This window comes from Nocardia sp. NPDC046473 (genome assembly GCF_040645995.1).
Taxonomy (GTDB): Bacteria; Actinomycetota; Actinomycetes; order Mycobacteriales; family Mycobacteriaceae; genus Nocardia.
Window position 1 is genome coordinate 743,184 of record NZ_JBEYZJ010000003.1, and the last position, 182,396, is coordinate 925,579.

Below are 182,396 nucleotides of genomic sequence, written 5' to 3' on the forward strand. Positions count from 1 at the left end.
GGTGATGGCGTGTTCGCGCACGGCGGCCAGCGCCTGCACCCCGTCGGCCAGCAACGTGTTGTAACAGAGCTCGGCGAGGGCGGTGGCGCTGCGCGTGGACGCGCCGCCCCGCAGGTTGCGGACCTGCGCGGCCGAACAGGTCCGCGCCTCGAACCAGGTGGCGAGCGCATCACCCATGCCGGAGGCGAGCAGCCGTGCCGGGGCCTGGACGATCACGGAAGTGTCGACGAGAACGAGTGCCGGGTTGCGGCGGAGTAGTTGCGAAGTCTCGACTTCGCCTGCGTCCGTGTAGATCACGGACAGCGCGCTGCACGGAGCGTCGCTCGACGCCGTGGTCGGACAACTGATCATCGGCAAGCCGAGATCGTCGGCGACCACCCGCGCCGAGTCGAGTACCTTTCCACCGCCCGCCCCCAAAACGACTGTGCTGCCGTTTTCCTGCACGCCCGCGGTGATCCTGGCGATCTCCGCCCTGGTGCACTCGCCGTTCGAAAGATGCACGGAATAGGCGATTTTCGCGTCCGTCAACGACCGATCCCAGGTCTCGGTCAGCAACCGCTGCGCACTACGCCCCGCCACGATCGTGACCGGCCCGCCGATCCCCAGGCGAGCCATCTCCGCCCCGAGCTGTTCGGTCGCCGCTCGCCCCTGCACGTAATGCCCCGGCGAAGAAAACACACTCAACATCCAAGACCTCCCGATCCCAGGTCGAGCCGTGCCGAATCCGGTGCACCACTGCCCAACCGCCGCCATTCGTCCCGCCCAACGCTACGCGCTAAGTCGTCAGAAAGATCAGCTCACCAGACGGTCCGGAAGTCAGCAGGTCACCCATCAGCACCCGCAAGTCCCTCGGCACCAGCCGATCATCGGTCGCGCTCATCTCATCCAGCGTCCACCAGTGGTGGCCCTTGACCGTCTCGCGCTCATTCTCGGTGAAACCCGAGGTATCGACGTCGAAGCTGGCGACCCGGACAAGGAAGTAGTGCTCCCGGCAGTCGTACGTGACGCCGCCCCACGAGGCAGTCGCACGCCGTCGCCAAACCTCTGGCCCCAACTGGAATTCGCTGAGCCCGGTCTCCTCCCATGCCTCCCGGGCCGCCGTCTCGGCCAGTGACTCCCCCGGCTCGATCCCGCCGCCGATCGGATACCAGTACCGGTGGCCGTCGGAGTCGTCATGGCTGACGAACAGCAGTAACCGGTCTTTGTCGTCGACTAGCAGCAGTCGCACGCTGGTGCGCGCTACCGGTTCGACTTGGTCGACTGTGGGTTCCAAAGTCAGTTACGAACGGCCGAACTCGCCAGCGGCGATGCTGGCTGTGAAGGTGGCCCACTCGGTGGGAGTGAAGATCAGGGCCGGGCCTGCGGGGTTCTTGGAGTCGCGGACGCCGATCATGTCGCTGTCGAGGAAGGCGACCTCTACGCACTCACCGCCACCTGCGCTCTGACTGCTCTTGAACCACTTGGCGGTAGATAGATCGGCACTCATGTCGCAAACTCCTTCGCCATCTGTCGCAACACATTCCGTGACGCAACAACGTCGAGCGCAGCTCGTCGCGTGACCGCAGACGCAGTGCGATAGACACTCTCGTCCTGCCTTCGGTCAGAATACATGTCACCGGTGAATCCCTCGACGTACACGACAGACGGGGCGATCTCGTTGCCCTTGGCATCCAGGCCGAAGTCCAAGATCACATACGGCCCAACGGATAATCCGACCGGAAACCCGGCCTCGAAAGGGAGAATCCGAAGAAGCACATTGTCACGCGTGCTGATGTCGGCGAGATGCCGAAGCTGAGCGGCCATGACTTTGTGCGTCCCTACCACCGTCCGGAGCACAGATTCGTGAAGCACCATATCGACGGCGACCGGCTGAGCGCGACGCTGGACAATGCTTTGGCGTCTGATCCTCAGCTGGCCCCACCGATCCAACTCCTCGGGCGAGTCGTCGGGGAAGTAGATGCTGTCGAGCGCACGGGCGTACTCGGGCGTCTGAAATAAGCCGGGGACCAAGTCGGGCCGGAAAATAGTCAGCGAAGTTGCGACAGTTTCGAGACCGACGTACATGTTCAGGCTCTTGCGAATCACGTCGTCATACGTCTGCCACCAACACTTCTCATCAGATTGTTCGGCCAGCGCAACCATCGCTGCCATCATCTCGTCGTCGAATTCATAGATACGGCACAACTCTCGGACATCGAGCTCGCGGAGCCTACCGCCCTTCTCCCCCTTCTCGATGCGAGAGAGCTTGCTCTTGCTCCACTGCATCATTGTTCCGACCTGCTCGAGGGTCAGGCCGATCTCATTGCGGCCGTCGCGAAGATACCGCCCGAGCTGGCGTCGCGGGAGGGTTGAGCGACCTTCATCAATCATGTGCGCCCCCTACTGTCGTCTTGCCATGGGAAACAAGCGGTTTCAGGGTGGCACCTTGCCTGGCGATTCGGAGCACTTTTCAGAGAATTATCGCTGCGGGATCGTTGGCCGGCCGTTCGATGGTGTTCTTGATACGCGCCGGTCCGGAATAGACCAGAAATCAAAGGTTCCGGACCGGCGAATTCCAAAACAACCAATTCCAATGCGAGGTTCCCATGAACACTGCGGCGTTCGCGGATACACCTACCACCCGATGCGCCTATTACCGACGAACATGCGGCCTACCCGCCGGAATCCACCCCGACATCGGCCGCATCGTCATCAAGGCGGGACTCGTAGGCGGCATCACCATGCCCGCCGCCCTCGGCCAACGAGTACGAGATGACCTGCTGCACAAGCGATTCACCCTCGGACCGATCATCGCGCACGTCCGCGCGCATCGCTGGACCTACCTTGTCCGGCCCGACCTACCGAACGACATCCGCCTCGCCCCCGCCCTACTGCACCTCAACGTCTCGATCGTGCCCTTCGGCAGCGAAATCGCCCTGCCATCCCCCGCCGATGGCCCCGCACACCGGCAATGGGTGATCCCACCCCGCGACACCTTCCGCCCGTCCGGACTGACGATCATCGCGGCGGTGCAAGCCTGCGCACCCCGGGAGCCCCTCCGTTGAACAACCCGTTCCCAACGAAAAACCAACTGCTACAAGCATGTCGAGGAGACCTGCCGACCGACCACCTGTTACTCCACACCGCCCGCAGTCTCACAGTCCTGCACGAACGCAGACTCTCCGAGAATTGCTGCGCACACGAAGAAACAGACCGGCAACGCGCCGCCCTGGTCCACACCATCGACAACTGGATCGACAAACAGCTACTCCCCTCCCACGGCGCCGCCTCAGTACACACAGAAACAGTCGGCGAGGTAATCGACCGCCTCGCCCAACTCACCGCCGCCGCCTACGCCGCCCTCACCAGCGCCTGCGAATGGGACCTCTGGGACGCCTGGGAACGCCTCGCCGAACTGGCGATCGGCTACGAGGACCTCGCCACAGATGTCCGCTCAGGCCGCCGCCGACTGCCAGGCTGCCACTAACCGCGAGCGACGCTCGCTTGCTTGCAGCCGCTTCGAGCCGAGCGGTAGGGTCTGCCACATAGTTATTGGGGGATGACGAGCTCCCCAAATATGTGTCGTCAGGTGGCTACGAAGGGGATGTCGATGTCGAGCAGGGGAACCAAGCTACGCGCGATATGCCTCGCTATGGGTGTCATGTTTGTTCTGGCTGGATGTCAGGACGGCAATGGCAACACGCCGACGACCTCGGGACCTGGCAAGTCGAGCAGCTCGTCGGCCCCATCCTTGGCCGGGGATGTCCCGCACGGCTTTGATCCATGCAAGGACATTCCGGCAGACGTTGTGGCATCTGAGAACTTAGAGGCGACCAATCGGAAAGACACCGATGCACCAGGCGGAGTGATGTGGCGGGGGTGTGGATGGGTGAAACGCCGCGGCTATGCGGTTGCCATCACCACGACCAACCTCACCCTCGATACTGTGCGGGCCCGCAACTTCCGAGACGCGCAGGAGTTCAATGCCGGCGGTCGGCATGCGATCTCAACACGGCAATTCGATGACGCTGGGGCGTGTGTCGTAAACGTCGAGATGAAGGGCGGAAGTCTTGACATCTCCCTGGACAACCCGAAGTCCAACCCGGCAACCGGCAGCATCGATGCTTGCCAACTGGCGCGGTCACTAGCCGAGAAGATCGCCCCCAGCATCCCGGCGGGTGCGTAACCCCGCCGACTCGAGCGTTCAAAGGGAGGGAATCGACATGGCCGATGAACCAGTGCCAGGTCCGCTCACTAGCCTGATCACCGAAGCCAACGAGGGTCGATTGTCGCTGCGGATGAGCCCAGAAGGCTTCGCCAAGATCGAGCGTGAGTGCGTCTACTTTCAGGATCACGTGATCCGCGAGATCCAACAAGATGTTAGGGACATTTCCCGGATCGGCACATGGGGCTTCGGTGATCACGCCGGATCGACGCTGACGTCTGCACCAACTATGGCCAACCGTTTCCGAGCGAAGTCCATGGGCCATCCAAGCGGAGATGACTTCTATACGGTCTTGGAAGAGCACTGGCGCGCCGTCGAAGACATTCGCCAACTCCACGCCACCATCCGAGACCGCTTCATCGCACAAGACGCCGAATTCGCCGCCCGCTTCAACGCCGAGGTCGCGCGACTCGACCAACTCGCCAATCCCAGCGGGCAACCCGGCGTCACGGGCCCGGTCCCAGGAGACAACAAATGACCGGGACTGAGCCGCCCCAGATTCCACCGCGGACCGAAAATCCAGAGGGCTTCAAACACTGGGAAATCCGTGACGCCTTCGCACCGGTTGCCACCACTCCGGCCAATGATGCCGCCACGAAATACCAACAGGCACAGCAAAAGTGGACCCAGGGATTGGACACATTCCGCCAAGGCATGATGTCGTCCATCGCTGAGTCCTGGGAAGGTCAAGCTGCGGAGGCTTCGAAACAGGCGATCATCAACTACACGACGAAAGCCGACCAGCTCACCAGTACCTTCGACTCCGTCAGCAGGGTCATCACTTCTACCGCTCAGGCTGCCGTCGACGTCAAAACTGGGATACCCGAGCGTAAAGAAAACCCCCGTTGGTACAACCCCAACGCTTGGCCATTCATGCGCTCCCGCTTTGAAAACCAGCGCAACGATGCCGAAGAACAAGCTCGAACCATCATGCGCACCCACTACGTCGACGGCCTGGCCCAGGCTGACAAGTCGCTGCCAGTCTTGCCACGCCCGGTCGACCTCGTCCAACAGTCCGATGTCCCGCCCGTCGTCCCCGGAACGCACCCGCCGGGCACCAGCGACCAGTCGACCGACCCCAATAACCGTACGGGCCAACCCAACCAGCCCGGCCAAACCCCTGACGACCAGAAAAAGGACGAGTCCGGCAAGCCCACGGAGGACAAGTCCACCTCCGACCAGCCGACCCAGAGCCAGAGCACGACCGATCCCACCAAACAGCAGACGACGGCCGCGAGCACCACCCCCGCCAACACGACACCGACTACACCGACGTCCCCCAGCACCACCACGCCGACAACACCCTCCACGACACACCCGACCCCGGGCGTTCCAACAGGTCTCACCCCGCGAAGTCCCGGCAGTCCGGGAAGTCCTGCGAAGCAGCCAGGAGGCCCCGGCCGAAGCATTCCCGGCACTCCCGGCGCTCCGGGAACGACCACCAGATCAACGGTTCCCGCTGGTGCTGCCGCTGCCCGCGGCGCAGCAGGCTCCCCCGGCATGATGTCCCCCGGTGGCGGCCGCGGCAAAGGCGAAGACGAGTCGGAGCACCAGACTCCCGACTACCTCAAGAACGAGGAAAACACCAACGAACTCCTCGGTGAAATCCCTCGAACAATTCCAGGGGGCGTCCTCGGTGCAGGGTACGCATCGGCCCAGGTAAAGCCAGCGGAAGATCCGCCCGGCACCGATCGGTAACTACCCGCTCCGCCGGACGAGAACAAAGCTACTGCGCTGCCCGCATTACTGAATGGATCACACATGGCTGAATGGACTTGGGAACCAGACGATTTCGCCGCCCTCTGGTACAGCGACGCCAACGACCGCTTCCCACGCCCATTGCACTACCTCAGCCGCTTCCGCTACCTCGAAGAATTCGAGGCGCATCGCGAAAAGGTCTGCAACAGCTACCCATTCGACGAATGGGAACAGATCCGCCTCGCCATCCACACTCTGACAACCTCAGACGTGCGCATCGAAATCCTCGGTGGCACAACCCGTACGAAGAACGCCGCGGTCCGCCAATACCGCCTCCTCGGCGCCCGCAACCCCCACCACGCAGTCGTCCTCTCTCAATCCGTAGTCGATGACACCGACGGCCCCATCCGCCTACGCATGTGCCGCCCCGAACATCTCCCCACCCGAATCATCAACTGGCTCTTACCCGCCGATCCCGGAACCCAACCCGCCGCAACCTTCCACGAGCAGGACACCAAGCCCGACCGCAACGGCTACTCCGACGAAGCCGCCAGAAACTCCCCCCGCGACCGCTATCGCCGCCTCCTGGGCCGCCCCGCCAACGGCGGCGGCAGCGCAGCCCTCTACACCGGCTCCATCCTCGACCGCCCCGACCCCTGGAACACCCTGCAGTGGCACGACATCGCCGACGACGGCCGCTACACCGAACTCCGCAAAATCGACCAAATCAACGTCCGCCCCACCACTCCCCAAGATCTCGCAACCCAATTCACCACCTGGATCGACAACGCCGTGCAAAGACTCAGGGAGGACGAAGACTGGTGAGCCGCACCTGAACGTATCTGGATCAGTCCGGGTTTGTGCCGGTGACCCAGTACTTGTGCCAGTCGTCGCCGGAGAGCGGGAGGCGTTCGCCGCGGTCGGATTCGGCGGCGTCTTCGGCGGCACGGATGGCGGCGGCGAAGGTGAGGGTGGCTTTCCGGAGGCGTTCTTCGGCGCTGTCGGGGCCGCCGAGGTGGACCACGCGGAGGGCGGCGGGGATCAGGTCGTCGGGCAGGCCCGCTTTGGCACTGCGGTCGCGGATCTTTTCGGCGAGGGCCAGCGCGGGTTGGGCCATGGCGATGCCGTCCAGGCAGGAGCGGCGGGACTTTTCGGCGGATTTGCGTTCTTCCCAGGCGGATTCCTGGGCGGCGATCTTTTCTTCGAGGGTGGTGTCGGCGGCGAATTGGGTGTCGCGGAGGTAGGGGCTGCGGTTGACCAGTTTGGCCACCAGGGCGGCGGCTACGTCGTTGACGGTGAATTCGCCTGCCGCTTGGGCGATTCGGGAGTGGAACAGGACTTGCAGGAGCAGGTCGCCGAGTTCCTCTTTGATGGTTTCGGCGTCGTTGTGCTGGATGGCGTCGAGGAGTTCGTAGGTTTCCTCGAGGAGGTACGGGCGCAGGGAGTCGTGGGTTTGGGTTACTTCCCAGCCGCCGAAGTTCCAGAGGCGGTCCATGACTTCGACGGCGTTGGTCAAACCCGCTGCCACCACGGCGGTATCGGAGGGGGTCTCGTGCGATTGGCTGGCGGCAGCGTGGCGGGCGGCGCGCAGCACGGCCTCGTCGCGATCGGCACTCATGCCTGCGCCTCGCTGACGCTCAGCTCCGGCACGAGAGCCAGGGCAGCTGCGCTCGTTGTTCGCTCGCTACGCTCACTCATCGCGCGGCCGAGACCTCGGTCGCGGTGGTGAGATCGACTGCGCCCTGGGCTTTTCCATCCAGGGCGAGCAGCAGGTCGGCGACGAATTGCAGGAGCACTACGTCGCGGACCCGTTCGGCGCCGACGCTGTCTTCGACGCGCGGCAGCGGCAGCGAGATCACGCCGCTGGCGGCGCGGTAGCTGGCACTGGGGTAGATGCGTTTCAGGCGTAGCTGTTTGGAGTCGGGTAGGTGCAGCGGGGAGACCTTGAGCGTGGTTCCGGTGACCGCGATTTCGGTGACCTCGTATTCGCGGGCCAGCAGGCGGAGTTTCGCGACGGAGACCAGGCGGCCGACCTCGACCGGCAGCGGACCGTAGCGGTCGACGAGTTCCTCGACGACGGAGGCGAGGGCCGAATCGTCCTGGGCGGAGGCGAGTTTGCGGTATCCCTCGAGGCGCAGGCGGTCGCTGCCGATGTAGTCGGGCGGGATGTGCGCGTCGACGGGGAGGTCGATGCGCATTTCCTTGGGTTCCTCGGTGGTGATGGGCCTGCCGTCGGCGGCGGCGCGGTAGGCCTCGACGGCCTCACCGACCAGCCGGACGTAGAGATCGAAGCCGACGCCGGCGACGTGACCGGACTGTTCGGCGCCGAGCACGTTGCCCGCGCCACGGATTTCGAGGTCCTTCATCGCGACGGCCATGCCCGCGCCGAGGTCGGAGTTCTGCGCGATGGTGGCGAGGCGGTCGTAGGCGGTTTCGGTGAGCGGCTTCTCCGGCGGGTACAGGAAGTAGGCGTAGCCGCGTTCCCGGCTGCGGCCGACTCGGCCGCGCAGCTGGTGCAGCTGCGAAAGGCCGAGGGCGTCGGCGCGTTCCACGAGCAGGGTGTTGGCGTTGGAGATGTCGAGGCCGGTCTCGATGATCGTGGTGCAGACGAGCACGTCGAATTCGCGCTCCCAGAAACCCTCGACGGTGGACTCGAGCGCATCCTCGTTCATCTGACCGTGCGCGACGGCGACCCTGGCCTCGGGCACCAGATCGCGAATCCGCTTGGCGGCCTTGTCGATCGAGGACACCCGGTTGTGCACATAGAAGACCTGGCCGTCGCGCAGCAGTTCGCGCCGGATGGCGGCGGTGACCTGCTTGTCGTTGTAGGCGCCGACGTAGGTGAGCACCGGGTGCCGCTCCTCCGGCGGGGTGAGGATGGTCGACATCTCGCGGATGCCGGCCAGGCTCATCTCCAGGGTGCGCGGAATCGGCGTCGCGGACATGGTCAGCACGTCGACGTGGGTGCGCAGCGCCTTGATGTGCTCCTTGTGTTCGACACCGAAGCGCTGCTCCTCGTCGACCACGACGAGCCCGAGGTCCTTCCAGCGCACGCCGGTCTGCAGCAGCCGGTGCGTGCCGACCACGATGTCGACGGTGCCGTCGGCCATGCCTTCCATGACGGCGCGGGCGTCGGCCGGATCGGTGAACCGGGACAGGCCCTTCACGTTGATCGGGAAACCCGCGACGCGTTCGGTGAAGGTCTGCAGATGTTGTTGCGCGAGCAGGGTTGTCGGCACCAGCACGACGACCTGCTTGCCGTCCTGCACCGCCTTGAACGCGGCGCGCACGGCGATCTCGGTCTTGCCGTAGCCGACGTCGCCACACACCACCCGGTCCATCGGGACGGGTTTCTCCATGTCCGACTTGACCTCGGCGATGGCGGTCATCTGGTCGACGGTCTCGGTGAACGCGAACGCGTCCTCCATCTCCTGCTGCCACGGGGTGTCCGGGCCGAACGCGTGCCCGGGCGCGGCCTGGCGCGCGGCGTACAGCTGCACCAGCTCGCCGGCGATCTCCCGAACGGCCTTGCGCGCCTTGCGTTTCGTGTTGGCCCAGTCGGACCCGCCGAGCTTGGACAGGCTCGGTAGCTCGCCGCCGACGTAGCGCGACAGCTGATCCAGCGACTCCATCGGCACGAACAGCCGGTCGCCGGGCTGACCACGCTTGCCGGGCGCGTATTCGATGACGAGGTATTCGCGGCGCGCGCCGCCGATGGTGCGCTCGATCATCTCGACGAATCGCCCGATGCCGTGCTGGTCGTGCACCACCATGTCGCCCGCGTTCAACGCGAGCGGGTCGACCTGGTTGCGGCGCTTGGCAGGCAGTCGTTTGCCGTCGCCGGGCGCGGTCATCCGGTTGCCGGTGAGATCGGATTCGGCGACGACGACCAGCCCGGCGTCGTCGAAGATCAGCCCGTCGTGCAGCGAACCGCACAGCACGCCGACGACCCCGTTGCTGGGTTCGGCACCGGGTTCCAGCGTCGCGGCGGGCACGTCGGCGTCGGCGAGTCGTTCCAGAATGCGTTGCGCCGTACCGTGTCCGGCCACGACGACCACCGCGCGGCCGCCGGTGGCCACGTGCGCGCGCAGCGAGGCGAAGATGGTCGCGACGAGCTCATCGGAGCCGCGGGCGGTCGGCCCGGCCAGCACCGGCAGCACCACCTCGGCGGGGATGCCCGAGGTGAGCGGGCTCAGCGTCCACCAGGGCAGGCCGCGTTCGTCCGCGCTGGCGTGCACATCGGGTAGCGCCTGATAACCGGAAGCAGCCAGGTCCAGACCATGCGCGCCGAGCGGAGCATCGGCCCCGAACGAGGCCGCGGTCCAGGACGCCTCCAGGAATTCCTCACCGGTGCGCACGAGATCGGCAGCGCGAGTGCGGATCTTCTCCGGATCGCACAGCAGCAGATGGGTGCCCTCGGGCAGCACCTCGGTCAGCAGCCGCAGTTCGCCCGGCTTCAGCACCGGCAGCAGCGCCTCCATGCCGTCCACCGGGACGCCGTTGGCCAGCTTCTCCAACATCTCGACCAGCGCGGCATCGGCCGCGTTGTCGACGGCGACCTCGGCGGCGCGCTCCCGCACATCCGCGGTGAGCAGCAGTTCACGACAGGGCGGCGCGACAACGACATCGACCGACACCTCGGTCAGCGAGCGCTGGTCCGCCACGGCGAACGGGCGAAGTTCGGTGACCTCGTCGCCCCAGAACTCCACTCGCACCGGATGATCGGCGGTAGGCGGAAACAGGTCGAGGATGCCGCCGCGCACCGCGAACTCGCCACGCTTGCCGACCATGTCGACCCGGCTGTAGGCGAATTCGACCAGGCGCGTGAGCAATTCGTCGAAGTCGAGCTCGGCGCCGACGCGCAGCACGATCGGCTCGATATGACCGAGACTGCCCGCCATCGGCTGCATGAGCGATCGCACGGTGGTGACCACCACGCGCAGCGGTTCGGGGAAGGCCGGGTCTTCGGGATGGGCCAGCCTGCGCAGCACTTCGAGCCTGCGCCCGACAGTATCGGCGCCCGGGGACAACCGCTCGTGCGGCAGCGTCTCCCAGGACGGGAACTGTGCGACCGCCGGACCGAGCATCTCCTCGAGTTCGACCGTCAGATCGTCCGCCTCGCGCCCGGTCGCGGTCACCACGACCAGCGGCCGTTTCGCCACGATCGTCGCGGCCACGAACGCCCGCACACCGGACGGCCCGACCAGCTCGACCGAGGACTTACCGACCAGGTCGGTGACGGTCCGCATCGCGGCGTCGGCACCGGCGACCGCCGCGAGTCCCGCAAGCGGTGGACGATGGGTCGGCATCACAACTCCTGAGCTCAAGCCGGGTATTTCGAGCAACAGGCAGGAGTCTAGTCAGTGCCGCCGACACATCGAGCTGAGGCTGCTAGGGCACGTAGCGACGCAGGCGCCTTGCTGCGAACTCGCGGAAGTAGGCGAGCTTCTCACCGGGCACGATCGACGGGAGCAGGAAGTACCAGACGCGTTCCATCCGGGTCGCCATCTGATCTATCGACTCGGTGCCGACGGCGATGATGTGCACGCCCGCGGTCATCTCCTGCAGCAGCATGCCGATCACGTCGGCATCGAGCTCGGGCTGCAAATCGCCTTGGGCGATAGCCCTTTCGGAGAGCACGCGGTAGGTGTCGCCCCACGTCTTGGCGATGTTGTCGCCCTGCGCGCCGCGGTAGTCACCGATCTGATGGGTCAGCTTGAGCATCGCGCCGACCATCGGATCGTTCATGGATAGGTCGGCCACGACATAGGTGATGCCGATGCACGCCTCGAGCGCGGGCACCCGGGGATCGAAGAAGCCCTGACACGAGCTGATCAACCGCTCGTTGCCCTGGTCGACGACCGCGCGCGCCAGCTCTTCCTTCGAGCCGAAGTGAAAGTACAAGGCGCCCTTGGTCACATTGGACTGCGCGATGATCTCGCTCAGACTCGCGTTCGCGTAACCCAAGCGCAGAAAGACATCGGCAGCGCCCGCAAGAACGGAGTCGCGGGTGATCTCCGCGCGCGCTTGCCTAGCCATCAGATCCGCCTGTCATCCTAAAAACCAGCCATCCTGAAGTAGACCGACATCACGAAGTAGACCGACTTACCGCCCGAACAGCACCCAAAGGATGGGTGAACCGTACCACCAGGCGGGCCCTCGGCAGTCAATTCGAGCATTCGACTGGACCCACTTCGCAATTCGCTGGTTAACAACCTTGGTCACTCCTCGATACCGGCGCGCCACTCCGAGCTGAGATGCGGGTCGGCCTCCAGATGGCTCAACCCGTTCCAGCACAGATTCACCAAATGCACGGCGACAACCTCTTTCGACGGTTTGCGTTCGTCCAGCCACCAGGTGGCGGCGGTGGCGACCTGCCCGACCAACGCCTGGGCATAGAGGGTGGCGAGGCTGGTGTCGAAACCGCGGCGCTCGAAGTCACCGGCGAGAATGTGCGCGACCTGGTTCACGGCCTCGTTGAGCAGGCTGGAGTAGCGGCCCTCGGCATTGCCCGCAGGCTGATCGCGCACCAGGATGCGGAAGCCGTCGGTGCGCTCCTCGATGTAGGTCAGCAGCGCGAGCGCGACCTGTTCGAGCCGCACCCGCGATCGGTTCTGGGTGAGTGAGGACACGATCATGTCGAGCAGCATCGACATCTCGCGATCGACGACGACCGCGTACAGCCCCTCTTTGCCGCCGAAGTGTTCGTACACCACAGGTTTGGAGACTTGGGCCCGCTGCGCGATCTCCTCGATGGAGGTGGCGTCGTATCCGCGCTCGGCGAACAGTGCGCGACCGATCTCGATGAGCTGCTGTCGCCGCTGGGTACCGGTCATCCGTGGACGCGACACTTTGGGCGGTTCGCTAGTCGACATCAGTTCCGCCTCCCTTCGCCACACGACCGTCCAGTGCCTTAACTGTTCCAGACAGCCCGCCGGATTGCCCCGTCAACCCCGGGCGCGCCTTCGATCAACTCCGGCCCCGACGGTCTCAACGCTCCAACTACCGGCAAGAATCGCGGAGAGGCATGGGTGTATGCGAGGATCTTTCCCGTGCCGTGGCACAGCGGCGGGTGTTCCCGATCCGCCGATGTGACAATCCGCCGTGGTGTAATGGCAGCACCTCTGATTTTGGTTCAGATAGTTCAGGTTCGAGTCCTGGCGGCGGAGCTCGGCAGCACGATGACCTGTCGTTGGCCCGCACATCTGCGCCCAGCACAGCAGACCCCAGCACGATGAGCAGAGCCCAGCAGCATGATGACAGGCAGCCGAGGGAGATCCATGCCACAGCAGACCGCCGTCGTCGTTCTCGCAGCCGGTGCCGGGACGCGAATGCGGTCGAAGACCCCCAAAGTGCTGCATTCGCTGGCCGGTCGAAGCATGCTCGCACACGCGCTGCATGCGGCGAACGAGATCGACCCCGCATACCTGATCACCGTGGTCGGCCACGACCGCGAACAGGTCGGCGCCGCAGTCAACGCGGTGGCCACCGACCTCGGCCGTGACATCACTCCGGCCATCCAAGAAGAACAGCTCGGTACCGGTCACGCCGTGCAGTGCGCATTGGCCGCGTTGCCCGTCGGATTCACCGGCGACCTGCTCGTCACCTCCGCCGACGTGCCGCTGCTCGACGGGCACACGCTGTCCGCGCTGCTCGACGAGCACCGCTCGTACGCCGAACGGTCCGCGGTGACGGTGTTGACGTTCGTGCCCGACGACCCGAACGGCTACGGCCGCATCGTCCGCGATGCCGACCGCCAGGTGGTCGAGATCGTCGAGCACGCCGACGCCACCCCGGCACAGTCGGCGATCACCGAGGTCAACTCGGGTGTGTACGCGTTCGACGTGAACGTGCTGCGCACCATGATCAGCCGGTTGTCCACCGCGAACGCCCAGCACGAGCTGTATCTGACCGACGTGCTGCGGCTGGCCCGCGAGGCCGGGCATCCCGTGCACGGCGCCCGCCTGGTCGACGCGGCCAAGGTCACCGGCGTGAACGACCGGGTCCAGCTGGCCAACGCGACGAGCAGGCTCAACCGCTACATCCTGGAACGGCACATGCGCGCCGGTGTGACGATCATCGACCCGGCCTCCACCTGGGTGGACGTGAGCGTGCGGATCAGCAGGGACGCGGTGCTGCGCCCCGGCGTCCAGCTGCTCGGCGACACCGTGATCGGCGAGGACGCCGAGATCGGGCCGGACAGCACGTTGACCGATGTGGTCGTCGGCGACGGCGCCCGGGTCATCCGCACGCACGGCGAGGGCGCGATGATCGGCCCCGGCGCGACCATCGGCCCGTTCAGCTACCTACGCCCCGGCACCGTGGTCGGCAATTCCGGCAAGCTCGGCGCCTTCGTGGAAACGAAGAACGCCTCGATCGGCGCGCACTCCAAGGTGCCGCACCTGACCTACGTGGGCGACGCCACCATCGGCGAGTACAGCAACATCGGCGCTTCAAGCGTTTTCGTGAACTACGACGGAGTGACCAAGCATCACACCACTGTCGGCTCGCATGTGCGAACAGGAAGCGACACGATGTTTGTCGCACCGGTAACGGTGGGTGACGGCGCGTATACGGCGGCGGGTACTGTACTGCGCAGAAGCGTTCCGCCCGGGGCACTCGCAGTTTCCGGCGGGCCGCAGAAGAACATCGAGGGCTGGGTGCAACGTCACCGTCCTGGAACGGCCGCGGCGCGCGCGGCGGCAGAAGCCAACGCCGCCAAAGAGAACTCCGGTCAGGCAATCGAGCAAAAGGATGGCAAACAGCAGTGACCGCGTCATGGATCGACAACCAGAAGAACCTGATGCTCTTCTCGGGACGCGCTCATCCTGAGCTGGCCGAACAGGTCGCCAAGGAACTCGACGTCCACGTCACGCCGCAGACCGCACGCGACTTCGCCAACGGCGAGATCTTCGTCCGGTTCGAGGAGTCGGTCCGCGGCTCCGACGCGTTCGTGCTGCAGAGCTTCCCCGCGCCGCTGAACCAGTGGCTGATGGAACAGCTCATCATGATCGACGCGCTCAAGCGCGGTTCGGCCAAGCGGATCACCGCCGTGCTGCCGTTCTACCCCTACGCCCGCCAGGACAAGAAGCACCGCGGCCGTGAGCCGATCTCGGCTCGCCTGGTCGCCGACCTGCTGAAGACCGCGGGCGCGGACCGCATCATCACCGTCGACCTGCACACCGATCAGATCCAGGGCTTCTTCGACGGCCCGGTCGATCACATGCACGCGCAGCTGCAGCTCGCCGAGTACATCCGCACCAACTACACCCTCGACCACATCACCGTGGTCTCCCCCGACTCGGGCCGCGTGCGCGTCGCCGAGAAGTGGGCCGACTCGCTCGGCGGCTCGCCGCTGGCGTTCATCCACAAGACCCGCGATCCCCTGGTGCCCAACCAGATCAAGGCGAACCGCGTGGTCGGCGATGTCGAGGGCCGCACCTGCATCCTGATCGACGACATGATCGACACCGGTGGCACCATCGCCGGCGCGGTCAAGGTGCTCAAGGACGCCGGCGCGGGCGACGTGGTCATCGCCGCGACGCACGGCGTGCTCAGCGACCCGGCCGCGGAGCGGCTCGCCGCCTGCGGTGCCAAGGAAGTTGTGGTCACGAACACGCTGCCGATCACCGAAGAGAAGAAGTTCGCGCAGCTGACGGTGCTGTCCATCGCCCCGCTGCTGGCTCGCACGATCCGCGAGGTCTTCGAGAACGGCTCGGTCACCGGCCTTTTCAACGGCAACGCATAGGTTTTTACCGCGAGATGGCGGCTCGGACTTCGGTCCGGGCCGCCATTTCTTTGCGTCTGCTCCGTTAGTTGTGGCGATACGCGGGGATACTGAGGGGTATGGACCGTGAATCGCTGGACACAGACATGGGAGACGACGACCAAGCCGACGAGATCCGCGCCTACGAGCGCAATATCGAGGATCCGCCGGACGACCTGCGCATTCGCTATCACGAGAACGACGATGACGGCAGGCTCGGCATCGCGGACGAGCTGGCGCAGGAGTCGACGCCGCGTGAACAGCGCGCCGAGAAGGCCCAGGACGACGCGCGGCCCGCCGAGGTGGTGGCCATGGACATCGTGGACGACACCGACCTCTGAACGCCCGGTCGATGCCTGACGGCGCCACCTAGCGCAATCGGCTATGACACGACGACCGTCGTGGTACGCATAACGGACAAGCCGGACGCAGTCCGTCCGCTGCGCGCGGACGACCGCACCGGCGGCGGTACGCAGAGGTGGCGACCGGACGACACGAGGAGGCGCGATGAGCACGCCGCAGGATCCGAAACCCACCGGCGGTACACCGGAGCCGGTGGAATCCGCGTCGTCGAGCGCGTCCAGGGCGGCAGAGCCCGCGAAAGCGGCGGATGCTGCCCCCTCGTTGTCGAAAAACGTTGGTGCGGCAGAACCTTCGAGTGAGCCGTATGCCGCGCCACCGCCCTCGGCGGGTGAGTGGTGGCAGCCGACCGACGCGCCCGCCGGGCCGCTGGGTGGACAAGCACAGCCATCGGGCGGCGGTCCTGCCGGGCCATCGAGTAACCAGCCCTCGTCAGGCGACGGACCGGCTGGGCCACAGAGCAATCAGCCATCGTGGGGCTCCGGACCCGCTGGACCGTCCAGCGGGCAACCGGCTTGGGATTCGGGACCTGCTGGGCCACCCAGCAGTCAGCCTTCGTCGGGTGGCGGCCCCGCCGGGCCCGCCGGTAGCCAGTCGACTTGGGGTGCGAATCCATCACAGCAAGGTTGGGATGCGCCGACCGGTCAGCAGCAATGGGGTGCGCAACAGCATCCACAGGGGCAGCCGCAATACCCGCAATATCCGGGGAGCGGCCAGCCGCAGAATTCCGGCGGCACACCGCAGTACCCGCAGGGCGGGGTCTACAACTATCCGCCCGCCGGTGGCTACAGCCAGCAGCAGAATCCACAGCCCGGCGGCTACGGCACGTACCCGCCACAGTCGTACGAGCCCTACAGCACACCACCGCAGAACTCCGGCACCCAGGTGTTCTCGATCATCGGTTTCGTCTGCGCGGTGATCGCGGTGTTGTTCTGCCCCATCCTGTTCGGTCCCGCGGGCATCGTGCTCGGCATCGTCGGCCACAACAAGGGCGAGTCGCTCGGCAAGTGGGCCGCGATCGCCTCCGGCGTCACCATGATCATCGGCTTCCTGGTGGGGTTCCTTGTCTTCAACGGAGACCTGAGAACGTAGATTGCTCTGTATGAGCGAGGCACAATCATGACCAAGTTCAGCGGCTTTCCGCTGGCGGGGCTGGATTTCTACGAGGATCTCGAGGCCGACAACTCGAAGATGTTCTGGACCGCGCACAAGGATGTGTACGAGTCGGCGGTGAAGGCGCCGATGCTCGCGCTGACCGCCGAGCTGGAGCCGGATTTCGGTGCGGCCAAGATCTTCCGGCCGTATCGCGACGTGCGGTTTTCCAAGGACAAGACGCCGTACAAGAATCACCAGGGCGCGTACGTGTCCGTTGCGCCGAGCACCGGCTGGTATGTGCAGGTCGGCGCTGCGGGACTGTATGTCGCGGGCGGTTTCTACGGCGGTTCGTCCGAGCAGATCGCCCAGCTGCGCGCCACCATCGACCACGACGTGCGCGGCCCGGAGCTGGTGGCAATTCTGGCGAAGCTGCGCAAAGCGGGTTACACGATCGGCGGGGAGCAGCTCAAGACCAAGCCGAAGGGTTACGACGCCGACCATCCGCGCATCGACCTGCTCCGGCACAAGGCCCTGGTCTGCAACAAGGAAATCGGCGCACCGCCGTGGCTGGACAAACCACGGGCCGCCAAGGAGATCCGCACCGCCTGGGAGACGATGCGGCCCCTGGTCGACTGGCTCGGCGCGGTGGTGACCGGCGCGACTACCCGATCACCGCTGCTCGCCTAGTCCCGCGCGGCAAGGACGAGTGCGAAGCGGTTGTCCGGATCGGTCCACACCTCCTCGGTGCTGAACCCGGCGGCGGACAGTTCCGCGTTCAGTCCTTCGACGCGAAACTTGGCGGAGATCTCGGTGCGCATCTGCTCGCCCGCGGCGAACTCCACGGTGAGATCGAGGTCACGAACCTGGACGGTCATGGCTTCGGTTGCCGCCAAACGCATTTCGATCCACTCGTGCTCGGCGTCCCAGCGCGCGATGTGCTCGAACTTCTCCGGCGCGAAGTCGGCGTCGAGGCGAGAGTTCAACACGTGCAGCACATTCCGATTGAACTCGGCGGTGACACCGGCCGCGTCGTCGTAGGCGGGCACCAGCACGGCCGGATCGATGACCAGCCCCGCACCGAGCAACAGTTGCTCGCCCGGTTCCAACACCTCGTAGATGCCGGCGAGGAATTCGGCGCGTTCGGCGGGAACCAGGTTGCCGATGGTGCCGCCGAGGAAGGCGATCATCCGGCGGCCGCCGCCGGGCAGGTTGTGCAGGGTGTCGGTGAAATCGCTGACCACACCGTGCACGGCCAGGCCGGGGAACTCGGCCGCGATCTCGTCCGCGGCGGCACGCAGCGCCGAGGACGAGACATCCTGCGGCACATAGGTCTTCAGCGGTCCCTCGGCGGTCAGCGCGGACAGCAGCAGCCTGGTCTTGGCGGCCGAGCCCGCGCCGAGCTCGACCAGCACCTCGGCCTGCGCGACCCGGGCGATCTCGCCGACCACGCGCTCCAGCAGCGCGCGTTCGGTGCGCGTCGGGTAGTACTCGGGCAGCTCGGTGATCTGCTCGAACAGTTCGCTGCCGCGGGCGTCGTAGAACCACTTGGGCGGCAGCCACTTCGGGTCGGCGGTGAGGCCGAGCCTGGCATCAGCGCGCAATGCCGAGGTGAGATCGTCGTCGGATAGGTGGATCTCCAGCGTCGGTGCGGTCATCGTGAGGCGCCTTTCGTGCTGTCGGGCAGCGGATCGATGGTGAGCTTGCCTGGACGGGCGACGACCAGGCTGCGGTCGGGGATCGACTGCCAGTTCGGGTCGTCGTCATAGGGTTCGGAGGCGAGCACGGCGAAGGTGTCGGTGACCAACGCCGACAAGGCGTGGTGCACCGTTGTGGCCCAGAGGGTTTCGCCGTCGCCGAGCAGGAAATTGAGGCGTGCGGCCGGTGCGTGTTTCAGCACACCGGACGCCAGCAGGCCGAGGGCGGTGCCTGGGGAATCGACGAAACCGTCCGGCGACACCGCAGAGAGCAACTGCCGCAACAGCACCCAGAGCGTCGCGGCGTCGGTGGGCGATTCGGCTTCGAGTAGCTGGATCGTCTCGAAGAGTCTGGTCGCGCCGAATCGGGTGGCGGCGTTGTCCAAGTCCGACGACGTCGCGGTGATGACGTTGCGCCAGTTCGGCACCGAGCCGTTGTGGCTGAAGGCCCACTGGGCGCTGGTGAACGGCGCGCACGCGGCCCGCTCGACCGGCATGCCGACGGTGGCGGACCGGATCGAGCCGAGCACGGCGGTCGAATGCAGTTGCGTCAGTACCTCTTCCACCGCGGGGTCGGTCCAGATGGGGGCGGAGTTGCGGTACCGGCTGGCGATCACGGTGCTGGCTGTCGCGGCATCACCGAGCGGTTCGCCGGCGGCCGACGGGGGCTGACTGTCGGCCTGCTCGACAGCCCGCCACCAAGCGACACCGAATCCGTCGGCGTTGATCGTGCCGCCGCCGCGCATGTCTCGCGGTGCCCAGGACTGGGTCCGCAGCGAATGCGTACCGGCGGTGAGCATCTCACCGACGCGCACCGCCGGACCCACATAACCGAGATGTCTGCACATCAGCGCCTGCCTCCTGCCGCGATGCCGAACCGGTTGGGTCCCGCCGTGTGGATCGACGCGAAAGGAGCCGTCGCGCTCACTCGCCCTCCCCCGGCCGCAGGTCCCTGGCGAGCCGGAAGCCCGAGAAGATCTGCCGCCGGATCGGATGGTCCCAGTTGCGGAAGGTGCTGCGGCAGGCGACCGGGTCGGTGCCGAAGGAGCCGCCGCGCAGGACGCGATAGTCGCCGCCGAAGAAGACCTCGGAGTACTCCTTGTACGGGAAGGCGCGGAAGCCCGGGTACGGCTCGAAACCCGAGGCGGTCCACTCCCAGACGTCACCGATGAGCTGGTGCACACCGGCCGGGGACGCGCCCGCCGGATAGGCGCCGACGTCGGCCGGTTCCAGGTGGCGCTGGCCGAGATTCGCGGTGGCGGCGTCGGGTTCGGCGTCGCCCCACGGGTATCGGCGGGCGGCGCCGGTGGCCGGGTCGTGCCGCGCGGCCTTCTCCCACTCGGCCTCGGTGGGCAGTCGCTTGCCCGCCCAGTTCGCGAACGCCTCGGCCTCGAACCAGCACAGGTGCACCACCGGCTGGTGCGGGCGCAGCGGGGTGAGCACGCCGAAGACGCGCCGCCACCAGTGCCCGGCGGGGTCGCGCTCCCAGAATTGCGGCGCGACCAGGCCCGCCTCCTGCCGGTGCGCCCAACCGCGGTCGGACCACAGCTCGGGGCGGTCGTAGCCGCCGTCGTCGATGAAGGCGAGGTACTGCTCGTTGGTCACCGGCGCGGCGTCGATCGCGAAGCCGGACAACCGAACTCGGTGCGCGGGGCGCTCGTTGTCCAGCGCCCACGGCTCGGTGGACGTGCCCATCGTGAATTCGCCTGCGGGAATGACGACTTCGCCGGTGACGGGCGCGGCCACGGTCGCAACGGCGAGCGCCGTCAGTACCGCGGCGCCGGTGCGCAGCTGGTGGGTGGCCAGCATGGTCTCGTCGTGCTGCTGCTCGTGCTGGGCGATCATGCCGAACGCGAACCCGCCGTCGACCAGCGGCGAGCCGCGTAAGTCGCTGCGGTCCAGCACATCCCACACCTTGTCGCGGACGGTGCCGACGTAGCCCCTGGCCTGGGTCGGGTCGAGCAACGGCAGCGCGGGACGGTTCGAGCGGGCGTGCTTGAACGCGTCGTACAGCTCGTCGATGTCGGCGCGCACCGCCTCGCGGCCGCCGACATCGCGGACCAGCCACAGCTCTTCCTGATTGCCGATGTGCGCGAGATCCCACACCAGCGGGCTCATCAGCCGCGAATGCTGCGCGACCAGCTCGGCTTCGTCGATGCAGTCGGTCAGGGTGAGCGTGCGCTGCCTGGCGCGCGTGAGCACTTCGGCGATCTGCTCACGTAATTGCTCGGTGTCGGAATTATCCGTGGCGGGCGGATGGTGAATGGTCACGATAGGTCTCCGGTGTTGGTTTCTGTCGGCTTCGGCGCAGCTCGGAACGCCGGGTCGGATCGGCAATGCGGGCAGGCTCGTGGCACGACTGGACGCTCGTGCACGACCCCGTCTCGCGGCAGGTCGGTCACGAGGCGACTCCGGAACCGCCCGCCCCGGCACCGCCCGCGGCGGATTCCGCCACGGGTCCCTGGCCGCCGCGACATCGCTCGACGGCGGATTCGATCTCCCTGGCGGCCTCCGCCGATGCCGCGTTGGCCGCGGCCAGGCTGAGCAGTTCGACCGCGACGGCCCGGATCTCCAGATCGGCCAGGCCGTGGCGCGCGGCGTCGAGCCAATGCCCGGCCAGTGGCGCGGCGATGGCGATCGCCTCGGCCACCACGGTGCGGCTGGACATGAGCGCGTCCAGGACGTGGATCGGGACGGTCCAGCTGTCGCCGGGCTGGGCGTCGATGTAGCGGACCTCCAGATACCCGGACGCGCGGACCGGTGGGAACAGTGTGGTCAGGTGATAGTCGAGGTCGTTGCGATCGGGCCTGCGGCCGACCTCGTCGTCCAAGGCGCCGGAGAGCCAGTCCGCGAAGGTCGCGCCCGGCGGCGGGGACCAGCCGGTGTCGGCACCGTGACCGTTCGCGCTCGGCCCATCACCGTCCGGTCTTCGCACACACAACAGCGGCACGTCGAGCGCCCACCTGCTGTAACCGACGATCGGATCCGCCCAGTCCATCAGCGGCGGCCGGGTCCTGGCGTTGTCGAGGCGCAGCCAGGCCCGCATCCGCTGGGAGGCCCAGTCGCCCGCCGGTGCCCCGCGCAGGGCGGGCGAGCAGGCGAAGGCGGCGAGCATGGCCGGGCCGATGGCGTACAACGCGGTCCACCGGGCGGCGACATCGGCGCGGTCGGCCCCCGCATCGACGCTGACCTGGGTCGCGGCGGTATTGCACATCATGAGTTTGCCGAACGGGCCGATGCCGGCGAAGGTCTGTTCCATGGCGCGATAGCGCGGCAGCTGGAGCAGCCGCTTGGGGCGGCGGTCCGCGTCGGCGGCGGCGGAAACGGTTCGGATGGACCGGGATTGGAGAAGTTCCCGCAAGAGGCGGGCATCGTCGCGGAGCGAGGTACTCAGCTGCGCGGCATCAGCGAATGGTGCGCTGGATAGTTCGATCTGACCGCCGGGTTCGATGGTGACCCGGCTGCCCCCTGGTAACGGCTCTTCCGGAGAATCGGGGGCGATGGACCGTGGTGCGTAAGGTCCGAGGGCATCCGCAAGAGCAGTCAATTGCGGACGCGGGGCGGCCGAGGGGCCTGACGCCTGACACTCACCCTGCACGGTGAGCCATTCGAGCTCGGCGCCGATCAGCGTGGGTGGTCCCTGCTTGAAGCAGACACCTCCGATATACGCCTCGGCGGCGGCTCGCGAGTTGAGCTCTCCATCGTGGATTACCCGACTGACCAGCTCTGATTCCAGCGTGACCGCCATGCCAACCTCCGTTGTGCGTCCGAGTTGCTGTGGTTTCGTGTCCGCTGTTGATCTGTAACCACCGCGTGGCCGTGCTGTGTTCCGCTCGCGGCGATCCATCCAGAGTAGCGAGCGGCACCGACAAGAAATCGACAAGAATCCGAACTGGGGACCAGCCGGGGACGGCCGGACTCGGCCCGGCGCTGCCCGTTAAAGTCGCAATCATGCTGGATGAAGCGCGTGTCCGAGCCGACACTCCGGGTTGTGCGTCCAGTGACGCGCCGGGTTCGGTATTCCTCGACAGTGCCGGGTCGTCACTCCCGCCACAGGTAGTCCTCGACACCACCATCGACCATTTGCGACGCGAGGCCGCGATCGGCGGCTACCGCGCCGCGAACGAACGCCTCGACGATCTCGCCGCGGTGAAGACCGCGATCGGCAGGCTCATCAACGCGGCGCCGACCAGCATCGCGTTGAGCGACAGCGCAACTCGTTCGTGGGCCGATTTCTTCTACTCGATTCCGCTGGCCGAGGGCGACCGCGTGCTGATCTCCGGGTCGGACTACGCGAGCAACGCCATCGCGGCGCTGCAGCGGGCCCGCGCCACCGGGGCGACGGTCGAGCAGATCCCGAGCGACGACACCGGGCAGCTCGATCTCGACGCGCTGACCGCCATGGTCGACGAGCGGGTCAAGCTGGTTTCGCTGCTGCACGCGCCTACCAACGGCGGCCTGGTGAACCCGGCGGCCGAGGCCACCCGGATCGCGCATTCGGTGGGCGCGCTGGTGTTGCTGGACGCCTGCCAGTCGACCGGGCAGCTCGCAATCGACGTGGCCGAGCTCGATGTCGACGCGCTCTCGGCCACCGGCCGCAAGTGGCTGCGCGGACCGCGCGGCACCGGATTCCTCTATGTCCGACCGGAATTGGCGCAATCCCTCGAACCGGGACGGCTCGATCTGCACGGCGCGGAATGGGTCGGCCCGGACGAATACCGCCTCGCCCCCGACGCCAGCCGCTTCGAGTTCTGGGAATGCGATGTGGCCGGACGCCTCGGCCTGGGCGCGGCCGTGCAGTACCTGCTCGACCTCGGGCCCGAGAACGTGTACGACGCCATCGCCGCCCGCGCCGAGCACCTACGCAAGGCGCTCCCTGGAATCCCCGGAGTGACGGTGCGCGACAACGGCATTCGACATAGCGGCATCGTGTCCTTCACCGTCGACGGCCTCGAAGGCATCGCGGTGCGCGATCAGCTTGCCGCACAAGACATCACAGTGACGGTCAGCCACGCCGGCTCCACCCTGCTGGACATGACCGGCCGCGGCCTGAGTTCGGTAGTCCGAGCCTCACCACACTGCTTCGTAAGCTTCGACGACCTCAACCGATTCATCGCCGCCGTCGCCAACCTATAACCATCCCTCCACCGACGCCCCCCAGACCCATGTCAGTGAAGATCTGCACTCTGTCTCGGGATCTGCACTCGGAATAGGGCCCTAAAGCCAGTGCCGATCCCGAGTGAGAGTGCGGATTTCGTTGCCCGCGTGGCTAGTTGGGTGGGCTTTCAGGTGAGGTGTAGTTCGAGTGCGCGGTTGAGCAGTGCGCGGATGTCGGTGTTGGGGGCGATCAAGCGCATACTGCGATTTGCCTGCAACGTCGCGATGCCGTGCAGGTTGGTCCACAGGGCGATCGCGCGCTCCGCCGGGGCTACCGAACCGTGCTGCGCGGCCTCGTCCACCAAGGCCGCGTATCGCGCGAACAGCGGCAGCGTGGTCGCCCGTAGATTCTCGCCGGAGCCTTCGAGTAGGTCGTGCCGGAACATCAGGGTGAACATCTCCGGCCGCTCACCGGCGAACTCGACGTATTCGACGCTCATGCGCGCCAGGCGATCTCGGGGCGATTCGTCATCGGGAGCGGCCGCGGCGAATCGGTCGATCAGGTCGACGAAGCCGCGCGCCGCGACGGCCGCCAGCAGCGCGCGATGGGTCGGGAAGTGCCTGCGCGGTGCCCCATGTGAGACACCGGCGGCCCTGGTGATGGCGCGAAGTCCCAATTGCGCCGCACCGACCTCTTCCAGCAGATCGACGGCCGCATCGACCAGGCGTTCCCGCAGCGGCACTGTTCCGCCTCTCCGTGTATTCAGGCCAGACTCGGGTGCCACGGCAGTGGCGTTGGCGACCGGCGGCACAGTGCGGATCGAGTTCGCCCGTCCCCGGTGAGTTACCCATGTCCTGACGAAATCAGTTGTCACGTCAGCAAACGACTTTCTCGAGACACTGTCTCATGCAGCGGTAGACAGTGTCTACTCCAGTGCTGTAGACAATGTCTACACATTCTTTTACGGGAGGTCTACGTGTGGTATCAGCTCTTCAAGTACGTGTTGCTCGGCCCGCTGTTGCGGGTGCTGGGCAGACCGGAAGTCGAAGGGCTCGACCATGTTCCGCGCACCGGGCCGGTGATCGTCGCGGCCAATCACCTCGCCGTGATCGACTCGCTGTACCTCGCGCTCGTGCTGCCGCGCCGGGTCACCTTCCTGGCCAAGCAGGAGTACTTCACCGGAACCGGCCTGCGCGGCCGCGGCAAGCGCTGGTTCTTCTCGGCGGCAGGCCAGGTGCCGGTCGACCGGACCGGCGGTAGCGCCGCGGCCGACGCGCTCGCCGCCGCCGGGCGCATCCTCGAGGCGGGTGGCGTCTGGGCCATCCATCCCGAGGGCACCCGCTCGCCGGATGGACGGATCTACCGCGGCCGCACCGGCACCCTGCGGGTCGCGATGGCGACCGGCGCCCCGGTGATCCCGGTCGTGCTCGCGGGCACCGACCGCGTCAACCCCCGTGGCAGTCGACTGCCCCGCTTCGGCAAGGTGCGGATCAGCTTCGGTACCCCGCGCTACTACCTGCCCGCCGAGCAGCATCAGGTCGCGCGCACGGCCACCGACGAGCTGATGCGCGAGCTCGCCGCCCGTTCCGGCCGTCACTACGTGGACCAGTACGCCACCACTTTCCGCTGAACTCCGGTGGCATAACCAATCCGCGACACTCCAGCAAACTCAGACACGCGGGAAAAGGGTTAACGCCACGCCGGAATGGCGGGATAGTTGATTCAGGTCGACAGGCGGCCCGCAGCTGGTGATGAGGGAGTTGACGTTGAGCAGGTTCACCGACGAGATGTATGCGACGGCGCGGGCGTCGACCCGGGGGCTGGTGACCGGCGAGCCGGACGCGCCCCGACGCCAGGGCTGGGGCGAGATCCATCGGATCGCCCGGCGGATGGCCGGCGGCCTCGCGGCGGCGGGTATCGGCCACGGTGACGCCGTCGGCGTGCTCGCCGGCCTGCCGGTCGATATCGCACCGGCCTGCCAGGCCATTTGGATGCGCGGCGCGTCGATCACCATGCTGCACCAGCCGACTCCGCGCACCGATCTCGTCGTCTGGGCTCGTGACACCGAAACCGTGCTGACCATGATCGAGGCGCGCGCGGTGGTGCTCGGCGCCCCGTTCGAGGCGGCCGAACCGCTGCTGCGCGAGCGCGGTATCACCGTGGTGCGGATCGACCAGCTGCACGACGGCGTGGATACCGACCCGGTGCCGACCGCCGAGGACGATATCGCCCTGCAGCAGTTGACCTCTGGCTCGACGGGGTCGCCCAAGGCGGTGCGGATCACCCACGGCAACTTCTTCGTCAACGCCTACGCCATGTTCGACCGGGTGAAGTTCCAGCTCGACGAGGACGTGATGGTCAGCTGGCTGCCACTGTTCCACGACATGGGCATGGTCGGATTCCTCAGTGTCCCCATGCAAATCGGCGCCGAGGTGGTGTGCGTGACGCCGATCGACTTCCTGATGCGCCCGTTGTTATGGGCTGAGCTGATCGCTAAGTATCGCGGAACCGTCACCGCCGCACCGAATTTCGCCTACTCACTGCTGGCCCGCCGACTGAAGCAGGCCGACGACGGCGCGTTCGATCTGAGCAGCGTCCGCTACATGTGGAACGGCGCGGAGCCGGTCGACCCGGATACCATGGAGACGTTGGCCGCCGCCGGAAAGCGCTTCGGGCTCAGCCCGATGGCGCTCACCCCGGTGTACGGCATGGCGGAAACCACACTGGCCGTGTCGATTCCGGATCCCGGCCTGGGCCAGGTGCTCGATGTCATCGATGCCGACCTGCTGGAGGCGCTCGGCAAGGCGGTGCCGGTGCCCGACCCGCACGGGCATCCCGGCAATATCCGCCGACTGCCCACCCTCGGTTACCTGGTCGATCATCTGGAGGGCCGGGTCGTCGACGCGGAGCGCCAGGAACTGCCGAGCCGATCCGTCGGCATCATCGAATTGCGCGGCCCGGCAGTCACTTCCGGCTACGTCACGGTAAACGGCTTCCGCCCCGCGCAGGACGACGCGGGCTGGCTCGACACCGGCGACATCGGCTATTTCACCGACGAGGGCCTGATCGTGGTGTGCGGCCGAATCAAGGACGTCATCATCATGGGCGGCCGCAACATCTACCCCACCGACATCGAGCGCGCCGCCACCCGGGTGACCGGCGTGCGGCCGGGCAACGCGGTGGCCGTGCGCCTGGACGCCGGGCAGAAACGGGAGAGTTTCGCGGTGGTGGTGGAGAGCAACGAATACCAGGATGCCGAGGCGGTCAAGCGAATCGAGCGCGAGATCGTGCACGCGGTGTTCTCCGAGGTGGGCTCCCGTCCCCGCACCGTGGCCGTGCTCGGTCCCGGCGCGCTGCCGAAGACCTCCTCCGGCAAGCTCCGGCGCGCCGCCACCGCCGTCCACCTGCGCTGAGCGGCGATCGATGAGCTGGCGCCGACCGTTCAGCCAAACCCGTTACAGCTTCCGCTGAACGGCGGCGCGCACTTCGAAAGGCATTGACAGCGCGTCGAATTCGCGACGATCAATGCACCCGGTTCTGCGCGGCTTCCAGCCCGACCCGGAGCAACAGCTCGACGGCGTCGGCGGCCTGCTCGACGATCACCGGTACCTCTTTGCGTTCCGGCGCCGCGAACGGCTTGAGCACATAGTCGGCGGGATCCTGCCGACCGGGCGGACGGCCGATGCCGATCCGGATGCGCAGGTAGTCCTTGGTGGTCAGCGCGCTGGAGATGGAGCGAAGGCCGTTGTGCCCGCCCTCGCCGCCGCCGCGCTTCAGCCGGATCTCGCCGAACTGCAGGTCGAGTTCGTCGTGCACGACGATCACCTCGGTCGGCGGCACGGAGAAGAACTTCGCCAGCGCGGCGACCGGGCGGCCGGACAGATTCATGAACGAGCGCGGCTTGGCGATCAGCACCTGGCGGCCGTCGAGGCGGGCCTGCAGCAGGTCGGCGCCGGACTTCTTGTGCACGGCAAAACGGCCGCCGACGCGCTCCGCGAGCACGTCGGCGACCAAAAACCCCACATTGTGCCGGGTCCGCTCGTATTCGGTTCCTGGGTTACCCAGTCCGACCACGAGCGCGGGCCCGGTGGTGGATTCGGTCATCGACAACCGATTCCGGTACTACTTACTCGGCGCTCTCGGCGGCGGCCTCGGCAGCCTCGGCGGCTTCCTCGGCCTCGGCCTCGGACTGCGGGGCGGCGATGATGTTGACGATCAGGGTCTCCGGATCGACGATCAGGGTGACGCCCTTGGGCAGCGTGAGCTGGCTGGCGTTGATCTGGGTGCCCGCCTCGATGCCCTCGACCGAGACCTCGATGGACTCCGGGATGCTCATCGCGTCGGACTCGATGGAGATGGTGGTGGCGTCCTGGGTGACCAGGGTGCCGGGGGCGGCGTCGCCGGTGATGATGACGTTCACATCGGCGGTGACCTTCTCGCCCTTCTTGATGATGAGCAGGTCGGCGTGCTCGATGTAGCGGCGAATCGGGTGCACGACAACGGATTTGGTGAGCGCGAGCTGCTTCTTGCCGTCGATGACGAGGCTGAGCACCGCGTTGGTGCCGTGCTCGCGCAGGATGGCGGAGAAGGCGCGGGCGTCGAGCGAGAGGTGCTGCGGGTCGGCCTGGTGGCCGTACAGCACGGCGGGAACGTTGCCCGCGCGACGGGTACGGCGGGCGGCACCCTTACCGAACTCGGTGCGTACGGCGGCTTCGAGAAGGTTGGCGTCGGACATGACTGGATCTACTCCCTACGGCTGTTCCGGGCTGTCAACAGTGCGCCAGGGTCTGTTTCCGCCCTGGCTAAGGTTGGTCTACTCGTCCGACGAAAGAACCAACGGGGACGGCCGGAAGCCGAGCCGCGTCGATCACGGTGAACGCAAAAGCAGGTCTGCGGTCACCCTCGCCGAGACAACCCGAACACCATACCGCAATGGTTATGCACAGTTGGAATCGGGTGGTCGGGCACAGGTCGTGTCGGGGCAATGTCAATCGCGTAGATTAGACAGGTTGCCGATCGGTCGTCTGTGAAAGGTTGTTCCGTTGACCGCCTCCCCTGAGGGACTGCCCGCCGAGGTTTCCCGACGGCGCACGTTCGCGGTGATCTCGCACCCCGACGCCGGCAAGTCGACGCTCACCGAAGCGCTCGCGCTGCACGCCAGGATGATCTCCGAGGCGGGCGCGATCCACGGTAAGGCCGGCCGCCGCTCCACCGTCTCGGACTGGATGGAGATGGAGAAGGCGCGCGGTATCTCGGTCAGTTCGACCGCGCTGCAGTTCAACTACCGCGCCGAGGGCTCCGACGTGGACAGCGTGATCAACCTCGTCGATACGCCCGGCCACTCCGACTTCTCCGAGGACACCTACCGGGTGCTCACCGCCGTCGACGCCGCGGTGATGCTGATCGACGCCGCGAAGGGCTTGGAGCCGCAGACGCTCAAGCTGTTCCAGGTGTGTCGGCACCGCGGCATCCCGGTCATCACCGTGATCAACAAGTGGGACCGGCCGGGCCAGGCGCCGCTGGAACTGCTCGACGAAATCAACGAGCGGATCGGCCTCACCCCGACCCCGCTGTTCCTCCCGGTCGGTATCGCGGGCGACTTCCGCGGGCTGCTTCGCCGCGGCGAAGAGGGCGCCCCGCTCGAATACATCCACTTCACCCGCACCGCGGGCGGCGCGACCATTGCGCCGGAGGAATCGCTGACCCCGGCGCAGGCCGAGGCGCGCGAGGGCGAGCCGTGGACCACCGCGGTCGAGGAGAGCGAGCTGCTCTCGGCCACCGGGCAGGACCACGACCAGGAAATGTTCCTCGCGGGGCAGACCTCCCCGGTCATCTATGCCTCGGCGATGCTGAATTTCGGTGTGCGGCAGCTGCTGGAGGCGTTGGTCTCGTTGGCGCCCGCACCGGGGCCGAGGCCCGACGTGAACGGCGGAGCCCGCGAGATCACCGAGCCGTTCAGCGCGGTCGTATTCAAGGTGCAGGCGGGTATGGATGCCGCGCACCGGGACCGGCTGGCGTTCATGCGGATCGTCTCGGGTGAATTCGAGCGCGGCATGGTGGTCACGCATGCGCAGACCGGTCGCCCGTTCGCGACGAAATACGCGCTGACCGTGTTCGGCCGGGAACGCAACACCGTCGACACCGCCTACCCGGGCGACGTGGTCGGCCTGGTGAACGCGACGGCACTGGCCCCCGGCCACACGTTGTTCGTGGACAAGAAGGTGGAGTTCCCGCCGATCCCGTCGTTCGCGCCGGAACACTTCGCGGTGCTGCGCGCCGAGAGCGCGGGCAAGTACAAGCAGTTCCGCAAGGCCATCGATCAGCTGGACTCCGAGGGCGTTGTCCAGGTGCTGCGCAACGACATTCGCGGGGACGCGTCCCCCGTGCTCGCGGCCGTCGGGCCGATGCAGTTCGAGGTGGTCACCGCGCGCATGCTCACCGAGTTCAACGTCGAGACCAAGATGGACAACCTGCCCTACACGCTGGCCCGGCGCACCGACGCCGCATCGGCCGACGAACTCGGCAAGCAGCGCGGCGTAGAGGTATTCACCCGCAGCGACGGCGCCCTACTCGCCCTGTTCAGCGACAAATGGCGCTTGCAGTACATCGAAAAAGAATTCCCGAAACTAACCCTCGAGCCACTGGTAGCCACGGCCGACTAACCGACCGAAGGCCCGCCACACCCCCCGAAGGCCGCCTTCAGTCTGCACTCGAGCCACCGGTCTGAGGCGACCGAAGGGGGCCTGCACCCGCTGGGGCCGACTGGAGGGGGCCTTCGGTCAGCCTGCTTCTGGTTCGCGGTGCACGGGGGGTGCGCCCGGGTCGCGTTCGACAGCGGAGATGACACCGTCTTCTCGGGAGATGAGGCCCCAGCGGCTGGAGGTCAGGCGCAGGCTGGGTAGGTCGCTCAGGGAGAGCACTACTTCGTAGGTGCGTTCGTAACCGGTGTGCGAAATTCGCCAGCGGCCGTCGTCGCAGCGCACGTATTCGTCGGAGTAGAAGGCCGCGCCGCGCAGCAGCATGTTGTGGCCGGGGATGAGCACGGTGTCGGCGAGGTACCAGGTGCCGGTCGCGGTGTCGCCGTCGACGTCGATCTCGGGGTGGTCGCAGCGGTGCTCGGTGATGACGTGCGGGCCGAGGGTATTGCGCATGAACGCGAGGAACGCGTCGCGCGATTCGAATTGCAGGTATTCGCTGTAGGTGGCGGTCGCGTCCGGAATCATGGTGTCCGCGAACTCATCCCAGGATTTCGTGTCGAGACTGCGTAGGTAGCGGAACTTCAATCTACTGATAGCTGTGATGTCGTCGAGTCCGCGATCGTTGACACGAGGTCGCCCCTCGCGGCGCTCCTGTTCACCTGCGTTCGCCCCCGGGTCGCCGCGTTCCAGCCGACCGATATCGATCCGGGGATTACCCCGCTCCTGCCCGCCACCCGCATTCGGGTCGCCGCGGCCTTGCCCGCCGGTTCCCTGCTCCATACTTAACAATCCCATCCGAAGGCCAACGGCTTCACGAATTGGGAGATTTGTATCAGATCGCTATCACTGATCGGGGGACATTCCGCCCAAGATCAACTGCGGGTCAGTTGGCGATGGTGAAGCAGGTGCGGCAGAAGTCCTCGCCGAACTCGGTCAGACGCAGACTCTTGCGCACGATTTTCGGTGCGCGACCGGCCTTCTTGAGCGCGGCCTCTACTACCGGCTGCACCTCGAGCACCATGTATCGGCTCAGAACCACCGGGTCGTCGGAGACCAGCGTCAGTCCGAGCCGACTGAGGTTGATCAAATAGGGGCGCGACCGATCCGGGTAGCGGACGCCCGCTTGCTCGGGCACCGAGGTCAGATCCCCTTGGACCAGTTCGGAGCCGATGCCCAGCGGCCGGTTGGTCCGCACATCGACCGAGGGCTGCGGGCCGTTTTGTGCCATGAAGCGCAGGATGCGCGCCTCGTCGGGAGCGAGCTCGTCGAGGATGCGGTCGTAGGCGGGGTGCACGTCTTCGGTGAAATAGACGTCGGCGGAACGAGCGAGCAGCGCGTCGCCGCGACGGCGGAGTTCATCGATGCTCGCCGAACGAAGGTAGGAGCCGACGGCGAGCGCATGCTGCTGCGCGCCGCTGTGGTTGCCCGGCCCGTTCGGCGTCGGCACGTAGCTGACGATCTCGCGCACCGAACCCTCGGTGACGCCGAGCGCGCTACGGGCTATGGAGCGCAACGCATTTCCGGTTCGCTCGGCGATATCGGCGGACGATTCACCGTCCAGCGCGGCCTGGGTGATCTCCTTGGTGACCTCGAAGGTGGTGCCGACCGCCCACTGACCGCCGCGCACCACACTGCCCGCCGCGAGTCCGGCCGCGCGGAATACGCCGCGAATCAACCGTGCCTCGTTGCTGATCTGCCGCTGTTCGACATCCGAGCTGCGCTCAACGGCGCGAGAACCGGCTCGAGCGATGTCCTGTCCGGTCCTGTCGTCTGCCACGTCATACTCCGATATCGCCAGGTGAACGAATCCCGCCCCACAGATTACTTCCCCCTGTGTCGCTGGTCATTCTCGCCGTCGGTCTCAGCCGATGCGGCATTGCACACAAACACTGTGACCGATATCTCGGCGTGCGCCACTGTGGCAGCACGCACTCGAGGTAGACCCAGCTGTTCCCCTCACAATAAGGTCCCGGTGCCGACATGGTGCTACTTTGATGTTCCGGTGAGGCGGCGGTCACCGGTGTGTCGGCAGGAGGGTGTCGTGTTAGAGAGTGTGTTCGGTGTCCACCCAACAATCCTGCTAGAGCTTCTGACTATCCCACTTTTCACGGGAATCATCGGGTACATCACCAACTGGACCGGCGTGCTCATGCTGTTCCAGCCGATCGCCTTCCATGGCTTCCGACTACCAGGACTTCGCGCGCTGTATCCCTTCCTGCCCAAAAGAATTCAGGTACTGCCGCTACTGAGTTACGACGGCAGATTCGGCTGGCAGGGCATCGTCCCCTCGCGCGCGGACAAGATGGCGAGCATCGCGGTCGACAAGGGCTTGGCAAAACTGGGCAGCGTCGCCGATTTCTATCGAGAGCTGGAGCCGGACAAGCTCGCCGAACATCTCGCGAGCATCGCCGACGAACAGATCCAGACCATCGTCGAAGATATTCTCAAGCGCGAACATCCACAGCTCTGGTACAACCTGCCGAGCCAAGTTCGAGACATGGTGCAGGCCAGGGTTCGTCAGCAACTGCCGGATATTCTGCGCGAGCTGACCGATGAATTAGGCGCGAATATTGATCAACTGCTCGACGTGAAGCAGATGGTGATTCGCTACTTCCAGGGCAGGCCGCAACTGCTCAACACGCTGTTCCAAGTGCTCGGCGCGAAAGAGCTGCGGTTCATGATCAACTTCGGTTTCTACTTCGGCGCGCCGATGGGCGTCGTGCTGGTCGCCATCCTGCATTTCACCGGGTGGTCGACGCTGGTCGTGCTGCCGATCGGCGGGGTGGTGATCGGCTGGGTGGTCAACTGGGTCGGCATCAACATGATCTTCGCGCCCGCCTACCCGAAGTGGTGGTGCCCGTGGCGGCAGGGGCTGCTGATCAAGCGCCAGTCCGAAATCACCGACGGCTACGCGGAATTGGTGTCCAGCCAGGTGCTCACGGTCGCCAATATCGGCGACGAGCTGCTCAACGGCCCGCGCTCGGATCGCACCATCCAGATGCTCGAGGACACCCTCCGCCCGGCCGCCGACCTGGCGCTCGGGCCGGCCAGGCCTGCGGTCAAGTTCATGCTCGGTAGCCGCGATTACGACTCGCTGCAGGACACCTTCACCGCCGAGGCCATGGCCATCGCCCCGATCGCCTTCGCCGACCCGGAGTTCAACGTCCGCCAGGGCCGCCAGATCAACGCCTACATCGCCAAACAGATGGCGGCACTGAAGCCGCCGGACTTCGTCGACATGCTGCGATCGGCCATCAAGCAAGATGAGTGGCTGCTTTTTCTCCATGGCGGCGTGTTGGGCCTGTTCGCCGGATACGCTCATATTCTGATATTCGGAACAGGAGTGGCGACCATATGGCTGTAGCGAAATCCGACTCCGGCGACGATGCCGGGGACGTCGAGCACTCCCCCGAGGAGGCTGCGCCGTCGACGGAGATCGCGCGGCGGCCGAATCGCGACGTCGTCCAACATGACGAATCATCTTCGCGGGTGCCCTATCCCATCGCGGGCGTGCGCGCGGCCACCGGCGTGGCCAGGGTGGCCTGGACCGCGGCGACCGGGATGACCGCGTGGAGTCTCGGCACCGCGCTCGGCGTCACCTCGACGGTGGTGCGCCGCAGCATCCAAGGCGTTCCGCCGCGAGAAGTGTTGGCCGAGGCCGAGTCCGAGGTGCGTGACCGGCTGCGCCAAGCGCTCGGCTTCACCGAGGCACCGAATGAGCCTGCCGCGCAAACCGTTCCCACCTTGCGCGAGCAAGGTGCCGCACTGCTGCGCTTATCGGCGAGCACGCACGGCGACGAGGAGAACCATCCGGCGTTCGCGGGCATGCTGGCCGAGCTGACCCCGGACGAGGCGCGGATCCTGCGCTTCCTGCACCTGGACGGCCCACAGCCCTCGATCGACATCCGCACCGGACGCCCCCGCGCGCTCGGCGCGGAACGCGTCGGCTCGATGCTGACGCTGGTCGGCGAGCAGGCCGGGCTGCGCTTTCCGAACCGGATCCAGCAGTACCTGACCAACCTGCGCAGGCTCGGACTGGTCGAGCACGCGCGCGAGCCGGTCGGCAACCCGCACCGGTACCAGCTGCTGGAGGCGCAGGGACCGGTGCGGGAGTTGTTGAAGCGCTCCGGCTTCGGCACGAAGGTGGTCTACCGCAGCGTGGCGCTCACCGGGTTCGGTGGCGACTTCGTGCGGACCTGCCTGCCGGTCGCGATTCAAGACGATCGCGCCGCCGGACACTGACCGACCGGTCAGCCGTCCGCCAGCTCCATCCAACGTTCCTCCGCCGCTTCCTTTTCCGCGACGACCTGCTTGAGCTCGGCCCCGAGCTTGACCAGCTTGTCCGGGTCGGTCGCGGCCTCGGCCAGCGCGGCGTGTAGCTGCCGCTCGCGTTCGTCGAACTTCTCGATCGAGCGTTCCAGCTTGGACAGTTCCTTGCGCGCGGCCCGCTGGGTCGCGGCGTCGGTGACCGGTGCGGCCTTCGTGTCGCCCGAGCGAATCACCGTATCGCCCTGTGCGGCACGCTTCTTCAGGTACTCGTCGATACCGCCGGGCAGGTTGGTGAGCTTGCCGTCGCCGAACAGCGCCCAGGTCGAATCGCAGATACGCTCGATCAGGTAGCGGTCGTGGCTGATGACGACCAGAGTGCCCGCCCAGTTGTCGAGCAGGTCCTCGAGCTGTTGCAGGGTGTCGATGTCCAGGTCGTTGGTCGGCTCGTCGAGCAGCAGCACGTTCGGCTCGGCCATCAGGATGCGGGTCAGCTGCAGCCTGCGCCGCTCGCCACCGGACAGATCGCCGACCGGGGTGCGCTGCCGCGCCGGGGTGAAGCCGAGCCGTTCGGCGAGCTGACCCGCCGAGATCTCCTTGTCGCCGAGCATGATTCGCTGCGCGACCTGCTGCACCGCCTCCAGCACCCGCATATTGGTCGGCAGATCGTCGAGTTCCTGGCGCAGCCAACCGATCTGCACCGTCTGGCCTTGAATCCGCTTGCCCACCGCCGGTTCCGTCTCGCCGGCCAGCGTGCGCAGCAGGGTGGTCTTGCCGGAGCCGTTCACACCGACCAGGCCGACCCGCTCCCCCGGCGCGAGCCGCCAGGTCAAGTCGCGCACCAACTCTCGGCCGTCCGGGGTGGTGAGGGTGGTGTCCTCGAGCTCGATGACGACGCGCCCCAGCCGCTTTCGCGCGAACGCGGCCAGCGAGACGCTGTCGCGCGGCGCGGGCACATCGGCGATCAGCGCCTCGGCCGCCTCCACCCGATAACGCGGCTTGGAGGTACGCGCCTTCGCGCCGCGGCGCAGCCAGGCCAGTTCCTTGCGGGCCAGGTTGGCGCGTCGCGCCTCGGAGGCGTCGGCCTGCCTGGCGCGCTCGGCGCGGGCGAAGATCCAGTCGCCGTAGCCGCCCTCGTAGGTTTCGACCTTGCCGCCGACGACCTCCCAGGTGTTGGTGGCGACGGTGTCGAGGAACCAGCGATCGTGGGTCACGACGACGAGCGAGCTGCGGCGGTTCAGCAGATGCTCGGCCAGCCACTGCACGCCCTCGACGTCGAGGTGGTTGGTCGGCTCGTCGAGCACCAGCAGATCGAGATCGCGAACCAGGGCCGCGGCCAGCGCGACTCGGCGACGCTCACCACCGGACAGATTGTCGATCGAGGTCTGCAGGCCGAGCCCGGCGATGCCGATGCCCTCCATCACCGAACGGATGCGCGGATTGGCGGCCCATTCGTGTTCGGCGACGTCGTCTGTCATCGCGTCGTCGGCCAGACCGGCCAGCACCACATCGCCGACGGTCGAACCGGGCGGCAGCACGCCGCGCTGCGTCACCGTCGCGATCCGCAGCCCGCCGACGCGGCTGACCCGTCCGCTGTCCGGCGGCTCCAGCCCGGTGAGCACCTCGAGCAGCGTGGTTTTACCGCCGCCGTTGAGACCGACGACACCGATACGCTCGCCCGCATGGACGCCCATCGATACGTTGTCCAGCAGCGGCGTGATCCCAAAGCTCTTGGAGACCTGCTCGAGGTTGATCAGGTTGGACATGAATCCTTCCGGTTCTTGCAGCGGCGGGCGAGTTGCGTGCCCTGAGCCAGCGTACTGAGCTCCCCGAACCCGCTCATCCACCTCCCCGCGCCAAGCGTCTCTTGCGGAACGAACGATGTTCGTCTAGATTGATATCAACGAACAACGTTCGTCACGAACGAAGTTAGTAAAATAGGCGCTCTCCAGAACAAAGCCGCAGATTGGGAGCCCACCTCGGATGACGAGGCGAGAGGGCGGCACGATCCAGTTCGCTTCTCCCACGGAGGTTCTCCCATGCACGTCGGTCTCGGTCTGCCCATCTCCGACCCCACCGTTCTGCTCGACTGGGCCCGCCGCGCCGAGGCCGGCCCGTTCTCCACCCTCGGCCTGCTCGACCGGCTCGTCTACGACAATCCCGAACCGCTCGTCGCCCTCGCCATCGCCGCGGGCGCCACCTCCCGCATCAAGCTGCAGACCGAGGTGCTCATCGCGCCGCTGCGCGAGCCGTCACTGCTCGCCAAGCAGGCCGCGACGCTGGACCGGATGTCCGGCGGGCGCTTCGTGCTCGGCCTCGGCGTCGGCGGTCGCGAGGACGATCACCTCGCCTCCGGCACCGACCTGAAAACCCGCGGCCGCCGCCTCGATGAACAGCTGGAGATCATGCGCCGCATCTGGTCGGGCGCGCCGTACGGCCCCGACTGCGGTCCGATCGGCCCGACGCCCCTGCTTCCCGAAGGCCCCGAGATCCTGTTCGGCGGCTTCCAGCCCGCCGCACTCGAACGCGTAGGCCGTTGGGGCGGTGGCTTTCTCGCCGCCGCCCCGGCCGCCTGGGCAGGCCGTTTGTTCGACACCGTGCGCAAGTCCTGGACCGACCACGGCCGCGCCGGTGCCCCGCGCATCGTCGCCCAGGTCAACGTCGCGCTCGGCGACCAGCACCTGATCGACGAGGCCCGCGCCTCGATGGGTGGCTACTACGAATTCAGCGGCCGCGCCGATTACATGCTCGACGGCATGCTCACCACCCCCGACGCAATCCGTTCCGCCATAAAGCAATTCGACGACCTCGGCGCCGACGAAGTCATGCTCTACTGCTACGGCGCCGACCCCGACCAGGTCGACCGCCTGGCCGACGTCATCGCCTGAACTCAACCAACCGACCGAAGGCGCCCTTCGGTCGGCACGGGGTCAGCGTTTGACGGGGGGCTCGCTGGTGAGGACGCGGGCGCCGGGGACGGGGCCGCTTGCGGTGCGGATGCTGCGGCAGACGCCCGCGCCGGCCAGTTCGGCTGCTACCGATACTGCGGATTCCTCACTCTCACAAAGGAATGCGCAGGTGGGGCCGGAGCCGGAGACCAAGCCCGCGAGCGCGCCCGCGTTGACGCCGGCGCGCAACGTACGGCGCAGTTCCGGTTTCAGCGACAGCGCGGCCGCTTGCAGATCGTTACCCAGCAGCGGCGCAAGCTGTTTCGGGTCACCGAAGGCCAACGCCTGCATCAGCTGTTGCGGTTCGCCTAGCCGTGGCGGAGAACCGTTCTCGCGCAACCGATCGAGTTCCGCGAAGACCGCCGGGGTGGACAACCCGCCCTTGGCCAGCGCGAGTACCCAGTGAAAGCTGTTGCGGGACAACACCGGAAGCAATCGTTCGCCACGTCCGGTGCCGAGCGCCGTGCCGCCGTGCAGTGCGAACGGCACGTCGCTGCCGAGCTCGGCGGCCACGGCGGCGAGTTCGTCGCGGGTGAGCCCGAGATCCCATAGCTCATTGAGACCGACCAGCGCGGCGGCGCCGTCCGCGCTGCCGCCCGCCATCCCGCCCGCCACCGGAATGCCCTTGGCGATAGCGAATTCCACCAGCGGGGCCCGGCCCGCCAGATGGGCGAGCCGGACCGCCGCCTGCCAGACCAGGTTGGTGCGGTCGGTCGGCACGTCGGCGGCGCCCTCGCCGGAGACGCGCACGGCCAGCGAGCTCGCCGGGGCGATCTCCACGTCGTCGCTCAGCGACAGCGCCTGGAACACCGTTGTCAGGTCGTGAAACCCATCGGCACGCAGGTCACCGACTCCGAGGTGGAGGTTCACCTTCGACGGCGCGCGCACGGTGATGGGGCTCGGGACAACTGACAGCACGGTGCCCAAGCCTAACGGGTGCCTCCGACGGTCGCGCGGGTCGATATCGGCCTTTCACCCGCTGTGAATCATTCGGTTACAGCAGCCCCCCGCCGGTGGCATCGATCCACTGTCCGGTAACCCAGCGCGCGTCGTCGGAGGCGAGAAATCCGACGATATCGGCCACGTCGGCGGATTGGCCGAGCTTCTTCAGCGGAGACATCGCCGCGACTGCCGCCACCGTCTCGGCATTGTTCAGGAACCCGGCGTTCATGTCGGTGTCGATGATGCCGGGGGCCACCGCGTTCACGGTGATGCCACGCACGCCGACCTGCTTGGCCAGCACGCTGCTGAAGGCATCGATCGCACCCTTGGTCATCGTGTAGGCGATCAGCTCCGGCATGCGCGCGCCATGGGTGAGGCCGGTGGAGAGATTGACGATGCGGCCGCCGTCGCGCATCCGATCCAGGCCGAGCTTGGTGATGAAGAACGGCGCCTTGGCGTTGACCGCGAAGACTTGGTCGTAGGCCGCCTCGTCGGTGCCTTCGATCGGTTCGCGGATGCCGTCGGTGCCCGCGTTGTTGACCAGGATGTCCACGCCGTCGGCGTGCGCGTCGAAGGCGGACCACAGCGCCGCGGCGTCGCCGGGTACACCGAGTTCGGCGCCGATCGCGAAGGCCGAACCGCCCTCGGCCTCGATCGCGGCGACGACCTCCTTGGCCGCCTGCTCGTTCCCGTTGAAGTGCACCGCGACCCGCGCCCCGTCGCGGCCGAGCCGTTCGGCGATGCCGCGGCCGATGCCCCGGCTCGCTCCCGTTACCAGCGCGGTCTTGCCTGTCAGTGCGCCCATCGTGGGCCCCTTTCTCTAGCGATCACTACAGAACTGGGACACTAACACATTCTCTAGCGATCGCTATAGAATGATTTTCATGAACACCACGACCCGAGGCAGGCCGCGTTCGTTCGACCGGGACGCGGCGCTGAACAAGGCGATGCGGCTGTTCTGGGCACGCGGTTACGAGGCCACCTCGATCGGCGACCTGACCACCGCGATGGGCATCGGCGCCCCCAGCCTCTACGCGGCATTCGGCGACAAGGCGACGCTGTTCAAGGCGGCGGTGCAGAGCTTCGGTGCGCAGTACGGCAATTTCATCGAGCGCGCGTTCACCGAGGAACCGACCGCCGAGGCGGCGGTACGGCGCACCTTGCGCGAAGCGGCGGCGGAATACACCCGGTCCGATTGCCCGCGCGGCTGCCTGGTGATCAGCGCGGGCCTCAACACCAACAGCGGTGAGATCGCCGACCTGCTGCGCGAGATGCGCAGTCGGAATCTCGGGCTGTTCACCGAACGGATTCAGGCCGACATCGACGCGGGCGTCCTGGTCACCGCGGACGACGCACCAACATTGGCTCGCTACATAGGCACGGTGCTGCAAGGGATGTCACACGCCGCCCGAGATGGCGCGAGCCGAGCGGAATTGGCGAAGGTTGCCGAATTGGCCATGTATGGCTGGGGGCGGACGACACCGCAAGGATGACAGCGCCGCAGGATAAATGGCTCTGACGAGTGAGCCGCACAGCACATGCGCAGTGTGACGATTTTCCGGTGATAGCTCAGCCTGAAATTCCCACCGGTCCGGCCGTCGACGCAGTGCGGACCGAGCAGTCGACCTCGGCGCCGAGCGGCCGAATCTTCTGGACCTTCATCGGGACCTTCGTCCTGACCACGCTGCTCGGCTCGGTCGCAATGCTTGCGCTGCAACCGGTTTCGGGCATCGATCCGGCGGCATTGTCGCTGGTCCAGTTCGCCCCGGCGCTAGGCGCGCTGACTACCTGGCTCGTCGGCCGCACAGTTCTCGGCCCACTGTTTCCCGCACCGGTATCCACCCGGCAGGTTCGCGACAATCTGGGCTACATCGTGGCGGCGTGCTTGTTGCTCGGACTATTGATAGCCGGGGCAACGGCATTGGCGGGGCCCGATCTGGTCGGACCGGTTGCCGTCGGCGGGGTGCCCTTCGTGGCGTTCGTCGTAGTCCAGTTCATCGGTGCGACCGGCGAGGAGATCGGGTGGCGCGGCTTCCTGCAACCGCTGCTCGAAACACGAATGCGCCGGTTCGCGGCGATCGCGGTAACCGGCGCGGTGTGGGCGTTGTGGCATGTGCAGGCGTACGGCGCGGGCCCGGTGGTCGCGGTGTCGTTCTTCGTCTCGGCGATGGCGTTCGCGACGCTGCTGGGCGCGCTCGGTACCGGCAGCTGCTGGCAGCGAGTGCTGGTCGCGGCGGTCGGGCACTGGTTGATCAACGTCGGGATCTACCTCACGGCGGGTGACGCGACGCGCGACCAGCCGCAGATCGTGATCACCGCGCTAGGAGCGGTTTTCGTCGCCGCGGCGACGCTGGCAGTACGGTCGTTGCGCGCGCGATGAGCGGCGATCGACCACTTGCGCGTGATACCCACTGGGGGTATGTTCAGTCGGGTCGGGGTACCCCCGGCCCGTATGATGGAGAATGAGCGAAGGAGTCGGAGATGCCCAGTTCCACCTACACCGTCACGGGGATGACCTGCGGGCACTGCGTGAGCTCCGTCAAGACGGAGATCGGCAAGATCGACGGTGTCACCAGTGTCGACGTCGATCTGGCCAGCGGCGCGGTCACCGTGGCCAGCGCGGCGCCGATCGCCGACGCCGACATCGTCGCCGCCGTGGACGAGGCAGGCTACGAGGTCACGGTCTGATGCAGGACCGGCTGAAGTTCGTCGCCTTCGGCGGTGCGCTGGTCGTGTTGTTCGGTATCGCGCTCGGCATCGGCGCCCTGGTGGGCGATCCGGCCGAGCCCGCACCGAACGACATGGCGCACCCGGCCGGGTCGGACACGGGACTGTCGGAGAGTCGATCCGGCTACACCCTCGCCGACCTCGCCGCGCCGAGGGAGCCGAATCAGGCCGGTGCCCTGCGCTTTCGGATCGCCGGGCCGGACGGCGCGCCGGTCGTCCGGTTCCGCACCCAGCACGACAAGAAGCTGCACCTGATCGTCGTCCGGTCCGATGCCACGCGATACCGGCACGTGCATCCGACCATGGACGCGGCGGGCACCTGGTCGATCGATTGGACCTGGGCGCAGCCGGGTACCTATCGCGTATTCACCGACTTCGTGCCGGATGCCGACGGCACCGGACTGGTGCTCAGCCGGACCGTCACCGTGGCGGGAACAGTTACGCCGCAACCGCTTCCGCCGCCTACGCGAACCGCGACAGTGGACGGTTACCAGGTCACCGCGACCGGCGGGCTCAGTACCGCGGGCAGCGAGCTGCAGTTCACGATCACCCGCGACGGCACACCGGTCACCGATCTCGAACCGTATCTCGGCGCCTACGCGCATCTCGGCGCGTTGCGCGCGAACGACCTCGCCTATCTGCACGTGCATCCGGAGGGTGAAGTCGGCCGCACCCCCGCCGGACCCGAGGTCGCGTTCCATGCACAGGCCCCGAGTGCGGGCGACTATCGGCTGTATCTAGACTTCTCGCACGGCGGCGCGGTACACACCGCCGAGTTCACCATGGAAACACCTACGGTCGAATCATCCACAGGCCCATCCACATCCGGCGGCGCACTGCGTAAGGGTGGCGGGCACTGATGTCCGCCCCCGCCGACCTGCGCTCGATCGAGCTGGAGATCGGCGGGATGACCTGCGCTTCCTGTGCCGCGCGGATCGAGAAGCGGCTCAACCGAATCGATAGCGTCACGGCGACGGTGAACTCCGCCACAGAAAAGGCAAAGGTACGTTATCCACAATCTGTCTCGCCAGATTCACTGGTAGAACACGTTGTCGATGCGGGGTACGCGGCGCACGTATTCAGTTCGGCCGCAACACAAACCGTCCAGTACGCCACCTTTGGTTCACAGCGTCGCAGACTGCTGATCAGTCTGGTGCTTGCCCTGCCGGTGCTCGTCTCGGCGATGGCGCCTCCGCCGCAATTCGATAACTGGCAATGGGTTTCGCTCGCGCTCACCACACCGGTGGTGGTATTGGGTAGCGCCGGGTTCCATCGTGCGGCGTGGACGAATGCCCGGCACGCCACCTCGACACACGCTGGTGTCGGTCGGCACCCCGGCCGCGTTCAGCTGGTCGCTGTATGCGCTGATCTTCGGGCAGGCCGGAATGCCCGGGATGAAGCGCTCGTTCAGCTTGGCGATCCAACGTACGGACGCTTCCGCCACCCCATGCTCGCCGGTGCCGCGATGGCCCTCTCCAGCACCTTCGTCGTCACCAACAGCCTGCGTCTGCGCTCATTCGGCTGAACACCAGCGTGACCTCTATTCAATGAAAGCCCTTGTGCTGCAACAAGTATTGGACGATCAGCCGAGCGCCTGCGTGAAAGGCGCCAGCAGCATCGCGCGATTTCCGGGCAGATCCGCGCCGCGCACCATGAGCGGGGACGACGGATGGGCGGTCAGGCCACGCTTGGCCAACCAGCTGCTGAGCTCGGCGCCCGCGTTAGCGCACACATCAACGCGCGTCGTCGAATTCTCTTCTGGGAGAGCGGCATCAAGCAATGCACTCGCGGTACTCGTCGAATTCGCGACCAATGGCCCGACATGCACAGTGCCGAGATTGCGCCAAGCAACCGCATAACCCTCATCCGCGATCGCCACCCGTTCGGCCATGGGGAGCAAGCGCCGCAGCAGCACGGTCCGGTCGGCACCGAACGCCTGCCGATCAAGCCTGGCCAGCGTCGGCAAGTCCTCGGTATTGCCGAGTCGGACGCCTGGTGCCGGTGCGGATGCCGGTTTGAAAACTCCAGTGTGCTTGGCGATTTCATCCACGATCCGAAATCCCAGCTTCCGATACAGCGGCAGACCCGCCTCGGTCGCATACAAGAACACAGTTGCGCAATCCGCAGCGCTCAGCGCCTCGTTCATCAAGCGATAGCCCAGGCCACGGCCGCCATATCGGCTGGCCACCAGCAGCATGCCCACCGCGCCGATCCCCGGTGTCACCTCGGTCAGGAAGACCGTTCCCGCCAAACCCCCATCTGGGTCATCGATCCCGTAGCCGCCGCCGAGTTCCAGCAGCAGCCGCCACTTGGCTTCTTCCCGCGGCCACGAACGATCCGCCGCGAGATCCAGACAGGCCGCCAGATCTGTTACACCGAGTCGACGAACCTGCACTTCTTTCGCAACGATCCCAGGCACCGCGCCAGCCTAACGGGCCGATGGCCCGACCTCGGCCGCACGCGGACCGATTGTCCGGCATTCGCACGCGCGGTGTGGTCAGCCCTGGGCGGCGAGGCGGACGAAGGCTGCGGTGTCGAGGGTTTCGCCGCGAGCGGTGGGCGCGATGTCGGCGGCGAGCAGGCGGCGTTCGGCTTCGGCGGGAGAACCGGCCCAGCCGGCGAGGGCGGCGCGCAGGGTTTTGCGGCGCTGAGCGAAGGCGGCGTCGACAACCTCCCAGACGCGGCGGCGATGGTCGTCGTCGATCGGCCAGGGCGGTTCGAGGTAGCGGTCGACCCGGACCAGGCCGGATTCGACGCGCGGGACCGGCCAGAAGACCTGGGTGCCGACGGCGCCCGCGCGGCGGACGGTGCCGAAGAAACCGGCCTTCACACTGGGGACGCCGTAGGTGCGGCTGCCGGGGGCGGCGGCGAGGCGGTCGGCGACCTCCGCCTGCACCATCACCAAAGAGACTGCGATGCTCGGCAATTCGGCGAGCAGGTGGAGCAGCACCGGTACCGCCACGTTGTACGGCAGGTTCGCGACCAGCGCGGTCGGTGCGACCGGCAGGTCCGCGGCGGCGACTCGCAGCGCGTCCGCCTCGACCACCGTCAGCCGGTCGGCCAGCTCCGGCGCACGATCCGCGACGGTCACCGGAAGGTGCCGGGCGAGCACCGGATCGATCTCGACGGCGACCACCGAATCGACCACGTCGAGCAGTGCCAGCGTCAGCGAACCCAGCCCCGGCCCGACCTCGAGCACCACATCTTCGCGCCCGACCCCCGCCGCCGCAACGATCCGCCGCACCGTGTTCCCGTCGTGCACGAAGTTCTGCCCGAGCTGCTTGGTCGGTCGCACGCCGAGCCGCTCGGCCAGCACCCGCACTTCGGCGGGCCCGAGCAACGCAGCACTCCCACGAGCAGCAACTTCAGGTTCGGACACCTCAAGAACCTATCAACCCGCGCGCACGGCTTCGCCCACTGCGCACCTCTTCGCCCGCTGCGTACGAACCAGCCGGCAATCGCATGCGCCGCACGCCAAACATTGCGCGGCGCGCCAAGCCGCGCGGTCGTAGTTCGCCGGGCATGTTTTTGTCGGCCGCGCGGGGACCAGCTGGCAATTGCGTGCGCGGCACGCTTAGCAATGCGCGGCGGGTGAAGTTGTGCTCGGCGTCGGCGGGCTATGGCTGAGACGGGGTGGTCTTGATGCGGTTGAGGAACGTGTCGATGGCTGCTTGCATGGCGGGGTTGAGCTGGGTGTGTTTGCCGGTGCCGGTGACGGTTTGGAAGTCGACGCCGTTGGCGGCGAACTGCGCGGCGAGGGCGGCGTGTAGTGGAGAGGGGACGGTGGTGTCGGTCACGTTGAGCAGCAACAGGATCGGGGCGTTGTAGCCGGAGGTCGGCACCGTGAGGTACTGGTCGAGGGCGGAGCGGATGGGCTCCTCGGCGAGCGGTCTGGCGAGCAGGTCGCCGACGCCGAGGCCGCGCACGCGGTCGGTGATGCCGTCCAGGCACAGGGTGCCGACGCTGTCGAGGACAGCGCGGCCCTGCGGCGTGAGGTAGTCGTCGACGTGCACGTCAGGGCGGGCCGCACGCAGGCCGGCCAGGATGCTGACGAAGAAGCTCATCGCGCCGTCGGTGCCGGGGACGGTGGGGATAACCGGCCCGGCCAGCGGCAATACCTTCTCCACGTCCGATTCGGGGTCGATCGCGATGGTGCCACGGAAGTCCAGGTCGGGCGCGTAGGTGGCCTGTAGGTGGCCGGTGCCGAGCGCGGCTTGGCCACCCTGCGAAACGCCGAGGACCGCCCAGGTGCGCGACAGCTCGGAGTGGGTGGTGCGGGCGGCGCGCAGCAGGTCGATGGTGGCCGTCGCCTCGCTGGCGACCTCCAGGTAGGGGTGCGGGCCCGTGTCGAAGCGGCCGAGTCCGAGGTAGTCGGGCGCGACTACGGCGAAGCCCTGATCGAGCATGCGCTGGATCAGCTGATCCTCTTTGGACCGAATCTGCTGATACGGATGGCCCGCCGGATCGGACTGCCCGCCACAGCCCGCGCCGAGACCGCTGGTGCCGTGGTCGTAGGCGATGACCGGCCAGCCGGTCGCGGGCGGCGTGCCCTGCGGAACGAACAGCGCGCCGCTGGCCTGTCGCGGCGTCCCGTCCGAGCCGCGCATCCAGTACTCGAGCACCGAGCCGCCCGATACCCCGTGCCAGCCGTCCGGCTGCGCCTCGACGGAGATCAGCGACCCAGGAGTTTCCGCCTGCGCCGGAGCGACATTCACGAACAACGCCGCACTGGCCGACAACGTGGCCACCGCCACCGCTCGCCTGCACACCTGAACAACCCGCATAGACCACACCTCACTGACCCGACCCACATCGTCACAAACCTGGACGAGTGTACAGATCAACGAGATACTGCCAGCTCAGCGTGACCGCCTAGCGAATCCAAGGCAACACCAAGGGTGCCGACCGTAATGGCACTCACCCCGCAGCAACGTGCGGCGGGGGTCAGTCAGCGATGCCGAGGCGGCTGGTGCAGGCGGGCCAGGCGCCCCACCCCTGACGGGCGCGGGTGATCTCGGCGATGGCGATCTGCTCTTCGCGAGTGGCCAGGTCGGCGCGGGGTGCGTACTTCAGGCCGCCCTGACGTTCCCAGGTGCCCTGGTCGAACTGGATGCCGCCGTAATAACCGTTGCCGTTGTTGATGTTCCAGTTGCCGGTGGATTCGCAGCGGGCCAGCGCGTCCCAGGTGGAGCCGTCGCGCACCGGCGGCACCTCGGTGCCCGGCTTGGCACCCTTGCGGATGGTCTTCGGCTGCGCGGTGATCGTCACGGTGGAGCCGATCGGCTTGCGGTCCACCTCGGTGCCGTTGACCATGGTGACCGCGAAGGTGACGTCCTGGACGCCGGGCGCACCCTGGGTTTCCACCACCGAACGGCTCATGTTCATGGTCGGGTCTTCGATCACGTTCTCCGGCGGGTCGAGCGGCAGCGTCTCGGTCCGGTTCTCGATCCGCTTGCGGGTCACCGTGATTCGCGTGCCGTCGGTCAGCGGGGTGGACGCGGCGGGCTCGACGGTGTCCTGCTCGATCAGCGGAACGCCCGCCACCGCAAGGAATTCGCCGACCGTCGGCGCGGCCAGCCGGACGTCGACCGGCGCACCGATGCCGTCGAGCAGCGAGACCGATCGCGGCGTCGCGACGTTCAGCGCGGCGCCTTCCAGCGGCAGCTTCTCGTTGCGCGCGGGCGACACGTACACCTCTTTGGGCAGGCTCAGCTGCTCGAGCGCCTCGCCCGCGGTCAGCCCGGTGGTCCACACAGTGCGCGCCTGACCGTCGACCATGAGCTTGACCTCACGCGCTCGGTTGAGTGTGATGGTGGCGCCGTCGCCGATCTTCGCGGCGAGCCCGGGAGCCACCCGGTCGCGCTCGGTCACGGCGAACCCGGCGGCCCGCAGCACACCACGGACGTTGAGCGACATCGTCGTCTCGACGCGCTTCTCACCGTCGACGACGACCGTCACCGTCTTGCGGTTCACGATGGCCAGCCCGGCGCCGACGATCAGCGTCATCAACAGCGCACCGACCGCTGCGTACAGCAGCGGCGAGCGAGACTGGTTGATTCGCGTGACCGGCCACAGCATCGCGGAGCGATCCCGTGCGGGGCGGCGGGCGGGTGACGGATGGGCCATGGTCACAGTACGATAACGAGGGGTTCGGGGGTAGACAACCTTCACTTGCTTCAGCTGGGTCTTTCAATATCACGAACAGATATCGCTACCGCAGGTTGATCACGAAATATACCCATCGTTGTGACCTAGGACACACCACGTATATCCAGCCCCCTTGCGGGTATTCCAATTGCCGGAAAATAGCGGATTGGTCAGATTCCGTAGACGCGGCGCGCGTTCGCCGTGGTGATCTTTGCCAATTCGGCCGGGTCCGTTTCGCGTAGTTCCGCCAGCGCGCGCACGGTGTACGGCAAGCAATATGGTTCGTTGGGAGCACCACGGAATGGATGCGGCGTTAAATACGGTGCGTCCGTTTCGACCAGAATCAGCTCGTCGGGCACAACTTTGGCGGCTTCGCGCAGTTCGTGCGCATTCTTGAAACTCACCGTGCCGGAGAAACTCAGCACATACCCCTCGGCCACGCAGGCCAGCGCCATGTTGGTATCCGAAGAGAAGCAATGGAAGATCACGGTGGCCGGGGCGCCCTCGTCCAGCAGCACCGTCAGCAAATCGTGGTCGGCCTCGCGATTGTGGATCATCAACGGTTTGCGCAGCCGTTTCGCCAGGTCGATGTGCCAGCGGAAGCCCTCGATCTGGGTCTCGATGTCGGCGCAGCCGTCGAGCTTGCCCGGCCAGTAGTAGTCGAGGCCGGTCTCGCCGATCGCGACCACGCGAGGGTCGGCGGCCAGGCGTTCGAGTTCGGTCTTCGCGGCGTCGTCGAGCGCGTTCGCGCGGGTGGGGTGCAGCGCGACCGCGGCGTAGACGCGTGGGTCCCAGTTGGCGGCCTGCACGGCCCACTGCGCGGCGGCGAGGTCGTCGGCCACCGTGACGACCTGGCCGACGCCGACGGAGGCGGCGCGGTCCACGATCACGGCGGTGGAGGCCGCGTCGGTGGCACCACACGCGTCGAGGTGGGTGTGCGCGTCGATGATCGGGGACAGCGGCTCGGGCAAGTCCGGGGCGGGACGCTTGCTACTCATCGAAAACCGCCCGTCACAGCGGAATCGGCACCGGTCGGCAGAGCCGCGGCGACCAGCGAATCAGCCAGGCGGATATTCGCGTGAGCGTAGGAAACCACGGCCATTACAGTAGACACACCATGAGCGAAGCTGACCGCCCCGCCTTCTATATCACCACGGCCATCGCCTACCCGAACGGTGCGCCGCACATCGGCCATGCGTACGAGTACATCTCGGCCGACGCCATCGCCCGCTTCAAGCGGCTCGATGGATACGACGTCTTCTTCATGACCGGCACCGACGAGCACGGTCAGAAGATGCAGCAGGCGGCGGTCGCCGCGGGCGTCCCGGTGGAGGAGCTCGCGAGCCGCAACTCCGACGTGTTCGAGGCGCTGGACAAGACCCTGGACATCTCCTACGACCGGTTCATCCGGACCACCGACGAGGACCACCTGGCGTCCAGCGTCGCGCTGTGGGAGCGGATGCTCGCCAACGGCGACATCTACCTCGGCAACTACTCGGGCTGGTACTCGGTGCGCGACGAGGCCTTCTACACCGAGGAAGAGACCACGGTGCTCGACGACGGCACCCGGATCTCCACCGAGTCGAAGACGCCCGTCACCTGGACCGAGGAGTCGAACTTCTTCTTCCGGCTCTCCGCCTATCAGGACCGGCTGCTCGCGCTCTACGAGGAGCATCCCGAATTCATCGCGCCCGCAACGCGTCGCAATGAGATCGTCAGCTACGTCAAGGCCGGTCTGAAGGACCTGTCCATCTCCCGCACCACCTTCGACTGGGGCGTGCCGGTGCCCGGCCATCCCGATCACGTGATGTACGTGTGGGTGGACGCGCTCACCAACTACATCACCGGCGTCGGCTTCCCGAACACGGAATCCGCTGCGTTCCAGAAGTTCTGGCCCGCCGACGTGCACATCATCGGCAAGGACATCACCAGGTTCCATACCGTGTACTGGCCGGCGTTCCTGCTGTCGGTGGGCGTCGAGGTGCCGAAACGCGTTTTCGTGCACGGGTTCCTGTACAACAAGGGCGAGAAGATGTCCAAGTCGGTCGGCAATGTGGTCGACCCGCTGGAACTGGTCGAGACCTACGGCGTGGACGCGGTGCGCTTCTTCCTGCTGCGCGAGATCTCCTACGGGCAGGACGGCAGCTACAGCCACGACGCGATCGTCGGCCGGATCAACTCCGACCTGGCCAACGAATTCGGCAACCTGGTGCAGCGCAGCACCAAGCTGGTCGCGCGCGACTGCGGCGGCGTGGTGCCGACGCCGGGCGAATTCACCGACGCCGACCGCACACTGCTGGATCTGACGAACGGGCTGCTCGACCGCTGCCGCGCCGAATATGACGCGCAGCAAATGCATCTCGCGCTGGAAGCGATCTGGCTGACCCTGGGCGAGACGAACAAGTACTTCTCCGCGCAGGCCCCGTGGGCGCTGGCCAAGTCCGGCACGCCCGAGGATCTGGCCCGCGAGGCGACGGTGCTGTACGTGACGCTCGAGGTGCTGCGGATCGTCGCGATCCTGGTGCAGCCGGTGGTGCCCGCTTCGGCGAGCAAGATCCTCGATCAGCTCGGCCAGCAGGATCGCACGTTCGCCGATATCGCGACGCCGATCGTGCCGGGCGTGGTGCTGCCCGCACCGGAACCGGTGTACCCCAAGTACATCGAGCCCAAGGACTGATCCTCACCCAACGTACGCGGCCGGGCGGCGCCGAATCAGGCTGCGCCCGTGCCGCGTTCGCATTGACGGCGGACACCGTGCCGCGTCCGAGACGCTTCACCGCCCGTCCCGAAACGGCCTTCGTCGCGCACCGGCGCGGAACCCACTGGCGCACAGTCGCATAATGCTGGGTTACGAATGTTCATGTTCGCCGAACCGGGAGGGCACCCATGCGCCGACAACAGGCGACCGACTCGACACCCACGCCGCAGAACACCTTCGCCGACCGGCACCGGGCGGCGCGCGATGCCGTCCTGGTCTCGCAGCGTGGGCGACTCATCGAGGCGATGGTCGAATGCGTCGACAGCAAGGGATATTCCGGCACGACGCTCACCGATATCGTTGCCCGAGCACGGGTTTCGCGCAGCACCTTTTACGAACACTTCGCGAACAAGGAAGAATGCTTCGTCGAGGCAGTGCACACCGGCGTCGATATCGTTGCCGCCCGGATCGCCGAGGAGCTGGCCCAGCTCCCGCCGACGGCCGACGTGCACGCCAGGATCGAATCGATCGTCGTCACCTTCTGCGAAACCGTCGCCACTGAACCGGATTTCGCCCGCCTGGTGCTCGTCGAATCGTTCAAGGTCAATCAGGCCGCCGTCGACTACCGCGATCTGGCCGTGGACCGCTTCGCCGCGCTGTACCGCCTCTTCTATGACCAAGCGCGCCAGGCGGATCCGACGCTGCCGACGGTTTCCGACGAACTGATCGCCCTGATCCCCGACGCGATCGGCGAGCGGACCCGTCGAGTCATCGTGTCCGACGGCCCCGCCCGCGTCCCCGACCTGATTCCGCTGTTCGTCCACTTCGTCAGCACAACACTCGGCCTTGGGCCTGAAACTGTTTCTCCTGCTTGACTATTCAATGCCGCGGCACGAACCATCAGCTACGGCAGCCACCTACGCCTCGGCGACGAGTGACACGTGGCTATGGCGTTCACCGAGAAGACTCTCGACGATGCGCCACTCGTCGGCGCCGGTTACTTCCAGCGGGCGAGCAAGCGTTCGATTTCGGCGGTAAGGGCGCGCTGCAGGTAGGGACCGAAGCTGATGCGCGCGACGCCTTGATCCGCCAGCACCGCCTTGTCGGACTTGTCGGGCAGGCCGACCATGCTGATGGGCAGCGTCAGCTCGCTGGTCAGGCGACGCACATCGGCATCGGCCTGTGCGCCCGCGGGGAACAGCACGTCGGCACCCGCCGCGGTGGCCAGCCGGAGCCGCTCGATCGCGCGGTCGACCCGATCCGCCTCGTCGCCGTCCTGCCGCAGGAACAGGTCGGTCCTGGCGTTGACCACGACGTGCACCCCGGCCGCGTCGGCGAACTGCCGCAGCCCGTGCACGAGATCGGCGTGCTCCTGCGCGGCCCGCAGCCGCTTGCCCTCGCTGTGCACGGTGTCCTCGATGTTCAGGCCGACGGCACCCGCTTCGAGCAGTCCCTCGATCAGCTGAGCCGGTTCCAGGCCGTAGCCCGATTCGATATCCACCGACACCGGCACCTCGACGGCCTCGGTGATCTGCCGAACCCGGGTGAGCGACTCGGCGAAGGTCATGCCCTCGCCATCGGCACGCCCGATCGAGTCGGCGACGGGATGACTGCCCACGGTGAGCGCCGCGAACCCGGCCTCCACCGCGACCTTCGCCGACCACGCGTCCCACACGGTGGGCAGCACGGCGGGATCACCGGGACGATGCAGTGCGAGAAAAGCCTTGGCCTTGCTTTCGAGAGAGGTCATAGGACGATCATGCCGCGTCCCCGCAGCGCGCACCATGGTGCGTCGGCCCCGGCCAACCGAGCGACTCACCGTTGCGGGTCGGTCAGTCCTCGCCCTCGCGGCGGGCGATCAGCACCGCGTCGTAGAGCTCGTTGCGGGAGACGCCGTTCGCGCTCCCGATTTGCGCGCAGGCGTCCTTGAGGCGGATGCCGTCGGCGGTCAGTGCCTCGACCTCGTCGACCAGATCGTTGGGATCGGCTGATTTGGGTTGCGCGCCTTCGAGGACGACGGTGATCTCGCCGCGTGCCCCGTCGACGGCCCAGGCGGCGACCTCGGCGAGGGTGCCGCGGATGACCTCCTCGTAGGTCTTGGTCAGTTCGCGGCAGACGGCGGCGCGGCGGTCGGGGCCGAGCACCGTGACGGCGTCGGCCAGGCAGTCCGCCAGGCGGTGTGGCGCCTCGAAAAAGACGCAGGCGCGCGACTCGGTGGCCAAGGTGCGCAACCACTCTCGGCGCTGACCGCCCTTGCGCGGCGCGAAACCGTCGAAGCAGAACCGTTCCACCGGAAGGGCGGACAGTGCGAGCGCGGTGGTCACCGCCGACGGACCCGGCAGGCAGGTCACCGGCAGGTCCCGCTCCGCACAGGCCGCGACCAATCGATAACCGGGGTCGCTGACCGACGGCATCCCCGCGTCCGTCACCAGCAGTACCGTGCGCCCGGCCTCGATATCGCCGAGCAGCGCCGGAATCCGCGCGATCTCCACATGGTCGTAGAAGCTGACCACCCGTCCGGTGATCTCCACTCCCAGCGACTTGGCGAGCGACTTGGTGCGCCGGGTGTCCTCCGCCGCGACGATGTCGGCCGACCCGAGCGCATCGCGCAGCCGCTGCGACGCGTCCCCGATGTCGCCCATCGGCGTCGCCGCAAGCACCAGCCTGCCCGGCCCTGTCGCCTCGTCCGCCACCGCACTCCCGTCTCGACCACGCTCGGCATCCGCCGAACCTCCGCAGCCTATCGACTCGCCCATCCCGCACGCACAGCCCGATTCGGCCACGTGCGCACAATCGCGCCACGCGCATGGAATCGCCGACGATTTCGCGCGCGGCAGGACGCGACATGCGCGGCGGCTCGATTCCGCACCCGAGCGGTGGCGTGTCAGGCGCACCGAGGTGCTGTTCGGTATGTGATCGTGACCACCTGGTGCGGGGGCGCGTGCTATGAGATTCACACGGTGTCGGGCTCACCGCTGCGGGACCTGAGGGCGCGCACAGCATACGATCGGGGCGTGACACAGGTGACCGACCAGCGCGCGACCGCTCCGTTCGGGGCCGTGCCCTCCTGGTCGAGCCCCGCGCCGCGGCGGCCATCGCCCGATTTCGGGCCGACCGATACCTTGCGCGGCTGGCTGGTCACCGCGTTCCTCACGGCCATCGCCGCGGTGACGCGGTTCACCATGCTCAACTATCCGACCGACGCGGGCACCCCGGTGTTCGACGAGAAGCATTACGCGCCGCAGGGCTGGCAGATGCTCAATGGTGGCGGGGTAGAAGACAATCCCGGCTACGGGCTGGTGGTGCATCCGCCGGTCGGCAAGCAGCTCATCGCGATCGGCGAGGCGATGTTCGGCTACAACGGCTGGGGCTGGCGCTTCGCCTCCGCGATGGTCGGCACCATCCTGATCCTGCTGGTGATCCGCATCGTGCGGCGGATGGCGCGGTCCACCCTGATCGGCGCGATCGCGGGCATCCTGCTGATCGCCGACGGCACCACCTTCGTGTCCTCGCGCATCGGCATGCTCGACATCTTCCTGGCGTTCTTCGCCACCGCGGCCTTCGGCTGTCTGATCGTCGACCGCGACGAGGTGCGGGCCCGGATGGCGCGCGCCGACGCCGAGGGCCGGATCGATGAGACCCCGTGGGGTCCTCGCCTCGGCGTGCGCTGGTGGCGGTTCGGGGCCGGCGTGCTGCTCGGATTGGCCTGCGGGACAAAATGGTCCGGCGTCTACTTCATCGTCGCCTTCGGCCTGCTCAGCGTCTTTTTCGATGTGGCGGCGCGGCGCGCCTACGGCGTGCGCAGTCCGTGGTTCGGCACTGGCATCCGCGATGTCGGACCCGCGCTGTACGCGCTGGTGCTGATCCCGCTCGGGGTGTACCTCGGCACCTACTGGGCCTGGTTCGCCAGCGAGACCGGAATCGATCGGTACATGGTCGGCAACCCGTCCGCCCCGACGGAACCGATCGGCACCGGCGGCTTCTTCAGCTGGGTCCCCGACGCGTTGCGCTCACTATGGTATTTCAGCGCCAGAGCACTGGAATTCCATGAAGGCCTGACCAATTCGGCGGGCAACCACCACCCGTGGGAATCCAAGCCGTGGACCTGGCCGATGGGTCTGCGGCCGATGCTCTACTACTACGCCGACAACGGCGTCAGCGGCTGCGGACAGACCCAGTGCGTCAAGGCCGTGATGCTGATCGGCACCCCCGCGATCTGGTGGCTCGCGTTCCCGGTGATCGCCTGGATGGTGTGGCGCAGTGTGGTTCGCCGCGATTGGCGCTACGCCGCGGTACTCGTCGGCTACGGCGCGGCGCTGCTGCCCTGGTTCCTGACCCTCGACCGGCAGATGTACTACTTCTACGCCGTCGCCCTCGCCCCGTTCCTGGTGATGGGCCTGGCCCTGGTGCTCGGCGACATCCTCGGCCCGTCCCGTCGAATACCGGTGCCGCGCAGTCCCGTCGGGACCTACCTACCGGTCTCCCCCGACGAACGACACGCCCTCGGCCTCCTCGCGGTATGCCTCTACCTCGGCCTGGTGATCGCCAATTTCATCTGGCTCTGGCCCATCCTTACCGCACTACCCATCACCCCCGGCAACTGGCACGACCACCTCTGGCTGCCCAGCTGGCGCTAACCCTCCAGTGCCGCTTTGACATAACGCAGCGCGGCGGTGTCGTCCAGACCGAGGCGGCGGACGGTGGCGACGTAGGCGGTGGCGGCGCGGCCCGCGACGTCTCGGGTCGGGTCGCCCGAGGAGGCGATGAAAGAGCCTTGCCTGCCACGGGTTTCGACCACACCGTCGGCCTCAAGCTCGCGGTAGGCGCGGGCCACCGTGTTGGGTGCGAGACCCAGTTGCGCGGCCAGCGCCCGCACGGTGGGGATCTTGGTGCCCGCGGTCAGCTCGCCGGAGCGCACCTTGGCGATGATGCCCATGCGTAACTGTTCGTAGGGCGGGACGGCCGACTCATGCGACACGGTGATGTTGAACATGATTGGATCACAACTCATCCCGGGAGAGTGGACAGGACAGACAGCGGGGTCCGCCTCTACCGGAACCCAATTCGGAGCCGGGGATGCGCAGCACCTCGATGCCCGCGTCTTCCAGGCGCGCGTTGGTCATCTCGTTGCGCTCATAGGCGGCGACCACGCCCGGCGCCAGCGCGAGGGTGTTGTTGCCGTCGTCCCACTGTTCGCGTTCGGCGGTGACGCCGTCCAACCCGGTGTCGATCACCCGGAGCTTGTCGATGCCCATCGCCTTGGCGGCGGCGACCAGGAACGGATCGGGTCCGCTCATCGCCACCTTGCCGTCGCCGTTGCGCGCGCTGTATTCGTCCTCGCGTTGAATGGTGAACGCGCACAACGAGTCACGCACCGCCGGATACATCACCAGCGCGTCGCTGTCCACCATCGTGCAGACGGTGTCCAGATGCATGGTCGCCCGGTTCTGCGCGATCGGCACGACCAGCACGGTGTGCGCGAGATCGTCGTCGAACAGGCTGCGCGCCAACGCTTCCGCGCCCGCGGGCGAGGTGCGCTCGCCGACGCCGACCGCGACCACGCCGGGCGCGAGCAACAGCACGTCGCCGCCCTCGATGGGCGCGGTGTGCGATTCGTAGGCGCGACGCACCCCTAGGAATCGAGGGTGGAAGGCGTAGATCAGATCGGTGAGCGAGGTCTCCCTGATCCGCGCGGGCAGTGCCAGCGAGGTGATCGCGACGCGCGGCCCGATCCAGAACGAGGAGTCCCTGGTGAACAGCAGGTTGGGCAGCGGATCGATGACGAAGTCGGCGCCGTGATGCATCCGCCGCACCAGCGAGGCGGCATCGGGCCCGAACGGCAGTTCGTCGAAGGTCATCCCGGCCATCAGGATGTTGGCCAAGTCCCTGGCCCGGACGCCGCGCAGGAAGGCGGCGAGCTGGTCGGCCAGCGAGTGCCCGAGCCTGCGCGCGTCCACGGCGGCGGAAATGCCTTGGATCCGGGCGGCACCGCTGACCGCGAGGGTCTCGGCGAGCAGGTCGGCCAGCAGCAGCACCTCGACGCCGCGGTCGCGCAGCACGCCGGTGAACGCGTCGTGCTCCTGTTGGGCCCGCTCCACCCACGGAATGCCGTCGAACAGCAGCTGATCGTTATTGCGCGGGGTGAGCCTGCGCAGTTCGTCGCCCGGACGATGCAGCAGCACCGTACGCAGCGTGCCGACCTCGGAGGTCACCGTCAACCGCGTACCCGGACTGTCGGGGTCCAGCCCGTCGGAGTCCGAGTCCTCTCCGTGCCGCGCGGGCACAGCGTCTGCTCCCATGCTCAGACCGTAGTTCGCCGCGGCCACAAGAGCACGTAATTCGGGTCTTCGTTGCCGTCTTGCCGCGTGTGAAGTCGCTCGCTACCGGATTGTCGAGCCGACTTGCCGTTGGCCGATTCTTCCCCGAGCTCACCCTAACCTCAAGTATTGTTGAGGGGAATGGAGGAGCGTGCATGTCGACAGCCGATTGGCGAGCAAAGGAGCTGACCCCCGGGCAGCTTTCCGAGCGTAGCGGAGTAGCAGTTTCCGCGTTGCACTTCTACGAACGCGAGGGACTCATCAGCAGCCGCCGGACCAGCGGGAATCAACGCAGATATGCGCGAGAGACATTACGGCGGGTCGCCTTCATCCGTATCTCACAGCGGGTCGGCATCCCGCTCAGCGAAATTCGCGACGCCCTCGATCAGCTGCCGGAAGGCCGCAACCCCACGCGGCGCGACTGGGAGACGCTGTCCACCAACTGGCGCGCCGACCTCGACGACCGCATCACGCAGCTGATTCGGTTGCGCGACAACCTCACCGGCTGCATCGGCTGCGGCTGCCTGTCGCTGGGCAGCTGCAAACTCGTCAACGAACACGACCGGCTCGGCACCGAGGGGCCCGGCGCGCGCGTGCTCGACGTGCAGCTCAACTGCTCTGCGCGGCCAGCAACCGGCTGAAGCGGGCGCTGGCGCGACGCATCACGATCTCGTAGGGCAGCGCGAACTTTCGCGCCCACCAGTAGCCGAACCTGATGTCGAACGACGTATAGATCAGGAACCGGTTGCGGGTGACACCGCGCAGGATCGAGGCCGCCACATGGTCCGGCGACACGGCGTGCTTGGTGAACGACTTGGTGAGCCGCTGGATCCGCGGCGACTCCCGGTCCACGCCGACCAGCTCGACGCTGTGCACCAGCGGCGTGTCCACCGCGCCGGGTACCACCAGGTGCACCGAGATGCCGTGCTGGTCCAGGTCGAACCGCAGCACCTCGGAGACGCCGCGGATGCCGTATTTGCTGGCGCTGTAGGCCGCGTGCCAGGGCAGCGCGAGCAGCCCGGCCGCCGAGGACACGTTGACCAGCGAGCCGCCCTTGCCCGCGCGCACCATGGGCGGCACGAAGTTCTCGATCACGTGGATCGGGCCCATCAGGTTGACGTCGACCATACGCCGCCAGTGCTTGTGCTCCAGGTTCTCCACGGTGCCCCAGGCCGAGGTGCCCGCGACGTTCATCACGACGTCGAGGCTGCCGTGTTCGGCGTGCACCTTCTCGGCGAACGCGGTGACGGCGTCATAGTCGGTGATGTCGAACGCCTCGGTGATGAGCACGACGCCACCGGCACTCCGGATATCGGCCACCGTCGCGTCCAGCCCGGTTGCGTTGATATCGGTGAGTACCAGCTCAGCGCCCGCCGCGGCGGCGGCCAGCGCGGTGGATCGGCCTATTCCGCTCGCCGCGCCCGTGATCAGCACCTTCGCGTCCCGCAATGTCCTGCGGCCCGGTCGCCCATTACCTCGCACTGCGCATCCCCATCTCGAATTGCTCGAATCGGCTCACCGCAGGGTACTTGGGGTATCGCTCAGCGGCCCAGTACGGCGAGCATTCCGGCCACGGCCCGTGGCCAGGTGTATTGCTCGGCACGGCTGCGGGCCGCTTGCCTGCGCCCGACCGTCGGCAGCGCGAGCACATCGGTGACCGCCTGCGCGAACGCCGGGCCGCGATCGTCGGCGACCGCGCCACACTCCGCGGTCACGATGTCTTTCAGCGCCGAGGACCGGCTCGCCACCACCGGCGTGCCTGCCGCGAGCGCCTCCAGCGCGGCGAGCCCGAAGGTCTCGTGCGGGCCGGGCGCCAGCGAAACATCTGCGGTGGCAAGGAGTTTCGCCACCATCGCGCGTTCGGAGATGAAGCCGGTGAAGTGCACGGCGGCCAGCCCGTTGGCCAAGGTGGGCAGCGCCCGCGCTCGGCGTTCCAGCGCCTCGCGCCGCGGCCCGTCACCGGCGACGACCAGTCGAACCTCGGTGCCCGCCTTGCGCAGTGCGGCGACCGCCTCGATGCTGCGTTCCACCCGCTTCTCCACCGACAACCTGCCGCAATGCACGAGCAGCGGATGGCCCGGCGCACCGAGATCGGCGCGCAGCCTGTCATCCTGTCGGCGCGGGCTGAACAGCTCCAGATCCACCCCGAGCGGCACCAGTTCGACGTTCGGCGCGCCGATCCGCAGGAACTCCTCGCGCGCGAATTCGGTAGTGCAGACCACGATGTCGTAGTCGGCGGCGGTGCGGCCGTTGGCCACGTCGGCGCAGCGACGAGCCGCCGGACGAGGCATGAACTGGCCGAGCAGCCGGTCGAGTCGTTCGTGCGAGATCATCACGCCCGCCACGTCGCGCCGCCTGGCCCAGCGGCCGAAGCCACGCAGCGTCAGTCGGTCCGATACCTCGAGCACGTCGGGGCGCAGCCCGTTCAACACATCCGCCACCCGTCGCGGGTCGGCGGCACGGTAACCGCCGGTCCACGGAATGGCCAAGGCGGGCAGGGTTATTCGCACCACACCGGTCGGCAGTATCTCCTCGGATCGGCGCGCACCCGGCACGATGAGCACCACTTCGTGCCCGGCAGATGCATAGCCCTCGCCGAGATGATGCAGGGCAGTGCGCAACCCACCCGAACGCGGGCCGTAGAAGTTCGCAAGCTGAACTATGCGCACATCGCCGATGGTGCAGCCAGTCGGGTTACCTTCGGGACCGATGCGCCCAACGCGGCATGAACACCCGTGAAAGACCCGGCGAACCGGCTTGTCAGCGGTATTCCGGAGGCACTGAGATGGGCCGGTGCCCGCTTTCCGCAGACACCGGCGACGGCTCGGCCGATGGTCAGATTCCCGCGGTACCGCGACTGGCCCGAGGCAGGTCGAGATCCAGCGGAATGCGGCCGACCGCGAGATGGGCTTCCACCTCGTCGGCGGGCATCGGCCGGGCGATCAAAAAGCCTTGTGCCCGATAGCAACCCAGCCCGACCAGGGTGCGCGCGGCCACCGCGGTCTCGACGCCCTCGCCGACTACGCCGAGGCCGAACGAACCGGCAAGTCCGATAATGGATTTCACGATCGCGAGATCGTCCGTGCTGGCGCCGAGGCGCTGCACGAAGCCGCGGTCGATCTTCACCGCGTCCACCGGCAGCGCCTTCAGATGCGAGAGCGAGCTGTAGCCGGTGCCGAAATCGTCGATCGCGATCTGCACGCCCATTCGCTTGAGCCCGCGCAACGTGACCTGGGTGCGCGCCAGATCCTGCACCACGACATGCTCGGTGATCTCCAGGCAGATCGAGCTGCCGTCGATGCCGAACAGCCGCAGAATGTCCTCGATCCGCTCCACGAAGTCCAGGCTGACCAGCTGCACCGGCGAAACATTGATCCGCATAACCACATTCGCGGCCAGACCGCGCCTGCGCCACTCGGCGAACTGGGCGCAGGCCGACCTGATCACCCAGCGGCCGAGCTCGCCGGCCAGGTTGGTCGCCTCCGCCACGGTGACGAACGCGGCGGGCGGCAGCAGGCCCCTGGTCGGATGCAGCCAGCGGACCAGCGCCTCCAACGCGACGATCCGGCCGGTCCGCAGGTCGACCTCGGGCTGATAGTGCAGCAGCAGCGAGCCGTCGGACACCGCGCCACGCAGGTTGAGCTCCACGTCGTCCTGCAGCTCGAACTGGGCCCGCATGGCGTCGGTGAACACCGCAACGCCGTTGCCGCCGCCCGATTTCGCCGAGAGCAGCGCGTGGTCGGCCCGGCGCAGCACATCGGCGACGGTGGTCTCGCCGGGAATGCCGACGGCGACGCCGATGCTGGCCGCGCGGCTCACCGATTCGCCGCCGACGGTCACCCGGCGTCCGATGAGCTGCTGGATACGGGTGCCCTCCTCCTCGGCCGCGACCGCGTCCATCGGTTTGGCGGGCACGATGACGAACTCGTCGCCGCCGAGGCGCGCGATCATGTCGTCCGGGTCGAGGTGCTCGCGCAGCCGCGAGGACAGCGTGCGGATGAAGTTGTCGCCCGCGGTGTGCCCGAGGAAGTCGTTGAGCGCCTTGAGTCGATCCAGGTCGAGGAAGAACGCCGCCACCGGACCGGGACTGCCCGGCCGCAGTCGTTCCTCCATGTGCTCGAGCAGCGCGCGGCGGTTGGCCAGCCCGGTGAGGTCGTCGTGCAAGGCGATGTAGCGCAGCCGTTCCTCGGCGACGACCCGCGCCTGCAGCTGGGCGAACAGCGCGGCGATCGCCTTGAGCACGTTGAGCTCGCGGGTGCTCCACTCCCGATCGCCGGTCTTGATGAAACCGAGCACGCCGGTCGACTCGCCGCGCGAGAGCAGCGGCACCGCCGCGGTGGTGACGACGGGGATGCCGGAGGCCCGGCGCATCGTCTCCTGATAGTCGGCGAATTCCGGCGTGGGGCGGGCGATCATCGGCTCGGTCGCGTGCTCGAACGCACGGAACACCGGGTCGGCGCCCTCGAAGTAGACCACCTCGAGCGGATCCGGATCGGGCACCTGCGGGCGATGCGGCCACTCCGCGATCAGCAGCGATGCCCTGCGCTCGCGATCGGTGTGGCGCACGTAGCTGAAGTCGACGTCGAAGTATTCGACCAGCTGGGCCAGTACCCGCTCGGTCGCCTCGGCCATGGTCGTGGCGTCGACACCCATCAGCTCGGAGGCGACCTGGGTCACCAATGAGTCGAGCGTCCGCCGAGGCACCTTGTCTCCGATCACGCTATCCACGGGTGTCCACGCCAGGCATCGGCCGCCGTCGGCTCGGGAGCCGCCGGCTACGACCCCGGGCGGCGGCCGAATCGCTCAGGCATAGCACCAACGCCATGGTCTCATGCTCAGGTACTGAGAGCAGGTCCGAGAAACGAAGCGACGCCAGTCTATCCACGCAATCCGGGAAAATCGTGGCCGGTGCGCGGCGGAGTCGCGCTTTTCGACTGCGGTCGTCACCCATCGTCACCCCACCATTCCGGGGTCGGTATCCGACGCACGGCGCCGGTGCCGTTCGACTCGAATCGGCGAGCCTTGCAATTCATCGGCAATTGCCCAACGGGACCGATTATCCCACCGGATCGGATCGGTCGAGCGATGATCTTCCGAATCGGGGCCCGGCGGGAAATGACCTGCTACCGTCCCACCGAAGCCGCCAGCAACCCGGATCGGCGCGGCGGCGCTGCTCGCCTCGACAGCCATACTGTTCCTACTCCGTTGCTCCGCATCCTTACGCGGTCGTCGAACCGGGGCCGACATCTCCACCCGAATCCTGCTTTCCGGACGAGTTTGCCTAGGGCAGTATCCGTCATCCAGCAGGAATTGACCAGACGTCTGGTTAATCTTCCGAAAACTGGATGCGTCCTCGCAAATTCCCCCTGGTCAGAACCCGTCTTGCGGTGGAGCAAAATACCAGAGAGACCGGTCGGTTCTAGTGCAGCTAACCGTCAGCAAGCTAGACGAGGATAGAGATGAACAGCTCCACCGAATCCGGTCCCTGCCAGATCTCGATCTCTTCGCGGTAGGCCCTGGTGATCTCGGCCGAGGCCGTCGCGTCGTCGACCTGGGCCCACACGTCCTCGACCGGATCGTGGTAGTCCCCGTTCGGCGCGAAGCGGGCATAGACGCCCTTGGGCACGCGCACCAGGACATCGCCGATCGGCACCGACTCGGGCTCGCGGTACTCGAAGCAGACCACCGCGTTGTAGTTGCCCGCCGGGTCCGGCACGTACACGGTGAACATCGGCCGGTCTGCGCCCTTGCGGTCGCGCAGCCGGTCCTTGAGGAACTCGATCAGGTCGCTGTTGCTGACCTTGAAGCTCGGGCGCACCCTCGGCACCACCAGGCCGCCGTAAATCGCCTCACCACGCACTGCGATCGCGTAACTCATTTGGCGTCGACCGCCAGGTAGAGCTCGATCTTGTAGGCGTGCGGATAACACTCGAAGTCGCCGGTGTAGGTCCGCTTGATCTGGTTGTGTTCCTCGGCGTACGCGATCTGAGTCCAGAGGTCGGTCATCACCTGCGGGAAGTTACCGACCGAGGAGAACCTCGCATAGGTGCCGCGCGGCAGCCGGGCCACCAGATGGCCGCGGGTGACATCGCCGAAGGACGCGCACTCGTAGCCGACGATCTGCGTGTTGTAGGTGCCGAGCTCACCGGTGTAGTCGGTGTAGGCACTGGCGAGCGGGCCGCCGAGCTCCTGGTGCAGCACGGTCGCCCAGGCCGCCTCCAGGTCGTGATCACGCAGCTCTCCGAGCGCACGTTTAGGGCTGCGCACCGGCAACCCGGCAACCCACGTCTCGTCCCGCTCGACGATTTCAAACTGCATGGAAAGACTCTTTCGAGATGAATCCGGGGGCTGAGCCCGCATCCGGTCGGTCGGAAAGGCCATGCTATCAACACAGACCGAGTGGTCACGATCACATGTCCGCCTTGTTGCTCACATTCACGATGGTCCCGAACTGGACAAATGACCTGCGAGAGCGAAACCGTCGACCATCCCACCGGCGCGATGGCAGCACGCCTACCGTGACTCCTGTGTGCCACACCATCGCCGAACTGGACGCCGCGGTCGCCGACTGCTTCGCCTGTCCGCGACTCGTCGCCTGGCGGGAACAGGTGGCGCGGGCCAAGCGCGCGGCGTTTCGGGACGAAACCTATTGGGGGCGCCCGGTTCCCGGATACGGGCCGCACGACGCGCGATTACTGGTCGTCGGGCTGGCGCCAGCCGCGCACGGCGGCAACAGAACCGGTCGCATGTTCACCGGCGACCGCAGCGGCGACGTACTCTACGCGGCCATGCACGCGGTCGGCCTGGCCAACCAGCCGACGGCGACGCACCGCGACGACGGCCTGCGCCTGCACGGCGTTCGGGTCACCGCGCCGGTGCACTGCGCACCGCCGGACAACAAGCCGACACCGGACGAGCGCGACCGGTGCAGGCACTGGCTGGCGACCGAATTCGCTTTGCTCGCACCGACTGTCCGCGCCGTGGTGGTGCTCGGCGGGTTCGGCTGGCAGGCGCTGTTACCCGTACTGGCCGACGCGGGCTGGATCATTCCACGCCCCCGACCGAAGTTCGGGCACGGTGCGCACGTACAGCTGTCCCCCGCAGACGCGGATCGCGCACCGCTGCACCTGTTCGGCTGCTACCACGTCAGCCAGCAGAACACCTTCACCGGCCGCCTCACCCCCGCGATGGTCGAGGCCGTGCTGAGCACGGCGGCGCAGGCGGCGGGGCTCGACGTCGACCGACCCGGCTAGCCCATCAACGCTCGCTGCGGTCGGCGGCGCACGTTATCGTTGTCTGCGGGGAGTCGAGAGCCTGGCCGTGGCATTCGCGGCACGGTTTCGACGGAGGAGCAGGGCGGGTCACGGCGCGCCCATTTCGAACGGAGCGAACGTTGCCCAGTAACCAAATGGTGTTCCTGCTGGTGGATCTCGTGCTCATCGCGGTGGCGGCGCGATTGCTGGGCAGGCTGGCCCAGCGGCTCGGCCAGCCACCGGTCATCGGCGAAATCGCGGCCGGGATCATCGCGGGACCCACGATTCTCGGGGCACATTTATCCGGAATCGTCTTTCCGCAGGATGTCCGTTCCTACCTGAGCGCCTTCGCGAATGTCGGCGTGATGATCTTCATGTTCCTGGCCGGGCTGGAGATCGATCGCGGCTCGTTCAACGGCAATCGCCGTGCCGTGGCCAGTATTTCGCTCTCGGCCTACTTCGTGCCGTTCGCGCTCGGCGGCGGAGTCGCCCTTGCCGTGCTGTCGAGATACCACCAGGGCAACCGGCTGACCTTCGCCTTGTTCATCGGCTGCGCGCTCGCCGTTACCGCGTTCCCGGTGCTGGCCCGCATCCTGATCGAGCGCGACCTGATGGGCACCCGGATCGGGCAGCTCAGCATGGCCAGCGCCGCCATCGACGACATCTTGGCCTGGACCGTGCTGGCCTTCGTCATCGGCCTGGCCCGCCCCGGCGCGAGCACTCAGTGGAAACTGCTGCTCTTCGTGCCACTGGTCGCGGCGATGTGGTGGCTGGTGCGCCCCATGCTCACCCGCGCTTCCCGTTCCACGGCGGCCAACAGCAACAACACGATGATCTTCCTGGCCGTGTGCGGCGCGCTGATCTGCGGCGCGGCCACCGAGTGGATCGGCCTGCACCTGATCTTCGGCGCCTTCCTGTTCGGCGTCATCTTCCCGCGCACCCACCGGCCGGTGGTGGAAACCGGTGCGCAACTACTGAGTTCGGTCTTCCTGCCCGCCTTCTTCGTCATCGCGGGACTCCAGGTGGATCTCACCTCGCTCGACCGGGCGGGTGTCCTCGAGATGCTGGCGATCCTGGTGACCGCGCTGGCCGGAAAGCTCGGCGGCACCTATCTCGCCGCACGCGCCAACGGTATCCAGCCGCGCGAGGCGGGTGCGCTGGCGAGCCTGATGAATACCAGGGGGCTCACCGAACTCATCATCCTGAACATCGGGCTCACCACGGGACTCATTGGGGTGCAGCTGTATTCGATCCTGGTCGTGATGGCCCTGGTGACCACGGCCATGACGTCACCGTTGCTGCGACTGCTCAAAGTGACGCCCGAGCTCGGCCGCCTGCCGATCCCGGCCACGGCGCAGCCTCGGCTGGCGTCAACGCCGGAAGGTGCGGCGTAAGTCCGCGATCCAGGCCTCGGGGACTTCCCAGGGGATGAAGTGACCACCCGCCTCGTGCGCGGTGAGGTTGACGTGGTTGTACCAGCCGGCGCGGTCGCTGCCGAGCCAGCTCTGCACCCGTTGCTCGGGAGTGGTTACGCCCGGCGGGTTTTCGTGGCCGACGAAGGTGATACCGGTGGGCGCCTCGACAATGGGGACGCGGTCGTGTACGGGCGTCCACGGGTAGCGATTCGCGTTGGCGTAGTAGCGGATCGAGGTGCCGATGGCGTTGTTGACCCAGAAGATCATCGCGTGGGTGAGCAGGTCGTCCTTGGTGAAGACGGTCTCGATATCGCCGTGGTTGTCGCTCCAGGTGACCCAGCGCTGCAGGATCCAGGCGAGCAGGCCGACGGGTGAGTCGGTGAGACCGTAGGCGAGGGTGCTCGGTTCGAGCACATGGGCGGCGAGGTGGACGGCGAAGCGGTGCTCCAGTGAGCGAAACTGCTGATAGGCAGACTCGGATAGACCCGACGGAATCGGTTGTCCCCCACTGAGATCCCAGGCGCGATCGCCGTTGAAAAGAGTGAGTTTCAAGCCGGAACCGATGTGAATGCCATACAGCTCGTCCGCGTACTTGTGGCCGAGTTGGCCGGTGACGAGGGCACCGACATCACATCCGGCGGCGGCGTACTTCGGATGGCCGAGGACGTCGGTCATCAACGTGTGCCAGAGGTCGGCGACCTTCCAGAAGTTCATGTCGGGGTTCTTCGGCAGCGGCGTGGAGAACCCGAAACCGGGGAGCGAGGGAACGATGACGTCGAACGCGTCGGCCGGGTCGCCGCCGAAGGCCGCCGGGTCGGCGAGCTGGTCGATCACCTTGGACCAGTGCCAGAAGGTCCACGGCCAGCCGTGGGTGAGGATCAACGGAGTCGGATCGGGGCCGACGCCCGGCTTGCGCAGGAAGTGGATCGGCACGCCCTCGACGTTCACGCGATAGTGCGCGTAGGCGTTGATCGCGGATTCGGCTTTGCGCCAGTCGTATTCGTCGATCCAGTAGTCGACCAGCTCCTGCAGGTAGCGGCGGCCGATGCCGTAGTGCCAGTCGTCGTTGCCGACGTCGTCGGGCCACCTGGTGAGCCGGAGCCGCGCCGCGAGATCGTCCAGCACGTCGTCGGCGACGTGGATGGGCGCGGCCTGGAGTGGAAACGTCGATGTCATGAAAGTCCTTCCGGCACAGCGGCGCCCATAGACCAGCGCTCGGTGTCCATCAGCGCGGCCATGCGATCCAGCGCGGGCAGCGCCGCATTGATCGCCGCTCGCTCCTCGGGCGTCAGGGCCTCGACCAACTCGGTGAATCGACGGACCCGCTCCTGATGCCGGGTCCGCACGATCCGCGCGCCCGCCTCGGTGATCTGTACGAGCACCGCGCGACCGTCCGCGGCGTCGGGCCGACGCTCGACCAGCCCGTCGCGTTCCAGCCGACTGACGAGCTGAGTAATAGCGGGCTGGGTGATCTGCTCGGTCACCTTCAGCGCGGACACCCGCATCGGCCCCTGGCCGGCCAGCGTGTGCAGCACCGAAAGCGTCGTGAACGTGTGCTTCTCGGCACTCGGCAGCCGAATCGAACCCCGGGTGAACGCACCCATCACCCGAGCGAGGTCGTCGGCATCGAGGTCACGCGGCGGTGCTGCCATGGTCGAAATGTATCACTGATTTATTTAAATTGCTTATATAGTCTTGCGCAGCACGGTGATCCATGACAGCGGGCTCACGGGCGACAGGCCGCGCGGGTAGTGGGCATATTCACTGGTGGGACCTAGTGTGCGGGGATGCCTAACCTGCGTGGTCAGCATGAGCGACGGCGAACACGGGCCGAATGGTGGGCGATGGTGCGGGCTTCGCCGTATCTGCCCGCGACGGTGCTGGTGCTGTTGGTGACCGCGGCGGCGGGACTGTTCGCCGGGTCGTATACCTACGCGTTGGCCAACCCGACGCCGCGCCAGATTCCGATCGCCGTGATCGGGGCGGAGCAGGATGCTTCGGTTCAGCGATTCCTGACGGAGCTGCAACGCTCACTGGATGATTCGCTGACCGTTCGCCCGTATGCCAACGCCACGGCGGCGCGATCGGCGATCGAAGACCAGAAGGTCTTCGCGATCGTCACCGCGCGCCCGCCTGGTGTCGGCCTCGATATCTCGAGCGCTTCCGGTCAATCGGTGGCCCAGTTGATCACCCAGGCCGCCACGACGGCCGGTCCGGCGGTCACGGTTCCGGTCGAGGTCACCGACGTGGTGCCACTACAACGCGGCGACCCGCGCGGACTCGCGATCTTCTATATCTCGCTGGCCGCGGTGATCATCGGTTTCGTCGGCGCGACCCAATTCAGCGTGCACGCCTCGGCATTGAACCCCGTCGAGCGGATCGGTTTCACCGCCCTGTCCGCGGCGTGCGGCGGCTTTGCCATTGCGGCGGTGGCGGATTGGGTGCTCGGCGCGGTCCGCCTGCCATATCTGGAGTCGTGGGGAATTCTGTCGCTGACGATGTTCACCTCCGGCATGGTGTTCACCATGTTCAACACCCTGTTCGGGCGGTGGGCGATCCTGCCGACCTGGGGTTTGATGGTGCTGCTCGGCAATCCGTCCTCCGGTGGCGCGGTGTCCTGGCCGCTGCTGCCCTCCCTGCTCGGCCACATCGGCCGCTGGCTGCCGCCGGGCGCATCGGTGAACGCGCAGCACACCGCGGTGTATTTCCATGCGCACCAACACCTTCTACCGTTCCTCGTGCTGGCAGGCTGGGCGCTCGTGGCCTGTACGGTGTTCTGGATCTGGCGCAGCCGCCATCCCGGCGGCCGGTCTACCGACAGCGCGCACGCCGCCCGCTCACGCGACCGGGAAGTGGTCGGCGAGAAACTTGCCGAAGACCTGACGTGACAGCTGGGTGCCCCAGCTCTCCCAGGTGAAGTCATAGATGTGTTCGCCGTAAGGCACTGCGAGCAACTGGTTTTCGACGCCGACCCGGCGCAGTCGCTCGGCGAGTTCGGCCGAGCCGCGATACGGCGCGACGTGGTCCCGGTTGCCGTGCATGAGCAGCGTCGGCGGCACGTTCGGGCGGACATAGGTGACCGGCGAGGCCGCCTTGTAGCGATCAGGCACCTGGTCCGGGGTGCCGCCGGTGTAGTCCTGGAGAAAGGTGTGCATCCGCCCGGGCAGACCGGTGTCGCGCCACGCCTCGACCAGATCGGGCACCGGATAGAACGCCGCGACCGCCTTGACCGCCGTGTCGGTGACCGCGCAGCTCGGCGCCACCCGCTCGTCGGCGTAGGCCCCCATCAGCGCAAGATTGCCGCCCGCCGAACCGCCCGCGAGCATCACCCGCTCGGGATCGATGCCGTACTTCGCCGCCTGCTGCTTGACCCAGCCGACGGCGCACTTCACGTCCGCGGGCGATTGATTCCAGCGCGCCGGCGGCGTCAACCGGTAGTCGATGGCGAAGACTGCATATCCCTTGTCGTTCAACCACTTATGCCACATCGGCGCCTCCCCGCGGTCACCGTTGCGCCAGCCGCCGCCGTGCACCCACACCACCGCAGGCCGTGGCCGTTCCGACGGGCCCTCGGGCAGCTTCACGTCGAGCTTCAGGTCCTGACCGTCCACGGTGTTGTACACGGCGCTCAACGATTCGACGGGTGTGCCGGTGTTCGTGCCGCCGGACAGATAGTCGCCGATCGACAACGTGGCGTCCTGCCGGACGGCCGTGCCCCACGACGCGGCCATCGGGAAGCCCGCGGCGACCACGCCGAGCAGGCACACCAGCCCGGTCGCCGCCGCCACCCGGCGCACCCCGGCCCGGCCCTTCTTCCCGAAGGCGATCAGCGACAACACGAATCCGGCCAGCCCGAGCGGAATCAGGTACAGCCCATAGTCACTCACCACATGCGTCAGCACCACGAAGGGCGCGGGAATCCGCACCGCGATGATCACGTAAATGAACAGCACCATCAGCCCGGCGACCCCGGCCGCCGATGCCGCGACCAGCCAACGAATGACCATTCGCTCATTAACCCACGACCGTCCGCACCGGTACTCATGGCACGCCGACCGCAGGTGGTCACCGAGGCGCACTTGATATGTGCGCCCCGGTTGGCGGACGATGTCCTGATCTGCGGTATACCGGTCCGAACGGACACGGCGGCCGAGCTACCGCAGCACGCATTCTGGGACAGGTCAGCCACCGTCGTTTACAGAGCGACCCGGCGGCCGATCCCAGTTCTCCGTCCCGATTCGCACGCCCGCGCCGTACAACAACACCCTGCGCACGTTGCTCGACACCATCCACACCGACCCGACCCGGAATTACACCGTTCCCGTGTTCACCACCACCGCGCCCGCGCGCGATTAGCGTGATCAATTCGACTGTCCCCGCGACGATTTCGCGCGCCGCGTGACGACTCCCGCCCATGCGGCGATCGCGGCCGCCCAGCGCCGATTGTTGGTGAATTCGGAAATCTCGCGGCGGTTGATCAGGATGTAGATCTCGCCGACCGTGGTGGTCTGCAGGATCAGCGGCTTGCCCGCGTTCAGCAGGCCGCCCATGAATCTGCCGTAGAGCGGGGTGAATTCGCGGCGCAGCGAGACGATGGCCGCGCGCGAGAGGGTCAGATCCCCGGCGACGCTCCAGTCGGACAGCACCAGCCCGTTGTCGCCCAGTTCGATGCGGCCGCGCCGCGGGAACAACGCGCGCTGGCTGACCATGCAGGCCGCCTTGTCGGCGGCAGTGTGCTGGCGTAGTTCGTCCACGGTGGCGGCGATGTAGCTTGCACGTCGCACTACATCCGTCATCACGACAACCTCCCGGCTCAATGGCAAGCACTACCGAGAATTGTCTTGCCATCTGCGGTTTTGCACATCGCTCCGCCGACCCCCCGCTGCCTCCCCCTTCGGAACTACTTTCGGGCGCACCCCTCCCCCTCGAGGAGGACATCGGGTCGCCTGCGGTTACCCGAATACGTGGGCTACGGCTGTGTGTAGAGGAAGGCGGTGGAGCTGTAGTCGGCTTGTTCGTCGTTGACGGGGCCGTGCTCGATGCCGAATCGCAGGCTCGAACGGTAACCGACGGCATCGGCGAGCATGAGGCGGTAGGCGGTGGCGCAGTAATCCGGGCAGCGGTCGTCGGTCACCCGGACGGTGGGCTGACCGGTGAGCGGCAGGGTGTAGCGCTTGCCGTAGTCGAAGAACCAGCCACCCTCGTAGAAGTCCTCGGTGCCGGTGCCGTGCAGTTGCGGAGTGGTCGAGCCGTCGACGTAGACCTTCTCGTCGCCCTCCATGAACACCGCGTCCTTGCCCATCGCCGTGTCCACGTGGCGGCCACTCATGGCGTGGCTCACGCCGACGAACTTGCCGGTGCCGGTCACGGTGGCGAACGGCCAGTCGACGCCCGGCGTGGTCGGGCCGGAATGCGACCGCGTACTGAAATACCCGGCCTGGCCGCTGCGCAACGCCGGGCCCCACTGCGCGTCGGGCGTTGTCACCACCTCGGCGTCGATGCCGCTGATCGGGCTGCCGGTGTTGTTGCGCAACGTCACCACGGCATCGTGGGCGAACGGCATCGGCCACCACGACGAGAGCCAACCGCCCGGTTCCGCATTCGACGCGAACAGCAACGACCGCACGTCCACCGGACCCAGTCCCGCGCCGAAGAACTCGCCGACCGGCGAATCGACCATGTCGTGCCCGTCGAATCGAATCTGCAGGCGCACACCGGTGGTGTCCGTCCCGGCGGGCAGCCGCAAGCGCAATGCCGAAATACTGCCCGGCCCAGCCGCTTTGGCAATCTCTACCGCGTTCTCCGTGGGGATGTCGACGGTGCGCGTCTGCGGTCGCGCACCGAGAGCCACCGGCTTCGGATCCCGCTTACCCGCGGCCAGGAGCGTGGCCAACACGTCGAGCGCCAGATCGCCGCGGTCGAAGGTCCGCACGCCATCGGAGTTCGGGAAATGACGGAAGGTGACGTGGTAGTAATCCACCGGGTTCGACACGCTCACCCGCATCGAATTCCGATACGGCATAGGCACTTTGATATACACGCCGCCCGGCGACTGCTTGGCATTCGCCACCAGCGGGAACGCGAAGGGCGGGCCGTAGGCACCGTCGACCACCGATTGCAGCGGCTCGTCGAGGATGACCTTGCCGTCCAGTTCGATCCGGATGTTGCCGAGTGCGGTGACGTCGCCCCGATTGATGGTGAACCAGATCGAATCGATCTCGCCGGATCCATCGTCCTCGGCGACCACGCAGCGCGGCCCGTCGTGGTCGACGCAGCCGCCGGTCCAGTCCTTGTTGCCGCCGCTGCGGTCGTAACTGGAGTACTGCTGCGCCTGCACCGCGCCACTCAGATACGGCAACGCGTCCAACCGCCGATAGGTGTCCCACCCGTACACCGCCGCGGGCACGCCCGCCGTGTCCGCCAGCACGGCGGCGGGCTGCGCGACCGCCACCGCGGGCACCGTCAGCAGTGCCACGCCGAGCGCCATCGCCACCCGGACCAACAAGGCCCTTGCCCGAAATTCGCGATCGACCAGCACGCCAGACGTCTCCTTCGAGTGATGGAATGATGGTCATTCATCGGGTGGCTATCTCCCGGTATTCGGACCCGCGGCCGTCCCGGATGGGTGATTCGTCGCAGCGGCCGTGAACAGGACAGTGGGTGCACCTGGGCGTCGCCGGTCGGTGTCGTGCCACTGTTTCAAGCGGTTACGCCCTTAGGCTGACGAGATCGACACCAACTTCTCGCGCGGCACCTTCCTGCGGAGCGCACTCGGTATCGGCCTGACCGGCTGGGCGCTGGCCGGACCGTCCGGCGCTCGGGTCGCGCGCGCCGAGCCGATGCCGCTACCGAGCAGCCGCATTGCTGCGGGCGTGGATTGGAGCAAGCTCGACCAGCGCGTGCGTGGTCGCGTCTTCCTGCCCGACGACGCGGAGTACCCGACGGCGAAGCAGATCTTCAACACCCGGTTCGACGACGAAAAGCCGACCGCCGTCGTGCGCGCCGACACGGTCGACGACGTTGCCGCCGCGGTCGCCTTCGCCGCCGAGCACGAGCTGGTCATGTCGGCCCGCGCGGGTGGCCATTCCTATGTGGGCGCCTCCTCGGCGACCGGGGCGATGATCATCGACCTGCGCAAGCTGTCCGGGGTGAACTATCGCGACGGCGAAGCTGTTGTCGCACCGGGCATGACGCTCAACGCGGTGTACCGCGAGCTCGACCGGTTCGGGCAGACGATCCCGACGGGGATGTGCCCGATGGTCGGCATCGCCGGGCTCACCCTCGGCGGCGGCCTCGGGTTCGAGTCCCGCCGCTACGGACTGACCTGCGACCGGCTGACCGCCGCGTCGATGGTGCTGCCCGACGGCACGGTGACCGAGGTTTCGCCGACCTCGCGGCCGGATCTGTTCTGGGCCGTCCGCGGTGGCGGCTCCCATCTCGGAGTGGTCACCTCACTCACCTATCGCACCTGCCCCGCAACACCGAAAGATGTAGTGCAACTGGCCTTTCCGGGCGAACTCGCGGCTCAGGTGATCGCCGGATGGTCGACCTGGCTCGGCACCGCCGATCCCGCCGAGTGGGCCTGCGTCAGCGTGGACGCGGACGGGAAGGGCGGGCTGAAATGCTGGATGCAGCTGGTCTGCCCGGCCAAGGAGGGCATCAGGGCCGCGGTCGAGTTGATGACCGCCACCGCGAAACCGCTCAACGTGGAGTACCGCAGCCTGAACCACATGGACACGGTCATGTATCTCGCGGGCGGCAGCGCCACCCAGCCGCGCGCCACCTTCACCTGCGGCTCCGACGTGGTCACCGAACTCTCCGACGACGCCATCGCCGCGATCATCGAGGCGATCACCGCGCACTCCCGGGCGGGCGGCACCGGATGGGTCCAGATCAACACCCTCGACGGCGCGATCCGCGACACCCTCCCCGCCGACACCGCCTTCCCGTGGCGCGAGCATGCCGCCCTCGTGGAATGGGGCAATTACCAACAGATCCCGCATGAACAGGCGGCCGCCTGGATCGCCGAGGCGCATCACCTGATCGCGCCGTACTCCGCGGGCGCCTACGTCAATTACCTCGAATCCGGCGACCCCATGGAGCGCTACTACGCGCACAACTACCGTCTGCTCGACGCGACCCGCCGAAAGGTGGACCCGCAGAACCGAATACACACGGTGCTGGTCAGCTGAGCCGGGCCGAACGAACGAGAATCGCGCGGGCGTAAAGAAGTTGGAAGCCGAGCTGCTGGACGTTCTGCTGCGACTTCGAGCCGGGGAGGGTAGTGACCACGGCGAGGTCGCAGCCCGCGGCCGCGGCGGCAGCCAGCCGGGCCGCGAGGAGAGACGCCTGGACGCCGCGCCGACGAAACGCCGGAAGGGTTGCCGCGCCACAGAATTGGGCGACACCGTCGGCGAGGCGCAGGCTGGCACCGCCGACGGCGACACCGTCGATGCGGGCGAGCAAGCCGGAAAAGCCGGTGGCCGAGGCGATGTCGCGAATCGAATTGTCGAGAGCATCGCGGGGAAACTCCTCGTGGGATGCGACGCCCTGGGCGTCGGGCGCGGCGAAACCGTCGGCGACAACGTTCAGCCAGGTGTCGAACTCGTCGGGAGCAACGGCCGAGATCTCGACGTCGGCAGCGGAATTCGCCTGCCCGCCCTGGTCGAGTCGCAGGCCGAGCACGTTCTCGAAGCCGGTCAGCAGGTAGCCGCGCCGGGTCAGGCGTTCGACCACGGCGGGATCGGCGAGGGTCGAGACCTCGAACTGGACCGGTGCGTCGCGCTCGGCGAAGGCCGCCTCCACCGCGTCCAACGCGCTGTCGTCGAAGTCGTCGCCCACGCCGACGCCGACCACCTTGCCGAGGGGTGAGTTCGGCCCGGCCCACACGGCCGAGCCGCTGCCGATGGGTCGCACGAGCACCCGTGGCTCCCGCTGCGCGGCGGCGCGGGCGCCCTCTTCCAGCAGCGACCGTTCGACGCGCTCGATGCGGGCCGCGAGGTCCGTTCCCGCGAACAAGGTGGATTCAGGCGACATGGCTGCATTCCTACCAGGGCGAACCCGTCAGCCGACACTCCTTTTCCGGCCGCGCGCCTCGGCCTGGCGGACCGGCGATGTCGCCTCGAATTCGGCGTTACCGCTGAGCGCGACAACCGAGGCGAGGATGCCGACGCCCGCGATCGGAATCAAGTCGAGGGTGAGCAGCGGCGCCATGGTGCTGATCGCCATCACCACCGGGCTCCACCACGGCAGCCGGCCGGCCCGGGCGAGCAGCACGGTCAGCACGATCAGGCCGAGAAAGAACAGCGGCGGCCCCACGGTGTAGAACGTCGGGCGGACACCGGGAATGGCCGAGAATTCATGACTCAGCCTGGACATCTCCGCTTTGTCCGCGGCCAGCGCGGCGAACACGATATCGGCACAGAACTGAACAATCGTCGTGGCCAACCCGACCAGGGTGACGATCACCGTGCCGGTCCGCCATTTACCGTGCGGCAGTAAGCGTTCCATACCGAGCACCGCGGGGACGAACAACACCATGCCGATAAGGCCGACGATGTGTCCGGCCTGCCAATCGATGCCGGGTCCGTACCTGCCATCGGACAGCCCGAACAGCCGAATCACTCCGTATCCGGAAAAGCACAGCGGCGCGGAGATCAGTAGCACTCCAGGGTTTTTCACGGTGCCAAGCCTTGCAGGATTCGAGGCGTCGGGCCTCCGGGAAAACCCTGGCTTCGGGCGGAGAAAACGTGAAACCTTTCCCGCCACTCCGACAGCATGTTTGCCACGCATTCGCTCCAATGGTTCCATGAGGCCGCAGCACCTGGTGACGAGATTGGCGTCCGATTTGCCGAGCAGAGCTGTTTTGCTGGCGAAAGGAGCCGTGTCTCGATGCGTGGATCACGTCGGTATCGCTGGGGGATCAGTCTGACCGTGGCACTGGCGGTCACGGGAATGGTGGCGGCCGTGCCCGCTTTCGCCGAGGTCGTCGAGGATGGCAGCGTCGCGCCGACGGGAGCCAATGATTGGACGTGTGTCCCGAATGCGAAACGGCCGGAGCCGGTGGTGCTCGTGCATGGGACCTGGGGCAATCAGAACTCGTGGGATACGTTGGCCCCGGAGTTGAAAGCGCTTGGCGTGTGCGTATTTTCGCTCAATTACGGGCATGCGCCGTTCAGTATTCGCGGTGCGGCTCCCGGCGTGTTCGGCACCGCGGATATTCGCGCGTCCGCCAAAGAACTGGCGGCGTTCATCGAGCGGGTGCGCGGGGTCACCGGTGCGGCGAAGGTCGATATCGTCGCGCATTCGCAGGGCGCGCCGCTGACGCGACAATATCTGCGGTTCGACGGGGGTGCCAATCGCGGCGATCCGAGCCGCAACAAGGTCGATCACCTGGTCACCATCGCCGGGACAAACCACGGCACCACGGCCGATGGGCTCGGCTTTCTCCTACCGTCGGGCAGCGCGTCCGGGATTTCGGACGGCGTGATCGCCAGAGTGCTCGGCACTTCGGCGGCGCAACAGTTGACGGGCAGCGAATTCATCCGCACCCTCAACGCGGGCGGTGACACCGAACCCGGCGTGCATTACACGGCGATCGCGACCCGCGTCGATCATGTCGTCACGCCGCCCGAGGCGACCTTCCTGCGCGCGGGGCGCGATGCCACCGTCGAGAATCTATGGGTACAAGACCTATGCCCCACCGACACATTCCACCACGGCATCCTGCCCGATTCCCCCGCCGTCGGTTATCTGGTGCATCGGGCCCTCGGCCTGCCTTTCGCCGGCGATCCATGCCCCGCGCCCAGTGCCGAACAGTCGCCCTGACGCGCTGTGGGCGGCCACTGCGCCGACCCCCGACGCGAGGGGTCGAAACCAAACCGAAAATATGCTTTGAGCAGGGGAAACGCCTAATAGACAGGTATCACCCACCAGCGCATCATGATCTTACGTCCGGTGCCGTTTGTCGGGGGAACGTCAAAGGAAACCCGCACGGATTGGAAAGACCATGTTTATCAAGAAGTTGGTGGCGACCGCGATATTCGCCATAGCGGCCACTGGAATCACGATGGCGACGGCACACGGCGAAGCGGAATTGGCCGATATCAGCGTCAGCGGAACGGACGGCTCGGTCGGCTACACGACGACGCTCGCGGCCGATCATTCACAAGCCCTGGTCACCTTGGCCTCCGGCAGATTCGTCCTGACGCCGGACGCGGTTCAGGTGGTCGCGGACGACGGCGCCGTCATCGGCGCGATTCCCACGACACTGCGGGCCGAGACGGGCCAAATCATGTCCGTCACACCGGCATTGACCAGTGATACCGCGCTGACCCTCACTCCGGTGGGCGGCCCGACGGTCGCCGCGACCAGCTCGCATGACCTGCCGTTCGTGCACACCGTCGGCGGTGGCGGCGCCATCCTCGCGGGCGCGTTCGTCGGCTGCCTGGTCGGCATTCTGATCGGAATCTGGTTCTTCTTGGTCGGCGCCATCCTCGGCTGCGCCATCGGTGCCGCCATCGGCGGATTCATCGGCGCGGTTTCGTGATCCACGGGTGACGAAGCCCCACGAGAGGTAAAACGAAAGGCCCGTGCTCATTCCGAGCGCGGGCCTTCGCCTGTGCGACCGCTAAACGCAGTATTCGCAGGTTCCATTGGCGGGCAGTTGAATAAAGCACTGGGAACACACCGCCGGACGGGTCGGCTGCGGCTTGGTTTCGACCTGCGCGACGATGCTCGGCGCGCGGCGCCCGGCCACCTTGGGCGTGAGCGGCGGGACCGCCATGTCGGCGGGCATTGCGGCACCGTGGAACTCGTAGCACTGCCAGCGGGCGTAGGCGGCGTGCAGCTCGAGGTCGTCCGGGATCGGCAGTCCGGCGAGTTCGAGCACGTACTTGTAGGTGTCGCCGACCGTATGGTTCTGCCGCACGCAGAGCGCGGTGAGCGGCGGCTCCCCCGCCTTGTGGCAGCGACGCGCGATCTTGCGCAGGATGGCATCCATCCAGGTGCGCGTGGGCGCCCCGGTGTGCACGCCGGACACCTCCTGCACCCGCTCGGCCAGCTCTTCCACCGTGATGAAATGCCCGTACCCCGTGGCGATCTCGGACAGTTCCGCGTGCGCGGCCAGCGCCCAGGCCACCGTCGCCTCCCGCAACGACACCGCGGCGCCGTCACCCGCCCGCCATGCTCCCGCCGTCGTGGGTACCGAATTGCTGATCACCTGATCAAGTTATCGCGCGAGGCCATGAAAAGACCAATGCCCGACGTGTACTCGAGTGATCTCGGCGGCATCTCGACCCTTGACGTATACATACGTACGGCCGTACTTTTAAATGGTGACTACAGATACAGGCCAAGACACGACAAGAGACCCGCGAGTGCGAGACGTCGGCGAGGTTCGGACGACGCATCTGCTCGACGTAGTCGTCGACTTGAACCCGCCGCTGGACATGGGCGTCGGCCCGTTCGGTCGGCGGATTCTGTTCGGTGCGGCGAGCGGGTCGTTCGAGGGGCCGAGGCTGCGCGGCGAAGTGGTGCCGGGTGGCGGCGACTGGACACTGTTCCGTCCCGACCGGGCGATGACGGTTGACGTCCGGCTCACGCTGCGTACGCACGACGATGCATTGATCCATATGTCATACGGGGGACGGTGGATTGTCCCACCCGAACTTCGTACCGATATCGCCGATCCTGTCGAAAGTCGCCGGATAGACCCTGCTCGCTATTATTTCCGAACCGCACCACTTTTTGAAACCGGGGCGGAACAATACGCATGGTTGAACGATATCGTATGCGTCGGATCGGGATATCTGATCGAAGGCGGGGTTGCTTATAAAGTTTCCCAAGTTCTCTAGAATATCCTTACCGCCATGCCAACCGAGGGCCAGCGCGGGGCGCACGCCGGAGAGGAGCCCTCGAGGGCGGCGGATCTGAGCTCAACCCACCGGCACGCGCAAGGCGATCCACGCATGACTGCATAATTTCTATTATGCACAGAAGATATCAAAGCCAGGGATTCGTCATTATTGAATCCCTGGCTTAACTCTATTTATAGAATGGCTAACCTATCCGCCCTTCGCTAATCGCCTAGCCTACACTTTCGGCTGGGAAGTGGGAATCCGATCCGGCAAGCGTGACCGATACGTTATATGCCGAGGCCCGCTTCCGGAGGCCGTTTCGGCCCTCGATAGACGATTATCACGACCGACGGAGAAAGTTGCCTCATCTTGAGATCGATCAATCCACGCCGTGCCCGACGTTGGATATTCCCCAGTGCAGTCAGCACCCTCGTCCTCGCGACCGTCATCGGCTTGACCGTCACCATCGGCCCCGTCAGCGCGGAACCCACCGCGGACGGCCTGGACGACGCGATCACCGACACCCTCGCGACTCAACCAACCCCTAAGTCCGCCACCAGCGACAAGCCTCCGGTCATCGACCGCATCCGCAGCGACGGCGAATGGGTCTTCGGCGCCGCGACCGTGCCGCAGGACACGGAGAGCGAGGAAACGCCGAAATCCACGCTATATGTCGCGAAACTCGACGACGAAGGCGATTGGTCGGTCGCGCTGGAAGGCACGCCCGAGTTCGGCAGCATGGTCAGCGAGGCCCCGGAATCGGTGGTGAGCGGCGGCGAGAAGGCGGCTTTGACTGCGCCACAACCACGTTCGGGAAACACCGCGCTGTCCCTGCCGTGGAAACAGGGGCAAGCCTGGTTCATGGGTGGCGGACCGCACGGCATCAGCGGCACCAGCCGGCCGTACAACTCGGTGGACTTCAACGGCGGCGACGGCCGGGTGATGGCGCCCGCGGCGGGCCGGGTCTACAAGACCTGCGTGCGCAATGGCAGCGCCGAGGTGAAGATCGTGCACAACAACGGCTACACCACCTCCTACTACCACATGACCGACGTCATCGGCGCTGCCGACGGCACCGAGATCGCGGCCGGTACTTACCTGGGCCGCACCGGTACTCAGCTGCCGTGCGGCGGGTTCGCCAGCGGCGCGCATGTGCACATGTCGCTCTACAAGGGCTCGCAGCCGGTGCCCGTCAACGGCGTGACCCTCGGCGGCTGGACCTTCCACGAAGGTCCCGAGGCCTACGGCGGATACGCCGAGCACGAGGGCCAGCAGGTGCGCACCGGCGGCAGGTTGACCAACTTCGGCGGCGGGGACAATTCGACGCCCACCCCGACGGACCCGAAACCGCCGACCAATCCCAAGCCGACCGATCCCAAGCCGCCGACGAACCCCAAGCCGACCGATCCGAAACCGCCCACGAACCCGAAACCGACCGACCCCAAACCCAATCCGACACTGGCCAAGGGCACCGTCCGCCCGTATCCCGACCGCAATCGGAACGTCAACCTGAGATCCGGCCCCGGCACGCGGAATTCGGTCGTCGGCACGGTCCGTAACGGCGACGTCGTGACGATCACCTGCACGGCCCGCGGTGAGCGGCTCAACGGCAAGTGGGGCGCCACCGATCTGTGGAACAAACTCGACAACGGCAAGTGGGTCAGCGACGGCTTCCTCGAAACCGGAAGCAATGGACCGGTAGCGCCCGCATGCCAGCAGAACGAACCGCCGAAGCCGCCCCGCGGAAAGCCGAACACCGAAGAAACGGAGGAAGAAATGCCTGACGATGGTTGGACCGAAGATGAATGGCCTGGCGACTGGGCCGACGGCGATTGGACGGACAGCTGGTGGACAGAATGACGAATGAGCCGCGGCCGAACAGCTGATCCGATCGGTTCGGTGGAGGCGTCCGGCCTCCACCGAACTAGGTCCGATGGTGAATAACTATGGGCCCGTCACTATTTCAGTCCCTGGGCTGCTCATAGACCGACCATGATCGGCGTTCGTCGTAGCGCTCGTCTTGTCGGTCACCGTAGCGCCGCTCGGCTTCCAAGCGTGCCGAATTCGCCTCGGTGAAGGTGCGCACGGAGCGAAAGCGCGAGTCCGCGTTCAACTCTCGCATCGCCGCCGCCACCTGAGGCTCCTTATCGCGCAGTGCCGCCTGATAGGCCTCGATAATGGTCCAGGCGTTCGGCACATCGACGGACAGCAGGCGATTCTCGGCATCGACCGTTACCCGGACGCCGCGCACCAGGCCGATGCCCCTGACCTGTCCCATCGCGTACTGAGCGCGCTGAACTTTGCGGCCCAACTCTTCGAAATCACTGTGCTGCTCAGACATTCGCGTAACCCGCCCGGGTCGGAAGATGTGACGGTCAACTGATGGGGCCACTGTCGGTGACGATCTTGCCGACGTTGTCCATCGCCCGATTGTCGGGATCCCAGTAGTGGTTGTGTGCGGCGCCGTCATAGCCGAGGAAGCCGTCGCTCGGGCCGTCGGAGGAGAATTGGTTCGCGAAGCGTTCCGATTCCGTCGACGTGCCGTGCGTTTCCGTATCGGCCGCGAGCCTGATCGGATCGCTCGGTGCGGTTGTCGCGTACAGATGGTTGTGCACGTCATCGGAATCGACACCCACCAAACTGATTTCCGACGCGCGATTGACGTCGACGCCGGGGCTGGCGATGAAGATGACTTTGTCCGCGTCGAGTGTATGTCCGTTGCTGGCCGCATTTCCGATGGCCGTCGTACCGTAGCTGTGGCCGACGACGACATCGGTCGCGCGTGCCCCCTCATGGGTGACCCGTAGCCCGGCCTGGAATGAGTCCAACGGCGCGGCAGCGGCTTTCGCCATTTCACTACCTGCGGCGTCGGACAACGTCTTCGGCGTCTCGTATCCGTACCAGGCAACGGCCGATGTCTGGCGTGACGGGTCGGCCCGCTGGGCGGCCAACCGCATCGCGTCGGCGCTGTTGACGCCGGCATCGATGCCGCTGAGCCTGGAGTTCATGCCGGGGACGAAGGTGACCACATTGCCTGCGGTGTCCGGGTTGTGTAGCGCGATCGCGGCATGGCCCTGGTCGTCGATCAGGGACAGCAGTCGTGGCACGCCGTCCTTCATCCTGATCTCGCTCTTGACCTTGTCGTATCCGGCTATCTGCTCCTTCAGGCCAGCCACCTGCGACTGCCACTTCTCGACCGCTTCGGTGCCCGCCTGCGGTGGGTGCGCGAGCAGGCCGTCGAGCTTGTGCTGCGCGTCGGCCCGCAGATAGTTGAGGTTCTGCCGGTTGTAGTAGTCGCGATCCACCTGCGGAATACCGTCGCGGTTTCCGATGAAGTGGTCGTGCTGGAAGAGCGCGTCCTTCTCGGCGGGTGTCAGCTTCGCCCAGAAGTCGTGCAATTGCTTCGGGTCCGTCGGCAGCTGTGCGCGACCGGTGAGAATATCCTGCACTGCCGCGCTGAGCGGTGCGCCGTCCGGCGCCTTCTGATATCCGGCCAGCTGCTGCAGATCGGCGGTAATGGCTTGGGCGGCTTTGTTTTCCAAGTCGCCGAAGTCGACCAGGAAGGCTTTGATGCGCGATTGCAACCACGCGGCCTGGTCGTTCACCAGCTGCTGGATGAAGTAGGAGCTGAACGAGTTGCCCGGCATTTTCGGCGGGGTGACATTGCCCTGGTCGTCGACCGTCATGCCGGCCCCCGGCACTTCCTTCTCCACGGCGGTCAACAGGGGTGTTCGGACGGCTGCCAGCTGGGTACCGAAAGTGTTGTAGCGGTCGCTGATCGTCACCACCGAGCTGCCGATATGGCTGCCGGCCAGCTTGTGCGACAGGGCCCGCGCCGAGGCCGAGGAGGCACCCGCGCCGTGCCACGTCTGCATCGCGGTATCGACGTCACGGTTCATCTGGTCGAGGCGCTCGGTGAAGATCGAGTTCCGCTCGGCGAGGTGTTCGCCGAAGGCGACCATGGTGTCGGGCTGGCAGGCGCGCACATGACTGATGGTGGTCATCGGAGACTATTGGCCGTTGACGTAGCGGTGAAAGTGTTCGGCGAGTACATGTTCCATGTCCTCGTACGTTTGCACTCCGGCCTTCGCCACGTCGGACATCTGATGGATCTCACCACTCATGAAGCGGTAGGTCGTCTTGACGGTCTCTCTGGTTTGCTCGAAGGCCTTGTGGATCGGACCGTCGGACATCCACACGGTGACGGTGTGTTCGATCGCGGCGATATCGTCGGCTTCCTTGGTGAGCTTGCCGCTGAGGCCGTGCAAGTTGTCCAGATCCACCTGGAGCAGGTCGGTCACCGATCCTCCTGTTGAACAAATGATCCGGCGGACGCGGGTAGCAGATCGCCTCGACATTACCTCGAAAACGACGTTCGGCAGGCCCACAGTTCAAGGGGCATTCACATATGAAAATTGTTGGAGCAGTGAACAATTGGAGAATATTTGGCGTCTTGGGTTGATTGCCGCGCCGGAGGTGTGATCGGCCCGAGCCGACCGTGAGTGAACAGACCCGACAATGCGGCGACTCCCTCGATTGTGATACGTGGCACATCGCGTCAGCAGGTGCTACAGTCGGCACCAGCAAACTTTTGGTAATCGCAATTTTAGGATGTGAGCCGCATGCAGAATCTCGCCATCCGAGCCCTACCAGGCATAGGAGCACTCGTCGTGGCCGCCACATTCGCGGCACCGGCACAAGCCGCGCCGCCCGCCAACGCCCAGCAAGCCCAGGACGCCTGCATCGACTACCTGCTGCAGACCATCCGAGCCATGCCCGAGGGCACCTACCTCGAGGCGCAACCGGACCCCGGCCGGCCGACCTCACCGGGCGGCGTCCTACCGACCGGGACCGGCAGCGCCATTTTCCCCCGCGCCGAGTACTACTCCATCAGCTACAAAGTGCTGGGCGACCCATCCCCGTCGCTATTGGACGACACCGAATCCGCGTGGAACACCATCGGATGGGCGCCGAACCGAAAGCCGCCATACCCCAACGGGGTCGTCGCAAGTCAGGCCTATCCCGCCGACGGATATCTGCTCAACACCACATTCGCCGCCGTCGTCACCATGTCATGTGAAACAAACCAGACCTTTTCCGGTGGCGGACCCGCCGCCGCCCCGGCCCCGTGGACCCTCGTCCAATGATCTAGCTGGGCCGGGGCTGGTCCGATGGGGATCAGTCAGACCACAGGCGGGTGTCGTTGCTCTCGATCAGTGCGCGGATTTGTGCGACGGCATGGTCGATGGCTTGGGCCGGGAGACGGCGTCCATCTCGTAGGCGCACCGCCACCTCTCCGTTCGCGGTTTCAGCCGGGCCGAGGATGAATTGGTATGGCACCAGTCGGGTTTCCCGTATCCGTGCCCCCAAACTTCCCGATGCAGCATCCACAACCTGGACACGCAGGCCCGCTCGCAGGCATCGGTCTCGCAACTCCGCGGCAGCCGATTGCTCAGCATCGGAGATCGGCAGCACTGCCACCTGAACCGGGGCCAGCCAGGCGGGGAAGGCGCCGCCGTGCTGTTCGATCAGCTGGGCGATCGCGCGCTCGACACTGCCGATGATGCTGCGGTGCACCATGACCGGACGATGTTTGGCGCCGTCGGCACCGGTGTAGTGCAGGTCGAACTGCTCGGGTTGATAGAAGTCGACCTGCACGGTGGACAGGGTCGATTCGCGGCCTGCGTGATCGATCACCTGGACGTCGATCTTCGGGCCGTAGAATGCGGCCTCGCCCTCGATTGCCTCGTAGGGCACTCCGGATCGGTCGAGCACCTCGCTCAGGATCTTGCTTGCCCGTTGCCACATCTCCGGTGCCGCAACATATTTGCCGCCCGCGCCGGGCAGTGACAGTCGGTAGCGGGCATCGCTGATCCCCATGGCCCGATACGCGGAGCCGATCAATGCCAGCGCGCTGGCGGCCTCGTCGGCGACCTGGTCGAGGGTGCAGAAGATGTGAGCATCGTTGAGTTGGATGCACCGTACTCGGGTCAAACCGCCTAACACTCCGGACAATTCAGAACGGTACATCCCGCCCAGTTCGGCCATCCGCAACGGAAGTTCGCGGTAGCTGTGCGCGCGGGACCGGTAGATCACCGCATGATGCGGGCACAGACTCGGGCGCAGCACCACCTGCTCGCTGCCGATGTCCATCGGCGGGTACATGTCGTCGTTGTAATGTGCCCAGTGTCCGGATATTTCGTACAGCTCGCGTTTTCCGAGCACCGGCGAGTACACGTGCCGGTAGCCCGCCTGTCGTTCCGCGGTACGAATGTATTCCTCGAGGCTGTGGCGCACGATCGCGCCGTCGGGTAGCCAGTAGGGCAATCCGGCTCCGATCAACGGGTCGGTGTCGAACAAGCCGAGTTCGCGGCCGAGCTTTCGGTGGTCGTACATGGAGGTCTCCTCGTAGTCGAGGGACGGATGACCACAGCGAAAAGCCCCGGGCATCCGCCCGGGGCTTTTCGCAGAACAGGATTCAGCGCGCCGGGACGTTATCCGGCGTCGTGGTGGACTGGGCGCGCTGCATGCCGGGGACGTTACACCCGCGACGTTCGCGGGACAACCGAATATCGGCCCGGTTTCATGATCGACAATGGGTCCCCGAATCGGACGAAAGTTACTGAGAGAAGGCCGATTCAGGCATATCGGTCGATGCGCGGGCCTCTGTGGAGTTGCCGCCGGGTGCATGCGAAACTCGTTCGCGATGCTCACCTACTTTCAAGCGGCTGTCATCGGTGCGGTGCAGGGTGTCACCGAACTGTTCCCCATCTCCAGCCTCGGGCATTCCGTGCTGGTTGCCGCCTGGCTCGGCGGGAGTTGGCAAAAACTGGTCAGTCCAGGCGAATCCGGCACGGGCACACCGTATCTGGCTTTTGTCGTGGCCCTGCACGTGGCGACGGCGCTCGCACTGATCGGCTACTACTGGCGCACCTGGTGCAGCATCGTCGCCGGTCTCGTCACCATGGTGCGGACCAGGCGCCTCGACACCGTCGCTCAGCGGATGGCACTGCTGATCGTGATCGCCACCCTCCCCGTCGCCATCCTCGGACCATTGCTCGAACACCCACTACACGAGCTGTTCGCGGCCCCCATCTGCGCCAGTATCTTCCTGGTGCTGAACGGTATCGTCCTGATCATCGGCGAGGGACTACGCCGCCGCAACGAACCAACCCTCGCCGAATACGGCCGCCGATTCGCCCGACAACAAACCCGCACAACACTTCTCACCCTCGAAGCCCCACCCCGCCGTCAATCCGACCGCCAACTGGCCGCCCTCGACATCCGAGACGCCGTCGGCATCGGCTTCGTCCAAGCCGGCGCCCTGGTAACCGGCTTCAGCCGAGCGGGCCTCACCATGGTCGGCGGCCTCTGGCGCGGCCTGGAAAACGACCACGCCGCCAAATTCGCCTTCCTCCTGGCCACCCCCGCCATCCTCGGCGCAGGCCTACTCGAACTACCAGAACTATTCGGCCCCGAAACCCACGGCATCCGAGGCCCAATCCTCTTCGGCGCCATCATCTCCGGCCTCTCCTCCTGGCTGGCCGTCCGCTTCCTGGACCGCTACTTCCAAACCCGCACCCTCCTCCCCTTCGCCACCTACTGCATAACCGCCGGCCTACTCTCCATCGCCCACTTCAGCTGAAAGACTGCGCTCGGCAAGGACTTAGCGGCGGACCTTGAACTTCAGGTGGAGGACTCCCTTGCCCTGGATGACGACGTGGGGGTCTTCCAGCAGGTGTTGTTCATCGATGCTGCCGAAATAGCGTTTGCCTGAGCCGAATATGACGGGGACTACGTCCATTGCTACCTCGTCTATGAGGCCGGCGACGAGGATTTGGCCGCCTACCTCACCTGCGTTGACGGCGACTGTTCGGTCGCCGGCGAGTTCTTTGGCCTTGGCGATCGCGGCGGTGACGTCGTCGACGAAATGGTAGGAGGCTTCGGGGTGCCAGCCTTCGGGCTTGGGGCGGTGGGAGACCACTACTACGTGCTCGCCTGCGGGTGGGCGACCTTCCCAGCCGTTCACGAGGTCGAACAGGGTGCGGCCCATCACGATTGTGCCGATCGTCGCCCAGATCGAACTGACGTACTCCGCTGATACTTTCGAGGCTTTGAAGCCGTTGTCTGAGCCGGAGTGATCGAACTCCTGGTCTCGGTCGGAGATCGGGGTGTCTCCGTTGAAGTACCAATCATGGAGTGGGCCGACGTCATCGTTCTTGTCGGCGATGAAGCCGTCGACTGACACCACGTTGTGCATGATTACTGTGCCCACTGGTTCTCCTCGGGTCTCTCGGGTATTCGCTCCGATCTTGTCGCCTCGCGGACGATCGGGCTTGTAAAAAATCACTCGGCGGGCATCGGACCGCCGTCGGGCGGGAAATCCTGGTCGGCGGGGAAGCGGCGGCGCAGGGCCAGGTACTCCGTCGGGGTGTGGCCGGTGAAGTCCTTGAACTCCCGGCTGAAGTGGGCCTGGTCGAAGTAGCCCGCCGTGTGTGCGAGCTGCGCCCAGTCGACCGGCCGCACAGCATCCACGGACAGGATCAGCTGTGCGAAGCGGTAGATCCGCGCTACCCGCTTCGGGGTGACCCCGACATGTGACTTGAACTGCGCGGCAAGATGATTGACACTCACCCCGGCGGCATCGGTCAGCGCGCCGACCGGGACGGCGCCGTGCGATGTCGCCAGACGTCCGCCCGTGTACTGGACCAGGTCGAGACCGCGTGCTGGCGTCTCGGCAAGTCGGGAGCGCAGTTCCTGCTCCACCACCCGCAGCGTCTCGGCGGCCGAGGTGAGGTCGCCGACCTGGTTGCGGATCCGGTCCACCGACCGTTGCCAGACCGCGTCGACCGGCACCCATCGGTCCCGCAGCTCGCTCGCGGAGATGTCGACGAACGGCGAAATCCCCCAGGGTTTGAAATGCACCCCGACGAGCCGCACCCATTCGGGGTACTCGAACAGGAAACGCCTGGTCCAGACACCCATGAACCACCCGTCGGTGAACGTCGCCGGCGGCACCGAAGGGTCGGAATCCCACAGCCGGGCGGGTCCGCCCAGGTTGATGTACAGGTGGGCCGACGGCATCGGCGGGACGATCATCCGGCGGTACCGCGGCACCCCGGTCAGGCAGTAGATGTCGTCGATGAATCGGTCGAGCGGCGCGGCAGGCACCTGGCCGACGTAGTGCATGGACTCAGTGTGCCGCGCCACGCGAAGCTCAGCTTTCCTTCTCGTCGAGTACCCGCAGCAACGTGCGGAAGTACTGATGGGTCTCGGACAGTTCTGGAAAGTTCGCACGTATTTCCGCGGCCGTCATTTCCGGCGCATCGAGCCGGGTAATCCACACAACGGTCGGGATGACAGCGGCGTCCAGGTACGCCGAGAGCTTGTGGTGACCATCGATGACGAACCCGCTCATCGGAAACCGGCTGATGGTCCGCAGCGCGATAACTGCCGGGCGTACGCCATCGGCGATCAGCTCTCGATACCGTTCGACCGCGGCGTCGTCGGCCGGCGGCCAATCCTCGGTCGGCACCAGATAGGTCGAATCGTCCGGCCCCGGATAGAACCAGACAGGCTCGTTCGGTTCGGCGCGGACGACAGCCACGTCGGCGACAGTGGCCCAGCGTTTCCGCACAGCCTGCGGATACTCCGGCCACAATGGCTCCGGGCCGCGAAGTTCATAGCGCCCCGGAGTCAGCAGGTGCAGCAACGGCTGCAACACCTCACCGAGCGACGCAGTCGCCTCGGCCGTGATGGTCAACTTCCGCAGCGCGGCCATGGCCTCGGGTCGTGGTGGCCGAGACGCGGCGCGGGCGATCAGCCTGCCGACGGTGCCCTCATAGGCGGACGTATCGAGATCGGCGACCTCGCCCCCGATGCGCAACAGACAGTGACTACTCCACCCGCCGGGCAGGTCGAGAGGATGCCCGACGCCGCGAACGTCGATCACCCCGCTGCCCTCGGTAACAGCGATCTCCTCGATCCGACTGCTCATAGCTACTTCATAGCAGACCTGGTCACGCACGCTGACGGTGCCAAACCAGCTGGATGCGCCAGCCGGTAACCCGGCCCCGCCGCGGCCGTCCGATCTCACTCCACAGTCCGATTCCATGTGATACCAAGGGATTACAGGGAACGAGAATCCGACCGATAGCTTCGAGTCATCGCACTCGGCGCCCCGATCGGAATATCGACCGGCCTGGCATCGTCGACGGACGGAGGTGGCGTCTCCGACTCAGCTCTCAGGAAGATAAATGACGACACCTGTCTCGGTCCCCCTGTCACGTCCACGGCGCGGCGCTGACGGTGATTACGCCCGTCTGATGCGCCGGATCTCCGAAGCGGGGCTGATGAACCGCCGTCCCTTCTACTATGCCGTCCGGCTCAGTCTCGTCGGTATCGCGTTCGCAGCGGGTTGGGCTGCGTTCGTGCTGATCGGCGATTCGTGGTGGACACTGCTGGTCGCGGGGTTCATGGCGGTGACGTTCGCGCAGATCGCACTCGTCATGCACGATGTCGCACACCGCCAAGTCTTCCGGCTCCGGCAGCCGACCGAGCTCGTGGGACGGCTCGTCGGCAACGCGGGCATCGGCCTCGGCTACGGCTGGTGGCAGGACAAGCACACCCGCCATCACGCCAACCCGAACCACGAGGAACTCGACCCCGATGTCGCGCCCGACATTCTGGTCTGGTCGCAACGGCAGGCACGGTCCAGCCGTGGTTTGGTTCGGCTCATCGGGCGGGCGCAGGCCTTCCTGTTCTTTCCCCTGCTGTTGCTGGAGGGCCTGAACCTGCATGTGGCCGGTGTCCGCGCGCTGAGGAATCGATCGGTCAAACACCGTGGCTGGGAGGGCGCGCTGCTGTGCGGCCACTTCGCCGGCTATCTGGTCGCACTGTTCGCGGTGCTGCCCGCGGACAAAGCGTTCGCGTTCATTGCGGTCCACCAAGGCCTCTTCGGCCTGTACATGGGCTGCATCTTCGCCCCGAACCACAAGGGCATGCCGACCTTGACCGGCGACGAGCGCCCCGACTACCTCCGTCGCCAGGTGCTGACCTCCCGCAACGTCCGAGGTGGCGCGTTGACCGACCTCGCCCTCGGCGGGCTGAACTATCAGATCGAGCACCATCTGTTCCCGAGCATGCCGACGCCGAACCTGCGCCACGCTCAGGTGATCGTCCGCGACTACTGCGCCGAAATCGGTGTGTCCTACCACGAAACCGGGTTGATCTCCTCGTACCGCGAGGCGCTGAGCCACCTGCACCACGTCGGCGCACCCTTGCGTACTCCCGATCGACACCCGGATTCCGACGTGCCACAACACAATTGATGAACCCTGGCCGAAGTTGTCGGACCCAGCCGCTATGTTCAACGGCACGACCCGCACCATCGAAAGCTCCGGAGTGGTGTAAATGCTTACCGCTCAGCGGAATTCGAGTGTCGGATGCGTTACTTCCGAGCGGATCGAGGCGTTCCCGAAGGCGAGTCCAACGAAGGGCAGGCAGCACATGACTTCCACCAGGCATGACGGAGACACCTGGGACCTGGCATCCAGCGTCGGCGCGACCGCGACCATGACCGCGGCGGTCCGGGCGATAGCGACCCGCGCCGATCGGACGCTCATCGATGATCCGTTCGCCGCACCGCTCGTCCGGGCGGTCGGCATCGACCTGCTCACCCGGCTGGCGACCGGTGAATTGCCACCAGATGGCTTGGTGGAGCAGGTATCGATCGACGTAGGCGTGGTACGTGCCAAGTTCTACGACGAGTTCTTCCTCGATGCGACGAACGCGGGTATTACCCAAGCCGTGATCCTCGCTTCCGGGCTGGATTCCCGTGCGTACCGCCTGCCCTGGCCGTCCGGGACCGTGGTGTATGAGCTCGACCAGCCGCAGGTCATCGAATTCAAGACCCGCACACTGGCCGAGTTGGGCGCCGCACCCACCGCCGACCGCAGAGTGGCCGCAGTCGATCTGCGCGACGATTGGCCCGCCGCGCTGCGCACCGCCGGATTCGACCCGGCCCGGCCGACCGCATGGAGCGCCGAAGGCCTGCTGGGCTACCTGCCGCCCGACGCGCAGGACCGGCTGCTGGACACCGTCACCGAACTCAGCGCGCCGGGCAGCCGGGTGGCCACCGAAAGCAGGCCCAACCAGCAACCCGGCGACGAGGAAAAGACGAAGCAACGCCTGGACCACATCTCCGAAAGCTGGCGTGCACACGGCTTCGATCCCGACATGACCAGGCTGCGATATTTCGGCGCGCGCAACGAAGCGGCTCCCTACCTGATCGGCTGCGGCTGGACGCTGAACGAAGTCAGCGTCCGAGATCTGTTCGCCGCCAACAACCTTGGACCACTACAAGACGACGACCTGCACACGGGCGACGTGCGGTACGTCAGCGGCATCCTCAACGAGACCACGAAGTAGGAGCCATCACGCGTGCGTTTGGCGTAGCTGTTCCACCCGGTTGGCGCGGTCGTTCAATTGTGCACCGGGTTGACCTTCCTAGAGTTTTTTCATGAATACCAGCAGTTACTCCGAGTTTCCGGCTCAGTGCGACATCCGAGCGCGGCAAGGCGATCTCGGCCGAGACGGCTCCGTGAGCACGATCGGAATGGCCCGCTGGCTGGAGGACGCGCGGATACGGCTGAAGATGCCGCAATTCGAGCGGTTCGTCGATGCCGGTGAGTTCGGTTCTCACCAGATCATTTTTGTCGGCCAAAGTGTCGAAAAGCTGGCACCCGCCTATCTCACCGACACTGACGCACAGGTGCACACCGGTATTCGTCGCATCGGGCGGTCATCGTTCACTTACCAACAGGCGGCCTTCGCAGGCGGCAAGCAGGTGGGCAGCGGTGCGGCCACGGTGCTGCATCTCGGTCCAGCGGGGCCGCTCGCGCTGCCGGACGAGTTGATCGCGGATCTCACCGAACTGTCCCTGCCGGATTCGAGCGAGACGGCAGCATCCCGCCCCGGCACCGAGCGCCAACAGCGGGACTATTACGCGTTTTTCGCTCCGCTGCGCGCGCGGATCGGCGACGTCGACGGCAATCAGCACGTCAATTACCTCGCCTTGGCCACCTGGTACGACGAGGCTGTCGCGGCGTTCACGGCCGCGGCGATCGGCGAGGGCGGGCTGGTGCCCGACCTGTCACCGTCGTCGTATCGAATCGACTACCTCGGCGAGGTCACCTATCCCGGTGACTACGAGATCGGTGTGCTCGTCCGCTCCTTCGACGCCGATTCTGTGCGCTATGAGCTCGGGATCTTCCGCGGCAGTAGCTGTTTGGGCATCGCGGACGCCAGCGGAGCGCGAGGTGTGCTGTCCGCCAGGTCGTTAGGCCCCGGTGGTCCCTGCTGAGCGGGCGTACTCGAAAGGCGTCTGGCCGTAGCGTTTTTTGAAGGAGCGGATGAAGTGGCTGCTGTCGGAGAACTGCCAGTGCGCGGCGAGTTCGGCGACGCTCGGCAGCGGGGACTGGGCGGTGAGTGCGCGCCGGGCCTCGTCCAGCCTGCGGTGGCGGATGTAGCTGGTCACCGACTCACCTACCTCGGTGAACGCTCGTTGCAGGGTGCGCACGGAGACGTTGAGTTCCCGCGCCAGCATCGCCGGCGACAGCTCGGGATCGGCGAGATGACGGTCCGCCAATACCTTCGCCGCTCGGCTGAGCGCGGGCCGGAGCTCGGATTCCGCAGCGTCGAACCTACCTGCCGCCACGGCTTTGGCCAGTTCGATCAGTGCCCCGTGGGCGGCTGTCACCCCGGCCGGGCCGAGATCGTTCACCGTCGCGTGAATCATGTTCGTATGCGCCAGCAGCAGGCGCATCTCGGCCGAGTCCGCCGCCGCGGTGATGCTCTGGTTTCTGAGCCGAGGCTCGAACGCGCCGGCAGGCAGCGTGATGATCTGCACTGTGGTGTGCGGCGCCGCCCCGAAGTGCAACGGCCGTCCGTGCCGCAGTAGGAACTGCCCGGCCGACAGCGTGTGTTCGGCGCGATCGAGTGCGCCACCCAACGTCCAGATACCGCGCCGCACCACATACATCCGTGCCTGATCGGCATAGCCGTACGGGGTGCCTGCCGTCCGGATGACAGACGCGCTGTCCAGATCGGTGATCGCCACATCGCACACCTTCGCCACCCGGCTCCTGACCCGGAAATCACCGGTCGTGGCCTGGCTGAAGGTCGGCAGCGGGAAGGCACCGCCGACCTGGGTCTGCCACCCGTGCCGGAAGGTATCGAAACCGCGCGAAACGGCGCCCGCGACGGTGGAGTCCAGTGAGAACCCGCCGTGCGAGTAGGCGACCTGCCCGCCAGTGCTCTCCATCACCTACCGATCCATTCCCTAGTCGCTGCTCCGAGCCTATTCTCTCGCCGGATATCGCCCGGTGTCGCGAATGTTCTATCCGGGCTGGCGCGGCAGTTCACTCGTGCGCGGTGCCGATATTCCTAATCTTCGAAGGTAACCCGATCAGCCGATCGTGGCATCCGCATGAGGACGAGGCAGCGTGTGAATCAGCAGAATTCCGGCCAGGTAGTGGTGGCCACGAACATGGACCACGAACCGATCGTGCTGGACACCACCGGTATCGACATCCAAGGCGAATCGGCACGGATCCGCCGCCGCGGGCCGATCACCCGGGTCGTGCTGCCCGGCGACGTCCCGGCGTGGTCGGTGACCGATGCCACCGTGCTGCGCCGTCTGCTGACCGACTCTCGGGTATCCAAGGACGCGCGCCGGCACTGGACGGCATTCAAGACGGGCGGGATCCCTGCGGAGTGGCCGCTGCGCTCGTGGGTGGGCGTCGACAATATGTTCACTGCCTACGGTCCCGAGCACCGGCGACTGCGAAAGCTGGTGTCCCCGGCGTTCACCCACCGCCGGACGATGACGCTGCGCCCACGGATCGAAGCGATCACCGTCGACCTGCTCGACCAGTTGGCAGCGATCCCGCCCGGCACGGTGGTCGATTTGCGCAAGCGGTTCGCCTACCCGGTGCCGATCCGCGTGATCAGCGAATTGTTAGGCGTCCCAGACCAGCTGGCCCCCGCGCTGCACGCCTGCGTCGACCGGTTCTTCGACACCGCGGACACCCGCAAAGACCCGCAGGCGAACTACCTCGAAATGTACGGGCTGGTCGGCGAACTCGTCGCCTACCGCAGAGCCGTCCCCGGCGACGACATCACCAGCCTGCTGACCGCCACCTACGACGAAGACGGCACCCGGTTGACCGAGAAGGAACTCGTCGACACCCTCATGCTGATCGTCAGCGCCGGGCACGAGACCACCGTGAACCTGCTCGACCAAGCGATTTTCGCGCTGCTGACCCGGCCGCGGCAGCGGGCCGACGTGCTCGCGGGACGGTCGAGCTGGGCCGACGTGGTGGAGGAGACCTTGCGCTACCAGGCGCCGCTCGCGCACCTGCCGCTGCGGTTCGCGGTCGAGGATCTCGACATCGATGGCATCCGCATTCCGAAGGGCGACGCGATCCTCGCCTCCTATGCTGCGGCGGGCCGCGATCCCCAGGTGCACGGGCCGACCGCCGACGAATTCGACGCGCACCGCAGCACCAAAGACCAGCACGTCTCCTTCGGGCACGGTGCCCACCATTGCCTCGGCGCGCCGCTGGCCCGGCTCGAGGCGCAGGTCGCGCTGCCTGCGCTGTTCACTCGCTTCCCGGAGCTCCGCCTGGCGGTCGACCCGGCCGAGTTGACGCCGGTGCGCAGCTTCATCTCCAACGGACATGCCCGACTACCGGTCTGCACCGCCTGAACTACGACAGGCTCGGCGACAGATAGGTGCCTGGCGTTCGGCCGGTCGATCGACGGAACGCGGCGACGAACGCGCTGGGCTTGTGGTAGCCGACGGCTCGCGCGGTGGCATTGACGGATCGGCCACTTGCCAGGTGCTCGGCGGCCGCCCGCATCCGGGCATGGGTTCGCCATTGCGCGAACGTCAGGCCGGTTTCGTTGACGAACAGCCGGGACAGGGTGCGCACTCCGGCGTGCACCTGGTGTGCCCAGAATGCCAGCTCACGGGTGTCGCTCGGGTCGGCGATGAGCTGCTCGGCAATCGCGCGCACGCGTGGATCCGTCGGCATGGACACGTCGATGGCGTTGACGGGGAGCGGCGTGAGGAGATCGAAGACCAGCGGCTCGGCGTGCACCCGGCTCGGGTCGTCCGGCGCGGCGTCGTGCAGGTGCAGCACGAGTTCGCGCAACAACAGGCCCACCGAGAGGCCGATCGGTTCGGACCAGCGGACCGGACAGAGGTCCGGCGCGAAATGCACGATGCAGAGCTCGCCTGCCCGTAAGGCCTTCTCCGCGTGCAAGATCCGCGGCGGCACCCAGAGGCCGTAGCCGGGCGGCACGAGCCAGTCGCGCGCCGGCGTACTCATCGTCACGGTCGCGGTGGCGGACCACAGCAGCATCGCGTCGTCATGCGAATGCCAGTCGATGGTTCTGCGAGCCGCCGTCCCGCTTCGATCGATGCTCAGGATCGGCGACCGAGTACCCGTGTCTGCGCGGTGCGAACCGCGGCTCAGCGCACTCATACACACCACTGTGGTGGATCTGCCCGCTCGCAACCACCGACAGAACGCCTTTTCATGCCAGAAACCCGCCAGTTCGTTCCGGCGCAACGTGAAACGAAGTCGCGAAACCGCTCGATGGGTCGCCCCGCGCCACGGCGCGATACCCCCCGATCGGGGGGAACCCGGCCAGCGGTGCCGCTGGTTACGCTGGGGTGGGAGTCGATCCCGGATTACGCGCGCCGTAGCCGTCTGTGCACTTGGCTGCGCGGCGTATCGGAGGTATACGGACCCGGGAGGGGAATCCATGACCAGTGGGGGCAATGCCGGTTCGTCCAGGGCAGGGAACCTATCCGTACCGAATTTTCCTGGCGCATCCTCGTATTGCTCAGAGATCGTCGAGTTGCCGATCAGCGAGCTACGGCCGTCGGATTCGCCACCACGCACGGCAGGCGAGAACACCGCGCACACCCGCCTGCTCGCCGAATCGACAACCGCACCTGCGCCCATCGTCGTCCGTCGCGCGACAATGCAGGTGGTCGACGGCTGGCATCGGCTGTGTGCGGCTCGGCTGCGCGGCGAAACGTCCATCGCGGCAGTATTTTTCGACGGCGGCAGCGAGGAAGCGTTCGTGCTGGCGGTCAAACTCAACACGGCGCATGGCCTGCCGCTGTCGCTGGCCGAGCGCAAGGCCGCCGCGTTACGTATTCTGATGTCATATCCGGACTGGTCGGATCGAGCGGTTGCCGCCATCGCCGGAGTCTCGCCCAAGACCGTCTCCGCGATCCGGAGGCGGTCGCCTGGGGAAATTCCACACGCGACCAGTCGGGTCGGTCGTAACGGCGTGCGGCATCAGTTCGGACCGCAGGGCCGGCAACGCGCCGCCGAGATGTTCACCGCCGATCCCACCGCGTCGGCCCGGAAAGTGGCTGTGGCGGCAGGTATTTCGGTCACCACGGCGAAGGATGTGCGCAAGCGACTGCACAGCGGCAGGAATCCGGTGCCGCTGCGCCGTTCGACGCCCGCGACCGCCGACAGGTCCGCTACGCCGCCGGTCCCGGCCGCGCAGCGGATGATCACCGCGGAGATGCTGCTCAAGCTGCGCAAGGACCCGTCGCTGCGCTTTTCCGAGACGGGGCGAAAACTGCTGCGGTGGTTGGAGTTTCCGTTCGATGACGACGTCGAGTTGGCCGATGTCATCGGCGACATCCCGAGTCACTGCGCCCCGCGCCTCGCCGAGCTCGCGCAGCGACGCTCGCGGGACATGCATCGGCTGGCACAACTACTCGACCAGCACACCCGCGGAGCGTTCTCCGCGTAACCGTAAGGCTACGCCTTCGCCGTCTCATCCCAAAGACCTACCGCGCCAACCGCTTCCCGCGATCTTGTCCGAGATCATCAGCGCCACAACGCAGCCCGACAAAAACTTTCACCGTTCTTGTGCACGTCTCCCCCACCCGCTACCGTTGATTTCGAGGATATTACCGCCGATTGCGAAGCGGTAAACAGGGCTCCAGCCGATCGACGGGGGTCTATTCATTGCAAGAAAAGCCGCCCAGGCGGGCGAGTATTGCGAATCAGCAACCGCCGATTCTCTCGGTATCCACCCCGAGGACCGACCGCGAGGGGCAGGAGGCGTAATGAGCCAGCGAGCGCTCACCGACAATTGTGAACATTACCGATGCGTGGGAATCGGTATCGGACCAGCAAATCTGAGCTTGGCGTCGCTGCTGTACGAACAGCCGGACGTCTCGAACCGGTTCTTCGAAAAGCGGCACGACTTTCGGTGGCACGACGGCCAGCTCCTGCCCAACACCTCGCTCCAGGTCTCGATGCTCAAGGACCTGGTCAGCCTCTCCGACCCGACGAACCGTTTCACCTTTCTGTCCTATCTCCATGCCAAGGGCCGGGTCTACCACTACCTCAATGCGCAATTCGATGCGGTGCCGCGCAGCGAGTTCCGAAACTACCTCGAATGGGTCAGCTCCCTGAACGAGAATCTCGTCTTCGGCGAAGAAGTGCGCTCGATCGAATTCGATGATGTATTCCGGTTACGCACCGGCAACCGCACCGTGACGGCCGACAACGTCGTGATCGGCGTCGGCCGAAAGCCTTATGTTCCACCGCTGGCCGAAAACCTGCTCGGACCGACCCAATTCCACATCAGCGAATTCGCCGACAAGGCAGTCGGACTCGCCGGACGACGAGTCTGGGTGATCGGTGGCGGCCAGTCCGGCGCGGAGGCCTTTCTCGAACTGATCTCCCGTCCGCGTGCCGAGCTGCCGCGCCGGGTCGGCTGGATATCCCGGCGCCGCAACTACTTTCCGTTGGACGACTCACCGTTCACGAACGACTACTACATGCCGGGCTACTCGGAGTACTTCTCCGCCCTGCCCGGCACCGCCCGCGACGCCATCAACTTCGCCCACGTGCTGACCAGCGACGGCATCTCCGAGGCCACGCTGCGCGAGATCTACCAGCGCATCTACCTGCACCGCTTCGTCGACGGCGCAACCGATCTGGTCGCCCTGTACCCGAACCGCGAGGTGCTGCGGGTGACCGGCGATCCCGGCTCGGGCTGGGATATCACCTTCACGCACAACGACCAGCCCGGCGTGGATGAGCACGCCGAGGCGGATGTGATCGTCTGGGCGACCGGTTTCCACGGCGACAGCATGGAGTTCCTGTCCCCGGTGGCGGACCGCCTCGAGCGGGACCACGATGAATACAAAATCGACTCGGATTTCGCCGTCTGCTGGGACGGCCCGGCCGATCGAAACATCTTCCTGCAGAACGGCGCACGACGACAACGCGGTCTGGCCGACACCAATTTGAGCCTCGTCGCCTGGCGCAGCAAACGGATCGCCGATCGCCTGCGCGGCATCCGCTCCGACGATCCGCACGATTCATTCCTCGAATGGTCGGCCAAGGCTCCCGACGATCGGAGCATGGAGCGATGACGAATCGCACCGTCGCCGTGGTCGGCGGCGGAATCATCGGTTGTCTTATTGCGCGCGAGGTGATTTCCCGATTTCCGGATACCCCCGTCGTGGTGTTCGACCGGGACGGGATCGGCACCGGAGCGAGCAGGCGCTCTGCGGGACTGCACTTTCCGCGCGGCGCATCCGACCGGGTGCGGCAGATGACCGCGTACAGCCAGGACTACTACGAAGATCTGGTGGCGAAACATCCTGCCCTGCCGATTCATTCGCTCGGCATGACTGTGGTGGCAACCCACACCGCGACGAGCCTCGGCGAGGTCTATCTCGACCGTGCTGCGCTGACACCAACGGACGCGGTGCCGGGCGGTCTGGTCCAGATGCCGCGCGAGGCCAGAGTCTGGCGCGGCCAGGGCTGCCACTACGCCGACGTAGCCACGCTGGCTCAGGCGATAGCCCACGAGCTGCGCCGACACGTCGCCCTCCGGGAAGGCGTGCGCGTCAACGCAATCGAGGACGCAGGGTCCGAGGTGCTGCTCCGGCTCAGCACCGGAGAGACGTACCCGGCTGGACGGGTGGTGCTGGCCCCTGGACCGTGGCTGACCGACCGAGCCTGGAGCGACCTGGTCGCCCCGCTGAATGCGCGAGTCAAGAAGGTGGTCGCGCTCCATATCGAACAGGAGCCGGGGCCCGATGACGGCGTCGTCGTGTTCCATGACGAGGACGCCTTCCTGCTACCGCTGCGGCACCGCGGGCACTGGCTGTTCAGCTACACCCACGACGAGTGGGACGTCGACCCCGACACTGTGCCCGACGGGCTCGACGAAAACATTCTCGAAGCGGCATTGCCACTACTGCAACGGTATTCGCCCCCGCTGGCCGAGCACGCCGTGGGCGGCCGGGTGTTCTGCGACGCCTACAGCGTCGATCGGCAGCCGCAGGTGCGGGCGCTCGACCCGGCCGGGCGGGTGATCTTCGCAGGCGCCGCGAACGGTTCGGGTTACCGGCTGGCCCCGGCGATCGCGGCCGAGGCCGTCGGCCTGCTGCAGCTGGACGAGGAGACAAGTCAGCCACCGAAGGAGATGAGTCCCGCGTGATCGTCAATCGCTTCGACACCGCCGAACTGCACGCAGCGTTCGGCATCGACATGAGTTCGATCGATGGATTCGGCTTCGGCGCCGGCTGGGCCCGGGTGGCTCCCGGCGGACAGTCCGATCCGCACCAGCACGACGAGACGGAGGTGTTCCTGGTCGTCAGCGGCCACGGCGACGTCGTCGTGGACGGCGCGCGCCATCCTGTCGGCCCCGGCATGGTCGTGCTGTTCGATCCGTTCGAGACTCATGTCGTCGAGAACACCGGGCCGACCGAGCTAGTGTTCTTCGATCTGTACTGGCGTGATCCGGGCCGGGCCGCCAGGGCGGCCGTCGGACGCAGCGACCGGCGGCGCTTCGGCGAGCGACCGATCTTCGTCTTCTCCACGCCGCCCACGCCGAACGGCGACCTGCATCTCGGGCACCTGTCCGGTCCGTATCTGGGTGCGGATGTTTTCGTCCGGTTCCAGCGGATGAACGGCGCCCAGGCGTGGCACCTCACCGGCAGCGACGACTACCAGAGTTACGTGGTCGATCGGGCTCGGCGCGAGGGCAAGGAGCCCGCCGCGACGGCGGCGCACTACAGCGCCGAGATCGCCGAAACGCTGCGGCTGATGGACATCGAACCCGACCAGTACACGGCGACCGACGCGGATCCCGACTACCGGACCGGATTGCAGGAGTACTTCTCTCGCGTCGTGGCTTCGGGATCCGTTGCACCCCAAGAGGGTCCGGCGCTGTTCGACGGCACGACGAACGACTACCTGTACGAGGTCGACGTGTCGGGCGGCTGCCCCGGCTGCGGCGCCGCGACCGGTGGCAATATCTGCGAGGGCTGCGGCGAGCCCAATTCCTGTGTCGACCTGACCGATCCGCGATCGAACCGGTCGCAGGCGACCCCGCGGATCGACACGATCACCCGGTTCACCCTGCCGTTGCACGAGTTCGCCGCCGAACTCGCGGCGCACCATCGCCTCGGCCGCGTTCCGGCGCGGCTGCGCGAGCTGGCCGGGCGATTGTTCGCCCGCCCTCGACTCGACGTGGCGATCACCCATCCGGCGGCGTGGGGTGTGCCGCCCGCCGAAACCGGCGCGGACGGACAGGTCATCTGGGTCTGGCCGGAGATGTCCTACGGTTTCCTGCACGGCATTTCGGCGCTGGGGCGTCGCCTCGGCCGGGACTGGCGCGCGGACCAGCCCGAGCAGGACTGGAAGATCGTGCATTTCTTCGGCTACGACAACAGCTTCTACCACTCGATCCTGTATCCCACGCTCTACCGGCTGGCCTTCCCCGACTGGCAACCGGATATCGACTACCACGTCAACGAGTTCTATCTCCTCGACGGTGCCAAATTCTCCACCAGCCGACGGCATGCCGTGTGGGGCAAGGAAATCCTCTCGCCGGACAGCGTCGACGGCGTGCGGTACTTCCTGTCCCGGACGCGACCGGAATCACGGTGTACCAACTTCACTCGCGAAGGCTATGCGGCCGCCGTGCGCCAGGAATTGATCGGCACCTGGCAGCAATGGCTCAACGATCTGGGACACCGCATCCAGACTCGCTACGGGGGCCATGCGCCGGACGCGGGCGTCTGGACGCCGGAGCACACGGCGTTTCTCGGCCGCCTCGGCACCCGGCTGTCCGCCGTGACCGCCGCCCTCGGTCCGGATGCGTTCTCCGTCGAGGCCGCGGCCGCGGAACTGCACGGAATCGTCACCGACACAGTTCGTTTCGCCGATCGGGAAAGCGTGGTGGCGACGGTCGATGGCTGGCACGACGAGGCCAGGACCGCCGTCGCGTTGGAACTCGCCGCGGCGCGGTTGCTCGCCCACTGCGCCAGTCCGATGCTGCCACGGTTCGCCGGGCGGCTCGGCGAAGCGCTCGGCGGGTCGCGCCCGAGCGAATGGCCACACATCGTGCAACTCGTGCCCGCGGGAACCCGGATCGATCTGGTGCAGGAATTCTTCGCCGCACCATCGGTCGCGGCAGCGGAGCCGGTAGGTGTGGGGAGCGTGTGATGGATTCGGTGATCAACCAGATCGTCACGACGCCGCCCCCGCCCGGCTACTACGCGACCTTCGCACGGCTGGGCACGACGGAGACGATCGAACTGCGTGAGTTGTTCACGCGGGCTGAACGTTTGGCGGTTCGGCTGCGTGAATTGGGCGTGGCGCCAGGCGATCGCATCGGGATCCTCGCGGCGAACTGTCTGGAGTGGGTGCTGCTGGATCTCGCCGCGCTGCGGTGCAAGGCGGTGACCGCCGGGCTGGAACCCGGCAAATTCGAGCCGGACGCGGCGCTGCTCGCGCGCTACGACCTGACGCTGCTGTTCACCGATCAGCCGTCCAGCGCCGCCGGTGTCCGGCCGATCAGCGAGGTTCGCGCCCTCGCCGAACAACCCGCAGACCCACTTCCCGCGGTGCGGTACGACAGCGCAGAGGCGACCACCCTCAAGTTCACCTCGGGCAGCACCGGTGTGCCGAAAGGACTTGCGGCAAGCGTCGGCAGCATTGACAGCTCGCTGCGCGCCGTCCAGGCAATGTTCGCGCACGGCCCCGGCGATCACCTGTTCGTCTTTCTGCCGCTGGCCCTGTTGCAGCAGCGGTACTGGATCTATTCGGCGCTGTGCTTCGGCCACGATGTCACGGTCAGCACCTATGAAGCGGCCTTCACCGCGCTGCGGCAGGTGCGGCCTACCGTCGTGATGGGGGTGCCGGGTTTCTACGAGACCGTGAAACAGCATCTGGCGGCACAGGCCGATCCGCAGGTCGCGGCCAAAGAGTTGTTCGGCGACCGAATCCGCTACCTGTGGACCGGATCCGCACCGGCGGGCGCCGACATGCTGGGTTTCTTCACCCGCCTCGGCGTGCCCATCTACGAGGGCTACGGCATGAACGAGACCTGCATCGTCGCCAAGAACCATCCCGGCGCCAGCAAGGAGGGCAGTGTCGGGCGTGTTGTGCCCGGTAAGGAGGTGCTGTTCGACGCCGACGGAGTCATCAGTGTCCGCAGCGAGCACCCGGTGGCGCGGCGATACGAATACGGTGCGACCGCGCATTCGATGGGCGTGTTCGCCGCGGATGGCACGGTCCGGACCGGCGACATCGGCTACCTCGACGACGACGGCTTTCTCTATATCCGTGGTCGCGCCGATGACGTGATCGTGTTGGCGAACGGGAAGAAGGTCATCGTCCGGCCGATCGAGGAACGGATGGCGGCCAGTGCCGCGATCGAGCACTGCGTGGTGTTCTGCCCGACGCAGACCCAGCTCGTCGCCGTCGTCTCCCCGGCGGCCGAACCCGCCGACGAGGCGGCCATCGCCGAGCACCTCGCGCACACCAATGCGGCGCTGGAGCGCGACGAACGCATCGGCAGGGTGGTGATCGCCCGACCTCGGTTCAGCATCGACAACGGACTGCTCAGCTCGCAGTACAAACCGAAACGCAGCCAGATTCTCGAACAGTATCGACGGGAAATCGGTGAGAAAGGAAGAACCCATGCCTGATGTGGAAAAGGCTGTGCACGACAACTTCCGGAAGGTGATCGCGTCGAACAACGCGCAGGGTGGGCTCGATCCGGACCTCGACATGGTCGAGGACTACGGGCTCACCTCACTGAACAAGGTCCTCTTCCTGACCGCGGTCTGCGACGACACGGGTATCTCGCTGGCGAACTTCACCGAGGAGGACGTGGCCGCACTGCACACCCTGCGCGACGTGACCGCCGCACTGTGCCGGCACGCGGAAAGCGCGGTCTGACATGGGATGGATTGAACTGGCGCCCGCACGGCTGGAGAACGACCACCTCTTGCTCCGGCCGATCGAACCGACCGACCGGGCGGCCCTGTGCGAGATCGCGCTGGACCCCGACATCTGGCGATACTTCGTCTCGCTGGTGCAGTCCGAGGCCGACTTCGACGCGTTCTTCGATGCGGGGCTGGCGGATCAGCGGGCCGGGCGCCGGGTGGTCTTCTACATCATGGACAAGGCCAGCGGCCGGGCCGCGGGCAGCATGAGCTATGGGAACATGGCCGAGCGCGACGGCAGGCTCGAGATCGGCTGGTCCTGGCTCGGCCGCGACTTCCGCGGCCGCGGGCTCAATCGGTGGGCGAAATATCTGCTGCTGGAACACGCCTTCGAACGGCTCGGCGCGGAGCGGGTGGAGTTCAAGACCGACGTGCTCAACGAGCAGGCGCGGCGTGGTCTGCGCAATATCGGGGCGGTCGAGGAGGGGGTGCTGCGCAGTTTCAATCCGATGCCCGGCGGCCGTCGCCGGGACGCCATTTTCTACAGCGTGCTGCGTGGCGAATGGGCCGGCGTCAAAAGCAAACTGGCGGCCTATCCGAAGGTGCAATTGGCGGGCGCCGTCGAATGAACGCGGTCCTGCGGACTCCGTTCCTGCGAGTCGAGGGTGATTCCTTCGCCCTCGGCTATCAGCACGGCCAGGCCAGGGCCGCCGACCTGAGGGATTTCCTGGACGACGGGTTGTGCCGGTTGAACCGGATCCTGCCCGAGCCGGTGTCGCTGAACGAGTTACGGCCGACAATCGACGCCTACCTGGCCGAGATAAGCGCTGCGACACCGGATCTGGCCGAGGAGATTCGCGGTCTCGCCGCCGGGGCGGACATCGATCCGCGCGAGGCCGTGCTGCTGCAGATACGCCGCGAAATCCTTGGCTACCAAAAGATTCCGACCGCCGGGGACTGCACCACCTTCGCGCTGGCCGGCCCTGCCCCGGTGCTGGCGCAGACCGTGGATCTCAACGGCGATCTCGACGATCAGATCAGTGTGCTGGAGATCGTGCGGGCCGGGACGTCCCGGCGCACACTGGTGCTCAGTTTCGGCGGCTTGCTCGGTTACCTCGGCCTCAACAGCGACGGCCTCGCGGTGGGATTGAATCTCGTGCTCGGCGGGCAGTGGCGGCCGGGTGTGCCGCCCTACCTGGCTATCCGGCATCTACTCGACAACGCGGGCTCCGTGGACGAAGCAGTGGGCATATTGCGGAAGCTGCCGCTGGCGAGTTCCCGCAATATCGTGCTGTGCGACCGGGACACCGCCGCCTACGTCGAGGTGCTCGACCGGGATGTCCGGCTCGAGTACGGCCGAAATGTTTTGCACACCAACCATTTCCTGCATCCCAGCTTCGCTCCGCTGGACGAGATCAACGTGTTCGCCCGCAATTCCTCGGTCCGCAGGCTGGAAGTGTGCCGGACCAGGCTCGCCACCGTGGGCACCGACCCGGAGGACCTTTTCGCCGTACTGTCCGCGCCGCCTATCAACGTCTTGGACAACGGCGACATCCGCCGCGAACACACGGTGGCTGCCGTCGTCTTGTGTCCCGATCGGCTGCACCTGCGGCCTGGTGATCCCGCGACGCACCCCACCGAAATCTTCACGCTGTCCTAGGAGCAACGATGAGCTTCGATGCGGGCATCCTCGCCCTCCCGTTCTATGAGCCGCGACATGTAGAGCGCGCGCGGCAGATCGAGAGTTGGTGCGCGGAACACACTGAGCTGTGGGATGACTCGGGCACCGACCCGGATGCGACCGGGCTACGGATTCTTCGAGCGCTCGGCGAGCACGGCTGGTTGGCCGCGCTGGATCCCGCTGTGGGACCGGAAGGCGTGGCGGCCGGCGACTGCCGTTCCCTGTGCCTGCTGCGCGAGGCACTGGCCTACGCCGACGATCTCGCCGATTTCGCGTTCTCGATTCAAGCGCTGGCCGCGACGCCGATAGTGCGCCACGGCAACGAAGAACAGCAGCGGCGGTATCTCGCGCCGATGGCGAAAGGCACGCTGTGCGGCGCGTTCGCCATCTCCGAACCGGAGGTGGGCTCGGATGTCGCGGCGATCGGGCTGCGGGCCGATCGGGTCGCCGACGGTTATGTGCTGAACGGCGCCAAGGCGTGGATCGCGAATGCCGGTATCGCGGACCTGTTCTGTGTCATCGCGCGGACCGGCGAGGGGCCGGGCGCCCTGGGCTTGACGGCGTTCCTGGTGCCCGCGCGCACGCCGGGATTGACCGTGGGACAACGGGTTCCGCTGATCGCGCCGCGGTCCTTCGCCGATCTCGAGTTCGCGGACTGCCACCTGCCGCCCGACAGCGTGCTCGGCAGGCCGGGCGGCGGTTTCGTGGTTGCGATGGAGGTGCTCGAACGGTTTCGGATGACCGTGGGCGCGGCGGCGCTCGGGTTCGCGCGCCGGGCCACCGACACTGCGCTGACCCACGCGAAGAGCCGAAAGATGTACGGCGCCAGACAGTTCGATCTGCAGCTGGTGAAGGCGACCTTCGCCGAGATCGAGGTCGAACTGAACGCCGCGGCGTTGCTGGTGGCCCGCGCCGCCTGGGTGGCCGACCACGGGGATCCGGCCGCGGCGAAACACTCCAGCATCGCCAAGCTGTATGCCACCGAGCGGGCGCAGCACATCGTGGATTCCTGCGTTCAGGTCTTCGGGGCTGCGGGGTTGGTCGCCGACAGCGTGCCGGAGCGGCTGTATCGCCAGATTCGGTCGCTGCGGATCTATGAGGGCAGTTCCGAGGTGCAAAAGATGATCATCGCGGGCTCGCTCGGCGGCCGAGGGCGGGCGAAATGAGTGCCTTACTAGCTCGGCCGCCCCGGCGCTCGGCCCGCATGCGGCTGTTCTGCTTTCCGCATTCCGGCGGCGGCGCATCGGTTTTCCGTGGCTGGCCACAGGAGTTACCGGGCTGGGTGGACGTGCTGCCGGTGCTGCTGCCAGGTCGGGAAGAACGCGCGGACGAGCCGCCACCGGCCGACCTGGACGAATTGGCCGACGCCATCGCCGACACCCTCCGTCCGCATCTCGACGCGCCCTACGCGTTGTTCGGGCACAGCCTGGGCGGCCTACTGGCCTACCAGGTGGCGCTGCGGCTGGACCGGGCGCCGGTGGCGCTGCTGGTCGCGGGCCTGGCCGCGCCACACCGGCTCGCGCCGGAACCGATGCACGAGCTGTCCGACGACGATCTGCTCGATCGAATCTTCGAAATGGGCGGAACCCCGGTCGAATTGCGCGATGAGCGGGATCTGCTGCACTCGGCCCTGCCTGCGCTGCGCGCGGACGTGACGATGTTCTGCACCTACCGGCATCGGCCTGCCGCACCGGCGGCGTGCCCGATCGTGGTGTTCAGCGGCCGCGACGACACCCTTGCGGCACCAGGCGACGCCGCCGAGTGGGGCGAACTCACCGAAAAGACCGTGCGCACGCGCGAATTGCCCGGCGGTCACTTCTTCGTCCGGACCCATCGCCGCGAGCTGACCCAGATGATCACGGCCGAGTTGCGCCGCTGCCTACCGCCGATCGAGCGGCCACGTACCTCGGCCCCGGAGCCGGTCCGGCGCGGGCGCATCGAACCGGTGGCCGTCGTCGGCATCGGCTGCCGACTGCCGGGTGCCGATGGGCCAGAGGCACTGTGGCGGTTGCTCGTCGACGGCGTTGATGCGGTGACCGAGGTGCCTGAGCAGCGCTGCGACCACCCGGCCGTGTTCGGCCGGCTGCCCGCGGTACCGTCCGACTTTCGCCGCTTCGGCGGATTCCTGGACGACGTCGAGGGTTTCGACGCGGCCTTCTTCGGCATCTCGCCCCGGGAGGCGGATCGGATGGATCCGCAGCAGCGGTTGCTGCTGGAGGTGACCTGGGAGGCACTGGAAGACGCCGGGATCGCGCCCACCGCGCTGGCGGGCACCCGCACCGGGGTGTTCGTCGGTCAAATGGGCCGGGACTACTGGGAATTGCAGGCTCGGCAGAGTTCGCTCGATCTGCACGCACTGACCGGGGGCGGGCTGTCGTCGTTCCTGTCCGGCCGGATCTCGTTCGCGCTCGACCTGCGCGGCCCGAGCGTCTCGGTCGACACGGCGTGCTCGTCGTCGCTGACCGCGGTCCATCTGGCCTGGCAGAGCCTGCAACTCGGCGACTCGGATCTGGCGCTGGCCGCCGGGGCGAATCTGGTGCTGCTGCCCGAACTGGCCGCCATCTACGAGCAGGTCGGGCTGATGTCGCGGCGGGGCCGCTGCCGGTTCGGCGACGCGACCGGCGACGGCTTCGTCCGTTCCGAAGGCGTCGGCGTGGTGGTGCTCAAACCGCTGGCGCAGGCTCGCGCCGACGGCAATCGCGTGTACGCGGTGATCGCGGGTAGCGCGAGCAACAACGACGGCAGCGGCGGCGGTTCCCTGGTCGCTCCCTCTCAGGAGGCACAGGAGCGGCTGCTGCGCGACGCGCTGGACCGGGCCGGGGTCGATCCCGCCGCGGTGGATTATGTGGAAGCCCATGGCACCGGCACGAATACGGGTGACGCCATCGAGCTGCGGGCACTGTCCCGAGTATTCGCTGGAACACACCCCGAGGGGCGGCCGTGCCTGGTCGGCTCGGTGAAGACCAATATCGGCCACCCCGAGGGCGCGGCAGGCATCTCGGGCCTCATCAAAACGGTGCTGAGCGTGCATCATCGGCTGATTCCGGGGAATCCGCTGCTGACCGAGCCGCATCCGGTCCTGCTCGAGCCGGGTACACCGCTGCGCGTACCTACCGAACCTACTGAGTGGCCCGAGGATTCGCCGCCGGTAGCCGGTGTGACGTCCTTCGGCCTGTCCGGCACCAACGTGCACGTCGTGCTCACCGCTGCTCCCGCGGATGCGGCACCGGACGACGATACGCAGCCGCTGGTGCTGCCGCTTTCGGCGCGTGATCCCGTTGCGGTACAGGCGCTTACGGCTGCCTACGCCGATCGGCTGGACGGCGCGGACCCGGTCACCGCGCGGCAGGTGTGCGCTGTAGCGGCGCGTGGTCGGGCGCACCACGAATGGCGTTCGGCGGTAGCCGCGTTCGACGGCGACGGACTGGCCGCCGCGTTACGCGACCGACTGCCCGACGAGCTCACCCAGCAGCCCATCGGCGGAATCCGCGTCGCGTTCGTCTTTCCCGGACATGGCAGCCAGTGGGTCGGCATGGGGCGCGAGCTACTGAACACCTCGGCCGCATTCCGGGACGCGATCGAAAACTGTGACGCGGCAATCCGATCCGCGGCAGGCTGGTCGCTGCTGAAGGTGCTTGCCGACGACGACGGGACGGAGCTGGCGAAGACCGCGGTGATCCAACCGGCCGTGTGGGCCGTGCAGGTGGCGTTGGCACAACACTTGAGTTCGTGGGGAATTCGCCCCGATGTCGTCATCGGTCACAGTTTCGGTGAGGTGGCCGCGGCCACGGTCGCCGAGGCGATCGATCTCCCCGCCGCAGCCGAGCTCATCTGTCGCCGTGGCGAACTCACCGCGCAGGCGGACGGGCTCGGCGGAATGCTCGCCGTGACCATACCGGCCGAGGAGGCGGCGGCGGCCGCCGCGCGCTACGGCGACCGGATCGTGGTGGCCGCGCGCAACAGCCCACGCCTGACCGTGCTGTCCGGCGAAACCGACGCGCTGGACGAGTTACTCGACGAGTTGCGCGGCGCCGGGGTGCGCGGCGGGCGGGTGCGGATCAACTTCGCCTCGCACAGCCGGTTCATGGATCCACTGCAACCCCAGCTGATCGCCGCGCTCACCGGACTGCGGGCCGAGCCGGCGGCCGTGCCGTTCCGGTCCACGGTTACCGGCGAGCGCATGGCCGGCCCGGATCTCGATTGCGAGTATTGGGCCGACAACCTGCGGTCCGCTGTTCGATTCGCCGACGCGATCGCCGCCGAAAATGCCGTGGGTCCAACGGTTTTCCTGGAGATCGCGCCGCATTCGGTGCTGGTACAGGCCATCGAGCAATGCCTCGCCGACAGTGCCGACGGTACTGCGGTAGCGGGGCTGCGCCGGGACACGTCCGACGCCGCCCGCCTCGGGGAGATCGTCGCCCGCCTCTATACCGCCGGTGTCGATCCGGATTGGACCGCGATATACCCGGCGCTTCCCATGCCGGACGAGATGCCCACCTACCCGTGGCAGCGTCAACGTACCTGGTTCACGCCTGCCGAATCGGCGTCGGTAGACCTGCCGGTCCGCGCCGAACCTGTTCCGCCGCCGGAGGTCCCGGCCGATGGCGGCCTGCTGGACACCCTGACCGCCGAACTCGGTGCGGTACTCGGCCTTCCCCCGCAACGGATTCCGCGTCGGCGCCCGCTGCGCGACGTCGGTTGTGACTCACTGGCCGCCGTCGAGATCCGGGCCCGGCTCGAGCGGCGGTGGGGAACCGCGATCTCATCGAGCGCGGTGCTCGCGGCGAGCGTCGAAGACCTCGCCGAGGCGATCACCACTATGGAGGGATAGCCATGACTCTTCCGCAATATCCCGGAGACGGTCCCGTCGTGCCGTCGCTGCCGGAGCACGACCCCGACGACCCGGTCGAAAACGCGGTGATCAGCAGGCTCACCGCGAATTGGCATCGCCGCGCGATGGTGAAGCGGCCGGAGCCCGACCTGGACGAGCTGTTCGAACCCGCCCGTCCCGACTATCCCGAAGGTCTCATCCCGTTCCGGGACCACCCGACCTACCAGGCCATGGACCCAGACCTCAGAGCGCGGCTGCTCGGCTGGGGCTGGGTGGCCTTCAACAAGCACATCATGGACACCGAGCAACACGTGGTGAACCCGACCTTCGCGCTGATCATCGAGGACACCTACGACACCGGCCTGGAGATGGAAACGCTCACCACCGCCATGACCCAGGCGATGACCGACGAGCAGTACCACACCCTCATGCACCTCAATGCCAGTTCGGTGATGCGGCGCCGGCGCGGCTGGCGGATGCCCGAGACGGCACTTCCGCTCGGGCACAAGGCCGCTCGGCTCCGGCAGCGCATGACCAACAGCGCGCAACGCTGGCAGCGCGACCTCAGCGCGCTCGCCTTCACCACGGTCGCCGAGATCTCGATCAACTCCTACCTCGATCTGATCGCCGAGGACAACGAGATCCAGCCGATCAACAAGGTCACCGCGACCATGCACAACCGCGACGAGTACTGTCACTCCTCGATCGCCGACGAGGTCGCCAAGGCCGTGTACCACCGGCTCGGTCCGGCGGAACGCGCCCTGTTCCGGGAGGCGATGGTCGACGGGCTGGAAGCGTTCGCCGCGAACAACTTTCCCACCTGGCATCGCATCGTCGATCTGGTCGGCGTCGATGGCGGGCACGAGATGCTGCGTGAGGTAGAGCACGACCGGTCGACGAAACGGTTGCTGTCCAACTTCAGTGGGCTGCACAAGTTCTGCAGCGAGCTGGACATACTCGAGGAGCTCACGTTCGATTGGACAACGGTGACGATCGAGGGCCCGTGAGGGCTGACACCACGGCGCTCGCGCCGAAATCCGCCGTGGCGGTGCCGATCTGGCTGGTGGCCGTCGGCGTCTCGCTGGTCGCGCTGAACCTGCGGCCGCCCATCACGGCGATCTCGACGCTGATGCCGCAGGTGCAGCAGCAGGAGGGGTTCAACAGCACCGTCGCCAGCCTGCTGGTGGCGGTGCCGATCGCATGCTGGGTGGGCTTCTCCGGCTCGACGCCGCGCATCGGGCGCAAACTCGGGCTCAACCGCACGATCGGCTACGCGCTGCTGGTGTTGTTGGCGGGCTTCGGCATTCGGCTGCTGCCCGGCGTGCCCGCGCTGTTCGCGGGGACCGCGATCATCGGTCTCGCCATCACCATCGGCAACGTCCTGGTACCTGCCGCGATCAAGCGCGATCACCCCGCGCACGTCGGGCTGCTGACCGGGCTCTACACCATGTCGCTGTACACCGGGGCGGCCGCAGCCTCCGGAATCACGCTGCCGCTGCAGGACGCCACCGGCTTCGGCTGGCGCGCGACACTGGGCCTGTGGGCCGTCCCCGTCGTCATCGCGTGGTTCGCCTGGCTGCCCCAGCTGCGCGTCCGCAGCGACGCAGGCACCGGCCCGGCGGCCGAGGCCACGCCGCGCAGCCTGTGGCTGCAGCCGCTGGCCTGGGCGGTGACCATCTTCTTCGCCATGCCCGCGCTGCTGTTCTACACCGTTTCCGCCTGGCTACCAACGCTTCTCGTGGACGCGGGCATGAACGCCTCATTGGCAGGCGGCATGCTCTCGGTAGCCAACCTGGTCGCAGTCCCCTCGGCGCTGGCCATGTCCATCCTGGTGAACCGGAGCGAACGGCAGGTCCGGGCCGCGATATCGACCGGCGCCGTGTTGGTGATTGCCTTTGTCGGACTGCTGATTTCGCCGACCAGCGCGACGATCGGATGGATGATCCTGCTCGGTGCCGGACTCGGTGCGGGCACGGCGATCGGCTATTCGCTACCCATCCTCCGGTCCCACGACGCACAGACAACCGCGAAACTGACTGCAATGAGCCAAACCGCCGGATTCGCCCTCTGCGCAGTCGGTCCGGTGTTGGCCGGTGCACTCCACGACCTCACCCACGCCTGGACCGCCGTACTGGTTCTGCTGGTCGCGCTGTCCGTCGTCCAGATCGTGTCAGGCGCGCGAGCCGGAACCCCACGCTTCGTATCCTGAACCGACCCCGTGGCAGCACCTCGCCCCCCTGTCACAACGTTCTCCCCTGTGTTCAGCCTGGCACGGGTGCGCGACCCCGTGCGCTCAGTGGTGACAGCTGTTGATTCGTTCGGCGGTGGCTCAGCCGGGGTAGATACCGGCGACGAAAGCGCCCTTCGTCGTATACGACCGGATCGGTTGCAGTGTCGCTGTGTCGTAGGTGGTCAGGGAGGTGTCGAGGTTCGCGAGGTTGGCCATGAACGGGTCCCACGCATTCTGTTTGGAGTGGTACCACCCCGCCAGCGGGCTGAAGTAGATCAGTGGCGTGCCGTCCGAAACGATTGATAGGTAGGCGGTTCGGCCGTCCGGGGAGAAGCCTGCGTAGACCGCCGCGCCGTCGGTCGCGAAGCGGTTCAGCTCGGCGCCGGTCCGGGCGTCGAGAATGATCACTTCGTCGGAGCCGTAGTTGCACACCCACAATTGGGTGCCGTCCGGGGTGAGGGTCGCGGAGATCGGTTCCGCGTAGAGGTTCGGGAATATCACGGTATTGCGTACTGTCCAGGTACGGACGTCGATCATCGCGACACCGGACCAGAAGTTGATCGCGTACAGCGTCTCGCCGTCCGCGGACAGCGCACCCCAGCCGGGGGCGGCCCCATTGAGAAACAGCGGCGGTGCGATGACCGCACCGGTATAGGCGTCGTATTTCGTCAAGATCCCGGCCGCCGACATGACGTAAATAGCCGAGCCGTCCGGCGATACCTCGATGTGCGCGGGACCGGGCGGGAACACAACAGGTAGCGTCCGCACAACCTCCAGGGTGTGGGTGTCGATCACCTGCACCATCGACAGTGCGGTGGGGACGAACAGATAACGGGCGTCACGCGACAGGATGATGGTCGCGTACGGCGCACCGAGCGTCGGGATCCGTTTCACGACTTGGCCGCTCGGCATGTCGATCACCGTGACACTCCAGGTCAACGGGTTCACCGGACCGAAGTTGCCGACGAACATGCGCGAGCCGTCGGGCAGTGCCTTGATGACCATGGGATGGTCCCCGACGTGCGGTACTTCCTGCTGTACCGCCGAAGTGGCGGGGTCGATCCGCAGCACCGACCCCGTGCCATAGTTCGGTATCCAGATCGGTCCGTCCGGACCACTGGTCGAACCCGATATCGACGGATTCGCCAGTGCGGCACCGGAGGTCAGGAATACGAAGGTCGCGCAGGTCGCGATGAGGACCGTTGCGCATCGAAACGCCCTGGCTAGATTTCTACGGATGTGCTTGAACAACAAGAGAACTCACTCAGTGTTAGCCGACATGTGATGCATCGGGCCGATATGGGCAGCAGCGTTGCACTTCTCCCCCGTGACGAACCACAGGTGAAGTCCGGTCGGGCGGTCCGCCGACCGGATATGCAGGGATTGATCGGCAGTGATGGGCGCGTTGTACTCGATGATCGCGCGATACGGCTCGACCAGAAGTTCGGCACGGCCGGGCAGAAACTGCTCGACGGCCTGCCAGTACATGGCGTTGTTCATGTGCAGCAGCAGATCGATATCCGCCTCCCGGATCTGGTACGCCAGATCGCGTGCCGACCGCGTCGGCGGCTTCCCGTCGACCATCGGAGCCCAGCGCAGTCGGTGCTGGTCGGTACTGGCGCTCAGGTGCTCGAAGCCGGCCTCGCTGATTCGTGCTGTCGTGCCGGCCTTTTCGTCGACGTTGATCCAGAACGCCTCGGTCTCGACCAGCCCGCCCGCGTCGCCAGTGATGCGAACCCGCATGTTCGCCCATCGGGTCGAGACACCCGAACACCAGCGGCGCAACGAAACATGGTCGGGCCACCGGATCGGCTCGATCACGTCGATCACCGTGCGCCGCACGATCCACGCCGGATCAGAGTCGACGAAGCCGCTGGCGTTCAGGTCTTCCCACGCGATGTCCTGCAGATAGCGTGCGATGCCGTCGAGCCGGAGCCGACCGTTGCGATCGACGTCGCCGGCCCGTACCGGCCAGCGCGTCGCATAGCCCGCATTCTCGGACGGTGGATTCGGCAATGCGCTGACGGGCTTTGTCATCTGACCTCGCTCGGTAGGTGGGTGCGGTGACGGGCGGCGACGCTAATTCAGCAGGGGGAGCCACAGTGGAACGCCGGGACCGACCTTCGTCGGAATCGGGTCTCCGACAATGTGATCCGTGCGGGGATCGAAGACGATCACCTGCCCGGGGGTGAGTCCGACACCCATGGTGACCAGGTTGCCGAACAAGAGCGGGTCCAGCAGCGGGCCCGGGTAGGCGTTCGTCGACGGTCCGACATCGGAAATGTAGCCGCGGGTTCCGTCCTCGCTGAACATCACCGCGGTCGACGCGCCGGTGGTCGGAATGCGTCCGATCACTTCGTCTTTCGCGGTATCGATGATCATCACGTCTTTGCCGCCGAACACCGTGACATACAACTTGCTGCCATCCGGGGTGAGCGTCGAGACGAATGCCCCCGGATTGCCGGGGTAGTAGTTGCCGTCCGCACTGGTGTGGATCAGCTTGGTAACCCGCCAGTTCCGCAGATCTATGACGCTGATCGTATTGATCGAGTTGACATAGAGCTTGGTGCCGTCTCTACTGAAGGTGTACCAGAATGTGCCGATGCCACCGACGATCAACGGTGGCCGGGCGACCACGCCGGTGCTCGGATCGATGGCTTCGATCATGCCGCTGTTCATGAAACCGACGTAGAGCAGGCCGTCCGGACCTTGAATCGCGCCCGCCGGAATGTCGGGAAACCGTCCGGTTGCCAGGTCCGGGAAACGGAAGCGCCGCACAATCGTATCGGTGGCGACGTCGAGCACCTCGATCACAAAGCCCACTTCGGGCACGAAGATCTCTTTGCCATCGTTCGACGCGAAGATGCCCAGCGGCGGGCTCTCGACCGGAATGGACCTGGTGGTGTTCGACGGCCGGTCGATAATGGTGACGCTCGGCGGCGTGAACCCGAAGTTGTCGACATAGACCTTCTTGCCATCGGGGGTCGCCGCCAAGACGCCGGGTTTGGTCGCCGGTCCCGTCGGTATCCGCTGCTTGACGGTATTGGTTGCGGTGTCGATCACGGCGACGGTGTTGTTCTGCACCTCGGGCAGGTACAGCTCACCGGCTGGTCCCTGCGGCTGGTCCGCCGGCGGCGCGGGGTGGGCGGTACCTGCAGCGACACACAGCGCCAGCATCGCCGAGATGCCAAGACGGGCAAGCGTTTTCATACTGTCTTGCTCCTAGATATTGGTGCTGGTCGGGATCGCGCTCGGCAGCAGATACGTATATGGCTCGCGCTGCGAGTTGCGGTCGTTGATTGCGGCCTCGGCGTCGCGTAACGCCGCACGAAACCGATCCAACGGGCCACCGGGACCGGTGATCCGGGGATCGTTGATCGCGTTCGCGAAAGGAAAAGTGTTCGTGCGATAGTCGCCGAGCGGCCGGTAGTGGATGCTGCCGAGAACGTCGAAAAGGTAGAGTTGAGCTATCGAAGTCAGCAGCGGTGGCAACATTCGAATCCAGTCGGATTCGTTGTGCCCGGCCGGGTCGGACGGCGCCGGAGCAGCGGTCATGCCGCTGTAGAACGGCATGTACTCGATGAAGTCCTTCTGTGGGAAATTGACGGCGGCGTGCTGAGCGCTGGCAAGGAAGACGATCATCGTCACGACCTCGACCAGCTGATCGACGCTGTCGATTCGCGTGAAACCCTTTACCTTTCCCACCTGAGCGATTTCGTCAGCCCATGCGATCAGTTCGAAATCATCACGCACATCGCCGTCGGACCCGTAGTACGTGCGCACATAGCTGTCAGCCCAGTCGTGGATGGCATCCCAGATCAACAACGCGTCGTCCCGGTACGGGAACCGCAGGTGAGCGTCGTCGACGCCGCGCGCGGCGAACTCACGATGCGGCATTTGCTCGTAGAAGTCCCAGCTCAAACGAGCCCGCCCGGCGCTGGCAATGGTGTCCTCGAGCAGGGGGGCGAGAATCAGATCGCCGGTGAGCTCCGGGGCCAAGATGAGATACGTGGCAAATTTGTTGATGTACAGCAGTCCCTCGAAGTGCGGTGTCAACAGGACGCTCAGTGGATGGTTGGCGGCGAGATGCCGACGGGTGGCCACGCAGAACGCCTCGGTCACCAGATGGGTCCGCCCCAGGTGCGAGTGCATTTCGTGGTGGTTGAAATCCGCGGTCTGCAGGACCGTTTTCGCCATCTGCCAGCCCCAATAGCGGTCGGCAGCACCGGCGTCGGGTCGCAGGAACATGACGTGTTTCGCAGGGTCCTGGCCACATTGGATCGCTACTGGTTCCAGCTCGCCACCACCGACCGGGACGGCGAACGCCGCCATCGGCGCGGTGTTGTAACCCGGCCCGGTGAGCAATTTGTACGTCGCGGACTCCGACGCGGCGGAGCCAAGCACCGCGTAGTCGACCAGGTATATCCGTCCCTGCGAGATCGCCGCACTCAGGCTGTCGCCGGATCCCATGACCGACTGGTAGCCCTTGTTGTCGAGCGGAAAATTCGCGGGCAGGACGCCGCGCACCTGCCGCAACGCCATGGGATTCGGCCCCGCGACCCGCATCCGCGCGAAAACCATGTCGTCATGGAGGCGATCAGCGATTTCCGGGACCGGGATGGTGGCGTACAACTTCCGGTACCGCTCCACCCCGTCCACGGTGCCGAAGTTTCCTAAACCGGGGCTGCTGAACATCTTTCGTAGCGTCGTGAAGAGATCGTCACGGATCTGATCGAGCGTGCGGAGTACGGTCTGCACCGTCTCGGTGAGCAGGTACTCCCCCGCCCGCGCCGGCGGATCGAGCGGATAGGCCACCGGGCTTTCCAGGACCGGGGCCACGATGCGGACGACGTTGTCGACCGTAGCTTTCAGGCCGAACAGTTGATCCACCAACGGCTGCAGCATGTCGCCGATCAGATGGTCGAAGTGCCTGGTCAGCGCTAGCGCAATGTTCGAGATGACCTGGTAGTGCTCATCGATCACCAGCACGAACCATTCGAGAGTCGGGTTGTCCTCGATCGATAAGGATGCGGCCATCGGAACACCGTGCACGAAGTTGGCGTCTTCGGTCCATACGTACTTCGATTGCAGGCGGCCGAGTTCGGCGGCGCGCGCCGCTGGATCCACATCATGTTGCGGCAGTACGGGATTCACCGACCCCGGTCCCGCAGGATCGCCGAACGGCAACGGCAGGTTGAACACCGGAGCAGCGTTCGCAGGCGAGTCCAGCGTAGCCACCACGGGCACTCCGGCGACCATCGCCGATGCCATGAAGAATTTCCTGCGATCCATCGTCGGCCCTGATACGCCCTGCCGATTTGTCGAAGGTTGATCGAATCGGTCATGGCCTCCCGAACCCGCATTCAGCAACATTGCAGCAACGTTAACTATGGAGGTTTCATCGGCCAAGTTCCTGTGAAATGAATCACTTTCGCTTTTGTGATATGTAACAGTACGCGGATTGCAGCGATGGCGGAATTGGTCACTTGACCTGCAAATGTATTGAAGGCTAAACCTGGAGCACCAATTCGAGTCGCTGGAGTGCCGTGAATCAATCGAGCCCGCCGAGTTCGATCCAGACTTTCCGCCTACACAATTCTCGACCATTCTTAGCAATTCAATAGCTATTCGCTGTGATGACTCATCGCCCCCGGTCGCGGCATCCGCCAGGTCCAGGCATCGATATGTCCGCACGGTTGATCGATCAGCACACCCGCCAGCACGCGCGACCCCATACTGGACACCATGACGACTGTCACGGACCTGGATCTGCCCGAATTCGATTATCTGGCACCGGATCTGACCGGCAGGGTCTACCACCAACGGCTCGCCGCAGTGGCCGCACAGGGCTGGCTGGCGCGCGCGCCACTCGGGTTCGTGGTGCTGGAACGCGAAGCGGGAGAGTTCTTCCTGCGTTCCCGGCAGACGGCATTCCCTGGTCGCCAGATCGCCCAGTTCTTCGGCGTCACCGGCGGTCGGCTCGCCGAGCACATCGACGCGAACATCCTCAACCTGTCCGGCGAGGTGCACCGCCGGTTGCGCGGGCTGGTCGGTCCGGCCTTCACACCACGCGCGGCGGACCGCTGGCGCCCGACGATGCGGGACCTGTTGACCCGGATCGGCGCAGGCATCGATACTGCGACGTCGTGCGAATTCGTCAGCACGGTCGCGAAACCATATGCATCGCTGATGATCTCGGCGGTACTCGGCGCGCCGGCGGCCGACGCTCCGCGACTGCACGAGTGGTCGAACTGGATCCAGAAACAGTTCGATGTCAAAGCGTTGTCCGCCGAGCTGCCGCAGATCGAGAAGGCGCTCGACGAGGCCTACGCCTACGTCGAGGAGCTGCTCGCGCGCCACCGCGCCGAGCCGATGGACGATCTGGTCGGGGCACTGCTGGTGGCCGAAGACGAAGGCGCTCGGCTTTCCCACGACGAGTGCGTGAACCTGGTGCTCAACGTGCTCGCCGGCGGCGTGGACACCACGCAAAGCCAACTCGCACACGGCATTCGGCTATTCGCCGAACATCCCGACCAGTGGGCGCTACTGCGTGACCGGCCGGAACTGGCCGAACCGGCAGTAGCGGAAATCGTACGGCTGGAACCGATCACGCCGTTCACCGCGCGGATCTGCGTCGAGCCGATCGAGTACCGCGGCGTGCTGTTCCCGGCAGACACGGTCATCGCGATCTGCGCCGAGCGCGCCAACCGGGAACCACCGGCGGGCGACGACTTCGACATCACCGTCGAACACGACAGCCGCCCACTCACCTTCGGTGCGGGCGCGCACTACTGCCTCGGCGTGAATTTGGCCCGCGCCGAACTCACCGAAGCACTGGTGTACCTGTCGGCCCAAATGCCGGACTTGGTACTGGACGGGACACCGGAAGCGACTGGCGTGGAAGGCATCTACGGCATGCGTACGCTACCGGTCCGCTGGTCGTGACCTGACGCGCGGTCGCCACTGCCGCCGAAGGAGCGATCCGCCCGGCCGCAGATTCGAGTCGGCGGGGCGGATCTGCCGGATATCCTCGGCGTGCGGTAAAAGCCGTCAGCACAGCTCCCAATATCCGGGACTGGTCTCTTTTATCGTGCTCTTGTTGAAGACATTCCAGAGGCCGAGTTTCTGCTTCGAACCGTTGGCGTAGGCGTAGCCACCCGATTGATAGGCGCGGCCCGCGGTGGTGTGCGCGTAGTTGGTGTCGGTCACGCAAGCGGGTGCCGGGGCAGTAGTCGTAGTCGGTGGAACGGTAGTCGTGGTTGGTGGAACCGTAGTCGTGGTCGGCGGAACGGTAGTCGTGGTCGGCGGCGGCGTGGTCGAGCCACCGGAAACCTTGCGAACCATCGCCACGATGGTGTCCATCTGTTTTCCGCCGTGCCAGGCATAGGCCGCGTCGCTGCCGTAGCCCCACCAGTTCCAGCAGCCGTTCGGATTGGTGGTTCCGGCATTGCTGAGCGGGATCGCCTGTGGGTACAGCACGACCATGTTGTTGGTGTCGGCGTACTCGTTGAGGTACGCGTCCTTCATGAAGGCATCACCGAACGACTGATAGCTGTAGCCCTGTTTGCACCCGTGCAAGGCGACCATCAAACGACATGACGCGCCTTCCGAGCAGGTCTGCGGAACGTAAGCGAAACCTTTGGCGTCCATACTGATCGCGTTGGCGTCGCCGCCGGGCGCGAACGCGTTCTGGTCGAACTGGACGAGCTTGCCATTGAGCGTCCCGGCCGCAGCGTTGGCGGTCCCCAGCAGGACGGTCAGCATCTCACCGACCGGGTCGTCGCCGCAGTCGTTGATGAACGGTGACGCGGTGTCGGAGCAGGCGACCGGCCCGAGCGGGCTGACCCAGGCGTGCCCGGCCGAACTGTTCTTGCGGTAGGTGACGTTCGCGCCGAAATCCGAATAGTAGGTCGCCAGATCGTCATTCACGGCCTGATCGACGGTCGTGTCCTTCGTGCCGTGATACAGGTAGACCGGGTCACCGGCCAGGTTGGCGACCGCATCGACCTTTCCCGAGGAGGCGAGGCTTCTGGTCTGGTCCGCCAATTGTGCAGGTGTCTGGCGTGTTCCGTTCTGCATGCAGCCGGTCTGGGCTCTGACCGCATAGTCGAAGTCCCCTGCGCACCGGTACGGGCCTGCGGTAAATATTCCCGCGCCGGAGAAGACGCCGGAATACGCGACATGCAACTGATTCGCCAGATATCCGCCGGACGAAACGCCCGAAACGTAAGTGGCGCTGATGTTATAACCCGGTAGCTCCCCCGGCGTCGGGCTGGGGACGGCGGCGGTCACCGAACTCATGGTGATCGCCACCAGGCCTGCGGCGGCGGCCAGAGCTGCCGCCAATTCTCTGAACTTCATTGCATTTCCTCATCGTCGGGGAAAGATCCCGCCCGGCTGAAACGGGCGAGCCCTACTCGGGTACTTCGCTGTTCCTTTCTGCTCGGGTTTCCCCAGGAAACAGGGAGGTTGATCAACCGGCTCAGCCCAGCGCGCAGGCATTGGCCAGATCCCCAGCGACGGGGACGTGGCACGGTCGCATCCGGTGGTGGCGATTCCCCCTTGTCGAGCCAAGATTCGAGGTCGATGAAGGCACTGCGGAAGCACGGCAGCATAGGCCGGAGCAGGTCGGGATGCTGGTCGTACAACCCGTCGATGTGATTGCCGCCCTCGATCCGGTAGTACCGGTGTAGTGCGGCGCGGCCCTGGTCCCGGATCAGCCCGGCATAGACGTCCGATTCCTTGCCGATCGGCAGCAAAGCATCGAGGGTGCCGTGAATTGTGATGAGCGGCCGTTCGATTCGTCCGGTGAGCGATATCCGGCGCACGGCGTCGTGGACGGCGGCAGGACGATCGGCATAGTCGTATTCGGTTTCGGCACCGGCATAGCCCGGGTCCAACTCTTGACGGTAGATCCGCTGAGTGAGCCCCCAGTAGGTGTTTTCGTGATATTCCCACAGCGGTTCCGACTCGACGGGGAATCCCGCAGCGACGACGTCGTCACGCGTGGCCGGATCGGCGCGGTAATTCTGATAGCCACGTAACGCAGTCGGCAGGTAGCTCAGCGGATTCGGACTGTCCGTCAGCCACGTCGGCCCCTCCCAGTCCACGCCACCGTCGTAGAGCCACGGCCGGTTTTCCAACTGCCAGCGAACGAGATAGCCGCCGTTGGAGATGCCTGCCAGATAGGTATGCGCGGCCGGGCGGGCATAGCGCTGAGCGGCAACGGCCTGTGCGGCGATCGTCAACTGGGTGACCCGGTTGTTCCATTCGACGATCGCGTCGCCGGGCGCGGCACCGTCGCGATAGAACTCGGAGCCGGTGTTGCCCTTGTCGATTGCGGCATAGGCGTACCCCTTGGCAAGTACCCAGTCGGAGATGATGAAGTCGTTGGCGTACTGGCGACGATTGCCCGGCGTGCCCGCGACGACCAGGCCGCCGCTCCAGTTCTCCGGCAGTCGAATCACGAACTGGCTGTCGTGGTTCCAGCCATGATTGGTGTTCGTGGTCGAGCTGTCGGGGAAGTATCCGTCGATCTGCATGCCGGGGACACTCGTCGGATTACGCGTACCGGCCGGCTGTAGTCCCGCCCAGTCGGCGGCCACCGTGTGTCCCGAGGCGACGGTACTCGCCGTGGTCAGGTCGTCGAGGCAGGCGACGTCCTGCCGCTGGGCGCCGACCACCAACGGAGCCGCGCACACCATGGACTGCACGGCCGGAAGTCGTGCGGCTATCGCATCTTGGGCTTGAACACCAACGGCGACAAGGGATCCCGCGAACGCAACGACAGCCGTCGCGGTGACGGTCTTCGTGGAAAGGCGGTGAAACAGCGACATGTGGTTCCTTCAGGAGCGGTATTGCCAGAAAGTCTGTTCACCCGTTGGTCACTTCGACAGGTGCGCAGCACCTACACTTCGCCCTCGAAATGTGGCGGCGGTCACTACCGCCCTGCGCTCGGATCATTCGAAATCGGCGTCGATGATCCGACCGGTGTATGGGCCACATGAACATTCGCCGCGGCAAATATGTCGGCCGCCCACATCGTCACACCGCTCAACCGCCCCTAGTGTTTTCGGCAGCACAGCTCGAGGTGCGGAGGCAGCATGGACGGTCCACGGTATCGGGGGGCACCGGCCTCGCCCTGCACAATGATCCCCATGACCTGCGAGATCTTCCTGGAAATGCTCGAGCGGGAAGCTCCAGCAGTCGAATTCGAAGCTCCCCTGCTCGACGCCCGCGCCGCCGGCGCGTCCGCCGCTGAATTGGCCGAGCTGGACGGCGCCAAGCGGGCCGCGCTGCGGGTGCGCGCACTGCTGGAGCGCCGGGCTCGGCGCGAGGCCGAGTTGGCCGCTCTGTTCGACACCGCAGGAGATCTCGCCGGTCTACGCGATGTCGATGCCGTCCTGCAGGCCATCGTGCACCGCGCACGACGGCTGCTGCACGCCGACGTCGCCTACATGACGCTGCCCGATCCGCAGCGCGGCGACACCTACATGCGGGTCACCGACGGGTCGGGCTCGCAGGCTTTCCGATCCACTCGGCTGGCGATGGGCGATGGTCTGGGTGGACTGGTCGCCCAGAGCGGAGTGCCGTACAGCACCGCGGACTACTTCGCCGACCGCAGGTTCCGGCACACCGTGGATATCGACCACGCGGTGCGGGACGAGGGCCTGGTCGCCATCCTCGGAGTGCCGATGAAGCTCGGCGACCAGGTCATCGGCGTCCTGTTCGCCTCGCACCGCGACTTCCGGCCGTACGCCCCCGAGGAGATCGCGCTGCTGGTCTCCCTGGCCGCCCACGCGACCATCGCGGTGGATTCGGCGCGGCTGCTCACCGAAACTCGTACCGCGCTAGCGGAACTCAGCGCCGCCAACGCGGCCATGCACGCGCATTACAACACTGTCGAACGCGCGGCCCAGGCGCACGACAGAATGACCGATCTGGTTGTCCGGGGCGGCGGCGTGGCGGATGTCGCGGCGGTCGCCGCCGATATCCTCGGCGGCGCGCTCCTGGTACTGGACTCCGACGGACGCAGAATCACCGAAATCGACTCACCCGAATCCGGCGGGCGCGAACGGCTCGGCGACGACCATGCCGTCGGCGAGATCACCGCCACCGCAGCACAACTCGGCCGTACCGTGGCAGCGAAAGAGCTGTGGGCGGCGCCCGGCGGCGCGGGCAGTAACCCGCTGTGCACCCTGGTGCTGCACCACTCGAACGAACTATCGCCCTCCGATCAGCGAATCCTGGAGCGCGCCGCGCTCGTCACCGCGCTGCTGTTGTTGTTCCAACGCAGCATCGCCGAGGCCGAGGGACGGGTACGCGGCGAACTGCTCGACGACCTGCTGGACGGTCGCGTCGCCGACCACGATGCTCTGCACAGCCGGGCCACACTGCTCGACATCGATCTGACGCAGCCGCATGTGCTTGTCGTCGTCGAGGATGGCGGCCAACGCCGCACGGCCGCGTGGACAACCAATTACGTGCTGTCCCACCACGGTTTGGCGGCGGTTCGCGGACAGCACACCGTCGTGCTGCTACCAGGCGGCGACGCCTCCGCCGCGGCGCACAGCGTCGCCAAGGAACTCAGTGCGGCACTGGGGATCTCGGCGACCGTAGCCGGTTCCGGACCGGTCGATCTGCCGAAGCGGGTGCCCGCCGCCTACCGCGAGGCCCGCCAGTGCATTCGGGTGCTGCACGCCCTCGGCAAACAAGGCTCGTCGGCCAGCGCGGTGGATCTCGGATTCGTCGGCGTGCTCATCAACAGTGGCGGGAACGTGCTGGCGTTCCTGAACACGACATTGGGCCCGATCATCGATTACGACCTCCGTCGCGGTACCCCGCTGATCGAGACCCTGGAAACCTACTTCGCCACCAGCTGCAGCCTGAGCGGCAGCGCCAAACTCCTGCACATCCACGTCAACACGGTGACCCAGCGCCTGGACCGCATCACCGGTCTGCTCGGTGAAGGTTGGCAGCACCCTGATCGTGCCCTCGAAATACAGCTCGCCCTGCGACTGCTCCGACTTCGCGAATCGGCCGTATTCAGCCCGTAAGTAGTCACCGCGGCTTCGGCCATTCGACACCGTGTCGTGCGGTGGCGGGCGGTCCCGATGACCGCGACGCGGCGGTTCAGCTCCGGTCGAAGGCGATCAGCAGTTCGATTGCGGTGTTGCCGATGCCGGCCAGCGGGTTGTTGGGGACCGGCGGCTGGATGCTGTAGTCGGCCGGCTCGACCGGAATCTCGGCCTTGAACGCCAACCTCGCACCGACCTGCGTCGTCTCGAACGTAAAGCTCACGTCGCGGGTGACGCCGTGAATCGTGAACTGACCAGCAGCTGGGACGCTGGAGACGGTGCCTGCTGCCGGAACCGACGGGAAGACGATCGGCGAGGTCAGCACGAACGTCGCGGTCGGGAACTTCGTCGTCTCGAGCATCTCGTTGTAGGCCGAGTCGTGCATGCAGTTGCAGACCGCGGTTTGCATATTGACCACGATGCGCCCGGAAGTGATTGTCAGGCCATCGATCTGAATGGTCCCGGACACGTCATTGGTCCGGCCCACGACGCGGGTCGTCTGGCCCAGCAGCGTGTCGTCGGTGGCCCAGCGCGCGTCCGTGCCGGAACCGACGGTCCACGAACCCGCGATCGGGCTACTGGGCGGCAGCGGTCCACCTATCGCCGATACCGGCGGTGCGGCTACGGGAAGACCCATCGGCGAGGGTGCTGTCGGCGCTCCCAGTACGCGTAGCGGCTCCGGCGATAGCGGCGGGGGCACCGGCGTCTCGAGCGAGGCCGACACGGGTTCGGCAGGCATCGGCGGCCCACCGGTCGAGCTCGCCAGGTCACTGAAGCTCAGTTCCTGGGGATTGTTCGAGCTCACGATCCGGAGATAGGCGTAAGGGCCGGCCACGCCGAGCGTGACCACCACCAGCGCCGCAACAATCCAAACGATCGGCCTGCGCAGCACAGATCGGACCGTTCCAGACGATTTCCCTGATTCCATTGGACAATCTCCTCATCTGGCTGACAACGCGACGCTTAACGTTCCATCGATGTTCAGTTGGAGGATCCGAGAAATCCGTCGTCCACGGATGCACGGAATAGACCGCGATTCGGTTCGACGTAACTGTTGCGCATAAATGGCGTTTTGACCAGAACGTCGCTGACCTCAACCAACTACCAAGGCGACCGTTGGAGTTGGCCACCGTGTGCGGCGGGCGAAATGTCGCATTCGACAGGACCACGGAATACACCGGAATAGCCAGATATTTCTCCCATATCGGGCATTTTTGAGCGATCACGACCCGATTCATCCGGACGCTAGAGGCAATTCCGACCTTCTCGACGCAGTCCGCGTCAGCGTCGAACCAGCTCGTAGGAGGTGCTTCGACCACCGGAGTTCGATCGTCGCAGGACGCCGAAGCGGAAGATGCAGGGATATCAATGATTCCGATTGGAAAAGACCTGCGGAACAGTTACGATCCAGCTACTTGCCATGAGGTGACGAGCACAACAAGCGGCAGACGATGTGTCTGCCGGAACAAGGCGGTGGTTTCGATGGCCGACAGCCGGTCGCTGATGCGGAGTTGGTGGCGCGATCGGGCCGGTTACGACTGGTTGGTCGACGTGCTCGAAATCCATTCGGCCCAGCGCTACGTAAAGGCGATGATCGGCGCGGGCGGCGCGGTGATGTGCCTGGTCACCGCGGTGTCCCTGATCTCGAACATCGGGCCGCGCAATGCGTTCTTCGAGATCGGTTGCTGGCTGATCGTCGGGCTCACCGCGCTGTGGGCCCTGCGCTGGTGGCTGTTGCCCTGGCCGAGCCGAGCGGAATCGTTGTTGTGGTGTGCCGGAGCCGATCTCGCCATCACCTTCGGTGCGCTGGCCGCCGAGCACCGCGTCTACGGAGCCCTCGTGTCGACGCTGATGGTGGTCGTCGGCATGTTCGTGATCTTCCAGGGGCCGCTGATCCTCGGCCTGCACATCTGCTGGTCATTGGCGTCGGGCGGCTTGCTCGTCGTGCTGCTGGTGGCCGACGACCCGGTGCACACCGGCGCCGCGGCCGGCGACGTCCGGCTCGCGATCGCGATCATGCTGATCCTGGTGGCGCTCAACGTAGTCGGGCTGCCCACCGTCCAGTTCTGTCACTGGCTGTGGCGTCAGCATGCACTACTGGACCCGTTGACCATGCTGCTGAATCGGCGCGGACTCGATTACCACCTATCCTACGTATTCCGCGCGAGCACAAGGGAATACGCTTACATCGCCGCACTGGATCTCGATCGGTTCAAAGACGTGAACGATACTTTCGGCCACTCGTTCGGCGACGAGGTCCTGGCGCGGGTGGCCGACCGGTTGCGTTCGGCCGCCGATCCGGACGCGGTCGTCGCACGTACCGGCGGTGAGGAATTCGTGGTCCTCGGCCGCCGCCGCGACGAACCGGTCGCCGCGATCGCCGAGCGACTGCGCGGCGCCATCGAAACCATGCCGGACCTGCCGGTCCTGGTCACCGCCAGCGTCGGCGCGGCCCTGTGCCCCCTCACCGATCTGCGTGACCCGGCAATCATGCGCCGCATCCTGCACCGCTGCGATACCGCGATGTACGAAGCAAAACGCGAGGGCGGCAACATCGTGGTGATCGCGGAGCCGGAGACCGCCGACCACACCGACCTCGACCCCCGACATCACTTCTGCCTCAGGACAATCGGCCGGTCATAGCGTGCGACCCTGCTACATCGGCGGTTCGCGACCGCCGACCATGACAGCGCCCAACTTTGGCTAGGCAGTTGGAGCGGAGGTCCGGGGGCGCGGCATCGAGACTGGCGAACCAGGGAGGGGCCGGGAGCGAAGCCCACGTCATTCGAACTTTCGCGCCCCCAACGCTGAGCCCAATCACGTCCAGAAACACGGCTGAACAGCAGGTATATCGGTGGACGCAGAATTCCTCGGAGGTCTCCCCCATGGCGTGATCGGTCTCTGTTGGTGCTCGGTATGCCTGTCGTGGAAAGGTTTTCAGCCTCGGGTGCTCATTTCAGGCGAATGATCAGTTTGCCGCCGGGGTGGCCGGACAGGCTCAGTTCCGCTGCTGCACGCCAGTCCTCCAGCGGGAATGCGCGTGCGACCGGCACCGTGAATAGGCCCTCGGCCGCCAACTGTGCGTACTGGCGGAGCACCGGGCCGGGATCGTGCGCCGCGTTCTCGCTGAACTGGGTGCGCACGCCCAGTTCGTGGGCCGCGGCACGCTCGCCGACCAGCGGCAACGCGAAAAGGCAAGCCCGGGAGGGCAGTCGGGAACGACTCTGCAATCCAGCGCGACCGGCCTCACCCCGCACACCGATCCTTCGGAAAAGCCACATCCCGGACCTGCCACCAACAACGTTAACCCCGCACCCCCGGCAGCGTCTCGGAATTATCCTGTCGTGGTCGCTGATCTTCCGCATTCACATTTTGTCGTCATCTTCACGCTCCCAACGAGTTTGGCTGATCGGTCGGATCCAGCAAGGCGACCCAATAGTCATGACGTAGGGCGTCCCACAGGTCGTGATGGTCGTAGAACGCTTCACGCGCTTCCCACAGCGACGGCGGGCCATCGAGTATCACCAATCCCGGTGCAGCGGATGGGAGTTCAGTCCCACTGGGCCACCGGTATGCCGGTGACGAGTCGGCCCGATTCTGAAAGTTGAGCACCTGGCAGTCTCGACCCACCAGCCGCCACGTCACGACCTTCCGCTTATCCGGGGATTCGGTGGTACGCAACCGATCTCGATTCATTGCGGCACCTCCGAGTGGTTGCCTCCCGGTGCTGGGGTTGGTGCGGCACCCCAGCACCGGGCGGATTCGGTGAGCGCTATCCATCTCTGGGCAAGAAGCCCGGTGCACGGGTCGCGATGTGGAAGCTTGTTCGGCATCTGCCGACCTCCCCTGCGTCGACTACGGCTTAGGCGCGTCCGGCCCCATGGCGGGAAAGTGGGTGAGGTAGCTCGGTGTGCAGCCGAGCACTTACCGGACGCGTACTTACACAACCACCGTGTATGTCCGGAATTGCATGAGTTCGTGTCTACATGCGTCTACAAGCCTCTCAACAGCCGTTACGCTGGCACCGTGGAGTCTGACCCCACTCTCCCCAGCGGTGCCCAACTCCGTGCTGCGCGTGAGGCAGCCGGGTTGAGCCTGTCGGCGCTGTCAGCTCGCACTCACTACAGCAAGCCCTTGCTCGGCCTGCTGGAGACTGGGCAGCGCCAAATCCACCTCGAGCATGTCAGCGCATACTCACACGCGCTGGGGCTTGGCTCGGCGCTGTTCGTCGAACCGGCCGACGGTGAACAGGCAGCGGCGGAGTGGGTTCATCGGGTAGCGGCGTCGGATCTGGGTCGGGGCACCCTCGAGCGTTTGGAGTTGTCGGTAGACGACTTGGCTGCGGCGTATTCGACAACTCCGCCGAGTGAGTTGCTCGTCCGGATACGCCAGAATCTGGGCTACGCCGGACGTTTGATGGATAGCCGCAAGACGCTGCCACAGCATCGCCGGTTACTCGTCACGGTGGGCTGGCTCTCGCTGCTGGCGAGCACATGTCATATCGACTTGGGCGAGTCATCCGCCGCTGCGGCGCGAGGCCACCTGGCTTGGAAGTTGGCGGACGAAGCCGGACACCCTGAGATCGCAGCCTGGTGTCTGGAGACGCGAGCGTGGCAGCAGTTGACGAATGGAAAATTCGCAGCAGCGGCCGAGTTGTCCTGCGCGGCACAGGCACTCGCTCCAGAAGGTAGTTCAGCGTTCATTCAAGCGACTGCCCAGGAGGGTCGTGCGATGGCACGGCTAGGCGACAGCAAGCGGACATACGGCGCGTTACGTCGGGTCGCCAGGTTGGTGTCCGGACTGAGCACTCCAGATCGACCGGAGCACCACTTTCGCTACGACCCTGCGAAGTCAGATGCCTACGTAGCTACCACACTGGCGTGGCTCGGTGACCCGGCAGCGGAGTCCTATGCCCGGCATGTGCTCGCCGATCTCGCGGGCGCTACAACAGTCAGGCCGCGCCGAATCGCTTCAGCCAACTTGGATTTGGGGCTGGCTCTGGTTGCAGCGGACAAGCCCGACGAAGCAGCCGACGTGGCACTCGCAGCCGTGACGTCAGGCCGACTGGTTCCATCGAACTATTGGCGCGTGTCCGAGGTTGTCTCCGGGATCGAGGACCGGGACGCGGCTGACGCACTGACTGTCCGCGAAGCGTTCCGGGACGTCTACCCCACCTCGCCGTAAGCGGCCCATTGCTCATGCGAAGCAGCGGACACTGCGTGATCCGCAGAACGTCGGGCATGAATGGCAGCGGTTCGAGACGCGTTAGGCATTCCGGACGACGTGACAGCGCACAGCTTCCGTCGCGCGGTCGCGACGATTCTCGATGACGCTGGCTTGTGTGTGCAAGTGATGGCGGATGCACGTCGACCCTGCGATGCCCCAACGGCACTACATGGCACGTGGCCGCGTTCATCGAGCAGCTACTGACGCCCTCGACAAAGCGGTGGGTGGTCAGAGGTGACCTTGGGCCAATTAGTTGGGACTCAGTTGGAAGATCGGCCGACACGAACGAAGTCCGAAAACCAAAAATCCCAGCCTGAGCTGGGATTTTGGTGGACGATATGTCACGTTACTCGAACTTTCGCGCACCCGCCCCTCAGCCTCATCACATCCTGACAACACCTCCTGACCAGCAGCGCTATTCACGGATGGGGAATCCGCGACAGGCCCCACACGGCACACCGCTCCTCAATATCTCAAGTCCAGTAGAGATTCTGCGGCGGTAAAGAGCGACTAACCTGCGCGACGTTCGGCCGGAGTAGGGCATCACGGCCCCGTCGCAGCGGACCCGCGGCGATTCATAGAAGGGGCACGATGGCCCGGCAGCGCACGCACCGGTATCTGCTCGGGTATGTGCGCCGCGTCGATGGTGGTTCAGGGTTCGAGCCATGATCGCGCGCGGCAAACGGGGTCGTTTTATGCGTCGCGCGCGACCCGAGCGGACACGGGTCGTCGGCCACCGACACCTCTGAAACATCCGGACGTAGCCGACGTGTGCGCGCTTCTGCTCCCGAGGCGGCGTCGAAAGTGACCTTCGCTTCTACTGGGGTGCCGTTCGTGCGGGTGTGGAGGTTGCAGAATTGCTGGCGTGACGCAATTTCTGACTGAGCTCGTTGATGCTGCGGTAGAGATGATCGCCGAGGAGGGCCTGGGGTCGGTTTCGCTGACCTCGCTGGCGCGCCGTGCTGGTGTCTCGCGTGCGTCGACGTATCGGGAGTTCGGTGACAAGAACGGTCTTGTCAGCGCTGTCGCGCGTTCCGAGCTCGAGCGCATGTCACGCCAGGCGCTCGATGAAATCGACTTGCTCGCGTCCTCGGGGGATCTTGTCCGGGCGACGATGCTGTTCGCGCTGCGCTACCTGCGTGGCCATGCCGCGTTGCGGCGGGTTATCGCATATGAGCCGATGGAGTTGATCAATGTTGCGGTCCAGCATGAGGGATCAATGCTCAATCTCGTGGAAACCGTTGCAGCGCTGATCATTCCGCTTCTAGCTCTGCGTGCGGAGGATGACCTTATCGAGGCTTTCTCGCCCGAGCAGGCCGCGGAGATCATGGTGCGGACCGTGCTATCGCACGTGCTGATCGAGCGCAGCACGCTCACCGATGATCAGGTGGCCGACATGATGGTCCGCGCGCTCCTGCGCTGAGGGCGTCAATAGATGTCTCTATTGTCAACGCCTCGGCAGCGCCGTACCGTCAGCCCTGAGACTATTCGTTCGAAAAGTCTCAACGATCGGTCTGGAGAGGTTCGAACATGGTCCAAGGTCGTGCCATAGTCCTCGGCGCAAGCATTGGTGGCCTACTCGCCGCCCGCGTCCTCAGCGAGCACTACGACCAAGTGATCGTGGTCGAGCGCGACGACCTGTCCCAGCCCGGTGATCGACGTGGTGTCCCACAGGGCAAGCATGTGCATGCGCTCCTCGCCCGTGGTGAGGAGATCTTCGAGCAGCTCTTTCCCGGTTTGAGCCGGGATCTGCACGCCGCTGGTGCGGTGGAGTGTGAAGCTCTCTCGGAGATGCGGATGGCGTTGGATGGGCGCACTCTCAAGCAGTCATCGGCAGGGTTCAGTGTGTTGCAGGCTTCGCGCCCATTCCTGGAATGGGCTGTGCGCGAACGGGTTCGAGCGCTACCGAATGTCACCCTGTGGGACCGGTGCACCGCTGTGGGCTTGCGTGTCGACGGGGCTCGCGTGCGTGGTGTTCAGGTCAGCCCACCCAGTGGCGGTGTCGAGGATCTCGACGCTGAGCTCGTGGTGAGCGCGTTGGGGAGGGGAGGGCCGATCGGGAAATGGCTCGACCAACTCGGCTACCCACAACCCGCGGAGGAGGGCGTAGCCATCGACATGGTCTATGCCAGCGCTTTTGTCCAGTTGCCCGAGGGATCGGTGGGCGGGGATAAAGAGATCATTATCGGGATGACCACCGGGACGCGGGCGATGGCGCTGTTCGCGGTCGAAGGTGGCCGACACATCCTGACCTTGATCGGGTATGGCGGTGACAATCCGCCCAAGGTGCTCGAGGAGTACTTGGATTTCGCCGCCACCGTCGCACCGCCCGATGTGTACAAGGCGTTGATCGCCGGCGAGGTACTCAGCGATATCTCCACCTATCGATACAAAGCCAACCTACGGCGCCGCTATGAGCGTCTGGCACGTTTCCCCGAGGGCCTGCTGGTTTTCGGCGACGCTGTCTGCAGTTTCAGCCCGGCCTACGGGCAGGGGATGACCATGTCGGCACTGCAAGCCGTCGCGCTGCAGCAATGCCTGCGAGACGGAGACGACAACCTGCCGAAGCGATTCTTCCGGGCGGCCAGCACCACAGTCGACGATGCCTGGATGCTCACCCAACTCGCCGATTCCTCGCTGCCTCACCTACGCACCCAACAGCGCCCGCTGCTCCAGCGAATCACAGCACCACTCATCCCGGTGGCCCTGGTTGCCGCCGAACGTGATCGGGTTGTGGCTCAGCAGATCTCGCGGATCGCTGGTCTGCTCGATCCACCCCGGTCCATCTTTCGCCCGACCGTGATCGCACGCGCGGTCGTCGCCACCGCCGTCGCGTTCACCGGCCTTCCGCGGCGGCGAGGCGACACCGACCACGAACAGCTCCCGGTTCCCTTCAGCATCCCCGAGATCCATGCCCGCTGGTCAGCCCGGACCGGACGGTAGACAGCGTTTCCCTCGTCGCGAAATCAGTGCCGAACACCCACGTTAGAAGGAGAACGAGCATGCCCGAGCAGCGCCGCCCGGACCATGTCCATATCGCCGTGATCGGTGCAGGATTCGGCGGAATCGGTCTCGCGGTCAAGCTACGCGAAGCCGGGTTCGACGACATCGCCATACTCGAACGTGCCGATGATCTCGGTGGCACCTGGCGCGACAACACCTACCCCGGCTGCGCCTGCGACGTGGCCTCACACCTGTACAGCTACTCCTTCGCCCCCAACCCCGACTGGTCACGCGCATACAGCAAACAACCCGAAATCCTCGACTACCTACGACGCGTCGCCACCGAACACGCCGTGCTGCCCCACATCCGGTTCAACACCGAACTGCTGTCCGCCACCTGGAACGCCGACCACAACCTGTGGCAGCTCAGCACCAACACCGGCCCGATGACCTGCAACATCCTGCTATCGGCCACCGGCGTTTACGGAGACGCCCAACTACCCGATATCCCCGGGCGAGGAACCTTCGCGGGCACCGCATTTCACACCCTGCACTGGAACCACGACCACGACCTGAGCGGGGAACGCGTCGCGATCATCGGCACCGGAGCCACAGCGGTACAAGTCGTGCCCGAAATCCAACCCTCGGTCCAACAACTGCTGGTGTTCCAACGCTCGGCACCATGGATCATCCCGAGACTCGACAGAATCACCACCAAGACCGAACGCAGGCTGCTACGGCGACTACCTGCCCTCGGTAAAGCCATGCGCGCCAGCGTGTATGCCGCCATCGAAGGGTTCGGATTGGTCGGCTTCGTCGACACCCGCTTCCGCTACCCCTACGAAATGCTCGGACGCCTGCAACTGCGCCGCCAAGTGCGCGACCCCGAACTACGTCGTCGCCTCACCCCCGACGACATGATCGGCTGCAAACGCGCCATCTTCTCCGACACCTACCTGCCAGCCCTCACCCGCGACAACGTCGCCGTGATCACCACCAGGATCGCCGAAATCCGGCCTCACGCGATAGTGACCGTCGACGGAACCGTCCATCCCGTCGACACCATCATCTACAGCACCGGGTTCTCTGTTCCCCCAGCGATCGCCGAACGTATCCACGGCCGCGACGGAACCGTCGCCGACCTCTACCGCCAAGCCCCACGGAGCTACCTCGGCACATCGATGGTCGGGTTCCCCAACTTCTTCACCACCCTCGGCGTTTTCGGCGCAGTCGGCAACCAATCCGCGATCTACATGATCGAATGCCAAATCCGCTACATCATCGACGCCCTCACCACCATGCGCGACCAACACATCACCAGCGTCGAAGTACACCAGCAAGCCCAAGACGCATTCGTCCGCGAAGTCAACGACCGCAGCAGCCAAACCGTCTGGCTCACCGGCGGATGCGCCACCACCTACTACCGAACCGCCGACGGCCACAACGCCGGCCTCTACCCAAACTGGAGCTTCGAATACCGCCGACGCACCAGCAAATTCGACCCCACCCACTACACACTGCACCACGCCGACAAACCCCAGAACGACACACAGCGCCCCACGGAGCCAGCAATAGTCTCGCTCTCGCGATGAACCACCTTGCAACAAGCCCGATCGCATTGCCGACGAATCGCCGCATGTGGGTTGCTGCTATCGATCAGGTTTGCACGGCCGCGTCGAACGTCCGCACATCAGCGTAAGACATTCGGTATCGCACTCATCCACGCTGACTTCAGTCAGAACGAGTGAGCGATAATGCCGCAGTGCGGGCGTTCTGCGCGGCGAGATCGGCTGCGGCACAGAACGTCCGCTATTGCCGATTATGTGATGTTGGGCCGTAGCGCGGCAAAGGAATTGGCGGTCGAAGCGGCCGCGACCGAGCGGGAACGCAGGGGCACCGAGGCGAGCGCCGCAGTCTACGGCGCCGAGCCAGGCGCCGCAGGTGTGGCGCACGGTGATTCGTCGCTCCGAGAGCCTGCGACCCGAGCCCGCGACGGACAGCGCGCCGAGCAACGGGCCATCGACCGCACAGCGGTGGCCGCCGCCCTGCGGGCCACGCTGCCCACCCTGAGCGACGACGACGTCTCCGCGCTATTGGCTGGCGATTGCGAAGGCAGACAAGGGAATGGGTCATTCGCGCTCACCGAGACCACCCGGATGCTCACGCCGCGCGGAACCAGCGAACTGCGCGTAGAACTGGTTCCGGCGGCAGTGTCACCGTTCGCCGGGTGCTGCGGCACATGTTCCGGTCGCAGGCACACCACGCAATCGTTGATCCAGCCAATCCATGGTCGCGCCATAGGAGCTGACGTAGGCCGCCAGATGGTCGCCACCGACGATATTCTTCGTCGCCGCCACCCCCAGCGCGCATTGCTCGCGCCACAGCTGCTCGGCCTCCGGCACAGGAATCCAGGGATCGTTGATACCGTGGTATATGAACAATGGCACTCCCGATTTCCTGCCGTTCATACTCAGATGTTGGAATATTGCCTCGGCCGATTCGCTGTCGAGCGGCTTATCGATTGTGGCCATGGTGTCGAACGGGATGGGCATTATCCCGAGTGCACCGAAACTACCGCTGCAGTTTTCCTTGATGGGGGATGTCGCCACCCACTGCGCCGCATGGTTCATGAGCCCGAGGATTTCTGGGTGTTCCCGGCCGAGCGCGAGCACGGTGGTGAGCAGGAACGCGGAGATGTAGGAACCATCGAAGGTGTGGGCGAACCGGCGATAGTCGGTGACCAATCCACCGAAGCTCGCGCCAGCGAAATACGGGAGCAGTTCCGGGGCGTATTCCTCTACCAGCATGGCCGCAGCGTGGGAAGCGATGGCGCCGCCGGAGTATCCGGTCGAGGCGAAACGGCTCTCGCTGAACTGATCCGGGGCGAAATTGCGGACCGCGCGGATGGAGTCGAGCAGGTTGTGTCCGGCTATGGTCGGCTCCGAGTAGGCCATCAGGGGGCCCTCGTGGTCGGGGATAACCAGCGCGTAGCCATGCTCCATCGCCCAGGCAGTCGGCGACGGTGTGAAATCGTTGCCGGTCGGGACTTCCATACCGTGGGAGAGCACGTAGCCGGGGGTGCAGCGCTTGTTGAGCGCGTTGGTGGCTGGCGCGTTCACCAAGACAGGCTGGCTACCAGGCCCGGTCCACGCCTTAGGGGGAAGGACCAGCGTCGCGGTACCGATGGAGGGCTTACCGGCGGAGTTGGTGGTGCGGAATTTCAGGAGAGTGGCGCGTGAAATGGAGGTGAGGTTCAGGAGGAGCATCGTCGGCGTTGCTGGCGCCGTCACATCCCGCCATTCCAGAATGTCGCCGGGTGCATAGCGGGCGAGATCCGCCGGCCAGGTGTCGAACAGTGCGTCACCGGTCAGCCCGGACTGTACGGAATTCCAGAGCGGTATCAGTTCCTGCGGCAGATCGCTCGGCGCCGCAAGGGGTCGCGACGCTTGCGGTGGAATTTTCGTCCCCGCGGGAATATGGGTATCGATCCACTGCTGCAGCGGGCTCGGCCCCTCCTGTACACCATTGGACGAGGCCTCTGACACCGAAGATTCCGGCGGATCCGCCTCCGCCCGGGCAGGTACGTGCCCCATTGTTATCGAAAGACCCAGAACCATCATGGCCACAGTCAGCAGACGTTTCACGATTCATCAAGTTACGACATGAAAGCGCGCAATCGCGGGATTGACGGGCCTATTCATCCATGAACTTATGATTGCCCGAGACAAGGAATACGACCGGTCTCGCAAAAGATGGCGAAAGTTCTCACCATGTTCGGCGACGAACGGCATACGGTAATCGGCTAATATTCGTGAGAATCGGCGAGGCGGCGTAGGTGGCAACGCGCCGCCAGGATTCGCGAACCATTACGTCACATTAGACGCGCGCAGCAAGGGCTCGACGAGGTGATGGCCGCTTCCCTGGTTACCGACGCGGCGTTGCAGACCTACGAAGCGGACTCCGCCGAGAGGAGCTATCTGATTGCAGGGCGCTGTTTTGATCGCCGCTGGGCTGCTGCCGGAGAAAGCGCCGGAAGCTTTGCGCTGGACCACGTGGCCGCAGCCTCGACGTCCTTGACGTCCGAAGGACCGGTCCCCCACACGAACATCCGCACATGGCTTCCCGCGCGTTCGATCAGGGACAGACGTTGGCCAGCAGTTGATCTCGCGAACGCGCGCTTCTGCCGATTTCGGAACGTTCGGATGAAGGTGACGAGCGGGCTACGACCGATCTCGCGAGGGCTTATCGGTAATGAAGATCAGCAGTGTGCCAATCGCGGCCGTTTGCATCAACAGCTGTCCCGCGGGGTCGGTAAAAACCGTGCCCGTGCGCATCATCGACGTGATGATGCCTGCCGGGGCCAAGGCGGCCACGAGCAGCGCGACAACTCTTCTACGCTTCGACCGTCGTTTCCGCGGACCAACGGCCACGCCCATTTCCTGCCCGACTGAAACAAGCCGAGCAGGCCAGCAACGACACCAGTCAGGCCGAACAGATGAGTTGCCGTCAAGTCGCCCCAGCACTGACAGCCAACCTGGTCAGGGCAACGATGTACAGGCCGATGACGACAACGGCGGCGACCCCTCTGAACTGTGCCCAACGCTTCTTCCGGCCATCTGCGGCAACCGATCCCGCCCCTGGTGTGCTCACAGCTGGAGAGCCTACAAGTCCGATGGTTGCGCCGCCCGGTCGTGCAGTGCACGCTCGTGCCGCGGAGCGCGCGTTAGTCGGCGGTCCAGAATGGTTGGCTGACTCAGTTTCTCAACGTCCGCACTTGCCGACGTGCGGATATCGGTGTCGACCAATTCTGGCCGTCGATCACCGAACGTTACCGGCGCTCAGCGTCGGCGTTGGTTCGGCAATCCGATGTGCCGGGAGGTCGGGCGTGGCAGGCTGTTTGCCGTGTCAGGAGCGGAAGCCGCCGCGCTGCGGGGTGTTTCTTCATTGGTCAAACCAGCGGCGACGATGGTGTGGAAGCGGTGGCGGCCCGACACGAGCAGGGCGGCCACCCCAGGGCTGGCCGACGAACTGGCGGCCGCCGTACGCCGGGAAGAACTGCGGCTGCGGAACCAGCTACGGGCAGGACCTGGGGAGTTCATGCACGTCGAATTCATCGCGGCCACGGCACGACCGAACCCCGCCGGGACGATCGGTATCCGAGATCGCCACCTACTTCGAGCTGCTGCAGGCGCCCAGACGGATGGTGCTGCTCGGAGAGCCGGGTGCCGGGAAGACCGTGGCCGCCACCCATTTGGTGCTGGGGCTGCTCGATACCCGCCGCGACCTTGCTGATGCCCGCCGCGCCGAGGAACCGGTGCCGGTCCGGTTCAACGCCGCGGGCTGGGATGGCACCGAAGATTTCTCACAGTGGCTGATCACCCGGCTCGGATACGACTACCGACTCCGCCCCCCGATCGCGCGGGCGCTGATCGAGGCAGGGTTGATCCTGCCCGTCCTCGACGGCCTCGACGAGATGGACCCCGAACACACCGACGACCCCAAGGCCCGCGCGGCACTTGACCGGCTCAACGAAACACCCTGGAAGCACCGCCCAGTCGTGGTCGTGTGCCGCACCAGCGAGTTCGAAGAGCTGACCCGCCGGGGCCGCGACAACGGCCTGCACGGGGCAACCACCCTTAGTCTGAAAGCTTTTGCTCCCAACCAGATCCAGGACTATCTACGCACCTACCAGCAGTCGATCGGTGCTACCGCCCCGGCGTGGGACGCGGTCACGAGCGACCTCGTCGACCAGCGCGACGGGCCCCTCGCACAAGCACTGCAAACCCCCTGGATCCTCGCCCTCGCCGCCAACGCGCTGCACCACGACCCCGATACTACGGCCCAACTTCTCGACTGCGCCGACGCCGATGCTGTGCGTGATCTGTTGTTCGCCGCGCAAATCCCCGCCGCGATCGCTGGCACTGACCGCACCGGCCCGTACCGTGACTACACCAGCGACACCGTCCGGAAATGGCTGCTGTCACTGGCCCGATGCCTCGACCACCGCCGCGACACCGGCCGCAACGGCACCGCCATCCGACTGGACCAAATCTGGGAAATCGCAGGAACCACCCGCACCCGACTACTGCACGGGCTCGCGTCGGGGCTTGCGGTCGGCCTCGCGTCCGGGCTCACGTTCGGGCTCGCGTTCGGGCTCGCGTCCGGGATCACGGGTGGGCTCGTAGGCGGGCTCACGTTCGGGCTCGCGTTCGGGCTCGCGGTCGGGTTCATATCCGGCCTTGAAATGGATGACTCAGCTGAGCGTGTGGTGTGGGGAGTGCCTGGACGATCGAGATGGCGGGGCGGGCTCGCGGTCGGGCTAGCGGTCGGACTCCTGGGCGCGCTCATGATCGGGCTGCTGGGCGCGCTCATGGTCGGGCTCATGGGCGGGCTCATGAGCCCGCTCAGGAGCGGGCTCGTGGCCGGGCCTGCGGTCGGCCTCGCGATGGGGCTCACGTTCGGCCTTGAGTTCGGGCTTTCCGTGAGTGAGAAGGACAAGTTGCGTATTTCTGTCGACGAAACACGACTGATCCGTGGCGACCTTCAAGCCGCGGCCCTCTCGAGTGGATGCAGCGCGTTCATGGGCGGGCTCGCGGCCGGCCTCGGGTTCGGGCTCACCGGCCCGCTCGCGGGCGAGCTCACGGTCGGGCTCGCGGCTGGTCTCTCGGGTGGACTAGCGTGCGCGGTCGCGTTCGGGCTCTTGACCGGAACGGCCTCTATGCGTTATTGCATTGCGGTGCTTGTCTTCCGGTTCGCAGCGACATTTCCGCCTCAGCCTCGTCTGTTCCTCGACTGGGCTCGCCGCAGCGGCCTTTTGAGGGTCACCGGCACTGCCTACCAGTTCAGGCACGAGACCTACCGGCTGTGGCTTCAACAATCGGCCCAAGTGGCGAAGGGCCCGGAGAACAACGAGCAAGGGTAGACCGTCCTGTAGTTCGTTACGTCATCGATCTGCAGAGCGGACCCGAAAATTGAACGTTAAATCCACACCGACCCGGCCTGGCCGGATCGCGTGGTCGATCCGGGCCGGGCGGCTGCCTTACAAACATGCCAGGAGGTACGGCGCTTCAGGTGAACCACATCCGGAAATGCCGCGACCCGCGCGTTCTGAGCGGACAGTGGCTGGCCTGGGAACGGTCGGCCACCAACGCCTCTGGAACATCCGGATCCGCTGAGGCGCGTGCGTTCAATCGGATTGGGCCTTCTTACGTTTCGAGTGCTCGCCGCGACCGCCTACGGGGCAGGACCCAACGCGCGCCCACGCCAGCTAGCCGAGCCCACCATTCCGGCCCACCCCCGACAAGAAGCTATCTAGGGCCCCTTAGTTCACGCCACTTTGACCGGCTGGATGCCAGACACCTAACGCCATTCGAACCCCAACCCGCAACCATCGATGCAGGTCAGCCGTACAATCAACCCCGCTGAGATAATCGATTAAAAAAGCCGCAGGTCTCTGACCTGCGGCTTTTCTACGCGTGGAGCTAAGGGGAATCGAACCCCTGACCTTCTCGATGCGAACGAGACGCGCTACCAACTGCGCTATAGCCCCGTGCGGCTCCGGGGAACCGCGCTGTGCCACTTTAGCAAAGGATGTTGCGAGACTCCGAATCGGGTGTCTGACCTGGGGTGATTCGGAGTTACGCGGTTGTGGTTACTCGCCTGCGGCGCGGCGCATGTCGCCGCCGCCGGTGCGGTCGCGCAGGGCGCGGGCGGTGGCGGGGTCGAAGGGGTCGAGGTGGTCGAACATGGGGTCTTCGTCGTCAACCTCGAGGAGGGCGGAGCGGCGGCGCAGGGCGCGGGCGGTGTCGCGGTCCATGGCGGCGCGGGAGGCGTGGGGTTGGCGGGGGTGTTCGCCGAGTTGTTCGGCTCGGCTGAGGCGGGCGGCGCGGCGGCGGCGGATGTCTTCCTCGATGCGCACTTGCTTGCGCAGGTAGGTGAGGTAGCCGATGAGGACGAGGGCGGCGAGGCCGCTGCCCCACCAGAAGTGGGGTGACATCGCGACGGCGAGGCCACCGCACAGCAGGCCGGCCAGGACGAGGCCGAGGACGGCGCGCTGGCGGAAGGTGTAGCGGGCGGCGCGGGCGATGGCGTCGGCCTCGGGGTCGTAGCCGCCGCGGCCGCGGCGGCTGGGGACGTAGTCGAGGTCGTCGGGGTCGTAGTCGTCGCGGGGGCGTCGAGTGGTGTGCTCGTCGGCTTCGTCGTCGAGGTAGTCGTCGTGCTCGACGCGCGCGGGAGCCGTGGCGGGCGCGGGTGGTATCCGGGCCGCGGCCGGTTCGGTGCGCTCTTCGCCCACCTCGTCATCATGGACGGCGTCGTCGTGCTCCGCAGCGACTTCGTCGTCGGATTCGCTGTCCGCGCTTACCGTTTCGGCGTCGGACGCCGCAGCCTCAGCGTCCGCCGCCTCGGCTTCGGCGAGTTCGGCGTCATCCAGCTCGGCGTCAGCGATGTCGGGATCGGGTCGGGATGCCGCGGATTCGGCGATCGCCGGTAGGTCACCTTCGGTGACTGGTTCGTCGGCCGGTGTTGTCATCCGGTCCTCCGCATCATCGCTGTGGGCAGGCTTTCTCTGTGCGCGGCGTGGCCGCCAATTGGGGTCGGTTTCGTGGCCTGCGGCCGGTCCACTCTTGGTGCGCCGCTTGGAATCTCCGCGCACGAGCACGCGGGTGGCGAGGGCGGCGTCGGTGGTCCGCCGGATCCTGGGGTGCCGGTCGGCGAGAATGGGGAACAGGACGAAGACCCAGAGCACGACCAGTCCGATCCACAGAATCGAATTCGGCATCTCGGTCAGCACCTCCGTCCCGGCCTGGTTTGGTCCGTTCGGCCGGCGAGCGGTGCGCAGCACGCCCCGCGTCCGCCCGGCTTCCGTCCGTCGCTGCGGCATGGCTGCCGGTCGCCTCGCAGGCTCCCTGCCGAGGGTGCAGGACGCACCTCCGACGTCCGTAGGTTAATTCCGTGACACGTCGAGATCCGGCAGGCGCGCCGTGCACTTCCGCCACACGAGTCACAAAGCCAACAATTCCTCCGCGCGTCGGATGCGCCGGGCGTGTCCGTATTGCACGATTATCGGGGCAAGATCGCCCTGCCCTCGCGAACAAGCCGGTCGACGACGGTGCCCATGAGTTCTTCGACGGTGATGCCGACCAGCAGGTGATCGCGCCACGCACCATCTACATCGAGGTAGCGGCGCAGCAGTCCTTCCTCGCGGAAGCCGACATTGCGCAATACCGCTTGGCTGGCAAGATTTTCCGGCCGCACGGTCGCCTCGACCCGGTGCAGGCCGGTCGGCCCGAAGCAGTGGTCGAGGCCGAGGGCGAGCGCCGCGGTCGCGACACCCTGACCGCTGAGATCCTTGGCGACCCAATAGCCGATCCAGCCCGAACGCAGCGCGCCGCGCACGATATTGCCGACGGTCAGCTGCCCGCTGAAGGCGCCGTCCACCTCGATCACCATCGGGATCATCGCGCCGCGCCGGGCTTCAGCCTTCAGACTCGACCACAGCGCAGGCCAGTTGGACGCGTGGTTGCGCGCCTCCCACGCACCACGGCCGGTGGGTTCCCACGGCTCCAGATGTGCCCTGTCCTGCAACCGGATTCGACTCCACGCTGCGGCGTCGCGCAGGCGCACCGGACGCAGCGTCACCTCTCCCGCGGCGACCCGGACCGGGCCGAGTCGCGCGGGCCAGCCGGGATGTTGAGTGACCCGGAACACATTCATCGCCGCCACGCCTCAGCCGCGCTGTGCGAGGAAAGCGACCCGGACCTCGTCACCGGTGCGAATCTCGGTGTCGTCGGGATCTATCACGATCAAGCTGTTGGCCTCGGCCAAGGTGGCGAGCAGGTGCGAGGAGGCGCCCGCGCCACCGCCGAGGGGTTGCACGAGATAGTCGCCGGTGGCCTCGTCGCGCATGAGTTGTGCGCGGAGGTAACCCTTGCGGCCTGCCATGGAACTGATCGGCGTGATGGTCCGCGCCATGATGATGCGCCGCATGGGATGCCTGCGCCCCAAGGCGATTCGGATCAGCGGACGCACCATCACCTCGAAGACGACCAGCGCGCCGACCGGGTTGGACGGCAACAGAAAGGTGGGCACCTCGTCGCGCCCGAGCCGCCCGAAGCCCTGCACGGAGCCGGGATGCATGGCGACGCGGGCGATTTCGAGCTCGCCGAGCCCTTCGAGGGCCTCGCGCACCTGATCCGAGGCCCAGCCGCCGACCGCGCCCGCGATGACGACGACCTCTGAGCGCACCAGCTGCCCCTCGACCACGTCGCGCAGCCGCCGCGGATCGGCACTCACGATGCCGACCCGATTCACGTCCGCGCCCGCGTCCCTGGCCGCCGCGGCCAGCGCATAGGAGTTCACGTCGTAAACCTGGCCGGGACCCGGTGTGCGATCGATATCGATGAGCTCGCCACCGACCGAGATCACCGAAAGCCGCGGCCGCGGATGCACCAGCACCTTGTCCTGCCCGACCGCTGCCAGTAGTCCCACCTGGGCCGCGCCGATGATGGTGCCCGCGCGCACCGCGACGTCGCCGGGCTGCACATCGTCGCCGATGCGCCGCACGTAGTCGCCGGAGCGGACCGGCTCGTAGATCTTGATCTTCGCGCGGCCGCCGTCGGTGAAATCCAAGGGCAGCACGGCATCCGCGAGCGTCGGCAGCGGCGCACCGGTGTCGACGCGCACGGTCTGGCGCGGCTGCAGCCGGATCGGCTGACGTGATCCGGCGATCACCTCGCCGACCACGGGCAGCGTGAGATCGACCAGTTCGTCGTCCTCGTTGCGAATGTCGGTGCCCGCGGCGGCGACGTCGACGCTGCGCACCGCGTAGCCGTCGATCGCCGCCTGGTCGAATCCGGGCAGCGGTCGTTCGGTGACGACGTCCTCGGCACACAGCAGGCCCTGCGCCTCGGAAATCGCGACCCGGACCGGCCGAGGCGCGACCGCCGCGGCGGTCACCTTGATCTGCTGATCCTCAACCGAGCGCATCCAGCCCTTCCTGATCTCTTCGCACACCTGTGATTCCACCGCGCGATTTCGCTTCGGCACAACCAATTCGGCGCGCGTCAGTAACCATTGGCGGTGCTCCCTAGCCCTACGTGGCTACGCAAGCTACCGCCTCCGGGCCTGACGCTCACACCGCGTGGTGAACCATCATTGGTACCCGACGGTCCACTATCGGCGAAACCCGACGCCTCAGTCGTAGGTCGTCAGCTGCGGATCCCAGTCGGGCCCGAGCCGATGCTCCAACCACTCCCTCAGGGCAGGGCCGTATTCGTCGCGTTCCAAAGCGAAATCGACCGCAGCACGAAGATAGCCGCCCGGGTTGCCCAAATCGTGGCGCGACCCACGGTGCACCACCACATGAACGGGATGACCCTCGGCAATGAGCAGCGCGACGGCGTCGGTGAGTTGCAATTCGCCGCCCGCGCCCGGCTCGATTCGGCGCAGCGCGTCGAAAATGGCGCGGTCCAACAGGTATCGACCGGCGGCGGCGAAGGTGGACGGCGCATCGGCGAGCGCAGGCTTTTCCACCATGCCCTTGACCCGCAGCACATTCGGATTCACCGCGTCCGGCACGGTCGCGACATCGAATACGCCGTAGGCGCTGACCTCGTCCTTGGGTACGTCGATGGCGCACAGCACGGTGCCACCACGCTTGCGCCGGACCCGGCACATCACGTCCAACACGCCCGAGGGCAGCACCAGATCGTCGGGCAGCAACACGGCGATGGCGTCTTCGTCGTCGTCGAGCACGGCCTCGGCCTGGGCGACCGCGTGGCCGAGGCCGAGCGGTTCCTCCTGCACCACCGAGGTCACGTCGAGCAGGCCCGGCGCCTTGCGCACCTTTTCGAGCAGCTGGAACTTGCCACGCTCGGCCAGGGTGCCCTCCAGCACCAGGTCCTCGACGAAGTGTGCGACGACACCGTCCTTGCCGGGCGAGGTGACGATCACCAGCCGCTGCGCACCGGACTCGGCGGCCTCGGCGGCGACCAGTTCGATGCCGGGGGTGTCGACCACCGGGAGTAGTTCCTTCGGCACCGTCTTGGTGGCGGGCAGGAACCGCGTTCCGAGCCCGGCGGCGGGCACCACGGCCGTGCGAAAGCACGAGACCAGCGGTACGTCGCCGGGTTGTCCGGCCTTTGCTGTCATGCGCATACCCTATCCATCGTCACAGCCCCTGACTCGACGTCGAGCCGACCGGTATTCCGGTCAGCCTAAGGTGATCGCCATGGAGATGCCCGGTGAGCGCGATAAACATGCATGGCGCACCGAAATTCTTGCTCGACGGGCGGCGATGTCCGCCGAGGAGCATGCGACGAACACGCTCGGGCTGATCTCGGCCGTCGGCCGACTGGAGGTGCGTGAGTGGGTCTGTGCCTATGTACCGGTGCGCGGCGAGCCGGGATCGACGCAGGTGCTCGACGCGTTGCGGACGGCGGGCGCCCGGGTGCTCGTGCCGGTGACCGGGCCGCCGGGACCGCTGAATTGGGCTGAGTACACGGGCCGGGACAGCTTGCGGCGAGCCAGGTTCGGCCTGCTCGAACCAATCGGCGAGACGCTGCCCACGGCGGCGGTCGGCTGGGCGGAGCTGATCTTGGTTCCAGCACTCGCGGTCGACCGGCGCGGCGTGCGGCTCGGGCGCGGAGCCGGGTATTACGACCGGACGCTGTCGGCGGCCCGACCGGACGCGCGGCTGGTCGCGGTGGTCGGTGATGAAGAACTCGTTAACCGGCTGCCGGAGGAGCCACACGACCGCAGAATGGGGTGGGCGCTCACTCCGCAGCGCGGCCTGCAACGGCTTGGCGAAGATCACGCCGTGGAATGAAAGGTAGATTGGCAACGTTGGCACTGTCGGCTGTAGAGTGCCAGATGACGAAAACTTGCGGAGGATGCTGTGCCAACTTACTCGTATGCGTGCACCCAGTGTGACAACCGCTTCGACATCGTTCAGTCCTTTTCCGACGATGCGTTGACGGTGTGCCCGGAGTGCTCCGGGAAGCTGCGCAAGCTGTTCAACTCGGTCGGCATCGTGTTCAAGGGCAGCGGCTTCTACCGCACCGACAGCCGCGGCGGCGCATCCACCGCGAGCGAGCCGGCGAAGTCCGACAACGGCGCGAAGGAGTCGAGCTCGTCGACTTCCACGAGCTCGGATTCCGGCTCGTCCAACGGCAGCAGCACGTCGGCCAGCACGGCCGTGGCCAGCTGATTCGCCGAGTTATCCCCAACCCCTTCGTTATCCACAGCTAGCCCTTTTCCTGGCGTGGCGGGCGTGGCCGCGGTCATAGGATCCGGCCATGACTCGATCATTCGCCGATCTCGGTCGCGGCAGCCGCTTCGAGGGGTGGCATCGACCCCCCTGGGCGGACAGCCTGTTGGCCCGGCGGCTCCTGGCCGCGGGCCTGATATTCGTCGCGGCGATCCTTTTCTTACGCGGCGATCCCGGTGCGCAGCGGACAACGGTTGTGCTCGCCGGACATGATCTCGCGCCGGGACACGTACTCGACGCGGGTGATCTTCGCTCGGCTCCCCGCGAATCCACCGCATTGCCCGACGGCGTCGTGCGCGACCAGTCGGATGTGATCGGTGCCACGTTGACCGGTGCGATGCGCGGCGGCGAGATGTTCACCGATATCCGGGTCGTCGGACCGCGCCTGGCTGCCGTCGCGACCGGCGCGCGCGACGCGCGAATCGTGCCGATCCGGCCGGCCGATACCGCCGTCGCCGAAATCCTGCGCGCGGGTGACCGCGTCGACGTGGTCGGCGGCGAAGAGCAGGGCGCGCGACCCGCCCGCACGCTGGCCACCGATGCCGCAGTGGTGCTGGTGTCCGGTCCCGGCGACGGACGCGCCGGGAAAGAACGGGTGGTGCTGGTCGCGATGGACGCCGAACACGCCACCATTGTCGCGGCCGCGTCCCTACATACGGCGCTCACCGTCGTATTCCATTGAGTTGTCCGCACATTTGCCATCAAGGTCAACTAGCATCGGCGATACCACGGGCGTCGACCGCCGAGCACGACTTGTCAGCTCCACACGTAGAGGAGATATCGGCAATGCTCAAGGGTTTCAAGGACTTTCTATTCCGCGGAAACGTTGTCGACCTGGCGGTGGCGGTGGTCATCGGCACCGCGTTCGTCGCGATCGTCACCGCGTTCACCAATGGCATCGTCAATCCGATCCTGGCCGTCTTCGGCGGCAACAATGAGCTCGGTCTCGGTTTCCAGCTCGTTGCCGACAAACCCGCGACCTTCGTTCAGGTCGGTCCGATCATCACCGCCGCGATCAATTTCGTGATCATCGCCGCGGTGTTGTATCTCGTGCTCGTGCTGCCCGCCCTGCACGTGAAGAAGCGGTTCAGCAAGGAGGCCGTCGAGCTCAGTGACACCGAGCTGCTCATTCAGATCCGCGACCTGCTCGCCGAGGGGCAGCGCAGCGCGGGCGGCAAGCACGAGTCCTGAATATGCTTGCGCGAGAACAAGAAACGGGCCCGTCGCGGTAGCGACGAGCCCGTTCCTGTTGTGCTAGTTGATATTCGACATCAGCCTAGGCTGAAGGGCTGGCCCCACAGGACCATCCAGGTGATGACCGTGTCGGTCTCCACCTCGACCTTGACGAACGAACGAGCCTGCGCGTAACCACCGCAGCCGGACAGACCGATGGTCTCGTCGGCCCAGGTGGTCGAGGCGCTCTCGCCCTTGAAGGCCCAGCTCTTCTTGTGCACCTCGTTACCGAAGTCGTCGGCCTTCTCCCGGTCGATGACATAGAACGAGGTCGCCTGGCCGGGGCCGAGCGACAGGTTGGCGCCGGTGGTGGCCTCGGCTTTCGGACTCTTGCCTGCCCAGTCGGTGCCGCCGGAGAGACCGCCGGTAGCGCCGCCACCGTCGATGTTGACCTGGCAGCCCACGACGTAACCCGGGATGATCGCGCCACCCTTCGCGCCTTCGATGTTCACCGACGCGGACCCGGAGACCCACGCGTTGCGGTGCACCGGCGTGGAACCCATGGACGGGCTGATGTTGGCCGATTCGTTGGTCAGCCGGACCGTCACCACGGTGCCGTCGGACAACGTCTTGACGAGTTCACCGCCCGGCAGCGGAATAAAGGTATCGGCGTTGGCCGCACCGGTGGAGAAGAGCCCGACCGCCATCGTGGCGGCGGCGCACAGCCCGGCCGCCCGTGCGAGTTTCTTACGGTTGATCATTGTATGCGTGTCCTAAGGGATCGAATTCGCTTCAGCGAGAACAGAGATGACGGATCCGGCGCGGTCAGCCGATGCTGAACGGCGCGCCATAAAGGGTGGTCTTGGAGTAGTTGTCGCCGATGATCTCGACGACGGTGTACGACCTGGCCTGGGCGTACCCGGCACAGCCCTGAATCGCGATCTCGGCGTCCTGGTACTCGACCGAGTAGACGCCTGGTTTGGTGATGTCCTTGCTGTCGATCCCGACGAACTTGACGTCCCCGGGGCCCAGTTTCAGCCCGATGGAACCGCCCACCTTGGCGCCGCTGAGGTCGATGCCGCCGGAGACGCCCGCCGAAATGGCGTTGTCGGCGATGCTGACCTGGCAACCGACGATGTAGCCGGTGTTCAGCTGCGACGTCCCGTGCGTCGACGAGTTGTTGGTGCCCGGGTTGTTGGTGGCACCGTTGTTGGGTCCTGCCTTGCCCTCGGGTGTCGCGGTGATATCGGCGACGGCGTTACCCGACACCCACACGACGCGCCCCGCGCCGTTCGCCGCAAGCGACGGCGAAATCAAGGCGTGCTCGCTGTTGCGCGAGATCGTGACGCCGGGTCCGATCTTCTGGCCGTCCGGCAACGGCACAAAGGTATCGGCGTTTGCGGCGCCGGTCGAAAGCAGGCCCATGGCCACGGCAGCCGCAGCGCCGGCGCCCGCAATGCGGACGCCTCGATGCAGACCCCTGGTGCGGATCTTGCTCATACTTCCCCTCATCAGGTTCTAGCGGTCGACCCCGGGTTGTCGAGGCCGAGTTACCCCTTTCAGACCGGCATAGCGAGATGGAATGTTCTGTCCATCAAGCGAATTGCCGACCATCCCGTCATAGGACGATCTCGGGTGGGGCTTATGTTATTGCTTTCTGCCAGACTTCTCACAGATTTCGCGTATGTTACTTGGAATATCCGCTAAGCTCGCGAAAAATGTTGGGGTACAAGACGTTTGCAGGCGAAACGAGCCCGTCGCATAGGGCGCGACGGGCTCGTTTCGTTGTCTTGCGAGGTGGTTACTCGCGTCGGATCAGCCGAGGCTGAACGGGGCTCCCCACAGCGTCACCCAGGTGATGACGTTGTCGGTCTCGACCTCGACGCTGACGAATGCCCGCGCCTGGGCGTAACCGGCGCAACCGGTCAGGCCGATGGTCTCGTCGGCCCAGGTGACCGAGCCGCTGGTGCCCTTGAACTTGTTGCGCTTCTTGTGCGCCTCGTTGCCGAAGTCGTCGGCCTGCTCGAGGTCGAGCACGTAGAACGACTTGGACTGGCCGGGGCCGAGCGACAGGTTGCCGCCGGTGGTGGCGCCGACACTCGGCTTGACGTTCTGGCCGTCACTCCAATCGACGCCGCCGTCGACGCCGCCGGTGGCACCGCCACCCGCGATGTTGACCTGGCAGCCGACGGTGTAGCCCGGGAAGATCGCGCCGCCGGCGGCACCGGACAGCTCGACCTGCGCGCTGCCGGAGACCCACGCGTTGCGGTGCACCGGGGTGGAGCCCATGGACGGGTTGATGTTGGCGGATTCGCCGACCAGCTTGATGGTCACCACGGTGCCGTCGGACAGCGTCTTGGTGATCTCACCACCCGGCAGCGGGACAAAGGTATCGGCGTTCGCGGCGCCGGTGGAGAACAGGCCCAAGGCCATGGTGGCAGCGGCGCCGACACCGGCCATCCGTGCCAAGTTCTTACGGTTGATCATTTGTACTACCCCTCGAGGGATTGAGTTCGCTTCAGCGAGAAGATTGTTCGTGTTTTCGACAGACGTCAGCCGATGCTGAACGGCATCCCGTACAGGGTGGTCTTCGAGTAGTTGTCGCCGATGATCTCGACGACGGTGTAGGACCGTGCCTGGGCGTAGCCCGCGCAACCCTGGATCTCGATTTCGGCATCCTGGTACTCGACCGAGTACGTACCGGGATTGAGGATGTCCTTGGCGTCGATCTGCACGAACTTGACCTGGCCGGGACCGAGGTTGAGGCCGATGGAACCACCGACGTTCGCGCCACTGAGGTTGACGCCGCCGGAAACGCCCGCCGAGATCGCGTCATCGGCGATGCTGACCTGGCAACCGACGATGTAGCCGGTGTTCAGCTGCGACGCGCCATGCGTCGAGGAGTTGTTGGTGCCCGGGGCGCCGGTGGCGCCGTTGTTCGGGCCGACCTTTCCTTCCGGGGTGACGGAGACATCGGCGATCGCGTTGCCCGAAACCCAGACGACGCGGCCTGCGCCGTTGGCAGACAACGACGGCGAAATCAGCGCGTGCTCGCCGCTACGGCTGATCGTCACGCCCGGGCCGACCTTCTGACCGTCCGGCAACGGCACGAAGGTGTCCGCGTTGGCAGCACCGGTCGAAAGCAGTCCCATGGCCACGGCAGCGGCAGCGCCGACGCCCGCGACGCGGACACCGCGGCGCAGACCGTTGGTGCGGTTCTCGCTCATACTTCCCCTCATCAGGTTCAAACAGTCAACCTCGACCTTCGAGGTGGACAATGGTCCTCTCAGGCCCAGCTCAGTGTGTCCTTGCTTTGTTGCCGATGTGTAACCGGCTGTAAGTTCGGCGCAACGGTAGCTGGCAACGGAACTGAGCCAGTTCCGCCGGGTGACCACGTACGTGCCGACCCGGGCCTGCGGGGTCCAGTTGTGGGTTGGCTCGTGGCGAACATTAAACGCTAGGTAACGGCGCTGCAACGTAAGCTTTCGTAAAGATCAATGTGATGTAGATCACAATTGATAACATACGAATAACGTTTGACGTGCATAAATGAGTGACGGAGACAGCCGGACCGACCGGCCGGTGCTGGCAGGGGAGCTAAAGCGCCAAGCGCTGATTACGGGACAGGGCCGTACATATCTCGGCCGAATAACCCCGATGTGAAACAATCACAAGTAAATTACGGTTAGCCAAACTTATCAATACGTAGCTGGTACGTAGATTCGGGCAATCAACCGTGGTGCGGCGGCTTCTGCGCGCGCAGCCAATCATCGGTGGAGGACTCGCTGCGGGAGTCGTCTCCGCGTTCGTCGCTCGTAGTGTCTGGGAGGGTGTCGCCGAAAATTTCGGCAAGACGCGCCGCATCCCTCGCCCGGCGAGCGGCCGAACGAGGGATGTCGTCGGAAGAATTGGAAACCGTAATTACTCGACCAATCCGGAAAGCTCGCCGATCACCTTGCTGGCCAGCGGGCCGAGGGTGGCCATGCCGTCCCGGACCGCGGCCCGGGTGCCAGGCAGGTTGACCACCAGCGTGCTGCCGGAGATGCCCGCGACGCCACGCGACAGCCCGGCGTCCAGCGAACCGGCCACCCGGCCCGACGAACGCAGCGCCTCGCTGATGCCGGTCAACTCGCGGTCGAGCACCTGGGAGGTGGCCTCCGGCGTCACGTCACGCGGGGACATGCCGGTGCCGCCGACCGAGATGACCAGGTCGACACCGCCGATCACCGCGGTGTTCAACGCATTGCGGATCTCGACCTCGTCGGCCTGCACCGAGACGGAGGCGTCCACGAGGAAGCCTGCCTCGGTGAGCAGCTCGGTGACCAGCGGGCCGAGCGAGTCAATACCTCCATGCGCCGTTCGATCATCGACGACCACCACCAGAGCACGCCCCGCCACCGGAGCATCGATTTCCATGGTGCTAACCGTAGCGTCTACGCCGAGAACCTCTGCGGCCGTGTCGAGCAGCGGCGTCCAGCCGCCCTGGAGCACGCGCATCACCTGCCGCCGTCCGCTGGCGCACCGGTGAGGGTCACCTCGACGGTCTTGGGGTTGTTGCCTTGATCATCGGTATAGGTGACTTTCACCTTGTCTCCTGGTTGGTGCGAGCGGACCGCGGCGACGAGCGCGTCGCCGGTGGTGATGCTGCGGTCGTCGAGCTTGGTGATGATGACGCCCGACGGGATCCCGGCCTTCGCGGCGGGACCGTCGGCGGTCGAGTCCAGCACCCTGGCGCCGTTGATCGAGTCCTGCGCCTGCGCCTGGATCTTGACGCCGATCTGCGCGTAGGTGGCGTGTCCGGTCTTGATCAGTTCGTCGGCCACCCGGCGGGCCTGGTCGACCGGAATGGCGAAGCCGAGGCCGATCGAGCCGCTCTGCTGACCGGCTCCCGGCTCCCCGGCGCCGAGGCTGGCGATCGCGGTATTGATGCCGATGAGCTTGCCGGTGCCGTCGACGAGCGCACCGCCGGAATTACCCGGGTTGATCGCGGCGTCGGTCTGGATGGCGTCGATCACCGGGTTCACGCCCGCGGCACTCTGCTGGCCCTCCCCCTGGGTCGAGACCGGGCGGTTCAGCGACGAGACGATGCCGGTGGTCACGGTGCCGGCCAGGCCGAGCGGTGAGCCGATCGCGACGACCGGCTGGCCGACCTGCAGATTCTGCGAGGTACCGAGATCGATCGGGGTCAGCCCGGTTTTGCCGGCGACCTTGATGACGGCGAGATCGGAGACCGGGTCGGCGCCGACGATGGTCGCGGGTGCGGAGCTGCCGTCGGAGAACAGCACGTCCATCTTGGCGCCCGGGCCACCGCCCGCGGCGACGTGGTTGTTGGTCAGGATGAGGCCGTCGGACGACAGCACCACCCCGGAGCCCTCGCCCTCGGCGCGGCTGCTGGCGACCTTGATCATCACCACGCTGGGCAGCACCTTCTGCGCGACCGCCTGGGTCGAGCCTGCCGGGGCGTTGGAGACGTTGTTGACGTTGGGCTTGGGCTGGTCGAGCGCATTGGTGATGGTCGAGCGGCCGTTGTCCGAGTGGGTGGCCAGCGCGCCGACCGCGCCGCCGACGCCGCCGCTGACCAGGGCCAGCGCGACCGCGCCGACCACGAGTCCGGTGCGGACCGGGCGCCGGGCGGGCGCCTGCGTTGCCCCGAGCGGAGCGCCTTGCTGATCGAAAGGCTGCGGCTGCTCGAAGGGCGGGCTGACGTAATCCGGGCCGGGGAACGGCTGGGTGTGCTGATACGGCGGTGGGTACTGGCCCATCGGCTGCTGTGCCTCATACGGCGGACGCGGCGCCTCGTACGGCCCGAAACCGGGCCCCTGCGGCGGGTAGCCGCCCCCGTATGGCGCGCCAACAGATCCCGTCGGTGCGGCCGGGATCTGATCGGTCGGGTTGGGCTGATCCGGTGCGGCGTTCGCCGTTTCCGGCTCGTCCCGCCGGTCCTTCGAATCCTCGGTCATGGACTCCTCGTTTCTCCTCAGCGTCTGCCGCCAAGCTTGACGACGACTACTGAGAGCGGACTGAGACCGTGCTTTCAATTACCCGAGACCTTTGACCCTCTACTCGTGGTCTCGCCGAGGCTCACTCCCACACCCCGACCCACCCGCTTCAGGCATAGAGTACGCACCCAGTCTGTCGTCCGCTCTCCATCTCGCATAGCGGAATGCGGTGCATGTCACCTGCGATTCAGGCCTGCACGGGCTGACCGGCTTCGCCCGGCAGCACGATGCGGATGCGCGCGCCACCTCGCCCGGACGCCTCGATCGTGATCGTGCCGCCGTGCTTGGTGACGACCTGTTTGACGATCGCCAAGCCGAGACCCGAGCCGGGCATCGAGCGCGAGGCGGTGGTCCGGTAGAAGCGCTCGAACACCAACTCACGCTCGGCGGGCGGGATGCCGGGTCCGGCATCGTCGACGGTCAGCTCGAGCAAGCCTCGGCCTGTCTCGCGCATCTCGACGTAGATCTGCGCCCCGGCCGGACTCCACTTCGCGGCATTGTCGAGCACATTGAGAATCGCCCGTTCCAATCCCGCCTCATGGCCGTAGACGAACCACGGCCGGATCGCCGAGACGAACTCGACGGTGCCGCGGCGGCGACGGGCCCGTTCCAGCGCCCGCTCAGCGACCTCGCCGAGATCGACTCGCTCGTAGACGGTTTCGGGCGCGTCCTCGCGGGCCAGGTCGACCAGGTCGCCGACCAGGTTGGACAGCTCCTCGATCTGGCCCATCACGTCCGAGCGCAACTCGGCCATGTCCTCGTCCGGAATGCGCGGGGCGCCAGGGCGACTCGACGCCATCAGCAGTTCGGTGTTCGTCCGCAGTGACGTGAGCGGGGTGCGCAGTTCGTGCCCGGCGTCGGCGACCAGCCTGCGCTGCCGATCCCGTGATTCGGTCAGCGCGCGCAGCATGGTGTTGAAACTCTCGGTGAGCCGGGCGAGTTCGTCGTCGCCGGTCACCGGGATGGGCGTCAGGTCGTCGGTGCGGGCGATCCGCTCGGTCGCCGCCGTCAGCCGTCCGATCGGGCGCAATCCGGTGCGACCGACCGCCGTACCTGCCGCGGCGGCGAGTACGACACCGCAGCCACCGACGACGAACAGCAACCACGCGAGTCGATCGAGCACATTCCTGGTCGGCTCCAGTCGTTGCGAAATCACCAGCGTCGCGCCCTCATCCGTGCGCACCGCGAGTACCCGCTGATTGTCGACCGTGCGCAGCGACGAATTCAGCTGGCCGTGGAAGACCGCCTCCTCCTGCGCCCCGACGGGCGGCACGGTCGCCTGCGGCACGGTATAGCGACCGACGTCGGGATAGAGCAGCACGATGCCGGTGTCGGGATAGAACGCGGTCGCGAGCACCAGGTTCTGCAGATTGAACCCGTAGGGGTCGACGGCTGTCACCGCGGTCGCCCGGCTGCGCAGTTCGGTATCCACGTTCGCGTACAACGCGCGCGCCACCAACGCGTAGGCCGCGATCGAGGTCACCGCGACGGCGATCGCCACCACCGATGCGGCGAGCAGCGTCACTCGCCAGCGCAGCGATACCGAACGGGTCAGCGGGATCGGGGGCCGCATCTCGGCCGGGTCGGGCGGACGCTGCCGATGTCCGAGACCGGCGACCACGGCTCGCTTGGGATCTTTTCGTGCCATGGTCTACCCCTAGGGGGGCGTCTCCCTCAGCACATAACCGACACCACGCACCGTGTGGATGAGCCGCGACTCCCCCTCGGCCTCGGTCTTACGACGCAAATATCCGATGTACACCTCGAGCGCGTTGCCGGAGGTCGGGAAGTCGTAACCCCAGACCTCTTCCAGGATCCGGCTGCGGGTGAGCACCCGGCGCGGATTCGCCATCAGCATTTCCAACAACGAGAACTCGGTGCGGGTGAGGCTGATCCCGCGCTCGCCGCGAGAAACCTCGCGGGTCACCGGATCCAGCGACAAATCGGCGAACGTCATTGCCTCCGAAACCTCGCCGGGATCGGCGGTCGTGCGGCGCAGTAGCGCACGCAAACGCGCGAGCAATTCTTCCAACGCGAAGGGTTTCGGCAAATAATCGTCGGCGCCGGCATCGAGTCCGGCAACCCGCTCGGACACCGAATCCCGTGCCGTCAAAACCAAAATCGGAAGATCGTCACCGGTGCTGCGCAGCCGGCGGCAGACCTCGAGTCCGTCCATCCGCGGCATCATCACGTCCAATACCAACGCGTCCGGCCGCTGACTCGTCGCCTTGTCGAGCGCGTCGACACCGTCCACCGCGAGGTCGACGGAGTAGCCGTTGAAGGTCAGTGACCGGCGCAGAGACTCGCGGACGGCGCGATCGTCGTCGACTACCAGAATGCGCATGCGACCAGTTTGACCGTATCGACTGAGAGCCGACTGAGAGGGGACGCTCGACACGCCGCGTCCGAGTCGACGCGGCACGCCGGACGCCAGCAGCCGAACAGCTATCGGCGCGTAGCCGCTGAATAGATCAATCGTCCAGGAGCTATGTAGACTCACAAACTCATACAGCGCGAAACCTGTTCCGCGTAGCCATATTCGGCTATGAGCAGACCCGGTGCCTCGGATTGCCGACCGCCAGTCAGCACGGTATGTTCCCTGCGGTAAAAAGAAGACCTTGAGTTGGTTCTCGGCGGGTTGCTCCAGACTGCTCCTAGACAGCCTTCATTCGGGGACCATGCGCGAAGTGGAGGCGACGGAAGCGGAATGGAAGCTGCACCGCGTTCCTGGCAACTCAGCCTGTCCAACATGTCGGTCACGCGCAAGGTCGGCATCGTGCTGTTGCTGCCGGTGCTGCTCGCCTCGGCCTTCGCTGGACTGCGCATCAAGGATGAGCTCGGGGTGATCTCGAAGCTCGACGCGGCTACCGAGCAGGCCCGCATCCTGCGCCCGATGCTCGAATTCAGCGAGGCCACCGAGCAACTCGCGATCGCGGCGGTCAACGCGCGGCCGGAGGATCCGATCGATTCGGTCGCGGCCAAGTTCGATCAGTCGGCCATCGATCTGGAAACCGCGCTGCGCACCAAGAAGACCGAAGACGGCATCACCAAGGAACTGCCCGCGGCCATCGCGGTGGCCCGCACCATGCGCAACGGACTGCGCACGTCATCGCCCGCGACCATCGGCGGCCAGGTCGACGAGGTCGGCACCCGCATCATCACCGCGATCTCGGTGTCCTCGTCGATCGAAGAGATCGTCATCCAGCGCTACTTCCTGCAGCTCGGTCTGATCTCCAACGCCTCGCGCCTGCTCACCCAGGAGCAGATCATGTCGGCGACGGCCAGCGGCGGCAACAACCCGGCCGCGCAGGCCAGCATGCTGACCACGCTCGGCGCGGAGATGATGCTCACCTACTCCTATCCACAGATGAGTCCGTCGTCCGCCACCAACGCACAGGTCTTGATCGATCAGGTGCAGTCCCGCATCGGCGCGCTGAGCCAGAGCCCGAACAGCCTCGGTAGCAACGGCGTTATCGCCGATTCACTGCGGACCAGCTCCGACGCCTATCGCCAGGCGACCACGACGCTGCTCGACACGATCGACTCCAAGCTGGCCGACCGGACCATCGAGCTGCGCAGCGCGGTGCTGCGCGATGTCGCGATCGTAGTCACCACGCTGCTCGCCGGCCTGGCTCTCGCGCTCGGCGTCGCCCGCTCGCTGGTCGTGCCGATTCGCCGGCTGCGCCACGACGCGTTGCAGGTGGCGCACGTCGATTTGCCGAACGAGATCGAGGTGGTGCGCACCGGCGGTGCGACGCCGAAGATCACGCCGGTCGACATCCGCACCACCGAGGAGATCGGCCAGCTGGCCCGCGCGGTCGACGATATCCACCAGGCCTCGCTGCACCTGGCCGCCGAGCAAGCGCGGTTGCGGGTGCAGATCGGCAGCATGTTCGAGACGCTGTCGCGGCGCAGCCAATCGCTGGTCGAGCAGCAGCTGGCGCTGATCGAAGACCTGGAGCACGACGAGGACAACACCGAACGGCTGCAGAGCCTGTTCCGCCTCGACCACCTGGCCACCCGGATGCGCCGCAACGGCGACAACCTGCTTGTGCTGGCGGGCACCGCATTACGCCGTGGTCAGCTGCATCCGGTCCAGCTCTCCGACATGCTCTGGAGCGCGGTCTCGCAGGTCGAGGACTATCAGCGGGTCGAGATCGGCGCCGTCCCGGACGGCATCGTGGCCGGTGAGCCCGCGATCGACATCGAGCATCTGCTCGCCGAACTGATCGACAACGCGCTGCGCTACTCGCCGCCGACCACGCCGGTGACGCTGTCGGTGGCCCGTGCCGTCGACGGTGGCTATCTGATCGAGATCATCGACCGGGGCCTCGGCATGTCGACCGAGGATCTGCGCGCGATCAACGACCGGCTCAGCTCCGGTGGTGAGGTCACCGTCGAAACCGCGCGCCGGATGGGTCTTTTCGTCGTCGGCAGGCTCGCGAAGCGGCACACCATCACCGCCAACCTGCGGCGCACCTCCACTACGGCGCAGCAGCCCGGCGTCACCGCGAGCGTGCACCTGCCCGGCGCGTTGGTCGCGCCGCCGCTGGACGCCACCGACCCGACCGGCAAGCCGCTGGAGCTGACCGGCGACTACGAACTGCCCGTGCAGCCCCGCGCGCTGATGCCGGTGCCGAACCTGCCGCAGCAGAGCACGCCGCGATTCGAGGTGTCCAGCACCGGCCTGCCACAGCGCAGGCCCGCTATCCGGGTCGCCGAGCCGCCCGGCCAGCCCGCCGTCTCGGTGCCCGGCCGGACCAACACCCCCGACACCGACGGCGAATCGCAGCCGCCGACCGAGCCGTGGTCGATCAACACCCCGACCGACGATCGGTCGCCTTTCGGCCCGCCGACCGTCGGCGTATCGAACAGCGGGCCGACCCGACCGGCCGAGCCGGAGCAGGAGCGGCCCACCGATTTCTGGAGCGAGTCCGAGGCCAAGGGGCCGGAGCCCGAGCCGACGATCCCGCAGCAGCGGGTGCCGCGCGAGGCGCCGCAACCGAGCGGCTCGCGCGAGCCTGCGCGCACCACCTCGCGGTCCGGCCTGCCCATCCGGCGACCGTCGGCCGTGCCCGAACCGGAACCGGCGCCGCCGCGGGCATCCGAGCCCGCGATGGTGACCTCGTCGCGGTTGCAGCCGGTGGCAGGCGCCTCGCCGACCCCGATCTATCAGCGCATGGTGTCGGAATGGCTGGTCGAGCCCGCGACCTCGCAGACCGTCGAGAGCACCTGGACCTCACCCGCCGACGTGGGCTGGACCGCCGCCGAAGAGGCGACGCACCCGACACCGACCGGCCGCACCACCGGTGGACTTCCTATCCGAACGCCGGGCGCGCAACTCGTCCCCGGCGGTCTGGCCCAGGCTGACGAATCGGGAGCCCGTGATCCCGAGGAGATTCGGAACAACCTGACCAGGCATCTCAGCGGCGTCCGCAGTGGGCGGGCCAACGCGCAGTACGACGACGGAGGGCTTGCATGACCAACGCGAACAGCACCACGGACGAGAACCTGAACTGGCTGGTCGCCAGATTCACCCGGGACGTGCCCGGCGTGTCCCACGCGGTGCTGGTGTCGGCCGACGGCCTGCTGCAGGCGACCAGCCCACACCTGCCGTCCGACCGGGCCGAGCAGCTCGCGGCCGTCACCGCCGGCCTGGCGAGCCTATCGATGGGCGCGGCGTCGCTGTTCGACGGCGGCAAGGTGATGCAGTCGATCGTCGAGATGCAGCGCGGCTACCTGCTGGTGATGAGCGTGGGCAACGGCTCGCACCTGGCTGTGCTCGCCAACAAGTCGCATGACATCGGCCGGATCGGCTATGAGATGGCGCTGTTGGTCGACCGGGTCGGCACGGTGGTCACGGCCACCGCGCGTACCGCGGTTTGAGCAGGAGATGTCCAATCCCTACGGACCTGGACCTCGACCGACCACGCGCGTGCGACCGTATGCCCTGACCGCAGGGCGTACCGAGCCCGCGGTCGACCTGCCGCTGGAAGCGGTCATCGAGACCCTGTCCTACACTGCGCATCTCGACTGGCCCACCGGTGATGTCCGCACGGATATCCTTCGGCTCGGTACACACAAGCTTTCCGTGGCCGAGATCGCCGCTCACCTGGATCGTCCGCTCGGCATGATCCGGGTGATGATCGGTGACCTCGTGGTCGACGGCATTGTGCGCCTGCATTCGACACTGACTGACGAGGCGAGTTTCGACGAGCGCCGTTCTTTGATGGAGAGGACTTTGCGTGGACTCCGTGCCCTATAAGAGAATCGGGCCCGACACCAACCCCGGCCAGGCCGACGGGGACAACCGGACCGCGTCCACGAAGATCGTGGTCGCGGGTGGTTTCGGGGTAGGTAAGACAACGTTTGTCGGCGCGGTGTCGGAGATCGTTCCCCTGCGGACCGAGGCCATGGTCACCCGGTTCTCCGACGGCATCGACGATCTCGCCGAAACACCGGAGAAGGAAACCACCACGGTCGCCATGGATTTCGGCCGGATCATCCTGCCGGGCAACCTGGCGCTGTATCTGTTCGGCACGCCGGGCCAGCGGCGCTTCTGGTTCATGTGGGACGACCTGATCCGTGGCGCGATCGGCGCCGTGGTGCTCATCGACACCCGCAGGCTGGAGGACAGCTTCGCGGCGGTCGACTTCTTCGAGGCGCGGCAGCTGCCGTTCTTGGTGGCGGTCAACCGCTTCCCGAACGCGCCCCGCTTCCCGATCGCCGAACTGCGCGAGGCGCTCGCGGTGCGCGAGAGTGTGCCGATCGTGGACATCGATGCGCGCAACGCGAACGAGGTGCGCCAGTCGCTGGCCGCGGTGACCGAGTACGCCATCCAACGGCTCGCCGCGCAGGAACGAGAACAGGCTGTTCTTTGACGTATTTCAGCATGGGGTACTGGATTATCGGGTTGTCGGCCGCGGTGTCGCTGGTCGGCGCGCTCGTCGGTTTCAGTTGCATTCGGCAGTCGACGAAATCGGTGACGTCCAAGTTCCGGGTGGTGTGGCAGGCGTCGGCGGCGATCTCGATCGGCGGGATCGGGGTCTGGCTACCGGTGTTCGTCTCGATGCTCGGTGTCACGGTGCCGGGCAGCCTGGTTCGCTATGACGTCTGGAGTGTCACTGCGGCGGCGGTGGTTCCGGTGCTCGCGGTGTGGGCGGCGCTGCTGATCATGGGACGCACGCTGAACATTCCGCGGCTGATCGGTGCCGGTGCGGTGATGGGCGGTGGCTTCGGGCTGATGCATTATCTCGCCTTGGACGCCATGCACATTCAGGGCTCGATCACGCTGAAGCCGCTGCTGTTGACCGGCGCGGCGGCGATAGCGGTCGTGCTCTCGCTGGCGACTCTGTGGTTCACCCAGCCGAGGCGGCCGCTGGCGGTGCTGGCAGGCGCGGCGCTGGTGTTCGCCGCCGGGATCGCGGGCATGCATTACACCGATCTGCTCGGCGTGCAGATCGACCTCGCCAAGGCGAATTCGACGCCACCGGGTGAGGACCTGTTCGGGTTCTTCGTGCCCGCGTTCGTGCTCGGCATGCTGTCGCTGGCCATCCCGATCAGCGCGATCCTGATCGCGCCGGACCGGCGCACCTCGATCCCGCCCCGGGCGCCCGCGCCGAATTCCGCGTTCTGAGCTGAATCGCGCGGCACGGTTCGGTGATGCCGCCGAAATCCCCGACGGCCCGATTTACAGTGAGAGACATGCGTTTCGGTCTGGACTACGCCACGGCACGTCCGGGCGGCGCGGCCATCCGCGCGGCGGGTTTCGACTTCGTGGTCCGGTATCTGTCCGATGGTGGCGTCACCTTGCCAGGCAAGTTGCTGACCCCGGCCGAGGCCGATGATCTACGCGCGCACGGTGTGTCGATCGCGGCGAACTGGGAAACCACCGCGACCCGCATGCTGGACGGCTACGGTGCCGGTGTGGTGGACGCGCGCGCGGGTCTCGCGCAGGTGCTGCGCTGTGGTGGCCGGGCGGATCGGCCGATCTACTTTTCCGCCGATTTCGATGTGACGGCGCAGGATCAGCAGCGGGTCAATGCCTACCTCGACGGTGCGGCGACGGTGCTCGGTCGTGCGAATGTCGGTATCTACGGCGGGTATTGGTCGGTGAGCCGGGCGTTGGACGCGGACAGCGCGAGTTGGGCGTGGCAGACCGATGCCTGGTCCGGTGGCCGGGTGGAGCCGCGGCGCAGTATTCATCAGACGGGGCGGCAGCAGCTCGTCGGTGGTGTGGTCTGCGATGTGAACGAGGCCGAGACGACCGATTTCGGTCAATGGGATTTCTTTGCACAGGAGGATGCCGACGTGACGCCGGAGCAAGAGGCAGTGCTGCGCGATATCCAGATCCAGTTGCGCGGGCCGGGGCTGGCCGGCTGGGCGCAGTTGGGCGACGCGGGTGGGCCGGGTCGCACGCTGGTGGATGGCGTCGCGGCCGCGTTGGCCCGGATCGGTGAGTTGGAGGGCGAGGTCGGCGAGTTGCGCACCGAGATCAGCGAATTGGAGGCGACCACGGCCGAGCTGGTCGAGCAGGTGCAGCGGTTGTCCGCGCGGCATTGGCCGTGGCCGTTGTCGTTGATCGAGGGGCCTGCGGCGTTGGTCGGTGAGCAGTTGGCGCGACTCGAGGCATTGTTGCCCGACTTGCCCGGTTTGCCGGGGCAGGGCGCGGGTACGCAGCACACATCCAGTAGTAGTTCGTTGGATTCGCGTTCTTCGCGATGAGGTCGGCTGGTGCGGTGGATGGTTCCGCAAGTGCGGTGCAGAGGTGCCGCGGCCGGGAAGTTGGCGATGAGCGGGTTCTCCCGGGAACCGGGAGAACCCGCCCTCCCGCACGAGAATACTGACGCGAGGACACGTTCGCATCACTTCGCGGAGACTTTTCCGACCACCAAAAACCAACTAACAGTAGGTATTTCGCCCGGTAGTTATCGGGTCGCAATCACATCGTGCACGAGGTTGCAACGTCGCCCTGACCAGGCCAGTAGCTGCCCGATTGCCATGCGTTCCAGTTGCGTGGGAAAGTTGGTCATCAACCCGGCACGACATCCTGACCAGGTCGTTCGACCACCGACCCGGCGCGTTCGCCACCCACGACAGCAGCATGCGAGTTATCGTCGGCTGGCACATGGCGTTCGCTGAACGCCGCACACCCAGGTTCGTTCGAAGGAGTTCGCATGGCCGTCAACGTGGTGCTCGACAAGGCTCTCGACAAGGCGTACGAGAGCAAGTCGCTGAACGAAATCCTCTCCGCTCCGCCCTCGGCCCTCGCCGGTCTCACCGAAGCGCACGACAAGCAGCTGCTGGACGCGCTCAAGATCAAAACGATCGCCGATCTGGCCAACAACAAGTACTTCCGGCTCGCCGCGACCCTCGCGGACCTCGCAGCCAAGGAAGGCTGAGCGAGCCCGACCGCAACGACAGCGGGCCCGCGGAATGCTCCGCGGGCCCGCTGTCTTTCTCGTTCGACCAGTCAGAGCCGATCGAGGTCTATCAGCCCCCGCTTGACGGCCGCGACCAGTCGGCGCGGCACCTTGTGCACCACACCGGCGACGGTCACCGGCACCAGATCCGGCGGGGTCGCCTTCCACTGCGCACGTCTGCTGCGGGTATTCGACCGCGACATCTTCCGTTTCGGAACCGCCATCTCAGTCCTCCCCGCGGCGCGTGCGCTTGCCGTACTTGCGCTCGAACTTCTCCACCCGGCCCTGACTGTCCAGCACGCGGTGCGCGCCGGTCCAGAACGGATGCGAGTCGGAGGTCACGTCGACGGTCAGCAGCGGGTAGGTGTTGCCGTCCGTCCACTGCACGGTGCGAGTGCTCGTCGCGGTCGACCGAGTGAGGAACCGCTTGCCGGTGCCCGCGTCCTCGAACACCACCGGGTGGTAGTCCGGATGGATTCCTGTCTTCATTTCGCTTCTCCTCTCGGGCTTTTCACGTCTTCGATCGGTAACGTCGTTTCGGCGGTGTCGCACGGGTCCGCGTGCCAGGCGCCAAAAGGGTCCTCCCACTGCGCAACTCGCTCGGGTGCGCGTTCGACCAGGCGGAGTTCGTCGTCCTCGACGAGTGCCCAGTGCAGTGCCTCGCGGATCTCGTTGGGGTCGGCGTCGTGCACCAGGATCACCAGCGAGATGTCCCGATCGCCGAACTGCTCGTCCCAGCGCAGCGCAGCCATCGCCCGACGGTCTGGATCAGCCTGTGCCAGTTCAGTTTCCGACATCGCCGCCAGCCAGCGGCCCGCACTGCCGACCCGCAGGCCGCCGCCCGCCGACTCCAGCCAGGTCACCTCGTCGGGCTGGGTGGCCAGCCACATGCGGCCGCGCGCGGTCACCACGCCGTCGAAGAGCACGTCGAGCGCCGCATGTAGGCGAGCCGGATGGAACGGCCTGCTCGCGGCGAATTCCAATAGGGCGACACCGTAATCGCTGGACAGCGGTGGCTGCCCGCGCAGCAGCGGCGCGTGCGCGTCGAACACTCTGCCGCGGCGGGAGTGGGCCGGAATGCGCGCCAGCAATCCTTCGATCCGAGCCGCGGTGAGCAGGTGCGGATCGTCCACCCAGTCCACCGGCGCATCGGGGACGAGGCGGGACAGCACCGCGCCCAACCTGCCGCGATCGACGTCGCCGCCCGGCGCGACCGGACCCAAAGCGATTACCGCGTCGGCGAATTCGACCTGACCGACGGCAACCTGCGCCACCGTCCGCTCGTCGTCGGCTTTGGCGAGGCCGCGCTCGGCCAGGGTCTCCTCGCCGGTGGCGTCGGCCAGCCACGCACCGGAGTCGAGGAACGTCAGCACGGCATCGATGCGCACATCGCGCCCGGCCGGACCATCGACTCGCCCCAGAATGCCCTCCACCACAACATGTTCGATGGCGTGACAGACCGCCTCGGCCTCGAACGCGGGATCCAGCGCGAGCACGATGCGCTCGACCGAGTCCCGCGCGGCGAGTGTGCGCAGCAGCGGGAGCAGGTCGATCCGCAGCGTGCAGGAGACGCAGCCGTGCGCGAGTTCGAGCACGTCCGACGTCTCGTAGCTCGCGTTACGCACCGTGCGGTGCACGATGCCCTCGCGCAGCTGACCCAGGTCGTGATGGACGACGACGGTGCCGGGCGCGTCATTGCACAGCGCGGTCGCCGCGTGGTCGGCACCCGCCGCGGCCGGTCCGGCGAATCCGGCGAGCACCACGACCGGCGTGCGCCGGTCGGTATCCGGTGCGAGCACTGACAGCACCCCTTTCGATAACGATTTTCATTTGCGTCAGAGCAACGGTACATTGTGAATCAGCCGTTGTCGAAAATGATTGTCATCTACCGGAGGGAGTCCGCATGTCGGCCCACTGCCAGGTCACCGGGCGCAAGCCCGGGTTCGGCAAGTCCGTCTCGCACTCACACAAGCGCACGAATCGGCGCTGGGATCCCAACATCCAGCGCAAGACCTACTTCCTGCCCAGCGAGGGCCGGCGCGTCACGCTGACCGTCTCGGCCAAGGGCATCAAGACCATCGACCGGGACGGGATCGAAGCGGTAGTCGCTCGCATCCGGGCCCGCGGCGACAAGATCTGATCAGGAGAACCCATGGCATCCAAGTCGACCGAACTCCGGCCGATCGTCAAACTGAAGTCCACCGCAGGCACCGGGTACACGTACGTGACCAGGAAGAACCGCCGCAACGATCCGGACAGGATGGTGCTTCGCAAATTCGACCCGGTCGTGCGCAAGCACGTCGATTTCCGCGAGGAGCGGTGAACACGGTGTCGGACAACGCCTTTCCCGAGGAGCGCTGAGATGGCGAAGAAATCGAAGATCGCCCGCAACGCGCAACGCGCGGCCGTCGTCGCGCGCTACGCCGAGCGCAGGGCGGAACTGAAGGAGCTCATCCGCAAGCCGGGCACCTCCGACCCGGCGCGCGCCGAAGCCCTCGCTGAGCTGCGACGACAGCCGCGGGACGCCAGTCCGGTACGATTGCGCAATCGGGACGCCGCTGACGGACGACCGCGCGGTCACCTCCGGAAGTTCGGATTGTCCCGTGTGCGTGTGCGCGAAATGGCCCACCGGGGCGAGTTGCCCGGTGTGCGCAAATCGAGCTGGTAGACAACCACCGTTTTCGTACGAAGGATCCGTATATGGCAGTCAAGCGAGCACCGTCGAAGAAGGTTCGCGCCGAACAGGCCCGCCGTCCGAAGAAGAACCCGCTCATTGCCGCAGGCATCGAGAAGGTCGATTACAAGGACGTCAACCTGCTGCGCACGTTCATCTCCGATCGCGGCAAGATTCGCAGCCGCCGGGTCACCGGGCTCACCCCGCAGCAGCAGCGTCAGGTCGCCGTCGCGGTGAAGAATGCCCGCGAGATGGCGTTGCTCCCCTTCACCAGCCGGTAGTCGCGCCCCCGAACACGAGCGTGGGACCCCGGATGCTCCGGGGTCCCACGTTTTGTCTTGCGCCGCAACAGGTTACGGGATGGTCAGCACCTGGCCCGGGTTGATCGCGTCCGGGTTGTCGATGCCGCTCGCGTTCGCGATCTCCTGGTAGCGGTTGCCGTCACCGTAGAAGCGCTCGGCGATCGCCCAGAGGGTGTCGCCCGGCTCGACCGTGTAGGTCTGCGCCGCGGGCGGCGGCGGAACCTCTTCGGCGGCAGGGGCTTCGGCGACCGGCTCCGGCTCGGGGGCCTGCAGCGGGTTGTCGCTCTTGGTGTTGGAAGCCCACAGCGCGCTGCCGTCCTTGCCGTACAGCACCACGTTGCGGTCCGCCTGCACGACCAGCCGATCCGCGTCCTTGCCGTTGGTCTCGGTGGACCACGCCGCACCCTCGCCCTTGTACAGCACGAAGTTGCCGTCGTCCTGCAGGGACGCGCGCTCGACACCCTGGTTGTGAGTCAGGGTGGACCACACCACATTTCCGTCCGGCTCGGACAACACGAGGTTGCCGTCGCTCTGCAATGTAAGGGTGTAAGCACCACCCTGCAGGGACTGACCCAGTCCGAGTTCTTCACCAACGCGCAGTGTGTCGCCCACGGTTCTTCCTTTCGAAGGTTCTGAAGAGCATCCGACAATCGACACGCGCCGAAGCCACAGGCGCGCATCTAGGCCGAAGATACTGCGCTGGACCGTGTTGCGTAGGGATTACGCGCATGGTTCGCCGAAAGTTCACTGTGGGGTGTGTCCTATTGCCGTGTCATGTTCTATGTGAGATGACCACGCTGATTGCCCACTAGGGTGGTCGCCATGACTCGGATGTCCGGCGGACGTGCCGCCGCAGCTGTTGCCGTTGTGCTCGGGTGCCTCGCTGCGGCGGGGTGTGGCGGTTCGGATAACGCTGGGGCGCAACCGAAAACCAGCACGACCACCAGCGCCGCACCGAGCACGCCGACCGAGGACACCGGCGGCAACATCGGCAGGGACTTCACCGCCGACCCGACCATCGTGAACGGGCGCCCGATTCCGTTCAGCTCGTGGACACGGCTGGCAGACGACCGGATCGCGGTCAACTTCCAGACCGGCACGCCCGAATGTTATGGCGTGGACGTCACTGTGCGCGAGACCGATTCGACGGTCACCGTCGAGCTGCGTTCCGGTACCCGCGCCGACGCGGTGGGCCGGATGTGCACCATGAACGCGGTGTTCGGCACCGTCGCGGTGCCGCTGAAGGCACCACTGAGCAACCGGCAGGTGCTCAGCGCGGCGTAACGCGCGGATCCGCTACGCCGCAGGTTCGCCGACGACGTCGGCCAAGGCCGAGAATTCGAGGTAGCTGCCTGCTTGCGGTGGACCCCAGGTCTGCTGTGCCGTGACCCGGAGCGGCATCGTGATCGACGCGGCGATCCGATCCGGTGTTTGTACCGTCGGGTCGTCACACCAGACGAATAGACCTGAGCCGAGGTTGTGCGTGTTCTGTTCCGGTGTCAGGCGGGTGCCGTCCACGAACAGCGTGGGATCCCACATCTGGTAGGCGATCGGCGGAGGCACGGTGCCGGCCGCCGACGGTCCGCCCGCCACGTAGTAGGTCGGGGTGAACGAGGCGTTCCTGACCTCGTGGCCCGCGGCGATGAGATCGCTTGGGCTGCGGGCGGTTCCGAAGAAAGGCAGCGGCAGCTGCGGGATGCCCGCCCTGCTCCAGTAGTCGATGACGATATCGCTGCCGACGGTCAGGGTGCCCGCGTTCGTGTGCAATCCGTCGTTCCAGATGCGCGGGCGTTTGCCGTGCGCGCGCACGATGTCCGCACCCCAGTTGATCAGGCCGAGGAACGCGTCGACGGGTTGTGCCTGCGGGCCGTAGGTGGCGCGCGCGTAGTCGCCGATCTGCGGGTATTCGTCGAAGCTCGCGACACGGGTGCCGTCGAGCAGGAACTCGTCGGCGCCGAGATGCCAATAGCGGCCGGGGAACAGCGGCAGGAACTCCTCGAGAATGTCGCGCATCAGGTCGTAGGCGCGCGGATTCGCGATGTCGATGGCGGCGTCGGAGACCCGTCCGTTCGCGCTGCGCAGCTTCAGGTCGGGGTGGGCCGCCAAGATGCCGTTCATGTGGCCGGGGAAGTCCACCTCCGGCATGATTTCGACCTGATACCTGGCCGCATACTCGACGAGATCGCGAATATCCTGCTTCGAATAGTGCTGCGCCGCAGTGGTTTCTGGATGTCTGTCACTGTCGAGGCGGAAGCCGAAAGTGTCGGAGAGGTGCAGGTGCAGCAGGTTCAACTTGAGGTAGCCCATGCGGCGGATCTGCGCACGGAGCATGTCGATTGGCATGAACTCGCGGCCGACGTCCAGCATGAGGCTGCGTTCGCGGTATTGCGGCCAATCCGTGACGGTGCCACCGGGTATCACGGTCCGCTGGCGGAGTAGTTGCAACACCGAGCTGGTGGCGTAGAACGCGCCCGCGATATCCGTACCGCGCAGGTCCAGGGTCGTGCCGATCGAAATCTGGTATGCCTCAGGAGTTTCCGGTGCTCCCGCGACCCGGCCGATACCCAGCACGATGTCACCGGAGTCAGCGGACGAACCCGCCTGCGCAACAACGTCATTACCGGTAACCACGCGCAGTGCCGAGGCGAAATCCGTAGCAGTGTCGCGTAATTCATCCTCCCCGTACCACACGCGCGCATGCGCGCCCAGCGAGAACTCGGTCCCACCGGGACTCCACGCCTTCAGCGAAGGCAGCGTCCGCGGCGGCCCATTCTGCGCCTGAGCCGACTGCGGTCCACTGAACGACACCGCCACCGCAACAGCCATCACGACCACACCGGCAGCCACCGCACGAATCGACATGCGGCAACTGTACGAAACCAACGCAACCACCAGGCGCATTCGCCACGCCCGACCGGCACCCGATCGCCGCAGCTCAGCGCCTACAGCAGCCGCACCACTTCCGATCCCCCGCACCGGGATTCGCATGCGATTCTCGGTGCGGCGAATCAGAAGGCGTGCGTGAATCACAGCTGAGACGCCGAACGCCACGTCGGCGGACCGGCGTGGCGTTCGGGTTGGTCAGCTCAGTGGGCGAAGTGACGGGAACCCGTGAGATACAGGGTTACTCCGGCCTCACGGGCGAGGTCGATGGTCTCCTGGTCGCGGACCGAGCCACCGGGCTGCACGATCGCGCGGACGCCCGCCTGGATGAGCTGCTGCGGACCGTCCGGGAACGGGAAGAACGCGTCCGAAGCCGCGACCGAACCCTTGGCGCGGTCACCGGCGCGCTGCACGGCGAGCTGCACCGCGTCCACCCGATTGACCTGGCCCATGCCGACGCCGACCGAGGCGCCGTCGTGCGCGAGCAGGATCGCGTTGGACTTCACGGCACGACAAGCGCGCCAAGCGAATTCGAGATCGGCGAGAGTCTCGGCGTCGGCCGCGGTGCCGGTGGCCAGCGTCCAGTTGGCCGGATCGTCGCCCGCGGCGTCGAGGATGTCGCGCTGCTGCAGCAGTGCGCCGCCGCTGATCGGGCGCAGCTCGGCACCCGCGCGCCGCGGCGGCTCGGCGATCAGGATGCGCACATTCTTCTTGCGCTGCAACACTTCTACCGCACCGTCGGCGTAGGCCGGTGCCACGATCACCTCGGTGAAGATCTCCGCGACCTGCTCGGCCATCTCCACGGTGACCTCACGGTTGGCCGCGATCACGCCGCCGAACGCGCTCACCGGATCGCAGGCGTGCGCCTTGCGGTGCGCCTCGGCGATGTCGGCGCCGATCGCGATGCCACAGGGGTTGGCGTGCTTGATGATCGCCACCGTCGGTGCGGTGTGGTCGTAGGCGGCGCGCCAGGCGGCGTCGGCATCGGTGTAGTTGTTGTACGACATCTCCTTGCCGTGCAACTGCTGCGCCTGCGCGAGGCCGAGGCTGCCGTCGTTGTTGGTGTACAGCGCCGCCGCCTGGTGCGGGTTCTCGCCGTACCGCAGCACCGCCGCGCGCTCCCAGGTGCCGCCGAGCCAGGCGGGGAACTGCACGCCGCTGTCCTCGGCCGGCGCCGCGACGCCGGGTGCGAGCACCGACGTCATCCAGCTCGCGACCGCCACGTCATAACCTGCGGTGTGCTGGAAAGCCTTGGCCGCCAACGCCGTCCGATCGGACAGCGTGAAGCCGCCGGACTGTACCGCGCCGAGCACCTCGTCGTAGTCACCGCTGTCGACGACCACGGCCACCGACGGATGGTTCTTCGCCGCGGCCCGCACCATCGACGGCCCGCCGATGTCGATCTGCTCGACGCACTCGTCCGGGCTCGCCCCGCTGGCCACGGTCTGGGTGAACGGGTACAGGTTCACCACCACCAGCTGGAACGCCTCGACGTCGAGCTCGACCAGCTGGTCGACGTGTTCGGGCTTGCGGGTGTCGGCGAGGATGCCCGCGTGCACGCGCGGGTGCAGCGTCTTCACCCGGCCGTCGAGGGTCTCCGGGAAGCCGGTGAGCTCCTCGACCTTGGTCACCGGGATGCCCGCGTCGGCGATCTTGCCCGCGGTCGAGCCGGTCGACACCAGCTCGATACCCGCGGCATGCAGCCCGGTCGCGAGCTCGATGAGGCCCGTCTTGTCGTAGACGCTCACCAGCGCCCGCTTGATCGGCTTGCGCTCAGCTGAGTCGATCGTTCGTTCGCTGCGCTCACTCACCGGAGAACTCGCTCATCTGGGATAACTGCCTTTCGTCCGTCGGAAACAATGCCCCGCGTCGCGACGGCGGCGACAACCTCCGCCAGCAACCGCCTTTCGACAACCTTGATGCGCTCGTGCAGGCTGGCCTCGTCGTCCTCGGGCAGCACCGGCACCGCCTCCTGCGCGAGGATCGGGCCGGTGTCCACGCCCGCGTCGACCAGGTGCACGGTCGAGCCGGTGACCCGCACCCCGTAGGCGAGCGCGTCACGCACCCCGTGCGCGCCGGGGAAGGCGGGCAGCAGCGCGGGGTGGGTGTTGATGATTCGGCCGCCGAACCGATCGAGGAAGGCGGGGCCGAGGATCTTCATGAACCCGGCCGAGACCACGAGATCGGGTGCGTAGCCGACGACCGCGTCGGTCAGCGCGGCATCCCAGGCGGCGCGATCGGAAAAGTCGTTCAGCGCCACCCTGAAGTGCGGTACGCCCGCGGCGTCGGCGTGCTCGGTGGCCGCGCAGGCGCGGTCGACACCGACGGCGACGATCTTCGCAGGGAAGTTGGTGGCGGCCGCCGCGTCGAGCAGCGCGCGCAGCAGCGATCCGGTGCCCGAAGCGAGTACGACCACGGTCGCCGGGGCCGCGTCTGGCGTCCACGGAGACGGCTTGGGGTCGGCGGCCGGCGCAGCCGGCGGGGTGGGTGAGCTCAGGGCTCTACTCCTGCGAAGTCGATCGGATGGCGGACGGAAGAGTTCCGCCGGGTTAGAGCCTAACGACCGTCGACCCGGCCACTTTCGGGCAGGTCCGCCTCGACCACCTCGGCATCGACGATGTCGGGTGTGGTAATCGGGTTGGGCGAACGGACGGTGTCGATGGAGGTTTGTTCCTCGACGAGTTCGCCGTCAAGTTCGACTTCCAGGTCCGGGCCGTCGTAGTCGGCGTAGTCGTCCTCGAAGTAGTCGCGGTTCTCGACGTAGTCGTCGTCGGCGTAGTAGTCGTCCGCGTAGTCGTCGTCGTAGTAGTCGTCCTCGTCGTACGGGTCGGCGTAGTCGCCGGGCGCCGTGCCGACCGGGACGAGGAACCAGCGCGCGAACACCAGCCCGACGTAGCCGGGGATGGCCAGCCACGCGAAGGTGACCAGGAAGAAGATGGGCAGGTCGAGCCCGATCCGGCCGAACGTGCCGAGTTCGCCGCCCGCGATCACGCCGAGCAGCGACAACGCGACGGCGGCCAGCCCCGCCGAGCACAGCGTCGCCCACGGCGCGCCGATCCGGTCGGTCGAACCGCGGGCGAGGTCGAGCCCGCCGAGCACCCCGACCGCGGCCGGGATCAGCAGCAGCACCGGCCACCAGCCCGCCGCCGGTCCGGTCGGCACGGCCGCCAGCAGCGGCACGGCCGGAATCGGGCCGCCGACAACGGAAAACACGCCGAACGACGCAACACCGATCTGCGCGCTGGAGCCGACGAGCACGCCGACCGCGAGCACCACCAGATTCGGCAGGTAGGCCAGCGAGAGCAGGGTCAGCCCGATCACCCCGGCGGCGTTGCCCGCACTGTGGTAGGTGTCACCGATCCGCGGGAGGTGCACGAGGAACGAGACCACGATGAGCGCGGTGGCGCAGCCGAGCAGGCGCAGCACCGCACGACCGGCACCGTACATGCCCGAGATCGCCCACTCGGGCAGGCGAAGCAGTTCGAACAGCCGCCGCCGGGTCCTGGTCGCGATGCCGCTTACTGCCGCAACCAGATACAGGCCACCGACCCAGGCGAACGCGGCCAGCGTGTTCGGTGGTTGCAGCGCGACAACCCCGGACGCGTCCTCGGCGACCGCGAGGCAGATGGCCGTGATCAGCAGCGGCCCGGCCAGCGCGGCACCGACTATCCAGCCGAGATCGGCACGCGTGCAATCGGGTTCGACGGCGCGGGCACATTCCCGCCCGGCCAGCCAGACCATCACCGCGGTCGGCAGCAGCGGCAGCAGGCCGAGTGCGGTCTTGCCGATCACCAGCGGAACCTGGTGCACGCCAAGCCATCCCGCGGCGATTGCGCCCGAGGTGCCGGCCAGATTACTGCCCGAGGTGAGCAGCGTCGCGAGCACGAGAACGATGATCGCGGTGAGCGCGTAGGTTGTCGGACGCCCGGCCACCAGGACGAGCACCCTGGCGCGTTCCGGAGTCAGCGACAGAAACCCGGCCTCTTCGGGCTCGGGGTGCGGGCCGGGCGCACTGCGCGATCCACGCCGCACGAGCGAGTTTCTGGACGAATTCACGATTCCGCCTCGCGCTCGCTCGGCTCCATCGTGCGCTCAGGCGCGCTGCATCCCTGATTCACTCGCTGACGCTCACTCATGACAATTCAGCGTGGCAGCTTCCCCGGCGCGAGCGGGTCAGGCGCGCCGGGTGAACCCGCGCCGGGGAACGACTGCTACTTGTTGTCTTCGGAGGGACGGAAGGCCTGCGTGGCGTCGGACGACGGGTCGGCGGCCTGGTCGCCACCGAACGGCTGGCCCTGCTGCGCGCTCTGCTGACCCGGCTGCGCGTAGTTCGACGAACCGTACGGCGACTGCTGCGCGGGCTGCTGGGTGGAACCGAAGTGCTGCGTGGCACCCTCGTCCGGCCGCGGCTGCGCGGCGCCCGGCGCGCCGTACGGCGAACCCTGCTGTGCCCCACCGAAAGCCGTGGTCGGCGGCTGCTGACCATAGGCGGGCTGCTGACCGTAAGCCTGGGCAGGCTGGCCGTACGCAGGCTGACTCGGCTGACTTTGGCCGTATGGCGAAGACTGCTGCGCCGCACCGTAACCGGGCTGCTGGCCATACGCGGGCTGCTGACCGTAGGGCTGACCCGGCTGCCCCTGGCCGTAGCCGGGCTGCTGGTTCTGCCCGTACGAAGGCTGGCTCTGACCGAAGGCCGGGGGCTGCTGCTGGCCGTAACCGCCCTGCGCGAACGCGGGTGCGCTGGCCGGGCGCGGCGCGGGCGCCTTGACGATGCCCGCCTCGAACAGCACCGCACCCACCGCGACCGCGGCCTGCACGAACGCGAGCACCAGCACCACGTAGGCGCCGAACTTCAGCTCGATGCCGTCGGACAGGGTGAAGGAGTGCACCGCCAGCGCGAGGAAGCCCGCGACGGAGGCCGCCGCGGCCGCGCCCGTCCAGGTCTGCTTGGGCAGCACCGACAGACCGGCGAGCAGTCCGCCGAGCAGCAGGATGCCGAGCAGTGCCGAGCCACCCGCCTCGAACAGGCTCGCGGTCTCACTGCTGGCCACCCTGGCGCCGCCGAAATCGACCGCCTTGGTGCCGACGTAGGGCAGGAAACCGAGCAGGAAGTTGATCACGCCGAGCGCCGCGACACCGACCACCAGCAAGAACGGCAGCCCCTTGGCCGCGGCACCGGTCGCGCTCGAGCCGGAACTGGCACCGCCCGCCGTCGAACTCGGGCTGGACGGGGTGGAGGGCGCGGGTGTGTTGTACCCGGAGCCCCCGGACGGGTATGACATGTCGTCGTCTCCTAGGTCGAGTCATACGTGGTCTTCAACTGCTGGAACTGCACCTGACGCTACTGCACTCACCCGTCCAGGTCACCCTTAACCGACTGGCCGGACGTCCTGATCCACCCTTCCGCACCAGGTCGCGAGGGGTTTGCCGGCAGCAAGCACCGCCATTCGGAAGCACTCCGGTGGCACGAGTTCGGCCCGGAGCCGCGCGGTTGCGCGCACTCCGGGCCGAGGCCGATCGAGTCAGTTGCGCGGCTGGATGTACCACGCGCCGTAGCTGCCCACGCAGTCGAAGTCGGACCATTCGCCGTTCGTCATGCCCTGGTTGCCGCGTTCGAGGCACTGGTGTTCGTACTCGAACGGCCCGAGGTTGCCCGGGGTGGCGGGGGCCGCCGAGCCGCTGTCGAAGGGGCCCGCGAACGCGGGTCCGGTGACGCCGAAGAAGCCTGCGACGATCAGGGCGGCGGTGGCGGTGGCGCGGGCGGCCGCGATGCGAGTGGTAGTCATGGTCTTCGCTTTCTGGTCTGGTGTGGTGCGTTGCGAAAACCAGACTCCCGGCCGGCCGTCTCAGCGTGGTTTCACCCGCATCTCACGCAGTCCGACCGGGCGTGATCAGCCGGTCCGTGTAGCGGTGCCAGCCGAATCCGGCTGCCGCGAACTCGGCGCGGACCTGTTCCAGCAATACTCGCGCGCCGTCCTCGTCGCCCTCGGCATGCCGCAGCGTCACCGAGACCGCGCGGGCGGCGAGCAGTGGCACGCCGCCCGGTGACGCCGCGAAGAATTCGTCGAGCAGCTCCCCTGCGGCGGTGGTTTCGCCCTTGGCGAGCAGCACGTCGGCGAGGTCGATGCGGGCCAGGCCGGTCGCGTCCTCTTCGTGGCCGAGGGCGGCGCGGCAGTACGACTCGGCCGCGTCGAGGCTGCCCGCGGCCAGCGCGGCGGCGGCGCGGGTCAGATCGTTCAGCGGCAGGATCTGCCGGTCGTCCAGGCGGCGGGCGTAGCGGTCGGACTCCTCGGCGGTGGCCAGCGCCTCCTCGACGCGGCCGAGGCCGAGCAGCGCCTTGGCCTGATTGCTCAGTCCGCGGGAGAGTCCGTGCTCGTCTTCGTGCGCCGCGTCCACCGCGCAGGATCGGGTGTAGGCCGCGAGCGCCTCGGCCGGGTCGCCCGAATACAGCAGTGCCGTGCCGAGGGCGTCGGCGAACGACGAGCCCTGGGTGTCGCGCACGGCCAGCCGCTCGCCCTCGCGCAGTCGCTCGACGGCCTCCGGCAGCCTGCACCGTTCGATGTCGACGATGCCTTGGTAGTAGCGGACGGTTTGAGCGAGTTCCGGATCATCCAGTGGCGCAGCCAGTTCGCCCGCCTTGGCCAGTTGTACCGCTGCGGCTTCGAGGTCGCCGGTCATCAGCGTGTGAAAGCCGTAGTGGCTCAAGGCCTGCGCCAGTTCGTGCGCGGCGATGTCGGCCGCCTCGGTGAGTGCGGCGTAGTGGCGTTGTGCCTCGCGGAACCAGGCCCTGGCGAGCCAGGGCACATGCATTTCCACCGCGAGCCGCAAACCGTCGGTGGCCCTTGATGTTCCGGGCGCGCATTCCAGCGCGGCCAGGATGTTCGGCCATTCCGCGAATACCGCGGCCACCGATTCGGCCGCGGCGAAATCGTCGGGTGCGCCGATCGTGCGCACCAGGTGTAAACACCAGCGCAGGTGTCCGGCGCGCAGCTCCTCGACCTCGTTCGCCTCCGTCAGCCGGGCCAGCGCATAGTCGCGAACCGTCTCCAAGAGCACGAAACGTCGTGTCGCACCGTCGGTCTGGACAGTGACGAGATTCCGGTTGACCAGGTCCGCCATGGCGGGCGCGACGTCGCCCCGCTCGAGGTCGCCGTCCGGCGCCACCGCTTCGGCGGCCTCCAGCGTGCACCCGCCCGCGAACACACCGAGCCTGCGCAATACCGCCCGCTCCCGGTCGGCGAGCAGCTCGTGACTCCAGTCGAGCGCGACCCGCAGGCTGGTGTGCCGCCCGCCCGCGGCACCGCGCGCGCCGCCGACCAGCAGCCGAACCCGATCGTCGATCCGTTGTGCCAGTTGGGAAATCGTCAAGGTCCTGGTGAGACCGGCGGCCAATTCGATGCCGAGCGGCAACCAGTCCACCGCCGCGCAGATCGTCACCAGCTCGTCGCGCTCGGTCGCGGTCACCAACCCGCGCAGTCCGGCGCGCTCGATGAACAGGGCCACCGCGACACCGCGGTCCAGCGGACCGAGCGGGTACACCGACTCCCCCGGCACCCCCAACGGCTGCTGCGAGGTGACGAGGAGACTGAAGCCATTTGCCGCCGTGACCAATTCGGCCACCGAGTGGAGCACATGCTCGGCGTTGTCGAGGACAAGCAGCGCGCGGCCACCGTCGCCGTCGAGTGCGGCGAGGATCCCCGGTAGTGGGCCGTTCGGATCGATCGCCCCGTCGGTGGCCAGGCCGCCTGCTTCGAGCGCTGCTGCCACTGCGGGCAATACGTCCTCGGCCCGGCCGAGCGGTGCCAGCTCGACGAGCACGACAGGTCGGCCCGCTCGACCGATCGAGCGCGCGAGTTCGGCGGCGAGGCGCGATTTTCCGCTACCGGCGACGCCGACCACCGTGGTCAGTCCTGGCTCGGCGAGACGCGTTGTGAGCGTGGCGAATTCACGCCCACGTCCGACGAAGCTGGTCATCGGCACCACCACCGGCGCGGGCCACGGCCGCGGTTCCGGTTCGGTCGCGGATTCGGTCGGTGCGGTTTCCGGCGCGACCTCCTGGTTCGCCGCGGGTGACCCGACCGTCGCCGCGACCGGCAAGGCCGACGCCCGCAACGCCGGATCATGGTCCAGGATGCGAAGTTCCAACTTGCTCGTGTCCGGCGAGGGGTCGACGCCCAGCTCCTCGGACAACGCCCGCCGCAGCCGCGCCAGTCGCTCCAACGCGTCGGCCTGGCGCCCCGTGCGATACAACGCCAACGCCAACAGACACGACAACGGCTCGTGCAGCGGATGCCGCGCGACCAGCCCGGTCAGCTCGGTCACCACCTCACCGGCCGCGCCGAGTTCCAGATTCGCCTCCAGCCCGGCGACGGTCAGCGAAAGCCGCCAATCATCGAGCCGCTCCCCCTCGGCCGCCGCGAACGCGATCGTGCGCAGATCGGCCAGCGCGTACCCTCGCCACAGCGCAAGCGCCTCCCGCGCGGCGGCCGCGACGGCACCGAAGTCGCCGGCGCGCCGCGCGATATGCAACCGCTGCGCCGCCGCCTCCGCGGCCAGCAGATCCGTCGCCGACACCGTCGCCTGATATCCGGCGGGCGTGCGCCCGATGACGTCCGCCAACGGCCCGAGCGCGGCCCGCAGCCGCGACACCACCACGCGCAGCCGCTGCACCGGCCGTTCGACCTCGGCCCCCCATAGATCCTCGGCCAGTCGCCCATCCGGCACCGGCACACGATTCGCCAACGCCAACCGCACCAGCACTGCCCGTTCCAGCGGCCGATCGACGGTCACCGCAACACCGTCGGCCCACGCCTGCACTGGACCCAACACCAGCACATCCACGCCGATAAGCATGCCCTGCCCGGTACGTCCGCGTCTCCCCGAATGTCGATGAGCTGAGCGGTGAACCGAGCGGCGGCTCAGTTCGTATCTATTAAGGGGAGATGAAATGGAACGAATGGCTGGCCAGGACGCTCGGCCGCTGCCCAGGCTGAGCCCGCCGCCGCACATGACGAAGGCCGCCCTCCCGAACCAAGGGCGGCCTTCGTTTCGCGATCAGCACCGAGACATGACGAAGGCCGCCTTCCGATTCGGAAAGCGGCCTCGGTCATTCCTGCGGATCAGGCCCGCCTCGTCCCCATCGCCACCCGCAACGGAGACGCTGCGCGTCGCTTGTCAGACCTCTACGCTTGCCTTTTCCAGGATCTCGCGAGCCAGCGCGGCGGTCTCGGACGGCGTCTTGCCGACCTTCACGCCCGCCGCTTCCAGCGCGTCCTTCTTCGCCTGGGCGGTGCCCGCCGAGCCGGACACGATGGCGCCGGCGTGGCCCATGGTCTTGCCCTCGGGGGCGGTGAAGCCCGCGACGTAGCCGACGACCGGCTTGGTGACGTTGGCCTTGATGTAGGCCGCGGCCCGCTCCTCGGCGTCGCCGCCGATCTCGCCGATCATCACGATCAGCTTGGTCTCGGGATCCTTCTCGAACGCCTCGATGGCGTCGATGTGGGTGGTGCCGATGACCGGGTCGCCGCCGATGCCGATGGCGGTGGAGAAGCCGAAGTCACGCAGTTCGTACATCATCTGGTAGGTCAGCGTGCCGGACTTGGAGACCAGGCCGACCGGGCCCTTGCCGGTGATGTTGGCCGGGGTGATGCCGACCAGCGCCTCGCCGGGGGTGATGATGCCGGGGCAGTTCGGGCCGATGATCCGGGTCTTGCTGCCCTTCTCCACGTTGTAGGCCCACGCGTAGGCGGTGTCCTGCACCGGGATGCCCTCGGTGATGACCACGAGCAGCGGGATCTCCGCGTCGATGGCCTCGATGATGGCGTCCTTGGCGAACTTCGGCGGCACGAACGCGATGGAGACGTCGGCGCCGGTCTCCTTGATGGCCTCGGCCACGGTGCCGTACACCGGCAGCTCGACCGCGTTGCCGTCTTTGTCGGTGTGCGCGACGGTGGTGCCCGCCTTGCGCGCGTTGACGCCGCCGACGACCTGGCTGCCTGCCTTCAGCATCAGCGCGGTGTGCTTGGTGCCCTCGCCGCCGGTGATGCCCTGAACGATGACCTTCGAGTCTTTGTTGAGGAAGATAGACATTTCCGGATTCCTTACTTGGCCGCTGCCAGTTCGGCGGCCTTGTCGGCGCCTTCGTCCATTGTCTGCGCAAGCGTGATCAGCGGGTGCGCGGCATCGACCAGAATCTGACGACCCTCGTCCACCTTGTTGCCGTCGAGACGGACGACCAGCGGCTTGTTCGCCTCGGCGCCGAGGATCTCCAGCGCCTTGACGATGCCGTTGGCGACCGCGTCACAGGCGGTGATGCCACCGAAGACGTTCACGAACACGCTCTTGACCTGCGAGTCACCCAGGATGACGTCGAGGCCGGCGGCCATCACCTCGGCCGAGGCGCCGCCACCGATGTCGAGGAAGTTGGCGGGCTTGACGCCGTTGTGGTTCTCGCCCGCGTAGGCGACCACGTCGAGGGTCGACATGACCAGACCGGCACCGTTACCGATGATGCCGACCTCACCGTCGAGCTTGACATAGTTGAGGTCGTTCTCCTTGGCCTTGAGCTCCAAGGGATCGGTCGCGTCCTTGTCCGCGAAGGCCTCGTGATCCGGGTGCCGGAACTCGGCGTTCTCGTCCAGGGTGACCTTGCCGTCGAGGGCGAGGATCTCGTCCTGCGGGGTGCGCACGAGCGGGTTGACCTCCACCAGGGTGGCGTCCTCCTTGACGAACACCTCCCACAGCTTCTGGATGGTCACGGCCGCGGCGTCGAGCACGTCGGCCGGGAGGTGGCCCTGCTCGGCGATCGAGCGGGCGAAAGCGAGGTCGACACCCTTGACGGCGTCGACGGCGACCTTGGCGAGGCGCTCCGGCTTGGTGGCGGCGACCTCTTCGATCTCCATGCCGCCTTCCACCGAGCACATGGCCAGGTAGGTGCGGTTCGACCGGTCGAGCAGGAAGGAGATGTAGTACTCCTCCGCGATGTCCTTGGCTTCGGCGACAAGGACCTTCTTGGTGATGTGGCCCTTGATGTCCAGGCCGAGGATGTTCTGCGCGTGCGTGAACGCGTCGTCCGGGGTGGCGGCGTACTTGACGCCACCCGCCTTGCCGCGGCCACCGGCCTTGACCTGAGCCTTGACCATCACCGGCTTGCCGATTTCCTCCGCGATGGCGCGGGCGTCCTCGGCCGTGTCCGTGACGCGGCCCTCGGACGAAGGCACTCCGTGCTTAACGAAGAGCTCCTTCGCCTGATATTCGAAGAGATCCATGTACTCACCGTCTCGTCTGCGTTGTGATGACAACGTCTTTGTTGGCGGCCCGACGTCGGAAGCGGGTCGGGTCGGACTCTAATCAGTCACATGGACGGCCAATCGGCCACGTTCATCCTAAGTGGCGCAGGTCACGGGCTAATACGCGTGGCGGGAAAACCCCTGGCCAACGCTACTCATCAGTAGGTTGTTGACACCTCACCAGGTAGAGCGTCAGAACCCACGGACACGGCTGGATCTACTACGGAATGTCGTGGATGCACCCGCCTCGCGTGCCCAATGCACAGATAGATATTCCGTGGTGTTACCGTGATCAATCTCACATGTTCAGCCAGATGGGCCGCAGCGCTTGCGGACCCTGCAATCGTTTCGTTACCGTCATTGCGGTCGATGTCACAGCACGGTCACGACTAGGAGGACGGCAAGCTTGACGCAGCACAGCACTCCGCAGATGGAGAGCCGTTCCGCAGACGACTCGTCGACGCCACTGATCAGCTGGCCGCTCGGCCCCGCGAACATCTCCCGCTTCACGATGTGGCACCGCCGATGAACTATCGCTCCGCCCTTATTCCTGAACATCGCGCTCAGCCCGGACAGCGTTATCGCAACGATGACGACGCGTTCGGCGCGCAGGCCGCGCACGGCCGGTCGGCCGGCCCCTCGGTGGATAGACAGCGGAACTCGCTGTACAACGCCGCGCCCGCCAGGCCGCAGGACGACTACAGCGCGCCGCGCGCCGACTACGGCAACGCGGCACCCGACACCGGATACCAGCCCGGCCCCGACAACTCCTGGACCGCGAACGACTCGTGGTCCCAGCAGGATTCGTGGGCCCCGCAGGACTCCTGGTCCGATGGTGGCGCCTGGAATGCGGGCGACGCCTGGGCCGAGAACGACTACCAGGCACCCGAAGACGGCGCCTGGGCCGCGGAAGAGTCCTGGGCGCCCGACACCGGGACGGACATCCCGGTCGCCCCCGCCGTCATCCCCGCTCGCCGCACCGGCAAGCGCGGTGGCGCACACCGGCTCCCCGCACCGCCCGCCGCCCTCAAGGGTCGTGCCGCGGTCGCCGCGGTCGCCGCGGGCGCGGTCGTCGCCGCCGGACAGGCCGCGTTCGCCTCACCCGAGCAGCCGTCCCAGTCCGTCGACTACGAGGCCGCCGGGCAGATCCACGAGATCGCCGCGCAGTCCGTCAGCCTGGCCGACCCCACCGCATCGCCGGAATCGCCTCAGGTCCTGAATGTTTCGGGCGCCACCAACGTCGGCGATTTCAACGACATCCTGCAAAAGGGCCAGAAGTACGCGAACGATCTGGCCGCCCAGGAAGCCGCGAAGCTGCGCCCGCTGTTCACCAAGTTCGCGGCAGGCACCTTCACCTCCGGCTACGGCGCCCGCTGGGGCGTCCAGCACCTCGGTGTCGACATCGCGGGCCCCATCGGCACCCCGATCGTCGCCGTCGCCGACGGCACCGTGATCGAGGCGGGCCCCGCCGCAGGCTTCGGCATGTGGGTCCGGCTGCTGCACGACGACGGCACCGTCACCATCTACGGCCACATCGACACCGCCACGGTGTCCCAGGGGCAGCGCGTGATGGCGGGCGACCAGATCGCCACGATCGGCAACCGCGGCTTCTCGACCGGGCCGCACTGCCACTTCGAGGTGTGGTTGAACGGGTCGGACAAGATCGACCCGCTGCCCTGGCTGGCGACTCGCGGCATCAGCCTCGGCGTCGAGCGCGACTGAGCTGTCCCCGCCTCCGGGGCAGGGTTCGACGGGCAAAGGGCAGGCAGGGTCAGACAAGCATTCCGGTAGATCTTGGTTGCGCCTTCGACAAGCACGAACACTGCTTCGCACACGAGCTTGGTTTGCGCTCAGCGGCCAGGCGGCCGGTGGGTGTGCGGAGTATCAACGCCCCTGCGTGAAGGGGCCAACACGTGAGGTGAACAAACAGACCGGCTGCGTCTTCGTGGCGGGATCGCTTGTTCGCAGACACCTTGATTCCTCGCATAGGAACTAGCCGCTGCCGGTGTGTGAAGAATCAAGCGGGTGTACGAAGCACATCGATCGTCGAGGCGCACACCAGCGTGAGCTGAGTTCACGCATTCCGGTCCTGGTGTCGGGACACCCGGCAGGTGACGAGGCGCACGGTTCGTCGGCGCTGGTCAGGGACTAGCGTCATCGATATGGCACGTACAACGTCGTACACCCAGTTCATTGCGCTTCCAACGAAACTCGTGTGGGAGGTGGTGGCGGATCCGACGCGGTGGGCGGAATGGAATCCGGGCGTCACCTCAGTTCGGCTGCACGGGCCGGTCGCGGTGGGCACCACGGGTGACTACCTGCCTAGGGGGCGGGTCTTCGAGACATTGCATGGACGGACGGCGCCGCCGTTCGTCGTCAGCACGCTGGTTCCCGGGCGGGAACTGAGCATCGAGCAGCCGGAACCGGTGGGACGGATGCGGCTGACGTGGACATTGACGCCGCGCGACGGCGGCACCGAGATCACCCAGCGCCTCACGTTCACCGGGCCGTCGGCGCCGATCGCCAGGATGGTGGTCGGGCCACTGCTGGAAACCGACGCTCGCGTCACCTTCGCCCGGCTGGCCCAGGTAGCCGGAATCGAACCGGCCGCGAAGGCACTGACTATCGTAATCGCCGGTGGCACCGGAGCATTGGGCAAGCACGTCGCCGCCGACCTGACGTGCCGCGGGCATCGGGTGACGATTCTCACCCGGCGACGCGACGCCGGACTGCCGTTCAACCAAGTGGAGTGGGACGGTAGATCGGTGGGCAATTGGGTTGCTGCCCTGCGCAATCCGGGTCAGACTGCGATCATCAACCTGGCAGGAAAGCTGGTCGACTGCCGACCGAGCAAACGCAATGTCGACGAATTGCGGCGCAGCCGAGTGGATTCCACCCGCGCACTGGTCGACGCGGCGGCCACCCTGGACGCGCCCATCGACTACTGGGTACAGGCCAGCACCACCGCGATCTGGTCGGACGCAGGCGAAACCCGTTGTGTCGAAACAACTCCGCTGCCGGCGGGACTGCCGCAGATGACCGGGGTGGCCGAACCGTGGGAGCGGGCGTTCGACGACGCCAAAACCACCCACTCGACCATCCTGCGCACCTCGATCGTCCTCGACCCACAAGCTCCCGCACTGAAACGCCTGGGCCAGTTGACCAGAGCGGGCCTCGGCGGCCGCGTCGGCCCCGGCGACCAGTGGTTCAGCTGGATCCACGTCGAGGACTGGCTGTCCATCGTGCGCGCCGCCCTCGGCCTCGACCCCCAGGTCACCCTGCCGGACGGAATCCTGGTGGCCGCCACCGACTTCCCGGTCCGCAACCGAGAACTGATGGCCGCCCTACGCACCCACCTACACCGCCCACCGGCCCCACCAACCCCCACCACAATCCTGAGATTCGGCGCAGTCTTCCTCCGCACCGACCCAGCCCTCGCCCTAACCGGCCGCCACGCCACCTCAGAAGTCCTCCGCGCAGCCAACTTCACCTTCCGCTACCCAACCCTGAACGAGGCCTTGACCGACCTCCTCCCCCACTGACCCCCTCCCCGCCCGTCATCAGCAAGACCCGCAACACTTCTCGGAATCCACACCCGCTCCCAACTCCCCAAGCAACTGCAGATCCCGAGAAGCAGTGCAAACCCCAACAATGACAGCCCGATCACCGAACCAAAACCAAGCTGCTCACCCTTTGCGTAACCCGCTCACTCTGTATACCTGGTGAGCAGGTCACACAAAGAGTGAGCGGCCGCCAATCCCCCACGCGGACAGCAGAATCCGCACCCCGTGTCGGGGTTGTGCACCCGGATTAGTGCCAGTGCCGGGCGGATTCCGAGAGAGGATGCGGATCCGTGGTCGAAACCGGATACAGCACCCGCCACGAATGCTCAGCACCCCCACCGCACCCAGCCGAA

General features: G+C 66.5%; 166 protein-coding genes and 2 tRNA genes (1 of these 168 only partly in view). 81 read left to right on the top strand and 87 right to left on the bottom strand.

Features of this window, described 5'->3' with window-relative positions:
- From ABZ942_RS13575 to ABZ942_RS13590, 4 genes are all read right to left on the bottom strand, one after another.
- Positions 1-687 carry the 5' portion of a glycerol dehydrogenase gene (locus tag ABZ942_RS13575; protein ID WP_357381544.1) on the bottom strand. The gene continues 417 nt to the left of window position 1, outside the view, so the window shows 687 of its 1,104 coding nt (coding positions 1-687); the start codon lies at positions 685-687; its stop codon lies off the left edge, out of view.
- Positions 688-775: 88 nt separating this feature from the next.
- The gene (locus tag ABZ942_RS13580) at positions 776-1,228 is read right to left on the bottom strand and encodes an NUDIX domain-containing protein (RefSeq protein ID WP_357381545.1); all 453 of its coding nucleotides are present in this window, start codon (positions 1,226-1,228) and stop codon (positions 776-778) included.
- Between the two features lie 51 nt (positions 1,229-1,279).
- Positions 1,280-1,486 carry a DUF397 domain-containing protein gene (locus ABZ942_RS13585; RefSeq protein WP_357381547.1) on the bottom strand — a complete coding sequence of 69 codons (207 nt, stop codon included), beginning with the start codon at positions 1,484-1,486 and terminating at the stop codon, positions 1,280-1,282.
- Positions 1,483-2,370, bottom strand: a complete 888-nt coding sequence (locus ABZ942_RS13590) for a helix-turn-helix transcriptional regulator (protein WP_357381549.1) — start codon at positions 2,368-2,370, stop codon at positions 1,483-1,485. The genes ABZ942_RS13585 and ABZ942_RS13590 overlap by 4 nt, the downstream gene beginning before the upstream one ends.
- 215 nt (positions 2,371-2,585) lie before the next feature.
- Here ABZ942_RS13590 and ABZ942_RS13595 point away from each other — a divergent pair, with 215 nt between their 5' ends.
- The 6 genes from ABZ942_RS13595 to ABZ942_RS13620 all read left to right on the top strand — a co-directional run bounded on the left by ABZ942_RS13595 (position 2,586) and on the right by ABZ942_RS13620 (position 6,727).
- On the top strand, positions 2,586-3,044 hold the full coding sequence (locus tag ABZ942_RS13595; protein WP_357381551.1) for a DNA-directed RNA polymerase subunit beta: 459 nt from the start codon (positions 2,586-2,588) through the stop codon (positions 3,042-3,044).
- Entirely contained in the window at positions 3,041-3,466 is a 426-nt protein-coding gene (locus tag ABZ942_RS13600) for a DUF4254 domain-containing protein (RefSeq protein WP_357381553.1), read from the top strand. The genes ABZ942_RS13595 and ABZ942_RS13600 overlap by 4 nt, the downstream gene beginning before the upstream one ends.
- 174 nt (positions 3,467-3,640) lie before the next feature.
- Positions 3,641-4,165: a DUF3558 domain-containing protein gene (locus ABZ942_RS13605; RefSeq protein WP_357381554.1), complete on the top strand. Its 525-nt coding sequence runs from the start codon at positions 3,641-3,643 to the stop codon at positions 4,163-4,165.
- Positions 4,166-4,202: 37 nt separating this feature from the next.
- A complete protein-coding gene (locus tag ABZ942_RS13610; protein ID WP_357381556.1) occupies positions 4,203-4,682 on the top strand; it encodes a hypothetical protein in 480 nt (159 codons plus the stop codon).
- The gene (locus tag ABZ942_RS13615; RefSeq protein WP_357381558.1) at positions 4,679-5,902 is read left to right on the top strand and encodes a WXG100 family type VII secretion target; all 1,224 of its coding nucleotides are present in this window, start codon (positions 4,679-4,681) and stop codon (positions 5,900-5,902) included. The genes ABZ942_RS13610 and ABZ942_RS13615 overlap by 4 nt, the downstream gene beginning before the upstream one ends.
- A gap of 63 nt (positions 5,903-5,965) precedes the next feature.
- Positions 5,966-6,727 (top strand): ESX secretion-associated protein EspG, encoded by a 762-nt coding sequence (locus ABZ942_RS13620; protein ID WP_357381560.1) that lies wholly within the window; start codon positions 5,966-5,968, stop codon positions 6,725-6,727.
- A 22-nt stretch (positions 6,728-6,749) separates the two neighbouring features.
- Here the strand turns inward: ABZ942_RS13620 and ABZ942_RS13625 are convergent, their stop codons facing one another.
- From ABZ942_RS13625 to ABZ942_RS13640, 4 genes are all read right to left on the bottom strand, one after another.
- Complete coding sequence (locus ABZ942_RS13625) at positions 6,750-7,397, bottom strand: MazG family protein (RefSeq protein WP_357381902.1); 648 nt, start codon at positions 7,395-7,397, stop codon at positions 6,750-6,752.
- A 199-nt stretch (positions 7,398-7,596) separates the two neighbouring features.
- Positions 7,597-11,211: a transcription-repair coupling factor gene (gene mfd / locus ABZ942_RS13630; RefSeq protein ID WP_357381562.1), complete on the bottom strand. Its 3,615-nt coding sequence runs from the start codon at positions 11,209-11,211 to the stop codon at positions 7,597-7,599.
- A gap of 82 nt (positions 11,212-11,293) precedes the next feature.
- Positions 11,294-11,941: a TetR/AcrR family transcriptional regulator gene (locus ABZ942_RS13635; RefSeq protein WP_357381564.1), complete on the bottom strand. Its 648-nt coding sequence runs from the start codon at positions 11,939-11,941 to the stop codon at positions 11,294-11,296.
- Between the two features lie 182 nt (positions 11,942-12,123).
- Positions 12,124-12,738 (bottom strand): TetR/AcrR family transcriptional regulator, encoded by a 615-nt coding sequence (locus tag ABZ942_RS13640; RefSeq protein WP_051187212.1) that lies wholly within the window; start codon positions 12,736-12,738, stop codon positions 12,124-12,126.
- 262 nt (positions 12,739-13,000) lie between these two features.
- Here ABZ942_RS13640 and ABZ942_RS13645 point away from each other — a divergent pair.
- The 6 genes from ABZ942_RS13645 (at position 13,001) to ABZ942_RS13670 (ending at position 17,810) form a co-directional block, all read left to right on the top strand.
- A tRNA-Gln gene (locus tag ABZ942_RS13645) sits at positions 13,001-13,071 on the top strand.
- 111 nt (positions 13,072-13,182) lie between these two features.
- The gene (glmU, locus tag ABZ942_RS13650; RefSeq protein ID WP_357381566.1) at positions 13,183-14,673 is read left to right on the top strand and encodes a bifunctional UDP-N-acetylglucosamine diphosphorylase/glucosamine-1-phosphate N-acetyltransferase GlmU; all 1,491 of its coding nucleotides are present in this window, start codon (positions 13,183-13,185) and stop codon (positions 14,671-14,673) included.
- A complete protein-coding gene (locus ABZ942_RS13655) occupies positions 14,670-15,650 on the top strand; it encodes a ribose-phosphate diphosphokinase (RefSeq protein ID WP_357381568.1) in 981 nt (326 codons plus the stop codon). The genes glmU and ABZ942_RS13655 overlap by 4 nt, the downstream gene beginning before the upstream one ends.
- 98 nt (positions 15,651-15,748) lie before the next feature.
- Positions 15,749-16,009 carry a hypothetical protein gene (locus ABZ942_RS13660; RefSeq protein ID WP_357381570.1) on the top strand — a complete coding sequence of 87 codons (261 nt, stop codon included), beginning with the start codon at positions 15,749-15,751 and terminating at the stop codon, positions 16,007-16,009.
- 166 nt (positions 16,010-16,175) lie between these two features.
- Entirely contained in the window at positions 16,176-17,120 is a 945-nt protein-coding gene (locus ABZ942_RS13665; RefSeq protein ID WP_357381572.1) for a hypothetical protein, read from the top strand.
- 27 nt (positions 17,121-17,147) lie between these two features.
- Complete coding sequence (locus ABZ942_RS13670) at positions 17,148-17,810, top strand: DUF2461 domain-containing protein (protein WP_357381574.1); 663 nt, start codon at positions 17,148-17,150, stop codon at positions 17,808-17,810.
- Here the strand turns inward: ABZ942_RS13670 and egtD are convergent.
- From egtD to egtA, 4 genes are all read right to left on the bottom strand, one after another.
- Positions 17,807-18,778, bottom strand: coding sequence for an L-histidine N(alpha)-methyltransferase (gene egtD, locus ABZ942_RS13675; RefSeq protein ID WP_357381575.1), 972 nt, complete (start codon positions 18,776-18,778; stop codon positions 17,807-17,809). The genes ABZ942_RS13670 and egtD overlap by 4 nt on opposite strands.
- On the bottom strand, positions 18,775-19,665 hold the full coding sequence (gene egtC, locus ABZ942_RS13680) for an ergothioneine biosynthesis protein EgtC (RefSeq protein ID WP_357381577.1): 891 nt from the start codon (positions 19,663-19,665) through the stop codon (positions 18,775-18,777). Before egtC ends, egtD begins: the two co-directional genes overlap by 4 nt.
- A 76-nt stretch (positions 19,666-19,741) precedes the next feature.
- A complete protein-coding gene (gene egtB, locus ABZ942_RS13685) occupies positions 19,742-21,088 on the bottom strand; it encodes an ergothioneine biosynthesis protein EgtB (protein WP_357381579.1) in 1,347 nt (448 codons plus the stop codon).
- A 127-nt stretch (positions 21,089-21,215) separates the two neighbouring features.
- On the bottom strand, positions 21,216-22,565 hold the full coding sequence (egtA, locus tag ABZ942_RS13690; protein WP_357381581.1) for an ergothioneine biosynthesis glutamate--cysteine ligase EgtA: 1,350 nt from the start codon (positions 22,563-22,565) through the stop codon (positions 21,216-21,218).
- A gap of 203 nt (positions 22,566-22,768) precedes the next feature.
- Between egtA and ABZ942_RS13695 the strand changes: the two genes are divergently transcribed.
- Positions 22,769-23,953 carry an aminotransferase class V-fold PLP-dependent enzyme gene (locus ABZ942_RS13695; protein WP_357381582.1) on the top strand — a complete coding sequence of 395 codons (1,185 nt, stop codon included), beginning with the start codon at positions 22,769-22,771 and terminating at the stop codon, positions 23,951-23,953.
- Positions 23,954-24,102: 149 nt separating this feature from the next.
- On the opposite strand, the gene ABZ942_RS13700 is transcribed toward ABZ942_RS13695, so the two are convergent.
- Positions 24,103-24,657 carry a TetR/AcrR family transcriptional regulator gene (locus ABZ942_RS13700; RefSeq protein WP_357381584.1) on the bottom strand — a complete coding sequence of 185 codons (555 nt, stop codon included), beginning with the start codon at positions 24,655-24,657 and terminating at the stop codon, positions 24,103-24,105.
- A gap of 234 nt (positions 24,658-24,891) precedes the next feature.
- Between ABZ942_RS13700 and ABZ942_RS13705 the strand changes: the two genes are divergently transcribed.
- Together ABZ942_RS13705 and ABZ942_RS13710 are read left to right on the top strand one after the other, a co-directional pair.
- Positions 24,892-25,545, top strand: a complete 654-nt coding sequence (locus ABZ942_RS13705) for a lysophospholipid acyltransferase family protein (RefSeq protein WP_357381586.1) — start codon at positions 24,892-24,894, stop codon at positions 25,543-25,545.
- Positions 25,546-25,681: 136 nt separating this feature from the next.
- Positions 25,682-27,328, top strand: a complete 1,647-nt coding sequence (locus ABZ942_RS13710) for a fatty acyl-AMP ligase (RefSeq protein WP_357381587.1) — start codon at positions 25,682-25,684, stop codon at positions 27,326-27,328.
- A gap of 109 nt (positions 27,329-27,437) precedes the next feature.
- Here the strand turns inward: ABZ942_RS13710 and pth are convergent, their stop codons facing one another.
- Together pth and ABZ942_RS13720 are read right to left on the bottom strand one after the other, a co-directional pair.
- On the bottom strand, positions 27,438-28,019 hold the full coding sequence (gene pth, locus ABZ942_RS13715; protein WP_357381589.1) for an aminoacyl-tRNA hydrolase: 582 nt from the start codon (positions 28,017-28,019) through the stop codon (positions 27,438-27,440).
- A gap of 22 nt (positions 28,020-28,041) precedes the next feature.
- Entirely contained in the window at positions 28,042-28,650 is a 609-nt protein-coding gene (locus tag ABZ942_RS13720; protein ID WP_357381591.1) for a 50S ribosomal protein L25/general stress protein Ctc, read from the bottom strand.
- A gap of 307 nt (positions 28,651-28,957) precedes the next feature.
- On the opposite strand from ABZ942_RS13720, the gene ABZ942_RS13725 reads away from it, so the two are divergent.
- Positions 28,958-30,577, top strand: coding sequence for a peptide chain release factor 3 (locus ABZ942_RS13725; protein WP_357381593.1), 1,620 nt, complete (start codon positions 28,958-28,960; stop codon positions 30,575-30,577).
- Between the two features lie 117 nt (positions 30,578-30,694).
- Here the strand turns inward: ABZ942_RS13725 and ABZ942_RS13730 are convergent, their stop codons facing one another.
- Both ABZ942_RS13730 and ABZ942_RS13735 read right to left on the bottom strand, forming a co-directional pair.
- A complete protein-coding gene (locus ABZ942_RS13730) occupies positions 30,695-31,216 on the bottom strand; it encodes a nuclear transport factor 2 family protein (protein ID WP_357381904.1) in 522 nt (173 codons plus the stop codon).
- A 280-nt stretch (positions 31,217-31,496) separates the two neighbouring features.
- Positions 31,497-32,390: an Abi-alpha family protein gene (locus tag ABZ942_RS13735; RefSeq protein WP_357381595.1), complete on the bottom strand. Its 894-nt coding sequence runs from the start codon at positions 32,388-32,390 to the stop codon at positions 31,497-31,499.
- 264 nt (positions 32,391-32,654) lie between these two features.
- Between ABZ942_RS13735 and ABZ942_RS13740 the strand changes: the two genes are divergently transcribed.
- Positions 32,655-33,977, top strand: a complete 1,323-nt coding sequence (locus ABZ942_RS13740; protein ID WP_357381596.1) for a hypothetical protein — start codon at positions 32,655-32,657, stop codon at positions 33,975-33,977.
- On the top strand, positions 33,968-34,855 hold the full coding sequence (locus ABZ942_RS13745; RefSeq protein WP_357381598.1) for an Abi-alpha family protein: 888 nt from the start codon (positions 33,968-33,970) through the stop codon (positions 34,853-34,855). Before ABZ942_RS13740 ends, ABZ942_RS13745 begins: the two co-directional genes overlap by 10 nt.
- 8 nt (positions 34,856-34,863) lie before the next feature.
- Here ABZ942_RS13745 and ABZ942_RS13750 read toward each other — a convergent pair whose 3' ends face one another.
- Positions 34,864-36,645, bottom strand: coding sequence for an ABC-F family ATP-binding cassette domain-containing protein (locus ABZ942_RS13750; RefSeq protein ID WP_357381600.1), 1,782 nt, complete (start codon positions 36,643-36,645; stop codon positions 34,864-34,866).
- Positions 36,646-36,918: 273 nt separating this feature from the next.
- On the opposite strand from ABZ942_RS13750, the gene ABZ942_RS13755 reads away from it, so the two are divergent.
- Complete coding sequence (locus ABZ942_RS13755) at positions 36,919-37,767, top strand: LLM class flavin-dependent oxidoreductase (protein ID WP_357381602.1); 849 nt, start codon at positions 36,919-36,921, stop codon at positions 37,765-37,767.
- A 42-nt stretch (positions 37,768-37,809) separates the two neighbouring features.
- Here the strand turns inward: ABZ942_RS13755 and ABZ942_RS13760 are convergent, their stop codons facing one another.
- Both ABZ942_RS13760 and ABZ942_RS13765 read right to left on the bottom strand, forming a co-directional pair.
- Positions 37,810-38,745 carry a 4-(cytidine 5'-diphospho)-2-C-methyl-D-erythritol kinase gene (locus tag ABZ942_RS13760; RefSeq protein WP_357381604.1) on the bottom strand — a complete coding sequence of 312 codons (936 nt, stop codon included), beginning with the start codon at positions 38,743-38,745 and terminating at the stop codon, positions 37,810-37,812.
- Positions 38,746-38,821: 76 nt separating this feature from the next.
- Positions 38,822-39,574, bottom strand: a complete 753-nt coding sequence (locus ABZ942_RS13765) for an SDR family oxidoreductase (protein ID WP_357381606.1) — start codon at positions 39,572-39,574, stop codon at positions 38,822-38,824.
- 79 nt (positions 39,575-39,653) lie between these two features.
- Between ABZ942_RS13765 and ABZ942_RS13770 the strand changes: the two genes are divergently transcribed.
- The 5 genes from ABZ942_RS13770 (at position 39,654) to ABZ942_RS13790 (ending at position 43,021) form a co-directional block, all read left to right on the top strand.
- A complete protein-coding gene (locus ABZ942_RS13770) occupies positions 39,654-40,262 on the top strand; it encodes a TetR/AcrR family transcriptional regulator (protein ID WP_357381607.1) in 609 nt (202 codons plus the stop codon).
- 68 nt (positions 40,263-40,330) lie between these two features.
- A complete protein-coding gene (locus ABZ942_RS13775) occupies positions 40,331-41,149 on the top strand; it encodes a type II CAAX endopeptidase family protein (protein ID WP_357381609.1) in 819 nt (272 codons plus the stop codon).
- A gap of 101 nt (positions 41,150-41,250) precedes the next feature.
- Positions 41,251-41,457 carry a copper ion binding protein gene (locus tag ABZ942_RS13780; protein ID WP_357381611.1) on the top strand — a complete coding sequence of 69 codons (207 nt, stop codon included), beginning with the start codon at positions 41,251-41,253 and terminating at the stop codon, positions 41,455-41,457.
- Positions 41,457-42,356, top strand: a complete 900-nt coding sequence (locus tag ABZ942_RS13785; RefSeq protein ID WP_357381613.1) for a hypothetical protein — start codon at positions 41,457-41,459, stop codon at positions 42,354-42,356. Before ABZ942_RS13780 ends, ABZ942_RS13785 begins: the two co-directional genes overlap by 1 nt.
- Positions 42,356-43,021: a cation transporter gene (locus tag ABZ942_RS13790; protein ID WP_357381615.1), complete on the top strand. Its 666-nt coding sequence runs from the start codon at positions 42,356-42,358 to the stop codon at positions 43,019-43,021. The genes ABZ942_RS13785 and ABZ942_RS13790 overlap by 1 nt, the downstream gene beginning before the upstream one ends.
- A gap of 57 nt (positions 43,022-43,078) precedes the next feature.
- On the opposite strand, the gene ABZ942_RS13795 is transcribed toward ABZ942_RS13790, so the two are convergent.
- From ABZ942_RS13795 to ABZ942_RS13815, 5 genes are all read right to left on the bottom strand, one after another.
- Entirely contained in the window at positions 43,079-43,915 is an 837-nt protein-coding gene (locus ABZ942_RS13795) for a GNAT family N-acetyltransferase (RefSeq protein WP_357381617.1), read from the bottom strand.
- A 78-nt stretch (positions 43,916-43,993) separates the two neighbouring features.
- On the bottom strand, positions 43,994-44,875 hold the full coding sequence (rsmA, locus tag ABZ942_RS13800) for a 16S rRNA (adenine(1518)-N(6)/adenine(1519)-N(6))-dimethyltransferase RsmA (protein ID WP_357381619.1): 882 nt from the start codon (positions 44,873-44,875) through the stop codon (positions 43,994-43,996).
- A 238-nt stretch (positions 44,876-45,113) separates the two neighbouring features.
- Positions 45,114-46,280 carry an alpha/beta fold hydrolase gene (locus ABZ942_RS13805; RefSeq protein WP_357381621.1) on the bottom strand — a complete coding sequence of 389 codons (1,167 nt, stop codon included), beginning with the start codon at positions 46,278-46,280 and terminating at the stop codon, positions 45,114-45,116.
- 160 nt (positions 46,281-46,440) lie between these two features.
- Complete coding sequence (locus tag ABZ942_RS13810) at positions 46,441-47,571, bottom strand: transglycosylase family protein (RefSeq protein WP_357381906.1); 1,131 nt, start codon at positions 47,569-47,571, stop codon at positions 46,441-46,443.
- A gap of 242 nt (positions 47,572-47,813) precedes the next feature.
- Positions 47,814-48,641 (bottom strand): TatD family hydrolase, encoded by an 828-nt coding sequence (locus ABZ942_RS13815; RefSeq protein WP_357381623.1) that lies wholly within the window; start codon positions 48,639-48,641, stop codon positions 47,814-47,816.
- 80 nt (positions 48,642-48,721) lie between these two features.
- Between ABZ942_RS13815 and metG the strand changes: the two genes are divergently transcribed.
- Together metG and ABZ942_RS13825 are read left to right on the top strand one after the other, a co-directional pair.
- A complete protein-coding gene (gene metG, locus ABZ942_RS13820) occupies positions 48,722-50,320 on the top strand; it encodes a methionine--tRNA ligase (RefSeq protein ID WP_357381624.1) in 1,599 nt (532 codons plus the stop codon).
- A 209-nt stretch (positions 50,321-50,529) separates the two neighbouring features.
- A complete protein-coding gene (locus ABZ942_RS13825) occupies positions 50,530-51,216 on the top strand; it encodes a TetR/AcrR family transcriptional regulator (RefSeq protein ID WP_357381626.1) in 687 nt (228 codons plus the stop codon).
- 122 nt (positions 51,217-51,338) lie between these two features.
- On the opposite strand, the gene ABZ942_RS13830 is transcribed toward ABZ942_RS13825, so the two are convergent.
- Both ABZ942_RS13830 and rsmI read right to left on the bottom strand, forming a co-directional pair.
- A complete protein-coding gene (locus tag ABZ942_RS13830) occupies positions 51,339-52,091 on the bottom strand; it encodes an isocitrate lyase/phosphoenolpyruvate mutase family protein (protein WP_357381628.1) in 753 nt (250 codons plus the stop codon).
- Between the two features lie 82 nt (positions 52,092-52,173).
- Positions 52,174-53,034 carry a 16S rRNA (cytidine(1402)-2'-O)-methyltransferase gene (rsmI, locus tag ABZ942_RS13835; RefSeq protein WP_357381630.1) on the bottom strand — a complete coding sequence of 287 codons (861 nt, stop codon included), beginning with the start codon at positions 53,032-53,034 and terminating at the stop codon, positions 52,174-52,176.
- 321 nt (positions 53,035-53,355) lie between these two features.
- On the opposite strand from rsmI, the gene ABZ942_RS13840 reads away from it, so the two are divergent.
- Positions 53,356-54,978: a phospholipid carrier-dependent glycosyltransferase gene (locus ABZ942_RS13840; protein WP_357381632.1), complete on the top strand. Its 1,623-nt coding sequence runs from the start codon at positions 53,356-53,358 to the stop codon at positions 54,976-54,978.
- On the opposite strand, the gene ABZ942_RS13845 is transcribed toward ABZ942_RS13840, so the two are convergent.
- Positions 54,975-55,334: a GntR family transcriptional regulator gene (locus tag ABZ942_RS13845; RefSeq protein ID WP_107659309.1), complete on the bottom strand. Its 360-nt coding sequence runs from the start codon at positions 55,332-55,334 to the stop codon at positions 54,975-54,977. The genes ABZ942_RS13840 and ABZ942_RS13845 overlap by 4 nt on opposite strands.
- Before the next feature lie 7 nt (positions 55,335-55,341).
- Positions 55,342-56,640 (bottom strand): arginine deiminase, encoded by a 1,299-nt coding sequence (gene arcA, locus ABZ942_RS13850; protein ID WP_357381634.1) that lies wholly within the window; start codon positions 56,638-56,640, stop codon positions 55,342-55,344.
- Positions 56,641-56,813: 173 nt separating this feature from the next.
- On the opposite strand from arcA, the gene soxR reads away from it, so the two are divergent.
- On the top strand, positions 56,814-57,299 hold the full coding sequence (gene soxR / locus ABZ942_RS13855) for a redox-sensitive transcriptional activator SoxR (protein ID WP_357381636.1): 486 nt from the start codon (positions 56,814-56,816) through the stop codon (positions 57,297-57,299).
- On the opposite strand, the gene ABZ942_RS13860 is transcribed toward soxR, so the two are convergent.
- From ABZ942_RS13860 to ABZ942_RS13880, 5 genes are all read right to left on the bottom strand, one after another.
- Complete coding sequence (locus tag ABZ942_RS13860) at positions 57,268-58,140, bottom strand: SDR family oxidoreductase (RefSeq protein ID WP_357381638.1); 873 nt, start codon at positions 58,138-58,140, stop codon at positions 57,268-57,270. The genes soxR and ABZ942_RS13860 overlap by 32 nt on opposite strands.
- A gap of 59 nt (positions 58,141-58,199) precedes the next feature.
- Positions 58,200-59,327 (bottom strand): glycosyltransferase, encoded by a 1,128-nt coding sequence (locus tag ABZ942_RS13865; RefSeq protein ID WP_357381640.1) that lies wholly within the window; start codon positions 59,325-59,327, stop codon positions 58,200-58,202.
- A 166-nt stretch (positions 59,328-59,493) separates the two neighbouring features.
- A complete protein-coding gene (locus ABZ942_RS13870) occupies positions 59,494-61,311 on the bottom strand; it encodes an EAL domain-containing protein (protein WP_357381908.1) in 1,818 nt (605 codons plus the stop codon).
- A 790-nt stretch (positions 61,312-62,101) separates the two neighbouring features.
- A complete protein-coding gene (locus ABZ942_RS13875) occupies positions 62,102-62,536 on the bottom strand; it encodes an effector binding domain-containing protein (RefSeq protein ID WP_357381642.1) in 435 nt (144 codons plus the stop codon).
- Complete coding sequence (locus tag ABZ942_RS13880) at positions 62,533-62,976, bottom strand: GyrI-like domain-containing protein (protein ID WP_357381644.1); 444 nt, start codon at positions 62,974-62,976, stop codon at positions 62,533-62,535. Before ABZ942_RS13880 ends, ABZ942_RS13875 begins: the two co-directional genes overlap by 4 nt.
- A 209-nt stretch (positions 62,977-63,185) precedes the next feature.
- Here ABZ942_RS13880 and ABZ942_RS13885 point away from each other — a divergent pair, with 209 nt between their 5' ends.
- On the top strand, positions 63,186-63,911 hold the full coding sequence (locus ABZ942_RS13885) for a uracil-DNA glycosylase (RefSeq protein ID WP_357381646.1): 726 nt from the start codon (positions 63,186-63,188) through the stop codon (positions 63,909-63,911).
- A 140-nt stretch (positions 63,912-64,051) separates the two neighbouring features.
- Positions 64,052-65,305, top strand: coding sequence for a cation:proton antiporter (locus ABZ942_RS13890; RefSeq protein WP_357381648.1), 1,254 nt, complete (start codon positions 64,052-64,054; stop codon positions 65,303-65,305).
- Here the strand turns inward: ABZ942_RS13890 and ABZ942_RS13895 are convergent.
- The gene (locus tag ABZ942_RS13895; RefSeq protein WP_357381650.1) at positions 65,282-66,502 is read right to left on the bottom strand and encodes an epoxide hydrolase; all 1,221 of its coding nucleotides are present in this window, start codon (positions 66,500-66,502) and stop codon (positions 65,282-65,284) included. The two genes, ABZ942_RS13890 and ABZ942_RS13895, sit on opposite strands and share 24 nt — an antisense overlap.
- On the bottom strand, positions 66,499-66,978 hold the full coding sequence (locus ABZ942_RS13900) for a MarR family transcriptional regulator (RefSeq protein WP_357381652.1): 480 nt from the start codon (positions 66,976-66,978) through the stop codon (positions 66,499-66,501). The genes ABZ942_RS13895 and ABZ942_RS13900 overlap by 4 nt, the downstream gene beginning before the upstream one ends.
- 135 nt (positions 66,979-67,113) lie before the next feature.
- Here ABZ942_RS13900 and ABZ942_RS13905 point away from each other — a divergent pair, with 135 nt between their 5' ends.
- On the top strand, positions 67,114-68,214 hold the full coding sequence (locus ABZ942_RS13905; RefSeq protein ID WP_357381653.1) for an ABC transporter permease: 1,101 nt from the start codon (positions 67,114-67,116) through the stop codon (positions 68,212-68,214).
- Here the strand turns inward: ABZ942_RS13905 and ABZ942_RS13910 are convergent.
- The 3 genes from ABZ942_RS13910 to ABZ942_RS13920 all read right to left on the bottom strand — a co-directional run bounded on the left by ABZ942_RS13910 (position 68,164) and on the right by ABZ942_RS13920 (position 71,864).
- Positions 68,164-69,333 (bottom strand): alpha/beta hydrolase fold domain-containing protein, encoded by a 1,170-nt coding sequence (locus ABZ942_RS13910; protein ID WP_357381655.1) that lies wholly within the window; start codon positions 69,331-69,333, stop codon positions 68,164-68,166. The two genes, ABZ942_RS13905 and ABZ942_RS13910, sit on opposite strands and share 51 nt — an antisense overlap.
- A gap of 354 nt (positions 69,334-69,687) precedes the next feature.
- A complete protein-coding gene (locus tag ABZ942_RS13915; RefSeq protein ID WP_357381657.1) occupies positions 69,688-70,122 on the bottom strand; it encodes a hypothetical protein in 435 nt (144 codons plus the stop codon).
- A gap of 173 nt (positions 70,123-70,295) precedes the next feature.
- Positions 70,296-71,864, bottom strand: a complete 1,569-nt coding sequence (locus ABZ942_RS13920; protein ID WP_357381659.1) for a glycoside hydrolase family 172 protein — start codon at positions 71,862-71,864, stop codon at positions 70,296-70,298.
- 334 nt (positions 71,865-72,198) lie between these two features.
- Between ABZ942_RS13920 and ABZ942_RS13925 the strand changes: the two genes are divergently transcribed.
- Positions 72,199-73,518, top strand: a complete 1,320-nt coding sequence (locus tag ABZ942_RS13925; RefSeq protein WP_357381660.1) for an FAD-binding oxidoreductase — start codon at positions 72,199-72,201, stop codon at positions 73,516-73,518.
- Here ABZ942_RS13925 and ABZ942_RS13930 read toward each other — a convergent pair.
- Both ABZ942_RS13930 and ABZ942_RS13935 read right to left on the bottom strand, forming a co-directional pair.
- Positions 73,511-74,362 (bottom strand): GNAT family N-acetyltransferase, encoded by an 852-nt coding sequence (locus tag ABZ942_RS13930; RefSeq protein WP_357381662.1) that lies wholly within the window; start codon positions 74,360-74,362, stop codon positions 73,511-73,513. The genes ABZ942_RS13925 and ABZ942_RS13930 overlap by 8 nt on opposite strands.
- 27 nt (positions 74,363-74,389) lie before the next feature.
- The gene (locus ABZ942_RS13935) at positions 74,390-75,007 is read right to left on the bottom strand and encodes a hypothetical protein (protein ID WP_357381664.1); all 618 of its coding nucleotides are present in this window, start codon (positions 75,005-75,007) and stop codon (positions 74,390-74,392) included.
- 210 nt (positions 75,008-75,217) lie between these two features.
- Between ABZ942_RS13935 and ABZ942_RS13940 the strand changes: the two genes are divergently transcribed.
- Positions 75,218-76,153 carry an alpha/beta fold hydrolase gene (locus ABZ942_RS13940; RefSeq protein ID WP_357381666.1) on the top strand — a complete coding sequence of 312 codons (936 nt, stop codon included), beginning with the start codon at positions 75,218-75,220 and terminating at the stop codon, positions 76,151-76,153.
- Between the two features lie 181 nt (positions 76,154-76,334).
- Complete coding sequence (locus ABZ942_RS13945) at positions 76,335-76,874, top strand: hypothetical protein (protein WP_357381668.1); 540 nt, start codon at positions 76,335-76,337, stop codon at positions 76,872-76,874.
- 81 nt (positions 76,875-76,955) lie between these two features.
- Here ABZ942_RS13945 and ABZ942_RS13950 read toward each other — a convergent pair whose 3' ends face one another.
- Positions 76,956-77,546: a hypothetical protein gene (locus ABZ942_RS13950; RefSeq protein ID WP_357381669.1), complete on the bottom strand. Its 591-nt coding sequence runs from the start codon at positions 77,544-77,546 to the stop codon at positions 76,956-76,958.
- Between the two features lie 157 nt (positions 77,547-77,703).
- Between ABZ942_RS13950 and ABZ942_RS13955 the strand changes: the two genes are divergently transcribed.
- Positions 77,704-78,180 carry a DUF3237 domain-containing protein gene (locus ABZ942_RS13955; RefSeq protein WP_357381671.1) on the top strand — a complete coding sequence of 159 codons (477 nt, stop codon included), beginning with the start codon at positions 77,704-77,706 and terminating at the stop codon, positions 78,178-78,180.
- Between the two features lie 456 nt (positions 78,181-78,636).
- Entirely contained in the window at positions 78,637-80,043 is a 1,407-nt protein-coding gene (locus ABZ942_RS13960; protein WP_357381673.1) for a peptidoglycan DD-metalloendopeptidase family protein, read from the top strand.
- Between the two features lie 103 nt (positions 80,044-80,146).
- On the opposite strand, the gene ABZ942_RS13965 is transcribed toward ABZ942_RS13960, so the two are convergent.
- From ABZ942_RS13965 to ABZ942_RS13975, 3 genes are read right to left on the bottom strand one after another with little or no spacing between them, the layout of a single operon-like run.
- Complete coding sequence (locus ABZ942_RS13965) at positions 80,147-80,524, bottom strand: hypothetical protein (protein ID WP_357381675.1); 378 nt, start codon at positions 80,522-80,524, stop codon at positions 80,147-80,149.
- Positions 80,525-80,558: 34 nt separating this feature from the next.
- Entirely contained in the window at positions 80,559-82,187 is a 1,629-nt protein-coding gene (locus tag ABZ942_RS13970; protein WP_357381676.1) for an alpha/beta hydrolase, read from the bottom strand.
- A 6-nt stretch (positions 82,188-82,193) separates the two neighbouring features.
- Positions 82,194-82,484 carry a hypothetical protein gene (locus tag ABZ942_RS13975; protein ID WP_357381678.1) on the bottom strand — a complete coding sequence of 97 codons (291 nt, stop codon included), beginning with the start codon at positions 82,482-82,484 and terminating at the stop codon, positions 82,194-82,196.
- 369 nt (positions 82,485-82,853) lie between these two features.
- On the opposite strand from ABZ942_RS13975, the gene ABZ942_RS13980 reads away from it, so the two are divergent.
- Complete coding sequence (locus tag ABZ942_RS13980) at positions 82,854-83,330, top strand: hypothetical protein (RefSeq protein ID WP_357381680.1); 477 nt, start codon at positions 82,854-82,856, stop codon at positions 83,328-83,330.
- 31 nt (positions 83,331-83,361) lie between these two features.
- Here ABZ942_RS13980 and thrS read toward each other — a convergent pair whose 3' ends face one another.
- On the bottom strand, positions 83,362-84,873 hold the full coding sequence (thrS, locus tag ABZ942_RS13985; protein WP_357381682.1) for a threonine--tRNA ligase: 1,512 nt from the start codon (positions 84,871-84,873) through the stop codon (positions 83,362-83,364).
- Between thrS and ABZ942_RS13990 the strand changes: the two genes are divergently transcribed.
- A complete protein-coding gene (locus tag ABZ942_RS13990; RefSeq protein WP_357381684.1) occupies positions 84,872-85,828 on the top strand; it encodes an undecaprenyl-diphosphate phosphatase in 957 nt (318 codons plus the stop codon). The two genes, thrS and ABZ942_RS13990, sit on opposite strands and share 2 nt — an antisense overlap.
- Before the next feature lie 21 nt (positions 85,829-85,849).
- On the opposite strand, the gene ABZ942_RS13995 is transcribed toward ABZ942_RS13990, so the two are convergent.
- The 3 genes from ABZ942_RS13995 to ABZ942_RS14005 all read right to left on the bottom strand — a co-directional run bounded on the left by ABZ942_RS13995 (position 85,850) and on the right by ABZ942_RS14005 (position 88,180).
- Positions 85,850-86,458, bottom strand: a complete 609-nt coding sequence (locus tag ABZ942_RS13995) for a dihydrofolate reductase family protein (protein WP_357381686.1) — start codon at positions 86,456-86,458, stop codon at positions 85,850-85,852.
- A gap of 71 nt (positions 86,459-86,529) precedes the next feature.
- Entirely contained in the window at positions 86,530-87,372 is an 843-nt protein-coding gene (locus tag ABZ942_RS14000) for a helix-turn-helix domain-containing protein (protein ID WP_357381688.1), read from the bottom strand.
- A 28-nt stretch (positions 87,373-87,400) separates the two neighbouring features.
- A complete protein-coding gene (locus tag ABZ942_RS14005) occupies positions 87,401-88,180 on the bottom strand; it encodes a hypothetical protein (protein ID WP_357381690.1) in 780 nt (259 codons plus the stop codon).
- A gap of 259 nt (positions 88,181-88,439) precedes the next feature.
- Here ABZ942_RS14005 and ABZ942_RS14010 point away from each other — a divergent pair, with 259 nt between their 5' ends.
- The 3 genes from ABZ942_RS14010 (at position 88,440) to ABZ942_RS14020 (ending at position 91,546) form a co-directional block, all read left to right on the top strand.
- Entirely contained in the window at positions 88,440-89,513 is a 1,074-nt protein-coding gene (locus ABZ942_RS14010; RefSeq protein WP_357381692.1) for an acyl-CoA desaturase, read from the top strand.
- 178 nt (positions 89,514-89,691) lie between these two features.
- Entirely contained in the window at positions 89,692-90,612 is a 921-nt protein-coding gene (locus tag ABZ942_RS14015) for a class I SAM-dependent methyltransferase (RefSeq protein ID WP_357381694.1), read from the top strand.
- 91 nt (positions 90,613-90,703) lie between these two features.
- A complete protein-coding gene (locus ABZ942_RS14020; RefSeq protein WP_357381696.1) occupies positions 90,704-91,546 on the top strand; it encodes a hypothetical protein in 843 nt (280 codons plus the stop codon).
- Here the strand turns inward: ABZ942_RS14020 and ABZ942_RS14025 are convergent.
- The gene (locus tag ABZ942_RS14025; protein WP_357381910.1) at positions 91,523-92,506 is read right to left on the bottom strand and encodes a helix-turn-helix domain-containing protein; all 984 of its coding nucleotides are present in this window, start codon (positions 92,504-92,506) and stop codon (positions 91,523-91,525) included. The two genes, ABZ942_RS14020 and ABZ942_RS14025, sit on opposite strands and share 24 nt — an antisense overlap.
- Before the next feature lie 225 nt (positions 92,507-92,731).
- Here ABZ942_RS14025 and ABZ942_RS14030 point away from each other — a divergent pair, with 225 nt between their 5' ends.
- The gene (locus ABZ942_RS14030) at positions 92,732-93,952 is read left to right on the top strand and encodes a cytochrome P450 (RefSeq protein ID WP_357381912.1); all 1,221 of its coding nucleotides are present in this window, start codon (positions 92,732-92,734) and stop codon (positions 93,950-93,952) included.
- 1 nt (position 93,953) lies between these two features.
- On the opposite strand, the gene ABZ942_RS14035 is transcribed toward ABZ942_RS14030, so the two are convergent.
- Entirely contained in the window at positions 93,954-94,733 is a 780-nt protein-coding gene (locus tag ABZ942_RS14035) for an AraC family transcriptional regulator (RefSeq protein ID WP_357381698.1), read from the bottom strand.
- Positions 94,734-95,016: 283 nt separating this feature from the next.
- Between ABZ942_RS14035 and ABZ942_RS14040 the strand changes: the two genes are divergently transcribed.
- The 12 genes from ABZ942_RS14040 to ABZ942_RS14095 all read left to right on the top strand — a co-directional run bounded on the left by ABZ942_RS14040 (position 95,017) and on the right by ABZ942_RS14095 (position 111,205).
- Positions 95,017-96,030 (top strand): ParB/RepB/Spo0J family partition protein, encoded by a 1,014-nt coding sequence (locus ABZ942_RS14040; RefSeq protein ID WP_357381700.1) that lies wholly within the window; start codon positions 95,017-95,019, stop codon positions 96,028-96,030.
- Between the two features lie 364 nt (positions 96,031-96,394).
- Positions 96,395-97,669, top strand: a complete 1,275-nt coding sequence (locus ABZ942_RS14045; protein WP_357381702.1) for a SidA/IucD/PvdA family monooxygenase — start codon at positions 96,395-96,397, stop codon at positions 97,667-97,669.
- Positions 97,666-98,745 (top strand): FAD-dependent oxidoreductase, encoded by a 1,080-nt coding sequence (locus ABZ942_RS14050; protein WP_357381704.1) that lies wholly within the window; start codon positions 97,666-97,668, stop codon positions 98,743-98,745. Before ABZ942_RS14045 ends, ABZ942_RS14050 begins: the two co-directional genes overlap by 4 nt.
- Positions 98,742-100,757, top strand: coding sequence for a class I tRNA ligase family protein (locus tag ABZ942_RS14055; protein WP_357381706.1), 2,016 nt, complete (start codon positions 98,742-98,744; stop codon positions 100,755-100,757). Before ABZ942_RS14050 ends, ABZ942_RS14055 begins: the two co-directional genes overlap by 4 nt.
- The gene (locus ABZ942_RS14060) at positions 100,757-102,244 is read left to right on the top strand and encodes an AMP-binding protein (protein WP_357381708.1); all 1,488 of its coding nucleotides are present in this window, start codon (positions 100,757-100,759) and stop codon (positions 102,242-102,244) included. The genes ABZ942_RS14055 and ABZ942_RS14060 overlap by 1 nt, the downstream gene beginning before the upstream one ends.
- Positions 102,237-102,497 carry a hypothetical protein gene (locus tag ABZ942_RS14065; RefSeq protein WP_357381710.1) on the top strand — a complete coding sequence of 87 codons (261 nt, stop codon included), beginning with the start codon at positions 102,237-102,239 and terminating at the stop codon, positions 102,495-102,497. The genes ABZ942_RS14060 and ABZ942_RS14065 overlap by 8 nt, the downstream gene beginning before the upstream one ends.
- A gap of 1 nt (position 102,498) precedes the next feature.
- Positions 102,499-103,113, top strand: a complete 615-nt coding sequence (locus ABZ942_RS14070; protein ID WP_357381712.1) for a GNAT family N-acetyltransferase — start codon at positions 102,499-102,501, stop codon at positions 103,111-103,113.
- Positions 103,110-104,144, top strand: a complete 1,035-nt coding sequence (locus ABZ942_RS14075) for a C45 family peptidase (protein ID WP_357381714.1) — start codon at positions 103,110-103,112, stop codon at positions 104,142-104,144. Before ABZ942_RS14070 ends, ABZ942_RS14075 begins: the two co-directional genes overlap by 4 nt.
- A gap of 8 nt (positions 104,145-104,152) precedes the next feature.
- Positions 104,153-105,331: an acyl-CoA dehydrogenase family protein gene (locus ABZ942_RS14080; RefSeq protein WP_357381716.1), complete on the top strand. Its 1,179-nt coding sequence runs from the start codon at positions 104,153-104,155 to the stop codon at positions 105,329-105,331.
- Positions 105,328-108,996: an acyltransferase domain-containing protein gene (locus ABZ942_RS14085; protein ID WP_357381718.1), complete on the top strand. Its 3,669-nt coding sequence runs from the start codon at positions 105,328-105,330 to the stop codon at positions 108,994-108,996. The genes ABZ942_RS14080 and ABZ942_RS14085 overlap by 4 nt, the downstream gene beginning before the upstream one ends.
- Before the next feature lie 2 nt (positions 108,997-108,998).
- Positions 108,999-110,003 (top strand): diiron oxygenase, encoded by a 1,005-nt coding sequence (locus ABZ942_RS14090; protein ID WP_357381720.1) that lies wholly within the window; start codon positions 108,999-109,001, stop codon positions 110,001-110,003.
- A complete protein-coding gene (locus ABZ942_RS14095) occupies positions 110,000-111,205 on the top strand; it encodes an MFS transporter (RefSeq protein WP_357381722.1) in 1,206 nt (401 codons plus the stop codon). The genes ABZ942_RS14090 and ABZ942_RS14095 overlap by 4 nt, the downstream gene beginning before the upstream one ends.
- Positions 111,206-111,325: 120 nt before the next feature.
- Here ABZ942_RS14095 and ABZ942_RS14100 read toward each other — a convergent pair whose 3' ends face one another.
- Genes ABZ942_RS14100 through ABZ942_RS14115 form a run of 4 tightly spaced genes read right to left on the bottom strand, consistent with a single transcriptional unit; the run spans position 111,326 to position 117,046 of the window.
- Complete coding sequence (locus tag ABZ942_RS14100) at positions 111,326-112,480, bottom strand: hypothetical protein (RefSeq protein WP_357381724.1); 1,155 nt, start codon at positions 112,478-112,480, stop codon at positions 111,326-111,328.
- A 6-nt stretch (positions 112,481-112,486) separates the two neighbouring features.
- Positions 112,487-113,263: an acyl-ACP thioesterase domain-containing protein gene (locus ABZ942_RS14105; RefSeq protein ID WP_357381726.1), complete on the bottom strand. Its 777-nt coding sequence runs from the start codon at positions 113,261-113,263 to the stop codon at positions 112,487-112,489.
- Positions 113,264-113,305: 42 nt separating this feature from the next.
- Positions 113,306-114,436 (bottom strand): YncE family protein, encoded by a 1,131-nt coding sequence (locus ABZ942_RS14110; RefSeq protein WP_357381727.1) that lies wholly within the window; start codon positions 114,434-114,436, stop codon positions 113,306-113,308.
- Between the two features lie 12 nt (positions 114,437-114,448).
- A complete protein-coding gene (locus tag ABZ942_RS14115; RefSeq protein WP_357381729.1) occupies positions 114,449-117,046 on the bottom strand; it encodes a lipoxygenase family protein in 2,598 nt (865 codons plus the stop codon).
- Here ABZ942_RS14115 and ABZ942_RS14120 point away from each other — a divergent pair.
- The gene (locus tag ABZ942_RS14120) at positions 116,972-118,171 is read left to right on the top strand and encodes a cytochrome P450 (protein WP_357381731.1); all 1,200 of its coding nucleotides are present in this window, start codon (positions 116,972-116,974) and stop codon (positions 118,169-118,171) included. The two genes, ABZ942_RS14115 and ABZ942_RS14120, sit on opposite strands and share 75 nt — an antisense overlap.
- Positions 118,172-118,276: 105 nt before the next feature.
- Here the strand turns inward: ABZ942_RS14120 and ABZ942_RS14125 are convergent, their stop codons facing one another.
- Complete coding sequence (locus tag ABZ942_RS14125) at positions 118,277-119,587, bottom strand: PHB depolymerase family esterase (protein ID WP_357381733.1); 1,311 nt, start codon at positions 119,585-119,587, stop codon at positions 118,277-118,279.
- Entirely contained in the window at positions 119,584-121,062 is a 1,479-nt protein-coding gene (locus tag ABZ942_RS14130) for a hypothetical protein (protein WP_357381734.1), read from the bottom strand. Before ABZ942_RS14130 ends, ABZ942_RS14125 begins: the two co-directional genes overlap by 4 nt.
- 321 nt (positions 121,063-121,383) lie before the next feature.
- Between ABZ942_RS14130 and ABZ942_RS14135 the strand changes: the two genes are divergently transcribed.
- Positions 121,384-123,282, top strand: a complete 1,899-nt coding sequence (locus ABZ942_RS14135; protein ID WP_357381736.1) for a GAF domain-containing protein — start codon at positions 121,384-121,386, stop codon at positions 123,280-123,282.
- Positions 123,283-123,358: 76 nt separating this feature from the next.
- Here the strand turns inward: ABZ942_RS14135 and ABZ942_RS14140 are convergent, their stop codons facing one another.
- Positions 123,359-124,231, bottom strand: a complete 873-nt coding sequence (locus tag ABZ942_RS14140; protein WP_357381738.1) for a YceI family protein — start codon at positions 124,229-124,231, stop codon at positions 123,359-123,361.
- Positions 124,232-124,785: 554 nt separating this feature from the next.
- Between ABZ942_RS14140 and ABZ942_RS14145 the strand changes: the two genes are divergently transcribed.
- Positions 124,786-125,946, top strand: coding sequence for a GGDEF domain-containing protein (locus ABZ942_RS14145; protein WP_357381740.1), 1,161 nt, complete (start codon positions 124,786-124,788; stop codon positions 125,944-125,946).
- Positions 125,947-126,254: 308 nt separating this feature from the next.
- On the opposite strand, the gene ABZ942_RS14150 is transcribed toward ABZ942_RS14145, so the two are convergent.
- Positions 126,255-126,560 carry a zinc-binding dehydrogenase gene (locus tag ABZ942_RS14150; protein ID WP_357381742.1) on the bottom strand — a complete coding sequence of 102 codons (306 nt, stop codon included), beginning with the start codon at positions 126,558-126,560 and terminating at the stop codon, positions 126,255-126,257.
- Positions 126,561-127,329: 769 nt separating this feature from the next.
- Here ABZ942_RS14150 and ABZ942_RS14155 point away from each other — a divergent pair.
- From ABZ942_RS14155 to ABZ942_RS14170, 4 genes are all read left to right on the top strand, one after another.
- Complete coding sequence (locus tag ABZ942_RS14155; RefSeq protein ID WP_357381744.1) at positions 127,330-128,487, top strand: helix-turn-helix transcriptional regulator; 1,158 nt, start codon at positions 127,330-127,332, stop codon at positions 128,485-128,487.
- A gap of 907 nt (positions 128,488-129,394) precedes the next feature.
- Positions 129,395-129,952 (top strand): helix-turn-helix domain-containing protein, encoded by a 558-nt coding sequence (locus ABZ942_RS14160; RefSeq protein ID WP_357381746.1) that lies wholly within the window; start codon positions 129,395-129,397, stop codon positions 129,950-129,952.
- 107 nt (positions 129,953-130,059) lie between these two features.
- Positions 130,060-131,472, top strand: a complete 1,413-nt coding sequence (locus ABZ942_RS14165; protein ID WP_357381748.1) for an FAD-dependent monooxygenase — start codon at positions 130,060-130,062, stop codon at positions 131,470-131,472.
- 59 nt (positions 131,473-131,531) lie between these two features.
- Positions 131,532-133,064 carry an NAD(P)/FAD-dependent oxidoreductase gene (locus tag ABZ942_RS14170; protein WP_357381750.1) on the top strand — a complete coding sequence of 511 codons (1,533 nt, stop codon included), beginning with the start codon at positions 131,532-131,534 and terminating at the stop codon, positions 133,062-133,064.
- 621 nt (positions 133,065-133,685) lie between these two features.
- Here ABZ942_RS14170 and ABZ942_RS14175 read toward each other — a convergent pair.
- Complete coding sequence (locus tag ABZ942_RS14175; RefSeq protein ID WP_357381751.1) at positions 133,686-135,116, bottom strand: lipase family protein; 1,431 nt, start codon at positions 135,114-135,116, stop codon at positions 133,686-133,688.
- 264 nt (positions 135,117-135,380) lie between these two features.
- Between ABZ942_RS14175 and ABZ942_RS14180 the strand changes: the two genes are divergently transcribed.
- Positions 135,381-135,923 (top strand): hypothetical protein, encoded by a 543-nt coding sequence (locus ABZ942_RS14180; protein WP_357381753.1) that lies wholly within the window; start codon positions 135,381-135,383, stop codon positions 135,921-135,923.
- A gap of 749 nt (positions 135,924-136,672) precedes the next feature.
- Complete coding sequence (locus ABZ942_RS14185) at positions 136,673-138,394, top strand: hypothetical protein (RefSeq protein ID WP_357381755.1); 1,722 nt, start codon at positions 136,673-136,675, stop codon at positions 138,392-138,394.
- Positions 138,395-138,948: 554 nt separating this feature from the next.
- Here ABZ942_RS14185 and ABZ942_RS14190 read toward each other — a convergent pair.
- The 5 genes from ABZ942_RS14190 to ABZ942_RS14210 form a co-directional block, all read right to left on the bottom strand.
- Positions 138,949-139,021, bottom strand: a tRNA-Ala gene (locus ABZ942_RS14190).
- A 102-nt stretch (positions 139,022-139,123) separates the two neighbouring features.
- Positions 139,124-140,251 carry a gephyrin-like molybdotransferase receptor GlpR gene (gene glpR, locus ABZ942_RS14195; RefSeq protein ID WP_357381757.1) on the bottom strand — a complete coding sequence of 376 codons (1,128 nt, stop codon included), beginning with the start codon at positions 140,249-140,251 and terminating at the stop codon, positions 139,124-139,126.
- A 281-nt stretch (positions 140,252-140,532) separates the two neighbouring features.
- A complete protein-coding gene (locus tag ABZ942_RS14200; protein WP_357381759.1) occupies positions 140,533-141,186 on the bottom strand; it encodes a GNAT family protein in 654 nt (217 codons plus the stop codon).
- A gap of 12 nt (positions 141,187-141,198) precedes the next feature.
- A complete protein-coding gene (gene glp, locus ABZ942_RS14205) occupies positions 141,199-142,458 on the bottom strand; it encodes a gephyrin-like molybdotransferase Glp (protein WP_357381761.1) in 1,260 nt (419 codons plus the stop codon).
- A gap of 207 nt (positions 142,459-142,665) precedes the next feature.
- On the bottom strand, positions 142,666-143,622 hold the full coding sequence (locus ABZ942_RS14210; protein ID WP_357381762.1) for a UTP--glucose-1-phosphate uridylyltransferase: 957 nt from the start codon (positions 143,620-143,622) through the stop codon (positions 142,666-142,668).
- A gap of 79 nt (positions 143,623-143,701) precedes the next feature.
- Between ABZ942_RS14210 and ABZ942_RS14215 the strand changes: the two genes are divergently transcribed.
- From ABZ942_RS14215 to mscL, 4 genes are all read left to right on the top strand, one after another.
- Entirely contained in the window at positions 143,702-144,298 is a 597-nt protein-coding gene (locus ABZ942_RS14215) for a 5-formyltetrahydrofolate cyclo-ligase (protein WP_357381764.1), read from the top strand.
- Positions 144,299-144,367: 69 nt separating this feature from the next.
- Entirely contained in the window at positions 144,368-144,679 is a 312-nt protein-coding gene (locus tag ABZ942_RS14220) for an FmdB family zinc ribbon protein (protein ID WP_357381766.1), read from the top strand.
- 88 nt (positions 144,680-144,767) lie between these two features.
- Complete coding sequence (locus ABZ942_RS14225) at positions 144,768-145,421, top strand: SAF domain-containing protein (RefSeq protein ID WP_357381768.1); 654 nt, start codon at positions 144,768-144,770, stop codon at positions 145,419-145,421.
- A gap of 104 nt (positions 145,422-145,525) precedes the next feature.
- Entirely contained in the window at positions 145,526-145,930 is a 405-nt protein-coding gene (gene mscL / locus ABZ942_RS14230; protein ID WP_357381770.1) for a large conductance mechanosensitive channel protein MscL, read from the top strand.
- Positions 145,931-146,010: 80 nt separating this feature from the next.
- Here the strand turns inward: mscL and ABZ942_RS14235 are convergent, their stop codons facing one another.
- From ABZ942_RS14235 to ABZ942_RS14270, 8 genes are all read right to left on the bottom strand, one after another.
- Positions 146,011-146,673 (bottom strand): MspA family porin, encoded by a 663-nt coding sequence (locus ABZ942_RS14235; RefSeq protein ID WP_357381772.1) that lies wholly within the window; start codon positions 146,671-146,673, stop codon positions 146,011-146,013.
- Between the two features lie 64 nt (positions 146,674-146,737).
- Positions 146,738-147,412 (bottom strand): MspA family porin, encoded by a 675-nt coding sequence (locus ABZ942_RS14240; RefSeq protein ID WP_357381774.1) that lies wholly within the window; start codon positions 147,410-147,412, stop codon positions 146,738-146,740.
- 315 nt (positions 147,413-147,727) lie between these two features.
- On the bottom strand, positions 147,728-148,399 hold the full coding sequence (locus tag ABZ942_RS14245) for an MspA family porin (protein ID WP_357381776.1): 672 nt from the start codon (positions 148,397-148,399) through the stop codon (positions 147,728-147,730).
- 65 nt (positions 148,400-148,464) lie between these two features.
- Positions 148,465-149,139: an MspA family porin gene (locus tag ABZ942_RS14250; RefSeq protein WP_357381777.1), complete on the bottom strand. Its 675-nt coding sequence runs from the start codon at positions 149,137-149,139 to the stop codon at positions 148,465-148,467.
- A gap of 694 nt (positions 149,140-149,833) precedes the next feature.
- The gene (locus tag ABZ942_RS14255; protein WP_357381779.1) at positions 149,834-150,328 is read right to left on the bottom strand and encodes a MogA/MoaB family molybdenum cofactor biosynthesis protein; all 495 of its coding nucleotides are present in this window, start codon (positions 150,326-150,328) and stop codon (positions 149,834-149,836) included.
- A gap of 80 nt (positions 150,329-150,408) precedes the next feature.
- Positions 150,409-151,872 (bottom strand): trypsin-like peptidase domain-containing protein, encoded by a 1,464-nt coding sequence (locus ABZ942_RS14260; protein ID WP_357381781.1) that lies wholly within the window; start codon positions 151,870-151,872, stop codon positions 150,409-150,411.
- A 226-nt stretch (positions 151,873-152,098) separates the two neighbouring features.
- The gene (locus ABZ942_RS14265; RefSeq protein WP_357381783.1) at positions 152,099-153,559 is read right to left on the bottom strand and encodes a HAMP domain-containing sensor histidine kinase; all 1,461 of its coding nucleotides are present in this window, start codon (positions 153,557-153,559) and stop codon (positions 152,099-152,101) included.
- Between the two features lie 9 nt (positions 153,560-153,568).
- Positions 153,569-154,255, bottom strand: coding sequence for a response regulator transcription factor (locus ABZ942_RS14270; RefSeq protein ID WP_150402038.1), 687 nt, complete (start codon positions 154,253-154,255; stop codon positions 153,569-153,571).
- A gap of 363 nt (positions 154,256-154,618) precedes the next feature.
- On the opposite strand from ABZ942_RS14270, the gene ABZ942_RS14275 reads away from it, so the two are divergent.
- The 7 genes from ABZ942_RS14275 to ABZ942_RS14305 all read left to right on the top strand — a co-directional run bounded on the left by ABZ942_RS14275 (position 154,619) and on the right by ABZ942_RS14305 (position 161,312).
- Positions 154,619-157,393: an ATP-binding protein gene (locus ABZ942_RS14275; RefSeq protein WP_357381785.1), complete on the top strand. Its 2,775-nt coding sequence runs from the start codon at positions 154,619-154,621 to the stop codon at positions 157,391-157,393.
- The gene (locus ABZ942_RS14280) at positions 157,390-157,797 is read left to right on the top strand and encodes a roadblock/LC7 domain-containing protein (protein WP_107659354.1); all 408 of its coding nucleotides are present in this window, start codon (positions 157,390-157,392) and stop codon (positions 157,795-157,797) included. Before ABZ942_RS14275 ends, ABZ942_RS14280 begins: the two co-directional genes overlap by 4 nt.
- Before the next feature lie 7 nt (positions 157,798-157,804).
- Entirely contained in the window at positions 157,805-158,176 is a 372-nt protein-coding gene (locus ABZ942_RS14285) for a DUF742 domain-containing protein (protein ID WP_357381787.1), read from the top strand.
- A gap of 4 nt (positions 158,177-158,180) precedes the next feature.
- Complete coding sequence (locus ABZ942_RS14290; protein ID WP_040739020.1) at positions 158,181-158,792, top strand: ATP/GTP-binding protein; 612 nt, start codon at positions 158,181-158,183, stop codon at positions 158,790-158,792.
- Positions 158,793-158,803: 11 nt separating this feature from the next.
- Entirely contained in the window at positions 158,804-159,547 is a 744-nt protein-coding gene (locus ABZ942_RS14295) for an MHYT domain-containing protein (RefSeq protein ID WP_357381789.1), read from the top strand.
- 68 nt (positions 159,548-159,615) lie between these two features.
- Positions 159,616-160,635, top strand: coding sequence for a glycoside hydrolase domain-containing protein (locus ABZ942_RS14300; protein ID WP_357381791.1), 1,020 nt, complete (start codon positions 159,616-159,618; stop codon positions 160,633-160,635).
- Positions 160,636-161,087: 452 nt separating this feature from the next.
- Entirely contained in the window at positions 161,088-161,312 is a 225-nt protein-coding gene (locus tag ABZ942_RS14305; RefSeq protein ID WP_357381793.1) for a hypothetical protein, read from the top strand.
- A gap of 71 nt (positions 161,313-161,383) precedes the next feature.
- On the opposite strand, the gene rpmF is transcribed toward ABZ942_RS14305, so the two are convergent.
- From rpmF to ABZ942_RS14320, 3 genes are read right to left on the bottom strand one after another with little or no spacing between them, the layout of a single operon-like run.
- Positions 161,384-161,557 carry a 50S ribosomal protein L32 gene (gene rpmF, locus ABZ942_RS14310; protein WP_150402032.1) on the bottom strand — a complete coding sequence of 58 codons (174 nt, stop codon included), beginning with the start codon at positions 161,555-161,557 and terminating at the stop codon, positions 161,384-161,386.
- A gap of 1 nt (position 161,558) precedes the next feature.
- Positions 161,559-161,822 carry a type B 50S ribosomal protein L31 gene (locus ABZ942_RS14315; protein WP_357381795.1) on the bottom strand — a complete coding sequence of 88 codons (264 nt, stop codon included), beginning with the start codon at positions 161,820-161,822 and terminating at the stop codon, positions 161,559-161,561.
- Positions 161,819-163,141: a GTP-binding protein gene (locus ABZ942_RS14320; RefSeq protein ID WP_357381796.1), complete on the bottom strand. Its 1,323-nt coding sequence runs from the start codon at positions 163,139-163,141 to the stop codon at positions 161,819-161,821. The genes ABZ942_RS14315 and ABZ942_RS14320 overlap by 4 nt, the downstream gene beginning before the upstream one ends.
- A 95-nt stretch (positions 163,142-163,236) precedes the next feature.
- On the opposite strand from ABZ942_RS14320, the gene rpmB reads away from it, so the two are divergent.
- Genes rpmB through rpsR form a run of 4 tightly spaced genes read left to right on the top strand, consistent with a single transcriptional unit; the run spans position 163,237 to position 164,288 of the window.
- Positions 163,237-163,473, top strand: coding sequence for a 50S ribosomal protein L28 (rpmB, locus tag ABZ942_RS14325; protein ID WP_357381798.1), 237 nt, complete (start codon positions 163,237-163,239; stop codon positions 163,471-163,473).
- Between the two features lie 12 nt (positions 163,474-163,485).
- On the top strand, positions 163,486-163,656 hold the full coding sequence (gene rpmG / locus ABZ942_RS14330) for a 50S ribosomal protein L33 (protein ID WP_150402028.1): 171 nt from the start codon (positions 163,486-163,488) through the stop codon (positions 163,654-163,656).
- A 39-nt stretch (positions 163,657-163,695) separates the two neighbouring features.
- Positions 163,696-164,001, top strand: coding sequence for a 30S ribosomal protein S14 (gene rpsN / locus ABZ942_RS14335; protein ID WP_357381800.1), 306 nt, complete (start codon positions 163,696-163,698; stop codon positions 163,999-164,001).
- Positions 164,002-164,033: 32 nt separating this feature from the next.
- A complete protein-coding gene (rpsR, locus tag ABZ942_RS14340) occupies positions 164,034-164,288 on the top strand; it encodes a 30S ribosomal protein S18 (RefSeq protein WP_040738992.1) in 255 nt (84 codons plus the stop codon).
- 72 nt (positions 164,289-164,360) lie between these two features.
- On the opposite strand, the gene ABZ942_RS14345 is transcribed toward rpsR, so the two are convergent.
- Complete coding sequence (locus ABZ942_RS14345; RefSeq protein ID WP_357381803.1) at positions 164,361-164,921, bottom strand: LysM peptidoglycan-binding domain-containing protein; 561 nt, start codon at positions 164,919-164,921, stop codon at positions 164,361-164,363.
- Positions 164,922-165,131: 210 nt separating this feature from the next.
- On the opposite strand from ABZ942_RS14345, the gene ABZ942_RS14350 reads away from it, so the two are divergent.
- Positions 165,132-165,593 (top strand): hypothetical protein, encoded by a 462-nt coding sequence (locus ABZ942_RS14350; RefSeq protein ID WP_357381805.1) that lies wholly within the window; start codon positions 165,132-165,134, stop codon positions 165,591-165,593.
- Positions 165,594-165,605: 12 nt separating this feature from the next.
- On the opposite strand, the gene ABZ942_RS14355 is transcribed toward ABZ942_RS14350, so the two are convergent.
- The 10 genes from ABZ942_RS14355 to ABZ942_RS14400 all read right to left on the bottom strand — a co-directional run bounded on the left by ABZ942_RS14355 (position 165,606) and on the right by ABZ942_RS14400 (position 178,990).
- Positions 165,606-167,171 (bottom strand): beta-N-acetylhexosaminidase, encoded by a 1,566-nt coding sequence (locus ABZ942_RS14355; protein WP_357381807.1) that lies wholly within the window; start codon positions 167,169-167,171, stop codon positions 165,606-165,608.
- Positions 167,172-167,395: 224 nt separating this feature from the next.
- Positions 167,396-169,003 (bottom strand): bifunctional phosphoribosylaminoimidazolecarboxamide formyltransferase/IMP cyclohydrolase, encoded by a 1,608-nt coding sequence (gene purH, locus ABZ942_RS14360; protein WP_357381809.1) that lies wholly within the window; start codon positions 169,001-169,003, stop codon positions 167,396-167,398.
- Positions 169,000-169,608 (bottom strand): phosphoribosylglycinamide formyltransferase, encoded by a 609-nt coding sequence (gene purN, locus ABZ942_RS14365; RefSeq protein WP_357381810.1) that lies wholly within the window; start codon positions 169,606-169,608, stop codon positions 169,000-169,002. The genes purH and purN overlap by 4 nt, the downstream gene beginning before the upstream one ends.
- A 140-nt stretch (positions 169,609-169,748) precedes the next feature.
- A complete protein-coding gene (locus tag ABZ942_RS14370) occupies positions 169,749-171,248 on the bottom strand; it encodes a DUF6350 family protein (RefSeq protein WP_357381812.1) in 1,500 nt (499 codons plus the stop codon).
- Between the two features lie 155 nt (positions 171,249-171,403).
- On the bottom strand, positions 171,404-172,474 hold the full coding sequence (locus tag ABZ942_RS14375) for a DUF5336 domain-containing protein (RefSeq protein WP_357381814.1): 1,071 nt from the start codon (positions 172,472-172,474) through the stop codon (positions 171,404-171,406).
- Between the two features lie 240 nt (positions 172,475-172,714).
- Positions 172,715-172,978, bottom strand: coding sequence for a hypothetical protein (locus ABZ942_RS14380; protein ID WP_357381816.1), 264 nt, complete (start codon positions 172,976-172,978; stop codon positions 172,715-172,717).
- Positions 172,979-173,060: 82 nt separating this feature from the next.
- Entirely contained in the window at positions 173,061-176,033 is a 2,973-nt protein-coding gene (locus ABZ942_RS14385) for a BTAD domain-containing putative transcriptional regulator (RefSeq protein ID WP_357381817.1), read from the bottom strand.
- A 333-nt stretch (positions 176,034-176,366) separates the two neighbouring features.
- Complete coding sequence (sucD, locus tag ABZ942_RS14390; protein WP_357381818.1) at positions 176,367-177,281, bottom strand: succinate--CoA ligase subunit alpha; 915 nt, start codon at positions 177,279-177,281, stop codon at positions 176,367-176,369.
- A gap of 11 nt (positions 177,282-177,292) precedes the next feature.
- Complete coding sequence (gene sucC / locus ABZ942_RS14395) at positions 177,293-178,459, bottom strand: ADP-forming succinate--CoA ligase subunit beta (RefSeq protein WP_357381819.1); 1,167 nt, start codon at positions 178,457-178,459, stop codon at positions 177,293-177,295.
- A 393-nt stretch (positions 178,460-178,852) separates the two neighbouring features.
- A complete protein-coding gene (locus tag ABZ942_RS14400; RefSeq protein ID WP_357381821.1) occupies positions 178,853-178,990 on the bottom strand; it encodes a hypothetical protein in 138 nt (45 codons plus the stop codon).
- 15 nt (positions 178,991-179,005) lie between these two features.
- On the opposite strand from ABZ942_RS14400, the gene ABZ942_RS14405 reads away from it, so the two are divergent.
- Both ABZ942_RS14405 and ABZ942_RS14410 read left to right on the top strand, forming a co-directional pair.
- Positions 179,006-180,202 carry a M23 family metallopeptidase gene (locus ABZ942_RS14405; RefSeq protein ID WP_357381823.1) on the top strand — a complete coding sequence of 399 codons (1,197 nt, stop codon included), beginning with the start codon at positions 179,006-179,008 and terminating at the stop codon, positions 180,200-180,202.
- Between the two features lie 440 nt (positions 180,203-180,642).
- A complete protein-coding gene (locus ABZ942_RS14410) occupies positions 180,643-182,022 on the top strand; it encodes a DUF1731 domain-containing protein (protein ID WP_357381825.1) in 1,380 nt (459 codons plus the stop codon).
- Positions 182,023-182,396: the final 374 nt, after the last annotated feature.

What these genes read in the sequence shown, in the direction of transcription:
- ABZ942_RS13610 (WP_357381556.1), top strand. Translation starts at nt 4,203, where the DNA reads ATGGCCGATGAACCAGTGCCAGGTCCGCTCACTAGCCTGATCACCGAA.
- ABZ942_RS13970 (WP_357381676.1), bottom strand. Translation starts at nt 82,187, where the DNA reads ATGACCACCATCAGTCATGTGCGCGCCTGCCAGCCCGACACCATGGTC.
- glpR (WP_357381757.1), bottom strand. Translation starts at nt 140,251, where the DNA reads ATGCCGAATTCGATTCTGTGGATCGGACTGGTCGTGCTCTGGGTCTTC.
- rpmB (WP_357381798.1), top strand. Translation starts at nt 163,237, where the DNA reads ATGTCGGCCCACTGCCAGGTCACCGGGCGCAAGCCCGGGTTCGGCAAG.
- ABZ942_RS14130 (WP_357381734.1), bottom strand. Translation starts at nt 121,062, where the DNA reads ATGTCGCTGTTTCACCGCCTTTCCACGAAGACCGTCACCGCGACGGCT.
- ABZ942_RS13870 (WP_357381908.1), bottom strand. Translation starts at nt 61,311, where the DNA reads ATGGGTGTCGACGCCACGACCATGGCCGAGGCGACCGAGCGGGTACTG.
- ABZ942_RS14260 (WP_357381781.1), bottom strand. Translation starts at nt 151,872, where the DNA reads ATGACCGAGGATTCGAAGGACCGGCGGGACGAGCCGGAAACGGCGAAC.
- ABZ942_RS14020 (WP_357381696.1), top strand. Translation starts at nt 90,704, where the DNA reads ATGAATACCAGCAGTTACTCCGAGTTTCCGGCTCAGTGCGACATCCGA.
- ABZ942_RS13930 (WP_357381662.1), bottom strand. Translation starts at nt 74,362, where the DNA reads ATGTCGCCTGAATCCACCTTGTTCGCGGGAACGGACCTCGCGGCCCGC.
- ABZ942_RS13595 (WP_357381551.1), top strand. Translation starts at nt 2,586, where the DNA reads ATGAACACTGCGGCGTTCGCGGATACACCTACCACCCGATGCGCCTAT.
- ABZ942_RS13755 (WP_357381602.1), top strand. Translation starts at nt 36,919, where the DNA reads ATGCACGTCGGTCTCGGTCTGCCCATCTCCGACCCCACCGTTCTGCTC.
- egtC (WP_357381577.1), bottom strand. Translation starts at nt 19,665, where the DNA reads ATGTGCAGACATCTCGGTTATGTGGGTCCGGCGGTGCGCGTCGGTGAG.
- ABZ942_RS13605 (WP_357381554.1), top strand. Translation starts at nt 3,641, where the DNA reads ATGTTTGTTCTGGCTGGATGTCAGGACGGCAATGGCAACACGCCGACG.
- ABZ942_RS13635 (WP_357381564.1), bottom strand. Translation starts at nt 11,941, where the DNA reads ATGGCTAGGCAAGCGCGCGCGGAGATCACCCGCGACTCCGTTCTTGCG.
- ABZ942_RS14255 (WP_357381779.1), bottom strand. Translation starts at nt 150,328, where the DNA reads ATGGAAATCGATGCTCCGGTGGCGGGGCGTGCTCTGGTGGTGGTCGTC.
- ABZ942_RS14185 (WP_357381755.1), top strand. Translation starts at nt 136,673, where the DNA reads ATGGTGCTGCTCGGAGAGCCGGGTGCCGGGAAGACCGTGGCCGCCACC.
- ABZ942_RS14305 (WP_357381793.1), top strand. Translation starts at nt 161,088, where the DNA reads ATGGCCGTCAACGTGGTGCTCGACAAGGCTCTCGACAAGGCGTACGAG.
- ABZ942_RS14120 (WP_357381731.1), top strand. Translation starts at nt 116,972, where the DNA reads ATGACGACTGTCACGGACCTGGATCTGCCCGAATTCGATTATCTGGCA.
- ABZ942_RS14075 (WP_357381714.1), top strand. Translation starts at nt 103,110, where the DNA reads ATGAACGCGGTCCTGCGGACTCCGTTCCTGCGAGTCGAGGGTGATTCC.
- ABZ942_RS13825 (WP_357381626.1), top strand. Translation starts at nt 50,530, where the DNA reads ATGCGCCGACAACAGGCGACCGACTCGACACCCACGCCGCAGAACACC.
- ABZ942_RS14250 (WP_357381777.1), bottom strand. Translation starts at nt 149,139, where the DNA reads ATGAGCGAGAACCGCACCAACGGTCTGCGCCGCGGTGTCCGCGTCGCG.
- ABZ942_RS14280 (WP_107659354.1), top strand. Translation starts at nt 157,390, where the DNA reads ATGACCAACGCGAACAGCACCACGGACGAGAACCTGAACTGGCTGGTC.
- arcA (WP_357381634.1), bottom strand. Translation starts at nt 56,640, where the DNA reads ATGGGAGCAGACGCTGTGCCCGCGCGGCACGGAGAGGACTCGGACTCC.
- ABZ942_RS13880 (WP_357381644.1), bottom strand. Translation starts at nt 62,976, where the DNA reads ATGCAGTTTGAAATCGTCGAGCGGGACGAGACGTGGGTTGCCGGGTTG.
- ABZ942_RS13945 (WP_357381668.1), top strand. Translation starts at nt 76,335, where the DNA reads ATGTTTATCAAGAAGTTGGTGGCGACCGCGATATTCGCCATAGCGGCC.
- ABZ942_RS14275 (WP_357381785.1), top strand. Translation starts at nt 154,619, where the DNA reads ATGGAAGCTGCACCGCGTTCCTGGCAACTCAGCCTGTCCAACATGTCG.
- ABZ942_RS13670 (WP_357381574.1), top strand. Translation starts at nt 17,148, where the DNA reads ATGACCAAGTTCAGCGGCTTTCCGCTGGCGGGGCTGGATTTCTACGAG.
- ABZ942_RS14040 (WP_357381700.1), top strand. Translation starts at nt 95,017, where the DNA reads ATGACCAGTGGGGGCAATGCCGGTTCGTCCAGGGCAGGGAACCTATCC.
- rpsR (WP_040738992.1), top strand. Translation starts at nt 164,034, where the DNA reads ATGGCAGTCAAGCGAGCACCGTCGAAGAAGGTTCGCGCCGAACAGGCC.
- ABZ942_RS14050 (WP_357381704.1), top strand. Translation starts at nt 97,666, where the DNA reads ATGACGAATCGCACCGTCGCCGTGGTCGGCGGCGGAATCATCGGTTGT.
- ABZ942_RS14065 (WP_357381710.1), top strand. Translation starts at nt 102,237, where the DNA reads ATGCCTGATGTGGAAAAGGCTGTGCACGACAACTTCCGGAAGGTGATC.
- ABZ942_RS13990 (WP_357381684.1), top strand. Translation starts at nt 84,872, where the DNA reads ATGCGAAACTCGTTCGCGATGCTCACCTACTTTCAAGCGGCTGTCATC.
- rpmF (WP_150402032.1), bottom strand. Translation starts at nt 161,557, where the DNA reads ATGGCGGTTCCGAAACGGAAGATGTCGCGGTCGAATACCCGCAGCAGA.
- ABZ942_RS13910 (WP_357381655.1), bottom strand. Translation starts at nt 69,333, where the DNA reads ATGGTCATTCGTTGGCTGGTCGCGGCATCGGCGGCCGGGGTCGCCGGG.
- ABZ942_RS13620 (WP_357381560.1), top strand. Translation starts at nt 5,966, where the DNA reads ATGGCTGAATGGACTTGGGAACCAGACGATTTCGCCGCCCTCTGGTAC.
- ABZ942_RS14180 (WP_357381753.1), top strand. Translation starts at nt 135,381, where the DNA reads ATGGCCGCTTCCCTGGTTACCGACGCGGCGTTGCAGACCTACGAAGCG.
- ABZ942_RS14025 (WP_357381910.1), bottom strand. Translation starts at nt 92,506, where the DNA reads ATGGAGAGCACTGGCGGGCAGGTCGCCTACTCGCACGGCGGGTTCTCA.
- ABZ942_RS14350 (WP_357381805.1), top strand. Translation starts at nt 165,132, where the DNA reads ATGACTCGGATGTCCGGCGGACGTGCCGCCGCAGCTGTTGCCGTTGTG.
- ABZ942_RS14170 (WP_357381750.1), top strand. Translation starts at nt 131,532, where the DNA reads ATGCCCGAGCAGCGCCGCCCGGACCATGTCCATATCGCCGTGATCGGT.
- ABZ942_RS14140 (WP_357381738.1), bottom strand. Translation starts at nt 124,231, where the DNA reads ATGGAATCAGGGAAATCGTCTGGAACGGTCCGATCTGTGCTGCGCAGG.
- ABZ942_RS14210 (WP_357381762.1), bottom strand. Translation starts at nt 143,622, where the DNA reads ATGACAGCAAAGGCCGGACAACCCGGCGACGTACCGCTGGTCTCGTGC.
- ABZ942_RS13965 (WP_357381675.1), bottom strand. Translation starts at nt 80,524, where the DNA reads ATGTCTGAGCAGCACAGTGATTTCGAAGAGTTGGGCCGCAAAGTTCAG.
- ABZ942_RS14000 (WP_357381688.1), bottom strand. Translation starts at nt 87,372, where the DNA reads ATGCACTACGTCGGCCAGGTGCCTGCCGCGCCGCTCGACCGATTCATC.
- ABZ942_RS13815 (WP_357381623.1), bottom strand. Translation starts at nt 48,641, where the DNA reads ATGAGTAGCAAGCGTCCCGCCCCGGACTTGCCCGAGCCGCTGTCCCCG.
- ABZ942_RS13615 (WP_357381558.1), top strand. Translation starts at nt 4,679, where the DNA reads ATGACCGGGACTGAGCCGCCCCAGATTCCACCGCGGACCGAAAATCCA.
- ABZ942_RS14085 (WP_357381718.1), top strand. Translation starts at nt 105,328, where the DNA reads ATGAGTGCCTTACTAGCTCGGCCGCCCCGGCGCTCGGCCCGCATGCGG.
- ABZ942_RS14165 (WP_357381748.1), top strand. Translation starts at nt 130,060, where the DNA reads ATGGTCCAAGGTCGTGCCATAGTCCTCGGCGCAAGCATTGGTGGCCTA.
- ABZ942_RS14380 (WP_357381816.1), bottom strand. Translation starts at nt 172,978, where the DNA reads ATGACTACCACTCGCATCGCGGCCGCCCGCGCCACCGCCACCGCCGCC.
- sucD (WP_357381818.1), bottom strand. Translation starts at nt 177,281, where the DNA reads ATGTCTATCTTCCTCAACAAAGACTCGAAGGTCATCGTTCAGGGCATC.
- ABZ942_RS13750 (WP_357381600.1), bottom strand. Translation starts at nt 36,645, where the DNA reads ATGTCCAACCTGATCAACCTCGAGCAGGTCTCCAAGAGCTTTGGGATC.
- ABZ942_RS14375 (WP_357381814.1), bottom strand. Translation starts at nt 172,474, where the DNA reads ATGTCATACCCGTCCGGGGGCTCCGGGTACAACACACCCGCGCCCTCC.
- ABZ942_RS14245 (WP_357381776.1), bottom strand. Translation starts at nt 148,399, where the DNA reads ATGATCAACCGTAAGAACTTGGCACGGATGGCCGGTGTCGGCGCCGCT.
- ABZ942_RS13845 (WP_107659309.1), bottom strand. Translation starts at nt 55,334, where the DNA reads ATGTTCAACATCACCGTGTCGCATGAGTCGGCCGTCCCGCCCTACGAA.
- ABZ942_RS13660 (WP_357381570.1), top strand. Translation starts at nt 15,749, where the DNA reads ATGGACCGTGAATCGCTGGACACAGACATGGGAGACGACGACCAAGCC.
- ABZ942_RS13790 (WP_357381615.1), top strand. Translation starts at nt 42,356, where the DNA reads ATGTCCGCCCCCGCCGACCTGCGCTCGATCGAGCTGGAGATCGGCGGG.
- ABZ942_RS14070 (WP_357381712.1), top strand. Translation starts at nt 102,499, where the DNA reads ATGGGATGGATTGAACTGGCGCCCGCACGGCTGGAGAACGACCACCTC.
- ABZ942_RS13780 (WP_357381611.1), top strand. Translation starts at nt 41,251, where the DNA reads ATGCCCAGTTCCACCTACACCGTCACGGGGATGACCTGCGGGCACTGC.
- ABZ942_RS13900 (WP_357381652.1), bottom strand. Translation starts at nt 66,978, where the DNA reads ATGGCAGCACCGCCGCGTGACCTCGATGCCGACGACCTCGCTCGGGTG.
- ABZ942_RS14405 (WP_357381823.1), top strand. Translation starts at nt 179,006, where the DNA reads ATGAACTATCGCTCCGCCCTTATTCCTGAACATCGCGCTCAGCCCGGA.
- ABZ942_RS14300 (WP_357381791.1), top strand. Translation starts at nt 159,616, where the DNA reads ATGCGTTTCGGTCTGGACTACGCCACGGCACGTCCGGGCGGCGCGGCC.
- glmU (WP_357381566.1), top strand. Translation starts at nt 13,183, where the DNA reads ATGCCACAGCAGACCGCCGTCGTCGTTCTCGCAGCCGGTGCCGGGACG.
- ABZ942_RS14270 (WP_150402038.1), bottom strand. Translation starts at nt 154,255, where the DNA reads ATGCGCATTCTGGTAGTCGACGACGATCGCGCCGTCCGCGAGTCTCTG.
- mscL (WP_357381770.1), top strand. Translation starts at nt 145,526, where the DNA reads ATGCTCAAGGGTTTCAAGGACTTTCTATTCCGCGGAAACGTTGTCGAC.
- ABZ942_RS14060 (WP_357381708.1), top strand. Translation starts at nt 100,757, where the DNA reads ATGGATTCGGTGATCAACCAGATCGTCACGACGCCGCCCCCGCCCGGC.
- ABZ942_RS13585 (WP_357381547.1), bottom strand. Translation starts at nt 1,486, where the DNA reads ATGAGTGCCGATCTATCTACCGCCAAGTGGTTCAAGAGCAGTCAGAGC.
- ABZ942_RS13745 (WP_357381598.1), top strand. Translation starts at nt 33,968, where the DNA reads ATGGCTGTAGCGAAATCCGACTCCGGCGACGATGCCGGGGACGTCGAG.
- ABZ942_RS13695 (WP_357381582.1), top strand. Translation starts at nt 22,769, where the DNA reads ATGCTGGATGAAGCGCGTGTCCGAGCCGACACTCCGGGTTGTGCGTCC.
- ABZ942_RS14005 (WP_357381690.1), bottom strand. Translation starts at nt 88,180, where the DNA reads ATGAGCAGTCGGATCGAGGAGATCGCTGTTACCGAGGGCAGCGGGGTG.
- egtD (WP_357381575.1), bottom strand. Translation starts at nt 18,778, where the DNA reads ATGACCGCACCGACGCTGGAGATCCACCTATCCGACGACGATCTCACC.
- ABZ942_RS13665 (WP_357381572.1), top strand. Translation starts at nt 16,176, where the DNA reads ATGAGCACGCCGCAGGATCCGAAACCCACCGGCGGTACACCGGAGCCG.
- sucC (WP_357381819.1), bottom strand. Translation starts at nt 178,459, where the DNA reads ATGGATCTCTTCGAATATCAGGCGAAGGAGCTCTTCGTTAAGCACGGA.
- ABZ942_RS13805 (WP_357381621.1), bottom strand. Translation starts at nt 46,280, where the DNA reads ATGCGGGTTGTTCAGGTGTGCAGGCGAGCGGTGGCGGTGGCCACGTTG.
- ABZ942_RS14030 (WP_357381912.1), top strand. Translation starts at nt 92,732, where the DNA reads ATGGACCACGAACCGATCGTGCTGGACACCACCGGTATCGACATCCAA.
- thrS (WP_357381682.1), bottom strand. Translation starts at nt 84,873, where the DNA reads ATGCACCCGGCGGCAACTCCACAGAGGCCCGCGCATCGACCGATATGC.
- ABZ942_RS14265 (WP_357381783.1), bottom strand. Translation starts at nt 153,559, where the DNA reads ATGGCACGAAAAGATCCCAAGCGAGCCGTGGTCGCCGGTCTCGGACAT.
- ABZ942_RS13830 (WP_357381628.1), bottom strand. Translation starts at nt 52,091, where the DNA reads ATGACCTCTCTCGAAAGCAAGGCCAAGGCTTTTCTCGCACTGCATCGT.
- pth (WP_357381589.1), bottom strand. Translation starts at nt 28,019, where the DNA reads ATGACCGAATCCACCACCGGGCCCGCGCTCGTGGTCGGACTGGGTAAC.
- ABZ942_RS13765 (WP_357381606.1), bottom strand. Translation starts at nt 39,574, where the DNA reads ATGGGCGCACTGACAGGCAAGACCGCGCTGGTAACGGGAGCGAGCCGG.
- ABZ942_RS14080 (WP_357381716.1), top strand. Translation starts at nt 104,153, where the DNA reads ATGAGCTTCGATGCGGGCATCCTCGCCCTCCCGTTCTATGAGCCGCGA.
- mfd (WP_357381562.1), bottom strand. Translation starts at nt 11,211, where the DNA reads ATGCCGACCCATCGTCCACCGCTTGCGGGACTCGCGGCGGTCGCCGGT.
- ABZ942_RS14295 (WP_357381789.1), top strand. Translation starts at nt 158,804, where the DNA reads ATGGGGTACTGGATTATCGGGTTGTCGGCCGCGGTGTCGCTGGTCGGC.
- ABZ942_RS13640 (WP_051187212.1), bottom strand. Translation starts at nt 12,738, where the DNA reads ATGACCGGTACCCAGCGGCGACAGCAGCTCATCGAGATCGGTCGCGCA.
- ABZ942_RS14090 (WP_357381720.1), top strand. Translation starts at nt 108,999, where the DNA reads ATGACTCTTCCGCAATATCCCGGAGACGGTCCCGTCGTGCCGTCGCTG.
- ABZ942_RS13905 (WP_357381653.1), top strand. Translation starts at nt 67,114, where the DNA reads ATGCCTAACCTGCGTGGTCAGCATGAGCGACGGCGAACACGGGCCGAA.
- ABZ942_RS13875 (WP_357381642.1), bottom strand. Translation starts at nt 62,536, where the DNA reads ATGAGTTACGCGATCGCAGTGCGTGGTGAGGCGATTTACGGCGGCCTG.
- ABZ942_RS13625 (WP_357381902.1), bottom strand. Translation starts at nt 7,397, where the DNA reads ATGGACCGCCTCTGGAACTTCGGCGGCTGGGAAGTAACCCAAACCCAC.
- ABZ942_RS13785 (WP_357381613.1), top strand. Translation starts at nt 41,457, where the DNA reads ATGCAGGACCGGCTGAAGTTCGTCGCCTTCGGCGGTGCGCTGGTCGTG.
- ABZ942_RS14010 (WP_357381692.1), top strand. Translation starts at nt 88,440, where the DNA reads ATGACGACACCTGTCTCGGTCCCCCTGTCACGTCCACGGCGCGGCGCT.
- ABZ942_RS14110 (WP_357381727.1), bottom strand. Translation starts at nt 114,436, where the DNA reads ATGAAAACGCTTGCCCGTCTTGGCATCTCGGCGATGCTGGCGCTGTGT.
- ABZ942_RS13895 (WP_357381650.1), bottom strand. Translation starts at nt 66,502, where the DNA reads ATGACATCGACGTTTCCACTCCAGGCCGCGCCCATCCACGTCGCCGAC.
- ABZ942_RS14315 (WP_357381795.1), bottom strand. Translation starts at nt 161,822, where the DNA reads ATGAAGACAGGAATCCATCCGGACTACCACCCGGTGGTGTTCGAGGAC.
- ABZ942_RS14355 (WP_357381807.1), bottom strand. Translation starts at nt 167,171, where the DNA reads ATGTCGATTCGTGCGGTGGCTGCCGGTGTGGTCGTGATGGCTGTTGCG.
- ABZ942_RS14225 (WP_357381768.1), top strand. Translation starts at nt 144,768, where the DNA reads ATGACTCGATCATTCGCCGATCTCGGTCGCGGCAGCCGCTTCGAGGGG.
- ABZ942_RS14240 (WP_357381774.1), bottom strand. Translation starts at nt 147,412, where the DNA reads ATGAGCAAGATCCGCACCAGGGGTCTGCATCGAGGCGTCCGCATTGCG.
- ABZ942_RS13915 (WP_357381657.1), bottom strand. Translation starts at nt 70,122, where the DNA reads ATGACGGATGTAGTGCGACGTGCAAGCTACATCGCCGCCACCGTGGAC.
- ABZ942_RS14235 (WP_357381772.1), bottom strand. Translation starts at nt 146,673, where the DNA reads ATGATCAACCGTAAGAAACTCGCACGGGCGGCCGGGCTGTGCGCCGCC.
- ABZ942_RS14285 (WP_357381787.1), top strand. Translation starts at nt 157,805, where the DNA reads ATGTCCAATCCCTACGGACCTGGACCTCGACCGACCACGCGCGTGCGA.
- ABZ942_RS13590 (WP_357381549.1), bottom strand. Translation starts at nt 2,370, where the DNA reads ATGATTGATGAAGGTCGCTCAACCCTCCCGCGACGCCAGCTCGGGCGG.
- ABZ942_RS14410 (WP_357381825.1), top strand. Translation starts at nt 180,643, where the DNA reads ATGGCACGTACAACGTCGTACACCCAGTTCATTGCGCTTCCAACGAAA.
- ABZ942_RS13720 (WP_357381591.1), bottom strand. Translation starts at nt 28,650, where the DNA reads ATGTCCGACGCCAACCTTCTCGAAGCCGCCGTACGCACCGAGTTCGGT.
- ABZ942_RS14135 (WP_357381736.1), top strand. Translation starts at nt 121,384, where the DNA reads ATGACCTGCGAGATCTTCCTGGAAATGCTCGAGCGGGAAGCTCCAGCA.
- ABZ942_RS14215 (WP_357381764.1), top strand. Translation starts at nt 143,702, where the DNA reads ATGGAGATGCCCGGTGAGCGCGATAAACATGCATGGCGCACCGAAATT.
- ABZ942_RS14105 (WP_357381726.1), bottom strand. Translation starts at nt 113,263, where the DNA reads ATGACAAAGCCCGTCAGCGCATTGCCGAATCCACCGTCCGAGAATGCG.
- rpmG (WP_150402028.1), top strand. Translation starts at nt 163,486, where the DNA reads ATGGCATCCAAGTCGACCGAACTCCGGCCGATCGTCAAACTGAAGTCC.
- ABZ942_RS14125 (WP_357381733.1), bottom strand. Translation starts at nt 119,587, where the DNA reads ATGAAGTTCAGAGAATTGGCGGCAGCTCTGGCCGCCGCCGCAGGCCTG.
- egtA (WP_357381581.1), bottom strand. Translation starts at nt 22,565, where the DNA reads ATGGCGGTCACGCTGGAATCAGAGCTGGTCAGTCGGGTAATCCACGAT.
- ABZ942_RS13770 (WP_357381607.1), top strand. Translation starts at nt 39,654, where the DNA reads ATGAACACCACGACCCGAGGCAGGCCGCGTTCGTTCGACCGGGACGCG.
- ABZ942_RS14015 (WP_357381694.1), top strand. Translation starts at nt 89,692, where the DNA reads ATGACTTCCACCAGGCATGACGGAGACACCTGGGACCTGGCATCCAGC.
- ABZ942_RS14200 (WP_357381759.1), bottom strand. Translation starts at nt 141,186, where the DNA reads ATGAATGTGTTCCGGGTCACTCAACATCCCGGCTGGCCCGCGCGACTC.
- ABZ942_RS14035 (WP_357381698.1), bottom strand. Translation starts at nt 94,733, where the DNA reads ATGAGTGCGCTGAGCCGCGGTTCGCACCGCGCAGACACGGGTACTCGG.
- soxR (WP_357381636.1), top strand. Translation starts at nt 56,814, where the DNA reads ATGTCGACAGCCGATTGGCGAGCAAAGGAGCTGACCCCCGGGCAGCTT.
- glp (WP_357381761.1), bottom strand. Translation starts at nt 142,458, where the DNA reads ATGCGCTCGGTTGAGGATCAGCAGATCAAGGTGACCGCCGCGGCGGTC.
- ABZ942_RS13940 (WP_357381666.1), top strand. Translation starts at nt 75,218, where the DNA reads ATGCGTGGATCACGTCGGTATCGCTGGGGGATCAGTCTGACCGTGGCA.
- rpsN (WP_357381800.1), top strand. Translation starts at nt 163,696, where the DNA reads ATGGCGAAGAAATCGAAGATCGCCCGCAACGCGCAACGCGCGGCCGTC.
- ABZ942_RS14145 (WP_357381740.1), top strand. Translation starts at nt 124,786, where the DNA reads ATGGCCGACAGCCGGTCGCTGATGCGGAGTTGGTGGCGCGATCGGGCC.